The organism is Candidatus Poriferisocius sp., assembly GCF_965214065.1.
GTDB lineage: Bacteria > Actinomycetota > Acidimicrobiia > Acidimicrobiales > Bin134 > Poriferisocius.
The window spans coordinates 225,871-456,556 of sequence record NZ_CBDCAT010000028.1 but is presented as its reverse complement, the minus strand read 5'-3'; the positions used below and the strand labels follow the sequence as shown (position 1 = coordinate 456,556).

General features: G+C 65.0%; 200 protein-coding genes, 1 tRNA gene and 1 pseudogene (2 of these 202 running past the window's edge). 90 read left to right on the top strand and 112 right to left on the bottom strand.

Translation table 11 applies throughout. The annotated features are described in order from the left end of the window. Nucleotides 1-1,801 carry the 5' portion of a CaiB/BaiF CoA transferase family protein gene (locus ACOOGG_RS13450; protein WP_420435875.1) on the bottom strand. The gene continues 623 nt to the left of window position 1, outside the view, so 1,801 of the gene's 2,424 nt are visible here — the first part of the coding sequence; the start codon lies at nt 1,799-1,801; the stop codon falls past the left edge of the window. A 109-nt stretch (nt 1,802-1,910) separates the two neighbouring features. On the opposite strand from ACOOGG_RS13450, the gene ACOOGG_RS13445 reads away from it, so the two are divergent. From ACOOGG_RS13445 to ACOOGG_RS13435, 3 genes are all read left to right on the top strand, one after another. Next, nucleotides 1,911-3,182 (top strand): cytochrome P450, encoded by a 1,272-nt coding sequence (locus ACOOGG_RS13445; RefSeq protein ID WP_420435873.1) that lies wholly within the window; start codon nt 1,911-1,913, stop codon nt 3,180-3,182. A 132-nt stretch (nt 3,183-3,314) separates the two neighbouring features. Beyond that, the gene (locus ACOOGG_RS13440; protein ID WP_420435871.1) at nt 3,315-3,563 is read left to right on the top strand and encodes a hypothetical protein; all 249 of its coding nucleotides are present in this window, start codon (nt 3,315-3,317) and stop codon (nt 3,561-3,563) included. After that, nucleotides 3,563-3,982 carry a type II toxin-antitoxin system VapC family toxin gene (locus tag ACOOGG_RS13435; RefSeq protein WP_420435869.1) on the top strand — a complete coding sequence of 140 codons (420 nt, stop codon included), beginning with the start codon at nt 3,563-3,565 and terminating at the stop codon, nt 3,980-3,982. Before ACOOGG_RS13440 ends, ACOOGG_RS13435 begins: the two co-directional genes overlap by 1 nt. Nucleotides 3,983-4,067: 85 nt before the next feature. Here the strand turns inward: ACOOGG_RS13435 and ACOOGG_RS13430 are convergent, their stop codons facing one another. Further along, the gene (locus tag ACOOGG_RS13430) at nt 4,068-4,178 is read right to left on the bottom strand and encodes an acyl-CoA dehydrogenase family protein (RefSeq protein WP_420435867.1); all 111 of its coding nucleotides are present in this window, start codon (nt 4,176-4,178) and stop codon (nt 4,068-4,070) included. 236 nt (nt 4,179-4,414) lie between these two features. On the opposite strand from ACOOGG_RS13430, the gene ACOOGG_RS13425 reads away from it, so the two are divergent. The 4 genes from ACOOGG_RS13425 (at nt 4,415) to ACOOGG_RS13410 (ending at nt 9,031) form a co-directional block, all read left to right on the top strand. Beyond that, nucleotides 4,415-4,669, top strand: coding sequence for a hypothetical protein (locus tag ACOOGG_RS13425; RefSeq protein ID WP_420435865.1), 255 nt, complete (start codon nt 4,415-4,417; stop codon nt 4,667-4,669). A 229-nt stretch (nt 4,670-4,898) separates the two neighbouring features. Continuing rightward, nucleotides 4,899-5,930, top strand: a complete 1,032-nt coding sequence (gene ilvE, locus ACOOGG_RS13420; RefSeq protein WP_420435863.1) for a branched-chain-amino-acid transaminase — start codon at nt 4,899-4,901, stop codon at nt 5,928-5,930. A 702-nt stretch (nt 5,931-6,632) separates the two neighbouring features. Then, complete coding sequence (locus ACOOGG_RS13415) at nt 6,633-7,637, top strand: hypothetical protein (RefSeq protein WP_420435861.1); 1,005 nt, start codon at nt 6,633-6,635, stop codon at nt 7,635-7,637. A gap of 71 nt (nt 7,638-7,708) precedes the next feature. After that, nucleotides 7,709-9,031 (top strand): cytochrome P450, encoded by a 1,323-nt coding sequence (locus ACOOGG_RS13410; protein WP_420435859.1) that lies wholly within the window; start codon nt 7,709-7,711, stop codon nt 9,029-9,031. On the opposite strand, the gene ACOOGG_RS13405 is transcribed toward ACOOGG_RS13410, so the two are convergent. After that, nucleotides 9,006-9,701, bottom strand: coding sequence for a hotdog domain-containing protein (locus ACOOGG_RS13405; protein ID WP_420435857.1), 696 nt, complete (start codon nt 9,699-9,701; stop codon nt 9,006-9,008). The two genes, ACOOGG_RS13410 and ACOOGG_RS13405, sit on opposite strands and share 26 nt — an antisense overlap. A 75-nt stretch (nt 9,702-9,776) precedes the next feature. Here ACOOGG_RS13405 and ACOOGG_RS13400 point away from each other — a divergent pair, with 75 nt between their 5' ends. Then, a complete protein-coding gene (locus ACOOGG_RS13400; protein WP_420435855.1) occupies nt 9,777-10,640 on the top strand; it encodes a MaoC/PaaZ C-terminal domain-containing protein in 864 nt (287 codons plus the stop codon). Between the two features lie 39 nt (nt 10,641-10,679). Here the strand turns inward: ACOOGG_RS13400 and ACOOGG_RS13395 are convergent, their stop codons facing one another. From ACOOGG_RS13395 to ACOOGG_RS13385, 3 genes are read right to left on the bottom strand one after another with little or no spacing between them, the layout of a single operon-like run. Continuing rightward, on the bottom strand, nt 10,680-11,516 hold the full coding sequence (locus ACOOGG_RS13395; RefSeq protein WP_420435853.1) for an NAD(P)-dependent oxidoreductase: 837 nt from the start codon (nt 11,514-11,516) through the stop codon (nt 10,680-10,682). A 22-nt stretch (nt 11,517-11,538) separates the two neighbouring features. Further along, a complete protein-coding gene (locus ACOOGG_RS13390) occupies nt 11,539-12,678 on the bottom strand; it encodes an epoxide hydrolase family protein (protein ID WP_420435851.1) in 1,140 nt (379 codons plus the stop codon). A 30-nt stretch (nt 12,679-12,708) separates the two neighbouring features. Next, complete coding sequence (locus tag ACOOGG_RS13385; protein WP_420435849.1) at nt 12,709-14,316, bottom strand: PQQ-binding-like beta-propeller repeat protein; 1,608 nt, start codon at nt 14,314-14,316, stop codon at nt 12,709-12,711. Between the two features lie 18 nt (nt 14,317-14,334). On the opposite strand from ACOOGG_RS13385, the gene ACOOGG_RS13380 reads away from it, so the two are divergent. Genes ACOOGG_RS13380 through ACOOGG_RS13370 form a run of 3 tightly spaced genes read left to right on the top strand, consistent with a single transcriptional unit; the run spans nt 14,335 to nt 16,915 of the window. Then, complete coding sequence (locus ACOOGG_RS13380) at nt 14,335-14,862, top strand: UGSC family (seleno)protein (protein ID WP_420435847.1); 528 nt, start codon at nt 14,335-14,337, stop codon at nt 14,860-14,862. Then, a complete protein-coding gene (locus ACOOGG_RS13375; RefSeq protein ID WP_420435845.1) occupies nt 14,859-15,959 on the top strand; it encodes a hypothetical protein in 1,101 nt (366 codons plus the stop codon). Before ACOOGG_RS13380 ends, ACOOGG_RS13375 begins: the two co-directional genes overlap by 4 nt. A gap of 53 nt (nt 15,960-16,012) precedes the next feature. Next, nucleotides 16,013-16,915 carry a DUF6159 family protein gene (locus ACOOGG_RS13370; protein WP_420435843.1) on the top strand — a complete coding sequence of 301 codons (903 nt, stop codon included), beginning with the start codon at nt 16,013-16,015 and terminating at the stop codon, nt 16,913-16,915. Here ACOOGG_RS13370 and ACOOGG_RS13365 read toward each other — a convergent pair. Then, nucleotides 16,912-17,319 (bottom strand): nuclear transport factor 2 family protein, encoded by a 408-nt coding sequence (locus tag ACOOGG_RS13365; RefSeq protein ID WP_420435841.1) that lies wholly within the window; start codon nt 17,317-17,319, stop codon nt 16,912-16,914. The genes ACOOGG_RS13370 and ACOOGG_RS13365 overlap by 4 nt on opposite strands. A 59-nt stretch (nt 17,320-17,378) precedes the next feature. On the opposite strand from ACOOGG_RS13365, the gene ACOOGG_RS13360 reads away from it, so the two are divergent. Beyond that, nucleotides 17,379-19,775 carry a CaiB/BaiF CoA transferase family protein gene (locus ACOOGG_RS13360; RefSeq protein ID WP_420435839.1) on the top strand — a complete coding sequence of 799 codons (2,397 nt, stop codon included), beginning with the start codon at nt 17,379-17,381 and terminating at the stop codon, nt 19,773-19,775. On the opposite strand, the gene ACOOGG_RS13355 is transcribed toward ACOOGG_RS13360, so the two are convergent. From ACOOGG_RS13355 to ACOOGG_RS13320, 8 genes are all read right to left on the bottom strand, one after another. Further along, on the bottom strand, nt 19,772-20,854 hold the full coding sequence (locus ACOOGG_RS13355) for a hypothetical protein (protein WP_420435837.1): 1,083 nt from the start codon (nt 20,852-20,854) through the stop codon (nt 19,772-19,774). The two genes, ACOOGG_RS13360 and ACOOGG_RS13355, sit on opposite strands and share 4 nt — an antisense overlap. A 91-nt stretch (nt 20,855-20,945) precedes the next feature. Beyond that, complete coding sequence (locus ACOOGG_RS13350) at nt 20,946-21,692, bottom strand: DUF5131 family protein (RefSeq protein WP_420435835.1); 747 nt, start codon at nt 21,690-21,692, stop codon at nt 20,946-20,948. Nucleotides 21,693-21,845: 153 nt separating this feature from the next. Continuing rightward, nucleotides 21,846-22,253, bottom strand: a complete 408-nt coding sequence (locus ACOOGG_RS13345; protein ID WP_420435833.1) for a type II toxin-antitoxin system VapC family toxin — start codon at nt 22,251-22,253, stop codon at nt 21,846-21,848. Nucleotides 22,254-22,259: 6 nt separating this feature from the next. Then, complete coding sequence (locus ACOOGG_RS13340; protein WP_420435831.1) at nt 22,260-22,490, bottom strand: hypothetical protein; 231 nt, start codon at nt 22,488-22,490, stop codon at nt 22,260-22,262. 83 nt (nt 22,491-22,573) lie between these two features. Further along, on the bottom strand, nt 22,574-23,359 hold the full coding sequence (locus ACOOGG_RS13335) for an SDR family NAD(P)-dependent oxidoreductase (protein WP_420435829.1): 786 nt from the start codon (nt 23,357-23,359) through the stop codon (nt 22,574-22,576). A gap of 36 nt (nt 23,360-23,395) precedes the next feature. Beyond that, on the bottom strand, nt 23,396-24,415 hold the full coding sequence (locus ACOOGG_RS13330; protein ID WP_420435827.1) for an LLM class flavin-dependent oxidoreductase: 1,020 nt from the start codon (nt 24,413-24,415) through the stop codon (nt 23,396-23,398). Further along, on the bottom strand, nt 24,412-26,115 hold the full coding sequence (locus ACOOGG_RS13325; RefSeq protein ID WP_420435825.1) for a thiamine pyrophosphate-binding protein: 1,704 nt from the start codon (nt 26,113-26,115) through the stop codon (nt 24,412-24,414). The genes ACOOGG_RS13330 and ACOOGG_RS13325 overlap by 4 nt, the downstream gene beginning before the upstream one ends. Before the next feature lie 25 nt (nt 26,116-26,140). After that, on the bottom strand, nt 26,141-27,010 hold the full coding sequence (locus ACOOGG_RS13320; protein ID WP_420435823.1) for an SDR family oxidoreductase: 870 nt from the start codon (nt 27,008-27,010) through the stop codon (nt 26,141-26,143). A 68-nt stretch (nt 27,011-27,078) separates the two neighbouring features. Between ACOOGG_RS13320 and ppgK the strand changes: the two genes are divergently transcribed. Further along, nucleotides 27,079-27,861: a polyphosphate--glucose phosphotransferase gene (gene ppgK, locus ACOOGG_RS13315; protein ID WP_420435821.1), complete on the top strand. Its 783-nt coding sequence runs from the start codon at nt 27,079-27,081 to the stop codon at nt 27,859-27,861. Nucleotides 27,862-27,879: 18 nt separating this feature from the next. Here ppgK and ACOOGG_RS13310 read toward each other — a convergent pair whose 3' ends face one another. Next, nucleotides 27,880-28,683 carry a thioesterase family protein gene (locus tag ACOOGG_RS13310; RefSeq protein WP_420435819.1) on the bottom strand — a complete coding sequence of 268 codons (804 nt, stop codon included), beginning with the start codon at nt 28,681-28,683 and terminating at the stop codon, nt 27,880-27,882. 59 nt (nt 28,684-28,742) lie between these two features. Between ACOOGG_RS13310 and ACOOGG_RS13305 the strand changes: the two genes are divergently transcribed. Next, entirely contained in the window at nt 28,743-29,690 is a 948-nt protein-coding gene (locus ACOOGG_RS13305; RefSeq protein ID WP_420435817.1) for an alpha/beta hydrolase, read from the top strand. 12 nt (nt 29,691-29,702) lie between these two features. On the opposite strand, the gene ACOOGG_RS13300 is transcribed toward ACOOGG_RS13305, so the two are convergent. Both ACOOGG_RS13300 and ACOOGG_RS13295 read right to left on the bottom strand, forming a co-directional pair. After that, on the bottom strand, nt 29,703-29,870 hold the full coding sequence (locus tag ACOOGG_RS13300) for a hypothetical protein (RefSeq protein WP_420435815.1): 168 nt from the start codon (nt 29,868-29,870) through the stop codon (nt 29,703-29,705). Nucleotides 29,871-29,902: 32 nt separating this feature from the next. Beyond that, complete coding sequence (locus tag ACOOGG_RS13295; RefSeq protein ID WP_420435813.1) at nt 29,903-32,008, bottom strand: DEAD/DEAH box helicase; 2,106 nt, start codon at nt 32,006-32,008, stop codon at nt 29,903-29,905. A 46-nt stretch (nt 32,009-32,054) separates the two neighbouring features. Here ACOOGG_RS13295 and ACOOGG_RS13290 point away from each other — a divergent pair, with 46 nt between their 5' ends. Next, a complete protein-coding gene (locus ACOOGG_RS13290) occupies nt 32,055-32,246 on the top strand; it encodes a hypothetical protein (protein WP_420435811.1) in 192 nt (63 codons plus the stop codon). Nucleotides 32,247-32,562: 316 nt separating this feature from the next. After that, the gene (locus ACOOGG_RS13285) at nt 32,563-32,778 is read left to right on the top strand and encodes a helix-turn-helix domain-containing protein (protein WP_420435809.1); all 216 of its coding nucleotides are present in this window, start codon (nt 32,563-32,565) and stop codon (nt 32,776-32,778) included. A 117-nt stretch (nt 32,779-32,895) separates the two neighbouring features. Here the strand turns inward: ACOOGG_RS13285 and ACOOGG_RS13280 are convergent, their stop codons facing one another. Beyond that, entirely contained in the window at nt 32,896-34,608 is a 1,713-nt protein-coding gene (locus ACOOGG_RS13280; protein WP_420435807.1) for an N-acyl-D-amino-acid deacylase family protein, read from the bottom strand. Nucleotides 34,609-34,693: 85 nt separating this feature from the next. On the opposite strand from ACOOGG_RS13280, the gene ACOOGG_RS13275 reads away from it, so the two are divergent. Continuing rightward, entirely contained in the window at nt 34,694-34,894 is a 201-nt protein-coding gene (locus ACOOGG_RS13275) for a hypothetical protein (RefSeq protein ID WP_420435806.1), read from the top strand. Continuing rightward, a complete protein-coding gene (locus ACOOGG_RS13270) occupies nt 34,891-35,295 on the top strand; it encodes a type II toxin-antitoxin system death-on-curing family toxin (RefSeq protein ID WP_420435804.1) in 405 nt (134 codons plus the stop codon). Before ACOOGG_RS13275 ends, ACOOGG_RS13270 begins: the two co-directional genes overlap by 4 nt. 419 nt (nt 35,296-35,714) lie before the next feature. On the opposite strand, the gene ACOOGG_RS13265 is transcribed toward ACOOGG_RS13270, so the two are convergent. Continuing rightward, nucleotides 35,715-37,430, bottom strand: coding sequence for an N-acyl-D-amino-acid deacylase family protein (locus ACOOGG_RS13265; protein WP_420435802.1), 1,716 nt, complete (start codon nt 37,428-37,430; stop codon nt 35,715-35,717). A 76-nt stretch (nt 37,431-37,506) separates the two neighbouring features. On the opposite strand from ACOOGG_RS13265, the gene ACOOGG_RS13260 reads away from it, so the two are divergent. The 4 genes from ACOOGG_RS13260 to ACOOGG_RS13245 all read left to right on the top strand — a co-directional run bounded on the left by ACOOGG_RS13260 (nt 37,507) and on the right by ACOOGG_RS13245 (nt 42,402). Further along, the gene (locus ACOOGG_RS13260) at nt 37,507-38,709 is read left to right on the top strand and encodes an amidohydrolase family protein (RefSeq protein ID WP_420435800.1); all 1,203 of its coding nucleotides are present in this window, start codon (nt 37,507-37,509) and stop codon (nt 38,707-38,709) included. A 16-nt stretch (nt 38,710-38,725) separates the two neighbouring features. Next, nucleotides 38,726-40,243 (top strand): GMC family oxidoreductase, encoded by a 1,518-nt coding sequence (locus tag ACOOGG_RS13255; RefSeq protein ID WP_420435798.1) that lies wholly within the window; start codon nt 38,726-38,728, stop codon nt 40,241-40,243. 21 nt (nt 40,244-40,264) lie between these two features. Continuing rightward, complete coding sequence (locus tag ACOOGG_RS13250; protein ID WP_420435796.1) at nt 40,265-41,428, top strand: amidohydrolase family protein; 1,164 nt, start codon at nt 40,265-40,267, stop codon at nt 41,426-41,428. 77 nt (nt 41,429-41,505) lie between these two features. Then, nucleotides 41,506-42,402, top strand: coding sequence for an LLM class flavin-dependent oxidoreductase (locus ACOOGG_RS13245; RefSeq protein ID WP_420435794.1), 897 nt, complete (start codon nt 41,506-41,508; stop codon nt 42,400-42,402). A 5-nt stretch (nt 42,403-42,407) separates the two neighbouring features. On the opposite strand, the pseudogene ACOOGG_RS13240 reads toward ACOOGG_RS13245, so the two are convergent. Both ACOOGG_RS13240 and ACOOGG_RS13235 read right to left on the bottom strand, forming a co-directional pair. Continuing rightward, nucleotides 42,408-43,563: pseudogene (locus ACOOGG_RS13240) on the bottom strand (cystathionine gamma-synthase). Beyond that, entirely contained in the window at nt 43,560-44,936 is a 1,377-nt protein-coding gene (locus ACOOGG_RS13235) for a cystathionine beta-synthase (protein ID WP_420435792.1), read from the bottom strand. The pseudogene ACOOGG_RS13240 and the gene ACOOGG_RS13235 overlap by 4 nt, the downstream one beginning before the upstream one ends. Nucleotides 44,937-44,957: 21 nt before the next feature. On the opposite strand from ACOOGG_RS13235, the gene ACOOGG_RS13230 reads away from it, so the two are divergent. The 3 genes from ACOOGG_RS13230 (at nt 44,958) to ACOOGG_RS13220 (ending at nt 49,512) form a co-directional block, all read left to right on the top strand. Further along, the gene (locus ACOOGG_RS13230) at nt 44,958-45,890 is read left to right on the top strand and encodes a D-isomer specific 2-hydroxyacid dehydrogenase family protein (RefSeq protein ID WP_420435790.1); all 933 of its coding nucleotides are present in this window, start codon (nt 44,958-44,960) and stop codon (nt 45,888-45,890) included. A gap of 69 nt (nt 45,891-45,959) precedes the next feature. Continuing rightward, entirely contained in the window at nt 45,960-48,644 is a 2,685-nt protein-coding gene (locus ACOOGG_RS13225; RefSeq protein WP_420435788.1) for a hypothetical protein, read from the top strand. A gap of 328 nt (nt 48,645-48,972) precedes the next feature. Continuing rightward, nucleotides 48,973-49,512 carry a hypothetical protein gene (locus ACOOGG_RS13220; RefSeq protein WP_420435786.1) on the top strand — a complete coding sequence of 180 codons (540 nt, stop codon included), beginning with the start codon at nt 48,973-48,975 and terminating at the stop codon, nt 49,510-49,512. A gap of 130 nt (nt 49,513-49,642) precedes the next feature. Here the strand turns inward: ACOOGG_RS13220 and ACOOGG_RS13215 are convergent, their stop codons facing one another. Then, a complete protein-coding gene (locus ACOOGG_RS13215) occupies nt 49,643-49,795 on the bottom strand; it encodes a hypothetical protein (protein ID WP_420435784.1) in 153 nt (50 codons plus the stop codon). A gap of 31 nt (nt 49,796-49,826) precedes the next feature. On the opposite strand from ACOOGG_RS13215, the gene ACOOGG_RS13210 reads away from it, so the two are divergent. Continuing rightward, a complete protein-coding gene (locus ACOOGG_RS13210; RefSeq protein ID WP_420435782.1) occupies nt 49,827-50,015 on the top strand; it encodes a hypothetical protein in 189 nt (62 codons plus the stop codon). A 14-nt stretch (nt 50,016-50,029) separates the two neighbouring features. Further along, nucleotides 50,030-56,308, top strand: coding sequence for a beta strand repeat-containing protein (locus tag ACOOGG_RS13205; protein WP_420435780.1), 6,279 nt, complete (start codon nt 50,030-50,032; stop codon nt 56,306-56,308). Here ACOOGG_RS13205 and ACOOGG_RS13200 read toward each other — a convergent pair. From ACOOGG_RS13200 to ACOOGG_RS13185, 4 genes are all read right to left on the bottom strand, one after another. Further along, nucleotides 56,305-57,591, bottom strand: coding sequence for an ABC transporter substrate-binding protein (locus ACOOGG_RS13200; protein WP_420435778.1), 1,287 nt, complete (start codon nt 57,589-57,591; stop codon nt 56,305-56,307). The two genes, ACOOGG_RS13205 and ACOOGG_RS13200, sit on opposite strands and share 4 nt — an antisense overlap. Further along, nucleotides 57,591-58,799, bottom strand: a complete 1,209-nt coding sequence (locus ACOOGG_RS13195) for an acyl-CoA dehydrogenase family protein (RefSeq protein WP_420435776.1) — start codon at nt 58,797-58,799, stop codon at nt 57,591-57,593. The genes ACOOGG_RS13200 and ACOOGG_RS13195 overlap by 1 nt, the downstream gene beginning before the upstream one ends. 153 nt (nt 58,800-58,952) lie before the next feature. Then, nucleotides 58,953-60,194, bottom strand: a complete 1,242-nt coding sequence (locus tag ACOOGG_RS13190) for an MBL fold metallo-hydrolase (protein ID WP_420435774.1) — start codon at nt 60,192-60,194, stop codon at nt 58,953-58,955. Continuing rightward, the gene (locus ACOOGG_RS13185) at nt 60,187-60,657 is read right to left on the bottom strand and encodes a VOC family protein (protein ID WP_420435772.1); all 471 of its coding nucleotides are present in this window, start codon (nt 60,655-60,657) and stop codon (nt 60,187-60,189) included. The genes ACOOGG_RS13190 and ACOOGG_RS13185 overlap by 8 nt, the downstream gene beginning before the upstream one ends. A gap of 21 nt (nt 60,658-60,678) precedes the next feature. Between ACOOGG_RS13185 and ACOOGG_RS13180 the strand changes: the two genes are divergently transcribed. From ACOOGG_RS13180 to ACOOGG_RS13160, 5 genes are all read left to right on the top strand, one after another. Further along, entirely contained in the window at nt 60,679-62,112 is a 1,434-nt protein-coding gene (locus ACOOGG_RS13180) for a serine hydrolase (protein ID WP_420435770.1), read from the top strand. After that, on the top strand, nt 62,109-63,794 hold the full coding sequence (locus tag ACOOGG_RS13175; protein WP_420435768.1) for a class I adenylate-forming enzyme family protein: 1,686 nt from the start codon (nt 62,109-62,111) through the stop codon (nt 63,792-63,794). The genes ACOOGG_RS13180 and ACOOGG_RS13175 overlap by 4 nt, the downstream gene beginning before the upstream one ends. A gap of 153 nt (nt 63,795-63,947) precedes the next feature. Beyond that, complete coding sequence (locus ACOOGG_RS13170; RefSeq protein WP_420435766.1) at nt 63,948-65,156, top strand: amidohydrolase family protein; 1,209 nt, start codon at nt 63,948-63,950, stop codon at nt 65,154-65,156. A 61-nt stretch (nt 65,157-65,217) separates the two neighbouring features. Then, on the top strand, nt 65,218-66,066 hold the full coding sequence (locus ACOOGG_RS13165) for a hypothetical protein (protein ID WP_420435764.1): 849 nt from the start codon (nt 65,218-65,220) through the stop codon (nt 66,064-66,066). A 57-nt stretch (nt 66,067-66,123) separates the two neighbouring features. Further along, nucleotides 66,124-66,210, top strand: a tRNA-Leu gene (locus ACOOGG_RS13160). A gap of 111 nt (nt 66,211-66,321) precedes the next feature. Here the strand turns inward: ACOOGG_RS13160 and ACOOGG_RS13155 are convergent. The 5 genes from ACOOGG_RS13155 to ACOOGG_RS13135 all read right to left on the bottom strand — a co-directional run bounded on the left by ACOOGG_RS13155 (nt 66,322) and on the right by ACOOGG_RS13135 (nt 70,254). Then, complete coding sequence (locus ACOOGG_RS13155) at nt 66,322-66,585, bottom strand: type II toxin-antitoxin system RelE family toxin (protein WP_420435762.1); 264 nt, start codon at nt 66,583-66,585, stop codon at nt 66,322-66,324. Nucleotides 66,586-66,631: 46 nt separating this feature from the next. Beyond that, on the bottom strand, nt 66,632-66,853 hold the full coding sequence (locus ACOOGG_RS13150; RefSeq protein ID WP_420435760.1) for a YlcI/YnfO family protein: 222 nt from the start codon (nt 66,851-66,853) through the stop codon (nt 66,632-66,634). A gap of 79 nt (nt 66,854-66,932) precedes the next feature. Continuing rightward, nucleotides 66,933-67,727 (bottom strand): SDR family NAD(P)-dependent oxidoreductase, encoded by a 795-nt coding sequence (locus ACOOGG_RS13145; protein ID WP_420435758.1) that lies wholly within the window; start codon nt 67,725-67,727, stop codon nt 66,933-66,935. Next, nucleotides 67,706-68,980, bottom strand: coding sequence for an acyl-CoA dehydrogenase family protein (locus ACOOGG_RS13140; RefSeq protein ID WP_420435756.1), 1,275 nt, complete (start codon nt 68,978-68,980; stop codon nt 67,706-67,708). The genes ACOOGG_RS13145 and ACOOGG_RS13140 overlap by 22 nt, the downstream gene beginning before the upstream one ends. Further along, nucleotides 68,977-70,254, bottom strand: coding sequence for a hypothetical protein (locus tag ACOOGG_RS13135; protein ID WP_420435754.1), 1,278 nt, complete (start codon nt 70,252-70,254; stop codon nt 68,977-68,979). The genes ACOOGG_RS13140 and ACOOGG_RS13135 overlap by 4 nt, the downstream gene beginning before the upstream one ends. 98 nt (nt 70,255-70,352) lie before the next feature. On the opposite strand from ACOOGG_RS13135, the gene ACOOGG_RS13130 reads away from it, so the two are divergent. From ACOOGG_RS13130 to ACOOGG_RS13110, 5 genes are all read left to right on the top strand, one after another. Next, nucleotides 70,353-70,709, top strand: a complete 357-nt coding sequence (locus ACOOGG_RS13130; RefSeq protein WP_420435752.1) for a hypothetical protein — start codon at nt 70,353-70,355, stop codon at nt 70,707-70,709. A gap of 1 nt (nt 70,710) precedes the next feature. Further along, nucleotides 70,711-71,118, top strand: coding sequence for a type II toxin-antitoxin system VapC family toxin (locus tag ACOOGG_RS13125; protein WP_420435750.1), 408 nt, complete (start codon nt 70,711-70,713; stop codon nt 71,116-71,118). A 41-nt stretch (nt 71,119-71,159) separates the two neighbouring features. Further along, on the top strand, nt 71,160-71,414 hold the full coding sequence (locus ACOOGG_RS13120; RefSeq protein WP_420435748.1) for a hypothetical protein: 255 nt from the start codon (nt 71,160-71,162) through the stop codon (nt 71,412-71,414). Continuing rightward, on the top strand, nt 71,411-71,767 hold the full coding sequence (locus ACOOGG_RS13115) for a hypothetical protein (RefSeq protein ID WP_420435746.1): 357 nt from the start codon (nt 71,411-71,413) through the stop codon (nt 71,765-71,767). The genes ACOOGG_RS13120 and ACOOGG_RS13115 overlap by 4 nt, the downstream gene beginning before the upstream one ends. Nucleotides 71,768-71,892: 125 nt before the next feature. Beyond that, nucleotides 71,893-73,059: a hypothetical protein gene (locus tag ACOOGG_RS13110; protein WP_420435744.1), complete on the top strand. Its 1,167-nt coding sequence runs from the start codon at nt 71,893-71,895 to the stop codon at nt 73,057-73,059. A 7-nt stretch (nt 73,060-73,066) separates the two neighbouring features. On the opposite strand, the gene ACOOGG_RS13105 is transcribed toward ACOOGG_RS13110, so the two are convergent. Further along, a complete protein-coding gene (locus ACOOGG_RS13105; protein ID WP_420435742.1) occupies nt 73,067-74,023 on the bottom strand; it encodes a hypothetical protein in 957 nt (318 codons plus the stop codon). Nucleotides 74,024-74,108: 85 nt separating this feature from the next. Here ACOOGG_RS13105 and ACOOGG_RS13100 point away from each other — a divergent pair, with 85 nt between their 5' ends. From ACOOGG_RS13100 to ACOOGG_RS13090, 3 genes are read left to right on the top strand one after another with little or no spacing between them, the layout of a single operon-like run. Next, nucleotides 74,109-75,632, top strand: a complete 1,524-nt coding sequence (locus ACOOGG_RS13100) for a sulfatase (RefSeq protein WP_420435740.1) — start codon at nt 74,109-74,111, stop codon at nt 75,630-75,632. Next, entirely contained in the window at nt 75,629-76,555 is a 927-nt protein-coding gene (locus ACOOGG_RS13095; RefSeq protein ID WP_420435738.1) for a dihydrodipicolinate synthase family protein, read from the top strand. Before ACOOGG_RS13100 ends, ACOOGG_RS13095 begins: the two co-directional genes overlap by 4 nt. Before the next feature lie 3 nt (nt 76,556-76,558). Further along, a complete protein-coding gene (locus ACOOGG_RS13090) occupies nt 76,559-77,971 on the top strand; it encodes an NADH:flavin oxidoreductase (RefSeq protein ID WP_420435736.1) in 1,413 nt (470 codons plus the stop codon). 5 nt (nt 77,972-77,976) lie between these two features. On the opposite strand, the gene ACOOGG_RS13085 is transcribed toward ACOOGG_RS13090, so the two are convergent. Then, nucleotides 77,977-78,747, bottom strand: a complete 771-nt coding sequence (locus ACOOGG_RS13085; protein ID WP_420435734.1) for a TetR/AcrR family transcriptional regulator — start codon at nt 78,745-78,747, stop codon at nt 77,977-77,979. Between the two features lie 67 nt (nt 78,748-78,814). Here ACOOGG_RS13085 and ACOOGG_RS13080 point away from each other — a divergent pair, with 67 nt between their 5' ends. Both ACOOGG_RS13080 and ACOOGG_RS13075 read left to right on the top strand, forming a co-directional pair. After that, the gene (locus tag ACOOGG_RS13080) at nt 78,815-80,095 is read left to right on the top strand and encodes a cytochrome P450 (protein ID WP_420435732.1); all 1,281 of its coding nucleotides are present in this window, start codon (nt 78,815-78,817) and stop codon (nt 80,093-80,095) included. 70 nt (nt 80,096-80,165) lie between these two features. Next, a complete protein-coding gene (locus ACOOGG_RS13075; protein ID WP_420435730.1) occupies nt 80,166-80,945 on the top strand; it encodes an enoyl-CoA hydratase-related protein in 780 nt (259 codons plus the stop codon). A gap of 45 nt (nt 80,946-80,990) precedes the next feature. On the opposite strand, the gene ACOOGG_RS13070 is transcribed toward ACOOGG_RS13075, so the two are convergent. The 6 genes from ACOOGG_RS13070 to ACOOGG_RS13045 all read right to left on the bottom strand — a co-directional run bounded on the left by ACOOGG_RS13070 (nt 80,991) and on the right by ACOOGG_RS13045 (nt 87,956). Continuing rightward, nucleotides 80,991-81,524 carry a hypothetical protein gene (locus ACOOGG_RS13070; RefSeq protein ID WP_420435728.1) on the bottom strand — a complete coding sequence of 178 codons (534 nt, stop codon included), beginning with the start codon at nt 81,522-81,524 and terminating at the stop codon, nt 80,991-80,993. Between the two features lie 237 nt (nt 81,525-81,761). After that, nucleotides 81,762-82,241: a pyridoxamine 5'-phosphate oxidase family protein gene (locus ACOOGG_RS13065; protein WP_420435726.1), complete on the bottom strand. Its 480-nt coding sequence runs from the start codon at nt 82,239-82,241 to the stop codon at nt 81,762-81,764. Further along, nucleotides 82,234-83,793: an AMP-binding protein gene (locus ACOOGG_RS13060; protein WP_420435724.1), complete on the bottom strand. Its 1,560-nt coding sequence runs from the start codon at nt 83,791-83,793 to the stop codon at nt 82,234-82,236. The genes ACOOGG_RS13065 and ACOOGG_RS13060 overlap by 8 nt, the downstream gene beginning before the upstream one ends. Before the next feature lie 6 nt (nt 83,794-83,799). Beyond that, a complete protein-coding gene (locus ACOOGG_RS13055) occupies nt 83,800-84,822 on the bottom strand; it encodes a peroxiredoxin family protein (RefSeq protein ID WP_420435722.1) in 1,023 nt (340 codons plus the stop codon). 13 nt (nt 84,823-84,835) lie between these two features. Then, nucleotides 84,836-86,311 (bottom strand): ABC transporter substrate-binding protein, encoded by a 1,476-nt coding sequence (locus ACOOGG_RS13050; protein WP_420435720.1) that lies wholly within the window; start codon nt 86,309-86,311, stop codon nt 84,836-84,838. Nucleotides 86,312-86,381: 70 nt separating this feature from the next. Beyond that, complete coding sequence (locus ACOOGG_RS13045; protein ID WP_420435718.1) at nt 86,382-87,956, bottom strand: sulfatase; 1,575 nt, start codon at nt 87,954-87,956, stop codon at nt 86,382-86,384. 97 nt (nt 87,957-88,053) lie between these two features. Between ACOOGG_RS13045 and ACOOGG_RS13040 the strand changes: the two genes are divergently transcribed. Genes ACOOGG_RS13040 through ACOOGG_RS13030 form a run of 3 tightly spaced genes read left to right on the top strand, consistent with a single transcriptional unit; the run spans nt 88,054 to nt 93,732 of the window. Further along, nucleotides 88,054-90,255: an MFS transporter gene (locus ACOOGG_RS13040; RefSeq protein WP_420435716.1), complete on the top strand. Its 2,202-nt coding sequence runs from the start codon at nt 88,054-88,056 to the stop codon at nt 90,253-90,255. Beyond that, nucleotides 90,255-93,146, top strand: coding sequence for an ABC transporter permease subunit (locus ACOOGG_RS13035; RefSeq protein WP_420435714.1), 2,892 nt, complete (start codon nt 90,255-90,257; stop codon nt 93,144-93,146). Before ACOOGG_RS13040 ends, ACOOGG_RS13035 begins: the two co-directional genes overlap by 1 nt. A gap of 28 nt (nt 93,147-93,174) precedes the next feature. Then, the gene (locus tag ACOOGG_RS13030) at nt 93,175-93,732 is read left to right on the top strand and encodes a nuclear transport factor 2 family protein (RefSeq protein WP_420435712.1); all 558 of its coding nucleotides are present in this window, start codon (nt 93,175-93,177) and stop codon (nt 93,730-93,732) included. Nucleotides 93,733-93,746: 14 nt separating this feature from the next. Here the strand turns inward: ACOOGG_RS13030 and ACOOGG_RS13025 are convergent, their stop codons facing one another. Together ACOOGG_RS13025 and ACOOGG_RS13020 are read right to left on the bottom strand one after the other, a co-directional pair. Further along, nucleotides 93,747-94,571: an amidohydrolase family protein gene (locus tag ACOOGG_RS13025; RefSeq protein WP_420435710.1), complete on the bottom strand. Its 825-nt coding sequence runs from the start codon at nt 94,569-94,571 to the stop codon at nt 93,747-93,749. A 43-nt stretch (nt 94,572-94,614) separates the two neighbouring features. After that, nucleotides 94,615-95,736, bottom strand: coding sequence for an acyl-CoA dehydrogenase family protein (locus tag ACOOGG_RS13020; RefSeq protein ID WP_420435708.1), 1,122 nt, complete (start codon nt 95,734-95,736; stop codon nt 94,615-94,617). 130 nt (nt 95,737-95,866) lie between these two features. Here ACOOGG_RS13020 and ACOOGG_RS13015 point away from each other — a divergent pair, with 130 nt between their 5' ends. From ACOOGG_RS13015 to ACOOGG_RS12985, 7 genes are all read left to right on the top strand, one after another. Beyond that, nucleotides 95,867-98,182, top strand: a complete 2,316-nt coding sequence (locus ACOOGG_RS13015) for a CoA transferase (protein ID WP_420435706.1) — start codon at nt 95,867-95,869, stop codon at nt 98,180-98,182. A gap of 7 nt (nt 98,183-98,189) precedes the next feature. Beyond that, nucleotides 98,190-98,612: a beta-class carbonic anhydrase gene (locus ACOOGG_RS13010; RefSeq protein WP_420435704.1), complete on the top strand. Its 423-nt coding sequence runs from the start codon at nt 98,190-98,192 to the stop codon at nt 98,610-98,612. A 16-nt stretch (nt 98,613-98,628) separates the two neighbouring features. Continuing rightward, nucleotides 98,629-99,372 (top strand): SDR family oxidoreductase, encoded by a 744-nt coding sequence (locus ACOOGG_RS13005; RefSeq protein ID WP_420435702.1) that lies wholly within the window; start codon nt 98,629-98,631, stop codon nt 99,370-99,372. 16 nt (nt 99,373-99,388) lie between these two features. Continuing rightward, the gene (locus ACOOGG_RS13000; RefSeq protein WP_420435700.1) at nt 99,389-99,685 is read left to right on the top strand and encodes a Dabb family protein; all 297 of its coding nucleotides are present in this window, start codon (nt 99,389-99,391) and stop codon (nt 99,683-99,685) included. A gap of 103 nt (nt 99,686-99,788) precedes the next feature. Beyond that, the gene (locus tag ACOOGG_RS12995; RefSeq protein ID WP_420435698.1) at nt 99,789-101,279 is read left to right on the top strand and encodes a flavin-containing monooxygenase; all 1,491 of its coding nucleotides are present in this window, start codon (nt 99,789-99,791) and stop codon (nt 101,277-101,279) included. 49 nt (nt 101,280-101,328) lie between these two features. Further along, nucleotides 101,329-102,102 carry an SDR family NAD(P)-dependent oxidoreductase gene (locus ACOOGG_RS12990; RefSeq protein WP_420435696.1) on the top strand — a complete coding sequence of 258 codons (774 nt, stop codon included), beginning with the start codon at nt 101,329-101,331 and terminating at the stop codon, nt 102,100-102,102. A gap of 14 nt (nt 102,103-102,116) precedes the next feature. After that, nucleotides 102,117-103,307, top strand: coding sequence for a cytochrome P450 (locus tag ACOOGG_RS12985; protein WP_420435694.1), 1,191 nt, complete (start codon nt 102,117-102,119; stop codon nt 103,305-103,307). Between the two features lie 64 nt (nt 103,308-103,371). Here the strand turns inward: ACOOGG_RS12985 and ACOOGG_RS12980 are convergent, their stop codons facing one another. Beyond that, nucleotides 103,372-105,684 carry an MMPL family transporter gene (locus ACOOGG_RS12980; protein WP_420435692.1) on the bottom strand — a complete coding sequence of 771 codons (2,313 nt, stop codon included), beginning with the start codon at nt 105,682-105,684 and terminating at the stop codon, nt 103,372-103,374. Nucleotides 105,685-105,789: 105 nt separating this feature from the next. On the opposite strand from ACOOGG_RS12980, the gene ACOOGG_RS12975 reads away from it, so the two are divergent. Continuing rightward, nucleotides 105,790-106,869, top strand: a complete 1,080-nt coding sequence (locus tag ACOOGG_RS12975; RefSeq protein WP_420435690.1) for a zinc-dependent alcohol dehydrogenase — start codon at nt 105,790-105,792, stop codon at nt 106,867-106,869. Between the two features lie 32 nt (nt 106,870-106,901). Beyond that, nucleotides 106,902-108,185 (top strand): amidohydrolase family protein, encoded by a 1,284-nt coding sequence (locus ACOOGG_RS12970; protein ID WP_420435688.1) that lies wholly within the window; start codon nt 106,902-106,904, stop codon nt 108,183-108,185. A gap of 7 nt (nt 108,186-108,192) precedes the next feature. Here ACOOGG_RS12970 and ACOOGG_RS12965 read toward each other — a convergent pair whose 3' ends face one another. From ACOOGG_RS12965 to ACOOGG_RS12940, 6 genes are all read right to left on the bottom strand, one after another. Then, the gene (locus ACOOGG_RS12965) at nt 108,193-108,549 is read right to left on the bottom strand and encodes a hypothetical protein (protein ID WP_420435687.1); all 357 of its coding nucleotides are present in this window, start codon (nt 108,547-108,549) and stop codon (nt 108,193-108,195) included. A 71-nt stretch (nt 108,550-108,620) separates the two neighbouring features. Then, nucleotides 108,621-109,289 carry a PAQR family membrane homeostasis protein TrhA gene (gene trhA / locus ACOOGG_RS12960; RefSeq protein WP_420435685.1) on the bottom strand — a complete coding sequence of 223 codons (669 nt, stop codon included), beginning with the start codon at nt 109,287-109,289 and terminating at the stop codon, nt 108,621-108,623. 27 nt (nt 109,290-109,316) lie between these two features. Then, nucleotides 109,317-110,786, bottom strand: coding sequence for a sulfatase-like hydrolase/transferase (locus ACOOGG_RS12955; protein WP_420435683.1), 1,470 nt, complete (start codon nt 110,784-110,786; stop codon nt 109,317-109,319). A 29-nt stretch (nt 110,787-110,815) separates the two neighbouring features. Continuing rightward, a complete protein-coding gene (locus tag ACOOGG_RS12950; RefSeq protein ID WP_420435681.1) occupies nt 110,816-112,324 on the bottom strand; it encodes an AMP-binding protein in 1,509 nt (502 codons plus the stop codon). 4 nt (nt 112,325-112,328) lie between these two features. Next, nucleotides 112,329-112,772 carry a VOC family protein gene (locus ACOOGG_RS12945; RefSeq protein ID WP_420435679.1) on the bottom strand — a complete coding sequence of 148 codons (444 nt, stop codon included), beginning with the start codon at nt 112,770-112,772 and terminating at the stop codon, nt 112,329-112,331. A 102-nt stretch (nt 112,773-112,874) separates the two neighbouring features. Next, on the bottom strand, nt 112,875-113,738 hold the full coding sequence (locus ACOOGG_RS12940) for a TauD/TfdA dioxygenase family protein (RefSeq protein ID WP_420435678.1): 864 nt from the start codon (nt 113,736-113,738) through the stop codon (nt 112,875-112,877). A 55-nt stretch (nt 113,739-113,793) separates the two neighbouring features. On the opposite strand from ACOOGG_RS12940, the gene ACOOGG_RS12935 reads away from it, so the two are divergent. Together ACOOGG_RS12935 and ACOOGG_RS12930 are read left to right on the top strand one after the other, a co-directional pair. Further along, the gene (locus ACOOGG_RS12935) at nt 113,794-114,231 is read left to right on the top strand and encodes a nuclear transport factor 2 family protein (RefSeq protein ID WP_420435676.1); all 438 of its coding nucleotides are present in this window, start codon (nt 113,794-113,796) and stop codon (nt 114,229-114,231) included. Between the two features lie 4 nt (nt 114,232-114,235). Next, entirely contained in the window at nt 114,236-114,739 is a 504-nt protein-coding gene (locus ACOOGG_RS12930; protein WP_420435674.1) for a nuclear transport factor 2 family protein, read from the top strand. Here ACOOGG_RS12930 and ACOOGG_RS12925 read toward each other — a convergent pair. From ACOOGG_RS12925 to ACOOGG_RS12915, 3 genes are read right to left on the bottom strand one after another with little or no spacing between them, the layout of a single operon-like run. Continuing rightward, entirely contained in the window at nt 114,736-115,149 is a 414-nt protein-coding gene (locus ACOOGG_RS12925; protein ID WP_420435672.1) for a Zn-ribbon domain-containing OB-fold protein, read from the bottom strand. The genes ACOOGG_RS12930 and ACOOGG_RS12925 overlap by 4 nt on opposite strands. Next, a complete protein-coding gene (locus ACOOGG_RS12920; RefSeq protein ID WP_420435670.1) occupies nt 115,149-116,348 on the bottom strand; it encodes a thiolase family protein in 1,200 nt (399 codons plus the stop codon). Before ACOOGG_RS12920 ends, ACOOGG_RS12925 begins: the two co-directional genes overlap by 1 nt. Before the next feature lie 51 nt (nt 116,349-116,399). Further along, nucleotides 116,400-116,942: a polysaccharide deacetylase family protein gene (locus ACOOGG_RS12915; RefSeq protein ID WP_420435668.1), complete on the bottom strand. Its 543-nt coding sequence runs from the start codon at nt 116,940-116,942 to the stop codon at nt 116,400-116,402. Between ACOOGG_RS12915 and ACOOGG_RS12910 the strand changes: the two genes are divergently transcribed. Continuing rightward, nucleotides 116,941-117,435, top strand: a complete 495-nt coding sequence (locus ACOOGG_RS12910; protein ID WP_420435666.1) for a hypothetical protein — start codon at nt 116,941-116,943, stop codon at nt 117,433-117,435. The two genes, ACOOGG_RS12915 and ACOOGG_RS12910, sit on opposite strands and share 2 nt — an antisense overlap. Here ACOOGG_RS12910 and ACOOGG_RS12905 read toward each other — a convergent pair. The 9 genes from ACOOGG_RS12905 to ACOOGG_RS12865 all read right to left on the bottom strand — a co-directional run bounded on the left by ACOOGG_RS12905 (nt 117,432) and on the right by ACOOGG_RS12865 (nt 139,222). Next, nucleotides 117,432-118,259: an SDR family NAD(P)-dependent oxidoreductase gene (locus tag ACOOGG_RS12905; protein WP_420435664.1), complete on the bottom strand. Its 828-nt coding sequence runs from the start codon at nt 118,257-118,259 to the stop codon at nt 117,432-117,434. The two genes, ACOOGG_RS12910 and ACOOGG_RS12905, sit on opposite strands and share 4 nt — an antisense overlap. Before the next feature lie 58 nt (nt 118,260-118,317). After that, a complete protein-coding gene (locus tag ACOOGG_RS12900; RefSeq protein WP_420435662.1) occupies nt 118,318-119,487 on the bottom strand; it encodes a serine hydrolase in 1,170 nt (389 codons plus the stop codon). 51 nt (nt 119,488-119,538) lie between these two features. Further along, complete coding sequence (locus tag ACOOGG_RS12895; protein ID WP_420435660.1) at nt 119,539-120,315, bottom strand: hypothetical protein; 777 nt, start codon at nt 120,313-120,315, stop codon at nt 119,539-119,541. Nucleotides 120,316-120,413: 98 nt separating this feature from the next. Continuing rightward, on the bottom strand, nt 120,414-122,669 hold the full coding sequence (locus ACOOGG_RS12890; RefSeq protein WP_420435658.1) for a xanthine dehydrogenase family protein molybdopterin-binding subunit: 2,256 nt from the start codon (nt 122,667-122,669) through the stop codon (nt 120,414-120,416). Nucleotides 122,670-122,710: 41 nt separating this feature from the next. Then, a complete protein-coding gene (locus ACOOGG_RS12885) occupies nt 122,711-127,228 on the bottom strand; it encodes a PEP/pyruvate-binding domain-containing protein (protein ID WP_420435656.1) in 4,518 nt (1,505 codons plus the stop codon). A gap of 1,109 nt (nt 127,229-128,337) precedes the next feature. After that, on the bottom strand, nt 128,338-136,533 hold the full coding sequence (locus ACOOGG_RS12880) for a hypothetical protein (RefSeq protein ID WP_420435654.1): 8,196 nt from the start codon (nt 136,531-136,533) through the stop codon (nt 128,338-128,340). 85 nt (nt 136,534-136,618) lie between these two features. After that, the gene (locus ACOOGG_RS12875) at nt 136,619-137,329 is read right to left on the bottom strand and encodes a lysophospholipid acyltransferase family protein (RefSeq protein ID WP_420435652.1); all 711 of its coding nucleotides are present in this window, start codon (nt 137,327-137,329) and stop codon (nt 136,619-136,621) included. Nucleotides 137,330-137,408: 79 nt separating this feature from the next. Next, a complete protein-coding gene (locus tag ACOOGG_RS12870) occupies nt 137,409-137,813 on the bottom strand; it encodes a VOC family protein (protein WP_420435650.1) in 405 nt (134 codons plus the stop codon). Further along, entirely contained in the window at nt 137,810-139,222 is a 1,413-nt protein-coding gene (locus tag ACOOGG_RS12865) for an MFS transporter (RefSeq protein ID WP_420435648.1), read from the bottom strand. The genes ACOOGG_RS12870 and ACOOGG_RS12865 overlap by 4 nt, the downstream gene beginning before the upstream one ends. 97 nt (nt 139,223-139,319) lie before the next feature. On the opposite strand from ACOOGG_RS12865, the gene cysS reads away from it, so the two are divergent. Genes cysS through ACOOGG_RS12825 form a run of 8 tightly spaced genes read left to right on the top strand, consistent with a single transcriptional unit; the run spans nt 139,320 to nt 148,687 of the window. Beyond that, complete coding sequence (gene cysS / locus ACOOGG_RS12860; protein ID WP_420435646.1) at nt 139,320-140,702, top strand: cysteine--tRNA ligase; 1,383 nt, start codon at nt 139,320-139,322, stop codon at nt 140,700-140,702. Then, complete coding sequence (locus ACOOGG_RS12855) at nt 140,687-141,682, top strand: phosphotransferase (protein ID WP_420437605.1); 996 nt, start codon at nt 140,687-140,689, stop codon at nt 141,680-141,682. Before cysS ends, ACOOGG_RS12855 begins: the two co-directional genes overlap by 16 nt. Further along, a complete protein-coding gene (locus tag ACOOGG_RS12850; RefSeq protein ID WP_420435644.1) occupies nt 141,679-143,775 on the top strand; it encodes a prolyl oligopeptidase family serine peptidase in 2,097 nt (698 codons plus the stop codon). Before ACOOGG_RS12855 ends, ACOOGG_RS12850 begins: the two co-directional genes overlap by 4 nt. Before the next feature lie 4 nt (nt 143,776-143,779). Continuing rightward, nucleotides 143,780-144,745 (top strand): TIGR03619 family F420-dependent LLM class oxidoreductase, encoded by a 966-nt coding sequence (locus tag ACOOGG_RS12845; protein ID WP_420435642.1) that lies wholly within the window; start codon nt 143,780-143,782, stop codon nt 144,743-144,745. Nucleotides 144,746-144,758: 13 nt separating this feature from the next. After that, nucleotides 144,759-145,961 (top strand): CoA transferase, encoded by a 1,203-nt coding sequence (locus tag ACOOGG_RS12840; RefSeq protein WP_420435640.1) that lies wholly within the window; start codon nt 144,759-144,761, stop codon nt 145,959-145,961. 38 nt (nt 145,962-145,999) lie between these two features. Beyond that, on the top strand, nt 146,000-146,890 hold the full coding sequence (locus ACOOGG_RS12835) for a TIGR03620 family F420-dependent LLM class oxidoreductase (RefSeq protein ID WP_420435638.1): 891 nt from the start codon (nt 146,000-146,002) through the stop codon (nt 146,888-146,890). Nucleotides 146,891-146,896: 6 nt separating this feature from the next. Continuing rightward, on the top strand, nt 146,897-147,820 hold the full coding sequence (locus ACOOGG_RS12830; RefSeq protein WP_420435636.1) for an SDR family NAD(P)-dependent oxidoreductase: 924 nt from the start codon (nt 146,897-146,899) through the stop codon (nt 147,818-147,820). A gap of 12 nt (nt 147,821-147,832) precedes the next feature. Then, complete coding sequence (locus ACOOGG_RS12825; RefSeq protein ID WP_420435634.1) at nt 147,833-148,687, top strand: phytanoyl-CoA dioxygenase family protein; 855 nt, start codon at nt 147,833-147,835, stop codon at nt 148,685-148,687. Here the strand turns inward: ACOOGG_RS12825 and ACOOGG_RS12820 are convergent, their stop codons facing one another. After that, nucleotides 148,688-149,881 carry an acetyl-CoA acetyltransferase gene (locus ACOOGG_RS12820; protein ID WP_420435632.1) on the bottom strand — a complete coding sequence of 398 codons (1,194 nt, stop codon included), beginning with the start codon at nt 149,879-149,881 and terminating at the stop codon, nt 148,688-148,690. Between the two features lie 10 nt (nt 149,882-149,891). After that, entirely contained in the window at nt 149,892-151,289 is a 1,398-nt protein-coding gene (locus tag ACOOGG_RS12815; RefSeq protein WP_420435630.1) for an OB-fold domain-containing protein, read from the bottom strand. Nucleotides 151,290-151,344: 55 nt separating this feature from the next. Here ACOOGG_RS12815 and ACOOGG_RS12810 point away from each other — a divergent pair, with 55 nt between their 5' ends. The 4 genes from ACOOGG_RS12810 (at nt 151,345) to ACOOGG_RS12795 (ending at nt 155,743) form a co-directional block, all read left to right on the top strand. Then, entirely contained in the window at nt 151,345-152,760 is a 1,416-nt protein-coding gene (locus tag ACOOGG_RS12810) for an amidohydrolase family protein (protein ID WP_420435628.1), read from the top strand. 2 nt (nt 152,761-152,762) lie between these two features. Continuing rightward, the gene (locus ACOOGG_RS12805; protein ID WP_420435626.1) at nt 152,763-155,000 is read left to right on the top strand and encodes a xanthine dehydrogenase family protein molybdopterin-binding subunit; all 2,238 of its coding nucleotides are present in this window, start codon (nt 152,763-152,765) and stop codon (nt 154,998-155,000) included. A gap of 87 nt (nt 155,001-155,087) precedes the next feature. Continuing rightward, a complete protein-coding gene (locus ACOOGG_RS12800) occupies nt 155,088-155,321 on the top strand; it encodes a ribbon-helix-helix domain-containing protein (protein WP_420435624.1) in 234 nt (77 codons plus the stop codon). Beyond that, nucleotides 155,315-155,743: a TA system VapC family ribonuclease toxin gene (locus tag ACOOGG_RS12795; RefSeq protein WP_420435622.1), complete on the top strand. Its 429-nt coding sequence runs from the start codon at nt 155,315-155,317 to the stop codon at nt 155,741-155,743. The genes ACOOGG_RS12800 and ACOOGG_RS12795 overlap by 7 nt, the downstream gene beginning before the upstream one ends. 99 nt (nt 155,744-155,842) lie before the next feature. Here the strand turns inward: ACOOGG_RS12795 and ACOOGG_RS12790 are convergent, their stop codons facing one another. Together ACOOGG_RS12790 and ACOOGG_RS12785 are read right to left on the bottom strand one after the other, a co-directional pair. After that, nucleotides 155,843-157,105 carry a DUF222 domain-containing protein gene (locus tag ACOOGG_RS12790; protein WP_420435620.1) on the bottom strand — a complete coding sequence of 421 codons (1,263 nt, stop codon included), beginning with the start codon at nt 157,103-157,105 and terminating at the stop codon, nt 155,843-155,845. A 241-nt stretch (nt 157,106-157,346) separates the two neighbouring features. Next, nucleotides 157,347-158,474 (bottom strand): amidohydrolase family protein, encoded by a 1,128-nt coding sequence (locus ACOOGG_RS12785; protein ID WP_420435618.1) that lies wholly within the window; start codon nt 158,472-158,474, stop codon nt 157,347-157,349. Between the two features lie 65 nt (nt 158,475-158,539). Between ACOOGG_RS12785 and ACOOGG_RS12780 the strand changes: the two genes are divergently transcribed. The 8 genes from ACOOGG_RS12780 to ACOOGG_RS12745 all read left to right on the top strand — a co-directional run bounded on the left by ACOOGG_RS12780 (nt 158,540) and on the right by ACOOGG_RS12745 (nt 165,446). Further along, nucleotides 158,540-159,934, top strand: a complete 1,395-nt coding sequence (locus ACOOGG_RS12780; protein WP_420435616.1) for an amidohydrolase family protein — start codon at nt 158,540-158,542, stop codon at nt 159,932-159,934. A gap of 12 nt (nt 159,935-159,946) precedes the next feature. Further along, nucleotides 159,947-160,756, top strand: a complete 810-nt coding sequence (locus tag ACOOGG_RS12775) for a PaaI family thioesterase (protein WP_420435614.1) — start codon at nt 159,947-159,949, stop codon at nt 160,754-160,756. A 96-nt stretch (nt 160,757-160,852) separates the two neighbouring features. Further along, nucleotides 160,853-161,851 carry an NADP-dependent oxidoreductase gene (locus ACOOGG_RS12770; protein ID WP_420435612.1) on the top strand — a complete coding sequence of 333 codons (999 nt, stop codon included), beginning with the start codon at nt 160,853-160,855 and terminating at the stop codon, nt 161,849-161,851. An 18-nt stretch (nt 161,852-161,869) separates the two neighbouring features. Further along, on the top strand, nt 161,870-162,637 hold the full coding sequence (locus ACOOGG_RS12765) for a crotonase/enoyl-CoA hydratase family protein (protein ID WP_420435610.1): 768 nt from the start codon (nt 161,870-161,872) through the stop codon (nt 162,635-162,637). Then, nucleotides 162,634-163,299, top strand: coding sequence for a 2-oxoacid:acceptor oxidoreductase family protein (locus ACOOGG_RS12760; RefSeq protein ID WP_420435608.1), 666 nt, complete (start codon nt 162,634-162,636; stop codon nt 163,297-163,299). Before ACOOGG_RS12765 ends, ACOOGG_RS12760 begins: the two co-directional genes overlap by 4 nt. Continuing rightward, entirely contained in the window at nt 163,296-163,577 is a 282-nt protein-coding gene (locus ACOOGG_RS12755) for a 4Fe-4S dicluster domain-containing protein (protein WP_420435606.1), read from the top strand. The genes ACOOGG_RS12760 and ACOOGG_RS12755 overlap by 4 nt, the downstream gene beginning before the upstream one ends. Then, nucleotides 163,574-164,644, top strand: a complete 1,071-nt coding sequence (locus tag ACOOGG_RS12750) for a hypothetical protein (protein WP_420435604.1) — start codon at nt 163,574-163,576, stop codon at nt 164,642-164,644. The genes ACOOGG_RS12755 and ACOOGG_RS12750 overlap by 4 nt, the downstream gene beginning before the upstream one ends. 13 nt (nt 164,645-164,657) lie before the next feature. Then, on the top strand, nt 164,658-165,446 hold the full coding sequence (locus ACOOGG_RS12745) for a thiamine pyrophosphate-dependent enzyme (RefSeq protein ID WP_420435602.1): 789 nt from the start codon (nt 164,658-164,660) through the stop codon (nt 165,444-165,446). On the opposite strand, the gene ACOOGG_RS12740 is transcribed toward ACOOGG_RS12745, so the two are convergent. Further along, the gene (locus ACOOGG_RS12740) at nt 165,443-166,174 is read right to left on the bottom strand and encodes a tyrosine-protein phosphatase (protein ID WP_420435600.1); all 732 of its coding nucleotides are present in this window, start codon (nt 166,172-166,174) and stop codon (nt 165,443-165,445) included. The two genes, ACOOGG_RS12745 and ACOOGG_RS12740, sit on opposite strands and share 4 nt — an antisense overlap. Before the next feature lie 149 nt (nt 166,175-166,323). Here ACOOGG_RS12740 and ACOOGG_RS12735 point away from each other — a divergent pair, with 149 nt between their 5' ends. The 4 genes from ACOOGG_RS12735 (at nt 166,324) to ACOOGG_RS12720 (ending at nt 169,860) form a co-directional block, all read left to right on the top strand. After that, the gene (locus ACOOGG_RS12735) at nt 166,324-166,824 is read left to right on the top strand and encodes a hypothetical protein (protein WP_420435598.1); all 501 of its coding nucleotides are present in this window, start codon (nt 166,324-166,326) and stop codon (nt 166,822-166,824) included. Between the two features lie 161 nt (nt 166,825-166,985). After that, on the top strand, nt 166,986-167,972 hold the full coding sequence (locus tag ACOOGG_RS12730; protein WP_420435596.1) for a hypothetical protein: 987 nt from the start codon (nt 166,986-166,988) through the stop codon (nt 167,970-167,972). Between the two features lie 74 nt (nt 167,973-168,046). After that, nucleotides 168,047-168,874 carry an enoyl-CoA hydratase/isomerase family protein gene (locus ACOOGG_RS12725; RefSeq protein ID WP_420435594.1) on the top strand — a complete coding sequence of 276 codons (828 nt, stop codon included), beginning with the start codon at nt 168,047-168,049 and terminating at the stop codon, nt 168,872-168,874. Further along, entirely contained in the window at nt 168,874-169,860 is a 987-nt protein-coding gene (locus ACOOGG_RS12720) for an NADPH:quinone oxidoreductase family protein (RefSeq protein WP_420435592.1), read from the top strand. Before ACOOGG_RS12725 ends, ACOOGG_RS12720 begins: the two co-directional genes overlap by 1 nt. Here the strand turns inward: ACOOGG_RS12720 and ACOOGG_RS12715 are convergent. Genes ACOOGG_RS12715 through ACOOGG_RS12680 form a run of 8 tightly spaced genes read right to left on the bottom strand, consistent with a single transcriptional unit; the run spans nt 169,857 to nt 175,796 of the window. Then, nucleotides 169,857-170,324: a universal stress protein gene (locus ACOOGG_RS12715; protein ID WP_420435590.1), complete on the bottom strand. Its 468-nt coding sequence runs from the start codon at nt 170,322-170,324 to the stop codon at nt 169,857-169,859. The genes ACOOGG_RS12720 and ACOOGG_RS12715 overlap by 4 nt on opposite strands. Before the next feature lie 13 nt (nt 170,325-170,337). Further along, nucleotides 170,338-171,126 (bottom strand): SDR family NAD(P)-dependent oxidoreductase, encoded by a 789-nt coding sequence (locus tag ACOOGG_RS12710; protein ID WP_420435588.1) that lies wholly within the window; start codon nt 171,124-171,126, stop codon nt 170,338-170,340. An 11-nt stretch (nt 171,127-171,137) separates the two neighbouring features. Further along, nucleotides 171,138-171,596 carry an ester cyclase gene (locus ACOOGG_RS12705; RefSeq protein WP_420435586.1) on the bottom strand — a complete coding sequence of 153 codons (459 nt, stop codon included), beginning with the start codon at nt 171,594-171,596 and terminating at the stop codon, nt 171,138-171,140. Beyond that, entirely contained in the window at nt 171,587-172,216 is a 630-nt protein-coding gene (locus ACOOGG_RS12700; protein ID WP_420435584.1) for a cysteine hydrolase, read from the bottom strand. Before ACOOGG_RS12700 ends, ACOOGG_RS12705 begins: the two co-directional genes overlap by 10 nt. 16 nt (nt 172,217-172,232) lie before the next feature. Beyond that, nucleotides 172,233-173,033: a trypsin-like peptidase domain-containing protein gene (locus tag ACOOGG_RS12695; RefSeq protein ID WP_420435582.1), complete on the bottom strand. Its 801-nt coding sequence runs from the start codon at nt 173,031-173,033 to the stop codon at nt 172,233-172,235. Continuing rightward, entirely contained in the window at nt 173,023-173,394 is a 372-nt protein-coding gene (locus tag ACOOGG_RS12690; RefSeq protein ID WP_420435581.1) for a nuclear transport factor 2 family protein, read from the bottom strand. Before ACOOGG_RS12690 ends, ACOOGG_RS12695 begins: the two co-directional genes overlap by 11 nt. Before the next feature lie 12 nt (nt 173,395-173,406). Continuing rightward, nucleotides 173,407-174,639: an acyl-CoA dehydrogenase family protein gene (locus ACOOGG_RS12685; RefSeq protein ID WP_420435579.1), complete on the bottom strand. Its 1,233-nt coding sequence runs from the start codon at nt 174,637-174,639 to the stop codon at nt 173,407-173,409. A gap of 11 nt (nt 174,640-174,650) precedes the next feature. Beyond that, nucleotides 174,651-175,796, bottom strand: coding sequence for an acyl-CoA dehydrogenase family protein (locus tag ACOOGG_RS12680; RefSeq protein WP_420435577.1), 1,146 nt, complete (start codon nt 175,794-175,796; stop codon nt 174,651-174,653). Nucleotides 175,797-175,882: 86 nt separating this feature from the next. Between ACOOGG_RS12680 and ACOOGG_RS12675 the strand changes: the two genes are divergently transcribed. Beyond that, nucleotides 175,883-180,433 (top strand): fibronectin type III domain-containing protein, encoded by a 4,551-nt coding sequence (locus ACOOGG_RS12675; RefSeq protein WP_420435575.1) that lies wholly within the window; start codon nt 175,883-175,885, stop codon nt 180,431-180,433. Nucleotides 180,434-180,493: 60 nt separating this feature from the next. On the opposite strand, the gene ACOOGG_RS12670 is transcribed toward ACOOGG_RS12675, so the two are convergent. Beyond that, nucleotides 180,494-181,669, bottom strand: a complete 1,176-nt coding sequence (locus tag ACOOGG_RS12670; RefSeq protein ID WP_420435573.1) for a steroid 3-ketoacyl-CoA thiolase — start codon at nt 181,667-181,669, stop codon at nt 180,494-180,496. 93 nt (nt 181,670-181,762) lie between these two features. On the opposite strand from ACOOGG_RS12670, the gene ACOOGG_RS12665 reads away from it, so the two are divergent. Continuing rightward, nucleotides 181,763-183,430: a class I adenylate-forming enzyme family protein gene (locus tag ACOOGG_RS12665; RefSeq protein WP_420435571.1), complete on the top strand. Its 1,668-nt coding sequence runs from the start codon at nt 181,763-181,765 to the stop codon at nt 183,428-183,430. Nucleotides 183,431-183,450: 20 nt separating this feature from the next. Here ACOOGG_RS12665 and ACOOGG_RS12660 read toward each other — a convergent pair whose 3' ends face one another. The 9 genes from ACOOGG_RS12660 to ACOOGG_RS12620 form a co-directional block, all read right to left on the bottom strand. Continuing rightward, nucleotides 183,451-184,839, bottom strand: coding sequence for an amidohydrolase family protein (locus tag ACOOGG_RS12660; protein ID WP_420435569.1), 1,389 nt, complete (start codon nt 184,837-184,839; stop codon nt 183,451-183,453). A gap of 218 nt (nt 184,840-185,057) precedes the next feature. Continuing rightward, nucleotides 185,058-186,173, bottom strand: a complete 1,116-nt coding sequence (locus ACOOGG_RS12655; RefSeq protein WP_420435567.1) for a methyltransferase family protein — start codon at nt 186,171-186,173, stop codon at nt 185,058-185,060. 28 nt (nt 186,174-186,201) lie between these two features. Then, nucleotides 186,202-187,236, bottom strand: coding sequence for a zinc-binding dehydrogenase (locus tag ACOOGG_RS12650; protein ID WP_420435565.1), 1,035 nt, complete (start codon nt 187,234-187,236; stop codon nt 186,202-186,204). A gap of 10 nt (nt 187,237-187,246) precedes the next feature. Beyond that, nucleotides 187,247-187,642, bottom strand: a complete 396-nt coding sequence (locus ACOOGG_RS12645) for a type II toxin-antitoxin system VapC family toxin (protein WP_420435563.1) — start codon at nt 187,640-187,642, stop codon at nt 187,247-187,249. Next, complete coding sequence (locus ACOOGG_RS12640; RefSeq protein ID WP_420435561.1) at nt 187,639-187,884, bottom strand: antitoxin; 246 nt, start codon at nt 187,882-187,884, stop codon at nt 187,639-187,641. Before ACOOGG_RS12640 ends, ACOOGG_RS12645 begins: the two co-directional genes overlap by 4 nt. An 81-nt stretch (nt 187,885-187,965) precedes the next feature. Further along, nucleotides 187,966-188,904 (bottom strand): ABC transporter permease, encoded by a 939-nt coding sequence (locus ACOOGG_RS12635; RefSeq protein WP_420435559.1) that lies wholly within the window; start codon nt 188,902-188,904, stop codon nt 187,966-187,968. Nucleotides 188,905-188,908: 4 nt separating this feature from the next. After that, nucleotides 188,909-190,000 carry an ABC transporter permease gene (locus ACOOGG_RS12630; protein WP_420435557.1) on the bottom strand — a complete coding sequence of 364 codons (1,092 nt, stop codon included), beginning with the start codon at nt 189,998-190,000 and terminating at the stop codon, nt 188,909-188,911. Next, nucleotides 189,997-191,619, bottom strand: coding sequence for an ABC transporter ATP-binding protein (locus ACOOGG_RS12625; RefSeq protein ID WP_420435555.1), 1,623 nt, complete (start codon nt 191,617-191,619; stop codon nt 189,997-189,999). Before ACOOGG_RS12625 ends, ACOOGG_RS12630 begins: the two co-directional genes overlap by 4 nt. Beyond that, nucleotides 191,616-192,716, bottom strand: coding sequence for a BMP family ABC transporter substrate-binding protein (locus ACOOGG_RS12620; RefSeq protein WP_420435553.1), 1,101 nt, complete (start codon nt 192,714-192,716; stop codon nt 191,616-191,618). The genes ACOOGG_RS12625 and ACOOGG_RS12620 overlap by 4 nt, the downstream gene beginning before the upstream one ends. Nucleotides 192,717-192,901: 185 nt before the next feature. Here ACOOGG_RS12620 and ACOOGG_RS12615 point away from each other — a divergent pair, with 185 nt between their 5' ends. Next, a complete protein-coding gene (locus ACOOGG_RS12615) occupies nt 192,902-193,114 on the top strand; it encodes a hypothetical protein (RefSeq protein ID WP_420435551.1) in 213 nt (70 codons plus the stop codon). 7 nt (nt 193,115-193,121) lie between these two features. On the opposite strand, the gene ACOOGG_RS12610 is transcribed toward ACOOGG_RS12615, so the two are convergent. From ACOOGG_RS12610 to ACOOGG_RS12560, 11 genes are all read right to left on the bottom strand, one after another. After that, the gene (locus tag ACOOGG_RS12610) at nt 193,122-194,309 is read right to left on the bottom strand and encodes an aromatic ring-hydroxylating oxygenase subunit alpha (protein ID WP_420435549.1); all 1,188 of its coding nucleotides are present in this window, start codon (nt 194,307-194,309) and stop codon (nt 193,122-193,124) included. Continuing rightward, nucleotides 194,306-195,826: a class I adenylate-forming enzyme family protein gene (locus ACOOGG_RS12605; protein WP_420435547.1), complete on the bottom strand. Its 1,521-nt coding sequence runs from the start codon at nt 195,824-195,826 to the stop codon at nt 194,306-194,308. The genes ACOOGG_RS12610 and ACOOGG_RS12605 overlap by 4 nt, the downstream gene beginning before the upstream one ends. Beyond that, the gene (locus ACOOGG_RS12600) at nt 195,819-197,405 is read right to left on the bottom strand and encodes a hydantoinase B/oxoprolinase family protein (RefSeq protein WP_420435545.1); all 1,587 of its coding nucleotides are present in this window, start codon (nt 197,403-197,405) and stop codon (nt 195,819-195,821) included. The genes ACOOGG_RS12605 and ACOOGG_RS12600 overlap by 8 nt, the downstream gene beginning before the upstream one ends. Beyond that, nucleotides 197,402-199,492 carry a hydantoinase/oxoprolinase family protein gene (locus tag ACOOGG_RS12595; protein ID WP_420435543.1) on the bottom strand — a complete coding sequence of 697 codons (2,091 nt, stop codon included), beginning with the start codon at nt 199,490-199,492 and terminating at the stop codon, nt 197,402-197,404. Before ACOOGG_RS12595 ends, ACOOGG_RS12600 begins: the two co-directional genes overlap by 4 nt. Nucleotides 199,493-199,496: 4 nt before the next feature. Next, a complete protein-coding gene (locus ACOOGG_RS12590) occupies nt 199,497-199,880 on the bottom strand; it encodes a cupin domain-containing protein (RefSeq protein ID WP_420435541.1) in 384 nt (127 codons plus the stop codon). 18 nt (nt 199,881-199,898) lie between these two features. Beyond that, a complete protein-coding gene (locus ACOOGG_RS12585; RefSeq protein WP_420435539.1) occupies nt 199,899-200,378 on the bottom strand; it encodes a VOC family protein in 480 nt (159 codons plus the stop codon). Between the two features lie 108 nt (nt 200,379-200,486). Continuing rightward, nucleotides 200,487-201,752, bottom strand: coding sequence for an amidohydrolase family protein (locus ACOOGG_RS12580; protein WP_420435537.1), 1,266 nt, complete (start codon nt 201,750-201,752; stop codon nt 200,487-200,489). 50 nt (nt 201,753-201,802) lie between these two features. Continuing rightward, entirely contained in the window at nt 201,803-202,759 is a 957-nt protein-coding gene (locus tag ACOOGG_RS12575) for an SDR family NAD(P)-dependent oxidoreductase (protein ID WP_420435535.1), read from the bottom strand. Between the two features lie 37 nt (nt 202,760-202,796). Then, entirely contained in the window at nt 202,797-203,201 is a 405-nt protein-coding gene (locus ACOOGG_RS12570; RefSeq protein ID WP_420435533.1) for a cupin domain-containing protein, read from the bottom strand. A gap of 13 nt (nt 203,202-203,214) precedes the next feature. Beyond that, nucleotides 203,215-204,192 (bottom strand): carbon-nitrogen hydrolase family protein, encoded by a 978-nt coding sequence (locus ACOOGG_RS12565; RefSeq protein WP_420435531.1) that lies wholly within the window; start codon nt 204,190-204,192, stop codon nt 203,215-203,217. A 28-nt stretch (nt 204,193-204,220) separates the two neighbouring features. Continuing rightward, nucleotides 204,221-205,141 (bottom strand): enoyl-CoA hydratase, encoded by a 921-nt coding sequence (locus ACOOGG_RS12560; RefSeq protein WP_420435529.1) that lies wholly within the window; start codon nt 205,139-205,141, stop codon nt 204,221-204,223. A gap of 71 nt (nt 205,142-205,212) precedes the next feature. On the opposite strand from ACOOGG_RS12560, the gene ACOOGG_RS12555 reads away from it, so the two are divergent. Then, nucleotides 205,213-206,277 (top strand): alpha/beta fold hydrolase, encoded by a 1,065-nt coding sequence (locus ACOOGG_RS12555; protein ID WP_420435527.1) that lies wholly within the window; start codon nt 205,213-205,215, stop codon nt 206,275-206,277. Between the two features lie 23 nt (nt 206,278-206,300). Here the strand turns inward: ACOOGG_RS12555 and ACOOGG_RS12550 are convergent, their stop codons facing one another. From ACOOGG_RS12550 to ACOOGG_RS12535, 4 genes are read right to left on the bottom strand one after another with little or no spacing between them, the layout of a single operon-like run. Further along, nucleotides 206,301-208,430, bottom strand: a complete 2,130-nt coding sequence (locus tag ACOOGG_RS12550) for a heavy metal translocating P-type ATPase (protein WP_420435525.1) — start codon at nt 208,428-208,430, stop codon at nt 206,301-206,303. A 29-nt stretch (nt 208,431-208,459) separates the two neighbouring features. Then, entirely contained in the window at nt 208,460-208,861 is a 402-nt protein-coding gene (gene mce, locus ACOOGG_RS12545; protein ID WP_420435523.1) for a methylmalonyl-CoA epimerase, read from the bottom strand. Between the two features lie 55 nt (nt 208,862-208,916). Beyond that, nucleotides 208,917-209,342: a hypothetical protein gene (locus ACOOGG_RS12540; RefSeq protein WP_420435521.1), complete on the bottom strand. Its 426-nt coding sequence runs from the start codon at nt 209,340-209,342 to the stop codon at nt 208,917-208,919. 43 nt (nt 209,343-209,385) lie between these two features. Further along, complete coding sequence (locus ACOOGG_RS12535; protein WP_420435519.1) at nt 209,386-210,618, bottom strand: MFS transporter; 1,233 nt, start codon at nt 210,616-210,618, stop codon at nt 209,386-209,388. 37 nt (nt 210,619-210,655) lie between these two features. Between ACOOGG_RS12535 and ACOOGG_RS12530 the strand changes: the two genes are divergently transcribed. Next, nucleotides 210,656-211,420, top strand: coding sequence for an enoyl-CoA hydratase-related protein (locus ACOOGG_RS12530; RefSeq protein ID WP_420435517.1), 765 nt, complete (start codon nt 210,656-210,658; stop codon nt 211,418-211,420). Here the strand turns inward: ACOOGG_RS12530 and ACOOGG_RS12525 are convergent. The 12 genes from ACOOGG_RS12525 to ACOOGG_RS12470 all read right to left on the bottom strand — a co-directional run bounded on the left by ACOOGG_RS12525 (nt 211,417) and on the right by ACOOGG_RS12470 (nt 220,625). Next, nucleotides 211,417-212,043 (bottom strand): GNAT family N-acetyltransferase, encoded by a 627-nt coding sequence (locus tag ACOOGG_RS12525; protein WP_420435515.1) that lies wholly within the window; start codon nt 212,041-212,043, stop codon nt 211,417-211,419. The two genes, ACOOGG_RS12530 and ACOOGG_RS12525, sit on opposite strands and share 4 nt — an antisense overlap. Before the next feature lie 112 nt (nt 212,044-212,155). Next, the gene (locus ACOOGG_RS12520; protein ID WP_420435513.1) at nt 212,156-213,070 is read right to left on the bottom strand and encodes an exopolyphosphatase; all 915 of its coding nucleotides are present in this window, start codon (nt 213,068-213,070) and stop codon (nt 212,156-212,158) included. Then, entirely contained in the window at nt 213,067-213,450 is a 384-nt protein-coding gene (locus ACOOGG_RS12515; RefSeq protein ID WP_420435511.1) for a DUF501 domain-containing protein, read from the bottom strand. The genes ACOOGG_RS12520 and ACOOGG_RS12515 overlap by 4 nt, the downstream gene beginning before the upstream one ends. Nucleotides 213,451-213,521: 71 nt before the next feature. Continuing rightward, nucleotides 213,522-214,169, bottom strand: coding sequence for an SRPBCC family protein (locus ACOOGG_RS12510; RefSeq protein WP_420435509.1), 648 nt, complete (start codon nt 214,167-214,169; stop codon nt 213,522-213,524). 54 nt (nt 214,170-214,223) lie between these two features. Further along, on the bottom strand, nt 214,224-214,781 hold the full coding sequence (locus tag ACOOGG_RS12505) for a nucleotidyltransferase family protein (protein ID WP_420435507.1): 558 nt from the start codon (nt 214,779-214,781) through the stop codon (nt 214,224-214,226). 34 nt (nt 214,782-214,815) lie between these two features. After that, nucleotides 214,816-216,123, bottom strand: coding sequence for a DUF3179 domain-containing (seleno)protein (locus ACOOGG_RS12500; protein WP_420435505.1), 1,308 nt, complete (start codon nt 216,121-216,123; stop codon nt 214,816-214,818). After that, nucleotides 216,120-216,920, bottom strand: a complete 801-nt coding sequence (locus tag ACOOGG_RS12495) for an XdhC family protein (protein WP_420435503.1) — start codon at nt 216,918-216,920, stop codon at nt 216,120-216,122. The genes ACOOGG_RS12500 and ACOOGG_RS12495 overlap by 4 nt, the downstream gene beginning before the upstream one ends. A gap of 2 nt (nt 216,921-216,922) precedes the next feature. Then, nucleotides 216,923-217,237, bottom strand: coding sequence for an XdhC family protein (locus ACOOGG_RS12490; protein WP_420435501.1), 315 nt, complete (start codon nt 217,235-217,237; stop codon nt 216,923-216,925). Continuing rightward, nucleotides 217,234-218,409 carry a vWA domain-containing protein gene (locus ACOOGG_RS12485; protein WP_420435499.1) on the bottom strand — a complete coding sequence of 392 codons (1,176 nt, stop codon included), beginning with the start codon at nt 218,407-218,409 and terminating at the stop codon, nt 217,234-217,236. The genes ACOOGG_RS12490 and ACOOGG_RS12485 overlap by 4 nt, the downstream gene beginning before the upstream one ends. Then, nucleotides 218,381-219,295 carry an AAA family ATPase gene (locus ACOOGG_RS12480; RefSeq protein WP_420435497.1) on the bottom strand — a complete coding sequence of 305 codons (915 nt, stop codon included), beginning with the start codon at nt 219,293-219,295 and terminating at the stop codon, nt 218,381-218,383. The genes ACOOGG_RS12485 and ACOOGG_RS12480 overlap by 29 nt, the downstream gene beginning before the upstream one ends. A gap of 47 nt (nt 219,296-219,342) precedes the next feature. Then, nucleotides 219,343-220,167 (bottom strand): FAD binding domain-containing protein, encoded by an 825-nt coding sequence (locus ACOOGG_RS12475; RefSeq protein WP_420435495.1) that lies wholly within the window; start codon nt 220,165-220,167, stop codon nt 219,343-219,345. After that, a complete protein-coding gene (locus ACOOGG_RS12470) occupies nt 220,164-220,625 on the bottom strand; it encodes a (2Fe-2S)-binding protein (protein WP_420435493.1) in 462 nt (153 codons plus the stop codon). The genes ACOOGG_RS12475 and ACOOGG_RS12470 overlap by 4 nt, the downstream gene beginning before the upstream one ends. A 142-nt stretch (nt 220,626-220,767) precedes the next feature. On the opposite strand from ACOOGG_RS12470, the gene drmD reads away from it, so the two are divergent. Beyond that, nucleotides 220,768-223,968 (top strand): DISARM system SNF2-like helicase DrmD, encoded by a 3,201-nt coding sequence (gene drmD / locus ACOOGG_RS12465; RefSeq protein WP_420435491.1) that lies wholly within the window; start codon nt 220,768-220,770, stop codon nt 223,966-223,968. Further along, nucleotides 223,968-228,083, top strand: coding sequence for an Eco57I restriction-modification methylase domain-containing protein (locus ACOOGG_RS12460; RefSeq protein ID WP_420435489.1), 4,116 nt, complete (start codon nt 223,968-223,970; stop codon nt 228,081-228,083). Before drmD ends, ACOOGG_RS12460 begins: the two co-directional genes overlap by 1 nt. A gap of 245 nt (nt 228,084-228,328) precedes the next feature. Here ACOOGG_RS12460 and ACOOGG_RS12455 read toward each other — a convergent pair whose 3' ends face one another. Further along, nucleotides 228,329-228,562: a hypothetical protein gene (locus ACOOGG_RS12455; RefSeq protein WP_420435487.1), complete on the bottom strand. Its 234-nt coding sequence runs from the start codon at nt 228,560-228,562 to the stop codon at nt 228,329-228,331. Between the two features lie 44 nt (nt 228,563-228,606). Between ACOOGG_RS12455 and ACOOGG_RS12450 the strand changes: the two genes are divergently transcribed. Then, nucleotides 228,607-228,894: a hypothetical protein gene (locus tag ACOOGG_RS12450; protein WP_420435485.1), complete on the top strand. Its 288-nt coding sequence runs from the start codon at nt 228,607-228,609 to the stop codon at nt 228,892-228,894. Nucleotides 228,895-228,992: 98 nt separating this feature from the next. Then, nucleotides 228,993-230,686, top strand: the 5' end (the start) of a protein-coding gene (gene drmA / locus ACOOGG_RS12445; RefSeq protein ID WP_420435483.1) for a DISARM system helicase DrmA. Its footprint extends 1,942 nt past the window's final position; the window shows 1,694 of its 3,636 coding nt (coding positions 1-1,694); its start codon is at nt 228,993-228,995; the stop codon falls past the right edge of the window.

Here is a 230,686-nt window from a genome sequence, read left to right as displayed (position 1 = left end):
ACTCCACGAACACCCCCCGCCCGGTGCGCTCCCGCACCGCCAAGCCCAATATCGCGGCATAGGCGCCGTGCATCCCGGCGATGGGGTCGCACGGCCCGCGCATGATGCGGGGCTGGTCGTAGGGATGGCCGGTCACCCAGGCCATGCCGGTGAGCTGCTCCATGGTCTGGGCGAAGCCCACCCGATCCCGCCACGGACCGCTCAGCCCGAACGCGGGCATCCGGGTGAATACCGCCTGAGGGTTGCGGGCCGAGACGGCCTCCCAGCTCAAACCCCACTTCTCCACCACCCGGGGGGAGAAGTTCTCCACAATAATGTCGGCCTCCCCGATGAGTCGCCACAGCAAGTCCATGCCCGCGTCGGTGTCCAAGTCCAGCGTCAGGTCGCGTTTGTTGTGGTTGATGGCCACGAACATCGAGCTCCACTCCCACCAGTCCTCGGTACCGAACATGAAACCGGTCATGCGCATGCCGTCGGGGTGGCCGGTGGACTCAATGTGGATCACATCGGCGCCCAGCATGGCCAGCGTGCCAGTGGCCGACGGTCCGGCCCACCAGCTGGTGAGGTCCAGCACCTTGACCCCGGCCAGCGGCAGGTCAAGATCGGCGTCGGCAGCCGACGGCACGGGCTGGGGGCGAAGTTCCACCGTCCCGGTGTGCTCGCCCAGCCGGGGCGCAGGGGTGGCCGGCCGCCTCTCGCCGCCGTCGTCCATCAGATACGGCGATCGAGGCTGGAGGAACCCGCCGGGGTTGCGCACGAATACCCCCCGGGCCGCGAACTGCTCGTTGTCGAGTACGCCGCGACCGTCGTTCACCTCGGCCACCGGCACCCGCAGATCCGAGGCTGCCTTGATGATCTCAGCCACCGTGTGGCGGGAGGTCCACGGGTGGACCATGGCATTCCACTCGTCCAGACGACCGGCCCGCTCCCCGATCTGGCTCCACTCGGTGTCAATGAGATCGGGGCGCTCGATCATCAGCACGAAGCCCTGGTATTGCAGAGCGGTGTTGGTGTTGAACCCCACCCAGCCGTCGAGGGCGGGCTCGATCGAAGGTGCCTCCACCGACCGGGCCACCCGGTCGAATTCGTGGCCGCCGCCCCGCATGGAGTGGGCCAGGTCGCTGAACGTGGTGGCGGCGATACCCATCACATCGGCCACCGCCAAGTCGATGTGCTCGCCGCGTCCGGTGCGCCGGGCCCGCAGCAGCGCGGAAAGGACCGGGGGGCCGGCGTAGGCCCCAGCGGTCCACTCCGCTATGCCCCCTCCGGCGTGGATCGGGGGCTGGTCGGGCCGCCCTCGGCAGGCGATGGCCCCGCACTGGGCTTGCGCGGTGTACTCAGTGGACGGATGCTGGGCCAGCGGCCCGTCCTGCCCATAAGGCGTGACCGACAGCACCACTAGGTGGGGATGGCGCTGGGCCCAGGCCCGCCCGATCCCCGACCCGGCGGGAAAAGACTCCACCACGACATCGGCAGTAGCCACCAGCTCCTCGACCTCTTCATCTCCCGGCACACCCACGATGCCCCGCTTGGAGGCATTGAGCAGCTGGAACAGCGCGCTGTCGCCCTCGAACTCGGCTCGAGTGGCCGACCAGCGGCGGACTGGGTCGCCTTCGGGCCCCTCCACCTTGATGACGTCGGCCCCGGAGTCGGCCAGCAGCTTGGTGGCATAGGGGCCGGACACCCCGGTCGAGAAGTCCGCCACACGGACTCCAGCCAGGATCGTGGCCTGCATGTGGGTGCCTTCGTTCACGCTCGCGCCGTCGGCCCGTTCGACTCCCTGGTCGATCCCTGCGGTCATCGCGGCCTCACTGCTGCCCGATCGTTTTGCACTTCGGTATCTTGTCGCATCTGACGTTCCCGTACACTGGCCGACACTCGGCAAACGATCGCAGCAAAGGACAGCCACTGTGAAGCTCACCGAAGTCAACCTGCTTGACCCCGACCGATTTGTGCGCCAAGAGCACCATGAGATGTTCAAGGTGCTGCGAGACCAAGCACCCGTCTTCCTGCACCAAGACCCCGGTGGGCCGGCGTTTTGGAACGTGGTCAAACATGACGACCTGGTGGAGGTGAATCGCGACACGGAGCGTTTCTCCTCGGAGCTGGGCGGCACCTCCATCCCCGACCCGGGCACCCGCGACAATGGTGGACCCGACTCCCGGGGAGTGATGATGCTCACCACCGATCCGCCCAAGCACACCCGCTACCGGCGACTGGTGAACAAGGGCTTCACCCCCCGAATGATCGGGTTGATCGAGCAATACCTCCGCCACCGGGCCATATTGATCGTGGACAACGTGATCGAAAAGGGCGAAGCCGACTTCGTTGTCGACGTCGCGTCCGAGCTCCCGCTCCAGGCCATCGCCGAGATCATGGGGGTACCCCAAGAAGACCGCATGATGCTGTTCGACTGGTCCAACCGCTTGATCGGCGTCGACGATCCCGAGTACGCCGGCGGCGCCGAAGACGGCATGGCGGCTGGCGCCGAGCTGTACGCCTACACCAACCAGTTGGCCAAAGACCGGGCAGAGAACCCACGCGACGACATCGTCACCAAGCTCATCAACGCCGAGATCGACGGCGACCGGCTGACCGAGTTGGAATTCGACATGTTCATGCTGCTGCTCACCGTGGCCGGCAACGAGACCACCCGCAACGCCACCGCCCAGGGAATGCTGGCGCTGATGGACCATCCCGAACAGTTCGACATCATCAAGAACTCCCCCGACGGGGTGACCGACACCCACATCGACGAGCTTCTCCGGTGGTCCACACCGGTGCTGCACTTCCGCCGCACCGCCACCACCGACACCGAGATCAGGGGCCAGCACATCGACGAGGGCGACAAGATCGTTATGTGGCACATCTCGGCCAACCGAGACGAAGAGGTGTTCAAAGATCCGTTCACCTTCGACGTGAACCGCACCCCCAACGACCAGATCGCCTTCGGGGGCGGCGGGGCTCACTATTGCCTAGGCGCCAATCTGGCCAAGATGGAGATGAGGCTGATCTTCCAGGAGATCATCGACCGCATGCCCGACATCCACCGCGTCGGCGAGCCCGAATGGCTCCGCTCCAACTTCATCGGCGGCGTCAAGCACCTCCCCGTAGCCTGGACCCCCGGCCAAAAAGTAAACCCCGGCCCCGCCCCCAACGAAAACCTCTCAACCCTGGTGTAGCGCTGCTGGGTCGTTAACCCAGCTGAGCTTTCCAATCGAGTCGGCGAGCCGGGCGGGTCATTGTCGATGTGAGACTGTCAGATCACAAGACAGGCATAAGTAATGCCATGCTGCATATGCTAAACATCGCTTATGCGAACGATGATCGTGCTCCCGGACCACCACCACGCCAAAGCCAAGCACAAGGCCGCCCGCGAGGGCATTTCGCTGTCGGAGTACATCCGAAGGCTCGTGGCCCGCGACCTCGACCAGGTCGCACCCTATGTCGACCCGCGCTTGGTTTTCGGACTCTTCGACAGCGGGGGGTCGAAGATAGCCGAGGGCAAGCAGGCAATGATCAGCGAGTCCATCGACAAGCAATTCTCAGCCAAGGGACAGTAGTGACCGCGCCGGTATTCGTGGATACCAGCATCTGGTATGCCGCCGCCGACGATGGCGACACCGACCGCGGAGTCGCCCGGTCGCTGCTAGCAGAGCACGCCGGCGCCCTGGTGACCAGCGACCTCGTCCTTGGAGAGCTGTGGAACCTTGTGAATGCCCGCACCGACTTCCGCACCGCCAACCAGGTTATCGAAGCCGTCTCGGCCGTCGCCCGCATAGAGTGCGCCACCACCACCGACCTCGACGCGGCTAACTCCGCTGTCGAGGCATTCGGCGACCAAGCGTTCTCGCTGACCGATCGCATTAGCTGGGCGATCATGGAGCGCCTGTCAATAGTCGACGCGCTCGCCTTCGACGCCGACTTCCGGATATACCGCTACGGCCCCCAGCGCCGACGAGCATTCGCCGTGCGCCCCTAGAGGACTCGGCCAGACCTCCCCACGCTAGGTCTGACGTCGATCTCCCAACGCCTGTCCCACAAACCAAGACCAAAACCAGGGCGGTTCAAACACGACCTCGATCCCACTGGGCCGCATGTGAGGCGATCTCAGCAGCGGCAAACTCGCGCACCACACTGCGAAACGCCTCCTGTTCCTCACTGAAGAAAAAGGTCATGCGTGCTGTCTTCGGGAAGCCTTTCCCAGCCCGAGCCACACAATGACGGTGGTCGCCGGGGCAGAAGCTGCTGCCGGCCCCTTGGACTGGCGCACACTGGTGCTGTAAGAGGCTTCGCCACTGCATGACGGATTTGGGAGCCAGCTACCCGGCTATGTCGGTGTCTCGCCGATGTAGTGGACAAGCGTGCCCCGCTCAGACTCGATTTGGCAGACTGAGAACGAGGAGACGCCCCCATGCCCCACTTAGTTGAGCTCGACGCTTGCCGAATGGTCGCCCTTGAGCGGCTGGGCAATCCCGAGCACACCCGATACCTCGTCACTGAGCATCCCGATGGTTCACTGTTGCTCACACCAGCAGTCGTGATGACCACCCACGAGGCCGCTCTTCTCCGCAACCCTGAGCTGGTGGCCCAGATCGAACAGGATCTGGCCGACCCGTCAAGGGCTGCTCCATCTTCAGCCCGCCGACTCAAACCCGTACAGGCCTAGGTCCCTGTTTCCCGCCGGTCAATCCCCCGGTAGTCGACTCCACATCACGACGTTGGGCTGGTCGTCTTTGACCGGTTCCCAAGCCCGTCGTACGCCTTCCCGCTGATAGCCGCCAAATTGGTAGTGCGCGCCAAGCAGTAACAGGTGCTGCACTCACTGATATGAGAATAAACCCCCAACTTCCCGGACGGTCGGGCTATACCATCCTCGTGCTCGAAGGAGATCCCGCATGACCGAGAAGCCTGATCCGTTGGCTGTCCCCTTCGGGACTGTTTTCTGTGACTGGATGACCACGGCGCGAGCCGAAGACGGGCCGCTGGCTTATGGCGGATCGCCAGAGCCCTTCGGGGACTTGACCATCAGCCCGGCCGCTCATGTGCTGCACTACGGAAGCTCCATCTTTGAAGGGCTCAAGGCCCACCGCCAGCCCGATGGATCGGTGGCCATCTTCCGTTTGAACACCCATGTCGCACGGATGGTCACCAGCGCCGCCCTTTTGCGGCTCCCCGAGATCGACCCCGGCATCTTGCGCCAGATGATCATCGACGCAGTCGAGGCCAACGCTGATGAGGTTCCCGAGCCGCCCGGGTCTCTCTACATCCGTCCAACGTTTGTGGGTACAGGATCCGACATCGGGGCCGCGGCCCATCCAGCCCCCAGCGCACTGCTGTTCGTGGTGAATTCCCCGGTAGGCGACTACTTCAAGGGCGGAATTCGTCCCCTCACCCTTCAACTAGAGACGTCGACTCCTCGTACCGTTCCCCAGTTCGGAATGGTGAAGTGCGCTGCCAACTATGCGATGGCCTTGGGCTCCACCATGGACGCCATGGCCGCCAACGAGGCGATCGACCAGGTGCTGTTCGCCACCGACGGCGATATCACCGAGACCGGGGCCTCGAACTTCTTTTTGGCAGACAACGAGCGGGTCGTGACCCGGCACCTCGACGAGTCCTTTCTCCACGGCGTGACCCGGGACTCAGTGATCCAGCTAGCCCGGCACCATGGTTACGAAATCGAGGAACGCCCAATCGATCCCAAAGAGCTAATCGACTGGTCCGAGCGAGGCGAAGCATTTCTGTCGGGCACAGCCGCCGGCATCGCACCCGTCGGCACCATCCTCTACTCGGGCAAGACGCTCACGATCGGCAGCGGCCAGCCAGGCCCCAACACTATGCGGCTTCGACAAGCCCTCACCGCCATCCAAACCGGCACAGCACCCGACCCATTCAACTGGCGCTCCTCAGTCCAGATTCGCGGCTGAATTACCCCCTGCCTGGTACCGCCACTTGGAGCTTGGGGCGGCCACATCGCTATCCCCCCTTCTCGCTGAAGTAACACTTGCCAGCTCAGCTGGCCCTGAAGTCGGAATAGTGCAAATGGCCCGATGGGGGCATTTGCTCAGCTAGCATGTCGGCTGCCGCTTTGTAGGGGGTTCTTATCCGACTAATCGGGTTCGGACCAGGGCATGCGGATTTCAAGGCAGGCATGGCGCTGATAGGGCGCCAAAGCCTGATGGAATCTCAAGGAGCCCTCGTTGCGAACTCGCCCACGTCCGAGCCTTGGCGGTTTAGGCCGCTCAAGAGGCGGCCGAGCCCCCAACTCCAAGCGCACTGCGAGTCGCCGGGCGGCCGGGTTCATTGGTCTTGTTGCCGGGTTTGTTGGCCTTGTTGCGCTTGCCGCGGTCGCATCGTCGTGTCTGCCGGTTGGGAAGGCGGTAACCAGCACATACACCTCTCTCCCCGCCAAAGACGTCGCGGTCCAGGGTCCCGGTTCAACGTCGTCCGTTGCCGTCGTACCAGCGGCCGCGACGCGGGGGGTCATTTCAGCGGCTGGACTTGAGACCGCATCCAATTCGCCTGGGATTCGAAACGCTTCTAGGCCTGTTCTGGCAGATTCCAATATCGAACAGGTCGCGGCCGACAAGCAAGCCCCACTCTCGCCTCCCGAGACAACCCAGCGCCGCGTGTGGCTGGTTGGCGACAACGTGCAGACCACCCAGTTGACCGACCTCGGCTACCAGACTGGCGAACGGGTGATCGTCGCGACCGGCGATCTACGGGCACTCCCCTTCGAGGCAAGGGAGATGATCTCCTACGCCTCTGAGGTGAAACTGGGCCCGGGTCTGGGCAAGGACGCTGCCTGGCAGTTGGAGACCATCCGCCGAGGCCATCAGATTCCCGGGGGCGGCCTGCTCATGTTCGAATCCGGTTTCGACCGCCGCTTGGTGGCCCTATACGGCCATCCGTCAGGCCCCGGCCTTGGGGTGCTGGGAGAACAGAGCCCCGCTGCGGGTGTCGATCGCCTCCGATCCATCGCCGCCAGCTACGACGCCGACGGTTCAGTGGTGCTGCCCACCTTCGAGATCATCGCCACGGTTGCGTCGGCCGGTGCCGGCGGCGACGGCGACTATTCGGCCATGACTGCCCGGGATGTGATCAGGCCCTGGATCGAGACCGCGGCCGCCGACAACATGTACGTGGTGCTCGACCTCCAGCCGGGGCGAACCGACTTCTTGACGCAGGCGAAGGTCTACGAGGAATTCCTCCTCCTCCCCCACGTAGGGCTCGCCCTCGATCCAGAGTGGAGGCTCAAGCCCCACCAGGTCCACCTGGAACAGGTCGGCACCGTGGACGCGGCCGAGATCAACCAAGTCGTGAGGTGGTTGGCCGGGCTAGTCCGCGAGAACGCGCTCCCCCAGAAGCTGCTGATCGTCCACCAATTCCAGACCCCTATGATCACCAACCGCGGACTCATCGACACTCCCCCCGAGCTGGCGGTGCTGATCCAAATGGACGGTCAGGGCTCCATGAGGGCCAAATACGCCTCCTGGGACACTTTGACCGGCAAGCCTGACGCCGAGCAGTTCTATTGGGGATGGAAGAACTTCTACGACGAAGACCACCCCAACGCCACGCCGGAACAAGTACTAGAGCTCACCCCCACCCCAGAGTTCGTATCTTTCCAATAGAGGCTTGGGGGCCGAGGCAGAGCCGCATCAACCAACAGAACCCGGTCGACTTGGACCACTAGATTGCGTCCATGTCCGCTGTCACACCAGATCCTGAAGCCGCAACCGGCTCGTTCGCCAAACCGCCGCCGGCGACTGAGGCGGATCCCCACAATCCACTTCACAACGCATTTTGGAGGCGAGACCGCCGGGTGGTGGACGAGGATTTGAAGCAGGTGTGCGCCCGCCCCCTCACCTTCTATCCCGGGTTCGAGCTCGCCGATGACCTGGAGAGCATCTCAATGCCGGGGGCCTGGTTCATCACCCGCCATCCCACCATCTTCGAGGTGTCTCGCAACCCGCAGATATTTTCCTCGTCGTCTGGTGTCACGGTCAACGATTTCCCGCCGGAGTTCAACGAATATTTCAACTCCATCATCGCCATGGACGACCCCCGCCACGCCCGGCTGAGAAAGATCGTGTCGGCTGGCTTCACCCCCCGGATGCTGGCCCGACTAGAAGACTCAGTGCAGGATCAAGCCAGGCTGATCGTGGACGAGGTGTGCGAGCGGGGCGAATGCGACTTCGTCACCGACGTTGCCGCCCGCCTGCCGCTGCGCATCGTATGCGACCTCATGGGCATCCCCGACTCTGAGCACGACTTCGTCTTCGACCAGACCAACGTGATCCTGGGTGCGGCCGACGACGAGTACGTGCCCGAATTCGTGGATCTGCTCACCGCCATTCTCACCGCAGGCGAAGCCCTGTCGGGCCTTATGGACGAGGTGGCTGAGTCAAAGGTGGGTGTGGATACCGGCGACCTCACCAGCGTATTGGTCAATGCCGAAGTCGACGGTGAGCAGCTCACCCGTGCGGAGCTGGCCAGCTTCTTCATCCTGCTGGTGATTGCGGGCAACGAGACAACACGAAACGCCATCAGCTGGGGGCTGGTGCATCTCACCGAAAATCCCGACCAGCGCAAGATCTGGACCGACGATTTCGACGGGGTGGCCCACAGCGCGGTGGAGGAGATCGTGCGCATCTCCAGCCCCGTCACCTATATGCGCCGCACTGTGCTGAGCGACACGGTGCTGGAGGGCCAGAAGATAGATGAGGGCGACATGGTGGTCATGAACTACCTGTGCGCCAACCGGGACGAGACGGTGTTCGACGACCCGCTCAAATTCGATGTGCTGCGCGACCCCAATCCCCATGTGGGCTACGGAGGCCCCGGACCGCACTTCTGCCTCGGGGCGCACCTGGCCCGCCGGGAGATCAAGGTGATGTTCCGGGAGATTTTCGACCGCATCGGCGACATACGGGCCACCGGTGAACCCGACCCACTGTCGTCAGCCTTCATCCACGGCATAAAGCACCTGCCTGCCGAGTTCACTCCCGCTGGGCGAGCCGGTTGAGCGTTTCCCGGTCGAGGTGGCGAAACACGCCCTCAGCCAGAGCGGTGACTTGGCCGTCTTGGAGTGCATGGCCCTTCACCTCGGTGATGGTGCCATCGAAGGCCTCCACCCAGCCCTCAAAGACGGTTTCCACATCCAGCAGAGTGGGACGCCGATAGCGCACCGACAGCATCATGGTGGGACCGCTGGCGTTCCTAGTGGAGCAGGCGCTGGTGAACACCATATCGAAGGCTGAGGCTATGGCTGCCCCGTGCACGCAGCCGGGCGGACCTTCATACACCGTGGAGAACACCGCTCGGCCCCGGGTCTTGGGCGGGTCGGAATCCATGTCCACCACCATCTCCACTGGCACCGCGGCGGGATTGCAGATGCCGGTCACGTAGTCGAAGGGTGCCCGCTTGTGGGTAATCGGGGGGCCTTCGATATCCGGTCTCCCGGGGCCGAACCGGGGCGGAAGCTCGGCGGGTACATGGGCCTCGATGCGATCGGCCAGGGCATCGGCCTCCGCCGCCAAGGCTGCGGTGTCGGCGGGCGAGGCCGTGTTGGTGACGGTAGCTGCTACCAATCGGCGCACGGCGTCGGCCAGCGCTCGCAACTCCCGCTCCCGGCCGGCCACCGCCGGATGGTCGATGGCCTGGAATGGACCGCCTGGCTGATTGATATGAGCCACGACGGCAACGGTATGTTTTGGGCAGCATCCGGGCGCAACCAGGCGCCGAAGAACCTCAATCCATTAGGAGCCCCCATGCCCATCGACCCATCAGCTGTCGGCGCCGAGAGCGAGCCGAGCACCTCGAGCTGGAAGTCGAAAGACGCCCTCCTCTATGCCCTGGGCGTGGGTGCAGGGGTGACCGATCCCACCGGGTTCGAACTGGAGTTCACCACCGAGAACACCAAAGACGTCGATCAGAAAGCACTGCCCACCATGTGTGTGGTGCTGGGCGGCGGTTTGGGCGGCGCCAACAGCCCCCTGGCCAAGATCGGCACCTACAATCCGGCACTCTTGGTTCACGGCGAGCAGGGCTTCACCCTCCACAAGCCGCTTCCGGTGGAGGCAACGGTCAGCTCGGTCACCCGAGTCGCCGGCATACACGACAAGGGCAAGGCAGCTTTGGTGGTTTTGGAGGGCGAGGCCACCGACACCGCCGACGGGCAGCCCCTGTTCACCACCACCAGCGCGCTGTTCATCCGCGGCGAAGGGGGCTGGGGTGGAGACCGGGGTCCGGCCAGCCCGGCCAAGGTCCCCGAGCGCGATGCCGATCATGTGGTCACCTACCAGACCCGCAGCGACCAGGCGCTGCTCTACCGGCTCAACGGCGACCGCAATCCGCTGCACTCCGACCCGTCGTTCGCCGCCGCCGGTGGATTCGACACCCCGATCCTGCACGGCTTATGTACCTACGGGTTCACCGGGCGGGCGTTGCTCCACGCCCTGTGTGACAGCGACCCGGCCCGCTTCAAGTCGATGCACGGCAGGTTCTCCTCGCCGGTGCTTCCCGGAGAGACCCTCGACGTCCACATCTGGGACGAGGGCGGCGGCACGGCCCGGTTCCAGACCCGGGTGGGCGACCGGGTAGTGCTCGACGCCGGGACTGTTGCCGTCGGCTAGCCGTAGGGTCCGACCCAAGTATTGGACCGCGCGCCGCGGCTACTCGCCGAAAGCGGCGTCGATGTGCTGGTCTACCAGCGCAGTGATGGGCAGGTCGACGCCTAGCTCCTCGCCCAGGGCGAGCGCACCGCCCAAGTCCTTGTGGGCGATGCGGGTGAAGCTACCGCCGAACGCCGGGGGCGGATAGGCAATCGGGCGACTGAAGACTCCCATGTGGGGGCCGATGTTGCGGTCGGAGTAGCTAACAATTTCGGCGAATGCCTCCAGATCCACTCCGGCAGCCGCAGCCAACGCGATGGCCTCGTAGGCCACGGCAAATTCGGCGTAGCTGATGAGATTGCGGGCCACCTTGGCCTGAAGCCCGGCCCCCAGCGGTCCGACGTTGACCACCATGCCTCCGTATCGCTCGAAGTGGGGGCGCCCTTGCTCGGTATGGGCCTCATCTCCTCCACAGAACACCACAAGATCCCGGTTCCGAGCCGAGGCCGTACCACCGGTCACTGGGGCATCGATCACCGTCACCCCGACTGCGGCGGCCTCGGCGGCCAGTTCGATAACCGTGGCAGGCAGCACAGTGGAGTGGACGGCCACCAACGCCCCCGACTCGGCAGCCCCGGCAATGGCCCCATCGTCACCCGAGCAAACCTGGCGCACCTGGGCGTCGTCGATCACCACCACGGCCACTACATCAACCTGGCGGGCCAGCTCCCGCACCGAGCCCGCCGGGGTGCCGCCCAATTCGGTGAACCGGGTCAAGGCCTCTTCGGAGATGTCGTAGCCAATCACGATCACCTCGTCGTCCCATTTGCCGGCAAGCACGCCCTCGGCGATGGCACCGCCCATGTCGCCCAGTCCGATTACTCCCAGTCGAGTCATTGGTGTTCCTTCTCTTTCTTTCTCAGCGGAGAGGTCTGAAGAACTCACGCACTTCTTCCACCAGCTTTTCCGGATTCTCCAAGGCCGGGAAATGGCCGCCGTCGTCCACCTCGGTCCACCGGGTGATGTTGTAGTAGGGCTCGGCCAGCTCACGGGGCGGGCGGTTCTTCTCATTGAACACCGCCACCCCAGTGGGCACCGAAATCCTGGGCGGTTGGTTGAACGCCGACCCGGCTCCAAAGCTTTCGTAGTACATGCGCATCGACGGGCCGATGGTGGCGGTGACCCAGTAGATGGTGAGCAGGGTGCAGAGCTCGTCAAGGGTGTAACGCCGGGTCAGATCCCGCCCGCCGGGCCCGTCGATGTCGCTCCACCTCCACCACTTCTCGATGATCCAGGCGGCCAGGCCGGCAGGCGAGTCTGTGAGGCCCACCGCCGCGGTCTGCGGCTTGGTGCGCTGGAGGTGGACATAGCCCCACTCCCGGTCGCGGTATTGCTTCACGCCCTCCCACCATTGTTGCTGGTCAGCGGTGAGGGTGGCCTCGTCGATGGGTGGGGCCACCATGTTGAGGTGGATGCCGACCATGCGGTCGGAGTGCATCGCGCCCAGAGCGGCACTCACCGCCGAGCCCCAATCGCCTCCCTGGGCGCCGAACCGCTCGTAGCCGAGCTCGGCCATCAGCTCGGACCAAAGGTCGGCTACCCGGGCCGACGACATTCCCGGTTGAGCGGGCGGGGAGGAGAACCCATAGCCGGGCAGCGATGGGGCCACCACACTGAAGGCGTCGGCCGGGTCGCCGCCAAAAGCTCCTGGGTCACTGAGCGGGCCGACCACCTTGTGCATCTCCCAGAAGCAGCTGGGCCACCCGTGGGTGATGACCAGCGGCATCGGGTCGGGCCCTCGCCCCTCAGCGTGGACGAAGTGGATGTCGAGCCCGTCTATGCGATGGGTGAAATGGGGCAGTTCGTTGAGCGCGGCCTCGTGGGCCCGCCAGTCGTAGTTGTATCGCCAGTAGCGGCACAGCTCGGCGATATAGGCGGTGTCTGCCCCGTAGTCCCAACCCGCCCCCTCCAGCGACTGGGGCCACCGGGTGGCGTCAAGGCGCCGGTTGAGATCGTCGATCACCTCATCGGGCACAGCGATCTGAAACGGCTCGGCCACGGCGCCAGGGTAGTCAGGCAGAACGCCCGGTCAGCGGTCGCCGATGGCGTAGAAGCCGCCGTCGCGGGAGCCGACGTACACAATGCCTTCCCACACCGCGGCGGTGGACTCCACGCAGGCGCCCAGGGTCACCCGCCATATCTCGGGGGGCTCCACAAAGGGGTCGGAGATGTCGTAGCCCCGGATCGCCCCACCGCAATCAGCCTGGATCAGCACGTCGTCGATCACCACTGGCGACGCCCACGCCGGAGCGGTGATCCGCTTCGACCACACCACCTCGCCGGTGTCGCGGCGGAGCCCGTACAGGTAGCCCGCATGGGTGGGGGCGTACACCATGTCATCGGTCAGCGCCGGGGTGGCCCACACTCCATCGGGAAAAGCGTTGCGGATGTCTGCCCCCCACACCAAGGGATCGTCGGCGCCGGGGTCGAGCTTGAGGACTTGGCCCGTCTCCTGGCTGCGGGCCGTCTCCCGCTCATACTCCACCCCCACGTACAGAAAGCCCTCGGCGTCGGCCACTACGGTGGCGTCCACATCGTCACCTGCCCAGTAGCGGAATACCCGCTCGGGATCCTGCCCGTCGGCCAGCCCGCTGATGTCCCACCCCTGCACCAGGCCGCCGGAATTGCCGAAGTACAAGATGTTGCCCACCACGGTGATGCCGCCCTCGATGGACACGTTGCCGTCGGGCACCGCGGCCAACAGCTCGTCGTCCCAGCCGGGGGCGCTGAACACCAGTTCGGGGTCGATCGTCACCAGCCCGTCGGGTCCATAGCGGCGGTTCAGCTTCACAATGTGGAGATGGCTGTTCTCCCCGCCTTGGAACAGGTAGTCGTCTAGCACGAGGGCCGCGCCGTCCCAGTCGTTGTTCCAGAGCACCGGGGACACCGCATAAGCATTCAGCGACCACAACTCAACGGGTTCGTCCCGGTCAAAGGCGATGATCCGGAAATAGTCGTCCCGCGAGCCGAAGTACACCAGGGGATAGCCGTCGGGATCGACGGTCACCGACCCCTTGACGAGGTCGCCCACCACGAAGTCGGGCCGCAAGCGCTCACCGGTGGCTGCATCCAGGAAATGCACCGCGGGGGCGAACGAGCCGACCACCACCCAGGTGCGATCGTCCCACTCCACCACTGCGGGCTGGCCGGTCCAGCCAGAGCCGCACCATGTGGTGATGCCCGCCGCCCAAGAGGTGAGCGAGCACAGGTCTCGCTCCGGTGCGCCGGTGAACCGCCACAGCACCTCGGGCGCCTGGGGAGCTGGCCCAGTGCCATAGAAGGTGCGGGTGGGGTTGCCCCGGAACGTGAGCAGGCCGGCGACCGAGCCGTAGGGCTGTCCGACGGTGGTCGGGTCGACCCACCCCGGATAGGGCGTGGGCGTGGGCGTCGGGGTTGAGGTGGGAGAGGGAGTGACTATGGGAGTGGGAGCAGAGGTGGGATTGGGCGACGGTGGCGCGGTGGTAGGGGTGGTCTGGGTGTTATCGGGCGTCAGCGGGACTGACACCGGAGAGGTAGTCAACTCGGGTTCGGAGTCGCCGAAGAATCGAACGTCAGCTGCCACCGCGATCATCACAGCCACCACCCCTACAACGGCAGCCACTGCCGCGGTTGCACACCATGCTTTCCACGCTTGCACTTGCACTACCGTAGAGCCATGGCGATCGAGTATATGGACCCACGGGCTGAACCGGCGGAATCGGTCACCCCTTATGACCTGTCGGCCGACGGCGAATCCCTCACCATCGGGCTGTTGGCCAACGGTTTTCCCGACTCAGTGCCATTCCTTGATGCGGTGGGCGAGAGCCTGCGCCGGGTGCGCCCCGACCTGGAGGTGCGGGCCTGGAACAAGGGCAACGCCTCGATGGTGGCCGACGACCAGCTCATGGGCGAGATCACCGACGGCTGCGACGCAGTGGTGGCCGCCTACGGCCATTGAGGTAGCTGTACCAGCGGCACCGTGCGTGACGCTATCGCAGCCGCCCGCCTCGACACTCCGGCGGTGGCCCTGGTGACCACCAAGTTCTCCCCTCAGGGCGACTTCGTGTCCCGATCGGCGGGAATGCCCGACATTCCCCGGGTGATCCTCCCCCACCCGGTGGCTGGCACCGGGGAGAAGGCCATGAAGATGGTGGCCGACGACATCGCTGACGAGGTGCTTCAGGCGCTGGGCGCCGCCGGATGAGCCAACTGCTATCGGCCCTCTCCGAGGAGGCCGCTCTTGAGCAACTGCATGCCGAGGGCTGTACCGACGGACTGCCGGTGGTGATTCCCACCCCGGCCCGGGTGGAGCGGATGGTGCTGGCCTCTGGTTTGGACGGTGATGTATCGCTGGGCCAGATCGGCCCCAACCTAGGCGAAGCCACCGTGGAGAAGGCAGCTATCGCCGCGGTGATGGCCGGATGCTTGCCCGACTACTTCCCGGTTGCGGTTGCCGCGGTGCGGGCGGTGTGCGACCCCCGGATGGACATGACCGAAGTACAAGCCACCACCCACAACCTCGGACCACTGATCATTGTGAACGGTCCCGCAGTAGGCGCTTGCGACGTTGCCTCGGGGTTCGGCGCGCTGGGCCCCGGCCACCGAGCCAACGCCTCAATAGGCCGGGCAGTGCGCTTGGCCATGATCAACATCGGCGGCGGGCGGCCTGGCACTTCTGACATGGCGTTGCTCGGCCATCCCGGCAAGTTCACGTTCTGCCTGGGTGAAGACGAGGAGGCCAGCCCCTGGCCCCCGCTGCACACCTCATTGGGCTACGACATCGACCAGAGCACGGTAACGGTGGCCTGCACCGAAGGGCCTCACTCGGTGCTGTGCTTTCCCGACGACGATCCCGAGGTGTATGCCGAACACCTGCTGAACGTGCTGGCCGCCTCGTTGTCGGGGCTGGGAGCCAACAACACCCACTTCGCCAAGGGCACCCAGGTGCTGGTGCTCAACCCCGACCACGCCATCGCCCTAGCCGACGTGGGCCACGACCGCACCACCATTGCCGAGGCCCTGCATGAGCGGGCCAAGCGCTCCTGGTCAGAGCTGTCCACGGTGCGGGCCCGGGGCTCGGGCATCAACCGCCACCAGCGCAGTCAAGGCGACGACCCCGAATTAGTGGTCCACGCCATTAGCAACCCCCAAGACCTGCTCATCCTGGTGGCCGGAGGCACCGGTCTGTACTCCACCGTCATGCCTTCCTGGGGCGCCGGCCCCCACGGCAACGGCCACGTCACCGTGGAGATCGACCTCGATCAGGCCTGCGAAGTGCCGCTGGCCATACCAGCCCAATAGGGCCCGACCTCTTCTCCATAATACTGTCGCTATTCGCTGGTAGCGTTGAGCCCATGGGTCGATTTCGCCGCACATTGGACACCGCCAAGGCTTCGTGGGCGGTACTGCAACACGATCGGGAACTGGCGGTACTGCCGATTTTGGGGGCGATTGCCTCTCTGGGTGTGATCGCCGCTATCGGCATTCCCATCTGGCTGTCAACCGACGGAATCGACGACGGCGGCAGCAGCACCGGCAGCGAGCCCATGCTGTGGATCGGCGGAATCATCATCTTGTTCGCCATCACCGTGATCACCGTGTTCTTCAACGCCGCGGTGGTGTCGGGGGCCAGGGAGCGGTTCAGCGGCGGCGACCCGACCATATCCAGCGCCATCAAGGGAGCGTTTTCCCGGCTGCACGTGATCGTGCCGTGGGCGATTCTGGCTCTGACGGTTGGCATGGTCCTGCGGGCAATCCAGAGTTCCGACAACGCCCTGACCCGCATCGTCGGCAGCCTCCTCGACATGGCCTGGGGGGTGCTCACCTTCTTGGTGGTGCCCATCTTGGTGGTGGAGCAAACCGGGCCGTTCAGCTCGGTCAGGCGCTCAGGCGAGTTGCTCAAGCAAACGTGGGGCGAGAACCTGATCGCCCAGGTGGGATTCGGCATCATCGGCTTGGTGGCGGCCATCCCCGGCATCTTGATCTTCGCCCTTGGCGCCTCGGCAGGTGGGGTCGGCGCAGTGGTCGGGATCGGCATCGGCGTGGTGTGGATTGCCCTGGTGTCGGTGGTGATCAGCACGCTCACCGCCATCTTCCAGATGGCGCTGTACCTCTACGCCACCACCGGGCAGGTGCCTATGGGCTTCGAGAGCTCCGGCATCAACGACACCTTCCACGAGCGGTCTCAAGGCCCCCTGATGCGGGGCTTCGGCGGCGGCGGGCTCGGCGGCGGAGGCTTGGGCGGTCGGCGCTTCTAGTCGTCAGATTCCGGTGCTAGTGCAGCCCGGGCTATTTCCGGGTTTAGGTACTCCCGGGTGAAGCAGACCTTGCCGTCGCGAAAGCGCCACAGGCCGATGTAGCGGTTGGTGTAGCGGCGGCCGGTGGGGATCACCTCGCCCTGGCTGATGTACTCGGCAATCAAGAGGTCAGGATCGGCACAGGGGTGCGCTTCGGTGACGTGCAAAGTGAAGCGGAAGATCTTGAACGCCTGAACCAGCCGCTCCCTCACTGCCTCTTTGCCCTCGGTGCGGTCGGGTTTTTCGGGGTGGGCGTAGGGCAGTTCCAGCACGTAGTCGTCCGTGTAATGGGCCACCACGGCGTCGGCGTCGCCCATGGAATCGAACACCGATTGAAGGATTTCCAGATTGGCCTGTGCGCTCACGCCACCAGTTGACCACGTTCTTCGAATCCATGAGAACGCTGGGGGTAGTGTCGCGAACCGTGTCTTCAAATGAATTGCCGCTGAGCGGCCTCAGGGTCATCGACATGGCCGACGTCAAAGGCGAGCTGGCCGGACGACTGTTGGCCGACCTAGGTGCCGACGTCATCCGGGTGGAGCCGCCCGGTGGAGCATCTTCCCGGCAAATGCCCCCGTTCGCCCCCGACGGCGGCACCAGCCTGTATTTCGCCTTCCGCAACTTCAACAAGCGGGGGGTCACCGTGGACGTGACCACTCCTGAGGGCCAGGCCCAGTTGCGGGAGCTGCTGGCCGGTGCTGACGTATGGATTGAGTCGACCAAACCGGGGGCGCTGGCCCTCTACGGGCTGGACCCGCGGGCGGTATCCGCAGAGTTCGGGCATCTGCTGGTGCTGTCGCTCACCGACTTCGGCCAAGAGGGGCCATATGCCCAGTTCGAGGCCACCGACGAGGTGATCCAGGCCATGAGCGGGCACCTGGCCGCCTCAGGCATCCCGGAGAAACCGCCCCTCCTCATCCCCGGTGCCTTCGCCTACGACGCAGCCGGGATAGTGGGGGCGCTAGCGGTGCTCATCGGCCTGGTGGCCAAGCAGCGCACCGGGCGGGGCCAGCACCTCGACTTCTCCGTGCTGGAGGCGGCCATTCATCTCAATACCTGGCAGATGGCCAACATGCAGCCGACGTTGGACGCAGGAATGGACCCGCCCGTCGTCCGGTCGGGAACCACCGTGGTTTATCCGTTGTTCGAGACGGCCGACGGCTTCATCACAATGGTGATCCTCAGCCCCCGCCAGTGGTTCGCCATGTGGGAATGGCTGGGCCGTCCAGAGGCATTCGCCGACGAGATGTGGGGCGAGACCCTCACCCGGCTGATGAACGGCGACGTGCTGAATCCGGTCATCGCCGAGCACTTCGCTCCCATGCTGATGGAGGAGGCCGCGGCTGAGGCCCAGCGCCGGGGCGTGGTGGTCACCCCGATGCTCAAGCCATCCGACATCTTGGTTAATGAGCACTATGTGTCCCGGTCAACGTTTGTGCCTGTAGAGGTCTCCCCCGGTGCAGAAGCCGAGGTGGCATCGGGGTTCATGGAGATCAACCGCCAGCGCCAAGGATTCCGATTCGGCGCGCCGGAGGTGGGCGAGCACAACGCCGAGGTCGCCGCAGAAGCCGCAGAGCCTCGCCCACTGGTGCCCGCAGCTGGCGAGATAGACCAGCCGTTGGCCGGGGTGCGGGTGCTGGACTTCGGCCACGGGGGCGTCGGCGTGGAAGGCGGGCGAATGCTGGCCGAATACGGCGCCGATGTCGTCAAGATCGAGACCCGCACCTATCCCGACTTCATGCGGCTGGTGACCGGCACCGAGATGACCCCGTCGTTCGCCTCGTCGAGCCGCACCAAGCGCAGCTTCGGGGTCAACTCCAAGATCCCCGAGGGCTTGGCCGTGCTGAAAGAGCTGGCGAAGACGGCCGACATCGTGATCGAGAACAACTCCACCGGCACCATGGACGCAATGGGGGTGGGGTACGAAACGCTCAAAGAGATCAACCCCGGCGTGTGCATGGCCAGCAGCCAGCTCATGGGCTCCACCGGGGCGTACGCCGACTGGATCGGGTACGGGCCCACCATTCAGACGGTGGGGGGCATCAAGTACCTGTGGAACTTCACCGACGGCGATCCGCCGCCGGGTTCCAACGCCATCCACCCCGATCACTTGGCCGGGCGGCTGTGTGCTCTAGGTGCGTTGGCCGGGCTGTTGAGCCGGAATCGCAGAGGCGGAGCAGGGGCCCACGCCGAGATCAGCCAGGCCGAGGCTTTGGTCAACACGCTGGGCGATCTGTTCATGGCCGAGTCCCTTGCAACCGGTTCAGTGCAGCCGGTGGGCAACGACTCCGACCAAGGGGCCCCCTGGGGCGTGTTCCAATGCGCCGGAGACCAGCAGTGGAGCGTGGTGTGCGTACGCGATGACGTCGACTGGGCCGCCCTCAAGCAGGCCATGGGGAACCCGGAGTGGGCCGATCACCCCGCTTATGGCACCGCTGAGGGCCGAATTGGCGCCCGGGAGGCAGTCAACGCCGGGGTGGCCCAGTGGACCGCCAGCCTCTCACCACAGGAAGTCCAAGACGCCTGCCAAGCCGTCGGCGTCCCCGGCGCGGCCATGCTCACCGCACTCGACCACATGACTGACCCCCAACTCACCCAGCGAGGCTTCCCGTTGGAGGTCTTCCAGCCCGGCGCCGGCAACCTGGTGCTGGAAGGCCCCTGCTTCTACGGCAGCGAGATGCCCACGCCTCCGGTCCACGCCGCCCCCCTACTGGGCGAGCACACCCGCCAAATCTGCATCGAAGAACTCAACATGGACCCCGCCGAAGTCGAGCGCCTCGTCGAATTAGGCGCCCTAGAAGTCCCCCTGCCCGAAAGCTAAGACACCCTTTGGTCAACGAGCACTTCAAGAGCAGAAGACGGATAACCAAAGCAGCCAAGAAACTCCTCACATCTTCTCCTGATGCTCGCGGCGCTCAAGTTCATGTCAACAAAAAATCCCGATGCTGCGACTTCGTAGCTTCTCTCCGGCTTGAGCAGCGCATGTGGATCGCGAGCCACGAATGGGCGCTTGCGCCCTCTGAGCTCCAGGAGCTTGTCGAATTCGCCAGAGTGGCGCTCGAAGAGCTTTTCGGCCACGGTGCGAAGCACATCAGCGTGCGTTTCCACCGGATACCGGTCGCCCCATAGAACGATGGCCACGGGCTTGACCGTCGGCGTCAGGGCCGAGCGCTCAGCCGCTTTTCCCTTTTCAGGCTCTTCTCCGCTCTGTTCAGGAATCGGGGGCGCGGCCATAGGCACTGGCGAGTTGTGGAGCACCGCAACAACCTGCTCGTTGCTGGGTCTGATGCTCACTTTGTCGTAGACCCGCTTGCTGATCAGCTCCACCAACTCGTCGTCAGGTGCATCCAGCATTCGTTCCCAGATTTTCGGCATCTCCGTCCTGAGCCGATCGGCCTCATGGCCAGCCTTGAGTACCCGCCGGGCCTGCCGAAGCGATTGTCCACCGGTCAGGCTGCTTCTTCCCAAGAACCGGTCGAAATCTTCGGCCAACTGCTCAAGGGGATCAGCCTCCACCATCAAGACTGCGAACCGCCGTTTCAGCGGCTCTCCAGGCTCTCGGGGAAGGTACAGCCACCACTCATCCCCGGTAGTCAGCACACAGATGTCCACACCTTCATGAAAGGCATAGCCCAAAACCTGCTCAACATGCGTGCTCAGGTCGGCACCAGGCGCCTTCGCTTCAATCAGCGCAAGAACTCGGCTCTTGTCCTTCAGGGCTATGTCGACTCTTCCGCCCTTCTTCCCACCAACTGAGTGCTCAAACAGCACTTGCTCTCCGTCGGAAGGATCCCAACCCAAGGCATGGAGGATGGGGGCAATCACTTGGAACTTGGCAGACTCTTCGTTTTGAGGACCGGCCGAGGAGCGGACTTTCTCCAGAATCTCCTTCAAATGCACCGTGCCATGGTAGTAGCCCTATGTCAGGCAGTGCCCGGGCAAGCCGTTTGTTGGCCTCTGCCTGGGCAAACCAACCAAGGGCATAATGATCTCAACCGGCCAAAGAGACTACCGGGTATTCGTCCCAGGTCCGACCCTCAAGATGGCGACCCCCGGCCTTCGGCGAGCGGCCACCCCACTGCTTGAAGAAGAAGGGGACTCCGGCTTCGACGCAGAGGTCGCGAAGATCGGTCACCCATTCTGGCGACATGGGTCTAGCACCAAAACCGCTCTCACCGCCTGCAATCAGCCAGTCGATGTCGTTGAGGTCAAGAGCTCCCAGTGGCCCAAGAAGCGGTTCGGCACTTACGAAACGGATGTGGGCGTCAACATCTCGAAGATGCCGCAACCGGAACAGGTAGCGAGCCGACTCCACGCTGACTCCGACCCACACATTGGGCGGCCATTCCAAAGCACTTCCGAGTTCAACTAGACGGCGAGAACGCTTGGTCAGCACTTGATAGGTGTGATCTGGGGTGTCCCTCATCACTTCAAGCACCTCCCGGATGAACCCGACTGGCACCTCCTCATGAAAGAGGTCACTCATCGAGTTGACGAAAACCATGCGGGGCTTTGCCCAAGTCGCAGGAAGAGCCAGGGTCTCGGGGTGGCAGGTCAGTCCAAAGCCAGGGCCGCTTGTCCTCGGATCACCATCGGCCTGGTACTTCGACTGGCCCATCAATTTGAGGCGACCAGCCATTGTCAGGGCGTAGCAGTTGTCGCACCCCGGCGAGACTCGATCGCAGCCGGTGGTGGGATTCCAAGTGGCATCGGTCCACTCGATGGCCGATTCAGCCATCGGTAACCTCCCAGTCCCTGCTTCGGTTCATGCGACATCCTCCCACTCCGGCAACTCGAACGGGATTTCATCTCGCCGGCTGGTGTGTAGGTCCTCATACTTGGAACGCATGCCTGGCGCTGGTCCAGAGCTGAACTGGATTGCTGGGTGAGTTCACGGGACCAAATCGAGGGATTCCATGTGGTCTGGCTGCACCACTGCAAAATCCCTGCGGTTGAGGGTTGCAACAGAGGTGATGTTTCTGCGCTCAGCTACAGCCACGATTGAGGCATCAACGAAGCCGAGGCGAAGATCGGCATATCTCTTTATGAGCTCGAGGACTCTCAGATAGTCCGCAGGAACGAGATCGACGATCTCGAAGCGCCCGCTTGTCACCAGGGACACGAACCGTTCTTCCGCAATAGGCCCAAGACGGCTCTCCAACATCCATGCGGTCTCTGGGACGACCGGTGCAGCCACGTACAGGTCTTGGCGCTCGCGGAGCAATGCAGAGCACTCGCTGTGCCGGTGCTCGCTACGGTCAGCGGCAGATACGAATACGCCGGTATCGACGAGGAGCACGAAGGCTCAGACAGTCGTAGCGTGCCTGCTGGCGGCCAGCTCAGACCGCTCGCGACAGATGTCGAAAGGCTCCACTTGACCAGACTCACCACAGCCGATAAACGCTTCCAGTGGATCTCCCTCTGGCAGGCTGTCCGCCAGTTCCCCAATGAGCTCTTCAACGCTTATCCGACGACGCGAGGCTTCTTCCCGGAGCCGCTTGACTGCTTCCTCAGAGAGGTCAAAGACCACGCTCATGCTCCTACTGTACTCAGCGCCTCATGGATTGGAAGTGTTGATATTTCGTCAGATGATCTCAGCTGACCCCGCTGACATCCCGGTCAGCCGATGACTAGGCCTCCGTTGGGGGTGATGGTTTCGCCGGTTACGAAATCGCTCTCGTCGGAGGCCAGGTAGAGGGCGGCATAGGCGATGTCGTTGGGGACGCCGATGCGGCCTGCGGGGGTAATCATCTTGAGGCCCTCGATCATGGCGGCGTCCACGCCGGCCACCATGGGGGTGTCGATCACGCCGGGGCACACTGCGTTGGCTCGGATGCCGTGGGGGGCGCAGAACCGGGCCATCGCCCGCATGAACCCCAAGAGCCCGGCTTTGGCGGTGGCGTAATGCACTGGCCCCCAACCGGCCAGACCGGCAATCGACGACATGCAGACCACCGAACCCTTCAGATCGGTATCGATGATCCGGGACAACATGGCCCGGGTGCAGTAGAACGCGCCGTTGAGATGGATGTCGAGCATCCGCTGCCAGCCGTCGTCGCTCATGTCCACAATTTGGCGATCCCCGCCGGTGTTGCCCTCCCCAGAGCCGTCGCCGGGTGTGCTGTCCACTCCAGCGTTGTTCACCAGCACGGTAACCGGTCCGAAGCGGGCGTCTATGTCGGCGAACATGGCCTCTATGGCCTTGCTGTCGGACACATCGCAGGCTGCGCTCATGGCCTCGCCTCCGTTGGCAACCACCTGATCTGCGGTGGCCGCGGCGGCAGACTCGTTGAGGTCTTGCACCACCACTTTGGCACCCTCGCTGGCGAACAAGGTGCTGATGGCTGTGCCCAACCCTCCCCCGCCTCCGGTCACCAGGGCCACTTTGCCGTCCAGTCTTCCCATGAGAATGTCCTCCTCGTCGTGGTCGTCGGCGAGACACTACCGACTAACGGGGAGGACCAGCGAGGCCACCACCGGGGCGAAACTAGTGATGGTCTCGGCCAAGCCCTCAGCAGCACTGGAACGGGCTGTGGCCGCCAGATTGAGGCTTGCACTGGTGAACCCCATGTCCAATACGCCGCCAAGCTGATCGGCGCACTCGTCCGGGGTGCCGACGATGGTGAAAGCCCGCACCAGACGGTCGTCGATCAGATCGTCGAGCGCGGGGTCGTCGAATCGGTTGTGGTCGAAGTACCAACCCCGGCTGCGAGCCAACGCAGCCTCGATGGCGGTCATTCGGTCGGAGGCCACATCCAGTTCGGGCGGCCGGATAATCGTCAGATAGTGAGCGGCGTAGCGCTTGACGCTACGCCGAGCCAGGTCGCCGTCGGGTGAACAGCACAGCGTGAGGCGGGGGGCGATCTCGAATTCGTCCGGGGTGCGCCCGGTCCGAGCCGCGCCCTCGGCCAGCCACACCCGGTATGTGTCAGCCAGATCAGCGGAGAGAAAGCGACCGCCCACCAGGGCGATATCGGCCACCTCGCCGGCCAATCGCATCACTTGGGGACTGCGGGTGCCGATGGAGATGGGCACCGGATGGGCTGCGGGGCGAATGAGCCGCTCACCACCGACTTCTCCCCCACCTAGCAGCGTGCGGATGTCGGCCACCGCCTGGCGCAGGGCAGCCACCGGCTTGGGGTATTCGATGCCCAACGGCTCCAATCCGGCACCTACACCCAGCCCGCAGAAAGCCCGGCCGGGAGCGATGTCGTCCAATGTGGCCAGGGCACCGGCCAGCACCACCGGATGGCGGGTGTAGGGATTGGTGACCATTGCCCCCACTGCGATGCGATGAGTGGCCTGGGCACAAAGGGCCTGAAGCATGAAGCAGTCGGGCCAGAACACCACGTCGGAGATCCCCAATCGGGCAAATCCGGCGTCCTCGGCCAACTGGGCCAGCCGCACCGCGTCAGCAGTGCTCATTCCCGGGCTGATCTCAGCTTCGAGGGTGATGCTCACAGCGAGCGGGAGTCTCGTACTCGTACCAGATCGGACGACTGGTCGGGATCGGTGGACACTTCGATGAGCACGGGGCCGTCGCGGGCGAGCGACGAGGCCAGGGCGTCGGCCAGTGCAGCGTCGTCGTCCACCCGGTGGCCGTCCATGCGAAATGCTCGGGCCACTGCGGCGAAGTCGTGGTCGTCGATGTCCACCGCAGTTCGGCGGTCCGGCCCCTGGAAGTCGTAGACGTTGCCCAGCATCTGGTTGTTAAGCACCAAGAACGTCACCGGCAGACTGTGCTCTACCGCGGTGGCCAGGTTGTGCAGCGACATAAGAAATCCGCCGTCCCCGCTGATCGACAAAACCCGTTCGCCGGGATGGACCATGGCCGCAGCCAGTGCGGCGGGCGGTCCCCAGCCCATGCCCAGGTGCCCGCCGGGCAGGTGCAGGCGTCCGGGGGTTCGGGCCTTGAGATAGTGGTAGGCGAATATTCGGTTGTTGCCGGCATCCAGGGTGATACGGCCATCGGATGGCCACACATCGTTGAGCACCTGCATCACCCGCTGGGGTGGCACCGGGCTGGCCGACTCGTGCAGCACCGGAGGATCTTCGGCCCTCGACTTGATGTCGGCCAGTTCAGCCCATCGATCGGCGGCTGAGTCTTCGTCGACTCCCACCTGCGGCACCAACTCAGCCAGCAGGGCGCCCAACTCGGCGTGGACCCCGAGCTCCACCGGAAAGCTCACTCCCAAGTTGGCGGCTTCGATATCCACCTGCACGATGCGCTGGCGGTCGGCGTCCAACCAGGTGGGAGATTCCACCAGGGTGTCGTGGGGATTGAGGCGCGATCCCAACACCACAACCGCGTCAGCTCGGGCCAGCAGCTCGAATGCCCCCTGCCAGCCGAAGGGGCTCAGGGGCCCTCCCGCCCAAGGGTGGTCGTCGGCAATCACGCCTCGAGCTTTGGCCGTGGTCACCACCGGTACGGCGGCTCGGCGGGCCAGGGCGTCCAACTGGTCGTAGGCCTGGGCCTGGTGGATGCCGTTGCCGGCCACGACCACCGGACGCTGGGCCGTGGACAGCAGATCGGCCATGGCAGTCAATGCCGACGCGTCCGGACGGGGTGGGGCTGCCGACGACACCCGAGTTCGCCGGTAGAGGCGGGGATGGCGAGAGTCATCGGTGCGCCGGAAGATGGCGTCAAGGCGGAACACAACCGCCGCAGGGCCGGGACGGCCCGAGGTGGCGTGGTGGATGGCCAGCTCCACGGCATGCACCGCCTCGTTGGGGGTAGTGGCCACGCTCATGTACTTGGTCATCCCCGACAGGATGCGGGGCAAATCCACCGACCCGTAGTCGCCGGTGGTGCCCTGGGTGGGAGCATGCTGGGGAATGCCGTGGTCGGTCATCTCGGTGAGCACCAGCATGGGTGTGCCCGACAGGTACCCCTCCATGAGTCCGAACCCACCCGAGGAAGCCGCGAACGGCCCCTGGCCGGTGAACACCCCGGGGCGTCCAGTGAGGCGGCCGTACATGTCGGCCATGACCGACGCCTGGTGCTCATGGGCCGCCCTCACGCCCTGCACCCGGTCGGCCACCGAGCGCAGCCCGTCGAACACCTTTATGGAGTAGCCCCCCGGCACGCCGAATACGTGGGTTATACCGGCGTCGGCCAGCACCTCGGCAATGGCGACTCCTGCGGGGGTGCCGTCGCTCATGCGGCCCCAGCTATGTGCTGGCCGATCATGAGCCGCCGATCCAATGCCCGGCATTCACGTCCAGCGAAGCCCCGGTAATGGGCAGCGCAAGATCAGAAGCCAGGAACAAGACCGACCCGGCGATCTCGTCGGCATCGGGGAGGTACTTCAGCGCGGTTTCGTCAGCGGTCTCGTCATAGACCTCCTGGTAGTCCACCCCCCGGGCGTCGGCTTGGGACTGAAGGAAGTTGCGGACTGCGTCGGCAAAGATGTAGCCGGGAAGAACGCTATTCACCCGGATGCCGTCGGGACCCAGCTCCTTGGCCAGGATCTTGGTGATGTTCTCCAACGCGGCTTTGGAGCTGCTGTAAGCCCCCCAACCCGCCTGCCGAATGCGGGTGGACATGGTGTTGACAAAGATGACTCGACCGGCTTCGGCAGCTCTCAGGGCGGGAATGCACGCCCGGGTCATGTTCAGCGAACCGAAGAAGTTAACGTCGAACACGCTTCTCCAGCGGTCCAGGTCGGCGTCTTCCACGTTGATGACGGGAAAGCCGTCGTTGAAGGCGTTGTTCACACATACGTCCAGTCCACCGAACTTCTCCACCGCGGCGTCGACCAGCGCCTGACACTGGTCGGGGTCGGTTATGTCGGTGGACTGCCACACCGTGCGGCAGCCCATCGCCTCGATCTCCTCAGCCAGCGACTCCATCAGCTCGGTACGGCGGGCGCCCAACACGATGTCGGCTCCCTCCCGGGCGAACAGCCGGGCGATCTCGATGCCCAGGCCGGGTCCGATGCCCGATACCAGCGCCACCCGTCCAGCCAGCATGCCAACCATTGCTCCTCCTCCGTCCCGGCGATCAGCTTCAGGTGTGTCCCGGCCCTCTGCGCCGATCTCTCCAGCTTCGCGCAACCCGCGCTCGACTCCCCTAGTGAGGAGGGCCGCTGGTACTTTCATCGGGCGGGAAACCGGTGACGGCAATGAGCGCAGCATTCGGCATCGACATAGGGGGAAGCGGCATGAAGGCCGCGCCGGTAGATGTGGACTCCGGCGATCTTCTCGAGAAGCGATACCGGATCCCCACCCCCAAACCAGGCACTCCCGACAAGGTGGCCGACGTAGTGGCAGAGCTGGTGACTTCGTTCGGGTGGGATGGCCCGGTGGGCTGCGCCTTTCCCGCACCCATTACCCAGGGCACCGTCAAGTGGGTGGCTCATTTGGACGATTCATGGGCCGGCGTCGATATCGCCAAGACGATGAGCGACCGGATCGGCGCCCCAGTGACGATTATCAACGACGCCGACGCCGCGGGAATCGCCGAAATGACCCACGGCGCCGGAGTGGGCCGCTCGGGGACTGTGTGCTTTACCGCTTTTGGCACGGGAATCGGCAGCTCGGTATTCGTGAACGGGAGCCTGGTGCCCAACACCGAGTTCGGCCACCTCTACCTAGCTGGCCATGTCGACGACGTAGAAATGTACACAGCAGCCAGGGTCCGCCAGCGGGATGACTTGGACTGGCAAACGTGGGTGGGTCGCGTGCAGGAGTACTTGGAACACCTTGAGAAGATCATCTCGCCTGGCCTGTTCATACTCGGCGGCGGCATCAGCAAGAACTTCGACATATGGGGCCCGTTGTTGGACATTGACACCGAGTTCGTCGTCGCCCAGATGCGCAACAACGCCGGGATTGTCGGTGCGGCTATGGCGTCGGTCGGCGGAGCCGCAGTTCGTTACGACATCGCTGCTTTGGGCGGCCCCTGAACCTGCCCGCTCTTTCTGCTAGTAGCGGCTGCGGGACTCGATAAACAGGGAGGCGTTGCTGAGGGCGCACAGGCCGGTCTCGTCGTAGAGCCGGGCCCGGGATTGGCCGATACCGTCGGCGTCGGCCCAAGTCTCGGCGTCGATGCAGATCCGACTGCTTATGGGATAGCGCAGTACGTGGATACTCAGGTCAGTGTTGATGGACACGTACTGGTCGAAGGGCAGGAAAGAACCCAAGCCGCTAGTGAAATCGGACATGGCCATCAGGTTGACCAGCGGCGACGTCTCCTCACCCCGCATGAACGGTACCAACAGGCGAACCCAAGTCTTGCTGGGGGTGCCGCCGCGGAAACTGCCGACCACCCGGTCGAACTCCACCACGTGGGGAAAGCCCTCAGGCATCGACTCCCGGGGGTTGAATGCATGGGGCTCCTCGGCGCTGCCCGGCGGAGGGGGCAGCGGAGCGTCGGGTTGTCGATCGGGAAAGACTTCGATCTCAGCACCGGTGCGCACCGAAACCGCCACGGCGGAAGCTACCAGCCGGTCTCCGTCGTAAAGGTTGGCTCGCGTGGTCTGGATCCGCTTGCCGGTGCGGAGCACCTCGGTGGAGACGGCCAGCGGCTTCACCGGCACCCGTCGCAGCATGTCGAGGGTGAAGCGGGCCACCCGCATCGGCACCGGCGTGGGCACTTGCTCCACCGCCCGGGCCAATAGCCCGGCTACCGCCCCTCCGTGCTGCGCACCGAGGTCCCACGGCCCCTGCGCGTTGATGGTCGGGACGACAATGTCGCCGTCCAGGTAGAAAATGGCATCATCACCCACGAAGCCTGCAAGGTAGTACCGCCCCGCCAGGGGGCACGAGACGAACAGAGGAGATGCCGATGAAGCTCTGGGATGAATCGATCGAGGGTTATCGCGCTGAGGCGAAGGCTCTATTGGAACAGCTGCCCTTTACCGGCATACCCAAGGCCGACTTGCCTGAAGACCCAGTGGCCCGAGCGCAGCTCATGCGAGAGAACATGCGGGTCATGGAGCCTGAGCCGTCGCCGATGGCCGTTGAGGACACCATCCCCGGGCCTGCCGGCGATATCCCAGTGCGGATGTTCGTGCCGGACAACCCTAGGGCTATGTTCCTGCACATCCACGGCGGCGGATGGATCGTGGGGCACCCCCAAATGTCCGACGTGGATAACGAGCATGTAGCCAAGCGCCACGGTCTGGCCGTCTTGTCGGTGGACTACAGGCTTGCCCCCGAGCACCCCTACCCCGCCGGGCCCGACGACTGCGAGGCGGCCGCGGCCTGGATGCTCGAACACGGCCCCGAGCGCTGGGGAACCGACAAGATGTTCATCGGAGGCGAGTCAGCCGGCGGGCACTTGGCCGCAGCCACCCTGTTGCGCGTGCGGGACCGCCTCGGTGCCATCGACCGGGTGCTGGGAACCAACCTGGTATTCGGCATTTACGACCTTCGGGGCACCCCGTCGGTCTACGGCAATGGGGGAAACCCCGACATGCTGAATCCCCAGAATCTGCAGTTCATGATCGAGTGTTTCACACCGAGCATATCCGACTCAGATCGGCGCAACCCCGATGTGTCACCCCTGTTCGCCGACCTCTCCGGCCTGCCTTCATGCCTGGTTTCGGCGGGCACCTATGACCACTTGCTCGACGACTCGCTGTTCTTCGCCACCCGCTTGGCCGCAGCAGAGTCGCCGGTGGAATTGGCCGTATACCCCGATTCCCCCCACGGTTTCACTTTGTTCCCCTGCGAGATGGCCAGAGTCCACACCGCCCGCCTCAACGCCTGGATCGCCTCGAAGATGCCCTAGCGGTGCATTCGGTCAGTCGTCAAAATCCTCTTGGTCCAGCACCATGTCCCAGCGGTCGCCGCAGTCTGAGCACCGGTAGGCCACAGAATCGCCGGGCACGGGAGGGTCGTCTTCAGGCCAATATGTGATCCGGTGGCACTGCCCCCCACAGTCCACACAGACAATCCGATCGGCGATCACCGCCTCCAGTGTGCCACCCCTTCATCACCAGCTCATTCTTCCCGCAGGCTCTCCCACTCGTCGAGGAGGCTGGAGTCGGTGGAGCGCACTAGGTCGCGGAGTTCGGCGGTGAGGCTGTCGAGGGCATCGTTGACGGCAGCGGTAGGGATGGTTTGGACCATGGCCTTATAGCAGTCGGACAGATAGCGCAATAGCGCGCCCTCGGAGCGTTTGATCCCATAGCGGGAGACATACTGGTTGAAGGTGTCGCCTATCTCCATGAGGTCGCGGGCCACCGATTTGGGGCTGGGCCGGTCTCGGCCCACCCAGGGGTGGTAGCGGGCGAACACCGCGAAGGCCGGATCGATGAACTCGGCCTCGGGGCGGGGCCAGGTGACCTCTGAGAGCCGCTCCAAGCGCTCCTCATAGGGCACCCGCTCGGCCTTGAGCTGGGCCATCAGGTCGTCGCGGGCCTTGTCCCGCTGGGCTAGCAGCACCACGGTTGGGTCTTCCAGAACCGACTCAACCACGCTGAGTGCCTGCCAGTGGTAGTCGGACGCATCCATGTCGAGCGCGTCCAGCGCCTCCACTGCGAACAGCCCGAGCGGCTGGTTGAGCCGGAACTCGTCTTGCAGGTCGAGGTTCACCCGCACCGGGCGGCCCCGCCCATCGGGGGCATCCAGCACTTCCACAATCTCTGCGTCGATCAGCGACCGGAACACCCCTACCGCACGTCGGATGTGGGCTCTCTGGCGGGCGCGGGGCTCGTGGTTGTCGGTTAAAAGGCGTTTCATGGCCGAACAGCCGTCGCCGGGGCGGTCGAGCACGTTGAGCATCATGGAGTGGGTCACCGCGAAGCTCGACTCCAGGGTCTCGGGTTGGCCGTGCCACAGCCGGCTTAGGGTGTCGCCGTCGTAGTGGGCGTAGTTGTGATCGGGCGGCTTCTTCTTCTTAAGCTTGCGTCGCTTAACTGGGTCGGAGGCGGCCTTGGCTTCGGCTCGGCGGTTATCGATCACGTGCTCAGGGGCCTGTACCCACACGCTGCCCTCCTCGTCGAAACCTTTTCGCCCGGCTCGGCCGGCGATCTGCTGGAAGTCCCTCACTGACAGCACCCGAGTGCGGCGCCCGTCGTACTTGTAGAGGCGGGTGAACAAGACGGTGCGTATGGGCACGTTCACCCCCACACCCAGGGTGTCGGTGCCGCAAATCAGCTTCAGATGACCCTGCTGGGCCAGCTTCTCCACCAGCAACCGGTACTTTGGCAGCAGCCCGGCGTGGTGTACCCCCACTCCGGCCAGCACGAAACGACGCAGGTCCTTGCCGAACGGCGTGTCGAAGCGGAAGCCGCCGATCGCCTCCTTCACGTCTGCCTTGGCGTGGGGGCCCAACACGTCAAGGCTGGTGAGGCTCTGGGCCTGTGCGGTGGCCTCCCGCTGGGTGAAGTGGACGATGTACACCGGCGCCTTGTCGGCGGCCAATAGCTCGGCAATGGACACGTGAAGCGCCGTCTCCCGGTACTCCACATCCAGCGGCACCGGCCGCTGGGCTGAGGCCACCAGCGCGGTGGACCGGCCGTTTCGCTGGCTGAGGTCCCGGCGCAGGGCGGTGGTGTCACCCAGGGTGGCCGACATCAACAGGAACTGGGGTCGGCTCAGCTCCAACAGCGGCACCTGCCAGGCCCAGCCCCGATCCCGATCGCCGTAGTAGTGGAACTCGTCCATCACCACCAGATCGGTATCGGTCTCGCACCCCGACCGCAGAGCCCGCTGGGCCAGGATCTCGGCCGTGCAAGCGATCACCGGCGCATTCCCGTTCACGATGGCGTCCCCGGTGACCATCCCCACGCTCTCGGCTCCGAAAGCCGCTACCAGCTCAAAGAACTTCTCGCTGACCAACGCTTTGATCGGCGCGGTGTAGACAGCCCGGCGCCCCTGGGCCAGCGCGGCGAACGCACCGGCCAGCGCCACCAGCGACTTGCCCGAGCCGGTGGGAGTGGCCAATACCACGTTGTCGCCCCCCAACAGCCGCAGCACCGCCTCCTCCTGATGGGGGTACAGCTCCAGCCCGGCCGCCTCGGCCCAATCGCAGAAGGCGCCCAGCAGCTCATCGGGATCGCCCGCATCGGGCATGAAGCCACCGAGGACCGGGTGCGCAGACATGGCGCAACCAGGGTAGGGGTGCCCGAAGCGTGACAGGCTACGGGGGATGAAGTTCGGGCTCTATCTCATCGGCAGCGCTACCGGGGCATCAGGACCGCCGGCGGCGCCAATCGCCGATCCCGATTTCTTGGCCGAGTTGGGCGCGACCCGCATGATCTATAGCACCCACGATCCCGATTTGGCATTGGCTCAGGCCACCTTGGACCGCTTCGCCGCTGAGGTAGTCGACCAATTTTGACCCCGGTCAGCGACACATTCTGTGTCAAAACTGCTGACTTCACGTTGATTTCGTGATTTCTCGAAAAATTTCTTTTACACAGGCTGCGCCTTACCTCAATTCGCCAAGTCCAAACCAAAAGCCCAGTTCACAGGATTGCCTTGGGTTGTCCACAGGAAGATTTCCACAGGTAGATGTGACGCAAACCCGCAAATTCTCTCCCCAAGACCACTGAAGTGGGAATTATTTGAGAATTTGGATCGCGAGAATGCCCGCTCTATTTCCGTCAGTTCCGTGAACCGCGGCCCTGGCGGAGCAACGAGGAAGGAGCAAACTCATGAACCACACTGTGGAGAACCTTGTCGGCCCGGCCGACGCTTGCCAGATGCTTGGCATCGACCATCAGGTCCTGCTGCGAAGCATCAACGACGGGATTGTGCCCGCCTATCGAATCGGTGACGCCGTCAGATTCCGTCCCTCAGAGCTGCGCCATCCCGCTCTATCCGGCCTGGCCGAGTTCTATCGCTCGGGACGCGGCCATTTCGCCGCCTGACCCCCCACCCTCCGCCCCCGGCCGCGTCAACCCCCGCGCGTCCGGGGGCGGCAGGGCGTCCTTCGCTGTTGCCGGGCTTTGCCGGGCACCTCGCCCCGCAGGGGCGTCAAGTCGACCTCAGGGCAGAACGGTCTGAGTGTCGCGGCCAGACCGCAAGACGGTACCGGGAGCCGCGCCGGTCACTTGTCCGTCAATCACGATTTCAGTACCGCCCACCAGCACACGGTGGACACCCTGGGCGCCGGCAAACAGGCGCATACAGTCGCCGGGCAGATCGGTGCGTGCCTCGATGGGGTCGGAGGCAACAGTGGCCGGATCGAACAGCACCAAATCAGCGTGCCAGCCCTCTTCCACCCGGCCCCGATCCTTCAGCCCGAACAAGCGGGCAGGCACATCGGTCATCAGCCGTACTGCCTCCTCCAGCGGAAGCAGACCCCGATTTCGCACGATGTCGCCGAGGATGATGGTGAAATAGCGGGTGCCGCACATGCGGTCGAGATGGGCCCCAGCGTCGGAGCCGCCCACGATCACCCGGGGATCCCGCCAGTGCTCGGTCCGATGGGCCCAGCTCTCAGCAGAGTCGTCGGCATTTATGGGCCACAGGTCGGTGCGCAGATCGTCGGCCAGAACAATGTCGCAGAGCGTGTCGAAGGGGTCCTGGCCCCGCTCAGCGGCGATGTCGCCCACTCGCCGCCCGGTAAGCCCGTCGTTCTTCGGGGAGTAGGTGGTGCCGATCTCCATGTTCTCCCACTGGGCCATGTGGTAGAAGCCGCCGCTACCCGACTGGGCCTGCTCGTTGAGCCACCGCCGCTTCTCCGGGTCGGCCAGCGCGGCCATCTTCTCCTCGTGGGGAAGGTTCATAGTGTCCTTCCATCCCGGCATGTTGTACAGCGGACAGTAGGTGGCGAAACACAGCTTCAACCCGCCGATGGTGGGCATCGACAACGCCACGATGCGCCCGCCCACCTCGGCAGCTACATCGGCCGCCCCGAGCTGGTGGTTGGTCCGGTCTTTGGTGTCGGCGCTCACCGTCAGCACGTTCCAGTTCAAGGGCCGCTGAGCCCGAGCCGACATCTGGCTCATAAGCTCGATCTCCTCGTCGCTGAAGGTGCTCAGGCAGCCCGAGGTGATGAACTCCAGCCAGGTGCCGGGGTGATCGGACACTGCCCCGGACAAGGCCAGCACCTCTTCGGTGGAAGAGAACCGGCTGGGTACCGGCTGGTTGTCGCCGTCCCAATGGGTGTAGGCCAGCGAAGTGGAGAACCCCATGCCGCCGGCGTTCAGCCCGTCATGGAGGGCTTGCACCATTTGGTCGAGCTGACCAGAGCTAGCGGGCTGATCGGCGTCGGACCCCATCACGTAGCGGCGCAGAGCCGAGTGGCCGACCAGGAAGCCGGCGTTGACCGCGGTGCGGCCGTCGAGGCGGTCGAGGAACTCTCCGAACGTCTCCCAATCCCACGGCACCCCCTGTTCCAGCGCCGGTAGGGGCATCCCCTCCACCATGGCCATCATCTCTTGCAGGTAGCGGGCGTCGTCGGGATTCACCGGAGCGAGCGAGAATCCGCAGTTGCCCCCCAGCACGGTGGTCACCCCGTGCATCGGCGACGGCGTGGCCGCCGGGTCCCAGAACAGTTGCGCGTCGTAGTGGGTATGGGGATCGATGAACCCCGGCGCCACCACCAGCCCATCGGCATCTACCGTCCGAGCCGCCTCACCAACCACTTGTCCGATCTCCGCAATCCGCCCCCCAGAAATAGCCACATCAGCCGCAACAGGAGCCGCCCCAGTCCCGTCCACCACCGTGCCGCCCCGAATCACCAGATCAAACATGCCCCCCACAGTAGGCGCGCCCTGTGACAAATCCCCTGGCGAAATGGGCATGCCGACACAAAGGGGCTACCAGTAGAGTTGTCGCATGGTCGTGGAACTAGACCTCAGCCCTGACTGTGAAGCGGCGTTGCGGTCCGCTGCCCAACAAGCCGGCCGCACCGTGGATGAGACGGTTCACCTAGCCATTGAAGCCTTCGTCGAGCAGCAAGACATAGAACAATGGCGTGCGGCAGCTCGTCAAAATATTGCCGACCACGCGGAGACCCTGCGACTCCTTGGAGAATGACCAGCCCACCCGGCCCCCTCAATCTCACGAAACTGCTGGCCATCGCCGAGGAGTACTTTGGATCACCATTGCCGATACGTGAAATCGGCCTCTTGGAGTCCGCGGCTGCCCAGCCCTACGTCACGGTTTTCGGTGAAGATGCCTACCCCAGCCCCTGGGACAAGGCCGCCGCGCTGCTCAGAACAATCGTTTCAAACCACCCACTAGTTGATGGCAACAAACGACTGGGCTGGCTCGCTGCAACGGCTTTTCTCACCCGAGTTGGATACTCAACCAGCCACATCACTTCATCTGACGCTGTAGACCTGGTGCTCCGAGTTGCCACTGAACACCTGGAAATTGACACCATCGCTCGGGAGCTACGTGCTCTTACTCTAGGCACCGAGAACAAAGAGACATAGGAAAGAGCCGCCTAGCGGGACGCGGTTACTGCCCTCCACACACTGTCTCTAAACACAGCTGCCGCTATCCACGAATTTAGGTCCAACGTCAACAGGATCACTCTGATCTGAAAAACCGTTGACATCCCCGCAGCAGCATCGGTAAAGTCTCTACTGTCTGCGGTCCGGTTAGTAAGCGTAAGCTGAATGCAGCCGACATACCGCGGCGACGGGACCCCGGAACGCACGGGGTCCCTTTTTTGCGCCACGAACTGCCCGGCCCTCTGGCTCCGACACCACCCGATGGCTCGTCTAGCTCCTCGACCGCTTCGTCAGCGACTTCGTCCTCCACACCGCCATCGGCGGCACACCCTCATCACGAGTGCACAACCTCTGTGGGCTCTACACCTACTCCATAGATCGGCCGGAGTGGATGCCCCCTACGGCAATACCGTCTCGGTATCGCGGCCGGAGCGGAGGAGGGTGCCGGGGGTGGCTCCTGTGGGGTCGCCGGCGGTGATGATCTCGGTGCCGTTGACCAGCACGTGCTCTACGCCCACGGCGCCGGCGTAGAGGCGCTCGCAGCCGCCGGGGAGGTCGGTGCGCTCCACTATGGGCTCTGAGGCCACGGTGTCGGGGTTGAACACCACCACATCGGCGCAGTAGCCCTCGGCTACTCGGCCCCGGTCTTTGAGGCCGAACAGGCGGGCGGGCTCGTCGGTCAGGAGCCGCACGCACTCCTCCATCGACAGCAGGCCCCGGTCGCGCACCGCAATCGCCAGCATCTCGGTGGGGAAACGGGCCCCGCACATACGGTCGAGGTGGGCTCCGGCGTCGGAGCCGCCCACCAGCACCCGCTGGTCCCGCCACAACTCGGCCCGCTGCTGCCAGGCCAAGTCGATGTCGTCGGACGACTGGGGCCACAGCGCGGTTCGCAGGTCGTCGGCCACCACGATGTCGAGCAGGGCGTCGAACGGATCCACCCCCCTCTCGGCGGCGATGTCGCCCACCTTGCGCCCGGTCAGCCCGGCATTCTCCGGGGCGAAAGTGTCGCCGATCTCCATGTTGGCCCAGGTGGAGATGAACTGGAACGGGCCTTCGGAGCTGCGGGCCTGTTCATCTAGCCACTGTCGCACCGCGGGGTCGGCCAGCTTGGCCTTCTTCTCATCGTGGTCCAGATACAACACGTCGCCCCAGTTGGGCAGCAGATACAGGGCGCAGTAGCTGGCGAAGCTCATCTTCAGCCCGCCGATGGTCGGCATCGAAAGGGCCACGATGCGCCCCCCGGCCTCAGCAGCCGCATCCGACGCCCGGAGCTGGTGGCGGGTGCGGTCCATCATGGTGGAGGCGTGGGAGAGCACGTTCCAGTTGAGCGGCCGCTGGGCCCGCACCGACATCTGGGTCATCAAGTCGATCTCCTCGTCGCTGAAGAACGCATTGCAGCCGGTGATGATGAACTCCAGCCAGGTGCCGGGATGCTCAGACACCGCACCGCATAGGGCCAACATCTCGTCGCGATCAGCGAAATACGACGGCACCGGGTCGTTGTTGCCGTCGGAGTGGGTGGTGGACTGCGACGACGAGAACCCCAGCCCGCCGGCCTCCAGCGCCCCGTGCAGCACCCGCACCATCTCGGCCACCTGTTCGGAAGAGGCTGCATTGCCGGTGCCCTCGGCTCCCATCACAAAGCGGCGCAGGGCTGAGTGCCCCACCAAGAACCCGGCGTTCACCCCGATACGCCCATCAAGGGCATCCAGGTACTGGGCGAAACTCGACCAGCTCCACGGCAAGCCCTGCTCCAAAGCGGGCAGGGGCATGCCCTCCACCTTGGCCATCATGCGGCGGATGTAGTCGGCGTCGTCGGCCTTCAAAGGGGCCAGCGTGAACCCGCAATTGCCGCCCAGCACGGTTGTCACCCCGTGCTCGTTGGAGGGAGAGGCCAGCGGATCCCAGAAAAGCTGGGCGTCGTAGTGGGTGTGGGCGTCGATGAATCCCGGCGCCACCACCAGCCCGTCGGCATCGATGACGCGGGCCGCGGCCTCGTCCACCGCCCCCACCGAGGTGATTCTCCCGCCGCTGATGCCCACATCGGCGACGAACCCCGGCGATCCGGTGCCATCCACCACTGTGCCGCTTTTGATGATCAGATCAAGCATGGGGACAGACTAAACCAGCCCGGTGACAGGCCCCCCAGCCAGCCGTCGCCACCCTGCCGCAGAGTACGCTCGGCCCATGCCTGAGATCCCCCGGATCATCTCGGTGGACGACCACGTGGTGGAGCCCCCCACGCTGTGGACCGACCGCCTGCCCCGCAAATACCTCGACATCGGGCCCCGAGTGGTACGCGAGACCATTCAGAAAGACCTGGTCATCCACGACCACGAGCCGGTATGGGTGGACAGCGACGTGGAGCGAACGGTGGACTTCTGGCTCTACGAAGACCTCAAGCGCGCTGTGACCCGGCTAAGCGCGGCGTCGGGATATCCCAAAGAGGAAGTCGACGCCCGGCCCATCAACTACGAGGAGATGCTCCCCGGCTGCTGGCAGCAACAAGCCCGCCTCGACGACATGGACCTCAACCACGTCGAGGCCGCCATGTGCTTCCCGATGTTCCCCCGCTTCTGCGGCCAGACGTTCATGGAGGCGGCCGACAAGGAACTGGCCCTTTTGTGCGTGCAGGCCTACAACGACTGGATGATCGAGGAGTGGTGCGGCGGCACCGGAAGCCGGCTCATCCCGCTGCCCCTCATCCCCCTGTGGAACCCGAATCTGGCCGCGGCCGAGGTACGGCGCAATGCCGACCGGGGAGCGCACGCGGTGGCCTTCACCGAGTTACCCACCAACCTGGGCCTGCCGTCAATCCACGACGCCGACGGCCACTGGGAGCCGCTGTTCGCGGCTTGTGAGGAGACGGCCACCGTCTTGTGCATGCACATCGGCTCAGGGTCGCGCATGCCGTCCACATCGCCGGATGCCCCGCCGGCGGTACCGTCCACCCTCACGTTCAACAACGCCATGGGATCGCTGGCCGACTGGCTGTTCTCCGGGGCGTTCATCCGCTACCCCGACATCAAGATCGCCTACAGCGAGGGCCAGATCGGCTGGATCCCCTACATCTTGGAGCGGGCCGACGTGGTGTGGGAGCACAACCGGGGGTGGAATCGGGTGTGGGGCGTGATCCCCGAGCCGCCCAGCAGCTATTTCGCCGACCATGTGTACGGGTGCTTCTTCGACGACCGCTTCGGGCTGGCCAACCTCGACGCCATCGGGGAGGACAACGTGACATTCGAAACCGACTATCCCCACTCCGACAGCACCTGGCCTCACACCAAGGAGGTAGCCGAGAAGCTATGCGAAGGGCTGTCCGACGAGGTGATCTACAAGATCATGCGGGGCAACGCCATCAAGATGCTCAGTCTTCCCTTCGACCAGTAGAAGCCCGGCGCCGGCCTTGATCTATGACTTCGTGATCGTCGGAGGGGGCTCCACCGGAGCGGTGCTGGCCGCCCGGCTGTCGGAGAACTCGGGAACATCGGTGTTGCTGCTGGAGGCCGGGCCTGTCGAGCCTGATCCCGACGCCGACCGCCTGGGCGCGGTGGACTTCTCCCACACCGGGCGCGATTGGGGCTTTCAGGCCCGCACCTCCGGCGAGGCCACCGCCCCCTACCCGCAGGGCCGGACGCTTGGCGGGGGGTCGGCGGTGAACGGCGGGGTGGCGCTTCGGGGGATGCCCAGCGACTACGACTCCTGGGCCAGCCCCAACTGGAGTTGGGAGGCCATGGCCCCGTGCTTTCACCGTCTGGAAGACGACCCCCTGGGAGGCGAGCTCCACGGCACCGGCGGCCCCATTCCCATCCGTCGGGCGGCCAAAGACGATCTGGTCGCTCCCCAGCGACAACTGCTGGCCGCGGCCCAAGACAACGGCCTGGGGTGGGTGGACGACCACAACGACGGCGTGTCGGAGGGCATCGGCCCGTCGCCCCAAAACGTGGTGGACGGCATACGAGTGTCTACCGCCATGGGCTACCTGCACCCCGCCGACGGTCGGAAGAACCTGGAGATCGCCGGCGGGGCCTACGCCCACCGCATCGTGATCGAACGGGACCGGGCCACCGCGGTGGCCTACTCCACGGGCGCAGGCTCCAGCTTGGAGCAGGTCCGGGGACGACGCATCGTGGTTTGCGCCGGCGCCCTCAACTCACCGGCGCTGTTGATGCGCTCGGGAATCGGGCCGGTGCGGGACCTCGAGGCCATCGGCATCCGCTCGGTGGCCAACCTCCCGGGCATGGGCGCCAACCTGATGGAGCACGTAGGGGCATTCGTTTTCGTCGTCCCCCCGGAAGGAACAGTGACCACCGACATGGTCCAGCACCAGCTGTTGGTGCGCTACAGCTCGCCCGACAGCCCGGTGACCAACGACATGCAGATCGGCATGATGAACCACTGGGACCTCAGCCAGAACCCGGCCTTGGCCGAGACGTGCGGTGCCCAGTTGATCTGGGGCATCTGCGCCGGCATCCAATCCCCCCGCTCAAGAGGACGCCTCCGGGTTCTGTCGCCGGACCCCGGCCACCCACCGGTCATCGATCTGAACCTGCTGGACGACCCCGAAGACCTAGCCCAGCTCACCGCAGGGCTGCGGCTCTGCTACCGGTTGGCCACCCATGAGGCACTGTCTGAGAGGTTCGAACGGGTGGCGGTGGTCGACGAGTCAGCCTTCGCCGAAGGGGACGACGAAGACCTAGCCGACCACGCCCAACAATTCAGCTTTCCCTGGTACCACGCCTCAGGCACATGTCGAATGGGGCCCGATCCCGACGCCGGCGACGTCGTCGACGAATTTGGCCGGGTCCACGGCATCGACCGCCTGTCGGTGTTCGACGCCTCAATCTTGCCCATGATCCCCCGGGCCAACACCAACCTGACCTGCATCGCTTTGGGCGAGCGGGCCGCAGAGCTGCTGCAATAGAAGCATGACCAAAGGAGCGCCATGAGCCCCACTGCCATGATGATCTCGTCCGACTCGCACATAATCGAGCCGCCCGACCTGTGGACCGAGCGGGCTACCGGGCCGATGGCCGAGCGGGTGCCGCAGGTGCGCCGAGAGCCCGGCGGCGACTGGTGGTACATCGACGGCCAGCGCTCCATGTCGTTTCTGGGCTTTCAGGCCGGCAACCGGTTCGATCAAGACCCCACCAAACTCCGCATCGAGGCGTCGTTCGACGAGGTCCGCCCCGGCGCCTACGACCCCGAGAAGTTCATCGCCGACAACCGCACCGACGGCGTAGCGGCCTCGGTGATCTACCCCAGTGAGGCATTGTTGGCCTACAGCATCCCCGACTCTGGGCTGTGCTCGACCACCATGGCGCTCTACAACGACTTCATCGCCGAGTTCTGCGCCCACGACCCCGAGCGGCTGAAGGGCATCGCCCTCATCAACCTCGACGACATCGACGAGGCCATCGCCGAGCTGACCCGGTGCCGCAACATGGGCCTGGCCGGGGCGATGGTCTCCGTGATGCCCCCGGCGGGCCAGGGCTACGACAACCCCCGCTATGAGCCGTTCTGGTCGGCCGCGGTCGACTTGGACGTGCCCCTGTCGATGCACGTGGCCACCGGCCGAACGCTCGCCAGCGCCAGCGGCCAGACCAAGAACGACGTGAGGGTGGTGACGGAGGCGGCCTTCTACCTACAAGACCACTTCGTGCGGAAGTCGCTGGGCGAGATGATCTTTGCCGGGGTGTTCGAGCGCCATCCGAAACTCAAGGTGGGGTCGGTGGAGCACGAGGTGGGGTGGATCCCGTTCTGGCTGTTCCAGATGGACTACTGCTACACCGACCGGCCGCTGCGGGGCGACTGGCACCGCTTCGCCGACCCCGACGCCCGCCCCAGCCACTTCTTCAGCTCCAACTGCTTCGTGAGCTTCCAGGAAGACGCCGTGGGCGTGCGGGTGCGAGACACCTTCGGCACCCACACGCTCATGTGGGGCTCCGACTACCCCCACACCGAGTCCACCTTCCCCCGCTCCCGGGAGGTGGTGGCCGAAACCCTGGCCGATGTGCCCGACGACGAGCAGCAGATGATCCTCAAGGACAACTGCGCCGCCCTCTACGGCTTCGACCTCGACCTCCTCGAAGCCGATCTATTGGGATAACAGGATGAGCATCGCCTTCGACCCCGACGAGTCCCCCAAGATCGCCAAGCTCTCCTGACATGCCAGACTCTCCTGGCATGAGAGTCCGAATCGGCTTTGGCGTTGGAGGCGGGGTGGCCTCTGGTGATCCCGAAGCCTTCGCCACCGTGGTGGACGGCTTAGAGCGGTTCGGGTTCGACTCGCTGTGGGTGGCCGAGCGGGCCAGCGGGCCGGCGCTGGATCCGGTGGTGGCCATGACCTTCGCGGCCGCCCGAACCACCAAGCTCAAGTTCGGCCCCAGCGTGATGGTGCTGCCCGGCCGCAACCCGGTGCTGTTGGCCAAGGCCATGGCCAGCCTGGATCGCATCTCCAAGGGAAGGCTGCTGCCCGCATTCGGCCTCGGCGTGGCCGACGCCGCCGAGCACCAGGCCTTCGGAGTGGCCCGCATGGACCGGGCAGCCTGGTTCAACGAGGCCCTCCCGCTCATGCGCCGGCTGTGGACCGAGGACGAAGTCAACCACCACGGCCCCCGTTTCCACTTAGATGCCGCCCGGGTAGACATCAAGCCGATCCAGCAGCCCCTAGACGTGTGGATGGGGGGAATCGCCCCCTCGGAGCTGCGCCGGGTCGGCCGCCTCGGCGATGGCTGGCTGCCGTCCTTCGTCACCCCCGACGACGTGCGAGGCGGGATTGCCGCCATCAAACAGCACGCCGACGAGGCTCACCGGGAAATCGACCCCGAGCACTACGGAGCGCTGTTGACCTATACCGACGGCCCGCTGCCCGACCGGTTCCTCGAGCTCATCAAGCTGCGCCAGCCCGACAAGAACCCCAGCGACCTGGTGGCCTCCAACCGCTGGGAGCTTCGCTCCAAGATCGAGGCGTTCATCGAGACCGGCGCATCCAAGTTCGTGGTCATGCCCTTGGGCGAGCCCCCCGACTGGGCCGAAGAGGTCGAAGCTTTGGCCGACGACCTGCTGCCCATGCAGGCCTGAGGCGACTACGAGCCGAGAGCCTGGTCCAAATCGGCCAGCAAGTCGTCGATGGTCTCGATGCCGACCGATAGCCGCACCAACCCAGGGTCGACCGCCAGCGGCGAGTCGGCCACCGACAGATGGGTCATGGTGGACGGCTGTTCTATCAACGACTCCACCGCACCCAGCGATTCGGCTAGCCGGAAAACCCGGGTGGCGCTCACCGCGGCCACCGCAGCCGCCTCTCCGCCGCCATGGATAAACGACACCATTCCGCCAAAACGGCGCATCTGGCGAACCGCCACCTCGTGTCCCGGATGGCCGGCCAGGCCGGGGAACAGCACCCGGTCGACCGCGGGGTGGCCGGCCAGGAAATCAGCCACATGCCTGGGCGTTGTCGCAGTGGCGGTCCATTCGAACTCCCAGCGTCTTTATCCCCCGCAACAGCAGATAGCAGTCGAACGGGCTGGGCACCGCCCCCACCGCGTTCTGCACGAACGACAGCCGCTCGGCCAAATCGTCCCGGTTCGCGGCGATGAACCCGCCCACCACGTCGGAGTGGCCGCCCAGGTATTTGGTGGCCGAGTGCACCACCAGATCGGCGCCCAGGGCCAGCGGGTTCTGGAGGTACGGGGTGGCGAAGGTGTTGTCCACCACCAAATCGACTCCCGCTGCGTGGGCCACATCGGCCACCGCGGCGATGTCCACCACCGTCAGCATCGGGTTGGTGGGCGTCTCCACCCACACCTGCCGGGTCTCGGGGCGGATGGCCGCGGCCAGCGCGTCCACATCGGTCAGATCCACCGCCGACCACTCGATGCCCCGCTCGCCGTATACCCGGGCGATGAGCCTGAACGTGCCCCCGTAGGCATCGGCGCCCAGAACCACATGGTCGCCGGGGCGCATCATGCCGATAACTGCGTCCTCTGCGGCCATGCCGCTGGCGAACGCCATGCCATGGCCGGCGCCCTCAAGCTCGGCCACGCACCGCTCCAGCGCCACCCGGGTGGGATTGGAGGTGCGGGAGTACTCGTAGCCCCGGTGCTCGCCGGGTGTGGCCTGCACGAATGTGGTGGCCAGGTGGATGGGCACGGTGATAGCCCCTGTGGCCTCGTCGGGCTCTTGGCCCGCGTGGATAGCCCGGGTGTCGAACCCCCACTGGGCTGAAGCAGACCCGCTCACAACTGAGAGCCCGCCCCGCCCGAAGACAAGAAGCTCAACACGTCGGTGCTGGTCATCACCGCCCGGGGGCGGCCGCCGTCGAGCACCAGCAGCGCCGGGGAGCGCTCCAGCTTGGTCACCGCCAGCGCCACCGGTTCGCCGATGCCGATCTGCTCGAGGGGCTGGCTCATCACGTTCTCCACCGGCTGGCCCAAAAGGTCGCCGCTGAAGGCCAAGGCCATGAGCTGAAGCTCGTGTACCGACCCCATGACCTCGGCCGCAGCCAGGGGCATCTCCCCTTTGGCCACCGGCAGCTGGCTGACCCCGTGGTCGCGCATCTGAGTCACGGCCAGGCTGACCGGGTCTTCGGGCTTGACGTACACCAGCGGGGGCAACGCCCCCTCTTTGGCGTCGAGCACGTCCTTGACGCAGGGGTGCTCGCCGATCAAAAAGCCATACGACGCCATCCAGTCGTCGTTGAACACCTTCGAGAGGTAGCCCCGACCGGCATCGGGCAACAGCAATACCACCACATCGTCGGGGCCGCAGTCCCGGGCCACCTCCAAGGCGGCGCACACCGCGGTGCCGCCCGACCCTCCGATCAGCAGGCCCTCTCGCCGAGTCACCAGCCGGGCCATGTCGAAGGAATCCTGGTCGGAGACGGGGATCACCCGGTCGACCACCTCGGGATCGTAGGTCTCAGGCCAGAAGTCCTCGCCGATCCCTTCCACCAGGTATGGCCGGCCCGAGCCTCCGCTGAATACCGAGCCCTCGGGGTCGCCGGCCACGATCTGGATCGCCGGGTCCTGGCGCTTGAGGTAGCGGCCCACGCCGTTGAGCGTTCCACCGGTGCCCGCCCCGGCCACGAAGTGGGTGATGCGCCCGCCGGTCTGCTTCCACAGCTCGGGGCCGGTGGTCAGCTCGTGCGCCAGGGGGTTCACCTGGTTGAAGTACTGGTTGGGCCGGTAGGCGCCGGGGGTCTCGGCCACCAGCCGCTCGGCGGTGGAGTAGTACGACTCGGGGTCTTCAGGGTCTACCGCCACCGGGCACACCACCACCTCGGCGCCATAGGCCCGCAAGAGCTGCACCTTCTCATCGCTCACCTTGTCGGTCATCACGAAGATGCAGCGGTAGTCCCGCTGGGCGGCAACCAGAGCCAGGCCCACGCCGGTGTTGCCCGAGGTGGGCTCGATGATGGTCCCGCCGGGCTTCAGCAGCCCGTCTCGCTCGGCCGCGTCGATCATGGCCACCGCGGGCCGGTCTTTCACGCTGCCGCCGGGGTTCAACATCTCCAGCTTGGCCAGCACCTCACATGACACGCCCTCGGCGATGCGCCGCATCCGCACCAGAGGGGTGTCCCCAATGAGGTCGAGGATCGAGTCTGCGACCTCCACGCCCATAAGCTACCCGGTGCTATGAACCGGCCTCGCATCGCACCCCCGAACATCGCGGTTGAGCCCGAATGCTGGCGCCGACCGGCGCTGGCCGACGCGGTGGTGGCTGGCGGGGGCGCAGTGGTTGCCCCTGGCGAGGCCGAGGCCCTGGTCTGGGCCGAGCCCGCCGCGCCCGAGCTGTTGCCCGAGGTGCTGGCCGAGGGACCGGGCATCGAGTGGGTTCAGCTCCCCTACGCCGGCATCGAGAACTTGGCCCATCTGCTCGACCACCACCGCGTCTGGACCTGCGGCAAGGGCGTGTACGCCGAGCCGGTGGCCGAGCATGCGCTGATGCTGGCCCTAGCCGGGCTGCGGGGAATGGGGCGCTTCGCCCGGGCCCGCGGCTGGTCTCCGCCCGAGGGCCGGAACCTGCTCGGCGGCCGGGTGGCCGTGCTGGGCGGCGGCGGGATCGCCGAGTCGCTGGTTGGGCTGCTGGAGCCGTGGGACTGCCAGATCACCGTGGTGCGCCGCCATCCAGCACCGATGGACGGCGTACACAGGGTGGTCGACCCCGGCGGCCTGCACGATGCTCTGGGCGACGCCGACGTGGTAGTGGTGGCGCTGGCGTTGACTCCCGAGACCACAGGCATCATCGACGCCGCCGCTCTCGACGCCATGGCCCCCCACGCCTGGCTCGTAAATGTGGCCCGAGGCGGCCACATCGTCACCGACGACCTGGTGGCAGCGCTGGCGGCGGGATCCATCGGCGGCGCCGCCCTCGACGTGACCGACCCCGAGCCCCTCCCCGACGGCCACCCGCTTTGGAGCATGGACAACTGCCTCATCACCCCCCACGTAGGCAACACCCCCGAAATGGGCCTCAAGCTGCTCGCCCGCCGGGTCGCCGAGAACCTCCGCCGCTACATCGCGGGAGATGAGCTGCTCGGCCTCATCAAGGTGGACTTGGGATACTGACCACCCCTTCTGCCGCGCCTCAACGCTGATATCTACTATTGGGCACAACAATGTAATTACACTTACTAGGTGGCCATTAACTGCCGGCGGAAGTCCAGCCCGCCAAGACGATTTCCGCTGTTGAGAGCGGCTTTGCCGGTCTTGCTCTTGGCTGCGGTGTTGACCGCGGCCAGCACGGTCGGACCCATCCCGACCGCCTCCGCGGCCGATCCCGCCCCCATAACCGTGCCCGCCTCTTGGGGGCTGATACCCAGCGACCTGACCCCCGGCGACAGCTTCCGGCTGCTGATCACTACATCCGGGACAACCGCAGCCACCTCCGCAGATATCAGCACATACAACACTTTTGTGCAGAATCTGGTGAAAACCGGCCACGCCGACATCCAGGAGCACTCCTCCCACTTCAGAGCTGTGGGCTCCACCGCCACCACCAGTGCCAAAGACAACACAAACACCACCGGTACCGGGGTACCCATATATTGGCTGAACGGCAACAAGGTCGCTGACAACTACGTCGACTTCTACGACAACAGCTGGGATGACGAGACCAACCCCCGCAACGAGAACGGCGCCGCTGCCAATGCTTCAGCCTGGCACTGGACCGGCAGCCATAGCAATGGCACCAAGCGGACTAGGCATACCGGCGAAAAGATGACTCTGGGCTCAAGCCAGAGGTATACGAGCAACAAATATTGGGTCGGTAGAGGGCAACTTGACAGCGCATCAGCGGGTCCGCTCGGGGTTGTTTCGAAAACTCATGCCATCGCTTCAAGACTCGAAACGTATCCGATGTACGGCCTCTCGCCGGTGTTCACCATCGACAACACAGCACCCGTTGTGGTCTCATTGCTGTCCGACGAAGAGTGGGTGCTGTCGGAGGATTCGAGCATTGCCGCTCAGATGGAGATGAAGCTGAGCCGGCCGCTGATCGCTGAGGAGATAATCGAAGCCCCCTTGAAGATTTCCGGGGTCGAGATGGGCGACTACACGCTCTCGGCCATCGGCACCGGTGTGTCGGCCACCAATCCCGGCACCTTGAGCCCGGTAATCAAGTTCGAAGGCGCCGGGGCGCAGAGCGCGTTGATAAGCATCACCCCGAGCCATGACACCGCCGACGAGGGAATTGCTGAAACCCTCACCATCTCTTTGGGCGACGGCACCGCCTTTGACGACTCCAATCTGCGCACCAACGTCAGCGCGGGCGCCGGTCCCCATGCCACTGACACCTCGGCCAAGGTGGTGATAGTGGATTCAGGGCTTTGGCGCCCGGTGATGCCGTCTGATTCTGGACTCATACCCCCTGGAGTGCAAGCGGGCGAGAAGTTCCGGCTGATCATCGCCACCTCGGGAAAAACCAAGGCCGAATCCAGCGACATCGCCACTTACAACGCCTGGGTGCAAGGACTAGTGGCCAACGGCCACACGGGCATCCGGCCGTACGCTTCGGCTTTCACCGCTCTGGGCAGCACCGCTACCACCGACGCCCGCGACAACACCCACACCACCGGCACGGGGGTACGCATATATTGGCTGAACGGCACCAAGGTCGCCGACAACTACGCCGACTTCTACGACAAGAGCTGGGACGACGAGGCCAACCCCCGCAACGAAAACGGCAGCGCCGTCAGCCACACCAAATACTGGACGGGCAGCAATCACAATGGAACGAAACATACGTCGTACTCGCTGGGCTCGGCGGTAGCGGCCGTTAGGGGCATCTTGGACGGAAGCGGCGCCGATCAATCACCCCTGAATGGCGGAGGGACCGATGTCTACTCAACCCCACGCTGGCTCAGCCCAATGTTCGCGATTTCGCCGGTGTTCGTGGCCGGCGATGCTACTGAGGCCGTCGCTGGCTTCGACAGCAGTGAGTTCGAAGCCACAGAAGACGCCTCGGGAACCTTCGATGCCGCGTATGCCGGTTCCGCCGCGGCCGCAGGCAGCTTCACTGTGGTGGTGACCAACGGCACCGCAAAAAGGGGAATCGACTTCACCTTGGACACTCCTTCCACCGGATCGGCCAAGACGCTGGGGGCGTCTTCGTCGGCCGGCCTAGCGCTGTTCACCCCCATAGACGACGAAGCCGACGCTCCCGACCGGTCTTTCACCGCGCAGATTGCGGCCACCTCGGGAAACCTCAAGATCGGCGCGGCAGACCAGGCGACGTTCACCATCATCGACGACGACCCGACCATCGTCTCGCTGACGGGCAGCGGCAGCCTCACAGAGGGCAGCTCCACCACCGAGGAATTGACCGTGACCCTGGGCAGAGCGCTGGTGGACGGCGAGCGCATAGACGTGCCCCTAGTGGTGTCAGGCACCGGCGTCGACAACAGCGACTACAGATTGACCAAGAAGTCCGGGACGGGGGCCAAGCTCACCGGCGCTACTAGCAATAAGCCGGTCATCGAGTTCGAGGGGGGGGGAGCGGAGGAGGTGGTGTTAACCGTGGCCGTCAAAGACGACAAGGTGGACGAGGAGTTGGAGACCGAAACCCTCACCATCGCCCTGGGCGACAACGCCACCTTCGACCACGACGACTTGGGCACCACCGTGGGCGGCGGCGCCGACCCCCACAGCACCGACAACTCCTCTCAAATCACCATCGCCGACAACGACGCTCCCCAAGTGAACCTGAGTCGCAGCGAGAACGACCGCCTGATCACTGAGGGCTCAAATGCAACCATCACCGCCACGCTGACCGAGCGATTGGACGCAGCCGATAAGAGTGCATCTCGAGCCCGTAGCGGATAAGTCCGAGGGGAAGATCACCGCCGACTACACAATCAAATGGTTCGATATCGACATACCCAGCTGCGTAGCTTGTCGGGTACCGGTATTTTCGATTCGCTGGAAGACAAAGAAGACGAACCAGCCGAGACGGTGCGGATCGCCATCAGCGACAAAACGACTGGCATCGACAAGGGCATTCACAAGCATGTGGATATAACAATCGACGACAACGATCCCACCGTGGTGAGCCTCACCGGAGGAGGCACCGTCGAAGAGGGCTCAACAGACACCGCCGAGATAACGGTATGCCCTCGGGCGGGAGCTGGAAGATGGATACGAGGCGGTCAAGGTGCCCTTGGCCATTTCAGGTACGGGAATCACCTCAGCCGACTTCACTTTGGAGCTGAAGACAGGATCGGACATCAACCACCGCGTCACCCTCGACAACGCCGCTCCCCTCGCGCCCACAGTCAGGTTTAACAAAGGGGCCCAAACAGCCGTTCTGCTCTTATCTGCCCCAAGCGACAACAACAACGAGGGAACTTCCGAAACCCTTGCCATCGCCCTGGGTAACCAGGCCGCTTTCGACGACCTCATCGGAGAATCCATAATCGAATCAACCACCGTGAATGGCGGCGCGGCCCCGCACAGCACCAACAACTCGGCATCGGTGACGATCAACGAAGCGCCCCTCGCCGGCGTGACGGTGTCAGAGTCGGGCAACCCTGCCAATACGAGTGTGGCGGAGAACGGCGGCACCGACACCTACACGGTGGTGCTCGACTCTCAGCCAGCGGCGAGCGTGACGGTCACCGCCACATCCGACGGTGCCAGACGCGGCCAAAGTACAACGCCGCCAGCGGCTCTCCCGCAACGACTGCCGCGCTGACGTTCACCACCTCGAACTGGAACCAGGCCCAGACCATCACCGTCACCGGCCAAAACGACAACATCGACAACACCGGCGACCAGCGCACCGCAGCCATCTCCCACGCCGTCACCACCGGCGACGGCGGCGACTACCCCACCAGCCTCACCATCGACCCGGTCACCGCCACCGTCACCGACGACGACGACCCGCCCACCGGCATCACCCTCTCAACCAGCCCCACAACAGTCGCCGAAGACTCCGGCGGCGCCACGGTCACCGTCACCGCCCAAGTCAACGGCACAACCCGCTACGCCGACGCCAAAACCGTCACCGTGTCAGTCGCCGGCCACAACACCAACGGCAAAGTCGCATTCACACCGGTAACGAACTTCGACATCACCATCCCCGCCGGTGCGGCCAGCGCCACCAACACCTTCACCCTCACCCCCACCGACGACAGCACCGACACCGCCGACGGCCACGGGCGGCGGCTCGGTGAGCCGCCATCACCGGCACCGTGACAAGCGGCGGCTCCGTGACCATCACCAGCACCACCATCGCCGTCACCGACGACGATGCCACGCCCACAGCGATCACTCTCAGCGTTGACGACAACAGCGTCGCAGAGGGCGACTCGGGCACGACGATAAATGTCACCGCAACGGTGGTCGGCTCGACGCGCTTCGGGGTGGCGAAGACAGTGACGGTGAGCGTCGCTGGCGCAGCCGACACTTCGAGCGTCAACTACGTGGACATGGCATCGGTGGTCGATTTCGACATCGAGATCCCAGCGGGGGCAGCGTCGCACACGGGCTCTTTCCCCTTGACCCCTAGCGTCGACGTCATCGACGAGACCGACAACACGATCACCGTGTCAGGCTCAATAGCCGGCGACAGTGCGGTGACGGTCAACTCGGCCACGATCACCCTTGCCGACGACGATGCCACCCCCACCGGTGTGACCCTCAGCGTTGACAACAACAGCGTCGCAGAAGACGGCTCCGCCACGCAGATAACCGTCACCGCAACGGTGGACGGCTCGACGCGCTTCGGGTTGCCAAAGACGGTTGCGGTGAGTGTTGCCGGCCACGACGCTTCCAGCAAGGTGCAGTTCGAGGCGGTGTCGGACTTCAACATCGAGATCGCAGCAGGGGCCGACAGCAACACGGGCCAGTTCCCGCTCAACCCTACCGACGACGCTAGAGCCACTGCTGACGGTGAGGCATCGGTGACCGGCACGGTGACGGGCGACGGCTCGGTGACGGTGACCGCAACGAGCGTGACGGTGGCCAACGACGACGAAGCACCCGCCGCGATCACCGCGACGCTGGGGGTGAACAACAGCGGCTCGGTCACCGAGGGCTCCACGTTGACGGTAACGGTGAATTTGGGCTCGAACGCGGCTACGAACTTGAGCGTTCCGGTGCGGATGAGCACGTCGGGAAGTCCCACCGCGTCGTCGGGCGATTTCACGTTGTCGAACAGCGGCAGCGTGGCGATCACCTCGGGCACGAATTCGGGGACCATCACGTTCACCGCGGTGGACGACAAGATCGACGAGGACTCCGAATCGCTCACCCTTGAGTTCGGGTCGCTACCCGCGGAACTGACCGCAGGCTCACCGAATACCGCCGCGGTCACCATCACCGACAACGACACCGCCGGGGTGACGGTGACCGAGACAGGCACCCCCGCGGACACGACCGTGGAAGAGAACGAGGGCGAAGACACCTACACCGTGGTGCTAGACAGCAAGCCGTTGAAGAGCGTGATAATTCGAGTCAACGCCGAGCTCATCGGCGGCAAAATCGCGGCGCGAGTCGAAAAGAACAACAACGGTAAGCGTGCGACATATCAAGACCTGACGTTCACTCCATCCAACTGGAACCAGCCCAAACCCATTACCGTACGCGGCGCAAACAACAACATCGACGATCCCGGCGATAAGCGCACCGTGACGATCACCCACACCGTCACCGAGGGCGACAATGGCAAGTACACCACGTCAACGTCGATCAACGACGTGACCGTGACCGTCACCGACGACGACAGTGGTGCCGGCGTGTCGGTGTCGAAGGGGGCGGTGAGTGTGGCTGAGAATTCCCGCACCGACACTTACGATGTGGTGCTCGACTCTCAGCCGGCGTCGAGCGTGACGGTCACCGCCACCTCCGACACGCCAGACGCGGCCATGGTCAACGCCTCCGGCGACTCGCCCGCAGCGACGGCCGCGCTGACGTTCACCACCTCGAACTGGAACCAGGCCCAGACCATCACCGTCACCGGCCAAAACGACAACATCGACAACACCGCCAACCAGCGGACCGCCACCATCAACCACGCCATCACCACCGGCGCCGGCAGCGACTACCCCACCAGCCTCACCATCGCCTCGGTCACCGCCACCGTCACCGACGACGACGCCGCGCCCACCGGCATAATCCTCTCAGCCAGCCCGAATACAGTCGCCGAAGGCGCCGACGCCACCACAGTCACCGTCACCGCCCGAGTCAACGGCACAACCCGCTACGCCGACGCCAAAACCGTCACCGTCTCCGTCGCCGGCCACAACACCAACGGCAAAGTCCAGTTCACACCGGTAACAAACTTCAACATAACCATCCCCGCCGGTGCGGCCAGCCAAACCGACACCTTCGACCTCACCCCCACCGACGACAGCACCGACACCGCTGATGGCGAGGCATCTCTGACCGGCACCGTGACAGGCGGCGGCTCGGTCACCCCCGCCACCATCACAATCACCGACGACGATGGTGCCGGCGTGTCGGTCTCGAACGGCGCGGTGAGTGTCGCCGAGGGTGGAGGGATGGCTTCTTACAGGGTGAAGCTCGACTCTCAGCCGGCGTCGAGCGTGACGGTCACCGCTACCTCCGACACGCCAGACGCGGCCAAGGTCCACGCCTCCGGCGGCTCGCCCGCAACGACGGCCGCGCTGACGTTCACCACCTCGAACTGGAACCAGGCCCAGACCATCACCGTCACCGGCCAAAACGACAACATCGACAACACCGCCAACCAGCGGACCGCCACCATCAACCACGCCATCACCACCGGCGCCGGCAGCGACTACCCCACCAGCCTCACCATCGCCTCGGTCACCGCCACCGTCACCGACGACGACGCCGCGCCCACCGGCATAATCCTCTCAGCCAGCCCGAATACAGTCGCCGAAGGCGCCGACGCCACCACAGTCACCGTCACCGCCCGAGTCAACGGCACAACCCGCTACGCCGACGCCAAAACCGTCACCGTCTCCGTCGCCGGCCACAACACCAACGGCAAAGTCGCATTCACACAAGTAAACAACTTCGACATAACCATCCCCGCCGGCCAAGCCAGCCGTACCCACACCTTCACCCTCACCCCCACCGACGACAGCACCGACACCGCTAATGGCGAGGCATCTGTCACCGGCACCATGACAGGCGGCGGCTCGGTCACCCCCGCCACCATCACAATCACCGACGACGATGGAGCCGGCGTGTCGGTCTCGAACGGCGCGGTGAGTGTCGCCGAGGGTGGAGGGACGGCTTCTTACAGGGTGGTGCTCGACTCTCAGCCGGCGTCGAGCGTGACAGTCACCGCTGCCTCCGACGCGCTGGGCGCAGCCAAGGTCAACGCCTCCGGCGGCTCGCCCGCAGCGTCGGCTGCGCTGACGTTCACCACCTCGAACTGGTCGCAGCCCCAGACCATCACCGTCACCGGCCAAAACGACGACATTGACAACACCGGCGACCAGCGCACCGCCGCCATCAACCACGCCATCACCACCGGCGACAGAGGCAACTACCCCACCAACCTCAACATCGCCTCGGTCACCGCCACCGTCACCGACGACGACGACCCACCCACCGGCATCACCCTCTCAGCCAGCCCCACAACAATCGCCGAAGACGACGGCAACACCACGGTCACCGTCACCGCCCGAGTCAACGGCACAACCCGCTACCCCGACGACAAAACCGTCACCGTGTCAATCGCCGGCCACAACACCAACGGCAAAGTCCAGTTCACACAAGTCAACGGCTTCCACATCACCATCCCCGCCGGCCAACCCATCCAAACCGGCTACTTTACCCTCACCCCCACCGACGACAGCACCGACACCGCTGACGGCGAGGCATCAGTGACCGGCACCGTGACGAGCGGCGGCTCGGTGACGGTGACCGCCACCACCATCACAATCACCGACGACGAAGGCGCGCCCACCTCCATCACTCTCTCTATCGACGGTGGGGGTGTCGCCACTGAGGGAGGCACCCGCAGAATCACCGCGACCCTGGAACAAGCGCTTACGCCACCGGCCGCTTTGACGATCCCGATCCGCCGAAGTTCTGACTCCACGGCATCGGCATCGGATTATTCGCTGCCTTCGTCAATCACCATCGCGCCAGGCGCCCGCACCGCCACCCTCGAGCTCACCGCGACCGACGACAGCTCAGACGAGCCCACCGAGACCCTCACCATCCAGCTCGGCGCCCTGCCCGCCAACCTCCGCGCCGGCTCGGCGGCCTCGGTGACCGCGACCATACGCGACAACGACCCGACCACCGTCCGGCTGACCCGCACAGGCGCGAGCACCATCAGCGAGGCCTCGGGCAAGACCACCATCTACGTAACGCTGGGCCGCTCACTCCAGCCGTCCGAGAGGATCAACGTTCCCCTCAGGATCACCGGCGCCGGGATAACAACCGCAGACTACGCCCTGTCCGCCAAAAAAGGCACCGGCATCAACACCGGGGTGACCCTCGCCAACGCCCGCACCCCGACCCCGGTCGTGGTCTTCTCCGGCGACAAAGCCCGCACCGCCACCCTCGAGCTCACCGCGACCGACGACAGCTCAGACGAGCCCACCGAGACCCTCACCATCCAGCTCGGCGCCCTGCCCGCCAACCTCCGCGCCGGCTCGGCGGCCTCGGTGACCGCGACCATACGCGACAACGACCCGACCACCGTCCGGCTGACCCGCACAGGCGCGAGCACCATCAGCGAGGCCTCGGGCAAGACCACCATCTACGTAACGCTGGGCCGCTCACTCCAGCCGTCCGAGAGGATCAACGTTCCCCTCAGGATCACCGGCGCCGGGATAACAACCGCAGACTACGCCCTGTCCGCCAAAAAAGGCACCGGCATCAACACCGGGGTGACCCTCGCCAACGCCCGCACCCCGACCCCGGTCGTGGTCTTCTCCGGCGACAAAGCCCGCACCGCCACCCTCGAGCTCACCGCGACCGACGACAGCTCAGACGAGCCCACCGAGACCCTCACCATCCAGCTCGGCGCCCTGCCCGCCAACCTCCGCGCCGGCTCGGCGGCCTCGGTGACCGCGACCATACGCGACAACGACCCGACCACCGTCCGGCTGACCCGCACAGGCGCGAGCACCATCAGCGAGGCCTCGGGCAAGACCACCATCTACGTAACGCTGGGCCGCTCACTCCAGCCGTCCGAGAGGATCAACGTTCCCCTCAGGATCACCGGCGCCGGGATAACAACCGCAGACTACGCCCTGTCCGCCAAAAAAGGCACCGGCATCAACACCGGGGTGACCCTCGCCAACGCCCGCACCCCGACCCCGGTCGTGGTCTTCTCCGGCGACAAAGCCCGCACCGCCACCCTCGAGCTCACCGCGACCGACGACAGCTCAGACGAGCCCACCGAGACCCTCACCATCCAGCTCGGCGCCCTGCCCGCCAACCTCCGCGCCGGCTCGGCGGCCTCGGTGACCGCGACCATACGCGACAACGACCCGACCACCGTCCGGCTGACCCGCACAGGCGCGAGCACCATCAGCGAGGCCTCGGGCAAGACCACCATCTACGTAACGCTGGGCCGCTCACTCCAGCCGTCCGAGAGGATCAACGTTCCCCTCAGGATCACCGGCGCCGGGATAACAACCGCAGACTACGCCCTGTCCGCCAAAAAAGGCACCGGCATCAACACCGGGGTGACCCTCGCCAACGCCCGCACCCCGACCCCGGTCGTGGTCTTCTCCGGCGACAAAGCCCGCACCGCCACCCTCGAGCTCACCGCGACCGACGACAGCTCAGACGAGCCCACCGAGACCCTCACCATAGCCCTTGGTTCAAACTCGGATTTCGGCCTTCAGTCCAGCACCAACGTGGGCGGCGGCGCCGACCCGCATGACACCGCTAATCAAGCCATGATTGTCATCAACGACGACGACCAGGAAGTGGAGGCCCAGGACACCGACGACGGCGACGAGACCGACGAGACCGACGACGGCGACGAGACCGACGAGACCGACGAGACCGACGACGGTGACGAGACCGACGACACCGACGACAACCCGATTGTCGTTTCCGTTGGCGCCGACACCCCCACCTCGGTGGAAGAGGGCCAAAGCGCCGGGCAGCGCTGCTACGAAATTTATGGAATCGGCTATGGAGACTGGTACTCGCCCGACGGGCAGTACTGCGTGCTCGTCAACTACTTCCCCAACACCCACCCAGCCCACGGAAACGCAGTCAAGGCCTGGATCGAAGAACACCCAGACCAATACCAGCACTACATCGTCCAAGCCAGCACAAGCAACTACACACCTTCGCAGGCACCCGAACCCGGGCAGTCGATCGCCCACCTTCTAGCCGCCGGGCAGAGCTGTTACGAAATTTATGGAATCGGATATGGAGACTGGTACTCGCCCGACGGGCAATCCTGCGTGCTCGTCAACTACTTCCCCAACACCCACCCAGCCCACGGAAGCGCAGTCAAGGCCTGGATCGAAGAATACCCAGACCAATACCAGCACTACCTCGACCAAGCCAGCTAGGGCTCGGCGACCGCCAACCTGGAGAACCGAGCATACGGCTCTTCTACGGTTATCACTCTCATTGGACGATCGGCGACGGCCTGCAAATCGGGCCCGAACGTCACTGGGCCGATGGCCATCTCCTCTCCATCGAACCGCCGCAGTTGCTCGGCTACTGCATCAGGCTCGGTGGTGCCCGCACGCTCAGCTGCTCTGATGTAGGCCTCAATGGCGTCATGGCCGGTGACCATGCGCCCATCGCTGGCTCTATGGCCGGTAGCTGCCAGATAGTCGTCCAGAACTAGACGGACTGCGGGGCTTGGGTCTGGAGCGCCGGAGTACACCGAGGCATAGGACAGCATGGTGAAGTCGCCGACGCCGGGAACTTTGCCGATCCAATGATCCCCATCCATGGTGGAGCTGGCGAAAATGGGCTGGACAATGCCCGCGGCGCGAATAGGAGCCAATATCTCCTCGGGACCAACCAACCGGGTTCCGCAGAAGGCGATGGACTCTGGGACAGTGTCGATGAGCCCAGACAGGATGGGTCCGAGAAGTCCCGGATCGGTCGGCTGATATCGGTACAGACCGGACACTCGTCCCCCCGAGGCCTCGAACTTCCGCTCGAAGGCCTCGCAGACCGCTACCGCCTCGGTGCTGGTCTGATCGATGATCACGACTGCGGTGGTGAAGCCCCGATCAGCCACCAACGAGACTAGGAGCTCTGCCTCGGTGCTCACCGGTGTAGCCATGGAGAAGACCCGTTGGCCCAGCTCTCCGGTGATCCAGACGTCGTCGGTCCCACAGGGGCTGATGACCAGGGTTCCCGACCCTTCGAGCACTTCAAGGGCCGGGGCCGCATAAACGGCGTCACACGTCATCAGCAGCAGGTCGATGCCGTCCAACAGCAGATGTTCGGCGCCGTTCCGCATAGCCGACAGTTCGGTGTGGCTGTCGAAGTGGCGCAATACCACCGGTCGCCCCAGCAGGCCGCCAGCCTCGTTCAAAGCGTCGATCCGATTCTGGGCCGCAACCAGCGCGGGCTCGTCGTAGACGGCCAAGAACCCGGTGGTGGCCATCAAGGCGCCGATCACGATGGTGTCATCGGGCAGCGGCACTCCGTCGGGGGTGGCAATGGGCACAGGAGAGCTCTCGGCAATCGGCTGTCCTTGGTCGTCGATGATGGGCGCCGGACTGACCACCGTTCCCTGGCTGAATAGGCCGCACCCGGAACAGACCGCCAGCACCACAACGACCAGCACCAACGCCGCCAGCGCTGGCGGCCGGATGCCGGGCGCGCCCATCACACCTTGAGCTCGCGAAATGGGATGCCTTTGTCGGCTCGCGGCTCGCGGGGTAGGCCGAGTATGCGCTCGCCAATCACGTTTCGCTGGATCTCGGGAGTGCCGCCGCCGATCTTGTGGGCGAAATGGCTGACCATCCGCGTCACCCAGACATCGTCGTCCAGCATCCCCTCCGGTCCCAGGAGCTCCATAGCCGTTTGGCTGGTGTCCCTGATGTGGTCGCCAGTCAGGATCTTCATGATCGAGGCCTCTGGCCCGATCTCAGTGCCCTGGCTCAGCGCGGTGTATACCCTCATGCCCAGATAGCGGAGTACCTCCGACCTTATCCACGATCCGGCCAATGCCTGGCGAACTGCGGGGTCTTCGGCCTGGCCTTTTCTCTTAGCCAGCTCCACCAACGTGGGAACATCGACGACCGACGTCTGGGCGCCCACCGCGGCCCGTTCACTGTTTAGGGTGGTCTGGGCTACCGCCCATCCGTTGTTGATCCCGCCGATCACATTCTCCACCGGGATCCGCACGTTGTCGAAGAAAGTCTCGTTGAACTCGGCCCCACCGGTCATCTGGCGCAATGGCCGCGGGTCCAAGCCCTCGCTATCCATCTCCACAAAGAAATAGGTGAGCCCCTGGTGCTTGGGAACGTCCGTATTGGTGCGAGCCAAGAGAATTCCCCAGTCAGCCAGATGAGCATAGGAGTTCCACACCTTCTGGCCGTTGACCACGAATACGTCGCCGTCTCGGACTGCCCTGGTCTGGAGCCCGGCCAGGTCGGACCCGGCGTTGGGCTCGCTGAACAGCTGGGCGAACACCATTTCTCCCTGGCGGATGGGGTTCAAGAACCGCTGCTTCTGCTCGTCGGTGCCCCACGACATGAGGGTGGGAGCAGCCATGTCGAGCGCGGCCATGAATATCGACCTCGACACACCGAAGCGGCTCTGCTCTTCCTCGAAAATGATCGTCTCCACCGTGGAGGCACCCCGTCCCCCGTACTCCGGCGGCCAGTCCAAGCAGGCCCAGCCGTCGGCAGCCAGCTTCGACTGCCAGGCCCGGGCCCGATTAGCAAGTTCTCTTTCCAGCTCTTCGCTTCGCCCCGGGCTGCTCATGTGATCGAACGCCTCGGGTGAGCCCTTTACCGGCGCATTGGCCTCTAGCCAGGTCCGGGCCTCAGCCCGAAATGCTGCTTCTTGGGGAGTGTCGCCGAAATCCACGGGGACAGGCTAAGTCGATTATGGGCGAACCAGCACTTTGCACTGGTCGATGGGCGATTTGATGGCCTCGAATGCCTCAGGAATGCCAGCGAAGTTCACTATCTAGGTGATGAATGGGGAGAAGTGCGGGTCCTTGTCCAGCTCCGCGATTCGTCATCGCTGAGCAGCCTCCAACTGCTGTTCGACCTGGCCGATCTCTGCCCGATACCACCCGGCCTCCTGGAAGTTCCGCTGGCCGTGCTCGTCGAAGAGCGACTGCAACGCGGACAGCTTGGCCTTTAGCGCGCCGACATGGCCAGCATCGTCGGCCAGGACTATTTCGGCCAGATGCAGTGCCTCCAAGCGGTCGCAATCAGCCAACCGCTCCTCGGAGCGGGCTACCAGGGCATCGGCTCCCGCCAGGGCCACCACATCGGGATACACCGATTCGGGGCGCGTGGCATCGAGATCCAGCACCGAGCGGTAGGTGAACCAGCCGGCCAGCCCCTCCCAGATGGCCCGAACGCCCCAGTCCACTCGACCGTACGTCTCATCTAAGGCCAGGTCGGCGGGCGGGCGGATCTCCTTCATGAGCGTGTAGGGATCTTTGCCCTCGTTCATGCCCTCGACTACTCGGTCCCACACCCACTCCACCCCGTCGTGCATCCGAGTGAGTACCCCTTTGACCTGTTCTTTTCCCACCACCGGCTCGAAGTGGCCGGCCAGGGCGATCTCGGGCTCGAGGTCGCGAACCTCGCGCAGCGACTCCATGTATTGCTGGGCGTCGCGGTAGGGCTCGCCCCGCAGGGTGAACAGGTTGGGAAAGGCGTCGATAATCGGACCCCACAGGTCGCCCACAAAGGCGACCCGCAGCTCGGGCACCCACACCGTGAGCCCGTCAGGACCCTCGGCGCCGGGGGTGTGCATCACCTCGAAGGTGAGGTCGCCCACCTCGAGGGTGTGGGAGCGGTCGACCACGATGTCGACCTCGATGGGCGGAGTGGGCTCCACCCGGCCAGAGTCGGTGCGGAGATCCATGGCCGCCCCCCACAGGATCTTGGCCCGATCCACCCGGAATTGGGTGAGCTGGCGGTATTGCTCATCTCGCTGGAGGCACAGGCGGTGAGCCACCACTTGGGCTCCCTCCCGCGCCCAGCGCCGGTGACCGCCGATGTGGTCTTCGTGGGCGTGGGTCAAAACGATGTAGCGCACCGGATTGCCGGGAACGGCCGAAAGCTGTTGGTGGAAGCGACGGGCGTCGCCAGCCAGTCCGGCGTCGATCATCACGCTGCCTTCGGGCGTGGACACCTTGTAGGCGTTGGCCGTGCCCACCGCCATCCAAATCCGGTCGGCCACCTCCAGTGCCGTCTCCGGCGCGTCCACGCCGATCAGTTGAGAAATCCGCTCGTCAGCCATCAACCCACACCCAGCGCCCTGACGGTGCCGCCACCCCCTCGGGCCGCTCCATGCATTGAACATCCAAGTGAATCGGCAGCAGGTGCCGCACATAAAAGGCGTGCACAGTCACCGTGGGCATCTCCAGGTCGCGGTAGAGCTTGATCTCCACCCGAGGATCCTTCTCCTGCCAGGCCTCGCACTTGGCCAGGCACGCATCGACTTCTTCCCGGGTTTCGAACAGCAGACCCAAGTGGTCGAACGGCGGCGGAGCCATGGGCTCTTTGTGCTCGGCCAGCAGTATGAACTGGCTGGTTGCGGCGTCAGAGGACAGCAACAGTGCGGTCTGCTTGAGAATCTGGGTGTCGGTCGCCGTCCATCCGAAGACATCACCGTAGAATTCGCGCACTTCGGCCCGGTATTCGTCGGTCAGTGTTCCTATTGGAAGCGTCAACTCCATGTGGTTGAAGCGCATTTTGGCCATGCCGCAGCGTAGCCTGAAGCGGTGACAAGATCCTCTGCCACCAAGCTGTTGTGGGCCCTGCTGCTGGTCATGGCCCTGGTGGCCGGCGCCTGCGGAAACGACGACGGCGGTACAGCCGAACCGCCGCCAACAGCCGCTCCTACCACCGAAGCCACCTCGGCACCCACCGAAGCCCCCGAAGCCGATGCGACCCCAGCGCCCGCTCCAACCGCGGAGCCAACCCCAGAGGCCACCCCGGCGCCCACCGCGACCCCCGAGCCTGAGGCCTCTCCCGAACCAGCACCCACTGAGGAACCCACTCCCCAAGCCACCCCCGCTCCCGAACCCGAGACCCACCCATCAGGGCTGGACTCGGCCACCATCAACGCGGCGGCAGCCGACTGGATGGAAGCGGCCGGAGTACCCGGGCTGGTGTTGGCGGTGGCCCAAGGCGACGAGGACCCCTGGACTTTCGGCTGGGGTAGCCGAGACCTGGCCACCGACGAGCCCATGACCCCCGACGATTACATCCGCATCGGCTCTATCACCAAAGCGGTCACCACAGCCACGGTGCTGTCGCTGGTTGAGGAAGGGCTAGTCGACTTGGACACCCCGGTCACCGCCTATCTGGGCGACGACTGGTACGGCACCTATGAGCACGGCCCCGACATCACCCTCCGGCACCTCATGGGCCATACCGCCGGTTTTGTGGAGTACGCCTTCGACCCGGGCTTTTTCATCTTGGGCGCCGCCCGGCTGGGAGTGCCCATCGCCCCCGACGAAATCGTGCGGTTCTCCACCTCGTATGGCCCGGTGGCCGAATTCGGCGATGAATACCACTACAGCACGGCCGGGCATGTGGTGGCCGGAATGGTCATTGAGGCGGTTACCGGCAACACCGCCCACGCCGAGATCCGGTCTCGCATCCTCGAGCCGCTCGGAGTGCAGAACACCTATCTCGCCCCCGGTGAGCTTCCGCCCGAATCGGTGACCGAGGGCTACAACCGGGGGCTGCTGGCCTCGGCCTTCGAGTCGCTGACCAGAGTTCCCGACGAGGCCCGGGCCAGCTTCATGGGCCACGACTACATCGCCACGCTGAGCTACCCCCAAGAGTTCTTGCAGTCGGCGGGCTGGACCGGCGGCGGGCTAGAGGCCCAGATCGGCGATGTCCCCCGACTCTTCCGCGGGCTGTTCGCCGGCGGGCTGCTGAGCGATGCCTCCCTGGCCGAGATGACCACGCCCAGTGTCAACCCCGGCTACGGCCTCGGCGTAGGTCTGGGTGATTTGGACGGAGAGACGTCGTTGAGCCACGGGGGCGGAGTGCCCGGCTTCAGATCCAGAGTGGCCTTTTTCCCCGACCTGGACGTGACTCTGGCGGCATCGGCCAACCTCCTTCATCCTGATCCCGACATGGACGAGCTGTTTGAGGCCTTGCTGCCGATCGTGATGGAGAGCTGGGGGCTACCCTCCTCGTGACCCTCGCCGCCTGGAACGAGGCTGCGGCGCAGCTCACCGCGCCAGGCCAGACCTTCTCCTGGTCGGTGCAGGAGATCAACGGGGTGCCGCTGCGGATTTTCGACCACGCGCCCGATTCCATGCGGGACTTGTTTGCCGGCACCGCGGCTCACGGACAGGCCGATTACCTGGTTTTCAGCGATGAGCGGCTGTCGTATGCCGAGGTCCACCGCCAAGTAAGGGCTCTGGTCGCGCGGCTGGCCGCCAACGGCGTCGGCCAGGGCGACCGGGTGGCCATCTCCATGCGCAACTACCCCGAGTGGATCATCGCCTACTGGGCGACGGTGTCGATGGGGGCAGTGGCGGTGGGCATGAACGCCTGGTGGACCGCGGGGGAGATGGCCTACGGCTTGGACGACAGCCGGCCGGCGGTGCTGATAGTGGACGGCGAGCGCTGGGATCGCCTGCGATCCCTCGAGCCCCGGCCCGACATCCCGGTGATCGTGACTCGCTGCGAGGGGGAGCTGCCCGGCGACGCGATCCGATGGGCCGACACGGTGGCCGACCCCGACCCGCCCGAGCTGCCCGATGTGGCCATCGGCCCCGACGACGACCTGTGCGTGTTCTACACGTCGGGCACCACCGGGTTCCCCAAGGGAGCGGTGATGACCCACCGGAGTGCGGTCCACAACGTGATGAACATGGGCTTTTATTCGGCGGCGTTGAGCTTGGTCAATCAGAGGGCGCCCATCCCCGCAGACCAGCGGGATCAGCCGGCCGGTCTGGTGTGCGTACCGCTATTCCACGTCACCGGCTGCAACTGCTACCTGCACTCCACCACAGCGGTGGGCGGGAAGCTGGTGCTCATGTACCGCTGGGACGCCACCGAAGCGCTCAAGCTGATCGACGCCGAGCGGCCCAGCACCATCGCCGCGGTGCCGGCCATGGCCCGCGAGATCGTGCTGCATCCCGATTTCAACCAATACGACACCTCCAGCCTGGGCTCGCTAGGGGGCGGGGGCTCGCCCCTTCACCCCGACCTGGTGGGCAAGATCGCCCGGTCAATCCCCAGCGGCAACCCCGGCACCGGCTACGGGCTGACCGAGACCAGCGGTGTGGTTACCATGAACATCGGCCCGATTTATGAGGGGAAGCCCACCACCGTGGGCCAGCCCCTGCCCACCGTCGAGGCCAAAGTGGTGGACGACAGCGGTGCTGAGCTGCCGTCTGGGCAGCCGGGCGAGCTGCTGGTGCGATCCCCTATCGTCATCCGGGGCTACCTCAACAAACCCGATGCCACCGCCGAGGCCATCGTCGACGGCTGGCTGCACACCGGCGACATCGCCACCATCGACGAGGACGGCTTCATCGCCATCGTCGACCGGGCCAAAGACCTGGTGATCCGAGGCGGCGAGAACATCTCCTGCGCCGAGGTGGAGAACGCCATCTACCAGCACGACGCCATAGCCGAGGCCATCGTGTTCGCCGTGCCCGACGAGCGCCTCGGCGAAGTGCCCGGCGCCGCCGTGGTGCTGCTCCCCGGCGGCGAGCTCGACGCCGACGGCCTCCGAGCCCATCTCGACGGCCGCCTGGCCCCCTACAAGATCCCAGCCCGCATCTGGTTCCAAGAAACCCCCCTCCCCCGCAACGCCTCCGGCAAATACCTAAAACGCCAAGTAAGAGACGAACTCCTCAACCAATAGACCAAGGGCAGGCGGAGAACCCGGGTAGGCAGGCTGGTGGGTGGCCCGGCTCAGGGCGCCCGCCGCCCGCAGGCCACGAGGACTGCGGGCTGGGCCGGGACAGGCCCCGCCAGCCTGCCGGAGGATGGTATGGGCCGGTAGGATCACCCGCGTATGACCACCGCCACCGCTGACCGCTACACCATCATTTCCTCCGACTGCCACGCAGGGGCCAACCACAAGACCTATAGGGAGTACTTGGAGTCATCCTGGCACGACGAGTTCGACGCCTGGCGGGGCAAGTACCGAAACCCGTTCCGCGACCTGCAAGACGACGGCCGCTCCCGCAACTGGGACAACGACCGCCGCATCTCCGAGCAGCACACCGACGGGGTGGTGGCCGAGATCACCTTCCCCAACACAGTGCCCCCGTTCTTCCCCACCGGCACCCTCATCGCCCCGCAGCCCACCGACAAAGACCTCCCCCGCCGCCTGGCCGGCATCCGGGCCCACAACCGCTGGCTGGCGGACTTCTGCGCCGAGTACCCCGAGCGCCGCGCGGGCATAGGCCAGATCTTTTTGAACGACATCGATGAGGCCGTGGCCGATGTGAAGTGGATCGCCGAGCACAACCTGCGGGGCGGGGCGCTGATCCCCAGCATCGCTCCCAACTCCGACCTGCCCCCGCTGTTCCACCCCCGCTACGACCCTGTCTGGGCGGCGTGCGAGGAGCACGACGTGGTGATGACCCTTCACTCCGGGGGCACGGGGATGCCCAACTATGGCGACTCCCCCGCGGCCGGGCCGATGTTTGTGATCGAGACCCCGTTCTTCTCCAACCGCTCCATGTGGCACCTAATCATGGGAGGCGTGTTCGAGCGGTACCCCGGCCTCAAGGCGGTTTTCACCGAGCAGGGCTTTGGCTGGGTGCCCGACATCCTGCGCCGCCTCGACGGCCTTCACGCCCAGATGTCGATGACCGGACGCACCGGCGAGCTGGGCTTCTCCGCCGACTCGGTGCTGCCCGAAAAGCCCAGCTTCTACTTCGACCGCAACATCTGGATCGGCATCAGCTTCCCCGGCCCCAACGAGATGCGCGTGCTCGACAAGGTGGGCGACCACAAGGTGATGTGGGGCTCCGACTACCCCCACGTGGAGGGCACCTACCCCTATAGCCGCGAGGGCATCCGTTATGCCCTCCACGACCGGGACGAGGAGTCGATGCGCCGCATCCTGGCCGGCAACGCCGCCGATGTGTACGGCTTCGACCTCGACTCCCTGGCCCCGCTGGCCGCCGAGCACGGCCCCACCGTGGCCGAGATCTCCGAGCCGCTAACCGACATCCCCAAAGACGCCACCTCCCCCGCCTTTTGGGGCAAGTAGTGATTTGCCCCTGGAGTGGGGGCATTGCCTGGCCCACACCGAACCTGAAAGGGACAATGCCATGGTAAAAGACATCCGCGACGTGACTCCCGATGACCATTGGGATGCGTTTGAAGAGCTGTGGACCGGGCTGATGTCGTACCGGTATCTCAACAAGACCACCCCGGCACTGGACATCGGCTTCGACGATGACGAGTTGGAGTCGATGCCGCTGCGCCACGACATGCGCAACGCCCACGGCGGGATTATGGCCGCCCCGTTGGCCATCGGCTGCCCCGAGCCGAGTTGGAACGACGACGAGGTGGTGCCCGCCCCCGTGGTGTCGTACACCCAGATCCTCGACGACGCCCGGGGGGTGGACCGGATCGAGGTGATCCGCGAGGTGATCAATTTCGGGCGCCAGATGGGGTTCACCCGCTCGACGGTGGTGGACGCTGCCGACTACAACCGGGTGATCTCCACCTCTGCTGGCATGGGGGTGAGCCTGGGCGATGTGCCCGACGGCTACGAGGCGGTGGAGAACCCCCTCATCCCGGTAGAGAACTCCCCCGACATGCCCCGGCTGCACGACGTGTTCGGCGTCACCAAGGGCGACGACGGCTGGTACCGGCTCCCCGAGCTGTCCAAGGAGTTCTCCGCTCCCCACGCCGCCCTGCACCTCGGCCCCATCCACATCGTGTTCGACGTAACCGCCCACGAATTAGCGGCAAAGGCCGCCGGCACCGACCGCATCCAGGTGGAGAACTGGTACGTGATGTTCGTGAAACCCGGCCTGATAGGCCCGTTCCGCTGCGAGGGCGAGGCCATCGCTGGCCGCAGCGGCCGCATCAACGTCAAACTCACCCTGTTCGACGAGGGCCGCGACGACCGAACCATCACCACCGGCTTGGGAGCATTCCGCGTGGTCTAAAGCCGCCACCGCAATTGAGCGGCCGCACCCTGTCCCGCCCGGTACCGTGATGGCCAAGCCCGGGTGGCGGAATAGGCAGACGCAGGGGGCTTAAACCCCCCAGCCTCCCAAGGAGGCGTGTGGGTTCGACTCCCACCCCGGGCACCCAGCAGCGCTATGTCGAGCGGCTACGACGGAGACCTTCAACATCGGCAAGTGAACCTCCCCGGGTATTGCGCAGTCTACGGTTGTGCCCGGTCCCTCCAGGCGGCCGTTCTAGCGGCTGCGATAGACCTCCCGGCGATGGGCGGCTCGAACCACGAGGACCACCAGTTCATCGTCGAGCACTTCGTACACGACCCTGTAGTCGCCGACGCGTATTCGGCGAAGGCCCCGCAAGTCTCCTTTCAGCGGGTAGCCCGTATGGGGTTGCTCGCCAAGGCGATCGATGGCGTACACAATGCGCTCACGATCCGGGCGAGCAATTTGCACCAAGTCGCGGGTTGCGCTGCGTTTGATCCGAACTGAGTATGCGGCCATCGGCTACGGCTTCTGCGCCATCACCAATTCTTGGAACGCGCTGCATTCAATCCGAATTGAGCAGATCATGTCTGACCTGATCCCAATCGAGTACCGGATCGGCTGGATCTCGCAGGCGCTCAAGGGCGACCTCGAGATCGTCGTAATCCTCCAAATAGCGTTCCAAGGCCTGGCGAATTATGTCAGCCCGACTGCGCTTCAAATCCTCAGCAGCGGCATCCAGCGCCTCAACAAGCTCGCTGGGGACCCGGGCGGTGATTTGGCTCATGCGGACTCCTTGGTCTGGGCGAAGTCAATCGAGTTGTTTGACATCACTCTAATGTCACTTGCTCCCAACGGCAACGGGCTTAGCTTGTGATGGAGCCTCCGGCTAGCGGGATGGTCTGGGCGGTCATCCAGGAGGCTTCCTCGGAGGCGAGGTAGGCACACAGGGCGGCGACGTCTTCGGGGGTGCCCAGACGGCGGGTCGGGATGGCCCTGGCCAGCTGGTCGGTGACACCGGTGTCGCCGGTGTTCGACATCAGGCCGAGGGCGATGGAGTTCACGGTGACTCCCGTTTTGGCAACCTCGAGAGCCACAGAGCGCAACAGCCCGGCCGCACCGCCTTTGCCAGCCGAATAGGCCGCCACACCGATGTTCACGCCCACAGTGCCCGCCCCCGACACCACGCCGATGACTCGGCCCCAGCCCCGCTCGATCATCCCGGGCAAAACGGCGTGGGTGCAGTTCATGACTCCATCGAGGTTGACGGCCAGAGGTCCTGCCCAGTCGGCTGGCTCAGTCTCCGCGAAGGGCTTGACCTGCATCATCTCGGCCCCGCCGTTGCCCGCGTTGTTGACCAAGATGTCGATGGGCCGATCAGCGATGGCCCCCCGCACATCGTTGCCTTCGGTGACATCGAAGGGCAGCGCTTCTGCGGAGCAGCCGGAGGCCGCAATCTGGTCGGCCACTTCACCGGCCCGGTCGGCAACGATGTCGTTGACCAAAACGTGGGCCCCTTGGGATGCCAGCGTGCGGGCGATACCTGCGCCGACGTTTTGGCCTGCGCCGGTTACCAGCGCCGTCTTCTGGTTGAGCTCGAACATGAGTGTCTTTCCCTTCGCTCCTAGCTCGCCCTTGGCTACCTTGGAACTTCCTGCCATGCCATGTCGTGATAGGGGTCGGGCTCGCGGGGCAGGCCGAGCACTTTCTCGCCGATCACGTTCTTGTTGACCTCGGTGGTTCCCCCCTCGATGGTGTTGGCCCGGCTTCGCAGCATGCCCTTGGAGGCATAGGGCATTGCCGCGGCCCAGGCTTCGATGGAGTCTTGACCGGGGTCGGGCTCTCCAGGCATCCACGCCACCGACGCCATGCCCATGAGGTCGGCGGCGGCCAACTGGAGAGCCTGGTTGAGCTGGCTTTGTTGCACCTTGCCGATGGATGCGGCTGGCCCCGGTGTTCCCCCGGCCTTGACCGTGGCCCGAACCCGCTCGTTGGTCCACGACCGCACCATTTCCTCGCAATAGAGCCGCGTAAGCCGATTGCGCCCGACTCCTTCGATGCCAATCTGGCGGGCCTGTTGGAGCAGGCTCTCGATCCCCCCTCCCCCGATGCGGTCGACGCCGCCCGATCCCGACCCGGCCACCATCTGGCGCTCGCCGGCCAGGGTGGACGCGGCCACCCGCCACCCGTCGCCCGCGGCGCCCACCCGGTGGAAATCGGGAACTCGCACCTCTTCAAGCCACACCTCGTTGAAGTCGATCTCACCGCCGATGTGGCGCAGGGGACGCACCTCGACGCCGGGCGACGACAATTCGACCAGGAAGTAAGTAATGCCTCGGCGCTTGGGGACGGTGGAATCAGTGCGGGCCAGGCAGATGGCGAATTCAGACTCATGGGCCCAGGTGCTCCACACCTTTTGGCCGGTGAGAATCCACTCGTCGCCGTCACGCTCGGCCCTCATGGCCAGCGAGGCCAGATCGGAACCGGCGCCGGGCTCGCTGAACATCTGGCACCACCTCTCCTGGTTGGCCACCATGGGGGGAAGGAAACGCAGCCGCTGCTCCTCGGTGCCGTGGGCGAACAACGCCGGGGCAGTGTTGTGCAGCCCGAGCGGGTTCAGCCGCCCCAAGTTGAGCGGGACGAGCACTGCCTCAGCCACCCGGGCCTTGGCCGGGGGCAGGTCGAGTCCCCCGTACTCGACGGGCCAGGTGGCCACCGCCAGACCCGAAGCGGCCAAGGTGGGGTACCAGGCCTCGTAGTCGGCTCGCGGTCGCACCTCTCGGATGGCCCGCCGCCCTTGGGGTGCAGCGTCGCGCCAGGCCTCGGGAACGTGCTCGGTGACCCAGGCCGCCACTGCAACCCGGATTTCCTCGTCGCTGCTGGATGCGCTTATCGACAACCGCTCGGGGTTCATTCCGCTGACATTTCCTTGAACCGCACCACCAGAGCGTCGAGTGTTTCGGCAGCGGTCGTCGCCCCTCCCGGCGGCGTCGGCAGTCTCACTGGGCCATGCTCTCTGCTGGGCAACAAGATCGTGGCGTGGCCAGGACAGGTGGTCTCGCCACGCTGGTTCTCGCCGTAGATGTCGAGGTCCACCGCCGGTGACCCCTCGTCGTTGAGGTACTTGCGGGACACCGTGCCCCGCATCCAGTGAGTATCGCCCACGTAGTTGAACCGGCGGAACTGCACGTCGAGAGCGGCCAGCCAGGCGTCGTCGCCCATCCAGTCGGTACACAGGTGTACCAGCCAGGTCTCCCGCATCCGGCCGTAGTCGTAGATGGCCGGATTGCCCGCCCGCCGGGCCCACTCGGGATCCCAGTGGACCCGCTGTTGGACGTCGGGGATGTTGAGATCGTCGGGGCGGAAGAATCCCGGCACCCGCTGGCGCTGCTGCACCCCGAGCCGCAGCGCCTTGACCCCGTACAGGCCCATGCCCATACCGGTGTGCCACACCACCATGTCGGTCACCCGCATGGGACCTTTGACCAGCGGTGGCAACTCGTCGCCCTCCTGCACGTCCTCCCACCAGCGGGGCTCGGCCCCCCGACGACGCTCCGCCTCGGTGCTCACCGCCTCGGTGATATCGGCGATCTGCTCGTCGGTGTAGGGCTCGATCTCGATGCAGTCGTACTTGCCCCCGCCTTCGTCGGCCTTGCGCTCCACCGCCCCGCGGTCGGTGCGGATCATCAGCCGGTACTGGGCCGACAGCACGGCGTCCTCAGCAGCGAACACCTCAGCGGTCCACTCGTGAACGGTGCGGGCCGCGAACTCACTTTGCTTGTCGTGAACGCCCACCAGCGCATTCCGCCTGGTCACCCGCATCCCCGGTCGCAACGGCGCCCACCACTCCCGGTAACTGCCCGAGTAGTAGGCGTGGGCCCCCTTGAGCGGATCGCCCTTGAGCAGCGCCTTGGTGTCGGCGTCGAGTTTCTGAACTTCGTTCTCCCCGATGAGGGTGTCGCCCCCGTTCATGTTGGGCGAGGCAATCGGCCCTCCCCACACCGTGCCCGCGCCGTAGTCGGGCTCGCACCACAGCGGATTGTCATCGCCAAACGCCTCGGCCACCTGGCGAAACGCATCCGTGTTCGGATCCCGATACCACGGAGGCTGAGGATGCGGCTGAGCGATCCCAATCCGAGCCCGAAGCCGGCCAATGGCCTCGTCGGTTATCGCTCCAGCCTCAGGCACGCTTGGGACTGTACCTAACGACCTGCCTTACCCGGTGATCCGGCTCCGGAAGGAAAACCCAGCTGTTGCATGCATGTACATGTTGTACAATTTTACCTATGGATTCCGATTTCACTATCCGGACTGAAAACTCAAAGTTCATGATCGAGGTGCTCAGCGTCCCGGTCAGCAAGTTCCGGGCCAACATCTCCCAAATGCTCGACGAACTCGGGGAGGACTACAAAGAGATCACCCTCACCAAGAACGGCAAAGTCATAGCCCACATCCTGCCTCCCAAATACCTGTTCCCATCATTCAAAGGCTCTCTCAAAGACATCATCCACATTCCCGACGGAGTCGACCTTGACAATCTCAGCGCCTTTGACGACGACTGGGAGGAGCAGATGGACGCCAGCTGGGCTCGTTCTGAAGGTGTTTGGCCCCCAGTCGCAGCTGAAAAGCCAGCGATCACCTAACGTGATCATCCTCGATACCAACATCGTGCTGCGTGTCGGCATGGACTGGAAGGCAGATGGGGTTTCAACCGCGGCAGAACAGCTTGTAGTCGACGCACAGGTACGGGGGGAAGCCGCCATAAGCGCGGCCACCATATGGGAGATCGGTGAGCTTGCTGAAAAGGGGATCATCCATGCGAATCTGGCCGTGCTCCTAGGACAATTGGCCGCGGAGGGCATTTCCGTAATCCCCATTGACGGAAACATCGCCGCCCGCGCCGTGCAACTCCGCAGCGAATGGGCCGACAAAGACCCCGCCGACCGCTTCATTATGGCCACTGCCCTACTCACCAACAGCCAATTGGTGACCATCGACGCCGAAATGATCACCTGGAACGGCCCCGCCCGAGTCGTCGACGCCCGAAGCTGAGTCGAGGTTGAATCCCCAGTATTTGAATGTATGCTTGGTGTATGCCTGAAGCCGTTTACGAGAAGCCGAAGCGAAAGGCCATGTTCTTGGGGCCGGAAGCGCTGCACAACCTGAAGTCGACCTCCGCCCGTCGTCGCACTGAGCGCGAGGCTGTAGAAGAAGGCCTCAAACTGTTGGCCGAACAAGACGCTCAGTTCGACGCCATGCTCGACTTCATCGAGTGGGCGACTGCTGAATGGGGAGAACCGACCTCCGATGAGAAAGCCCGCGCCGAGGAGATCTGGTCGAATCGGTGATCTTCGACGCTGGCGTCTTCATCGCACTCGAAAACCCTTCACAGCGCCGGGTCATTCTGGCTTTGGTCCGCAAAATGCAGGCCGAGGGAGTACTGCCGACCACCAATGAGGCTGCACTGGCACAGGCATGGCGGGAGCCCTCTAGGCAGGTGCCCATGGCAATGCTGGTGAAATCAACGAACGTGCACCCCTTCGGTGACCCCCAAACGATCGGTCAGCTCTGTGCCGCAAGCGGAACAAGCGATGTGGTTGATGCCAGCCTGGCAGTACTTGCCAACCAACTCGGAATGAAGGTCCTCACGACCGACGCGTCCGATATGCGCCAACTGGGAGTTGAGGCAGCAGAGCTCTGACGCCCGCCCTCTAATCGATTTCGACGAGAGGCTCTAGGGCGTCGGCCATATGGATTGCCTCCGCTGCATCTTGTTGGGGTATTCGGCAAAATTAGAGTGGCCGGGAGCTCTAGAAGGGATCATCCATGACGAACGAAGCAGCCGCACGCGAGCGCTTGATGACCGGGGAGGCGTGGAACGACTTCTGTGACACGATGCGAGCGGCCGGGCAGGTGGTGATCGACCGCACGCCCAACGCCGATGAGCGAGACCGGGTAGAGGGGTTCCGCTACCTGACCCGCATGTCGCTGATGGCCTATATGCGCTGCATCGAGAACCTCCCCCCGACGGAGAAGAGGCCCATTTGGGTGATCCCGCCGCCCATGAAGGGGGGCCAGGGGGTGCAGTCGCCCGACCAGGATCATGTGGTGCAGCCCATCGACGCAGCCAAGCGGTACCGGGTTACCGGCCAGAGGGGCTCCGCCCCCTATGTCCACATGTCGGCGTGGACCCCGAAGGTGCCCGATTGGGTCGGGGTGGAATCGGTAGGCGAGCGGGCCGTAGACGTCCTAGAGGAGTTCAATCCGAGCTGGTCGCAGACGCCGTTCACCGCCCTGCTCGACGAGTTCACCGACGGCGCAGGCAATGTCGACTTCGTACTCTCAGCAGACGATCCCGGCGTGGACAACTGGATGCAGGTCGCACCCGAGACCCGAGAGCTGATGATGCGCATCGTCTACGACGACCGCGACGCCCAGTCGTCGCCTCGACTGATGATCGAGCCGCTCGAGCCCACCGCGGTTGTTGAAACGCCAGGGGCGGCTGAAATGTCCAAGAGGCTGGCCATGGCCGCCCAGATGGTGCTGTCGGTGCAATCCGACTACGCCGACTGGACCGACACGCTGGTGCAAGCCGAGAACCAGTTGCAGCTCACCCCCAAGCACTACCTCCGAGTGGGCGGCTCCCCCGATGACCGCCACTTCGAGTTCGGCTACTGGCGCATCGGCGACGGCGAGGCGCTGGTGGTGGAGTTCAAGCCCCCGGTGTGCCGCCACTGGAATTTCCAGCTGTGCAACCACTGGATGGAGAACTTGGCCAACTACTTCACCGGACAGGGCTACGCGTCGTCCCAAGACGTGCAGGCCGACGCCGACGGTGTGGTGCGGCTAGTGGTAGCCGCCGAGAAGCCGGCTTCGGGAACCTGGGTGGACACCGCGGGCCGCGACCACGGCGTTATGGGTCTGCGCTTCGTCGAGCACGAGTCGATCCCGGAGATCTCCACGAAGTTGGTGCGTCTCTCCGATCTCGGCTGAGCGCTGATCAGTAGTCGAACACCGAGGGCAGCGCCTCCACGGGGCGGGCCTCGGGAAAGTGCTCGCTGATCTGCGAGGCGTGGTCGGCGTCGTCGATGCGGTTGGGATCGAAGCAGAGGTCGATCCCCCGCTGTTCGAGGTCGGCGTTGAACCGGGCGGCAATGCCGTCGCCGCTTAGAGGGTTGGAAGCCAGCCGGTTCTTGTGGTCGGCGTCGATGTACACGTCGGCCTTCCACAGCACGCTGATGCGAATGTCGGCCAGCGGGGTGCGGTAGACCTCCTCGCCGTGATCGGTGACCACCCACTCCCCATCGGGGCTGGCGGCGGGGGCCAACTGGGCCATCGGGGTGACCCGGGGCGTGCCGATGTCGAAGGGCCCGATGGCGTTGACCTGGTGGAACATGCCGTGGTTGTCGCCCATCAGCGCGGTGTTGGCCATATTCCCCACGTGCTCTTCGGGCGGCTTATCCGGCCCGTTGGGCCAGTAGCGGATGCCTCCGCCCTCCACATCGTTGAGCCACCAGATGGCGGTGGCCTGCGGGAACGACAAGTCGTCGAACAAGCCCGACCACAGCATGGCCCGCAGCAACCACATCGGGGTGTTGGTGCGGTCGCGGCCCGCGAATCGGGGGTTGTCGGTGTGAGCCGGCCCCGCCTCGGGAATGGCCATCATCTGGTTCACATACACGCTGTGGGGCTCGACGATCTCAGCGCCGTAGTAGGCCTTGGCCGAGTCGATGTAGGTCGGATGGTGCAGGAATACCTCTGAGCCCGGAACGGCGATGGTCTCGTTCACCCAGTCGTCGCGGAACCACAGCGGACGGGTGCGGGCATGGGGATCGGCACCGGGGTTGTACCAACCCCCCAGTGGCGCGTACGGAGCCTCCTGGGCCAGCAGCTTGACCGCGGCTCCCACATCGTCGAGCACATCGGTCAGCAGAATCGGCGGATCGGCAACATGCATCCACCCGACCGTACCAAATGGCCGGTGTCATCACGCCAGACCGCCACGGGTCATACTGGAAGCGCCTCTCGAAAGGACGCTTTTGATGCGGATCCTCTATATCGACATCGACACGCTCCGGGCTGATCACCTGGGGTGCGCGGGGTACCACCGCAACACCACACCGAACATCGACACGTTGGCTGCCGAGGGGGTGCGGTTCTCCAACGTCTACGCGTCGGACGTGCCCTGCCTGCCCAGCCGGACCGCGTTGATTACCGGCATGTTCGGGATCCGCAACGGGGTGGCCAACCACGGGGGCATGGCGGCCGATCTTCGTCCCCAGGGCGCGGAGCGCAGCTTCTTCTCTGCGATCGCGGCCAACTCCTGGGCGTCGCGCTTCTATTGGTCGGGCTATCACACCGCGTCGGTGTCCAGCTTCCCATTCCGCCACTCAGCCTCCTGGTGGACCAGCGGGTTCATGGAGAACATGAACCTCATGCGGGGCTTCGGCGGCGAGCGGGCCGACCAGGTGCTGCCCGGAGCGGTGCGCTGGCTGGACGACAATGCCGCTCAAGAAGACTGGTTCTTCCACGTCCATCTGTGGGATCCCCACACCCCCTACAACACGCCGGACGACTACGGGAATCCGTTTGAAGGAGATCCCGTGCCGGCTTGGCACACCGAGGAAGTGCGGGCCCACAACTGGACCCTGGCCGGCCCCCACTCGGCTCAAGAGCCCTGGGGGTTCAAGCCCGATGAGTGGGGCCCACCCCCGCCCCGCCAGCCTTGGAACCTATCGACCATGGACGAGGTCAAGCAGACCTTTGACGGCTACGACACCGGCATCCGCTACGCCGACGACGCGGTAGGCACTCTGATGAACAAGCTGGCCGACTGCGGCGTGCTGGACGACACCGCCATCCTGGTCTCCTCCGACCACGGCGAGGCATTCGGCGAGCTGGGCGTTTACGCCGACCACCAGGGGGCCGACGAAACCACCTGCCACATCCCCTCAGTACTGCGCTGGCCCGGGCTCGAGCCCCAGGTGCATGAGGGGCTGCTCTACCACCTCGACGTAGGCGCCACCATCGTGGATCTGGCCGGGATCGACATCCCCTTCTTGTGGGACGGCAAGTCGGTGGCCGATGACATCAGAACCGGCGACCACGGAGGGCGAGAGTCGTTGGTGCTTTCTCAGGGGGCTTGGTCGGTGCAGCGGGGCGTGCGCTGGGACGACCACCTCTACCTGCGGACTTGGCACGACGGCTACCACGCGGCCTGGAACGACGAAATGCTGTTCGACATCAGCGCCGACCCCCACCAGACCGCCGATCTGGGCGAACAGGCCCCCCTGCTGCTGGCCGACGGTCGAGACATCCTCGCATCGTGGACCGACGACCAGATGAGCCGCAGTTACAGCCCCATAGACCCGCTGGAGATCGTCATGGAAGAAGGCGGCCCCTTCCACTGCCAAGGCCACCTGCCCGAGTATCTGGAGCGCCTCGGTTCGACAGGTCGATCCGAGGCCGCGGCGGTACTTCGAGAGCGCCATTCGGGCGACCAGACTTCCACCGGCCTCTCGGGGATCCCTAAAGACGTGCTTGAGAGCCTCGGGGTCGACAATTGACGCCGGTACTGCCCGGTAGGACCATCACCGGGATGTCGGCGGTCCTTTTGCCCCATCTCGACCCGGCCACAGTCGACTGGGCGTCGTTAGACGCCCACATCGTCCGCACCCATGAAGCCGGTCTTACCCCGGCGGTGAACATGGACACCGGCTACGTCCAGCTGATCGATGCCGACACCCGGGTGGGGGTGCTCGACCGGGCGGCAGCCATCACCGGCGGGGATTTCGTGGCCGGGGCGTTCACAGCCGACCAACCGGGGGCGGCGTTCGACCTTGGCGCCTATCTCCGGGCCGCTGATGAGGTCACCGCCCGAGGCGGCCTGCCCGTGGTGTTCCCGTCGCACGGGCTGAACGACCACGGCGATGACGCCTGGCTCGACGCCCACGCCCAGCTGGCCGACCACATCGACCGGTTCATCGGGTTCGAGCTCGGCCCTATGTTCGTGTCCTACGGCCGCATCGTGTCGCTGGACACCTACCGGGGGCTGCTGGACATCCCCCAATGCATCGGGGCCAAGCACTCCTCTCTGAACCGGCGATTGGAGTGGGACCGGCTGGCGGTGCGCAACGAGGTGCGCCCCGATTTCATGGTGCTGACCGGCAACGACCTGGCCATCGACATGGTTATGTTCGGCTCCGACTACCTGCTGGGCCTGTCCACCTTCGCACCCGACAAATTCGCCGAGCGCGACCGCCTGTGGGCCATGGGCGACCCCGACTTCTACCAGCTCAACGACGTTCTCCAATACTTGGGCCAATTCACCTTCCGCCCGCCGGTGCCGGCTTATCGCCACAGCGCGGCCATGTTCCTCCAAATGCGGGACTGGGCAGAGAGCGCATCAGTGCCCATTGGCGCGCCAACTCGTCCTGACAGCGACCAAGACATCCTGCGCGACATCGGCGAACGGCTGGGAGTGCTATAGCCGATGCCTCGGTTCACCCAGGTGAAGAACCTGACCAGCGTGGCCGCGCTGCGCGACCACCTAGAGGGCCTGGGGGTGGAGATCCCCATCGACGACGAGGTGGACCCCTCCGGGGCGCTGGCCCAGCCGATGGAGATCACCGACGGCTCAACCGGGACGAAGACTGCCCTCAACCGATGGGCAGTGCTGCCCATGGAGGGCTGGGACGGAGAGACCGACGGGCGGCCGTCCGATCTGGTCCGGCGTCGGTGGGACCGATTCGCGGCCAGCGGAGCCGGGCTGGTGTGGGGTGAGGCCACCGCGATTCGACCGGACGGCCGGGCCAACCCCAACCAGTTAGTGCTAGACGAGACCACCGTTGAAGACTTCGCCGCGCTGCGAAATCGACTAGACCCGGCACAGGTGACGGTGCTCCAGCTCACCCACTCTGGCCGCTATGCCCGACCCACCGCCGCCGGACCGGCCCCCAAGACGGCGTACGAACACCCGCTGCTGGATGCCCGGGCCGGTTCAGGGCCGAACGAGGTGCTCACCGATGATGAGCTGGACGAGTTGGTCGAGCAGTTCGCCGACCGGGCGGTGCTGGCTCGCCAGGCCGGGTTCGATTTCATGGACATCAAGGCCTGCCACGGCTATCTGGGCCATGAGTTCCTTTCGGCGGTCGATCGCCCCGGCCCCTACGGCGGAGATCTGGAAGGCCGGACCCTCTTTTTGAGGTCGATCATCGAGCGGATCCGCCGGAGGTCCCCCGAACTTGGGGTAGCGGTCCGACTGTCGCTGTTCGACTTCGTTCCCCATACCGCCGGCGAAGGCGGCGTCGGAGTTCCCGAGGCCCCCGGCCCCTACCGCTTGGCCTTCGGGGGCGACGGGTCGGGAGTGGGCATCGACCTCTCCGAAGCTCACCGGTTGCTGGAGATGCTGAGCGATCTCGGCGTGGGGCTGGTGTGCGTCTCCGCAGGCAGCCCGTACTACGTGCCCCACATCCAGCGTCCCGCCTACTTCCCCCCCTCCGACGGCTACCAACCACCCGAAGACCCCCTGGTTGGAGTGGCCCGCCTGATCGCGGCCACCGACGAAATCTCCCAGCGGCATCCCAAGGTGCGGGTAGTGGGTGCGGGCCTGTCGTACCTCCAGGAATGGCTGCCCAACGTGGGCCAGGCCCTAGTGGCCCGCGGTGCGGCTGACGCTATTGGCTTGGGCCGCATGATCCTGGCGTACCCGCACATGCCCGCCGACTTGCTAGCCGGAAGGGAACTCGACCGGCGCCTCATCTGCCGCACGTTCTCCGACTGCACCACCGCCCCCCGCAACGGCTTGATCTCAGGGTGCTATCCGTTGGACGACTTCTACAACCAGCGAGAAGAGCGCCTCCAGCTCGCGGCATTCAAACGGGAAACCAGGGCCCGGCTGCGCTGAACGCTCTACTCAGGGGGCGGTCGGAGCGCGCCCAGGCAAAAGCGCCACAACCCATCAAACCGGGCGTGCGTTGAGCCAATTCGACCAAGGGCGAAGAGATGGGCGGCCAGCGAGACGTCGAAGAAGAGATCGGCCAGTTCTTCCACTTCGATGTCCGATCGGATTGATCCGTCGGCCGCTCCGGCGGCGATGATGCCGGAGATGAGCTGCCGTAATGGATCCCAGGCGAGTCGCAGGCCATCAGGCCTGCTGGCAGCCAATTGGTTGTGCAAGGCGGCCATGGAGCGGACAATCTTTGCCGGAGGAGCATCTTGGCCTCTTACAAAGTCCCACAATGTCCGCACACAAATCTCAAGCCTGACCAGCGGAGGGGCTCCAGCGTGAACGGTGGCGGGAACGTGCTCCACGAGCTGGGTGATCAGCTCCTCGAATAGGGCCAGAACAAGGTCGTCCTTGGAGGAGAACAGCTGGTAGAAGCGCCGGAGCGAGCCTCCGGAACGCTGCACCACGTCTTGCACGGTGAACTCCACCGAGCCTTCCTCTTCGAGCAGGGCCAATGCCGCGTGCACGAATTCGCCGCTGCGAGCCAGGGCCTGAACTCGGGCGCTGTCCAGCGACCGCTCCAGCATGCGCTGCTCCCAGGAACTGAGCGCCGACAGCTCGGAATCTGCGTTCTCTACCTGGTTATCTGTGTTTTCAGGGTCGATTTCTGAATTCTCAACTTCGGTTTCTACGTTCTCAACGCTGATATCTCTGTTCTCAGTGTCGTCGTTCATGTTCCCATAGTTTGATATTTAGGTTCTCTTATGCGAGAATTATATTCTCACAAAGGAGAAGAGGGTTATGTCGCCCCCCACACTAGCCACAGGAATCGACTTCACCGACATGGACATGTACGCGGTGGCCGAACCCTACGAGCTCTATGACCAGCTTCGGGCCCACGCTCCCATCTGGCTTCACCCCGAGACCGCCAATGAAGAGTCCTTCTGGCTCGTTACTTCTCACGAACTTGTCACCCAGGCCCACCGGATGGGCGCTCTGTTGTCCCATCAGACCGGGCCAGGCCGCGACGGCACCGGTGGGATCACTCTCCCCGACGTCGAATTGGGCCCCGGGATCATGATGATCATGACCGACCCCCCCGACCACACCCGCTACCGGAAGCTGGTCAGCAGGGGATTCACCCCCCGGATGGTGCGAAAGCTAGAGGAGAGCCTCCGCATCCGCAGCCACCACATCATCGATGCGTTGGACGGTCGCACCAAGGGCGACTTTGTGGTCGACTTGGCCGCTGAGCTGCCCCTGATGGCCATTGCCGACATGGTTGGCGTCCCCTTGGAGGACCGCCACAAGTTGTATGACTGGACCAACTGCGCCATTGGTCGATTCGATCCCGAATTCCAGGACCTCGACGATCCTTACTCACCGCTAAACGGGACGATGGACGCCTTCAACATGACCATCTACGCCCAGGAGCTCACCGAGGAGAAGCGGCGCTGTCCCCGCGACGACCTGATGACGGATCTCGCCGAGGCCAAGGTGACCATGGCCGATGGGACGGTGACCGAGCTCAACGACTTGGAGATCTCGCTGTTCTTCACCCTGCTCATCATCGCCGGCAACGAGACCACCCGAAACGCCATTACCCACGGCCTGTTGGCATTCCACAACTTCCCCGGCCAGTGGGAGCTGCTCCGCCGCCATCCCGAGCATCTCTCCACCGCAGCGGACGAGATCATCAGATTCAGCACCCCGGTGCGGTACTTCCGCCGCACCGCAGTTGCAGACCTCGAATTGGGCGGGGCGAAGATTCGAGCCGGAGACAAGGTGGCCCTGTGGTACGGGGCCGCCAACCGAGACCCCAAGGTGTTCGACGACCCCCACCGTTTCGACATCACCCGTTCCCCCAACCCCCATCTGGCCTTCGGCGGGGGCGGCGCCCACTATTGCCTGGGCTCGCACCTGGCCAAACTGGAGTTGAAGGTTCTGTTCGGGGCGCTTATGAATCGGCTGCCAGAGATCGAGGTGATCGGCCCGCCCGAACGGCTGCGCGACCTCCTTGTCAACGGCATCAAGCACCTCCCGGTGCGGTACGGCGCCGTGGCCAGCGCCGAAGCCGCCTAGCTTTCAGATTCCCTTTCCCCGATACTGTGGGGGCCGAATTCGGCAATGAAACTGGCGAGGGAGCTGATCAGTGCCCGACCTCCACTTAGAAAAACGCGACCACATCGTTACCGTCACCATCGACCGACCTCCCGTCAACGCGGTAACCACCGCCACCATGGCCGAGATCCGAGACGTGTTCACCACGCTGGGCGACGACCGAGACGTGCGGGTTGCCATCTTCACCGGTGCGGGTGACAAGTCATTTGTCGCGGGCGTCGATCTGAAGATTTCAGGCACTGAGCCCCGCAACCAGCGTCCCCCCACGGAGCTGACCGATCCCGGCCTGGTGGCCCGAGAGGCCATGTGGGCCATCATCGACTGCGCAGTCCCGGTAATCGGGGCCATCAACGGCTATGCCCTGGGCGCGGGTCTGGCCTATGCCGCCTGCTGCGACATGCTGGTGGCCTCCGAGAACGCCACCTTCAGCACGCCGGAGATCAACGTCGGGCTCCTGGGGGCCAGCGCGCACCTCTCGTCGATGATGGGTCGCCACAAGGCCCGAGAGATGTTCTTCACCGGCGAGCAGGTGTCGGCGCATGAGATGTACCGCATCGGGGCCGTCCGAGAGGTGACCGCCCCCGACCAGCTCATGGACACCGCGCTCGAGCTGGCCCAAGAGCTAGCCGCCAAGAGCCCGATCGCTATGCGCCTGGCCAAGGAGTCGATGAATCGCATCGAAGACCTCCCGCTAAGAGAGGCCTACCGAACCGAGCAGGACTACACCACCCGCCTCATGCGCTTCGACGACTCCCGAGAAGCCCGCCGCGCCTTCAGAGAGAAGCGCGACCCCGAGTACAAGTGGCAATAGCAACGAGCCAACAGCCCATCAGTTCGATAGTTGAAGATGTGGGAATCACCCTTGGCCACCCTCAACTTCTGCTCTTGAATCGGATAAGCGAATTCCAATTGCGTTTACCATGGCAATGTTGTCACATCCACCTCGGTCGCTCTTTTTGTCTATCGCGAATTGATATAGGCCATCAACTTTGTCAACCACGAGTCTTGGAGGATATTTGCAAACACCATCGTAAAAGACAATGAGCAAGTCATATTGTGGCAGTTCGTTGACGACCATTAGCGAACAACTTGTACTGCGGTCATAAATTAGGTGTTGAACCTGAGACGACACAACACCCTGACAGTCAAGTTGTTCGACCCTGAGCATTGGTGTTATTGCATCGAATAGTTCAGCCAACTCTGGCGATGCAGGACGACCATTATTCTCATCGATTGATAAAACGTCCAACGACTCAACAATTTCCCTTCCATCTCCGCGAACCTCAAAGCCTCTATCTCTAACCCGAGCTATCAAAATTATCCCTAGAAATATCAGACCCACAGCTGCCACAGCGAAAACAATCCTCTTGCGGTGTCTTGTCAATTCCATTGACCTTCTGCTTGGGGTGAGTTCATTTCTGTCTAAAACCCGATTCTAACTGCTCATCCAGTGACAATCCCCTAAAATGACTGTCAAAAGGCGACAAATTTATGTCGTCTTTTGACAGGGTCGGCTACTCCAAACACCATGTGCAACGAATCCTGGGCGACACGTGGGACCAGTTCGGCGTGGAGACCGCTGCCCAAGGCGTAGCCTTCGCTGTCGCCCAGGGGTGGACCACCGTTCCTACGCAATGCCGCTGAACAGCTTGGCGTTGTCCCAGTTGAGCATCTTGCCGATCGGGGTTAGCTCGATGGTGGCGTTGAGGTTCTTCTCGTAGTAGTCCTGGGTCTGCTTGGGCATCACTTCGCGGGCGGTTCGGTAGGGGGCGTATTTCTCGTCGAGGGCTTGGGCGATCCGCTGGGCCAACTCCTCTGTGGGCTCAATGATCCGGCCGACGCACTCCACATGCACGGCCCTCAGCTCGGCCCACTGCTCGCCTGATTCCACGAGGAACGAACACCGCTGGTCGTTGCGAACCCGCACCACCTTCTTGCCCCGGGTAACCATGTAGATCTTTCGATCCAGCAGCACATACCAGACGGGAAGGGAGATCGGCTGGCCGTTGGCCCGCAGCGTCGTCAAAGTGCCGTTCACCGAGGTCTCCAGCATCTCCCAGCATTCCTCGGGCGACATCCGCACCGTGGGCTTCTTCTGCTCAGCCACTTATCGGCCCCCTCAGTTCCCGGCGGAGGATCTTGCCCGAAGCCGACTTGGGGATGGACTCCACAAACCGCACTTCGCCGAGTTGCTTGTAGGTGGCCACTTGGCCGGCTACGAAGGCCTTCACCGCCTCTTCGTCGGCGGCGGCGTCGGGAGCGACCACCACGAAGGCTAGCGGCACCTCGCCGCTCTCTTCATCGGGTAGGCCGACCACGGCGGCGTCGGTGATCTGGGGGTGCTCCACCAGCAGCGCCTCCAACTCGGCAGGGGCCACCTGGAATCCCTTGACCTTGATGAGCTCTTTCAGCCGGTCGACGATGTAGACGTGGCCGTCGCCGTCGATCCGGGCGATGTCGCCGGTGCGCAGCCAGCCGCCGTCGATGGTCTCCGCGGTGGCCTCGGGGTTGTTGAGATAGCCCTTCATCACCTGGGGTCCGCGAATCCACAGCTCGCCCTCGGCATCGATGGGCTGGTCTTCCCCTGAGTCGGGGTCGACGATTCTGACCTCGGTGTTGGCCACCGTCAGCCCCACCGACCCCGCCTTGAAGTTCCCCGGTGGGGTGGCGTGGGTTATCGGGCTGAGCTCGGTCATTCCATATCCCTGCGACACCTCGCAGCCGATCCGCTCCGACGCTTCTGCGGCCACTTCGGCCCCCAGCGGCGCGGCCCCGGACAGCACCTGACGCAGCGACGAGAGGTCGAAGTCGGCCACTGCGGGGTGCTTCGCCAGCGCCAGCACAATGGGGGGCACCGCGAAGAACCGGGTCACTTGGTGACGCTCGATTAGCGACAGCGCCTGGGCCAAGTCGAAGCGGGGCATGGTCACCAGCGTGGCCCCGTGATGGAGCTGATCGTTCATGAGCACCTGCATCCCGTAGATGTGGAAAAAGGGCAGCACGGCCAGCACCACGTCGCTGGACTGGGAGGCAATCGACGAGGCGCACTGCTCGATGTTGTTCACCAGATTGGCGTGGGTGAGCATCACCCCCTTGGGCAACCCGGTGGTCCCCGATGAATAGGGCAGCACCACCACGTCATCGTGAGGGTCGACCTCGACCTGGGCGATCGGCTCGCCCATCAGCAACTGCATGGCGACGCCCTCGGATGGGTTCTCAGTGTCGATTACCACAACATCGCCCGCCACCCCGGCTTGGCTCATAGCCACCTGGGCTTGGGCGGCGAAACCCTCAGCGGCGAACACCAGCTTCGCCCCCGAGTCGGTGAGCTGATAGGCGATCTCCTCAGCGCCGTAGGTGGGGTTGACGGTGGTAACCGCTCCGCCGGCCACCGCGACCGCGTGGAACACCACCGGATACCACGGCGAGTTGGGCGCGACCAGCGCGGCGACGTCGCCCCGTTGGAACCCCCCGGCAACCAAGCCCCCGGCCAGGGAATGCACCGACTGGGCCAACTGTCCGAACGTGAGCGACCACTCCCCCACCCCGTCGATCACCGCCGGTTGGTCGGCAAGCTCTGCGGCCCGCTCCAGCACGAACCCCGTTACCGGCTGCGAGCTCAGAGGCTCATCGGGCAGCAGGCTGGAGTGGACGATCACTGGGCTTTAGGGAGCTGGCGTGATGCCGTGGAACGGGCTGCCGGCTTCTTGATACTCCTCGAGCAGCTTGAAGAACTCCTCGCCGAAGGGGCTCTCACCCCGAAGCGGCATGGCCGCCCGGACAACGGTGAAGTCCAATGGCGCCAGTTCGGCAGCGGCGTCGAAGTGGCGAGCGGCACCTGCTTCGCCGCCGGCGCGCCGAAGGTGGGCGGCGAGGCGGAAGTGCAAGCGGGCGGCCAACTCGTCGTCGTCGAGGTCGGCGATCTCGCTGTCGGCGTCATCGGGGACGACGCCTTGGCGGACCCAGGCGCGTATCTGGTCGAAATGACCCTCACGAGTGCGTCCGGTGAATTCGCTGAACATGTCGGTGCCGAACTCGCTGGCGTTCGGCCTCGCAATTCGCCCCTGCTCGTCGATCCAGACCACCGCGGGCACGTTGCTGATGGCGTAGAGCTCGGTGAGCAAGTGATCGGCATCCATAAGCACCGGGTAGGAGATGCCCTCGGCCAGTTCTCGCACCTGATCGGTGGCCTCGTCAATGGCCACCGCGATCACCATGAAGCCGTCATCGGCCAGCTCATCGTGCAATTCCTGCCACCCGGGCAGGTCGAAGGCGCATCCTCACCAACTGGAGAAGGCAACCAAGAGCCGCTTTTTGCCGGCATAGTCAGAAAGGCTCCGATCAACTCCGTCGAGGTCGGCAAAGGTGAAATCCGGCGCTTGGCGGTCGCGCAGAGCAGCGCGGCGGGTGGCGTTGGGCTGGCCAAGCACCACGATGCCAGCGTCGGGATCCACCAGGGTCGGCCGGTCCAGGGCATCAGCGGCTACCGAAAGGTCGACCTTGTCGCCCACCTCGATGGCCGAGCGGTCCCTCACCGGAACGCACATGTCATCGCGGCAGAGCCCTTCGGGCTTGAGCGTCCACCCGATGGCTGCGGAGAGTGCGCCGGGTTCGACAAGCGGGCGCCCTTCAACCCACTCTCCTGAGGCAGTGGCCACCTCATCGCCAAGGATGGTGATAGTTGTCATGGCAAGAGCTCCTTTACTCAACAGGCTGGGTCGGAATGGGGTCGCCGACCGGCAGATAGGTTCTGACTTCGGGGAAGTACTCATAGCGGCGCACCAAGGAGCCGGCCGAGTGCTTGTCGGGCGAGAGGCTGGCCCCCATCATGGCAGGAAGGTCGAACGTGCCGAGCCCTTCAGCCGCAGCCTTGAATGTCTCCGGCGTGATGTTGCCACCGGCTGCCTCCAAGATCTTCACGGTGAGAGCGAAGACCCGGCAGTGGTTGACTACGCCGTTGACAATATCGTCGTTGGTGAGATCGAGAGGCTCGTCGCCTGATCTCTCCTCGAATGTGGCAAGGCATTCCTGTACACCGGGGTCGGCCAGCGCTTCCTCGCTGGTCGGCTTGTTGGTGGTCACCGCAAAGGTGCGGGCCATGTACTCGTCTTCAATGCCCTGATCGTTGGCGATGTCCAGGCGGTCGGCAGCCTGTCCATTGGTGTGGGCAATGCGCACCTCCCAGCCAATTCGCTGCGCCGAACTGATGATGCCATACACGTTGGACAAGTTGAGGATCAGATCAACCCCGTCGGCCTCCATTCGGGTGGAAATGGCATCGGTATTCTGCTCGTTCTGAACGGTGTCAGTGGAGGGCGCACCCGGGGAATAGACACCGACGACGTTGATGCCCGCCTCTTCCAACAACGGCAACACGGCATCGGCATACTCCTTGTCGGGGGGTGCCTCGTAGTAAACGCCCACGCTGTGCCCGTCGAGATCGCCGGCCCGGATCATCTCGGTGGTCCCGCCGACCCGCTGGCGGGTCTGTTTCATCTCGGTGGCGAAGAACAGGCCGTTGGACCGCTCCTGGCGCTCGGTGTTCTCGCCGAAATGGCCCACATAGGGATGCCCGTGCAGCTCGGTAATGCACAGGGCGTTGTCCTCGAGGAACTGGCCAATCACCACGAACACCTTCTTGTCCTCGATCAGCTCGGTACACACCCGCTCACTGTCGGTGGACCCGATCGGCAGGAAAGAAACCACATGGACGACGACGTTGCGACCGTGGATGCCCCCCCGCTCATTCAGGTCTGCGGACAGGGCGGCGTATAGGTCCTGCACCGGGAAGATGCCGAGGTCGATGCCGAACATCTCATTTATCTGCACCGGATCGATGGCGGCCACGCCGATGGCGACCTCGGTTTCCGTTACCCCCTGGTAGCTGTTGGTCAACACAACCGGGGTGGGAGTCGGAGTCGGCTCTGCGGGGGCCTCGACCGACTCCTCGGATGGTTCGTCGGCCGGTTGCTCGGCGGGCTCCTCAGCCGTCTCGTCAGCGGGCTCCTCCGCGGGTGCTTCGCTGGGCTCCTCGGCGGGCGCTTCTGCGGGCGCCTCGGCCGGTGCAGCCGTTTGCTCTTCGGCCGCGGCCGGCTCGGATGCGCCGTCATCGTCGTTGCCGCCGCAGGCCGCGGCCACCAACGCCAGAGCGACCAGCAGCCACCACCATCTCCTCACAGCCTTAGAACCCCTATTCGTTCCGGTCATGTTCTTTCTCCAATGCTGTGGCCGGATAGGTGAAAGTACGTCATTTGATCCCCAACCGGGCGAATTGGTCATCGGGCGCGTTCACTTCGTTGAGCGCGGTGTGCAGCAGGTCGAGCATCTCATCGGCTGATGACTCGCTGCTGCGGTTCTCCTGCTCGTTGGGGTCGACGTCGAGATCGAACAGGAAATGTCGGTCGTTGCAGGCATTGGTCGTCGCCCACAGCGGCAGCGTGTCGCCCGGCTCATAGGGCTGGCGGATCACCGGCACCTCCGATCCCGGCATCCGGTCGAGCCAGGCTCGGTGGTCAGGCGGGGGAAGTCCGGGCATGCCGATGTCGCCGAACGGCATGGTAGACCACCGGTTGGACCACATCGACAGCGGGAAGTTCTCCCCGCTTGCCCCCCGGGCGTACTTGCGCTGGCCGTCGTTGATCTGCACCCAGCCGCCGAACACCCCGCCCAGCGCCCATTCCCGAATGGAGTCGGCTTCGCCGGTGAGCAGCGGGGCCATGGAGCGGCCGTGGGTTGTCTGCATCACCTCGGCATCGAAGATGTCGGCCACCGTGGCGAAGATATCCACATTGGTGGTCAGGGCATTGCACACCTGCCCGCCGGGTTTGCCAGGCCACGACATCAGCAGCGGCGTGTGGCCCAGCGGCTCGTACTGGGGCACGCCGGGCTTGCCCCAGATGTCGCGGCCCTCCCGCTCGTCGCCCAGGTAGTGGCCATGGTCGGTGCACACGATCAGCGCGGTGTCGTCCCATAGGCTCTGCTCGTCGAACCGGTTCAGGATCTGCCCGAACCAGTGATCGATCATCGACAGCTTGGCCCCGTAGTTGGCCCGCAAATGGCGGGCCTCCCTATCCGAGAAGTTCCCCGAGGCGATGCCCCCGTCGATATAGGGCGGCCAGATGATCCACTCCTCACCCCACGGCTCGTCGTGATAGCGGCCGGCCCACGGCACCGGCGTGTCGAACGGCTCGTGGGGATCGAACTCGTCCACGAACATGAACCACCGGTCGTGATGGGGGGTGTCCTCAGCCAAGAACCGGGCCGCCGAGCTCATTGTCATCGGCCCCGGATAGTCCTCCTCGGCCCGGAAGAAGGTGCGCGACCGGTCGTAGGCCCGATCCATCTCCTTGATCCCCCACATCTTCGACCACCACCAGCCGCCCTTTCGGGCCGGCATTGTCGGCGTGCCGGTCCAGGAGGGGTCGTAGTAGGTGCGCCATGGATCGCCCTCGTGGCCCCTCAGGTAGTCCCAGCAGTGGAAATCGGTGTGGTAGTTCTCCCCGCCGGTCTCAAACAGGTGGGGATGGTCGGTGACCAGTGCGGTGGTCACCCCTTGGCGGCGCAACACCCGGGTGATGGTCTCCTCCCACAGCTCGACCGACCCCCACGGCTTCCATAGAAAATCCAATGCCCCGCACAGGATGTCGTGGCGAGCCGGCATGCAGGGCAGCGACCCCGTCACGTGGCGGGTGAACCGAGTGGCCCGCTCGGCCGCGAACCGATCCAAATTCGGCGTCTCAAACTCGGTGCCCCCGTAGCTCCCCAACATATGCCGGTTCAGCGAATCCAACAGGACTACCGCGACATTGGACGGTGCGCTCATCACATCTCCTGCCTAGCCTCAGGCATCTCTTCGAGCCACTCACGCTACTCTCATGGGCCAGCGCAGGCAGAATAAGCCACGGGCAAACGGGGGAGCTTTGGACAACGAGCAGACACAGAGCGAATCCATCGACTCTCTGGCGACAACGGTGCTTGAGGGTGAGGCCGCTCGGCGTGATGCCCAAAAGGCCGACGTGCTGTTCCCCGACGATTTGCTGCCCGGTGTTGGCGGCGCGCAGACCACCCTCAAAGAGGGCCTGCGCAAGGGCGGCTTCCAGACCTTCGTCGTTCTTCTGGCGTTGAACAGCCTCGACGAGTTGGAGAACAGCGCGGTGGCCATCTTGGGACCCGACATAGGCGAGAGTTTCGGGGTGAGCGATGGGGCTATCACCGCCATCAGCACCGCGTCGCTAATGTTCTTCGTGCTCGGTGCCGGCCCCATGGGATGGCTGGCCGACCGCTTCCGCCGCGGCCCCATTGTGGGCATCGCCAGCGGGGCCTTCGCCGCCTTCAGCGCTCTGTCGGGGGCGGCGGTCAACGCCCTGATGTTCTTCTTCATGCGGTTCTTCGCCGGCATGTCCAAGGCCAACACCATCACCGTGCATCCCAGCATCCTGGCCGACACCTACCCGCTCCAGACTCGGGGCCGCATGTACGCCACCAATGCTGGGGTGGGACGGGTGTTCTCCGCCATTAGCCCGGTCCTCGCCGGGGGCATCGCGGTATGGGTCGGCGGCGACGACGGCTGGCGGTGGGCGTTCTATCTGCTCGGGCTGCCCACCGCGGCATTGGCTTTCTTCGCCTTCTTCTTGCGGGAGCCGCCCCGGGGCCAATGGGAGCAAAAGCACGTTCTAGGGGCCGGACTCAAGCAGGACAACAAGATGCCCATCTCGGTGGAGGCCGCTTTCACTCGCATCTGGAACATCGACTCCATTCGCAGCATGACCATCGCGTTCGCTGCTATGGGCTTCGCTCTCTTCCCGGCCGGTTCAATCCAGTCGTTCTTCTTGGAGGAGGAGTTCGGCCTAGACGCCTTGGAACGAGGCCTGGCGGTGGCCCCGGCAGGACTCGGGCTAATCATGTTCTTGCCGTTTGTCGGGCGCCGCTTCGATGCCACTTTCCGGAAAGACCCCAACCGGGCGCTGCTGCTGATAGGCGTGCTGCTGGTACCCATCGGGGTGCTTGTACCCATCCAGTACGCCATGCCCAACCTGGCTCTGTTCATGGTGTTCTCCGCGATCAATTCCACGCTCTTGGGCGGGGCCTTCTCTATGGTGCAGCCAGCCATCCAAGCGGTGTTCCCCTACCGCCTGCGAGGCATGGGCACTGCCATCTTGACCTTCTTCATGGTCATGGTGGGCGGAGTTGGGGGCAGCATCATCGCCGGCTTCCTCCAGAACGAACTCGGCGAGCAAACCGCCATCACCATCATCACCGCGATCGCCATGCCTATCGGTGCCTACTTCGTGCTACGGGGGGCCGGCCGGGTGCGTCGCGATCTCTCCTTGGTCGTTGGCGAGCTGAGGGAAGAACAGGACGAAGAGCGTCGCCAAGCCGAAAGCGACCCCGACGACATTCCGGCCATCCAGTTGGCCCACGTGGATTTCAGCTACGGGCAGGTACAGGTGCTGTTCGATCTCGGCTTCGATGTGCGCAAACAGGAGACGCTGGCCCTGTTGGGAACCAACGGCGCGGGCAAGTCCACTGCGCTCAAGGTGATCACCGGCCTGGTAACCCCCGAGCGGGGCGTGGTGCGCCTGCACGGCCAGACCATCACCTTCGCCACCCCCGAGCAGCGGGCCGCCATGGGATTGCACATGCTGCCCGGCGGGGCCGGGGTGTGGAGCGACCTGACGATCGGCGACAATCTGCTCATGGGGGCCTACGCCTACCGCAAGGACCCCGACGACCGGGACCGGCGCATCGAGAAAGTGCTCGAGATGTTCCCCGAATTGGCCACGCGGCCCAAAGAGCGGGCCGGCAACCTCTCGGGGGGACAGCAGCAGATGCTGGCGTTGGCCCGGGTGATGCTGCACGAACCCGAGGTGCTGATGATCGACGAGCTGTCGCTGGGGCTGGCACCGGTGGTGGTTCAGTCATTGCTGGAGACCATCGAAGAGCTCAAGGATCAGGGCCAGACCATGATCATCGTGGAGCAGTCTCTGAACGTGGCTTTGGCGATCTCCGACCGCGCCGTGTTCTTGGAGAAGGGGCAAGTGCGATTCGAGGGCCCAGCCCAAGAGCTGGCTGAGCGTGATGACCTGGCCCGGGCGGTCTTCCTGGGTACAGAGGGTGGCTGATGAGCCCTGCCACTGTCTCGGTGCTCGGAACATGGATCACCCAGCAACTGGCGTTCGACGGGGTGGTCAACGGCTTGGTGACCGGCCTGGTGGCCATGGGGATCGTGCTGATCTACCGATCCACCCGGGTCATCAACTTCGCGGTGGGCAACATGGGCATCATCGCGGCCTCGATGATGGCGCTGCTGATGCTGAACTACGGCTGGGGGTTCTGGTTGGCTCTGGTGCTCTCGCTGGCATTGGGCGTTTTGTTCGCCGCCGCAGTGGAGCTGACCGTCATCCGCCGCCTGTTCACCTCTCCCCGGGTGATCGTGCTGGTGGCCACTGTGGGCATTGCCCAGCTGGCCCAACTTGTGGTCTCCCAGCTCCCCGACATCGAGGCGGCCGGCAAGAAATATCCGGTACCGGTCGGCTCTATCTGGGAGGACGTCTGGTTTACCGAGATCCGAGTGCGGGGTCCGCAGCTCACCATCCTCATCGCGGTGCCGCTGCTGGCCCTGCTGCTGGGCTGGCTGATGAACCGAACTGCGTTCGGAAAATCGGTTGCTGCGTCGGCCAACAACCGCGACCTCTCCCGACTATCGGGTATCAACCCCAAGATTGTGTCCACCTTCGTGTGGGTGATGGCCGGGCTGTTGGCCTCGGTGTCGATGATCATGCTCTCAGGATCCAGCGGACAGGTGGCCGGGTTGGCCAACCTGGGGCCCCAGACGCTGGGCAAGGCGATGGTGGCCGCGGTGTTGGCCGCCATGGTGTCTTTCCCGCGGGCCATGTTGGCCGGAGTGCTGATCGGCGTCCTCGACGCCCTGTTCAGGTTCAACTTCTTCACCGAAACCGGGCTCATCGACTTCGTCATCTTCTTGGCCGTGCTGGTGGCCGTTTACTTCCAAAGCCGGAGTCAAGGAGAAACCGGGGTCTTCTCGTTCACCCCCAAGGTGCGGCCGATCCCCGAGCGGCTGCGGCAGGTGTGGTGGCTGCGGCATCTGTCTCGTATCGCGCTCGTAGCGCTGTTGGTTCTCGGCGCCATCTTGGTGCAGCTCCCCGGTATCTCCAACCTGCCTTCTCGCCAGCTTCTTTACGCCACCGTGTTGTGCTTTGCGGTATGCGGCCTGTCGGTCACCATCATCACCGGCTGGGCCGGTCAGCTCTCTTTGGCCCAGATGACCTTTGCCGGAATGGGCGCCTTGTTCGCCGCCGGCCTCAAGCGGGGACTGTCCATGGACTTCACCGTGGGAACCGGGTTTCTGCCCGGCGACGCCCTGTCGTACGACTTCTTCGACATCCAGTTTGAGACCAGCGGAATCCCGTTCATGGCGGCCATACCCCTGGCCGCGCTGTTCTCGGCACTGGTGGCCGCGGTGATCGGAATCGGGTCGCTTCGGGTCCGCGGCCTCTACTTGGCTGTCACCACGTTTGTGTTTGCCCTGGCTGCCCAGCAGTACCTATATCGGCGGCCGTTCTTCACCGGCGGGAGTTCCTCGTCGGTGTCGTTTCGCCGAGGCGAGCTGTTCGGACTCGAGCTCAAGTCGCAGAAGGCTTACTACTACGTCTGCCTGGCCTTCTTGTTGATCGTGGTGATCATCGTGAGCCGACTGCGCCGCTCGGGTGTCGGACGCTCCATCATCGCGGTGCGAGACAACGCCGACTCCGCGTCCGGCTACACGGTGGGCCCGGTGCGCTCGAAGCTCTCGGCGTTCGCGCTGGCAGGGGGCATCGCCGGACTGGGCGGAGCGCTGTTGGCCGGATTGGTGCAAAACGTCCCGATCAGCGAGCGGTTCTTCCAGGTGGGCGACTCCTTGCAGCTAATCGGCATGGTGGTTATCGGGGGACTCGGCTCCTCGGTGGGCGCCGTGCTGGGGGCGATATGGGTATACGGCCTTCCCAACCTGTTCGACAGCGCCGAGACCGTGGCCCTGTTCTCCTCCAGCATCGGCTTGCTGCTGGTGCTGATGTACTTCCCCGGCGGGCTGGTGCAAATCGGCTACAGCGCCCGCAACGCCCTCATCGGAATAGCCGAGCGACGACTTGGGCCCGACCCCGGCGGAAAAACCATTCAGGCCGCGCCAACCAGCCTGGTCCGCCCGCACGATCCCCGGCCCGCTACCGATCCCATATTCGCCGGGCACAACATCAACGTGCGGTTCGGCGGCGTAGAGGCGGTGGCAAGGGCCACGGTTCTCGTACACCCCGATGAGATCGTGGGCCTCATCGGCACCAACGGAGCAGGCAAGTCCACCTTCATGAACGCGGTAGGCGGCTATGTGCCGTCCACCGGCCAAGTGGAGTTGCTCGGCTCAGACATCACCCGGCTCTCTGCGCCTCGAAGGGCCCGAGCCGGGTTGGGACGCACGTTCCAGACCGCCGCCTTGTTCCCAGAGCTTTCGGTGCGAGAAACCGTGCAGGTGGCCCTAGAGGCCCGGAGAAGAACGCCGATCATCAGCACCGCCCTGCACCTCCCCCACACCTTCTTCCTGGAGCGGCGGCGCCGGTCCGAAGCCGAAGAGCTGATCGACTACCTCGGGTTGGGCCGCTATGCCGACTCCTACATCAGCGACCTGTCCACCGGCACCCGGCGTATCGTGGAGATCACCGGGCTCTTGGCCCTGGGCGCCCGGGTACTGTGCCTAGATGAGCCCACCGCCGGGGTGGCCCAGCGGGAAACCGAGGCGTTCGGGCCGCTCATCGTCAACATCCGCCGGGAACTGGGGGCAGCCATGCTGATCATCGAGCACGACATGCCCCTCATCATGAGCATCAGCGACCGGGTGTATTGCCTAGAGGCCGGCAAGGTCATCGCCGAGGGCTCCCCTTCTGCGGTACGCAACGACCCACTCGTGATTGCCAGCTATCTCGGCACCGACGAGCGGGCCATAGCCATCAGCGACGGCTGACTTGGAGAAGCCAGCCAGAGAGGAACCAATGAAGATCGATCCCACCCGCAGTTGGGCGGCCGTCGAGGAACGCCTCGCGGCCACCGAGAACCCACGGCACCGCCAGCTCCTGCAAGTGCTGTTGGACCACCTTGAGGCGGAGGCAACCAAGGACTTCGACCGGCTGGTGTCCACCCTGTCGGACGATCCCCAGTACCACTTCTGGATTCCCGATGCCGGATTCGATGCCGGTCCCAAGGGCTATGACGCGGTGACCGCCCACTACACCCAGCTCTACGAGGAGGGCCGCAACACAGTCCAGTACGACATTGAGCGGATCGTGGTGGACGACTACTGCATCGTGACTGAGGGGGTATTCCACCAGGTGTACCCGGGGCGGGTGCTAGTCGACAGGGGCCTCGAGGTGGACGACCCGACCAGCCCCTACGCCCTGACCATGCGGCTGGTGCTGTTCTGGCCCTACGACGACAATGGCAAGCTCACCGGAGAGGACAGCTACTCCGACGGACTGATGTTCACCCCCGAGCGCATCACCAAGCTGAGCCCTGAAGACCTGCCCGACTCCTACGCAGACTCGTCCGCCTGACGCCGTCTACCACCTCAGTAGCGGGGGTTTCGGGGACCGAAGAACAGGCGCTCGGCGTTGGCGTAGAGGTACTTGTCGAGCACGCCGTCACGCAGGTCCAAGTCCCAGGCCTCGGTGATGCAGCGGCGCATGTCGAGAGCCGGATGGTCGGAGGCGAAGATCACCTTGTCTTGGCCCCGGGTGTTCATGAAGTGGACGAACTCAGCCGGGAGCCGCTTGGGGCTATAGGCCGAGGTCATCAGGTAGAGGTTCTTGTACTTGATCATCAGCCGCATGGCCACCCCCCACCACGGGTCGGCGCCGTGGGCCATGCACAGCTTCAAGTCGGGGAAGCGCAAACAGATCCGGTCGAGAAGCATCGGGTCTTGACCCTCTCCGGGCATGGGCGGGCCGGGAATGCCGGTGTTGATGGAGAGCGGCAGATCCAACTCGGTGCACTTGGCATAGAGCGGGTAGTACACCGGGTCGCTGGGCGGCACGTCGACCCCGAACGGCACCACCCGGGCCAGGGCCACCGGGTACTGCTTGACCATGTCCTCTAGCTTCCACAGCACCGGCATCATTCCACGGGGGTCGAGATGGGCGGCCAGGGCGAACCGCTCGGGGTACCGCTCCACGAAGTCGAAGGGCCGGGGGTTGTCCTCGCCGACCGATACCTGAACTAAGGCCCTCTCCACCCCCAGTTCGTCCATGAGCGGCAACAGCTCCTCAGGGGTGAAACTGCGGAAGAAGTCGGCCCCGCCGTGGAGATAGTCCTCCTTCACCCGGACCAAGTGCTCCGGGGGCTCATAGTCGCCCATGTTCACGTTTACCCAGCAATCGATGGCTCTCGGCGGCATGGCCTGAAGTTAGCGGTCTCGACGAGGCGGGCTTGAGTTGCTGCTACCAGCCCCGCCCCTGCGGGTCCAGACCCAACAGGGCCTGGCCGCCGCCAATGACCACCGATTGATCAAACGCCGGGAACTGCATCGCCACGTAGAGGTCCCGCAGACGGCGCTCAATGGGGCTGGATCTAATGGCCGCCGGGGTTCCCACTGCGTGGAACAGACGCTGCACAGCCTCCAGAGAGGACCGCCCGGCATGCACATAGAGAAGACGGGCCTCGGCCACCGCTTTGGCGTCTTCGGGATCGTTCCACGCCCGCTGGGTGGCGTCGACTACGCCGGAACGGGCCGCAGCCACCGCGGCGGCCGCCTCACCCACCGCTGCCTGCACGGGGTGGCGATCTTGCAGCAGCTTTTCCGAGCCGCTCGACCCGGCCTTGGCGGCCAGTGCCACCACACCGTCGATGGCTCCCTGGGCCAGCCCCAACGCCACTGCGGCCACCGGGGCGTGGGTCGCCATCCGCAGGAGCCTCGAGTGGTACAGACGCAGATCCTCGTCGGGCGGGCCCTCACCGGTAGCGGTCCGCTCTCTGGGGACGAACAAATCAAGGGCTACTACATCGTGGCTGCCGGTGCCGGCCATTCCCATCACCGACCAAGTCCGAATGATCTCCAGTTGATCGGCGGGAACGAACATGGCCCGTGGCGCGGCCTCGCCCTCCACCGAGCACGCCAGCATGGCCCAATTGGCATGCTCGATGCCGCTGCAAAAGTCCCACTGCCCGCTGATCCGATACCCGCCCGGCACCACGACTGCGGTTCCCTGGGGTCGGAACGACCCCGCGACCCGGAAATCGGCGGGAGAGCCAGCCATGTCAGCCAGGACATCGGCCTCGAGCCATCCGGTCAGATAGCCAGTGGTGCTCGACACCATCACGCACCAGGCAGTTGACCCGTCGCCCCGGGCGATGGCCTCCACACAGTGATAGGCCACCATGGCGTCCTGGCCTGGACCACCCACCGATTCCCGCAGGTACAACTGAAGGACTCCTGAGGAGATCAGTTCGTCGACCAGAGCCGACGGCAACGACAGGTCTTGCTCGATCTGGTCAGCCTCGGTTGCGGCTCGTTGGCCGATGCGGACCGCCGATTGGATGAATCGATCGCTGTTCGCGGTCAATTCTGACTCCGAGCCCGTCCAGCGCCAAGGATTGACAGCATGACTCGACGCTATCTCGGCCGGGTGTCCTGACCGGACTCGTCAACTTCTCTGATATGCCCCTCGCACGCTCAGGAACCAGAATCAAGACATGGCTACTGCCCTGGAAGGGTTGCGAGTAATTGAGCTCGGCTCAGGAGCGGCCGCGGGCATTGCTGGAATGGTCTTGGCCGAGAACGGGGCAGAGGTAGTCAAGGTCGAGCCACCAAGCGGCGACCCCTGTCGAGGCCAACCCGGTTTCGCCGTCTGGCACCGAGCCAAGAAGAGCGCCGTCCTCGACCTGGCCGAAACCGGAGACCGTGAGCGATTCTGCGAAATTGCCCGAGTGGCCGACGGGGTTATTGAGGCGTTCCGTCCGTCGACCGCCGAACGGCTTGGCGTCAGCTATGAAACCCTGCACCGCCTAAACGGCCAACTTGTGTACGCCTCCATCACCGGGTTCGGCGAGACCGGGCCATGGCGGGACCTGCCCGGCTACGAGCAGATCGTGGCGGCCAAGAGCGGACGCATGGCCACCTACGAAGGGGTGCGCCCCGGACCGGTGTTCACCCCCGTTCCCATTGCCTCCTTCGGGGCAGGGATGCTGGCTGCAGTGGGCATGATGGCCGGAATTCTGGCCCGCGCCCGCCTAGGTGAGGGTCAGCGGGTCCACACCAGCCTGCTCCACGCCTTGAGCGTGTACGACATGACCAGCGGTCACGGGAATCGCACCAACATTCCGCCGGAACCGGGAAGGGTCTACGGAATCATGCGGGTGCCGTTTATGACCGCGCCCACCAAAGACGGCCGCTTCATCCAAATGTGCAGCCGCCAAGCCCACCACTACCGAAGATGGCTGGCTGAGCTGGAACTCGAAGCGCTCCTAGACGATCCCGAGTTGGCCAACGCCCCCGACCTGTGGCCCAGCGAACAGCGGCTGGCCGAGGCGATTGACGCCATTGAGGGCCGCATGGCGGAACGCACTGCCGATGAGTGGATGGATGTCTTCTCGGCCAACGACATCGGCGGCGATCCGTTCCTGGCTCCTCAAGAATTCCTGGATCATCCCCAGTGCACCGATAACGATCGACGCCAAGAAGTGCTGGACACCGAGATGGGTCCGACGGTGCAGATCGGCCCGCTCGGGCTTTACTCCAACACGCCGTCGGTGGTCGGACCGCCCGCTCCACGCCTCGGCGAGCACACCAGCGAAGTGCTGGGCAACTGGCTGTCTGCACCTTCCCCTGCCCGCGACGTAGATCAAGCCGAACCCGCCAATGAGCTGCCGCTGGCCGATGTCACCGTCTTGGATGTCGGCTATTTCTACGCCTGCCCGTTCGCGGCCACTCTGCTGGCTGAGGCGGGGGCTCGGGTTATCAAAGTGGAGCCGCCCACCGGCGATCCCGGACGTCGCAACTGGACCACTGACTACGTGAAATCACAGGTGGGCAAGGAGTCCATCGTGTTGGACCTCAAAACCCCCGAGGGCCTCGACATCCTGTACCGGCTGGTGGACCAGGCTGATGTGTTCCTGCACAACTTCCGGCCGGGAACACCCGAGCGGCTGGGCATCGACGCCGACTCCGTGCTGGCCCGCAACCCCCGCCTGCTCTACGTGTACGCCTCGTGCTTCGGCAGCCGCGGCCCGTGGGCCCACAAGGCCGGATTCCACTCGTCGCCCAATGCCATCGCCGGCGCTGGCGTTGTGGAGTCGGGCGACCAGAATCCGCCCCGCAACCGCACCTACGGCGATCCCACCGCCGCCTTGGCCACCGCGGCGGCCATCATGGCCGGCGTTCTGGCCTGCCGCCGCACCGGTCGGGGGCAGAAGCTGGAGACCACCATGCTCACCGCCACCGCCTACGCCGTGGCCGAGTGGGGCATCCAGCATCCTGGGCCGGCAGCCCCGCTGGTGGACTCCGGGCAATACGGCTTCCACGCCTACCAGCGGCTGTACGAGACCAGCGATGGGTGGCTGGCCCTGGATGTGCATCTAGACCGCGAGCGTCAGGCTCTGGGCGCTGTGCTTGGCGTCGAGCTTCCCGAGCTGCCCTCCCCGGAACTCGCAACCCAGCTAACCAGAGTGTTCAGTTCGGACTCGGCTGAGGCTTGGGAGTCTCGGCTGCTGGCCGCCGGGGTGCCCGCGGCCCAGGCCGACCGGGGTGACTTCTTGGGAAACATGCTGAACGAAAGCCACATGAGGTCAAGCGGCGTGGCCGTAGAAGCCAGCCAAGCTGGGCTGGGCTCATACTGGAGGGCGGCGCCGACCATGCAGTTCACGTCTGCGCCCACCCCGCTGGCCCCTGCGCTCCCCCTCGGTTGGGCCACGACGGCGATTTTGGGTGAACTTGGTATCGAAGAGGAGGAGATCACCCGGCTGCATGACGCCGGGGTGACCAAGCCAATCGGGCATGGACTACCCAGCTAAAGGACCCATGAGCGAATCATCTGAACTCCTAACGTCGGTTCTAACCTGCATGGACTACCGCTTGGACCCTCTGGCCATTTTGCGGCTTGACCCAGGAGAAGCCCACGTGATCCGCAACGCCGGGGGCTACGTGACCGACGACGCCATCCGGTCCATTTGCCTGTCGCAGCAGCTTGTGGGAACCAACCGGATTGTGGTGCTGCACCACACCGACTGCGCGGCCTCGGCGAGAACCGCCGAGGGCTACCGGGAGCTGGTGGAAGCGGGTACCGGGGTGTCGCCGGCCTGGGATGTCGAACCGGTAGGCGACCCCCGAGAACGGGTCTTGGCCGCGATAGAGCAGCTCCGGGCATCACCGCTTCTGGATACCTCCCTACTGGAGGGCTTCGTCTATGACGTCGACGACGGCACCCTGACCCTGGTCGGGTAGCCACTAACCTCGGCCCGTGGATTTAGGAATCAGCGGACGTCGGGCCTTGGTGGCCGCCTCCTCGGCCGGGTTGGGATTGGCCACCGCAGTAGCGCTGGCTGAGGAGGGATGCCGGGTAGCCATGAATGGGCGCGACTCCGGCCGCCTCAACGACGCGGCCCGCAGCGCGCCCGGCGCCATTCCCATCGTCGGTGATGTGTCCGATGCGTCTGGGGCGACCGCACTAGTTGAGTCGGCCAACGAAGCCTTGGGCGGCATTGACATCCTGGTCACCAACGCCGGAGGCCCGCCCGGAGGGAACTGGGCCGACACCGACACCGATCTCTATCCGGCCGCGCTCGACCTGAGCCTGATGTCGGTTGTGGCCATGACCAAGGCGGCAGTGCCGGCCATGCAAGCCCAGGGCTGGGGCCGGGTGCTGGCCATCACCTCAGTGTCGGTGCGCCAGCCACTCGACATGCTCATCTTGTCCAACACCGCTCGTGCCGGGGTCACCGGCTATCTCAAGACCATGGCCAACCAAGTGGCTGCCGACGGGGTGACCGTCAACTCCCTCCAACCCGGCTACCACGCCACCGACCGGCTTCGGCAGCTGTTTGGAGAACGCATGGCAGACCTGGAGTCGACCGCCGCCACCGGATCGGTAGGCGACCCTTCCGACTTCGGTCGGATCGCCGCTTTCTTGTGCTCCGAGCACGCCCGGTTCATCACCGGAGCAGCGCTGCCAGTGGATGGCGGGCTTTGCGCCGGACTTCAGTAGACAAAAGGAGAAGCCCATGATCCGACACGTTGTGATGTTCAAGTTCCGAGACGACGCCGACGAGGCCCAGCGCCAGGCGGTACACGACGCCATCGCCACCATGCCCGAGGTCACCGGCGTTACCGAGGCCTACGCCATCGGACCCGACCTGGGCCTGGCCGAGGGCAACTTCGACTTCGCCGTTGTCGGGGACTTCGCCGACCAGGCCGCCTACGAGACTTACCGCGACAACCTCGAGCACCGCCGGATTATCAACGAGATCATCCGCCCCGTCGTCACCGAGCGGGCCGCCATCCAGTACGAGATCCCCTGACCGCCTCGCAGCGGCCATCGTCTTTCAGCGATGAGCAGCTGCCGGTTTTCTATCGACTGCGTTCGCGAGGGTAGCTTTTTCCGAGGAACCCAGAGAGGTGGACATGAGCACGCAGCTAGAAGAAACAGGCAACGAAAACGGGGAGCGGGACTTGAGGATCGCCATCATCGGCGCCGGGCCGGGTGGGCTGTGCGCCGCCATCCGGTTGCGCCAGTCGGGGTTCGAGAACTTCACCGTGCTGGAGAAGAGCGGCGGCGTGGGCGGCACTTGGTATCACAACCGCTATCCCGGCTGTGCCTGCGACATCCAGTCGGAGCTCTACTCGTTCTCCTTCGAGATAAACACCACATGGACCCGGCCATACGCCCGCCAGCCCGAGATCTTGAGCTACATGGAGCGCTGCGCCGAGAAGTACGGCGTGCTTCCCCATTGCCGGTTCGACGACGCGGTGATGTCGGCCCGCTGGAATGACGACTCCGCTACCTGGACCCTGACCACCGAATCGGGCGCCGAGGTCACCGCCGACGTGGTGATCAGCGCGCTGGGCATGTTCAACGATGTGCCCCTGCCCGACATCGAGGGCTTGGACTCCTTCGAGGGCAAGACCATCCACTCGGCCCGGTGGGATTGGAACCACGACCTCGCCGGCGAGACCGTGGGAGTGATCGGCTCGGCGGCGAGCGCGGTGCAGCTCGTCCCCGAGATCGCCCTCGAGGTGGGCCAGCTTCACGTATTCCAGCGCACCGCCAACTGGGTGCTGCCCAAAGAGGACGACCCCTACACCCCCGAGGAGATGGCCGCCCGCCAGACCGACCCCAGCATCGTGGTGGCCCGCCGCAACGAGCTGTTCGAGCAGGTGGACACCGGCATGGCGTTCAAGGACCCCAACCGGCGGGCCGAGATGGAGGCATTGGGTGTCCGTGCTCTGGAGGAGGTGTCCGACCCGGAGCTGCGGGCCAAGCTCACCCCCACCCACATGTGGGGCTGCAAACGCCCGCTGTTCCACAACGAGTATTACGCCACCTACAACCGCCCGAACGTGGAGTTGGTGACCGACGCCATCGAGCGGATCACTCCCAAGGGCGTGCTCACCGTCGATGGCACCGAGCGGGCGATGGACACCTTGGTGCTGGCCACTGGGTTCTCCACCACCAAGTACCTGTCGGCCATCGAGGTGACGGGGAGAGACGGCCTGGACATCGAGGACGCCTGGAACGACGGCGCCACCGCCTACATGGGCATCACCACTACTGGATTCCCCAACCTGTTCATGCTGTATGGCCCCAACACCAACAACGGCTCGATCATCACCATGATCGAGTACCAGGTGGAATACGCCCTGGCCCACATCCAGCGCCTGGCCGCCCAGCGCCTAGCCTGGGTGGACGTGAAGGCTGAGCCAATGGCCCAGTACAACGAGTGGGTCCAGGAGGGAATCGCGGGAATCGAGCCCTGGCACGCCACCTGCAACGGCTACTACCGCAGCCCCAGCGGCCGCATCGTCACCCAGTGGCCCCACAACATGACCACCTTCAAGGATCAAACCACCGCCATAGACGAGGACGCCTACGAAGCAGCAGCCCTGGCGGACTGAACCTGATCAGAGCAACAAAGAGCACCCGGACCCGCAGGAGGCAACGGCAATGAGTGGACGACTGGATGGGAAGGTGGCGCTAATTACCGGCAGCGCCCGCGGGCAGGGTGAGGCTGAGGCTCGCCGGTTCACAGCCGAAGGGGCCAAGGTGGCCATCACCGATCTGCGGGATGTGCAGGGCGAGCAGCTGGCCGCCGAGCTGGGGCCCGACACCTTCTACCAGCAGCTTGACGTCACCCGGGAAGATGACTGGGACGCGGCGGTGGCCGCCACCGTGGACCGTTTCGGAAAGCTGGACATCCTGGTGAACAACGCCGGAATCGGGGCGTTCGGAACGCTGGAGGGACTCGACTTGAAGACCCACCACGAGATGATCGACATCAACCTCCACGGCGTCTACCTGGGCATGCGGGCGGCCAAGGCTGCGCTGGTAGCCACCGGCAACGGGGCCATCGTGAACATCTCCTCCATCGACGGCATAGTCGGCGTACTGGGCATGACCAGCTACTCGGGAAGCAAATTCGCGGTCACCGGAATGACCCGCTCGGCGGCCATCGAGCTTGGGCCGTTGGGGGTTCGGGTCAACTCGATCCATCCGGGCGTGATCAACAGCCCCATGGTGCAGGAGGCCCCGCCCGAGACCCGGGCCCGCCTCGACCGGCTCATGGACATGCAGCCCATCAAGCGCATGGGCGAGCCCGACGAAATCGCCTCGCTGGCCCTGTTCTTGGCCAGCGATGAGGCCAGCTACATCACCGGCGCCCAGTTCGTGATCGACGGCGGGCACCTGGCCGGCCCGTGGCGGGAATCATTCGAGGAGTAGGGAAGTCCAAAGCAATGGCCGACACCCTTCCACCGTTCGACCCCCACAATCCCGAGTATTTCGAGACGGGCCTGCCCTTTGACTTGCTGGTCGACCTGCGCCAGCAGGGGCCGGTGGCCAAGACACCGCTGGGCTACTACCTGACCCGTCGCCAAGAGGCCGACGATCTTTTGTATGCGGTGGACATGTTCGGCTCCGACATGACGCCGGGTACCGGGCTCAGTGGCGTGGAGGAAGTGCCCCAAGAGCAATTGTTCTTGCCTGAGATCGATGAGCCGATCCACGGGCAAATCCGCCGGCTGTACAACTCGGCGCTGGGTCCTCACCGCACCATGAGAATTCAGCCGTTCGTGCGCGAGACCTGCGAGCGGCTGTTGGACGCGCTGGTGGGCGGAGATCCCGTCGACCTGCACGCCGATTACGCCGTGCCCATTCCTTGCGAGGTGATCGCCCACATCATTGGGCTCCCCGAAGGCGGTGCCAACAAGCTGAAGGTGTGGTCGTCGGACGGCTCGGTCATGTTCCGGGCCGTGTGCCCCCAGTACTCCCCCGACGGCCCGCCCATCACCGGTTACCTGAGAGACTTGGTGGCCCAAGAGCGCCTAGCCCCTGAGCCCAGCTCCCACACTTACAAGGTGTTCTTGGACGCAGAGATCGAAGGCGAGCCCCTGAGCGACACGGTGATCGCCCATCAACTTCAGACCATGGTTCTCGGCGGGGTGCACACCACCCGGGGGCTTTTGGCCCACTCTATGCACCGGCTCATCGTCGAGCCCGACACCTGGGCTGCCCTGGAAGCCGACCGGGAGCTAATCCCGGTGTTCGTGGAGGAGTCGCTCCGCCACGACTCCCCTGCGCCCCGGGTAGCCCGGCGTTGCCTCAAAGACACCACCCTGGGCGGCGTGGAGATGCACCAGGGCGACTGGGTAGAGGTAGGCCTAGCTTCGGCCAATCGCGACGAGGCCCACTACGACGACCCCGAGGACTTCCGACTCGACCGCCCCGACCCCCTCAACCATGTAGCCTTCGGCGCCGGCGCCCACGTCTGCCCCGGCGCCAGCCTGGCCCGCCTCGAGGGAGTCACCGCCATCGAAACCCTGCTCGACCGAGTGTCCGCCCTAACCCCGGTAGAAGGCTTCGCATACCCACCCCTCCCCGCCAACCTCGCCTACAGCGACCTCCCCACCCACATCACCTGGCGCTAAGGCTCAATCCCAATCCCGGTTCCAGTGGTTGTAGGCGGTTACTTCGGCTGCGGGAGCGGTCGACTCAGCCGTCCGCATCCTCTGGCTGGCGGGCCCCTTCGATTGAGATATTTGGCAGCAGGCGGTCGAGCCAAGCTGGCAGCCACCAGTTGCGGGCGCCAAGAAGCTCCATGGTCGACGGCACGATGAGCATGCGCACGAAGGTGGCGTCGATGAACACTGCGGTGGCGAGGCCCAGACCGAAAACCTTGGGGACGCGATCGTCCTCCAGCACGAAGCTGAGGAACACTACGACCATGATGGCGGCCGCGGCGGTAATCACCCGGGCGGTGACGGCGAGGCCGTCGGCCACGGAGTTCACGGGGTCGCCCGTTCGGTCGAACTCCTCTTTGATTCGAGAGAGCAGGAACACCTCGTAGTCCATCGACAGCCCGAAGACCACCGCGAACAGCATCATCGGGATGAACGGCTCGATGGGTCCGGAGTCCACCCCGATCATCGAGCCACCCCAGCCCCACTGGAACACCATGACCATGACGCCGTATGCCGCGCCGATCGACAGCATGTTCATGATCACCGCTTTGAGGGGGACCACCAAGGACCGGAAGACCATCATCAACAGGAAGAACGACAGGGTCAGCACGGCCAAGAAGAACACGATGAGCCGACCCCCCAGATAGTCGGAGAAGTCGATGTCGGCCGCCACCGCCCCGGTCACCAGAGGCCGGAGGGTCGAGCCCGCCACTGCGCTCGGCAAAATGTCATCGCGCAGGGCATTCACGAGAGCCTCGGTTTCGGCATCTTGAGGCGCAGTCGTGGGCTGGATCTGTATGAATGCGGCCTCACCATCGCCGCTTGGTTGGGGGGGCGATGCCACCGCCACACCCGGGGTTTGGTTCAGGACTCCCGACAGCCGGTTGAGCGCTTCGAGATCGGCCGGCCCTTGCACCTCCGACACGATCATCACGGGGCCATTGGCACCGGGACCGAACCCCTCGGCGAGAAGGTCATAGGCCTGCCGAGCCGACGTGTCCTCGGCCATGTTGCCCTCATCGGAAAAACCTAGGCGGAGATCGAGCACCGGCGATGCCAAGAGCAAGAGAAGGGCAGCGCCCCCGATGGCGTACGACCAGGGGCGGTTCTGGACCGTGCGGCTCAGGCGGTACCACAAGGTCTGGCGCAGCGGCTTCGCCGCTTGCGGCGCAAGACGTCGCCGCAGGGGGTTGTGTCGAGAGCGAATAAACCCGAGCACTGCAACCACCAACGCCAGGGGCAAGCCGACCAGCAAGGGGCGGAACCCGAAACCCACGCCCAACAACGCGATGGCCACCAGACCGGAGATGGCGATACCCCGCCACTGGGTGACGTTGATCCGATCCCCCAACAGCGACAGCACCGCCGGCAAGAGGGTGATCGAGCTGAATACCACCATGGCCACCGTTACCGAGGCCGCCAGGCCGACCCCGGCTATGAACCTCACTCCGATGAAGGAGAGGCCGAGCAGCGAGATGACCACGGTCATGCCGGCGAAGACCACCGAGCGCCCGGCGGTGTCGAGCGCCACCACGGCGGACGACTCGGCGTCAAGCCCTCGGCCGCGCGACTCCCGGTAGCGTGTCACTATGAACAACGCATAGTCGATGCCGGCCCCGAGGCCGATCATCAGGCCTAGGGTCGGCGCCAGATCGGGGATCTGCACGACGTTGGTCAACAAGATCATCAGCCCAATTCCCGCGCCCACCCCCAGCAACGCGACCAGCACGGTGGTGCCCATGGCCACCACCGACCCGAGAGCCAGAATCAGCACGACGATGGCGAAGGCCAGCCCGATGGCCTCGGCCTCGGGGGGTTCGAACCCCGACAGTGCGTAGCCGCCGATCTCCACTCGCAATCCGGGGGTGTCGTTCAGACCTGCGTCGTCGATCAGGCCTCTGATCTCGTCGCCGATATCGCCCGATTCGTTGTCGTCGACGCTGGGATCGAGGGTGATCGGCGCGTAAGCAATGGTGCCGGGAGCACTTCCGGCAGACGAGATCAGGCGCAAGCCCTGAGGCTCATAAGGGGAGACGAGCGCCACATCTTCGATGGCCCGCACCTCTTCGAACAAAGCTGACATGGCTGCTTCAACCTCGGGGTCGCGGGCTCCCGCCTCGGCCTCGAAGACGATCGAGCCGGTTAGCCCGGAGCCGAACTCCTCGAAGTGGGCTTCGAGGACGTCGAACCCGTCCCCGCTCTCGGTGGAAGGGATCTCCCGTTGGCTGTCGAACGACGGGCCGACGATCCCGATGGCAGCCAATATGGCAGCCAAAACGACGACGCAGACCAGAACCGCCCGCCACGGGTGGCGGAAGCTGGCGCGGGCATAGGAGGCGAGCACGAATACCTCAGGTGTAGGGGGTGAAGGGATGCCGAAGAGCTGGCGGCGCGGCCAAACCTAGTGGTCAGGGCCGTAGCCGTACTATCCGCGTCGTAGGATCACGCCATGAGCGACTCGGTGCGGGCGATGGTGCAGGTGGGGCCAGGGCAACTGGAAATGCAGGAGTTCGCCCGACCGCGGGTGGGCGAGGATGACGCTTTGCTGCGGATCGAGGCATGCGGGATTTGCGGCACTGACGTAGAGACGTATTCGGGCAGCTCGCTGATGAACTACCCGGTGATCCCCGGCCACGAACCGGTGGGAGCCATCGAAGAGGTGGGTGAGCAGTACGCGGCTCGTTGGGGACTGAAGCCCGGCGACCGGGTGGTGGCCGAGGCCGCCTACGGATGCGGGCGTTGTCTGGCGTGCCTCGACCAGCAGATGTGCCGGGTGGCGCCCGGCAACCACGGGTTCACCCCCACCGGACGTGCGCCAGCGCTGTGGGGCGGATACGCCGAGATGATGTACCTGGCGCCGGGATCGGTCCCCCACAAGATCGACAATTCCATCCCGCCTCGCATCGCCGCGCTGTACAACCCCCTGGGTGCGGGTTTCGCCTGGGCAGTCTCGGCCCCTGGCCTGCGCTACGGCGACACCGTCACCGTGCTCGGTCCCGGCCAACGGGGGCTGGCCTGCGTGATCGCGGCCGCGGCCGCGGGGGCGTCGGCCATTTTCGTGACCGGCCTGGGGTCCCAAGACGCCCACAAACTGACTCTGGCCACCGAACTCGGCGCCGACGTGACCATTGATGTCGAGACAGAGGACGCGGTGGAACGAGTCCTGGCTGAAACCAACGGGCGGGGCACCGACATCGTGGTGGACACCACCCCCCACGCCACCCAGCCGGTGGTGGATGCGGTGTCCATGGCTCGCCCCGGAGGAACCATCGTGTTGGCCGGACTCAAGGGCCATGGGGTGGACGGCTTTCCGTCCGACGACGTTGCCATGCGCTATCAGACCGTCATCGGAGTGCGCACTGTGGACTACCACAGCTACCGCCAGGCGGTGCGGCTCATCGAGTCGGGGTCACTGCCGGTGGAACGCCTCCACACCCACCACTTCCCCTTGGATCAGGCCGCAGATGCCGTTCAGACCTTGGTCCAAGCAGGCAACCACGAGGCCGTCTCCATTACCGTTGAACCCTAGAAAGTCCTAGGAATCACCTCAGAGGAACCCCCATGAACCCCGACGATCTCATCTTGATCAGCGTTGACGACCACATCGCCGAACCGGCCGACATGTTCGAGGCCCATGTGCCCGACAAGTACAAGGAGCACGCCCCCAAGGTGGTCACCGACGAGAACGGGCGGGAGCAGTGGTACTACGGCAAGCTGCCCGGCCGGAATCTGGGGTTGAACGCGGTGGCCGGCAAGCCCAGGGAGCACTACAACATCGACGCCAGCCGCTACGACGAGATGCGCCCCGGCTGCTACAACGTTCACGAGCGGGTGCGGGACATGAACGCCGGCGGCCAGCTTGCCGGGCTGAACTTCCCCAACTGGACCGGATTCTCCGGCCAGGTGCTCAACGAGGGTCCCGATCCCGACCTCAACGAGATCATGATCAAGGCCTACAACGACTGGCATATCGACGAGTGGGTCGGGGCTTATCCCGACCGTTTCATCCCCTGCGGCATCCTGCCCCTGTTCGACATCGAACGGGCGGTGGCCGAGGTCAAGCGGCTGGCCAGCAAAGGCTGCCATGCGGTGACCTTCTCGGAGAACCCGGCGATGCTGGGCATGCCTTCGATCCACTCCGGGGCGTGGGATCCGCTGTTCGCGGCGTGCAGCGATCTGGGCACGGTGCTGTGCTGCCACCTGGGGTCGTCGTCCCGGTCGATGGGGGCTTCGCCGGACGCTCCTCCCAGCGTGCCGATGACCCTCTCCTCCGCGCTAACCATCTCCACCCTGGTAGAGCTGGTATGGGCCGAGTTCTGGGACCGCTTCCCCGATCTGAAGTTCTCGCTCACCGAGGGCGACATCGGCTGGATCCCCTACTTCTTGTGGCGGGCTGAGCACGTGCAAGACCGCCACTCGGGCTGGACCAAGCACGAGTTCGGCATCGACGGCAGCCCCACCGGCGTGTTCCGCAACCACATTCTGTGCTGCTTCATCAACGACCGCATCGGGGTGAAGCTGCTGGACGAGTTCAACGTGGACAATCTGTGCTGGGAGTCGGACTACCCCCACTCCGACGGCACCTGGCCCCAGGCCCCCGAGTACGTTGCCAAGCTGATGGGCGAGTTGCCCGCCGATGTGGTGGCCAAGATCACCCACCAAAACGCCATGCGCCACTACGGCTTCGACCCCTTCGCCCACCGCCCGCGGGAGAAGTGCACCGCAGCGGCTCTGCGGGCCGAGTCACCCGACGTCGACGTGGTGACCCATGTCGGCCGCCCTGCCGATGAGCGCGACGCCGAGTTCTGGAATCGAATTCAGACCGGCGGTTGGAAGCGCGAGTGACCTGCTGCTAGCTGCTGCGGCGCTGATTGGCGATGATCACCGCGGCGGCAAATCGCCTGTGGCACTGCGTCTGGATGTGGCGGGCGGCAGCAGTACTTGTGGAGCGGGCGGCCCGGCGGGCCATTCGGTCGAACGTGTCGGCCTCGGCGCGGATGGCGTCATCGGTTGGGGCGGTGCCAATCCGGTCGGCAAGACTCCGCAGGCGATCAACGCAGGCGCGGATGAAATCCTTGGTGCACGTCCCTGTGTTGTGAGCCGTCTGTATGGCCTCCCACAACCCTTCGTAGGTGTTGGCGATGTCGTCGAGCACCTCTGGGCCTAGGCTCTGGGGAAAGGCCTGCAAGTCGAATTCCAGTGACTGCATATCAGCCTCGTTCTGACCCCTCCTGGAACGGGCGAAAACTATTCGGCCGATGGCTGTACCCCTTCGCCTACTCAGGCCAGCGGAAGGGCGAAGAAGGTGATGGCCACGTAGTGAAGGGCCACCGCGGCAATGACCAATAGATGGAAGATCTCGTGATAGCCGAACCAGCGCGGCCATGGATCGGGGCGCCGGAAGGCATAGATGAGCGCGCCCAGGGTGTACAGGCCCCCACCGATGAACAGCAGCGTCGCCCCGGCGACGCCCATGTTGGCCCAGATCTCGCCAATTACCAGCAGCGCGGCCCAACCGACCACCGGATAAGGGGCGACCAACACCCATCGGGGGGCGTGAAGCCACGCAACTCGGCCGATGACACCGAGCGCGGCACCTGCCCACACCACGCCCAAGACCAGCTGGGCTGATCCGGTCCCCAGCGCGAAGAACCCCACCGGGGTGTAGCTGGCGGCGATGAAGACGAAGATCATCGAATGGTCCAGGCGGCGGAATATATCCTTCACCGACGGGGTCCAGTTGCCCGCGTGGTAGGCCGCGCTTACTCCGAAGATAAAGACCACGGCGATGGCATACACCGCCACAATCGCACGGTCAGCTCCACCTGGTCCCAGAGTGACGACAATGGGGGCGAGCACCGTGGCGGCTACCGCGGCCAGCGCGTGGGACCAGCCCCGGAAAACCGGCTTGGGAATAACTAGGGGGCCAGCGACCGTCAGGCTGACCACCCTACACGGGTGCCGCCCCAAATAGAACTAGCCACCCAGCTCGGCAGCCTCGTACTCCAGCAAGCGGCCGAATAGATCCCGCAGCTCGGACCGGCGGGAGCGGTCGTTGGCCAGGTTGACCACCTCGTGGGGATCTTCGGCCAGGGAGTACCACTCGTGGTCGTGGTCGTCGAAGTCGGCGTCGGTGTCGAACAGCTTCGGCTCGGGGGCGGGATTGCCGGTGCGGTCGATGCCGCCGCCCACCCCGTAGTAGCGGGCGTACTTGGTCTCGCCGTCGAAGAAGCCCCGCACCGCGTAGCGGCTGTGGCGGAGCAGCTCCGACTGGGCGCTGTCCTGGCTGAACAGCACATAGTCCCGCACCGACGTCGAGGGATCAGCCAGCGATGGGGTGAGATCTTTGCCCGACAGGGTGGGACTGCTGTCGATGTCCACCCCGCCGAGGGCGGCGATGGTGGCGGCCAGATCCACATGAGTGGCCAGCGCATCGGTGGACGCACCCTTTGGGGTGAGTCCGGGGGCTTTGACGATGAGCGGCACCCCCATGACCTCCTCGTACACACACGGCAGCTTGGCCCGCAGTCCGTGCGACCCGCAAGCGTCGCCGTGGTCGGAGGTGTAGATGACCACGGTGTCGTCATAGGCCCCGATGTCGTCGAGAGCGCCGAGAATCGAGGCGATGCTGTGGTCCAGCAGCTCGTGGAGCCAGGCGTAGTAGTCCAGTTGGCGCAGCCAGGAATCGATGTCGTCGTGGGCCATGTGGCCCACCATGTGCTCCCGATTTCGGACATGCCGCCAGGCCCGCTGCACCTCGGGCTTGGTGTGGAGGTCGTCGTGGAAATTGTCAGGCAGCTGAGTGAAGCGTCGTGGGTAGATCTCCTCGAGGGGTTCCAGATCGACCTGGCCGCCCAGCATGTGCTCGTGGAGGAAGTTGAACACGCCCATCAGGTCGGGGTTGGACTCCTGGAATGACGGCTGGTCCAGCGGATACCACATCACGTCGTGGGGGTTCACCAGCGCCACGGTCAAAAACCACGGACCTACGGAAGGGTCGGCACCGTGGGTTTGCAGCCAGTCAACCGCCTGGTCGGCGATTACTGGGTCAAAATGCCGGCCGGTCCACGGACCGCCGATGTAGTGGCGGTCGTCGCCTTGCCAGCCGCTGTAGCCGAAGGCTTCCATGTCGGGCATAGGCTCGTGGGTCAGGTGGTATTTGCCCAGGTAGGCCGACTCGTAGCCGACGTCGCGCATCAGCCGCCCCACGGTGGGAATGGCCGGGTCGAGCGCGGTGTGTGCCGGAAAGCTGACGTTGTCCACCACGCCGTGCTCGGCCAGGTAGCTGCCGGTGTACAGGCTGGCCCGAGACGGCGAGCACGGTGAGGAATGGGTGTAGTAGCGGTTGAAGTCCAAGCCGTCGCGGCGCAGCCGGTCGTGGGCCGGCATGTCCACCACCCCGTCCAGCCACGGGTTGCGCCGCTCCTCGTCGGACACGATCAGCAAGACATTAGACTGTTCTGTGGGCATTGCGGTCACACTCCGTACGTTTCCCGGAGCTGCTTTTTGAGCACCTTGCCCACTGGGTTGCGGGGCAGCTCGTCGACGATCTCCAACTGCTCGGGGATTTTCTGGTTCATGAGTCCGACTTCCTTGCAGTGCTCCACCATCTCGCCAAAGCTGAACGCCTCCCCGGCCTTGGGTGCCACCACGGCACAGCACCGCTCTCCCGAGACCGCGTCGGGCAGCCCGATGACTGCCACATCGCCTACTTTCGGGTGGGAAAACAACACGTCCTCCACTTCCTTGGCCGAGATGTTCTCCCCCTTGCGGATGATCACATCCTTCTTGCGCCCGACGATGGTCACGAACCCCTCGTCGTCGACCTCGGCCAGATCGCCGGTGAAGAAGAACCCCTCGTCGTCGAAAGCGGTCTCGTTCAGCGCATCGTCCAGATAGCCCCGGCACAGAGTCGGGCCCTTCAACAGCAGCTCTCCGTCGATCAGCTTCCAGTCGGTGTCGCCCAGAATCCGACCCTCGGTGCTGGCCAGCTTGTCGTCGGGATCATCGAGGAAGCAGTAGGTGACGATGGGGCACTCGGTGAGCCCGTAGCTGGAAATGATGCCCACACCGCCCATCTCGTTCTTGACCTCCATGTGGAGCCCAGCCGGCTTGGGGGCACCTCCGCCGATGGCGGCCCGCATCTTGGGGAAGATCGGCTGGTCAGGGGTCTTGCGCTGCTCGGCCAGAAAGGCGATGAAAAATGGGGTGCCCGAGCCGGCCAATGTCAGCCCGTGCTCCCGGAAGAAGCGGGTGTCGGTTTCGGGACTGAAGCTCTCCACCATCAACATGGGAGTGCCGCACACCAGGGTGGCGATGAGCAGGCTGATGCCACCGATGTGGGTGTACGGGAAGGCCAGCGGCCACACGTCGTCGGCCCGCAGTTCCAGGTTCTCCCAAACGTGGCGGGCGGCGGCGATCACCGAGTCGTCGCCGTGCTTGGCCCCTTTGGGGTCAGCGGTGGTGCCCGACGTGTAGTAGATCCACCGCACCGGCAGCCGTCCCTCGTCGTCTAAGGGCGCCTCGAACGGGGCCAGCGTGGCGGGGTCGCCCTCGGGGAGGTCGCCGTCGCACACCAGCACGTCGCAGTCCTCGGTGGTGGCCACCACGGTGTTGGCCATCGCCTGGTAGTCGAAGCCTCGCCACACCGACGGCGCCACAAGGAGCCGGGCCCCGGTTTGGCGGACCACAAAGCCCACCTCCCGCTCCCGGTAGATGGGGATGATCGGATTCTGGACGGCCCCCAGCCGGGCCAGAGCAGCCGACAAGATGAGCGACGCCCGGCCATTGGGCAGCTGCCATGAAACCCGGGAGCCGGCGGAAATACCCAGGTCGGCCAACCCGGCGGCGGCCCGCTCGGCGGAATCCCGGAACCCGGCGAAGGTCATCACCGTGCCGTCAGGTTCGATGGTCAGCGGGGCGTCGGGGGAAGCGGCAGCTCGGCCCTCGATCGCCTCCCAATAGGTTCTGGGGTTTCCTATCACCGGGTCATTCTCCCAGGTCGTTGGTCGGAGTCTCGAAGCCGACCAGCAGCTCCACAAGCTGCCCGGCCGGGGTTCGGATCATCACGGCAACATTCCACAGGCGTGTGTCTTCCAACACTTCGCCGCCGTGGGCTTTCACCTGCTCAAGCGCCGTGTCCAGATTGGCGACATTAAGCGAGAGGTGGGTGAGGCCGGGCTCGTTCATCACCCGGGTCGGCCGCTCCACCACCCCGGCGCCGCGGAATTGCAACAACTCGAGCACGAACTCGCCCTTGCGCAGATACACCGCCCGCAAACCGGGCTTCTCCATCTGAAGAAGTTGGCCAGTGGCCTCGTCGTCAGCATCCAGGGCCCCGACTCGTTCGAAGTCCAGCGCCCCGATCCAGAATCCAGCCTCGGCATCCAGGTCGGCCACCGCCAACCCAACATGGTTTACCTTCTCGCTCATCGAGGCTCACCCCCTCGCTGCATCCCCATCGGCCATGCAGCGTAGGCTGCTACGGCGCTTGCCGACGAGGACAACAGACGGGGTCCTCTTGGGCGTTGGCAGCTAGTCGCGGTCGAGGCCGTAGGCGGCGGCGGAGACCCGCTCGTATTGGTAGGGGGCCCACTGGGTGGTGTCGAAAGCGGGTTCGGGGTGGTCGCCCAGGATGGTGACTCGGCTGATGGCCCGATTGCCCTCAAAATCGTTCACCGCGAAGTGCTGGGTGGCTCGGTTGTCCCAGATGCCGATGGTGCCCTCACTCCAGCTGTAGCGGCAGGTGAAATCGGTCTTAGAAGCGTGGGCCGTGAGCAGGTCCAGCAGCGCCTCAGACTCGTCTCGGCTGAGCTGGGGGATGCGCCGGGTGAACTGCTTGTTCACGTACAGCGACGGCCGGCCAGTGCGGGGGTGCCGGCGAACGATGGGATGCTCGGCCTTGTGGTCGGGTTGGCCGTAGTTGGCCGCGGTGTGGATGGCAGTGAGCCCGTTGATCATCTGCTTCGTGGGCTCGGCCAGCGTCTCGTAGGCCTTGTACATGTTGGACCACATGGTGTCGCCGCCGGCGGCGGGCATGACCATGGCGTTGAGCACCGAGCAGATGGGGGGGGACTGCTCGAAGGTGCAGTCGGTGTGCCACACGTCGGCCACGTAACCCGACTCGCCCCTCAGCACCACGATCTCAGGATGGTCCTCGTCCAGCTTGGGGATGTAGGGGTGGATCTCCGGCTCGCCGAAGCGAACGGCGAAAGCCCGGTGCTCGTCGGGGGTGAGGTGCTGGTCGGGGAAGAACAGCACCAGATGCTCGTCGAGCAGCTCTTGGATGAGGGCGAACTCGGCATCGGACACCGAGGCCAGCGACAGCCCCCGAACCTCGGCGCCCAACGCTCCCGCTACGCGGCGCACATCCAGATCAACAGCATCGATTACAGCCATGGCCGCGAGCCTACCCCCATCGCCAAGAGCGTCGAAAAGGTGTCAACATGGGGCCATGTCTGATCGAGATGCTTTGGCCGACCTCGCCGCCGACTACGCCCGCTGTGTGGACCGGGGCGACCCCGAGGGCGTGGCGGCCTGCTTTGCCCCCGACGGAGTGCTGCGCCGCGTGGACCTGCCCAGCGGAGGAACGATCCTCAGTGAGCGGACAGGCCGAGAGGAGATCGCCCGGGCCATCTCCCGGATGAGCTACAACGCCACCTTCCACTTCCTGGGCCAGCAGCAGACCGAGGTCACCGGCGACACCGCCACCGGCGAGACCTACTGCATTGCCCACCACCTGACGGTTCCCGACGACGGGACTCCGGCCACCGACTTCATCATGTTCATCCGCTACCACGACCAGTTCGTCCGCCTCGACGAGGGCTGGCGCATCGCGGAAAGAGAACTCCAAATCGACTGGACCGAGAACCGGTTGGCCGAAGGCACCTAGCACGATGGACGATGTAACCCGCCTGTTGGCCTATGAGGAGATTCGGCAGTTGGCGGCCCGGTATGCGGTGGCGGTGGACCGGCGAGATTTGGATGCCCTCGTTGGGCTGTTCATCGACGATGTGCGGGTAGGGAGGGACGCTTTTGGGCGGGACGCCCTGAGGGGTGACTTCGAGAAGTCATTGGGAGCCATCGGGCCGTCGGTTTTGAACATCGGCACTCACCAGATCGACTTGATCGACGACGATCGCGCCACTGGCCACGTCTATTGCAAGGCCGAGGTTGCCGAGGGTGACCGGTGGATCCATCAGGCCATCCGCTACGACGACACCTACGAGCGCCGAGACGGCCACTGGTATTTCGTTCGCCGCCTCCACAAGCTGTTCTACGGCGCGGAGGTGGGAGCGAACCCCCTGGGCCTGCCTCCGGCCAACTGGCCCGAGAACCCCGACGGCCTTGGCACCCTCCCCTACGAAGACCCCACCTGGCAGGCCTTCAACGACAGCTAGGTGGCGGGGAGAAAGCCCAGCAGGGTGGTGTCGTCCACGTCTTCGTAGGCGGCTTCCACGGCCATGCCCACCGCGATGTCAGCGATATCGCAGTCCACCATGTTGCCCACCAGGCGGGGGCCCTCATCCAGGTCCACTAGAGCGATGGCAAACGGGATGCGGCTGGACAAGGCCGGGTCGTGGCCGGCTCGGTCGACAGTGAACGAGTACACCGTGCCCTTTCCGCTCAGCTCCCCCCATTCCCAGTCGTCGCCCAGGCAAACTGGGCACCGGCCCCGGGGGTAGAAGAAGTACCCGTGGCGGGGGCAGCGCTGGAGGATTAGGCGGTGTTCCCGCAGGCCATCGAAATACGGCGCGGTGATGGGTGTGGGAGTGGGCAGGGGCCGGCCATCAGCAGAGAAGTGAACCATCAAGCCCCCTCCAAGATGAGGGCCACCTGCTCGGCCAGCATTCCCCCGGTGCCGTTGGCGTAGGCGATGTTGCAGTCGGGCACCTGGCGCTCGCCAGCGCGGCCTTGCACCTGGCGCACAGCCTCGGTGATGTGGCTCATGCCGCCGCCCAATCCAGCTTGGCCCATGCCCAGCTGCCCGCCGTGGGTGTTGAGGGGCCAGTCGCCGTCATAGCGCAGGCTGTGCTCGTCGATGAACCGCCCGCCCTGGCCCTTGGGGCAGAATCCGGCGTCTTCGATGGTCAACAGCACGGTGATGGTGTAGCAGTCGTACATCGAGGCCATGTCCACCGCGTCGCGTGACACCCCGGCCATGGCGAACGCCCGGTCGGCAGCCAGGCGAATGGGGGTATCTACGATGTCGGGGGCGTAGGTGATGCTCTTATGGGTGAGGTGCTCGCCGTAGCCGCTCACATACACCGGGCGGTGCGGGCACCGGGCGGCCCGCTCGGCGGTGGTCACCAGCACCGCGGAGCCGCCGTAGCACGGCATGACGATCTCCAGCAGCTTCAGCGGATCGGCCACATACCGGGAACTCATCACGTCGTCGACGGTTATGGGCTTGCCGTAGAACACCGCCATGGGGTTGGCCTGGGCGTTGTAGCGGGAGTCCACCGCCACCTTGGCCAGCGTCTCCTCGCTCACTCCGTATTCGGCCATGTAGCGGCTGGCGGCCATGGCGAAGCTGGGGGTGGCGGCCACCAGTCCGGCGGGGATCTCGAACTGCCCCTGGGGAGAGCCCCAGACTTCGCCGCCCATGTAGGCCCCCATCTTCATCTTCATGGAGCCGCCGTTGGCCCCCGGCTGGGGCGGGGCGGGAACCGACGGCGTGAACACCAGAACCGTTTCGCAAATCCCTACCTCAATGGCGGCGGCCGCCCGCCACACCATTCCCGCCGGGGTGGCCCCGCCCAGATCGACCACTTCGTTGAAGTTGCTGCGAATGCTCAAGAACTCAGCTAACGCCGAAGGGGCGAACATTGGCGATTCCCGCAGGCCGTTGATCACCAGACCGTCCACTTCGCCCTTGTCCACCTCGGCATCGGCCAGCACCTCGGCCGCCAGCCGGGCACAAGCCTCCATGGTGAACATGGGCTCGTCCCATACCCGCTTAGGCGCCCACTCTGTGAGCCCCACAATCGCCGCCGCTCTCTTTCCCATGCACCTCACCCTAGTGAGCGGCTGGTCAACAGCCTCGGTCGACCTATTTCGTCAAGTGCAGAGCGGTTCGAAGCGGTAGCCACGGCGGGACAACTGGCTGAGCGCGCTGTCGAGGCCGACTACCGTTTGCGAGCGGTCGCCACCTCCGTCGTGAAGCAGCATGATCACGCCGTCTCGGGCGTAATCCACGATGTGTTGGGAGATGTCCTGCGCCGAGACTTGGAGCCAGTCTTTGGGGCTGGTGTCCCACGTGAACACGGTCAATCCGTGCTCGGCTGCCCAATCCCGAGTGGATGCATCCATAGATGCGTAGGGGGGCCTCAAACAGGTGCTGCCCCAACGACTAAGCAATGCCTGGGTCCTGCCGATGGTTTCGTCGAACTCCTCGCGAGACAGACCCCCGAGAGCCTCGTGATTCCAGGTGTGATTGCCGAGGGTGTGCCCCTCGTCGACTATGCGCTGGGTGGTACCGGGATAGGCCTCAACCAGCGACCCGACAACGAAGAACGTGGCCCGAGCTCCATATCGGGCCAATACATCGAGCATCTGGGGCGTGTAGACGGGATGAGGGCCGTCGTCGAACGTGAGGTACATGACTGGAGCAGACTCGTCGAGAGTCGGAGTGGGATTGGGGGTCGCAGAATTGACCGGTGGGGTAGGTAGCGTCGTCGGCGTCGGGGTCGCTTCCGGTGTGGGCTGTGGCGTGGTGGCCGGCTCGGGATTCGGCGTGGTCCGCGGCGCGGCACCCGGCCCGGGATTCGGCGTGGTCGGCGGCGCGACACCCGGCTCGGGATTCGGAGTGGTCGGCGGCGCGGCACCCGGCTCGGGATTCGGAGTGATTGGCGGCGCGGCACCCGGCTCGGGTTCCGGAGTGATTGGCGGCGTGGTGTCCGCAACGGATTCTGGCGTGGCTTCCAACCCTGTTGGCACCGGAGTTGGCGAGGCAGGCTCTAACGGCGCTTCCGAAGGAGAGGGAACCGGCGACACAGAAATACGCGAAGAGGGGGTGCTTTGGCCGCACCCGGCAAGGAGCACGACCATAGCGAGAGCAACGGCCGCACCCCGGGTCATGCAACTAGTTAACTAGTCGACCTCGGCGGTTGGGGGGACCCTTCGCTCCAGCAGGGCGTCGTAGCGAACTTGGAGCTGGTTGGTGTAGCTGGGCTTGGTGGGGATGAGGAAGTCGCCAGCTCGAATGCCCGCCATAACCGGGCCAACCACATCAGCGGGTGAGATGCCTGCCGCGGTCATCTTGGCAAGCGACTCCACCACGAAGGCGTTGTCCTCTCTGTCGTCGGTGCCGTAGCGATCGTCCCTTACCCGGGCGGTGTGGGCGATGGCAGTATCGATGGCGCTGGGGGTGAGCACCGAGGCATTGACCTTGGCCCCCACCGCAGCCAGGTCCAGTGCCAGGCACTCGGTGAGTGAGAAGGCGGCGCACTTCGACACGACGTAGGGGCTGGAGAATCCACCGGCCACGAAAGCGGCTACCGAGGCGGTGTTCACGATGTGGCCCTCGGTGTCTTGGGCGATCATTCGGGGCACGAAGGCGGCCACACCGTTGATGATGCCGTACACGTTCACGCCGAGCACCCAGTCCCAATCGGCCGGGGTGCGCTCCCACATGAGCCCGGCCTGGAACACACCAGCGTTGTTGAACAGGAGGTCTACCTGCCCGAAGGCATCCCAGGCGGCGTCGGCCAGCGCCTCGACCGATGCCCGATCGGCGACGTCTACTTCAACTGCCACCGCATTGTCACCGATGGCGTCGGCAGTGGCCGTGGCTCCCGCGAGATCGATGTCTGCGGCCACTACCTTGGCCCCCTCAGCGCTGAATCCGGCGGCCAATGCCGCTCCAATCCCGCTGGCCGCCCCGGTAATGACCGTCACCTTTTTGTCAAAGTCCTGCATGACCCCATGCTGGCATGGCTTGCTGGTGTCGCAGATGTCGGAGCGGAGAAGCCCGCTGTTAGCCGCCAGTTTCTGCTTCGGGCCAGATCTCAGGGTCGTGGACGCCGTCGCCTTCCCGTTCGCAGACAAGGTCGCCATCTTCAGCCACAAATGCGTAGATACGACACGCAGCCAGTGACACCCATTGGTTGGTCAGGTCGTAGAACTCCCCGCGGGCGCTCATGATGGCCAGGGCAAACCAGCTGCCGTCAGGAAGCACAATGACGCCGGAATCGATCATCTGCCGGTATTCCGCTGGACAGCAGTTTGGTCGAAGCCAACCCGCCTTGTGCAGCGACGATTCAGCCACTTGCGGAGGCAGCCGATCAAGCAAGACGCCGTCGAGGTCTCTCGGAGAATTCAGCGTATGAGAGGTGTCCAGCAGCCAGTGTTGAAGGGCCGCCGACTCGTCAGGGTCCAAGAGCTCACCCTTGTACAGACGGACAAAGAAAAGGGCCAGTTCGGCCATAGAGGTACGGTTGCCCAGGGGATTTTCGGGTCGGAAATCACCGGCCACCCGATTGGGGTCTTGGAAGCGCCACGCCTCCAGCCTGGTGTAGGGCAATCGGGCCACATTCCTGGTCCAGTTGTTCACCGCGTCCACTCCCCCGGCCACATCGATCAACCTTCCACCAGCCAAGTTGTCGGACAGGATCAAAGCGTCATAGGCCAGCGGTCTCACCGCCTCCACTCCGGCCGCTTCAAGGGCGGCCGCGGCCCACAGCGGCTTGACCGCGCTGGCCGAGATCCGAGACTCTGTGGGTAGGTAACCGTGGAGTGTCTCGTCGGGAAGCACCACCGCAATTGAGATCTGAGAGTCGGGGTTCCATTCTTCGGAGATCTCAGCCAAGTCCTCGTACTCTTCGGCCAAAAGGAAGTGGAACTCCCCGGCCAGCGAAGCCAAGAACTCCTCGGCAGAGCGATCAGGCGTGGCAGTTGGCTCCACCGTTGGATCGAGGGTTGCTGCTGGCGACTCCTCGACGGTCGGACTTGGAGTGGCAGGCATAGTCGGAGGTGGCGACGTTGGCACCGCGGTGGGTAACGGAGTCGGGGCCACGGTGGGAGCGGCCTCAAGCTCCACAGAGCTCACCTCCAGTACCGTCACAGGGTCGCCATCACAACCCGCAGCGACTGCGAGCATCCCGAGGCTCAGCAACACTGCGGTGATCCCGATGGCGCGACGAAACACGCTGCAAATTACCCGCTTATGCACGGAAGTGGCAGGCACTCGCAGAATTCGTCAGCGGGTGTCGTTGACCCAGGTCATGTTGGTGGCCTCACCGGCTTCGAGCAGGGGGCCGTCGTAGTTGGGGGAGGTCATGACCGAGGCGTCGCGGCGGTAGTTGATGAAGTGGACGCCGTCGTCGCCGCTGTAGAGCTTGTATCGGCGGTCGGCGGCCACCCACAGGGTGTCTCCCTCGCCGACGACCCGGCGGCCTACTCGGACCTCGCCCCGCAGCACGTGGATCAGCTCATCTTGGGAGTGGCTGTGGGCCGACGACTCGAAGTACTTGGGGCGGTCGGTGGCCAGCAGCCACAGCCGGTTGGTAGTAGACGATGCGTCGGAGAAGAACCGGGTGCGCTGGGTGTCGTCCACCGTGGCCCACACGCCGTCGGGGCCAATCACCCGCACTCCCCGGCCCTCGGAATCGGCCGGTCCCCGCAAACCATCGGACGGCGGCAAAGGATCCGCCGGTCCCACATGGACGATGCTGGTTTCGGACTCCGCAGTCGCGGTCGCAGCCACCCCGGCCTCCACGATCACGGCCCCGTCAGCGGGGCAGACTCGCCCGTCGACGGTCAGGCTACCGGAGCGCACATACACCGCCTCGTCTCCATGCTCGGTGCCCCAACTCAGCTCTGTGCCAGCGGCCAGGTCGGCGGCCACCAACCACAGCGAGGCGCCGTCAGGGCTGACCTGCCGGGCCGCGCATCCGCCGACTGCTTCGACAGTCGGCCCGGGATAGGCAGCGTCGCTATGCCTAGTCGCTGCCCGAACAACATCAACCGCGCTCATGGCCCCTTATCTTCTCACTCGGCACGGCGGCTGCGGCAGGCGGCGGCCGATTCGACAGCGTCACCCCAATTACCGGCATCTTCTCTTCCGAGATCTGCTCAACCATGGTCCTGGATGGCTTTCCAAACCCGCTCGGGCGTCAGGGGCATGTCCAGGTGGCGGACGCCGAATGGCGCCAGAGCGTCCACCACCGCATTCTGCACCGCGGCGGTGGCCCCTACCGTGCCCGACTCTCCGACGCCCTTGGCCCCCAGCAGATTCCGGTCGGTGGGAGTCTCAGAGCGGATCAACTCGAAGCTGGGGAGCTCCGCCGCGGAGATCACCGGGTAGTCGGCAAAGTTGGTGGTGAGCGGGTTGGCATCCGCGTCGTAGACCAGTTCCTCCATCAGGGCCTGGGCAACGCCCCCGGCGATGCCACCGTGAATCTGGCCGTCGAATATCAGCGGATTCAACACGGTGCCGGCATCGTCCACTGCAACCAGCCGCACCAATTCCACCCGGCCGGTCTCGGCGTCCACCTCCACCACGGCCACATGGGCGCCGAACGGGAATGTCTGGCCCCCGATCTCGAAATCCGACTCCACCGCCAGCGGGCCATCCAGACCAGCGGCCACTTCGGCCCATCCCACCGACACCGCCGGGGTTCCGGCCACATGGAAGCTGCCGCCCTCAGGGTCGTGGACCACATCGGCGGCCGAAGCCTCCAACAGATCAGCTGCTACCGGCAGCGCCTGCTCCACCAGCCGTCGAGACGCATCGACCAGCATCGACCCAACGATCTGAGCCGAGCGAGACCCGCCGGTGACCTGTCCCCGGGGCGTGCAGTCGGTGTCGCCTCCCACCGCAACTACCCGGTCTAGGGCGATGCCCAGCACGTCGGCCACGATCATGGGCCAAACCGTCTCATGGCCCTGCCCGTGGGGGGTGGAGCTGGTCACCGCGGTCACCGTGCCATTGGTGCCCAGCTCTACTGAGGCGAAATCTCCGCCCCCGGTAGTGGCGGTGACCTCCACGTAGGTGGACAGGCCTATCCCCATGAGCGCTTTCGAGCCGCCGAGTCGGCGGGCGGCCTGCTCAGCCCGCAAATCCTCGTATCCGGCCGCTTCCAAGGCGAGATCCAGCGCCATTTGGTAGTCGCCGGAGTCGTAGCTCATTCCCGACGCGGTCGAGTGGGGAAACGCCTCGGGATCAAGGAAGTTGCGGCGGCGCACCTCGGCGGGGTCCATGTCGATCTCAGCGGCGAACAGGTCCACAGCCCGCTCGATGGCCGAGGCCGCCTCCGGCCGACCGGCGCCCCGAAAAGCCCCATTCGGAGTGGTGGAGGTGGGCACTGAGACCGCCCGAAACCCGGCGCAGGCGATCTTGTAGACGCCGGTGAACATAGCCATGGTCATTCGGGGCAAGAACCCGGCGATGAGCGGATAGGCCCCGCTGTCTTGGATCACGTCGAGCTGGTAGGCGCCAATCTGACCGTCGCGGCTGCCGCCCACCACTACGTCTTGAATCTGGCCTCGGCCACTGCCCAGCCCGGTCATCGACTGGGTACGAGCCTCGATCCAGGCACAGGGACGGCCCAGTCGGCGGGATAGCCAGCCCAAGAGAGCCTCTTCGGGATAGCAGCGGAACTTCGCTCCAAAGCTGCCCCCCACATCAGGGGTAATCACCAGCACTTGCTCGGGCTTCAGCCCATGAATGCCCATAAGCGCCGTCTTCACGTTGTGGCTGCCCTGAGTCGCGGTGTGGTGGATCAGCCGGTCTCCATCCCAGTGCGAGAAGCCCGCTCGGGCTTCGATGGGGGCAGCCGACATGCGCTGATTGCGAAATCGCGCCTGCACCACCACCTCGCACTGGTCGAAGTCGGGCATCTCATCGGTGGCACAGCGATACACCGTCTGGTCGTCGATACCGGGAAACAGAAGCACATCACCCCTCAGCGACGACTCCATGTCGACCAGCGGGGGCAGCGGCTCGTAGTCCACAACCACCAAGTCGGCGGCGTCGGCGGCCTGGCCAGGGTCGTCGGCCACCACGGCCACCACCGGCTCTCCCACATAGCGGACGACGTCGCGAGCCAGCATGGTGCGAACCATCTGGTCGTTCATTCCCGGAAACGGAGTGGGGTAGACCGCCACGCCGGGATCCAAGTCGGCGGAGGTGAACACCCCGAGAACACCGGGGCTGGCCGCGACGGCCGTCGTATCGACAGATAACAGCCGGGCATGGGCCTCAGTCGAAGTCACATAGACGACATGGGCAGCCTCGGGAGGAACCAGGTTGGCCACATAAGAGCCATGACCGGTGAGAAAACGGGGATCCTCCCGCCGCAAGACCGGGTGGCCAAGGATTGATGGCATCAGACCAGGCTAATTGTCGCGCCTGGTGGCAGAGCGGCGATTCAGTCGTTGTCGGAGATTGTGCCGGTGGCGTAGAGGAAGCCGTCGCGGATGACGATCCCGCTGGTGGCGTACACGTACACGCGCAGCGTCTCGGTGTCCTCTGGGGTGTCGTCGTCGATGACCGGCACGGTCACCTCGATGCTGGTGTCGCCCGCAGCCAGCGTGAACGTCCTCCTGAATTCAATGCTCCAGTCCTGCCACAGCGTCGCGGTGCGGCCGTATCCGCCGTAGCGGAACGTGATCGGGACGGGATTGGGCTTCGACAGTGTCACCACAAACCCAAGGTCCTGCGCGCCCTCAACAGCGGTGGCGTCGCTGACGGTCACCGTCGGCGGACCAGCGGGGGCCAGATCGTTGTCGGACACCGCCACCGTCGCCGCGTATTGGGTCGCTGACACTGTGTAGCCGGGGCCGCTGTCGATCGTGGCTGTCACCGAGCCGTCGGCCTCGTCGGTTGTGTCGTCGGTGGTAGCGACGGTGAACGTCACGCTGCCAGTCGTCGGGATAGTGACCGTCCGCTCGCCGGTGCTGGCGAAGTTGCCGCTTTGGGACACGGTCACGCTGACATCAAGACTCGCCGCGGGCGCAGGGCTAGCGGTGAGCGTGAACGTCGCCGCGGCCCCCTCAGCGACATCGCTGCCCGCCGCGATGCTGATCTGCGGTTCAGCCGGCGGAGGCGGGGGCGGCGGCGGAGGCGGGTCGTCGTCGTCTGCTACCGCAACCGTCGCTGAACCGGCTGATGATGACACCGTGTAACCGGTGCCGGTTGAGATGGCGGCGGTGATAGACCCGTCAGCCTCGTCTGCGCTGTCATCGGAAGTGGCAACGGTCAGCGTGTAGCTCCCGCCGGTCGGGATGGTCACCGTGCGGACTCCGGTGGACACGCCGAAGCTGCCGCTTTGGGCGACGGTGACGCTGACCGACAGAGCCGACGCCGGCGCAGGACTGGCTGTGAGCGTGAACGTCGCCGCGGCCCCCTCAGCGACATCGCTGCCTGCGGCGATGCTGATCTCGGGGTCAGCCGGCGGTGGCGGAGGCGGCGGTGGCGGGTCGTCGTCGTCTGCGACCGCGACCGCCGCCGAGCCGGCTGACGACGACACCGTGTAGCCGGTGCCGGTGTCGATCGCGACGGTCACCGACCCGTCGGCCTCGTCGATGCTGTCACCAGTGGTGTCCACGGTCAGCGTGTAGCTGCCCGTGGTGGGGATCGTCACGGTGCTCGCCCCGGTCGCCGCACCGAAATCACCCGACTGCGACACCGTCACATCCACCGACAAAGCAGCCGCCGGCGCGGGAGACGCGGTGAGCGTGAACGACGCCACAGAGCCCTCGGTCACACCGCTGCCCGCAGCAATGCTGATCTCCGGAACCGGAGGCGGAGGCGGCTTCTGCCCGGCTGCCTCGATGCACTCCAACGCCTCGCGGAACGGCCGCCACCCGAACCAGAGCTGCTCGCGTGCGAGCGCCTCAGCCGCAGTGAACGCGGTCAACTGATCATCCGCCACATCGCCGAACGCCACCAGCACCCGAAGCCAGTTACGGCCATAACCAGGCGCGCGATCACGATGCAGCTCGTAATAATCACGCGCCAACCCCAACGTCTCATCAGAAACACAATCCGCAGGAGGAGGCGGCGGCGGAGGCGGGTCGTCGTCATCGGAAACCGAGACCGTCGCCGAACCCGCCGAAGACGACACTGTGTAACCAGTGCCACTGCCGACAGTGGCGGTGACCGACCCGTCGGGCTCGTCGACGCTGTCACCCGTCGTAGAAACCGTCAAAGCGAAACTGCCCGACGCCGGGATCGTCACCGTCCGCGAACCCGCCGACACACCGAAATCGCCGCTCTGCGCGATAGTCACCGTCACATCCAGATCAGCCACAGGCTTCGGCGACGCAGTGACCGTGAAACTAGCGTCTCCGCCTTCAGTTACAGCACCGCCTGCGGCGATGCTCACCTCAGGCTCAACGTCGCACTGCGCCTGCTCCACCGCCGCCAAAGTGCGCGCAATGCGATCCCAACGCGAGTTCCCCAGCCAATCAGCCACACCCTGAGCCTGCTCAGCAGTCATCGGCGTATGACCCGTGTCGGTGCCCAAAGCAGCCAGCACACGATTGAACCTCTTGACCCCCGCCGCAGCAGCAGACGACAAGGCATCCCGCCAAGCGGTGATCTCATCAACGGTGACAGCGTCGTCAGGCAACGCCACGCTGCACCCGCCCTCGTCATCATCAGACACCGCCACCGACGCCGAACCCGAAGACGACGACACCGTGTAACCCGCGCCCGTGCTCACCGTGGCAGTGACCGACCCATCCGCCTCGTCATCACCGTCATCACTGGTAGAAACAGTCAAGGTGAAGCTGCCCGACGTCGGGACCGTCACCGTCTGCACACCGGTCGTCGCACCGAAATCGCCGCTCTGCGCAACCGCCACGTCAACAGAAAGGGCCGCATGCGGCGTCGGATCGGCGGTCACCGCGAAGGTCGCATCGCCGCCCTCGGTCACATCGCCGCCCGCAGCGACGCTGACCTCGGGCACGTCATCATCAGACACCGCCACCGTGGCGCTCCCGCTGCCCGACGAAACCGTATAACCCATGCCCGCACTTACAGCCGCGGTCACCGACCCATCGGCCTCGTCCTCGTTGTCGTCGCTGGTAGAGACAGTCAAGGTGTAGCTGCCGGTTGTGGGGATGGTGACCATGCGCAGCCCGGTTGTGACGCCATAGTCGCCGCTCTGGGTGACCGACACCTCAACATCCAAATCGGCCGCAGGCACAGGACTGGCTGTCAACGTGAAGCTTGTGTCGCCGCCTTCGGCCACCGCGGAACCCGCAGCGATGCTGATCTCGGGTTCTGCGGGGGTGGTGCCGCAGTCTTCGATTGCCAGCAGGGTGCGGGTGGTGCGCTCCCAGCGGCTGTTGATGTACTTGGCCTCTAGCGTTTTCGATTCCGCCGCGGTCATCTTGGCCTCGCCAGTGTCGATGCCGAGGGCGGCAAGCACGCGGTTCCATCGCCGCACATGGTCGGGGTAGTTGTGGCCGTCGCGCCAGACTTGGACTTCCCCAACCGTGACGGCGTCTGTCGGGAGTTGGGGCACGCATTCTGTAATGGGTTGGCTGAACACCCAGGGGCGGGCTTGTTTGATGGCGAGCTGGTTGGCTGAGGTGATCTTGAACTCGATCTCCATGGCGAATTCGTCGCCGTCGGCGGGGTTGTAGAGCGTCTCGAAGTGGTCGTGGATTGCCTTGAGGCTGTTGCGAAGCTGGATCATCTGCGCGTCGGTCATGAACAGCTTGTTCTCCGGGGCGAGGTTCGAGCGGGCCAAAACAGTGGCCGCTCCCGCGGAGTCCAAAAGGAGCTCCTCGGGCAGCGAGTTCGCCTCGGGGTTGGTGACCAGATCCTCGCCGAGCTGGGTGTTCACGTAGTAGTGGCCGTCGAGGCCGGTAACCGGGTCGAAGCTGACCGCCACCCCGTTCGACAGCTCGTCGGAGTAGTTCGGGTGCACCAAGACACCCATCGCGGTCGCGAGGTGGTCGATGCGGTGGTGCTCGCGCTCGAGGAACGCTCTGAAGTTCCAAAGGCTCGCCCACACCGCCTTGATCGACTTGTCGATGCCGTCATCGGCAGTCTCGTCGGGATCCTGGGTCTTGGAGTCGTACAGGCCGGCACCGTTGAAATCAGGAAGGTCCTCGTTGTTAGTGCTCGACCGGTAGCGCAGCGACGTGCCCGCAGGAAACGAGTCGTGCATCGTTGTCAGCGCGGTGATGATCCAGGACGGGGAGGCGGCATTCTTGATCGCCTTGCGCAAGTCGTCCAGCATCTCCTCCTGGATGTCAAAGTCGGTCCCGAACTTCGGGTGAGCCAGCATCTGAGTTACGGCTGAAGCCAATGTCGTTCCAGCCGGCAGCGTGATCTTCTCCTCAGCCGGCGCCTTCTTCTTCCCCAGGATCGTTTCTTTGTCGAGGGTGGCCTGCTTCATGAACTCTTCGTAGAAATAGAACGGGACCGCGAACCCGTCCGGCGCGACCCCCGCTGCCAGCGTCGTGAGCCCGCTCAACTCCGCTACGTTCGCCGCTTTCACCCCGAACGCAGTCCAGTCTTCGAATTCGATGTCGTCCAGCGACGTGATCGCCTGAACGCTCAGATCCCGCTGGGGCACCTGCACGCTCGCAGGCCGCGACGCAGCGTGATACGCGTCCACCTCCGCCTTCGTCGCGGCCCGCAAAGTGAACCCACCCGCGGTCGCGCGGTAATACACATAACTGCCCACGAGGTCGATCACGGCCTTATCGTCGAGCGCGTCGCGGATGAACGCATTCGGCGTCCCGTTCTGGATCGCCCGCAAGTTCACATGCGACAACGGCGTCTGCGGCACCGTCGTGATAACCCCCGCCGCCCGCGGCAAATCGTTCGGCAACACTGACAAAATCGCTACATCACGAGGACCCGGCGACTCGCCCGGCTCGAACACCCCCAACAACCCATAACCCTCAGCCTCGTTATACGCCACATACTCAACATCAGGACGAATGTCACTATCTCTAAGAATCTTCACCCTCGAAGCGTCATACAGCGATTTTTCCTGCTCGTATTTCTTCTTAGCTCTAGGGCTTATGAAGGGATAATAGGCCAAGTTATCCTTGAGGAAAGGCATCGCAGCAGCCAGTGTCTCCTGAACCAGTGACACCTCGCGAAAATCAAAGGAATCCGAAGGCTGGAATTCCCAACGGTAAACTCCCAAAGAGCCGTCCGGCGCAACAACATTAGGATGGTAGATCAAAACGCCCCTGGCCATTCCTCCCCAACAGCAGTCGACGACTTCTTTGAGTCCTATACTGCGAAACTTCCCATCAAAAGTCCAATGCCTTCGATAGCGGTCAGTGTCCTGGAACCAGAGTTTCGGGCTGTTCGAATAGACGTTGAGGATGGTGAACTTGACGTACTCCAAGTCTTTGAGCCAGACATCAATAAGGACATCTTGTCCCTGATATAAAAGCTCCTTAAACGCCGCGCGGTCTTCAATCGCTACAGACCCGTGTTGCGCGGCGACGGGCAGGGCAGGGTTCGTCGGATTCCGGTAGCCGAAATCGTCGAGTTCGGTGATGTCGTCGACACAGTCGCCGTCCACATCGGCAGGGTTCGCGATGAGATACTTCTCCACCCGATACTTGTCCGCGCCAAGCGGAGACAGACTGTCCGACAGCGAGGTAGTCCCAGATTCTCCCCGCTTGACCAACACCGGAACGTCCAGCACCTTGTCTGACCCGCGGTCATGCTTCACATACAGCACGAAATAATCGTCTTCGGTCGAAGACACCGTGATCGGTACCGAAGTGACCGCTACATCCGCAGGGGTAGGCGCAACCCAGCCGTCATCGCACGGCCCCTTCTTCTGCGTGTCCGTGCCGCCCTGAGCACCGGCCCCAACCGGAGCTAGCAAAGCCGCGACGCACACCATGCAAACCAGCAACCCAACACGCCCCGCCCACCGCATAGAAGAACCCCGCTCTCCTCATCGATTGACTTCGACGAGTCTGTGGAGTCGCTGCAAACGGCCCTTCAGCCCCGCCCAACCCAACCCTAGCCGCGGCGAGCGACCAAGGGCCCGCTGATGCGCGGTCAGTCGTCGTCGGTGATGGTGCCGGTGGCGTAGAGGAAGCCGTCGCGGATGACGATCCCGCTGGTGGCGTAGACGTACACGCGCAGCGTTTCGGTGTCCTCTGGGGTGTCGTCGTCGATGACCGGAACGGTTATCTCGATGCTGGTGTCGCCTGCGTCGAGCGTGAACGTCCTCCTGAAGTCGATGCTCCAGTCCTGCCACAGCGTCGCGGTGCGGCCGTATCCACCGTAGCGGAACGTGATCGGGACGGGATTGGGTTTCGACAGAGTCACCACGAAGGCAAGATCCTGCGCGCCCTCAACGGCGGTGGCGTCGCCGACGGTCACCGTCGGCGGCCCCGCAGGCGGCGGAGCCGGGTCGTCGTCATCGGACACCGCCACCGTCGCCGCCCCGGCCGAAGACGACACCGTGTAGCCGGTGCCGCTGGCCAATGTCGCGGTGACCGAGCCGTCGGCCTCGTCGGTTGTGTCGTTGGTGGTGGCGACGGTGAACGTGGCGCTGCCCGTCGTCGGAATCGTGACCGTCCGCTCGCCGATGCTGGCGAAGTCGCCGCTCTGGGACACGGTCACGCTGACATCGAGACTCGCCGCGGGCACAGGGCTGGCCGTGACGGTGAACGTCGCAGCCGAACCCTCAGTGACGCCGCTGCCCGCGGCGATGCTGATCTCGGGCACGTCATCGTCGGCCACAGCGACCGTGGCGCTGCTGTCGCTCGACGAGACGGTGTAGCCCGTGCCGCTGCCGACCGTGGCGGTCACCGACCCGTCGGCCTCGTCGGTGCTGTCATCGGCAGTGGCGACGGTCAGCGTGTAGCTCCCACCGGTCGGGATGGTCACCGTGCGCGCCCCGGTGGACACGCCGAAGCTGCCGCTCTGCGACACGGTGACGCTGACCGACAGGGCTGTCGTCGGCGCAGGACTGGCCGTGAGCGTGAACGTCGCAGCAGTCCCCTCAGCGACATCGCTGCCCGCCGCGATGCTGATCTCCGGTTCAGCCGGCGGCGGAGGGGGGGGCGGAGGTGCGGGGTCGTCGTCGTCTGAGACCGCGACCGTCGCCGAACCGGCCGAGGACGACACCGTGTAGCCGGTGCCGGTGTCGATCGTGACGGTCACCGACCCGTCGGCCTCGTCGGCGCTGTCACCAGTGGTGTCAACCGACAGCGCGAAGATGCCCGCGGTGGAAATCGTCACGGTCCGCGCTCCGGTCGACACACCGAAATCGCCTGACTGCGACACCGTCACATCGACCGTCAAAGCAGCAGCCGGCGCCGGAGACGCGGTGAGCGTGAACGACGCCGCCGAGCCCTCGGTCACACCGCTGCCCGCAGCGACGCTGATCTGCGGGCTCGCGGGCTGCTGGGCTGCCTCGATGCACTCCAGCGCCTCGCGGAACGGCCTCCACCCGAACCAGAGCTGCTCTCGCTCGAGGGCCTCAGCCGCAGTGAACGCAGTCACCTGATCATCGACGACGTCGCCGAACGCGACCAGCACCCGAAGCCAGTTACGGCCATAACCAGGCGCGCGATCACGGTTCAGCTCGTAATAGTCCCGCGCCAACCCCAGCGTCTCTTCAGAAACACAATCCGCAGGCGGAGGCGGCGGAGGTGGAGGCGGGTCGTCGTCATCAGACACCGCCACCGTGGCGCTGCTGTTGCCCGACGAGACGGTGTAGCCCGTGCCACTGCTCACCGACACTGTTACCGACCCATCAGCCTCGTCGGTGCTGTCACCGGTGGTGGCGACGGTCAGGATGTAGCTGCCGCTGGTCGGGATCGTCACGGTCCGCGCCCCTGCCGTCACACCGAAATCGCCTGACTGCGACACCGTCACATCCACCGCCAAAGCAGAAGTCGGCGCCGGAGACGCAGTGAGCGTGAACGACGCAGCGCCGCCCTCGGTGACGTCGCTGCCCGCAGCAACGCTGATCTCCGGATCCGGAGGCGGCGGGGGCGGGTCGTCATCGTCAGACACCGCGACCGTGGCGCTGCTGTTGCTCGACGACACCGTGTAGCCCGTGCCACTGCTCACCGACACCGTCACCGACCCGTCGGCCTCGTCGGCGCTGTCACCGGCGGTGGCGACAGTCAGCGTGTAGCTGCCACTGGTGGGGACCGTCACAGTCCGCTCCCCTGCCGTCACACCGAAATCGCCTGACTGCGACACCGTCACATCCACCGCCAAAGCAGAAGTCGGCGCCGGAGACGCAGTGAGCGTGAACGACGCAGCGCCGCCCTCTGTGACACCGCTACCCGCGGCAATGCTGATCTCCGGCAGCACAGCGGGCGGCTGCTGAGCGGTCAAGCCGTCAACGCTCAGCGTGAAAGCGCCCGTAGTCGACCGACTGAACGTCGTCGCCTCAACCGTGTAATCCCCCGCAGCCAACGACTCCGAGATCCGCGAGTTGTAGCCGTCGCCGCCATCATCGTTGCGAGACAGCTCCCCACCGTCGCGGCCAAGCCCGCTGCGCAAGAACAGATACGTATCAACAGACGACTCCAGATCGATCGTCACTGTGGCCCGCTGCGCCAAAGAGAAAGTAAAGAACCGGGCATACCGGCCCTCGCGGCCCTCCGAATCGCACGCGTCCGTCCATTGCCCCGCGACGCTCCCATCACCCTCCAACGCCGACACACACACATCAGCAACCACAAGCGGCGCATCATCATCAGACACCGCCACCGACGTCGAACCCGCCGACGACGACACCGTATAGCCCGTCCCGGTGCCCACCGACACCGTCACCGAACCATCCGCCTCGTCATCACTGTCGCCGCTGGTCGCGACCGTGAACGTCGCGCTGCCCGACGCCGTGACCGCCACCGTCCGCGAACCGGTCGCCACACCGAAATCGCCGCTCTGCGACACAGCGACCGCCACATCCAGACCAACCGCAGGCTTCGGCGACGCAGTCAACGTGAAACTCGCAGCAGACCCCTCAACCACACCGCTGCCAGCCGCAATGCTGATCTCAGGCACATCATCATCAGACACCGCCACAGACGCCGCGCCCTGCGCAGACGACACCGCATAGCCCGTCCCGCTGCCCACCGACACCGTCACCGAACCGTCCGCCTCATCAGCCAAATCATCCACCGTCGCCACAGTGAACGCCTTGGAACCAGACGCCGGAATCGTAACCGCCCTCGAACCAGCCGACACACCAAAATCGCCGCTCTGCGCAACAGTCACCGTCACATCCAGATCAACCGCAGGCTTCGGCGACGCAGTCAACGTGAAGCTCGCAGCGACCCCCTCAACCACACCAGCACCCCCAGCAATGCTGATCTCCGGATCATCCTGCTCGGCGTCGTCGTCGCACTGAGCCTGCTCCACCGCCGCCAAAGTGCGCGAAATGCGATCCCAACGCGAGTTCCCCAGCCAATCAGCCACACCCTGGGCCTGCTCAGCCGTCATCGGCGTATCACCAGTATCAACACCAAGCGCAGCAAGCACACGATTGAACCGCTTAACCCCCGCAGCCGCAGCAGCAGACAACCCATCCCGCCAACCAGTCACCTCATCAACTGTGACCGCGTCGTCAGGCAACTGCGGCGCGCACTCGGCCGGATCGTCATCATCAGACACCGCCACCGACGCCGAACCAGCCGAGGACGACACCGTGTAACCCGTGCCCGTGCTCACCGTCGCAGTGACCGACCCGTCGGCCTCGTCGGTGCTGTCACCGGTAGTGGCGACAGTCAGAGTGAAACTGCCCGACGCCGGGACCGTCACCGTCCGCGAACCCGTCGCCGCACCGAAATCACCGCTCTGGGCGACAGCGACCGTCACATCCAGACCAGCCGCCGGCTTCGGCGACGCAGTCAACGTGAAACTCGCAGCCGTCCCCTCGGAGACGCCGCTACCCGCAGCGATGCTGATCTCGGGCACATCATCATCAGACACAGCCACAGACGCCGCACCCTGCGTGGACGACACCGTGTAGCCCGTCCCAGCGGACAGCGACACCGTCACCGACCCGTCAGCCTCGTCGATACTGTCGTCACTCGTGCCCAGCCTCAGGGAGTGGGTGCCCGACGTCGCGATCTGAACAATCGCCGGACCGATGCCAACATAGAAATCGCCGCTCTGGGAGACCGTCACGTTGACCGTCAGCGGCGCAGCCGGCGCAGGACTGGCCGTGAGCGTGAACGACGCATTCCCACCCTCGGTCACCGCCGAACCACCGACAATGCTGACGACCGGCAACGGATCATCATCATCAGACACCGCCACCGTTGCCGCGCCCTGCGTGGACGACACCGTGTAACCCGATCCGCTGCCCACCGTCGCGGTCACCGAACCGTCCGCCTCATCAGCCGAATCGTCCGCCGTCGCGACAGTAAACGTCTCCGAACCAGACGCCGGAATCGTCACTGTCCTCGAACCCGTCGTCGCGCCGTAGTCACCGCTCTGCGACACACTGACCGTCACATCCAGACCAGCCGCAGGCGACGGCGCCGCGGTCACCGTGAAACTCGCAGCAGCACCCTCAGTCACACCGCCCCCACCAGCAATGCTGATCTCCGGGACATCATTGTCGGCCACAGCCACCGTGGCGCTCCCGCTGCCCGACGACACCGTGTAGCCCGTCCCGCTGCCCACCGTCGCAGTCACCGAACCGTCCGCCTCATCAGCCGAATCGTCCGCCGTCGCGACAGCAAACGTCTCCGAACCGCTTGCCGAAATCGTCACTGTCCTCGACCCGGCCGTCACACCGAAATCGCCGCTCTGCGACACACTGACCGCCACGTCCAGATCAGCCCCAGGCGCCGGCGCCGCGGTCACCGTGAAACTCGCAGCAGCACCCTCAGTCACACCGCCACCACCAGCAATGCTGATCTCGGGTTCGGACTGGGGAGATGTCTTCGTGGGCAGGCCGGCCACCGTCAATACGAACGTGCCGGACAACCCGTGGTTGAACGTGGTCGCTTCGATCGTGTAATCACCCGCAGCCAACGTCTCAGAGATCCGCGAGTTGTACCCGTCACCGCCGTCGTCGTTCCGATACAACTCCTGGCCGTCTCTGCCCAACCCGCTGCGCAGGAACAGATACGTGTCTTCGGACGACTCAAGATCGATCGTCACCGCAGCCTGGCTGTCCAGAGAGAAGGTATAGAAGCGGCCGTAACTGGCGGACCGGCCCTCAGAATCGCACGAACCCGTCCACGCCCCATCGACGCTGCCATTGCCTGGCAATGGCGATACGCAAGGATCGGACGAGTCGCCGCCGATCCCTGAGACGGTCAAGACGAACGAGGTGCCCGGCGTCACCGGCTGCCAGGAAGTCGCCTCAATCATGTAGTCGCCTGCCGGCAGCGTTGTCTTGATGAGCGGTGACCTAGATCCCCAACCCGACGCCGCAACAGATCCGAACTTCGAGTTCCTGCCGTTTCGCACTCTCAGATCCGGGTAATTGCTGCCAATTCCCCTATAGCCCAGGGACGGCGAGGTCAGATCGAGGGTCACCTCGCTTTGCCGGCCCAGCGTGAATCCATAGAACTGCGCCAACCCCTCGTTCTCAACGGACGCGCACGATGCCACCCATTCCCCTGAGACGTCTCCATCGCCCGTCAGCGCCGTTACACACGTCAAGTCGGGTGGCTCGTCATCGGCGATCGCCACCGTTGCAGAACCGGACGTGGTCGACACCGCGTAACGACGGGCAGGATCGAACGCTGCCATGACCGTCGCCGTCACCGAGCCGTCGGCTTCATCTGCCTTGTCATCGTCCGTCGGCATCGTCAAGGTGCCGGTGCCCGATGTCGAAATCGTCACCTGCGACGTGGCCGACTCGTGGCCACTGTACGACGTCGTCACCTGGTCTGCGGTGATGCCGAAGTCGCCGTCTGAGGACACCGCGACATCCACCGTCAACGGACTCGATGGCGGCGGCGACGCCGACAGCGTGAACACCGCGTCGCCGCCCTCGGTCACGTCGCCATCAGCTTCGATACTGATCCGTGTCGTTGACTGGGTCCACGACTGCGACGGCACGCCTTGAACACCAAGGGTGAACAGGCCGGTGGCCGGCGGACCCGTATCGGTGGTGGCCTCGATCGTGTAGTCGCCCGCGGGCAGAGTTGCGACGATGCGCGAGTCCGAACTCCCTAGCCCACCACTGTCGTCCCGATACAGCACAGTCTCCGCAGTTCTCGAGTTCCGGCCGCTTCGCAGGAGCAGGTAGCTGTCCTGGCGCGAACTCAGGTCAATCGTCACAGCGATCTGCTGACCCAAGGTGAAACCGAAGTAGCGCGCGTAGGAGCCGGCGCGGCCTTGGGACTTGCAGGCTTGCGCTGCGCTGGCACCCAGCGACAGCTGTTCGGGGCCAGGACCGGACCAGATCGCTGTGAAGTTCCCGCTGCCTGACAGCGGAGTCCAGCAGCCGTCGTCCTCCTTGGCGAAATCTCCCGAATTCAGCCACGCGAAGCCGTGTCCCCATCCGCTGGGGTACAAGCCATGGCGTTCGTCTGCGTTGGTTCTCAGATAATCGGCAACCTGCGAGGGCGTGAACGAAGGGTTGCGTTCGACCACCAGCGCAGCGAGACCCGCGACATGCGGTGCCGCCTGACTCGTTCCGCAGAACTTCCCCAACGATGTCGGCTCACAGTCGAGGCCGGCGACGTCGGGCTTCGTGCGCCCGTCGGGGGTAGGCCCTCGGCTGCTATAGGCCCGCGGAACCCAATAATGCGTGTCGCCGCCCGCGCCGACGGCCAGCACCCCCGGGCTTGAGCTATCGCCGGGGCTGGTCACGCTGCCGCCTTCGGGCGTGTAGTGATCGATCTCGCTGATTTGGCCGAAGACCATGAACTGCACCCACGTCGGCGCCGCGCTGGCTGTCTTCTTCTTTGCGTAGACCCAGTAGAAGCCGCTGTTGGCCGCTGTCAGGCTTATGCCCTCCCACGGGTAATCGGCGGCACCGCCCTTCTGAACGTCAGCGCTGGTGCCGACGACGGTCTGCGCCCCGCTCAGGGTGGCCGAATACCTCACTTCCAAATCGAGATCCTTGGTGGCACCGCCCCAGGTGCCGTCCCACCGCATGTTCACAAACAGCGAATCGGAGGCGTCGAGCTCGAGCACTTGCGCTTCATCCGCGGTGGCGCCGCTGCCGGCCCACTCGTGATAGCCGTCGTTGTCGGAGTCGGCGAACGAGCCGAACCACGCCCGCTTTCCATAGTTCCCGGCGGAGTTGACCCAGGTCATCCCGTTGTCGACCGCCCATTTGGCCGTGTTCAGCGGGCTCGGGCTGACCGGAGAGGTGCCGTCGGGCGCGCCGTGGAACGACCAGCTCACCGAGAAATTGATGATCTTCACCCCCTGGCCGTGCATCCACACCACCGCGCTGTGCAGGTCGGCCCACGTGAGCGGGTTGGAGATGTACAGCGCCGCGTCGGGGGCGACGTCCATCAGCGACTCCGCGACAGCGGTGCCATGCTGATCGCCTCCCGCCGTGTCGCAATTCGCCAGGTCGCTGGTGGGCTTGCCCGCATCGATGTAGCAACGGCCCACCACCGTCGCCGGCAGCTCGGTGCCTCGAAGAGCGCGCAGCCCGGTGAAGCCGTCCTTGGAGGTAGTCGTGGTGGACGTGTCGATGACGCCCACCTTCACCCCGTCACCGGTGTACCCGTTGTCGTGCCAGACATCGGCCCCATGGGCGCGGACACCCCCGCTAGTAACCGAGCCGAGGTCCTTGAACGGCTGCGGCATCGCGCGCACGCGGGCCACACCGGTCTGCTGCGCAAGCGGGCCGAGCAAATCAGGGGGCACGTACGCCTCGACGTAGTCGCCCACCACGTTCGCTGGCGTCACGCCGTTGTCGGCAAGGAACCCGAGCACACCGTTTCGGTTGCCGTCGAACTGCATCGTCAACAGCAGAGGCTCGCCGCCCAAGGTGGAATTTGTTCCGTCGGACAGCGACGGCGGCGAGGCCGCTGCACTGGCCACCGCCAACGCGCTGAGTTCCGAGCCGAGATTGGGATACGCCACATCCGACGCTGAGAATGTCGGAGGAGGCTGGGCGCCCGGCCCAAGCGAATCAGGGAGCAGACCATCGGTGACATCCTGTTCTTGCCCGCTGGTAGGAGGTGAAGATCCGTCGCCCGAGTCCTCTGCGGCAACGCCAGCAGCCCCGGTGCCTAGCATCGCCAAAGACAAAGCGATAGCTGCTGCTGTCCGAATAGGCCGAGGGACTATCGGCATGGCAGAAGTGTCAATCTAACAGGGAGCAGAGACAGTTCGCCCTTAGTTGGGGGGGGGGGGGACGACTAGCGGCACGGCAGAAATATTACTCAAGGCGGCCGCGGCGAGTCGATGTCGCCGCGACTGCTTCGTCCATGGCCGACTGCATGGCCTCCCTCAGGCGGTTGGTGAATTCGCGGCGCTGCCGGGGCGACAGCCGTCCACTCTCGGTGTCAGGAGGAAGGAGCGGTTCACCCACCACGATGGACACCGGCACCCGTCGGGGGAATTTGGCCTTCGGGGGCATGGCATCTTCAGTCCCGGCGATTCCCACCGGGAGGATCGGCACCCCCGTTCTGGCAGCCAGATAAACGGCGCCTCCGAATATCTCCCCCACTTGGCGACCCGAATGGCGAGTGCCTTCAGGGAACACCAGCAACGGCTCGCCCCGGTGCAAGAGCCTGACGGCCGCTTGCAGGGTCCGGCGGTCTCCCGCCCCCCGGTGTACGGGGAACGATCCGAGCATGGCGCTTACCCAGGTGCCGGCCCTTCCCTTGAACATCTCTTTCTTGGCCAGCGAACGCACCGTTCTAGGACATTGCGAGTTCACCAGAGGGCCGTCGAGGTTGGAGCGGTGAACGGGGGCGATGATGAACGCCCCTTCGATTCTCAGCCGCTCGGCGCCGACCATTCTCGTGCGCAGATAAAGGCGCCCCACTACCCGGATCAATACCCGCACAACCCGGTAGAGAAGCTGGGCCCGACGGGTCGCCCATATGCCCAGGACGCGCTCTTCTAGATTCTGCTCAGGCGACACGCTCTTCCAGACGCCGTTCAGACGACATGCTCTCCCGGTCCTGCTCAGACATGGCTCTGCACTGGCCTCGATACGCGCATCACTCGAACAAGGCGACGTCGGTGAACTCGATGAGGTTTCCGTCGGGATCACGGGCGAACGCCGACCGCACCGCCACGCCGAAGTCCTCCCGCTCATTCGGGTCGATGGCGAATTCGACACCCCTCCCGGCCAACTCGGCCATGGTGGAGTCGAACTCCTCGGCAGGAATGTAGAGGGCGAAGTGGGACATTGCCCCTGCGGCGTCGGGCATCTTGTCTACTTTGCTGAGGTGAAGCTGGGCAGGGCCCATCCGCAGCCACGACCCCTCGAACCCGCCGAAATCGGGCCGAGGGAGCTTCTCTAGGCCCAGCTTTTCGACATAGAAGGCATCAGCGGCCTCCACGTCGGTCACGCAGATGTTCACGTGCGAGTAGGCGATTAGCCCTTTTACAGCAATGCTCATGCCCGTGACTCTATTGGAACGAGCGGGTTGGCTGTCCGAGCACAGCGCAATCCCAACACCGCGGTCACCACTCCCCCTGCGGCCAGCATGATGTAACTGGCGCCTAGGTTGCCGATCTGGCCGACTGCCAAAGTGGCGCCGATGATGGTCACCGCAAGGGCCACTCCGAAGGCGTTTCCCACCCGCATCATGGTCTGGGCCAAGCTGGAGCCCGGGGCCAGAAAGTCGCTGGGCAGGTCGGCCACCATCACCGCGAACAGCGATCCCCACACCAGGCCCGACCCGATTCCAGCCAGCGTCACGCTGAGCACCCACGATGCCAGGTCCTCCTCGCCGCCCAGCGTGGCCCACTGCCACACCATCCCCCCGGTCCACATCAGACTCCCCACCACCACGAACCTGGCCGGTCCCCAGCGATCGGCCCACCGCCCCGACAGCGCCGACAAGAGGCCGGTGAACACGAACACCGGGGTCAATAGCATTCCGGCCTCAAGGATCGAGAGCTCCCAGACGATGGTGAGGTAGTTCACACCCACAAGCTGGTGTCCGAAAAAGGCGATGGAGAACACCAGCATCCCGTAGTTGCCCAGCCGGAAGCTCTTGTATCGGAACAGCTTGGGATCGATCACCGGCAAGCGGTGGCGCTTCGATCTCCAGCCCAGCAGGCCGAGCACCAGCGCCCCTGCTACGAGCGCGCCCAACACCACCGGGTCAGCCCACGTCCACTCCCGGCTTTGCACCAGGGCGAACACCATTGCCCCAACGCCGGCCAGCACCATGAGCGCCCCGAGGCGATCGGGCATCTCCGGGGTGTGCTCGCTGCGGCGCTCCTCGATGACTTTGCCGATGAACACCAGGGCGATCACCCCGAATGGCACATTCAGCCAGAACGCCCACCGCCAGTCGCCCACATGCACTAGCAGTGCCCCCACCGACGGCCCCATGGCCGCGGCCACCGCGCCGTTGGCCGACCAAGCGCCGACGCCGGTTCCCCGGCGGGACAAGGGGAAGGCGTCGATCACGATGGCCGCCCCCATGGGCAGGCTGAGCGACGTGCCGATGCCCTGGAGGGCCCGGGCCACAATGAGCACGCCGGTAGTGGGCGCCAGCGCGGCCCCCGCGGACGCCAGCGTGAACACCGCGATTCCAGCCATCAGGGTCCGCCGCCGCCCCCACCGCTCCCCCAGCACCCCGCCAATCACCAGGGTGGCCGCTCCGACGATGGTGAAGGAGTTGATGACCCACGACAGCTCGGCCTCGCTGGCATCGGGGAAGGAGTCCTTCAGGTCGGCATAGACAACGAAGATGATCGACAGCGACATGGCCGTTTGGAAGCTGGCCAGGCTGACCACCACCAGCACCAGCCAAGCCCGGCGCATCACCGCCGGATCAACGGCTGCTTGCTGCATCAACTGATGACTGTAACCTTGCTGGCTTCCCCTAGCCGCCCGTCGGCTCCGTCTATCTGATGGCAGCCCGAACCAGGGGCCTCACTAATCTCCGGGTGTGGTCTCGTTCTACGACACTCGGCGCCGGGCAGTCGTGCCGTTCGAGCCGCTGGTGGAAGGTCGGGTGTCGATGTACGTGTGCGGGCCAACCGTCTACGACGTGCCCCATATCGGCCACGCCCGAACCGCCCTCACCTTCGACATGATCCGCCGCTACCTGAAGTGGCGGGGCTACGAGGTCAGCTTCGTCTCCAACATCACCGACATCGACGACAAGATCATCGCCCGAGCAGCCGAGACCGGCACCACCGAGCCCGAGCTGGCCGCCCGCTATAAGCAGGTCTACACCGAGCAGATGGACCGGTTCGGGATCGCCAGGCCCGACCACCAGCCCCACGCCACCGAGTACGTCGAGGAGATGCTCGGCTTCATAGGCGATCTGGTGGACCGGGGCGCGGCTTACGCCATCGAGGGCAAGGGGGTGTACTTCTCGGTGGCCGCCCACGCCCGCTACGGCGACCTCATCGCCCGCACCCCCGAGGAGCTGCGGGAGGGGGCCGGCGCCCGTGTAGAGGTAGACGCTGACAAAGCCGACCCCTTGGACTTCGCCCTCTGGAAGGCGGCCAAACCGGGCGAGCCTATGTGGGACTCCCCGTGGGGGCCGGGCCGCCCGGGCTGGCACATCGAGTGCGTGGCCATGGCCACCGACTTGCTGGGCGAGACCTTCGACATCCACGGCGGGGGCGACGACCTGGCCTTTCCCCACCACCAGAACGAGGTGGCCGAGGCCGAGGGCGCCGAATTGGGCTTCGCCCGCCACTGGATCCACGGTGCCATGCTCAACGTGAACGGAGAGAAGATGGCCAAGTCGCTGGGCAACTTCACCACCCTTTCCGATTTGCTCGACGCCTACGAACCCCAGGTGCTGCGGCTGCTCATGCTGCAAACCTACTACCGCACGGTCATGGAGTTGAGCGACGACGCCCTGGCCGGCGCCTCCGGAGCGCTGGACCGGCTCCGAGCCTGGCACCGCCGAGCGGTGGCGGCGGGTGTGGATCAGACGGCAGGTGCTAATGCCGATGCGGTGGCCCGGTTCACCGCAGCAATGGACGACGACTTCGGCACGCCCGCCGGGCTGGCCGTGGTGTTCGATCTGGTCCGAGAGGGCAATGCCGCGTTGGACGCCGGAGACACGGATCGGGCCGCGGCTGCTCACGTCACAGTGGGAGACTTGGCCGGTGCTTTGGGCTTGAAACTGGCCGGGGACCACAACGACGGCGACGATGCCCAAACCGAAATGGTGGAGAAGCTCCTGGCTGAGCGGGAACGGGCCCGGGCGGCCAAAGATTTCGCCACCGCCGACCGCATCCGCGACCAACTCGCCGACGACGGGATCGTGATTGAGGACACCCCCGGCGGCACCATCTGGAGGAAGACCTGAGGAATCGCATCGCCAGGCTGCTCGGGCGCCCGATCGCCGGGATCGAAATCCTGGACGACCAATCCGGCACCACCCGGAGGACCCGAGTTCGGCTGCGACTGGCCGATGGCGACAGCCTTTCGGTGTTCGTCAAACGACCGTCTCGATCACCGGTGGCTCGGGCGTTTGTGGCTGTTCCCCGGCTGAGCCAGGCAGAAGTGGGGTTCTATGCCGAGCTGCGGGATCAGGTGCCGGTAGCCACCCCCCAGTGCTACGCGGCCCAACACACACCGGGGAGCTTCATATTGGTGCTGGAGGATTTGGCCGCGACTGGTGCTCGCCTGAGGTCGTCCATCGACCCCATCAGCTCCGATGAGGCGGCTGCCCTGTTGGCCACGCTGGCCGACATGCACCGCCAGTGGTGGGGGCGCACTGAGTCGCACCCATGGCTGGCTCGAAACCCCCATCGGGAGCTCGTGCTGGGAGCGCTGCTCAGCCCCTCTCTTTGCCGTCTCGGGCTGCGCCGTACCGGACAGGCCGTGCCCTCTGCGCTGCACAACCCCATTGCCCGCTATGCCCGCAACCGCAGGGCCGCCCATGCCGTCATGTCAGCGGGACCGTCCACGCTGATCCACAACGACTGCCACCCCAGCAATCAATTCACCGCGGCCGACGGCCGTCCTGGACTGTTCGACTGGCAGCTCTGCCGGGCCGGCCCGTGGGCCCGGGACGTGGCCTACCTGCTGGCCACGTCGCTAGATCCGGAGACCCGCCGGCGAGCCGAACGCGATCTGATCGTGGATTACCTAGATCGCCTCGGCTCCGACGCACCAACACTCGACGATGCCTGGCTGGCCTATCGTCGTCAGACGGTCTACGCCGTCGAGGCCATGCTGGTCACCGCCGCAGTGGGGGTGATGATGCCCAAATCCACCTCCCTCACTCTGGTTGAGCGCACCGCGACGGCGGCTGCCGACCTAGATTCATTCGACGCCTTATGACCGAGTCGTTTCCTCGCCGGCACGCCCGCACCCGGTGCTTCACCCTGGGGGCACCCCGCAGCTTCTCGGTGTCCGACGACGGCAACCGGGTGGCCTTTCTGCGCAGCATGTCGGGCGACGATCCGGTCAACCGGCTCTGGATGCTAGACACTGCTACCGGCATCGAGCAGGTGGTGGCGGACCCCGCACGGCTGCTGGCCGATCCCGGAGAGGAGAACCTGCCCCCGGCCGAGCGAGCCCGCCGGGAGCGAGCCCGAGAGAGCGGCGGGGGGATTGTGGCCTACGCCGGCGACCCCGGCTTGGCGAAGATCGCCTTCACCTTGGACGGGCGGGTGTTTCTGGCCGACACCGCCACCGCCCTGGTCGCTTCGCTGCCCACTGAGCCGGGCGCGTTCGATCCTCGTCCCTCCCCCGACGGCCTGCGGGTGGCGTATGTCTCCGGTGCTTGTCTCCGGGTGGCAGACGCCGCGGCCGACGGTGTCGACCGCCTGGTCATCAAGGAGCCGGGCGACACCGTAAGCTGGGGGTCGGCCGAGTTCATCGCCGCTGAGGAGATGGGCCGCAGCCGGGGGTTCTGGTGGGCGCCCGACGGCCAGAGCTTGCTGGTAGCTCGGGTGGACACCACCGAGGTGCCCGTCTGGCATATCGCCTCCCCCGCTGATCCGGCCGCCTCCCCGGTGCCCATGGCCTATCCAGCGGCGGGCACTGTCAACGCCGAGGTGTCCCTGGCCATCATCGGGCTCGACGGCAGCCGGGTGGCCGTTTCCTGGGATCGAGAGGCCTACGAGTATTTTGCCCGGGCTAGCTGGGCCCCTCAGAGGAACCCACTCATCGCCGTGCAGAGCCGCGACCAGCGCACGGTGCTGATCCTTGAGGTCGACCCTCTCACCGGTGCGACGACAGAGCTGGCCCGACAAACCGACCCGCACTGGGTAGAGCTGGTGCCCGGAACTCCGGCGTGGGTGGGTGAGCGGCTGGTGACCGCAGAAGACCAGGGCTCAGCCCGATGTTTGGTCATCGACGGCAAATCAGCCACTCCCGACAACTTGCAAGTGCGCGGCGTGGTGGCCGCCGACGAGGGCTCCGTGGTGTTCACCGCATCCGAAGATCCCACCGAGACCCATCTGTGGAAGCTCGATGCCGACGGTGAACTTGAACGGCTCACTGCTGACCCAGGTGTACACAGCGCCGCCGCCGGGGGCGGCACCATGGTGATTCTGCGGGCGGCAACCGCTGAGCGAGATACCAGCGTGGAAGTGGTCACCCCCAACGGGCGCATCCCCATCGCCTCGGAGGCCGGCACACCGCCCCTTTTGCCGTCGCCCCAATTCGCCATCGTCGGCCAGCGAGAACTGCGGGCCGCGGTGCTGTATCCCTCCGACGACCCCGACACCAGCGGCGACCCGCTGCCAGTGCTGCTGGACCCATACGGCGGCCCCCATGCCCAGCGGGTGCTCAAGGCCCGGTCGCCGTTCCTGGTTTCGCAGTGGTTCGCCGACCAGGGATTCGCCGTGGTCATCACCGACGGCCGGGGCACACCGGCCCGTGGCCCGGCCTGGGAGCGGGCGGTGGCCGGCGACCTGGCCCATCCGGTGCTGGAAGACCAGATCGACGCCCTCGATGCGCTGGCCCAGCACCATCCCCGCTTCGACTTGGGCCGGGTGGCGGTTAGGGGCTGGTCGTTCGGTGGCTACCTGGCCGCTTTGGCGGTGCTGGCCCGGCCTGACCGATTCCACGCCGCCATCGCCGGGGCGCCGGTTACCGACTGGCGGCTATACGACACCCACTACACCGAGCGCTACCTGGGCCACCCCGACCGCAACCCCATGGTCTACAACCGCACCAGCCTGCTCGAGCTGGCCGAAAACCTCACCCGCCCCCTGCTGCTGATCTGCGGCTTGGCCGACGACAACGTGTTCGCGGCCCACACCCTCCAGCTTTCCCAAGCCCTGTTCGAAGCCGGGCGCCCCCATCAAGTGCTCCCCCTGCCCGGCGTCACCCACATGACCCCCCAAGAACAGGTAGCCGAGAATCTGTTGCTGCGCCAGCGGGCCTTCCTCTTCGACAGCCTCGGTCTCAACCCGGCACAATGACCTCATGGCGCGAATAACTGCCGATGGTGAGGTGCTCTGCGGGATCCAGCTTCCGATCCAAACGCTCAATGAGAGGATTCGGCAGCCGTGGGAAGCTGACGCCACCGTTGACGATCTGGTGACCGTGGCCCAAACCGCCGAATCCGCGGGGCTGGGCTTCGTGGGGGTGTGCGATCACATCGCCATCCCCGACAACGACTACGCCGCCCACATGTCCACCACCTGGTACGACCCCATCGCCACGCTCAGCTATTTGGGAGGGGCCACCAGCACCATCCGCCTTCTGTCGGAGGTATACATCCTCCCGTATCGCCATCCGCTGACCACCGCGAACTCGTTCGCCACCCTCGACCACCTCACCGGAGGGCGAGCGTTGATGGGAGTGGGCGCCGGCCACGTCGAAGCCGAATTTGAGGCCCTGGGGTTGAACTTTGCCGACCGGGGCCGCATGACCAACGAGGCCATCGACGCAGTGCGGGTGGCCATCGAGGCGGCGGGCGGGTTCTGCCAGTTCAGCGGGGAGTTCTACCACTTCAAGGATGTGGGGGTTGGCCCCGCCGCGGCGCAAAGCGCCATTCCCATCTGGATAGGAGGAAGCAGTCGTCCGGCTCTTCGCAGGGTGGTGGAGCGGGGAGACGGCTGGATTCCCCAAGGCACTCCTCGCGAGGCCATCGCCGAGCAACTGGACTACATGAGCGCCCATGCCGATGCCGTGGGTCGCGACCTAGATGAGGTGGATTTTGGGTGGATAGCCGAGAGCATCCACGTCGGCGAACCCCCTGAAGGGCTGTTTGCGCCTGGGTGGCCGCATCTCAGCGGCTCTCCCGACCAGATCGCAGAATCGCTGCGCTATGCACTCGGGTTGGGTATTTCGGTGCTGTTCTTGTTCTTGCGAGCCCGCGACCTGCCCGAATACCTGGACCAGGTCGCACGCTTCGGCACCGAGGTGGTGCCCTTGCTGACCGATTGAGGCCTAGCGAACCATGAGCGGCGTGCTGTCAGGAATGCGGGTGGTAGAGGGTTCGGCCTTCGTGGCCTGCCCTTCGGGGGGGATGACCCTGGCCCAACACGGCGCCGACGTGATCCGCTTCGACGCCATCGGTGGGGGCATCGATTACCACCGCTGGCCGCTCACCCCTGACGGCCAGTCGCTGTACTGGCAGGGCTTGAACAAGGGCAAGAGGTCGATCCAAGTCGATCTCCGCTCCCCCGAGGGTCGGGAGTTGATAACCGCGCTAGCCGCCGCTCCCGGCCCCGACGCCGGCATCTTCACCACCAACTTCCCCGCCGTCGGGTGGCTCTCGTACGACAGCCTCCGCCAGCACCGCGACGACCTCATCATGGTGGCCATCACCGGCAATCACGACGGCTCCACCGCGGTGGACTACACCGTGAACTGCTCGGTGGGATACCCCTGGCTCACCGGCAACGATGGCACCGTCAACCACGTGCTGCCCGCCTGGGACATCATCTGCGGACAGACTGCTGCGCTGGGCGTGCTGGCCGCCGAGCGCCAACGGACCCGCACCGGTCAGGGGAGCTTGGTGAACTTGGCCCTGTCTGATGTGGCCCTGGCTGCGGTTTCCATGCTGGGCCATATAGCCGAGGCCCAGCTCTCGGGCACCCAGCGGCCCCGGATAGGCAACGACATCTACGGTGCCTTCGGGCGGGATTTCGAACTAGCCGACGGCGAGCGCATCCAACTTGTGGCGGTCAGCGCCCGCCAGTGGCAAGGGATCGTGGCTGCCTGCGGGATCGCCGACGAGGTGGCTGCGCTGGAGGCCGAGACCGGGCTGGACTTCACCCGGGTCGACGGGGATCGCTACTTGGCCCTCGACCGCCTCAACCCGCTGGTGTCCCAGTGGTGTGCAAGACACAGCCTGGCCGAGGCTTCCGTTGCGCTAGATGCCCAAGGTGTGTGCTGGGGGCGTTATCAGTCGATGCTGGATCTGGTGGCCGAAGACCCACGATGCTCGACGGCCAACCCGCTGTTCACCGAAGTGGACCACCCCGACACCGGCCAATACCTCACCCCCGGTCCCCCCCTCCGCTTCACCGACGAGAGCCTTGCCGACCCCGGCCCCGCCCCCCGACTGGGCCAGCACACCGATGAGGTGCTGGCCGAGGTGCTCGGCCTGTCGTCCACCGAGATCGCCCGCCTACACGACGACCAGGTCGTCGCCTGACCATCTCACAGGCGCGAGCGGGCCGCTACCTTGACGCCATGAGCATGGATATAGGACGAGTCGGAGTCTGGACCCGCACCGACAGCTTCTCCACCGCCGAGGCCATCGAGTTCGCCCAGCGGGTTGAGGAATTGGGCTACGGCGCCCTGTGGATCCCCGATGCCTTCGGACGCGATCCGTTCGCCCACGCCTCACTGCTGCTCAACCACACCTCAACGCTGGTTCTGGCCACCGGAGTGGTCAACATCCATCTGCGCGAGGCTCAGGCCACATCCTGCGCCCAAAAGGAACTGCACGATCAGTCGGGAGGCCGCTTCCTGCTCGGCCTCGGGGTGTCCCACCAGGCACCGGTGGAGCGGATGCAGCAAAAGCCCTACCCCGCGCCAATCCCGTCGATGCGGGAGTACCTCGACAAGATGGACAACGCAATGTGGTGGGGACCGGAGCTCGACGGCGAGCCCCCCATGGTGCTGGCCGCTCTCGGCCCCCTGATGCTGAAGCTGGCCGCCGAGCGAACCATGGGCGCCCACCCCTATTTCGCCCCGCCGGAGAACTCCCGTCGGTCCCGGGAGATCATGGGCCCCGATGCTTGGATCTGCCCGGAGCAGAAGGTGATGTTGGAAACCGACCCGCAGCGAGCCCGGGAGCGAGCCCGAGCCGCCATGGCCGGACCGCTGCACATGCCCAACTACCGCAACAACCTCATGCGCTGCGGGTTTGAGGAGAGCGCACTGGACGACGGCGGCAGCGACGAGGTGGTCGACGCCGTGGTTGCCTGGGGCAATGAAGACGATCTGGTGGAGCGGGTGCGCCAGCACCACGAGGCCGGCGCCACCCACGTGTGCATCCAGCCGCTCGACCCGGTGGATAAGACCCGCCCCAGCCTGGAGGCGCTCGAAACCCTTGCCCCCCTGTTGAACGGAGCGTGATCAGTTATGTCTAACGAGTTCCAAGACCGAGTGGCCCTGGTAACCGGCGCCGGAGACAAGATCGGCCTGGGATTCGCTCACGCCAGCTACCTGGCCGAACGCGGAGCCAAGATCGTGCTCAACGATTTCGGCAACGGCACGCTGGGCCTGGTGGAGCAGGGCATCGACTCCGACATCGCCGAGCAGGCCGCCCAGCGGATCCGCGACGCTGGCGGCGAGGCCATCGCCAACAACGGCGACGTCGCCGATCCGGCCACTGCCCAAGAGATGGTGTCAGCCGCCATCGAGGCTTGGGGCCGGGTGGACATCCTCATCAACAACGCCGGCTTCGCCAGCGCGTCGTTCTTCCCCGACATCGACGCCGCCGACATGAACCGCCATGTGGGAGTGACCCTGCTGGGATGCCTCAACACCGCCAAGGCGGTGTGGCCACATTTGGTGGAGCGGGGCTACGGGCGCATCATCAACACCGGCTCCCCTGCCTGCTTCGGCAACCCCACCGCCTCGTATGCGGCCACCAAGTCGGGCCTTTTCGGCTTCACCCGCACCGAGGCCATCTTCGGCCAAGCCCACAACATCACCGCCAACTTGCTCTTGCCTGCGGCCATCTCCCGGCTGACCGAGGGGCTGCCCGAGTCACCGTTCAAGTCGCACCTGCGCACCCATTTCGGCGCCGAGAAGGTGGCCCCGGTGGTGGCCCATCTGGTGGGCGACCAATGCACGGTGACCGGGGAGGCGTTCACCGTTGGGGGCGGCCAATTCGCCCGAATCGTGTACGCCGCCTCCCCCGCCCAGGAGATCGACCTGACCATGGAGTCGGTTGCCCAGGGAATGGCACAAGCCATGGACACCACCGACTGGACCCCACAAGGCTCCACCGCCGAGAGCCTGGTCCATCTGGGAATGCCCCCTGAGCTAGAGCAAATGTAAGGATCTAGTGCCATGAGCCTGGTGACCGACCATGAGATAGAGGCCTTCTGGCGCGATGGGGTGGTGGTAGTCCGAGGTGTGCTGTCCGACGAGACCCTGGCCTCCATGGCCAAGCCCGTAGACCGTGCTTTGGGATCCGAGGAAATGAACAACATGACCGAAATGGGCGCCATGGTGGTACCACCCAGCGGCGGCACCGTGCTCAACGATCCCGCGGCGGCTAAATCAGGCGCCCCCCGCGGCCAGTTCCATGGCGGCACCGACCACTGGTGGAACGACTCCGACTTCGAGCGTTTCGCCACCCAATCGCCTCTGCCGCAGCTAGCTGCCGAGCTGATGCGGAGCCGGGAGCTGTGGTTCTACGAAGACAGCGTGCTAGTCAAAGAGCCCCACACCGAAGAGCCCACCTCAATCCACCAGGACATGGCCTATTTCCAGCTAGAGGGCGAAAAAGTGTGTACTACTTGGTGCCCGCTCGATCCCATCTCCCAGGCCACCGGGGCCACCGTCTACGTGAAGGGCTCGCACCGCTGGGAGCGGAATTTCCGGCCCAACTGGTTCGTGAGCCAGCTATCCATGCCCGACACCGAAGGCGAGGACGTCCCCCACTACGACCGGGACGATTCCGAGCACCTGCTCTGCTTCGACATGGAACCCGGCGATGTGGCCGTCCACCACGCCATGACCCTCCACGGCGCCCACGCCAACGTCACCGGCCAATGGCGCCGGGCCATCTCCGTTCGCTACTGCGGCGACGGCACCGTCTACCGCTTCAAGCGCGGCACCCCCCTAAAACCCCACCACGCCGAGGTAACCGAGGGAGACCCCGTCGACCATCCCCGCTGCCCCCAAGTCTGGCCCCGCTGACTAGCCCGGCTCGGGGCCGAGGATGGAGACGAAGGAGACCATTTCGCCGGGATAGCCGCCGAGGTTGTGGACTAGGCCGAGGTTGCGGGTGGACAAGTCGATTTGGCGGTCGTCGCCGGCTTGGCCTCGGAGCTGGAGCCAGCACTCGTAGTGCATCCGCAGGCCGGAGGCCCCCACCGGGTGGCCAAAGGCTTTGAGGCCGCCGTCGGTGTTGATGGGCATGTCGCCGTTGCGCTCGAAGGTGCCGGCCAGCACCTCTTTCCAGGCGGTGCCCCGCTCGCAGAAGCCCAGGTCTTCCATGAGGACCATCTCGGTGGGAGTGAAGCAGTCGTGGACCTCGGCCATGGCCAGCGCTGAGCGGGGGTCGTCGATGCCGGCTTGGCGGTATGCGTCGGCTCCGGCCATGTCGCACTCAGGGAAGGTGGTGTAGTCGTAGTCGGGGTCGATCAGCCCGCCGCCGGTGCCCGACACAAACGACAGGGCCTTGATGTACAGCGGGTCGTTGCAGTACTTGTGGGCGTCTTCGGCCCGCACCACGATGGCTGCGGCCGAGCCGTCGGCCACGCCGGAGCAGTCGAACACCGACAGCCGCCCGGCCACCGAAGCCATCTCGCATATCTTCTCAGCGGGCATCTCCCGGCGGAACTGGGCCAGCGGGTTGAGCGCCCCGTTGCGGTGGTTCTTCTCGGCGATCTTGGCCACCACCATGCGCAGCTCATCCTCGTCTACCCCATAGCGAGCGGCGTAGGCGGGCAGCACCAGGCTGTACATGGCCGCGGCGGTGAGGTTCCGCTTGGTGCCGTCGTGGGGCGCGGGGGCGGCGTTGAGCCCCTGGTAGCCGGAGTCCTTGATCTTCTCCACGCCGATGGCCATGGCCACGTCGTAGGCCCCGCTGGCCACCGCATAGGACGCTTGGCGCAGCGCCTCGGAACCGGTGGCGCAGAAGTTCTCCACCCGGGTCACAGGCTTGCCCTCCAGCTTCAGCGGCTGGCTCAGCGTCAACCCGCTCATCCCGCTCGACGCCGTGCCCAGCCAGAAGGCGTCTACATCGTCCTTGGCCACCCCAGCGGAGGCGAATGCCGCGGTGGCGGCGTCAATCAAGAGGTCGTCGACTCCTTTGTCCCAGTGCTCACGGAACTGGGTGCAACCCATCCCGATTATCGCCACCTGGTCTTTGATGCCATGGCTGGCCATCTGTCGCCTCCTATCGCGCCGGGCGGGCCTTCCAGAAATAGTTGATGATGCCCTCGGCCTCGTACAGCCGGCGGAAGGTCATTTCCACCCGCTGGCCGATGCGCACCGCCTCGGGATCCACATCGGTCAGCTCCACCGGGAGCCGGCCGCCGCCGTCGAAGTCCAGCACAGCGAACACCACCGGCGGGCTCACCGAGTACGCCAGCCGGTCGACTGTGAAGGTCACCACGGTGGCACCTACATCGGCCATGGGCGCGGGGTCCATGGCATCGAGCTCATCCTCAGGTCGGATGGAAACCCGGGCCGGCGGCAAGTGCAGCGTCCCGCTCTCTGCGCCCCGGCTGCCCACAAAGCCGTACTTCCAGTCCTGGGCCCTAGCGGCCGCCGACGAAGACGGCCGGGTGGGCTCGGGCCGGTTGGGGGGCTGCACCTGGATCATCTCCCGCCACTGCAAGAACGTGGCGTAGCTCAGCTCAGCGCCATTGGCGACCTGATCGGCAACCCGAAGAGCCGGCGCATGATCGGCCAGCGCCTCGGTGGTCCGCAAGATGAGCACCTCCACCCCGTCAGCCAGCATCACCACCGCGACGGTCTGGCCCGGTTCGGCCTGCTCCAGCTCGTTGGCCAGTACCAAACCGGGATGGGCGGTGCCGGTGTTGCCCACCGATGCGGCTAAGTCATTGGCCACACGGGTCACTCCGAGCTGCCCGGAAACCCGCTTGACCGCCCGGCCGTGGGCACCGGCCACCACCGCCACATCCACATCATCGGCGCCGATACCGGCGGCGCCCAGCGCCTCTTTCCACGCCTGAGCCGCCAGCGGGCCGTAGCGGGTTTCTCCAAAGCGCTCCTCCCACTGGCCGGTGCTGGGCGAGCCCGGCTGGCGCCAGCGGTCCACAAACTCCTCGGTGGCCGACGCCGATCCCAGAAACTCGGCCACCACCGGACCGTCGCCCTCGCCGCCCACCAAGAACGCAGCCGCACCGTCGCCGCCGTTGGCCTCGTCGGCACCCGTGGGCAGCCCACCCCGGATGTCGGCGGCCACCACCAGCGTTGGCCCGCCCGATTCCAACGCAGTCCGCAGCGCCCCGATGCCAGAGCGCACCGCGCCGCCGAAGTCCAGCGCCCCCACCGAGGAATCCAACCTCAGCGCGGCATGTATGGCGGTGGCGTTGGTCTTCTCCAGGTAGGCGGGGTCGGCGGTTGCGAACCAGAGCGCCCAAGGCTCGACCTCCGTCGACCGCAGAGCCAGCCGGGCCGCCTCCACGCCCATGGTGGTGGTGTCCTCGTCGTAGGAGGCCACCGATCGGGTGCCCCGCCCGCCACCCCGGCCCATCACCGCGGCGATGGCCGAGCGGTCCAAGCGCCGGTATGGCACATAACCCCCGAAGCTGATGATGCCTCGCATGATTCCGAAGTGTACGCCTGACACGGCAATTCACTGGGGTCGTAGTGTGTCGCCCATGAGCTTTGAGCCCAGCGCCGAAGTGCGGCGCATCCGCGACGCCATCGACCACCCCATCATCGACTCCGACGGCCACATAATCGAGTTCCTACCTGAGGTTCACGACATCATGGCCACCGTCGGCGGTCCCGGTCTGGTGGACAAATTCAAGGTCGTCGAATACGGCGCCAGGAAATCCATCGAGCTGAGTTTGGAACAGCGCCGGGCCGCCGGGATGATGCGCTCGGCGTGGTGGGGGCTGCCCGCCCGCAACACCCTCGACCGGGCCACCGCTCTCTTGCCCAAGCTGCTGTATGAGCGGCTGGACGAGATCGGCATCGACCTGGCCGTGCTCTATCCCACCTATGGGCTGACCTGCATGGGCCTGGAAGACGAGGATCTCCGACTGGGAGCGGCCAGGGCGTTCAACCTCTACTCCCACCAGGCCTATGAGCCCTATGGCGACCGCCTCATGCCAGTGGCCATCATCCCGGTTTTCACCCCTGAAGAGGCCATCGCCGAACTCGATTTCGCGGTGGGCGAGCTGGGAATGCGCCCAGTAATGCTGACCGGTCTGGTGCCCCGTCCCGTAGACCCGGATAACACCAGCCACCGCCATGCCCGCCGCAAAGACACCCTGGGCATGGACTCCACCTATGACTACGACCCGTTATGGCAGCGCTGCACCGAGCTGGGTGTGTCGCCCACTTTCCACTCCTCGGGGATGGGCTGGGGCAGCCGCACCTCCGAGACCAACTATGTGTACAACCACCTGGGCAACTTCGCCGCCGCCGGCGAGGCTCTTTGCCGGGCGGTGTTCATGGGCGGGGTGGCCCATCGCTTTCCCGATCTGCGCTGGGCCTTTCTGGAAGGGGGCGTGGCCTGGGGGGTGAACCTGCTGTCGGACGTGATCGGCCACTGGGAGAAGCGCAACCGCCACGCCATCAGCCACTACGACCCCTCGGCGGTGGACATGGACGAGCTGGGCCGGCTGTTCGACGCCTACGGCACCCCGGCGGCCAACAGCCATAGGAACCAGCTCAAAGAAGCGCTGCACATGCTGAGCGAGCCTGACGAAGACCCCGCCACCATTGATGAGTTCGCCCTCAGCGGGGTGAACACCCTCGAAGACATCTTCACCATTTGGGATCGCTTCTACTTCGGCTGTGAAGCCGACGACCCGATGACCGCCATCGGTTTCAACCGGGCGGTGACCCCTGGAGGAAAGGTGGTCAAGGGCGTCTTCGCCTCCGACGTCGGCCACTGGGACGTGCCCGACGTGCGCGAGGTGTTGCCCGAGGCCTACGAACTGGTGGACGACGGCATACTCGACGAGGCCGACTTCCGGGCGTTCACTTTCGAGCATCCGATGTCGCTGTGGGCCGGCACCAACTCCAGTTTCTTCAAGGGCACCGTTATCGAAGAAGCCCTATAGGTGTGACCTCTTGGGAAGGCCGGGTCGAGGACTTCGACCTGCTGACCGGCCAGGCCCGCTTTGGCGCCGACCTCAGCGCTGAGGGGGCGCTGTGGCTGGGCTTCGTGCGGTCTCCCGCGGCCCGGGCGGCCATCGTCAGCATCGACAAGTCGGCGGCCGAGGCTCTCGACGGCGTGGCCGGAGTGTTCACCGCCGATGACCTCGATCTGATCACCCAGCCGAGCGTGGAGGGGGTCACCCCAGTCGAAATCAGCCGATCTCCGCTGGCCAAGGGGTCGGTGGCCTATGTAGGTGAGGCGGTCGCCGCGGTGGTTGCGGTAAGCGAGGCGGTCGCGGCCGACGCTTGCGAGCTAGTGGAAGTGGACTACCGGCCACTGCTCCCAGTCCCCAATCTGGCCTCTGCGACCGGCGAAAACGCCCTACTCGTGCATACCCAGCACGGATCCAACACCGTGCTTTCCGTCCCGTCTGGCAATCGGACAGCCGTCCGAGCGACGCTCGACGGCGCGGAGGTGACCGTCACTGTCTCCCAGCACTATCCCCGGGTGGCGTGCTCCCCCATCGAGGGTATTGCCGGCCTGGTCGTCCTCGACAGCGACCGAGTGGCGATCCACATCAACTCCCAGATGCCCGCCCTCACCCACGATGAGCTTGCCAGCACCTTGGACCTCGCCGATGAACAGATAAGCGTGGTGGTTCCCCCCATCGGCGGCGGTTTCGGTGGCAAGTGCTGGGGTGAGAACGGACTGTTTGCCGTGGCCGCCCAGTTGGCCCTGCGGCTAAATCGTCCACTGCGGTTCGTCCAAACCCGCCCCGAGAATCTGCTGTCGATGCAAGCCCGCGACCAAGACCAGCGCATCACCCTTGCCGCCGACCAACACGGCACAGTCACCGCGCTGGAGGCTGAGGTAGCTGCCGACGTGGGCGGCTACGCGGGGATGGGCGCTTTCGAGCCCCTGCAAACCCAGCGGCTCATCCCCGGCCCGTACCGAATCGACCACGCTGCGGTCACCGCTTCGGCGGTGATGACCAACACCGTTCCCACCGGCCCCTATCGAGGCCCGGGCCGGGCTGAGGCCATCGGCCTGCTGGAGCGGGCCATGGACGAACTCGCCCGCGCTCTGAAGCTGGACCCGGCCGAGGTTCGACGTCGCAATCTGCTGCGGCCTCAGGATTTCCCCCGCCAAACACCAGGCGAACTAGTGATGGACGAAGCCGATCATCTCGGCGCCCTGGAGCAGGCCCTCAATCTGGTCGGTTACCAGCGACTTCGAGCAGACCAAGTCGCCCGCCGGACTTCGGGAGAAACCCGTCTACTGGGCATTGGCATCGGCTGCTGGGCCGACTTCACCGGTCGCCATGAACCCTGCCAACCGGCCACGGCCCGGGTGACCGACGACGGCTGCATCGAAATAGACGCCGGAGTGGCCCCGATAGGCCAGGGAATGCAATCCGTCATAACCCGTCTAGCTGCCGATGCCCTAGGCCTTGACCCCGTCTTGATCACATCACCCACCCCCGACACCGGCCGCTTCCGATCCGCTCTGGGCAGTTTCGGCTCCCGATCGGCCTCGCTGGCCGGCAGCTCAACTCTGGAGGTAGCCACCAAGCTGTACGACAAGCTAAGAGAGCGGGCCGCCGAGCGGCTCGAAGCGGCCGTGGCCGACGTCGAGCTGCGCCCTAATGCCACCCTGGGCGTGCGAGGCACCCCCACACAGGGGATCCCGCTAGCCGATCTGGCCGGCACTGAGGTCGCAGCCGCCTATGACCAAGGCCAACCCACCTTCCCCGGCGGCACCCATGTCGCCGTGGTCGAAGTGGACACCGAGACCGGCGAAGTAGACCTGATCCGCCACGTCGCCGTCACCGACTGCGGCCGGCTACTCGACGAGGTTCAGGCTTCGGGCCAAGTCCAAGGCGGCGCCGTACAAGGCATAGCCGTCGCCCTATTTGAAGAGATGCGCTACGACGCCGACGCCAACCCCTTAACCACCAGCCTGGCCGACTACCTAGTACCCGCGGCCGGCGATGTCCCCGAGATAGAGACCCACTTCATAGAAACCCCCACCGACCGCAACCCCCTAGGCGCCAAAGGAGTGGGAGAAAGCGGCGCCATCGCAGCACCCCCCGCAGTGCAGAACGCCATCATCGACGCCCTCTCCCATCTAGGCGTCACCCACATCGACATGCCCTGCACCCCCGAACGGGTCTGGTACGCCCTCAAAGCCAGGCAGGTCTGACTTTTCGCTAACGCCTCCTACTCCATCCGCGGCGGGGTAGTCGCATCGTATGACGATAGCTCTGCATCATGATGCTAAGCTTCTGTCATGCGCACAACACTGACGCTGCAAGACGATGTGGCTGCTGCTGTGGACCGTCTGCGGCGATCCGAGGGCATCGGCGTGAGCGAGGCCGTCAACCGCTTGGTCCGCGAGGGACTGGCCAAGCCCAAGACCGTTCCCCCCTACGAACACGACTCCTACGACATGGGACAGAAGCTCGATGTCACCAACATCGGCGACGTGATCGGCCTGCTGGACGAGACCGGCCTGCCGTGCTGATCGATGCCAATCTGCTGCTGCACGCCGCCGACAGTTCCTCACCACACCACGAGCGGTCAGCGCGGTGGCTGGTGGCGGTGCTGAACGGCCGCCGCAGGGTGGCGCTCCCGTGGCAGACCCTCGGGGCTTTCCTGCGCATCGGCACCAACCCGCGCGTCTACTCCAACCCGCTGACCGCGGGGCAGGCATGGGGTTGCGTGCAGCGCTGGCTCGCCGCCGAACCAACCTGGATCCCGCCACCCTCCGAGCGCACTGCGACGATCCTGGGCGACCTCCTCACCAAACACCACGCCACGGCCAACCTCGTACCCGACGCCATGCTCGCCGCGCTGGCCATGGAGCACGGTCTCACAGTCATGAGCACTGACACCGATTTCGCCCGCTTCGCCGAGGTTCGCTGGGAGAACCCTCTCACGGCATAACACCCCCCTTTACGTTGTTGGGTGGCTCTGACAGTCCCGAGTGTCACTGCTGGGTCCCCAAAAGCCACGCAATTCCCGGGGAGGTTCAGGGAGGTGAGCTCAGGCGGCTGCCAGTAGTACAGCGGGCGGTGGGTGGGTTGTGGGGTTGGGCCGGGGTGGGGGTTGGAGGTGGTATCGGCCGGTTTTGGTGTCGTGGTGGATGGTGTGGCCGTGTTTGTGGACTTTTGTGTGGCAGCGGGGGCACAACAGCACCAGGTTGGTTATGTCGGTGGGCCCGTTGTGGTCCCATGGTTGGATGTGGTGGGCGTCGCACACCTGGGGTCTGAGGCCGCAGCCCACACAGCCGCGGTCTCTGCGGTAAAGGGCCAGCTTCTGGGCTTTGGTTACCGCTCTTTGGGCTCTTCCCACATATAGGGGCTGTGCGTCGGCTGCGAAGATCATCGGAACGATCTCTGCGTCGCAGGCCAGGCGGCGGAGCTCGTCTAGTTCGATGGGGGTGCCGTCGATCAGCCCTGCGCTTTTGAGTTGGCCGTCGATGGCGTCGTAGTCGGCGGACACCACCAGCACTGTTTTCTGCGGGCGGATCCCGCAGTCGAACCCGCCCGCCGCACCGCCTGCAATTGCGTCTGGGGTTGTGGCGGCGGGCTGTTGGGTGATGAGCGCGACCAGCGCGTCGGCGTTGCGCTGCTCGAAGGTGCGGATGGGGTCGAAGGCGATGTCGTCGCCGAGCATCTTGGCGCTCATGGCGCCAAGGGCGGTCTTGACCCGCTCGCCGGACACCTGGTCGAACTCGGCGTGCAACACCACCATGCCGCCGGAGGCGTCGAACACCTTGGCGCTGCGGCGGGCCCGTTGGCGCTCGGCGCGTCCCATGCCGCCGGCGGCGCGGCGCTGGTCCTCGCGGGCGGCGACGGTCCTTTTGAAATCGTCGTGGCCCTGCCAGCCGCCCAGCGCCAAGATCTCCTGGCGGTCTTGTTCACTCATCGGCGCCCGCTTGTGCGACTCGGCCACCAACCCGGCCTGATCCGCGGAGATACGCCCGTTTTGTACCGCGCCCAGAACCTCCGGCATGGCCGCGACACCCTGAGCCGTCTTGGCCAGCCGGCGGGCCCGATATGCGCTGATGCCCAGTTGGTGGCACACCGTGGAAGCCGCTCCCGGCCCCTCGAGCTCGCCGTAGCGGGGGACCAGCCCTACCAGATAGCCCTCCGCCCGACGGCGCAACAGATCAGCCTCACCCATCAAACCCAACAGCTCCGAAGCGCCCGCCCCAGAAAAATCCGGGAACCCGAAACCCGCAGCCACGCCAGCACCAACGCTGGCACAAACACCGCCTGAACTGGGATTATGAGCAACTTCCATACATGACATTATATCAACCCCAGTGACACATTCCCCCCTGAAAACACCAACTTTGCTGCAACTTTGTTCAATCGTCCCTATTGGCTGGAGCACGCCACAAAGCGCTGAGCGGCAGGGCCCACACTCGATCAACAATCCTGCCCTCGCTCTCGAACCCAAACTCCAATATCTGCCGAGCACAAAATCCAGTAATTGCCGGAGCTAGAAAATTCCTCGCGGCTGTCGCCGACAGTCGAAGAAGCTAGACCGTCAACCCGTACAACTCGGCGCAGTTGTCGCGGAGGACTCGGTCTAGTTGGTGGTCGGTCATGTGGGTGGTCTGCTCGGTGAGCATTTCCTGTGACCAGGGCCAGGTGGCGTCGGAGTGGGGGTGGTCGTTGGCCCACATCACCCGGTTCGTGTTCATGAGATCGAGCAGCTTGAAGGCCACCCAGTCGTCCTGGAAGGTGAGGTACACGTTCTCTGCGAAGTACTCGCTGGGCTTCTTGGACAGCTCGGCGCTCTCAAGCCAATTCCGGTGGCGGTTGTAAGCGTGGTCGGCCCGGTACATCCAGTGGGGTGCCCATCCGGCGTCGGCCTCCACGCACACCACCCGCAGGTTGGGATGGCGCTCGAACACTCCACCGAAGATAAGCGTGCCGATGATGTCCTGGTTCCCCCTGATGATCCCCAAGAACGAGTTGATCTTCGGCCCCCGGAACTGGGCGGCCATGGGATGGTCGTTGCCCGAGGTGAGGATGTGGAACGACAGCGGCATTCCCATCGAAACCGACGCCTCCCAGAAGGCGTCGTAATCGGGGTGGTCGTAGTCGACCCCCGAAGCGGGGTAGCCGGGCAGCATGACTCCTTTGAGCCCGAGGTCGCACATGGCCTCCAGGTCGGCGATGGCCTCGTCCACTGACCGCACCGCGGTCTGGCCCAATCCGATGAGCCGCTCCGGGGCATGGGAGTTGAAGTCGGCAATCCAGCGGTTGTAAGCGTCGAAACAGGCCTTCTTGTAGTCGCCGTCGGGATGGTTGCAGATGGTCATGCCCACCGACGGGTAGATCACCTCGGCCACCACCCCGTCGCGATCCTGCTCCTCCAACCGGGCCACCGGGTCGTAGCCGCCGGGGTGCAGGTCCTCCCAGCGGGTGCCGCTGTTGATGCTGATCTCGTGCCAGCTCTTGCCGGCGGCGGCGATCATGCCGAACGGCATCCGGTTGCGGCCGTTGTCGATCGACATGAACACGCCCATGTCGTCGGCCCACTCCACCCGCGGCGCTCGATCCCTGAACTTGGGGTCGATGTAGTCGATGTAGGTGTTGTCGGGCTCGGTAACGTGCGAATCGGCCGAGATGCAGGGGCGAACAGGGGTGACAGTGCTCATGGCTGGAACCTTCTCAATCGGGAGTCGCTGAGACAGGGTTTAAACTAGTAGGTAGCGTGTCGGCCATGAGCAGCCAGCGATCCGCCGCCGACATTCGAGCCGACCTCGGCCATCCGGTCATAGACGCCGACGGGCATGTGTTCGAGCACTACCCGGCCCTGCACCAGTACTGCCTCGACGAGGGGCTCGACGGCGGGCTCTACCCTCAAATGGCCAACTGCTCCTTCAGCGGGGAGCCCAATTGGTCCTCCCTGTCGCCCGATGAACGGCTGGCCCGGCGCAGCTTCCGGGGACCGTGGTGGGCGCTGCCGCTGGCCAACACCAAGGACTTCGCCACCGCGGTGTCGCCCGCACTGTTCCACGACCGAATCGAGGAGCTGGGCATGGACTTCGCGGTCTGCTACCCGAGCATCGGCCTCAACTTCCCCGCCTACAAAGACGACGAAGTTCGCAACAAGCTCTGCCGGGCACTCAACCGGTACCTTGCCGACAGCTACCAGGGGCTGCAAGACCGCCTGACCCCGGTGGCCGCCATCCCCACCCACACCCCCACCGAGGCCGTCGAACAGCTCGACTTCGCCGTCACCGAGCTGGGTTTCAAGGCCGTGATGATCGGCGGGTTCGTGCCCCGCCAACTGCCCGCCGGCGGTGAGATGGCCACCTGGATCGACTCGCTGGGGCTCGATTCGGCCTACGACTACGACCCCTTGTGGCAGCGTCTGGTGGAGCTGCAAACCCCGGCCAGCCTGCACTCCGGGTCGATGGGCTGGGACGGAAGGCGGTCCATCTCCAACTTCACCTACAACCACATGGGAAACTTCGGCACAGCCAGCGAGGCTACGGCCAAGTCGATCTTCTTCGGCGGGGTCACCCACCGCTTCCCCGACCTTCGCCTCGGCTTCCTCGAAGGCGGTGTCACCTGGGGCGCCCAGATGGTGTGCGACTTGCTCAGCCACTGGGAAAAGCGAGGTCCCGAGGGTCTCAAGGCCTACGACCCCAAACTGTTCGAGCCCGAGTATTTCGACAACCTCCTGGCCGAAGCCAACGACCCCATCGATCTGAGCGCCGGGTTCGGCAAGATGATGCAGAAGGGCATTAGCGGCGATGACGTCGTCCACGACTTCGAGGCCGCAGGCATTTCCAGCCCCCAAGACATCCTCGATCAGATCGACCGCTCCTACTGGTTCGGCTGCGAGGCCGACGACCCCCTGGTGCGGCTGGCCTTCGACGGCGCCCTTCCCGAAGGGGCCACCCTCAACGCCATCTTCTCCTCCGATGTGGGCCACTGGGACGTACCCGAAATGGGCGAGGTCATGCCCGAGGTGTGGGAGCAGGTGGAGCACGGCTGGCTCAACGAGGACCAGTTCCGGGCCTTCACCTTCGGCAACGCCCACCGCTTCTTCACCGAAGCCCGCCCCGACTTCTTCAAGAACACGGTGCTGGAGGGCGCCACCGTCTAGAACTGGGGGGCCATGACCGACCCGGCACAAGCACCTCCGCAGTTCACCCTGTTGGCCCAGCTGGGCATCTACTGCGACCCCAACACCCAGCCCGGCTACGGGCAGTTGCGGGTGTTCGACGAGCAGTGCCACGGAGGCCAAGTGAGGCCGTCGGTGCTGATGCTGGCCGCCGACATCACCGGCGGCATGATCGGCGAGAAGGAAGACCCGGATTGCTGGCACTTCACCACCGATTTCCAGCTTCGCACCGCAGCCGTGCCCCTGCCCGAACAAATCGACGTATACGCCGACGTCCTGCGGGCCGGGGCCAGCACGTTGGCCTGTGAATGCCGGTTCACCGCTCCCGACGGTGCCGAGGTGGGCTACGCCCAGATCGGCTTCGGGCGCCACCAGCAGCGTCCCGGCGACCCGGCCAAACCAATCCACGACCCGCCCCGGCCCGACCTCATGGGGCTTCCCGATATCGACCGGCCGCTGGCCGAAGTGGCCAGCATCGAGGTGGTTGACTCCGCGGTCGGCCATGTGGAGGCAGAGCTCACCCCGCAGCTGCTCAACCCGGCGGGCATCATGCAGGGCGCCATGGTCACCCTGGTGGGGGAGGTTGGGGCCGAGACCCTGGCCGAACATGAATTCGGCTCGCCCCATGCGGTGGCCGACATGGACATCCGCTACCTGCTAGGGGGAAAGATCGGCCCGGTGTACAGCACCTGCCGCTGGATGGGCGACCCGTCGACCGGCTGGGTGGTGGCCGAGATCAAAGATCTGGGCAAGGGCGACCGCCTGATCGCCAAGATGATGCTGCGAGTGCGCCCCGCCCGCTGAGGGGATTGCTCGGATATAAGAGCTGGGGTTTACGTGCTTGTCGGTCCGCCCCGCCCGCTGAGGGGATCGCTCCCCTTGCCGGAGTAGTTTGGCGGAATGAACCGCCAGTGGATCTACGCCGTGCGGCCCGATGGGCCGGTTTGCGTGGACAACTTCGAGTACCGGGAAACCGAGATTCCAGAGCCGGGCGACGGCCAAGCGCTGGCCCGGCTGTGCTACCTCAGCTTCGAGCCGGCCATGCGCACCTGGCTGGAGGACTTCATCACCTACATGCCGCCCGCGCCGCTGGGCCAGCCCATGGTGGGGCCAGGGGTCTTCCAGGTGGTTGAGTCCAACACGCCGGCACTGAGCGAGGGGGATCTGGTCAGCGGCATGATGGGCTGGTCGGACTACATAGTGGTGGACGACCAGGTTCGGGTGGTGCCGCCGGGCACGCCCATCCCGGTGATGCTGGGACCGCTGGGGGGCACGGGCCTCACCGCCTACATCGGCTTGCTCGACATCGGCCGACCCCAGCCGGGTGAGACAGTGTTGACCTCGGGAGCGGCCGGAGCCACCGGGTCGGTGGCCGCTCAGATCGCCCGCATCAAGGGCTGCCGGTCGGTGGGCATCGCCGGCGGCGCCGACAAGTGCCGCTGGCTCCTCGAAGAAGCCCGCCTCGACGCAGCCATCGACTACAAGAACGAAGACGTAGGCGACCGACTGGCCGAAGTCTGCCCCGACGGCGTGGACGTGTACTTCGACAACGTGGGCGGCGACATGCTGGAGACCGTGATGGGCCACATGAACATGGGGGGCCGTGTCGCCGTCTGCGGGGCAATCTCCACCTACAACCAGGGCATGCGCCGGCCCGGCCCGTCCAACATGTTCGAGATCATCGAGAAGCGGCTCACCCTTCAGGGCTTCGTGATGTTCGACCACATGGACCGAGTGCCCGCCGCCTCCGCCGACCTGGGACAGTGGGTAGCCGAAGGAGAGATCGCCTTTCAGACCGATGTCCAGGAGGGGTTCGAGAACATCCCCTCCACCTTCTTGCGACTGTTCAACGGGGCCAACCACGGAAAACAGCTCCTGAAGGTCAGAGATCCGGAGTAGGGAGAGGTTGCGAGAGCGATGAGCCTGGTCATCTACGAAGCCGAGGGGAAGGTGGCGGTGATCACCCTGAATCGCCCCGAGGCCCGCAATGCCATGAGCCCGGAGCTGGCCTCAGCCCTGGGCGAGGCCTTCGACCAATTCGAAGCCGACGACGGCTTGTGGGTGGCCATCCTGGCCGGCAACGGCCGCATCTTCTGCGCCGGCGCCGACCTCAAGGCCATCTCCGAGGGCCGAGCGGCGGGGCTCATCACCAAAGAGGAGGGCTTCGGCCGGTTCGCACGGCGGCAGCGGGCCAAGCCGGTCATCGCCGCGGTGGACCGCCCGGCATTGGCCGGCGGATTCGAGCTGGTGCTGGGCTGCGACCTGGTGGTGGCGTCCACCGAAGCGGTATTCGGGCTGCCCGAGGTGAAACGGTCGCTGGTGGCCTCCGAAGGGGGTGTCACCCGGCTTCCCCGCCGCATCCCGACCAACATCGCCATGGAGCTGGCCCTCACCGGCGACACCATCGACGTCCACCGGGCCCACGCCTTGGGCTTGGTCAACGTGGTGTGCGAACCCGGCCAGGCATTAGCCGAAGCCAAGGCACTGGCTGAGCGCATCGTGGTCAACGCCCCGCTGGCGGTGAGGGCCGCCCGGCGGGCCATCCTCGACGGGCTGGAGACCACCGAAGCCGAGGGGTTTGGTGTCGCCGCCCGGTTGGGGGCTGAGATCGCCAAGACCGAGGACTTCAAAGAGGGCCCCCGGGCATTCGTGGAGAAGCGGCCCCCTGTCTGGCAGGGCCGGTGAGCCGAGTCGAACCGGCCAGTCCGGTGGAGCAGATGAGCCGAGTCGAACCGGCCAGTCCGGTGGAGCAGATGAGCCGAGTCGAACCGGCTAGTCCGGTGGAGCAGATGAGTCTCCAGGCCACCGGAGAGCGGGAGCTGATGCTCACCGGGATCGGCGGCCAGGGGGTGCAACTGGCCGCTCAGGTCATCGCCCAAGGGGCGACCGCCGATGGCAAAGAGGTGCTGGTTTTCGGCAGCTACGGCGGCATGATGCGGGGGGGCAACACCGACAGCACGGTGGTGATTAGCGACCAACCCATCGAGGCGCCCCCAGTGCTGTCGGCCACATGGTCGGCCGTATTGATGCACCACCAGTATTGGGCACCGCTGCGGGGGCTCATCAGCGATGGCGGCCTGGTGCTGGTGAATACGTCAGTGTTCGAGGATCAGCTAGACCACGACCGCTACCGGGTGGTGGAGGTACCGGCCACCGATGTGGCCACCGATCTGGGCAACCCGCTCTTGGCCGCCATGGTCATGTCCGGCGTATATGGAAGAACGTCCGGCCTGGTGAGCTTGGACGGCCTGGTGGAGGGCATGCGCCGCTCGGTGCCGCCTTACCGCAGCCAGCTGATCGAGGCCAACGAAGCGGCGCTGGCCACCGGCTGGGAGATTGCTGCGTGAGCCCCAGCACTCCCCCAAGCACCGTCACCGTGAGGGGCACCGTGGTGATTGACGTTGAGGCCTGCAAGGGCTGCGATTTGTGCATCGACGCCTGCCCGCCCCGAGTACTGGAGATGACCACCCACGAAGTGAATATCAAGGGCTACCGCTACCCCCGGCTGTTGGCCGGTTGCACGGGATGCCAGGCCTGCGCCCAGATCTGCCCCGACTTCGTGTTCCAGGTCTACAAGTACGAGACCCCCCTGGAGATGGCCGTCGAACTAGAAGGCGGATCGTGAGCGAGCGGGTTTTGATTGAGGGCTCGGAGGCCATGGCCCGAGCCGCAGTGGCTGCCGGTTGCCGGTTCTTCGCCGGTTATCCCATGACCCCGTTCACCGAGCTGCTGGAGTACATGGCCGCGACGCTGCCCGAGGTAAACGGCGTGTGTATGAATGCCGAGAGCGAACTGGAGGCGGTGGGCATGGCCTGGGGAGCAGCCACCACCGGGCATCTGGCCGCCACCGGTTCCACCGGCCAGGGCCTGTCGCTCATGCAGGAGTCGCTCTCGGAGATCACCAACGCCCGACTGCCGCTGGTGGTGTTCAACATGGCCCGGGGCCAGGGCGACTACTTCCAGGCCACCCGAGGGGGTGGCCACGGCGACTACCGCCACATCGTGCTCGCTCCCATGGACGTGCCCGAGGCGGTGGAACTGACCGGGCTGGCGTTCGAAATGGCCGGCCACTGGCGCACCCCGGTCATGGTGCTGGGCGACTACTACTTGGCCCATACCTATCAAGCAGTGTCGGTACCTGCCTTCCACCCAACCGCCCCCCATGTGCCTGACTGGGCGCTCAACGGGTCTTCCGGCGGTTCGGGGGCGGCCAAGATCATCTCTCCGCTGGGCGGCGGGGTCGAAGGAGAAGAGGGATTCGACTTGGGCGCCCATTACGCCGCCTGCGCCGACCACATCCAGGACATGGCCACCGGTGTCGAGCCGCTGATCGACACCGGGTTCTGCGATGACGCCGATCTGGTGGTGGCCGCCTACGGATCGGTGGGCAAATTCGTGCGCTACGCCTGCCTGCGGCTGCGCGACGCCGGGCACCGGGTGGGTTATGTCCGACCGATCACGCTGTGGCCATTCCCATCAGAGGCGGTGCATAAAGCAGCTTCCGGTTCGGCCAAGGTGGCGGTATACGAGCAGAACATGGGCCAGATGGTCGACGATGTGCGCTTGGCTACTATGGGGGCGGTGCCGGTGGAGTTCATCGGGGGCCCAAGTTGGGACCACTCCGGATTCGGGATCGGTCCCGACATCAACGTGCCCGACATCTCCCAGCGCATCCTCGAGGCCCTGACATGAAGGGAAATGGGCCGTGAGCGACGACCAACTCTTTCTGTCCACTGACCGGCCCCCCACTGAGCCCGCCGCTCTGGTGGACGACTTCACCCCCTCGCTCATCACCCAGGCCAACCACCATCTCTGCCCCGGTTGCGGGGAGCCCATCGCCATCCGGGCCGCCATGGAGGCCATCGAAGAGCTTCAGCTCGCCCAGTCCACCATCATAGTGTTCGGTATCGGCTGCTACACCGCCTTTGCCCACAACCTCGACGTGGAAGTGGTGCAGGCCCTGCACGGCCGGGCGCCTTCGGTGGCCACCGGGATAAAGCGGATGCTGCCCGAAGGGTTCGTGCTGACCGTCCAAGGAGACGGCGACATGGTCAACGAGGGACTCCAGGAGGTGCTCCACGCCGCCGCCCGGGGCGAGAACATCACCTGTTTGCTGTTGAACAACGGGGTGTTCGGCGAGACCGGCGGCCAGATGACCACAACCACAACCCTGGGCCAACGCACCAAGACCTCCATCGAAGGCCGTGACCCCCACCAGCACGGCCACCCGATTCTGCTTTCCGACCTCGCTGCCACCATGGACGGCGCGGCCTATGTCGCCCGGTGCGCAGTAAACAACGCCGGCAACGTAGCCCGCACCAAGCGCTACATCACTCGTGCTTACGAGTCACAGCAGGCCGGGGCCGGATTCAGCCTGGTGGAGATTCTCACCATGTGCCCCACCGGCTGGTTCGTCGACACCTTGGAGGGCCCCGACTACCTTCAAGACACCCTCGCCCCCGTTCACAACATCGGGGAACTCAAGACTCCCTAATCCAGCAGCAGCTCTCGCAAGGCCTGCCGATGGGCGGCGTCTAGGCCCAGGCCCTCGGCCCAGTACTGGTCGAAGCCTCCCCATGTGTCGGCCAGCACCCGCATCTGCTCGGCGAAGTAGTCCTCATGCACGGTGGCCAGCGGCATCAGCAGGTCGCCAAGCCGCCCGGCAGCCACATGTTGATTGGTCTCCAAGTAGTGCTCCAGCACCTGATCGCCAGAAACTCCCACCGCCAACAGCAGCAGGCTGGCGGCCCAGCCGGTGCGGTCTTTTCCAGCGCTGCAATTGAACAGCACCGGGACCGCCCCCGGCGCCAACAGCCCTCTCACGAACTCGCCAAATTGGGCGGTCCGCTCCGGATCGCTCACCGAACGCCCCGATGCCTCTTTCATCCATTGGAAGGCTTTTCCGCCGCCGTATCGCTCCTCCAGCTCTTCGGCGCTGAGCAGAGAAAAATCTGTGCGCGCCCCCGTGCGGTTCGCAGGGTCGGCCATGGGCAGCGAGACCTGCTCCACCCCCTTGGGCAGCCGATTGGGCCCCTCAGCGGCGAGGTCCCCCTGGTTCCGGAAATCAAACACCGTGCGGATGCCCAGGGCAGACAGCTCTTGCAGATCAGATTCAGTGGCCTCCGCCAAGTGGGCCGACCGATACACCAGACCCGCCCTAACCTGCTGGCCATCAAGGGTGGTTTGGCCTCCTAGCGAGCGGAAATTGCGGATGGCCTGCACGCCGCGCACCCTACCGGCAGCGGCCCAAAACCCCTGCACCGGAGATAAATCAACGAATACATGACATAGATGACACCAGAGGCTAGAGTTTCGCCCAATATCCGAGTATGGGCCGGCCGACCATTGGCGTGGCTCAAGGAGACACAACTATGACCAAGACCAAGTTGATTTTCATTGGGCTGGCAGTGGCGCTGGTCGGCTTCATGTTCGCCGGTTCCGCTTCGGCTCAGGACCAGACGCTTACCGCTGATCCGGCCTCAGTGCCCGAAGCTGGCACTTACGACTTCACGTTGACGCCTGACGGCTTCACCCAGGCCACGAACTTTGTGGTTTGCAACACCGGCGACGCATCGTTGGTGGGTGACCAAGCAGGTCTGATGCAGTACTGCGGTGGTTTCGGTAGCGGACAGGACAACAGTGGCTCCTTCACCGCAGAAGGTGTGGAAGTCGGTGAAGACGGCGTCACCTTCTTACTGTTCCAGATGGCTGCAGATGGCGAGGCTGCCTCCGCCTCCGTGAACATCAGTATGGACGACGACATGCTGGCGGAAACCGGTGTGAATACATCGCTGCTGGTGATCATCGGCACGGGCATCGCCCTCGCCGGTGTGATGGTGTTCGGCCTCAGCCGTCGGCTGCGCACCCTGTAACACCACTTCCTGAACTGAACACTCGGTGCCCCGGGCCTTAGGGTCCGGGGCACCGGTCGTTTTGCAGCTTTGATGAATGACAGGGAAGGTCAGGCGCGCTACAGTTACCCGACCTATACGAGTAGGGGCTGCTGCGTCGCACAGCCAAAGGAGTAACGATCATGACCAAGACCAAATTGGTGTTCGCAACGATGGCACTGGCGCTGGTCGCCTGGGTGGGGGCAAGCGCCGCCTCAGCGCAAGACGGGCCTACTGTGACGCTGAGTCCCTCAAGCGTTTCAGAAGCCGGCGAGGCAGAAATCACCGTGACTGGCTCCGGATTCACGGTGGACTCAGTCTCAGCTGTTGCATGCAGTTTTTCCGAGGATATGGATCCCTCTGAGATCGACACAGATGCCCATTGCGGTCTAGGAGCTGGCAATCTGATCATGGCATCCCTGGTTGCAAATGTCGCAGTGGCTGATGGGAGCTTCGAAGCCACGATGACAGTGGATGTTCCCGCCCAGGGCATATTCATCGGAGCAGGAGTCCCCAATGGAGAAACCGCAAATACACTGCTGACCGTGGGCGACGACGACATGGGCGACGACATGGGCGACGACATGGGCGACGACGACATGGGCGACGACGACATGGGCGACGACATGGGCGGCGACGACATGGGCGGCGACGACATGGGCGGCGACGACATGGGCGACGACATGGGCGGCGACGACATGGGCGGCGACGACATGGGCGGCGACGACATGGGCGGCGACGACATGGGCGGCGACGACATGGGCGGCGACGACATGGGCGGCGACGACATGGGCGGCGACGACATGGGCGGCGACGACATGGGCGACGACATGGGCGACGACATGGGCGACGACATGGGCGACGACATGGGCGACGACATGGGCGGCGACGACATGGGCGGCGACGACATGGGCGACGACATGGGCGACGACATGGGCGACGACATGGGCGACGACATGGGCGACGACATGGGCGACGACATGGGCGACGACATGGGCGACGACATGGGCGACGACGAAATGCTGGCTGAAACTGGTGCTAACACGCCGCTGTTGGCTATCGTTGCTCTAGCCGTGGTGCTCGCCGGTGCGATGGTGCTCGGCCTCAGCCGCAGGCTGCGCATCCAGTAACACCGCTAACAGATCAATACTCTCGGTGCCCCGGGCCTTCTGGTCCGGGGCACCGGTCGTTATAGGGTCGGGCCATGAGCTACCAGCTAATCCTGATCGACGATCCCGCTCCGCATGTCCAGCGGATCACCCTGAACCGCCCGGAGAAGCGCAACGCCATCAGCACCCCCATGCGAAAGGAGCTGTTGGCCGCCCTTCAAGCCGCCGATGTCGACAACGACGTGCGGGTGTCGATCATCCGAGGGGCCGGTCCCTGCTTCTCCTCGGGCTACGACCTGTCCGACTCGCTCATGGACGATCCGCCCCATTACACCGCTGGCGGCGACGGACAGTGGTCTCGCCATGTGACCGATAGCTGGCTGGCCATTTGGGAGCTGGCCAAACCGGTCATCGCCCAGATCCACGGCTATGCCCTTGCCGGTGCATCGGAGCTGGCCGCGGCCTGCGACCTGGTTTACGTGGCCGACAACGCCGACATCGGCCACCCGGTGGTGCGGGTGCTGAGCCCGCCTGATTTCAACTACCACCCCTGGCTGGTGGGGTTCCGCAACGCCATGGAGATGATGCTCACGGGTGATTCCTACTCGGGCGCGGAGGCAGCAGCCATGGGCTTCGCCAACCGGGCCTACCCCGAGGCCGAGTTAGAAGAACGGGTGCTGGAGATGGCCCAGCGGGTGGCCCGGGTTCCGTCCGACCTCCAGCAGATCAACAAGCGCAGCGTGCACCGGGGCATGGAGGCCATGGGGACCCGCAACGCCATCCGCACCATGTCGGAATACCAGGCCCTGGCCGGCAACGTCGGCTCGGTCCAGGAGTTCAAGCAGCGGGCCTTAGAGAGCATCAAGTCGGTAGTGGATCGCCCAGCCGCGGCCGGGACTGGTGCAGACGGAGGGCAGGGCTGATGCGGATCTGGCGACAGCACGAGCTGGGCGACCCGGCCGAATTGCTCCAATTGGAGGAAGTCGATACGCCGGTGGCCGATTCCGACCAGATCGTGGTGGACACCGAAGCCGTCGGCCTCACATTCGTAGACTGCCTCATGGCCCGGGGCCTCTATCAAATGGAGACCAAGCTGCCGTGGTCACCGTGTACCGAAGTGGTGGGCCGTGTGCGAGAGGTGGGCAACGGCGTAGATCACTTGTCGGTGGGCGACCGAGTGGTGGGCATAGGCGGCGGATCGCTGTCCGAGCAGACCGCTCTGCGGGCCAGCGGTGCCCACAAGCTGGCAGAACAAGTGTCGGCAGGCGCGGCGGCCGCCGCGCTGGTGAACTACGGCACCTCGTGGTTCGCCCTCCACGACCGAGGGCAACTAGCCGAAGGGGAGACGCTGCTGGTTCACGCCGGAATGGGCGGCGTGGGCTCAGCCGCGGTGCAGCTAGGTCAGATCGCGGGCGCCAAGATCATCGCCACCGCCGGCGGGCCGGAGAAGACTGCCCTGCTGAAGGACATGGGAGTGGACCTGGCCATCGACTACCAGGAGACCCCCGACTTCGTCGATCTGGTGCGAGCCCACACCGATGGCCAAGGAGTTGACGTGTGCTTCGACCCGGTAGGCGGCGACGTGTTCGATCGCTCCAGGCGGTGCATGGCCTGGGACGGCCGGCTACTGGTGATCGGCTTCACCAGCGGCCGAATCGCCGACGCCCCCACCAACCACATCCTGTTGAAGAACTACGCAGTGGTTGGCGTCCACTGGGGCGCCTCGGTGGGCCGCAACCCCGAGCCGTCAGAAATAGCCCGCCAGAAAATCTTCGCCCTCCTCGAACAAGGCCGCCTCAATCCCCCCGTATTCCCCCCTTATGCCTTCGACGATGTCCCCGCCGCCCTAGATGCCATCTACCAACGCCAAACCTGGGGCAAAGTCATCGTGAAGCTATGGGCGACCTAGATTGGGAGGTCGGGGCGGACTATTACTACGGGGCAGCTTCCGTGTTGGGCGATTTGCTGGCTGACCGAGCCTAGAAGCAGGCCTCGGAAACCGCCTCGGCCTCTTGAGCCCACTACCAGCATGGCGGCGTTGTCAGACTCGGCGATAAGGGTGTCGGCCGCCCGGCCCCTGATCATGCGGCGCCTGATCTCCACCCCTTCGGCGTCCACCTCGGCCAGCACCTCGTCGATAATGCTGTCTTGCATCCGCTTGACCTCAGCTTCGAGGTCGATTGGATCCAGCGGTACGTAGTTGAAGTCGGGAGAGGCCGGTACGTAGGTGGTGGAGTAGGCGGTAACCACGTCCACATAGGCATTTCTATGCCGAGCTTCCTTGATGGCCCAGCGCAATGCGGCTCGGGCACCGCCCGAACCCTCTACTCCGACGACGATCCGATTCTCCGGCTCGTTCACCTCATCTGCCATCGGAACAGTGTAGCTACATTGGATCGTACGGGAAGTCTGCGTCGACTCCCCCGTCCACCACCAATGTGCGGCCCGAAATGAAGTTGGAGATCGGTGCGGACAAGAACAGCACCGCACCGGCGATGTCCGAGGGCACGCCCATGTGGCCCATCGGCACGGCGGCGTTGTTGATCGCCCTACGCTCCTCGTCGAACAGCGCTTCCATGCGGGGGGTCAGGATCGTGCCTGGCGCTACGCAGTTGGCCCGGATCCCGTATGGGGCCAACTCGATTGACACCGATTGCATCCATGCCATCAATCCCGCCTTGGCCGCCCCATAGTGGGCATGGTTGGGCGCAGCAGTTAGCCCGCTGACCGAGGCGATGAACACCATCGTGCCCCCGCCGGTCTCCTTCATGGCCCGACCGCCGATCTGGGAGATGAGATAGGCGTGGCGCAGCACCATGTCGAACTGCCAGTCCCACTCCTCATCGTCGATTTCCAGCACCTCGGACCATCCGGACACGCCCACGATGTCAACGATCCCATCGATCGATCCCATGGTCCGACCCGCTTCGTCTACCAGGGCCTGCACGTCGTCTCGCTTGGTGATGTCGGAGGTCCAGGGAATGCCGTCCACCTCGGTGGCCACCTGCTCGGCCCGCTCTGATTCGAGGTCGACGCAGAACACCTTGGCCCCCATTTGGGCCAGGGCGTGGGAGGACTGGCGGCCCATGCCCTGCCCAGCACCGAGAACGATGAAGCCCTTGTTGTCGAGCCGCATGAGCCCGGCGTAGTCGGGCACCGGTGAAAGATCGGCCATGGTCAAACTCCCTAGTCGGTTTGTAGTTCGGATTGAGATGCTGCCACTTTGCGAAGGTGGCGGACCACCTCGGAGAAATCGGAGTAGCCCCACTGCTCGGTGATCTTGCCGTCGGCGAGGCGCACCATCTCGATCATCCCCCACTCCACGGCCTCGCCGGTGGGCTCGATGCCCAGCAAGGGGCCGGAGTGAGTGCCCTGAGCAGCGATCTTGATCACCACCAAGTCGCCTTCGGCCACGATCTCTTCGATGTGGTCCTGCCAGTCGGGGAACGCCGTGCGCCATGTGGCGATCAGCCGGCGCATCCCATCGGGACCAGACGGGGCCGGACCCACGCCGTGAGCTGTGAAGTCATCGGCTAGAACCTCGTCGAGCAGCTCCACCTGTCCGCCGTTCACGATGTCGCGCACCAACCGCTCCACCACGGCTTTGTTTCTATCTGCTGTGGCCGAGCCTTCGGTCATGCCCATCGGGCCACGATGTCGTCCACGGTGAGCATGGTGGTGAGAAAGGCCATGGTGTTGTCCATCACTGCGTCGCCGTAATCGGCCGGGATGCCGGCCACCGCGTCGCCGGCCAGCACCACCTGATAACCCAGATCGACAGCGTTGATCACCAGCCCCATCACCCCCACGTTCAGCGACACCCCGGCGGCCACCATCGTGGTCACCCCCAGGTTGCGCAGGGTCTGGTCGAGCGAAGTGCCCATGAACGGCGACATGCCGTGCCAGCGGGCTATCTCGATGTCAGATGGCTGGGGATCGAATTCTTGAATGACCTCGGCCGACTCCGACCCGATCAGCAGCCCCCCGTTTTGCTCGCTCATCTTGGCCGACGCCGCCAGCATCCGGCAGTTGGCCACGCTCCCCGCCCTGTCTTCTCTGAAGTGGGCCAGGCAGTGCACTACCGGCACCCCGGCCGCCCTGGCGTCGGCGCACAGCCGGGCCCCGGCGTCGATGGCCCCCCGGTCGAGCATCACATCCCGTAAACCGCCCATCGAAGCCATATCGCCGATCACTCCCCGCTGGCACTCCATGGTTACCACTGCGGTGTGCGACGGGGATAGCAGGTTGTCCAAGTCCACAGGCATCGACTGAGACTAGCCCCTAGCGCGTCCGGCAGGGCGGGGTCGGGAGGGGGGTTCCGTCGATCCCCGCCCAGAAGTCGGCGATCTCGTTGCGATCGAGGGCGTACCCCTGGTCAGGTTGGCCCCGGGCGACGGCGAACACCATGCCCACTACCTCGCCGTCGGCGTTCACCAGCGCCGCGCCGGAGTCACCCGCGGCCAACAGCGAGCGAATCTCGAGCACATCGCGGCCTTCTGTCTCCTGGGCGTAGAAGTCGCGGCCCGTGGCCAAGATCCTGCGAGTCACCTCGAAGGGCACGAACTCCAACCCGTCGTCGGAGTCGACCGTGGCCACATCGCCCACATCGGCGGCCCTCGCACCCACCGAGGCCAGTCCGACTGAGGTGATCAAGGACATGTCCGAGGTGCGTCTCAAGCTGGGAATCCGCACGGCGGCGATGTCCCGACCGGGGTCGAATCCCACCAGCACGCCGATCTCCGATCCGCCCTCGGCCGCGCTCACCGTAATCTGCTCGACCCCGGCCACCACATGGGCGTTGGTGAGCACCAAGCCGGGTTCGACCATGAACCCGCTTCCCTCGGTGAACTGCCCGCAGGCCATCCCGCTGACGTGTACCGCCGCCCTTCGGATGTGGTTGCGCTCAGCCAATACCGGCCGCGGCGGCGAGTCCAGCGCCCAAGTGAGGCCCCAGCCCACCAGCAGCCCCAGCGCAACCAGCCACAGCAGCCATCGCAACAATTTCCGCCGGTTGGGCGACAGCCCCCCGGGCGAGGGCTGTTCCTCAGTCGGCGGCCCCGGCGGCCCCGAATCAGACGACACGCAGGTCTTCGAGCGAGTAAAACGCCCGCAGCGAGGTCAGCAGGCCGTCTTCGTTGAATTCGGCCACATCCACCACGTCGAGCTCGTAGTTCACCCCGTCGAAACACACTTGGGCCACCATCGGAGCGGCTGCCTCGTTGCCTGCTACCCGTACCGGCCCGGTCAGCACCAGGGTTTCGGCCAGCTCATTGCCCTCGTAGAACGCCCGGACGGCATCGATCCCCTCTTGCACCGGACCGCCCACCGGCACCTGGCACGACCCGTTGTCGGCGTAGAACGACAGAATCGCCTCCACATCGCCAGCGCTCACCGCGGCGGCGTAGCCCTCCATCACGCTGCGCATGTGCTGAGCATCAACCATTGGCGCTCCCTTTCAGTTGCGGGGAATCTCACTCCACGGGGTGTTCTTGTCGACACCGGGCTCTTTGGGCAAGCCCAGCACCCGCTCGCCCAGAATGTTGCGCATCACCTCTGAGGTGCCCCCCTCGATGGTGTTGGCCCGCGACCGCAAGAAGCCCTTGACCGGAGGTGCGTCCCGATGAGAAGCACCATCTGAAAGGTCGGGCCTTTTCATGGGATAGCCCTGGGGGAAGAGCATCGCCGGCGACCCCATCACGTCGATTAGGCATTCGTAGATGCGCTGGTTCAACTCGGCCGACACCGCCTTGCCCACTGACCCCTCAGGACCGGGCGTGCCCACCGAAGCCTGCGTCCGGGCCCGCCAATTGGTGAGCCGCAACACCTCGGCCTCAGCCCACAACCGTACTACCCGATCCCGCAGCACCTGGCGGCGAACCGCTTCTGCTGCTCCCTGGCCGTCGGCTTGACCCTGAATTTCCTCCCAGGCCGACACCAAGACGCCGATAAGCCCACTGCCCCGGGTGGGGACCCCCCCGCCCAGTGCCACCCGCTCGTTCATCAGCGTGGTGATGGCCACATTCCAACCCTGTCCGGGCTGCCCTAGCCGCATGGAGTCGGAGATTCGGACGTCGTTGAAGAAAACCTCGTTGAATTCGGCTTCGCCGGTGATCTGGTAGAGAGGGCGCACCTCCACTCCGGGAAGGGTCATGTCCACCACGAAATAGGTGAGGCCCCGGTGCTTGGGAGCATCAGGTTCAGAGCGAGCCACCAGCATCCCCCAGCGAGACCGATGGGCCAGCGAGGTCCACACCTTTTGGCCGTTGACCACCCATTCGTCGCCGTCAAGGTCGGCTCGGGTGGCCAAACCGGCCACGTCGGAGCCCGCGCCAGGCTCGCTGAACATCTGGCACCAGATCTCCTCGCCCGTGAACAACGGCCGCAGCAGACGGTGGTGCATCTCCTCGGTTCCATGGGCCAAAACGGTGGGAGCGCCCATCCCGATGCCGATGGGGTTGACGTGCAGGTCGTGCCAATAGCGACTGCCGCCGCGCAGCTCCTCTTCCACTACGGTCTGGGCCTTGGGGGAAAGGCCGAGCCCTCCTTTGCCTACGGGAAAGTCGACCCGGGAAAGGCCCCGATCGAATTGGGCACCCCGAAACTCGTACTGCGTCGCCTCGGCGGGGTCCACCTCGTCCAACAGGTCCCGCACTTTTTGGCGAAGCTGATCTTCAGAAACCTCGGCCACCTCTCGTCCTCTCAGGAGTACCGATCGCGGAGGTGGCGGGCGATCACCATCTTTTGGATCTCGCTGGTTCCCTCCCCGATGATCATAAGGGGCGTATCCCGGAAGTAGCGCTCCACCGGATACTCCTCGGTGTACCCGTTGCCTCCGTGGATGCGCAACGCGTCGGAGGCGATCTCGAAGGCGGCCTCGGAGGCGAACAGCTTGGCCATGCCCGCTTCGAGGTCGATGCGCTCCCCGGAATCGTAGCGGCGGGCGGCGTCGTAAGTCATCAGGCGGGCGGCGTGGAGCTTGGTGGCCATCTCGGCCAGCTTGAATCCGATGGCCTGGTGGTCGTAGATGGGCCGACCGAATGTCTCCCGCTCCTGGGCGTATCTCATGGCGGCGTCGAGCGCGGCCTGGGCCACCCCCACGGCCCGGGCAGCGATGTTGATCCGCCCCAGCTCCAGCGCTGAGAGGGCATAGCGCAGCCCGTGGCCCACCCCGTCGGGGCCGCCGAGCACGTTGGCGTCGGGCACCCGGAAATCGGCGTAAGCCATCTCCACCGTCTCCACACCCTTGTAACCCAGCTTGGGGATGGTGCGCGAAACGGTGAGCCCGTCGGCTCCTGGGCCCGGCGCCTTCTCCACGATGAAGCAGGTGATGCGGTCGTCGGGGGTGCGAGCCAAAAGCATCACCATCTGGGCCCTCAGGCCGTTGGTCACCCACATCTTGGTGCCGTTGACGATCCACTCGTCGCCGTCGGGCACCGCCCGGCAGCGGATGTTGCGGGTGTCGCTGCCCGCATCGGGCTCCGACAGCGAGAAGGCCGACCGTACCGAACCGTCACACATACGGGGCAAGAAGCGCTCCCGCTGCTCGTCGGTGCCATAGCGACCGATCATGGTGGCCGCGATCTTGTGGGTGTTGAGGATGCCGGCCAGCGACATCCACCCTCGGGACAGCTCCTCGATGATGCGGGCGTAGGTGGTGACATCCAGCCCCAGACCGCCGTAGACCTCGGGAATGGTGGCTCCGAACAGGCCGAACTCACACATTTGGGCGAACATGGCCTCGGGAAACTCGTCGGCATGCTCGAGGTCGGGGGCGTTGGGAATCACCTCTCGTTCCACCCAGGTGCGGATAGCACCGACCATTTCGTCGGCCAGCTCGGTGTCCATAGCGAGACCACGATAGGTCATATTCCGCCCGTGTACGCCCCTGTGGCATGACATCTGTTGGGACTGGTTGGGATATAGTTTTCCCCATGCTCCTTGCAGAACGGCCAGCTTTTTTCGACGCCAAATGGTCCCGACAGGGTCTGGGACTGGGGCTGGCAGTCGTGCTGGCTGCGTCAGTGCTCGTCGCCGTCAACGCCCAAGGGGCGACGGCGCAGTCGCAAACAGCCGACCAGAGCGCAGCGGAGCGTTGCTCGGAGATTCACCTCTTTGGCGCCGAGCCGGTGGACGTGGCCAAATCCGCCGACGGCCAAACCGTGCTGGCCCAGGTGAGCTGGGGATTCCACGACAGCATCGGCTGCTTCCTCGCCTTTGACGACGATGCAATGGCCACCCTTCGTGCCGCTGGCCCACCAGCGAGCCTGCCTCAGGGCCAGACCGACGACTCAAGGCGCTGTTTTGAGCACCACAGGTTCGGGGAAGAGCCGGTAGACGTGGCCAAGACCGCCGACGGCCAAACCGTGCTGGCCCGCCTTAGCTGGGGATTCCACGACAGCATCGGCTGCTTCCTCGCCCTCGATTCGGCCGCGACCAACACCTTGCGCGCCGTCCCCCCGGGCGCTCCCGGCAACATCTCAGCCACCGCCGGTGACGGCCAAATCACCGCCACTTGGACCGCGCCCGCCTCCGATGGAGGATCCCCCATCACCGTCTACACCCTGGCCTACAAAGCCACCACCAGCGGCTGCCCGACCACTATCGACGCCAGCTGGACCGTCCGCACCATCTCGACCACCTCTGCCTCCATCGGAGACCTCGCCAACGGCACCGCCTACCGGCTTTGCGTCAATGCCGCCAACACTGTCGGCGACAGCGACTGGACCGGCACCACCGCCACCCCCGCAACCACCCCCGGCGCGCCCGGCAACATCTCAGCCACCGCCGGTGACAGCCAAATCACCGCCACTTGGACCGCGCCCGCCTCCGAAGGAGGCGCACCCATTACCGCCTACACCGTGGCCTACCAGGCCGGAGCCACCACCTGCCCGACCGACGTCGACAGCACTTGGAACCCCCGCACCACCTCGACGACCACCACCACGATCGCGGGCCTCGCCAACGGCACCGCCTACCGCGTGTGCGTCAAAGCCACCAACCAAGCGGGCGACAGCGACTGGACCGGCACCACCGCCACCCCCGCAACCACCCCCGGCGCGCCCGGCAACATCTCAGCCACCGCCGGTGACAGCCAAATCACCGCCACTTGGACCGCGCCCGCTGACAATGGCGGAGCACCCATTACCGGCTACACCGTGGCCTACAAGGCGGCCGCCTTCACGTGCCCGACCCCCAACTCGATCAGCACCTGGACCGCCCGCACCACCTCGAACACCTCCATCACCATCGGAGACCTCACCAACGGCACCGCCTACCGGCTTTGCGTCAATGCCGCCAACAGTGTCGGCGACAGCGGCTGGAGCGGTGTCTCCAGCTCTCCGAGCGACCGGCCCGGTCTGCCGACCAGCGTGCAATTCACCGGCACCGGCCCCGACCGGCTAACCGTGGCCTGGACCGCGCCCACCGCCACCGGCGCCTCGGCCATCACCGGCTACACCATCCAATGGTGTACCGCCACCAACAAAGTCTGCGCCGGCTCTTGGAGCAGTGCCAGCGCCACCGGCACCAGCTACACCATCGCCGGCCTTACCGGCAGCATCTCCTACGGGGTGCGGGTCCAAGCGGTCAATAGCCGCGGAACCGGCTCGTGGAGCAACCCCACATTCGCATCCACCACAGCCGCCACCCCCCCGAGCACCCCCTCTGGTCTGGCGGCCTCGATCGACGACCGCCAAATCGCCCTGCGGTGGAACGCGCCGTCCGCCAACGGCGCGCCCATAACCGCCTACACCGTGGAATGCCGGCTCGGTGGCACCGCCATCGCCACCGGCAACTGCGGCAGCAGTGCCTGGACCCGCTACACCACCGTCTCGGGCACCTCCACGACTATCTCCGGGCTAGCCAACGGAACCGCATACGACATCCGGGTAAGAGCTTCCAATAGAGCAGGCAGCAGCGCTTGGGCCACTGTTGCCGCCACGCCGGCCGCCCGCCCCCGCATCCCCTTCGATGTCCGGGCTTCGAACAGCGGCCGCAACATACTGGTCACATGGACGGCCCCATCTTCTGGTGGATCGCCCATTTCCAGCTACACCGTCGAATTCTGCTCCGGGGGATGCACGAGTTGGCGATCCACCACCGTCTCCGGAAACCCGCCAGCCACCACCGCCACCCTTACCGGACTGTCCAGCGGCACCACCTATCGAGTTCGGGTCCGAGCCGCCAACAGAGCCGGCGAAAGCGGCTGGAGCACCACCGGTACGGCCACCACGCCAACCCTGCCCGGCACACCCACCGACTTGACCATCACGACCATAGGGCGAGACGAGTTGACAGCCGCTTGGACTGCACCAGTCTCCGTGTCAGGCGTAAGCCACTACAACGTCCAGCGGTGTAGCGCGGCGGCCAGGAACGACGGCACATGGCGTTGCTCTAGCGGCTGGAGCAACGCGGGCGCGGCCACCGGCACCCCCCATACCATTACCGGACTCAATGGCAACACCGCCTACAGCGTGCGGGTCCAAGCCGCCAACGCCGCCGGCACCAGCGGGTGGAGCAACACCTACACGGCCACCACCCTGCCCCCCGATCCCCCGGGCACACCCTCTGACTTCAACGCCGCCGCCGGAAACCGCCAGATACGGCTGAGTTGGACCGCACCCGAGGCCAACGGGGCCCGCATCACCCGCTACACCATTGAATGCTCGAGCAGCAATCAGGGCAACCACCGCTGCGACGGCACTCGCTCCGATGGCACCCCCAACTCCAACAACACCTACACCACCTCTGGCACCGCCTACACCATCTCTGGCCTCACCAATGGCGTCCAATACACGTTCACTCTCTGGGCCACCAACAGCGCCGACAACAGCGGCACGACCCAAGCACAAGCCACCCCAGCCAGCCGTCCTGACCGACCCAGCGACATCAACATCGATCCGACCTACACCGGAGACGGCAGGGTCAACCTGGCCATCGAGTGGATTGAGGTCGCTAAGGAGGACAATGGTGGAACGGACATCACCGGCTACACCGTGCAATACCGCGCCGGTGGCGGCAACTGGAGCTTCGTCTATTTCGGCACGGACACATCCACCACCATCCAAGGCCTCACCGTGGGCCCCCGGTATTACGTGCAAATCCGATCCCACAACGCAGTCGGCGAGAGCAATTGGGCCCAAGCCTCCAGCGACCCGACCGGCACACCGGCCAAGCCCGATCCTGTGACACTCTCCGGCGTCGACCGCGGCGGAATAACCGCCATCTGGTCCGCGCCCGATCGAGGTGCATCGGACATCACCGACTACGACCTCCAGTGGTGTACCGCGAGGGAGAGAACCGTAACTGTCAACCAAGTCGATACAACTACATATCCGTGTAGAAGCTCGTGGCGCACGGTGGCTGACTACGACTTCGATACCGACTCCACCAGCTACACCATCACCGGTCTCACCGGCAGAACTAGCTACAGCGTGCGAGTTCGCGCAGTCAATGTCCACGGAAACGGCGAATGGAGCGACGTTGAAGCCGGCAGCTTCGCTACTACCAACCCCCCCCTCGCCCCTGAGCCTCCCAACGCCCCCACCGCCACTGCCGGAAACCGCCAGGTTCGGCTGAGTTGGACCGCACCCGAGGCCAACGGGGCACGCATCACCCGCTACACCATTGAATGCACGAGCGGCCTCACGGGCAACCACCGCTGCGACAGCGGTAGCGCCAATAACACCTACACCACCAGTGGCACTTCCTACACCATCTCCGGCCTCACCAACGGCAACGAATACATGTTCACTGTCAGCGCCACTAATAGCGAAGGAGACAGCAGCTATTCCTCATCAGTAACGGCCGTACCGGCCACCCGGCCTGACCGACCCGACCCCGACGACATCCAAATCACCGAGACCTACCAAGGTGGCTTGGTCAACCTGGGCGTAGCGTGGATTGCGCCCGAGAATGATGGAGGCTCGGACGGGGGCATCACCGGCTACACCGTGCAATACCGTTCCAGCGGCGGCAACTGGAGTTTCCACTACTTCGATACGGTTACTTCCACCGACATCACCGGCCTCATCGTCGGCCGCAGATACGACGTGCAGATCCGTACCCACACTTCAGCCGGCGAAAGCATCTGGGCTCAAAAGTCGGTTACTCCCACCGGCAGACCCGGCGCTCCCACCAGCGTGGGCATCTCAGGAGGAGCTAACGAGGTGACGGTCAGTTGGTCCCCGCCCGACGCCATCGGTGCATCGGACATCACTGGCTACAACGTCCAGCGGTGTACCGCCAGGGAGACCGAACGTACCGTCAGTGGCACCATTACCCATACGTATAGCTGTACTTCCGGCTGGAGCAGTGCTGGCACGACCGCAGCTGGCACCACCAACCTCACAATTGGCAACCTCGCCTGCGGTACTCAATACGGAGTGCGGGTCCAAGCCGTCAACTCCCACGGCACCGGTCCCTGGAGCGACATCGACCGCGATAGCGCTACCTGGTCCACCGAAACCAGCGCGTGCTCGTGAAGTAGCTCTCTCGACCACCCTCGACCAGCGCTATTCGCGCTGGTCGGGGGTGCCGGAGGGCTAGACCCTTTCGATAAGCGTGCCCGTGCCCAGGCCGCCACCGCAGCACATGGTGATCAATCCCCACTGGCCGTCGGTGCGCTCCAGCTCGTGGAGGGCCTTGGTGACCAGGATCGAGCCGGTGCCGCCAAGTGGATGGCCTAGGGCTATGGCGCCGCCGTTGGGGTTCACCCGCTCCATGTCGGGCTCTAGTTCAGCGGCCCAGCACAGCACCACCGAGGCGAAGGCCTCGTTGATCTCCACCACGTCGATGTCCTTCATGGCCAGTCCGGCGCGCTCCAGCAGCCGGTGAGTGGCCGGGATCGGCCCCTCCAGCATCAGCACCGGGTCGCACCCCACCAGGCAGGTCTCCACCACCCGGGCTCTCGGGGTGAGGCCGAGCTCCTCGGCCCGATTGGCTGTGGTCATCAGCACTGCTCCGGCCCCGTCGGAGATCTGTGACGACGACCCCGCGGTATGCACGCCGTCGGGCCGGGCCACCGGCTTGAGCGAGGCCAATCCCTCCAGGGTGGTCTCCCGCATGCCCTCGTCGGTGCTCACGGTGACCATCTCATCGGTCTTTTTGCCGTCCTCATCCAGCACTGGGGCCTCGATGGGCACAATCTGGGTTTCGAATCGGCCCTCCGCCCAAGCCCGAGCCGCCCGCTGCTGCGAAGCGAAGCCGAAACGGTCGCAGTCCTCCCGGGTGATGCCCCACTTGTCGGCCATCCGCTCGGCCCCCTCGAACTGGGAGGTGAACTCGTAGTGGGCGAAGTAGTCCCGGGTCACCGGGCGGCCCACGCCGTCGGCCGACGCGTTCGCCCCGATGGGCACGATGCTCATGCTCTCCACCCCGCAGGCCAGCACGGCGTCTTCCACCCCGGACTTCACCAGGCTGTAGGCCAGGTTTACCGCGTGCTGCGACGAGCCGCATTGGGAGTCCACCGTGCTGCACGCCGTTTCCTCCGGCAGCCCGGCGGTGAGCCAGGCGGTGCGGGTCACGTTCATGGCCTGGGCGCCGATCTGGTCGACGCAGCCGCCCACCACCTGGCCGATGGCCGCGGGATCAATGCCCGACCGCTCCACCGCGGCCGACTGCACCTGGCTGAGCAGCGAGGTGGGATGGACAGAGGACAAACCGCCGTTTCGCTTGCCCACTGGGGAGCGAACGGCCTCGACAATTACAACCTCAGTCATGGGGCCACGATAGAGCTTCAGCCCGTGATCCAACCCGTCGAAGCCGATGTGCGACCGGTGAGTTGGCGCCATAACTGATTAGGGTTCAGGGCCGTGGGTGTTCGCGAGGACGTGATTCAGGAGCTGACCGGGCCGGGCGGGCTTTTCGAGCTGACCACCGAAGAGGTTCTGGGACAGCCAGCAGAGGTGTTCACCAGCCGGATGCGCTCACTGCGGGAGATGGTGGCCAACACGGCCAACTTCAGCGACCGGGAGTTTCTGGTGCTGGAACAGCAGCGGCTCACCTTCGACGGTTTCATTGCCCAGGTGGCAGCAGCCGCCGCGGCCCTGCAACAGCGGGGCATCGGCCACGGCGACCGGGTGGCCATCTTTGCGGCCAACTGCCCCGAGTGGGTGGTGTCGTTCTTCGCCGCCACCAGCATCGGGGCCATCGTGTCGGCTTACAACGGCTGGTGGACCGCAGACGAGGTGGACTATGCCACCTCGCTGAGCGAGCCCGCGCTGGTGATCGCCGACCGCCCCCGATTGGAGCGATCCGGCAAAGGCCAAACCAATGCTCCGTGCCTGGTGATCGAGGATGACTGGGCTGATTTCACCGCCTCTGGCGTCGGAGCCACCCTGGACAGCATCGATGTTGCGTTGGCCGAGGAGGATCCGGCGGTCATCTTGTTCACCAGCGGCACCACCGGCCGCCCCAAGGGAGCGGTGGCCACCCATCGGGGGCTGATCGGCTTCGTGCAGTCCACCATGATGAACGGCGCGGTACGGGTGTTCGCTGAAATGCGCACCAATCCTCCGGCCGACGACGGCTCAGCCCCCAGCCCGCCGGCCCAGGCGGTCACGTTGGGTACCTCGCCGTTGTTCCATGTTTCGGGGCTGTACGGCTCCACGCTTATCAGCATGGTGACCGGGGGCAAGATCGTGTACCGCCGGGGCCGCTTCGAACCCGATGCCGTGCTTCAGCTCATCCAAGACGAGGGGGTCACCGCCTTCGCTGCTTTGGGCAGCATCGGCTCGCGGCTGGTGAACCACCCCCGCTTCGGGGAATTCGACACCTCCAGCATCGTCAACGTGGGCTTCGGCGGCGCCCCGGCCAGCCCCGCGGTGCAAGACATGATGCGCCAAGCCTTTCCCAACGCCGCGCCCGCGGTGGGCATGGGCTACGGGTCTTCGGAGTCGGTGGCGGTGGTCGCCACCATCGGCGGCTCCGAGTACCGGGAGCGGCCCACCTCCTGCGGTCGGGTGGCCATCGGCTTCGAAACCGAGATCCGCGGCCCCGACGGCCAGGCGCTGCCCACCGGGCAAGAGGGCGAGATCTGGTGCCGCAGCGCCTACACCATGCTCTGCTACTGGAACGACCCCGAGGCCACCGCGGCGACCATCGATGACGACCGATGGCTCAACACCGGCGACATCGGCCGTTTCGACGACGACGGCTACCTCTACATCAACTCGCGGGCCCGGGACATGATCCTGCGCAATGCTGAGAACATCTATCCCATCGAGATCGAATACCGCCTCGACGCCCACCCATCGGTGGCCGAATCAGCGGTGTTCGGCGTGGACCACCCCGAGATGGGCCAAGAGGTAAAGGCCGTGGTGGTGCTCACCGACAACGCCTCGGTAGTCCCCGACCACCTGGCCCAGTGGTGCCTAGAGGTGCTGGCCCCCTACAAGGTGCCCAGCCTCTGGGAAATCCGCCCCACACCCCTCCCCCGCAACGCTGCCGGCAAGATCATCAAGCGGGATCTGTATTCCTGAGCAGGCTCTTGGCCTCCCCATTACCAGATAGGGAACTTGGCCTTGTCGGGGAGACCTGAGCGGGCAACCACGGCCTCGCCGGCCTGCTGGCAACGAGTGTAAAAGGTGTCCTCGTCGATGGTGGTCATGCGGCCAGCTTCCACCACCCTTTTGCCGTCCACGAACACGGTGTGAACCCCCCGGCCGTCGGCTGACCACACGAGCTGGTTCATCACGTTCAACAGCGGCCGCCACTCGGGACGGTCGGTGTCGTGCAGCACCACATCGGCCAGCTTGCCCGGCTCCAGCGAGCCGATCTGATCGTCCATCAACATGGTGCGAGCGCCGCCCAGGGTGGCCATCTCGTAGGCCTTCTCGGCCGGGAACATCTGGGGATCCATGCGGGCGTCTTTGAACAGCCCGGCCACCAGATAGGTGGCCCGCATCAAATCGGAATAGTTGGAGGCGTTGTTGCCGTCGGTGCCCAGGCTCACGTTCACCCCGGCGGTGACCATCTCGGGGATCTTGCCGATCTGGGTCACGCCGTAGCTCACCTTCAGCGCGGTGGTGGGACAGTGGACCACCGACGAACCGGCCCCGGCTAGAAGACCGATCTCCTGTTCGTCAACGTGTACGCAGTGGGTGATGGAGGTGTCGTCGCCCAGAACCCCCAGCTCACCGAGATGCACCATAGGCCGCTGGCCGAAGGCGGCAATGAAGGTGTCGGGGTCGAGCCGGGCCGGTGACATATGGAAGCTCAGCCCTACATCGAACTCGTCGGCCGCGGCCCGAGCCGCTTGCCACAGGGGGTCGGAGCAGGTGGTGTGGCCCACCACCATCGACCACGCCCCCAGCCGGCCCCCGGCGGCGCCTTTGAACCGCTCGACGGTGTCTCGAAGGTTGGCTATGGCCTCATCGGTGTCTTGGCGGTACACGCTGGGCTCTGGCGGCAGATCCCACACCCACTTGCCGATCCGGCCCCGGATGCCGGCCTCGTCGAGGCCGTCCACCACCTCGTCGACGAACCGGATAGTGCCCGCCTCCAGAAAGCAAGTGGTGCCCGACTTGAGCATCTCCACCGCGGCCAACTGTCCCGACAGCCGCTCCTCCTCGGCGGTGTACACCGAGTAAAGGGGGCACAGCCACTGGAACACGTTCTCCTCGAACGGAGTGTCGTCGGGGACATAGCCTCGGGTGAGGGGCTCGCCGGTGATGTGGATGTGCGTGTTGACCAGCCCCGGGGTGACCACAAAGCGGTCGCCGCCCACCGTCTCGGCTGCTTGGTAGCGGGTCTCAAGATCGGATGTTTTTCCTACGTCGACTATCTGATTGCCTCTAATGGCTACGGCACCGTTTTGAATGATGTCGCGGGTCGGGTTCATGGTGACGACGTACCAGGCTTTGATGAGGGTGTCGATGGGTTCGGTCATTGTGTTCCTTTATTGGGGGGGTTGGTGGCGCGCGTCCGGGCGGCGGCTCCTGGTCTCGGGTGTTGGCGCTGGTCCGGCGGGGCGGCGGGGCCTGTCCCGGCCCAGCCCGCCGTCCTCCGCGGGGTCCGGGCGGCGGGCGCCCTGAGCCGGGCCACCCACCGCCCCACCTTGTCTCCCGTTCCCGGGGAGGGGAGCCGCCGCCCTTGCGTTGCTATCCATCAGGGAACCCGCTCTTGTTGGGAGTTTCTGGGTTTTGTGGCGACATAGGCGTATTGGTGGCCTATGGGTTCTATTAGGCGGAGGGATTGGAAGCCAGCCTCTTGCAGCCAGGTGGCGACCTGGGATGCAGCTATGGGGAAGCCGTGGACGGTGCTGGCCATCATGGTCATGGCCATTAGGACGCTGTGGGGGCTCCATTGGGGTTCGGGGGCTATGAAGTAGTCGGCTAATAGCAGGCGGCCTTCGGGGCACAGGGCCTCGTGTGCTCTGGCGATGAGGCGGCGGGCGCCGTTGGGGCCCTCGGTGCGGCAGACGTGGCCTAACACCACGATGTCGTAGGACTCGGGCTCGATGTCGATGGTATGGAAGTTGCCGGGGCGGAACTGGCAGCGGTCGGCCACACCGTGCTCGACGGTGGTGCGGCGGGCTATGTCGATTACTCCGTCTAAGTCGTTGATTACTGCGGTGGCGTCGGGGCAGGCCTTGAGTATGGCGATGGCCCATGGGGCTCCGCCTGCTCCCAGGTCCAGCACCTGGGGTCTGTCCATGGCGCTGTAGCGCACTTGGAGGTCGGCTCGGGTGGCGGCTCGGAGCATTGTGGTAAAGGTGCCCTCGACGAGGGGTCGGTAGAAATCGGCCGGGTTGTCGTCGATCGGCTCGGCGGGGCTGCCGGCCCGGATGGTGTCGGCCAGCCTCGACCAGTTGTCCAGTGGGCCGGGGGCCACCGGGACCAGCGAGGCCATCGACGCCGCGCCGTCGGTGGTGAGATAGCGGGCCGCGGTGTCGTTCAGGCCATACCGTCCGCCTACCCGCTCCAGAAGCCCGAGCACCGCCAGAGAGTCAAGCAGCGATTCCAGGTGGGGAGCCGACACTCCCAGCTCATCGGCCAGCTCGGGCGCGGTCACTTCCGGCGGGATGCCGGGGTTGGCGCCCCGGTCGGACAGGGCGTCGAACACGCCCAGCTCCAAGGCGGCCACCAGCACGTGGAACGATCCGAAGCCGCCGATGACTTCCCACACCGGGGCTGACGTCGGGGGCTTGTGGTCGGTCCAGGGGCGGCCTACCCGCTCGGGAACATGGGATTTCTTCAGCTCGGGATACGGAGAATCAGCCACTCGTTCTCCCGGACTCCATCGACCCTGTTCAGGGCTTCAGCAGGATCTTGCCGAAGAAGTCGCTGGCCAGCATCTTGGCCTGGGCGTCGGCGGCGTCGGCCAAGTCGAACACCGAGTCGACCGCGGCGATGAAGCTGTTGCCGCAGAAGGTGGCCCAAGCCGGGCCGAATTCCTCGGGACGGTAGGGGTCTGATCCCAGAATCTTGATGCCGGAGTGGAATACGTAGCCCAGCGACGGAATCACCGCCTCGTCGCCCGAGGAGTTGCCGCAGTTCACCAACCGACCCCTGTTGCCCAGGGCGAACAGCGACGGGCCGAACAGGGCGGTGCCCACATGGTCGAACACCATGTCTACCCCAGCTCCAGATGTCAGCTCCCGGGCCCACCCAGCGACGTCGCCGGTTCGGTTGTTCAGCACATGGGCGGCCCCTAGCTCCAAGGCCCGCTCGCACTTTTCGTCGGAGCCCGCAGTGGCCAAAACAGTGGCTCCGGCGTTCACGGCCAACTGGATGCCAGCCACCGACACCCCCGAGCCGGCGGCGTGGATCATAACCGTCTCCCCCGCGCTCAGCCCGCCCACATCGAACAGCGCATGGGCGGCGGTCAACCAGCAAGTTGGGAAAGTGGCCGCGGTCTCCAGCGACATGGCGTGGGGCACTGGGTAGATGTGGGACACCGGCACCAGGCACCGCTCGGCGTAGCCCCCGTCGACGGTGCCGCCGATGATGCCCAGCTCACCGTACAGGTCGCCCCGTCCCCCCAGCTTGGAGCGGTCGTCCACCCCGGCCAGCGACGGGTCCACCACCACACGGTCGCCCACGGCCACCCCGTCGACCTCAGCGCCCACCTCCGACACCACCCCGGCCACGTCCATGCCCGCGATATGAGGCAGGGTAAAACCGGGCATGGCAAACCAGCCATTGCGCTGCACCACATCTAGCCGATTGAGCGCAGCAGCCACCACGTCCACCACCACGTCCACCGGTCCCGGCTCGGGGTCGGGCACCTCCTCGTAGCGGAGCACCTCAGGGCCACCGGGCTCGAGGTATCGCATCGCCTTCATCGCCGCACCCTCACTTCAATCGCTCGATCCATTCAATTGCGTCAAAGCCGCCGTCAAAGCTGAATATGCGGCGGGACCCGGCCTCCCGCATCACCGCGGCGTGCAGTGCGCCGCGTGCCGACAAACCTGACGCTGTCCTCAGCATCTCTCGGGCAGCACGAACTGCCGGCAAATCGATACTCAACACTTCATCGACCAGGCCATCCAAACTCTCGAAAGCTGCATCAATGGCCTCTTTGCGCCGTATGGCGCAATATCGGTGGAGGATCTCCTGATACACCTCTACGTCTGTGATGAAGTGCTCGCCCTCCCTCACCAGCTGGGTCAACACCGCCACAGCCCTGTCTTTGTTCGGGTGCTCTGCACCCACCAAGTACATGGGTACGTTGGAGTCGACAAAGATCAATCCAGTCCCCGCCCCGCGTCTATCTCATCCAGCATCACCTCAATATCCGCAGAGGGAAACCGGTATCTTGACGCCTCAGCGATCACTCGCAGCTTCGCCTCCATGGTCCCGGTTTGGCCGCTCTTCGCCTCGCGTAAAGCCTGCCTCACCCACTCCGCCAGTGTCATCCTCTGCTTGCGGGCAATCCCCTGAAACTCAACATACTCCTGTTCGTCCAGCAACACTTGCAGGCGTTTTGACACGAGAACAGTCTATTTGCCTCATCACTAATGAGTCAACATGTTCGCCACTAACGCCATCGTCCAGATCCCAGAGCAATCAGATCATTTCAGCCCGCGGATGAACGGTTGGGCTAAGGCGGCGGGAGGCCTCACCCGACGGGCGAAAATGGCCATGGCCCCGATGGTCACTAGGAAGGGCAGCCCCTGCAACAGCTCGGCGTTAAGCTCGTAGCCCAAGCCTTGTAGTGAAAGCTGGAACGACAGGGCGCCGGCAAACAGGATGCACCCTCCCATGGTCCCCCACAAGGTCCAGCCGCCGAAGATCACTGCGGCGATGGCGATGAATCCCCGTCCCCCGATGATGGAATCATCAAAAGCAGCCAGCCGGGCAAACAAGAAGAACGCCCCGCCCAGTCCCGAGGTGAGTCCGGCATAGTAGATGGACTGGCGACGGCGGCGGTTCACGTCGATTCCGCTCACATCGGCCGACTGGGGGTTCTCTCCCGCGGCTCGAAGCTCCAGGCCCCATCGGGTGCGAAACACGAGCCACCACGAGAACGGCACCAACCCATACAGGATATAGAACGGCCACGGCTCTCCGAATAGCGCCTCACCGAATAGGGGGATGTCCACCAACAGGGGGATCTCCAACTTCGAGGCGAAGGCCGCTTGGGGATCGATCTCCCGATCCAAAAACCCAGCCAACCCGAACACCAAGATATTGAGGGTAAGGCCGACCACGAACTGATCAGCGGTCAAACGATGGCTCATCTCGGCTTGCACGATGGATATGAGCAACCCGCCGATGGCGCCGAAGACTATGGCCACCGCCACCGAGTCGGTGAAGTGATAGCCGAGGGCTCCCGCGAAGGCCCCGCTCAATAGCATCGCCTCCACCGAGATGTTCAGGGTCCCCGACTTTTCGGCTACCCACTCCCCGGTGGCGGCAAAGGCCAGCAGTGCCGCAAACAGCGCCCCGTTGATATAGGTGGACTCGCTGGACAGAACATCGCCCACCGCAGAGAAGAAGTCAATCAGCACAACATCACACCCTCTCGGTGGCCGCCGCTCGGGCTCGACGCCGATCCCGCAGGAAGATCACCGCCGGGGGCACTAGCAAGGCCAGCACCAACAGGCCCTGCACAACGTCAGTTATCCGGCTCTCCACTCCGGTGCTATTCACGAAGCCCGCTCCGGTTCGCAATCCGGCGAACACGAACGCGGCCACCACCGCAGGCAAGGCGCGCTCCCGGGCCACCAGGGCGACCAGCAGCCCGGTCCAGCCGATGTTGTCAGAGAACCCGGGCACCAACTGGAAGTTGCCGAAGGAGAAGCCCCCACCCGCGAACATGGCCGCCCCAGCCAAACCGGCGAATGCTCCGCCGATGGCCAATGCGGATGCCCCGTAGGCGGTGGAGGACACCCCGGCTCGCTGGGCGGCTCGAGCGTTGTGCCCCAGCATCCGGAGCCGAAACCCCCACACCGTGCGGGCCAGCACATAGGCCACCATCAGGGCCATGGCCAAGGCCAGATAAACCGTGATGGGGAATTCGTTGCCAAAGATATCGGGGCGCGGAATTCGGTTGTCGTCAGCAAGCTGCGAGCTCACCTGGTTGCGATTGCCCCGGTCTCCTCCTGGGGCCAAGAGCAGCCAGTCCTGCTTCAACCCATAACCGATTGCCTGGGCAGAGACGGTCACCAGCAACAACGTGCTCAAGACCTCGGGCACCCCCCGCCAAAAGCGCAGTAGACCGGCCACCGAAGCCCACACCGCACCGCCCAAGGCGCCGAACAGCATTATGATCACCAGGTTCAGGGGACCAGGACCACCGATGAGAAAGCTGAAATAGACCGCGAATGCCGCCCCTATAAGAAGCTGGCCCTCTTGGCCGATGTTGATCAAGCCGGCCTTGGCTGAAATCACGGTACCGAGGGCCACCAGCAACAGGGGGACGGCGACTCCCAAAGTCTCCCCCCAGCGGCCAGGCGCCATGATGCTGCCGTCCACCAGGGCTTCCATCACCGGCCACCAGTCGCCCCCGGTGGTCTCGATGATCACACTGGCCAGAACCAAGGCAGCGACGATGCTGGCGACATACATGGCCACCCACTCCGCTAAGCGCGCTCCCTTCGTCATACCTCGCTACCACCCATCAGAAGCCCGAGGGTTTCGAGGTTGGCGTAGGCGCGAGAGAGTTCGCCGACGATCCGGCCGCGGGACATCACCACGATCCGGTTGCTCAGATCCAAGATCTCCTCCAGCTCGCTGGAGATCAGCAGCACGGCAACGCCGTCGGCCGCGGTTTGGCGCAACCGATCAGTCATGTACTCGATGGCCCCTACATCCAATCCCCGGGTGGGCTGGGCCGCCACCAGTATGTGGGGCTCAGCCACCAACTCCCGGGCCAGAACCACCCTCTGTTGATTGCCACCCGACAGCGACCACAACGGGGCGTCGGGTCCAGAACACCCTATGTCGAATTCTTCTATCAATTGCTGGGCCATCTCAACCATTCGCCGCTTGTCCATGACCCCATGCCGGGCTACCCGGTTTGGGTTGACCATGAGCAGGTTCTCGGCCACGGTCATGTCCAGCACCACGCCGGAGTCATGGCGGTCTTCGGGTATCACCGCCACCCCGGCCTTGGCCATGGCCCCAGGCGAACCGGCTGGTACTTCAACGCCGTTCACCACCACCCGACCGGCGTTAAGCGGGACCAAGCTGGACAACACATCGCCCAGGGTCCGCTGGCCATTGCCCTCTACCCCGGCCACGCCCACGATCTCCCCTGCCCTTAGATCCAGGCTGAAGTCATCCAGCAGCACTGCCCCACCACGGCCTCGTACCGCGGCTCCTTCGATCCGCAGCACTGATCCAGCTGAGTCCAAGGCCGGCGATGCAGTTCCCTGTTCAGTGGGGCTGACAGGCACTGATTCCAAACCTGCGTCGTCCACCTCCGCCAGGCCGAAGGCGGCCCGCTCAGACCGAAGCGAAACCTCCCGGCCCACCATGGCCCGGGCCAGGCTTCGGGCATCTGCTTGCTCAGTGGGCACTCGAGCCACTACTCGGCCTTGGCGCATGATGGTGATCTCATCGGTTGCGTGAAGAACCTCATCCAACTTGTGGCTGACCAACACCACGGCCCGCCCCTCGGTAGCCACCACTTCGCGCAGCGTGCTGAAGAGCTGCTCCGACTCTTCGGGGGTGAGCACTGAGGTGGGCTCGTCAAACACCAGGATGTGGGGGTCGCGGCGAAGGCACTTGATGATCTCCACCCGTTGGCGCAGTCCGGCGGTGAGGTCGCCCACCCGGGCTTCGGGTTCGATCTCCAAGCCGTACTGCTCGCTGATGGCTGTAACCCGGTCGCGCACCTCAGATGAACTGAGCCGCCCACCTTCGCCCAGAGCGACGTTCTCCCAAACGGTGAGCTGGTCCACCAGGCTGAAGTGCTGGTGGACCATGGCGATACCCAAGGAAGCCGCGTCTAGCGGATCGTGAATGGTTCGGGGTTGACCATCGATGCGAATGGCACCGGCATCAGGCAGTGCCAAGCCGATGAGCACCTTCATGAGAGTGGACTTGCCCGCTCCGTTTTCTCCCAGGATGCCGTGGATGCGCCCCCGGTGCAGGACTAGGTCAACCTGGTCGCAAGCAACAATTCCGCCGAAGCGCTTGGTTATCCCCGTTAACTCGACCGCGGGCGCCGAAGGGCCATTTCCCCCGGCGCCCATCAATTCGGTCGTCGGGTCAATCACCCGCCGCCGTAGGCTGCTCCGGAGATTCCTCCGAGCACGCCCAGCAGTTCGCCGTCGGTGGCGACCGCTTCGAAGGCGTCGGCCAGCATCGCCGTTGCCTCTGCGGAGGGATCACACAGCTCGCCGCCGTTGAGACCTTGCTCGGTCGGGAACTGATAGGTAGCGCCCTCGGTCAGATCTCCAGAGATGATGCGGGGCAGCGCCTGCTGGGCATATAACCCGCCGTCGAACACGATGGCGCCCGTCCAGTCGATTCCGTCATCGCGGGAGCAGATATCGGCGGGACCAGCCGCAAACACGGCGATGCCCTCCTCGGTGGCCAATTGGCCGACCGGGTTCAGCGCCCCGCCCAAATAGGCGTAGGCCAGGGTGGCGCCTTCAGCAATGGCGTTGGTGAGCGCCGCGGTGGCGTTGGCCGAGTTGTCGAAGTCGAACGGGAAGCCACCAGTGGCTACATACTCCATGGTGTACGACGGATCGACCGACTGGAGGCCGGCCACGGTGGCGTTGTAGGCCTCCTGTTCGAAATTCAGGTCGCAACAACCCAGGAACACCGTTGTGTCGCCGCCGTGATCGGCCAGAGCCGCTCCCATGGCCACACCGGCGGTGTAGTGGATTGGCGCCCCCCAGTCAGTGGCCTGGGCCAAACCGGGAATCTCCGGGAACCCGGCCCCGCAGTTGCAGTACCAGAAGATGTTGGGATATTGCTCAGTGAGGTCGGCCAGGGGCTCGGCGATCTCACTAGCCCCAACCAAGATTACGTCCACCCCTTGCTCTGCCAGGTCGGACATGGCTTGGGCAGCCTCAGCCGCGCCGATGTTATCGCTCACGATCGGCGGAGCGAATCCGTTTTCGGCTGAGAAGTTTTCGGCAAAGTCCACTAGCGACTGGTAATAGCCCTGGTCGTCGCGAGGTCCAGCGGCGGCAACCCCAATGGTAAGGGTGCCGTCGTCGTCGGCATCAAAGGTCTCCAACAATGCTGGATCAACAGCCGATTCATCACCATCATCATCGTTGCCGCAGCCGGCAGCTACCAGGGCCAGCACCGAAAACAGTGCGGCCAGCAGCCCCAATGTGCGGGTCAGTCGTCTCGTCATCGTTCCCCTCCAGAGATGTCTATCCATTCGGCCCACTTGGCGCTCCGCAGCCTACTCCTATGACAACCTGCTCGTCTTGCCGACCTCTACCCTCCCCGCGGCCGTTGCCGCACACGCCGTAGGCCGCGTTACAATCTGCTCAATCTTCCCCCAGCAATCCGTCTCAATGGAATGAGGAGAACCTCATGGACCAAGCCATACTCGCCCTGCTGGGGGTAAGCATCACCCTGATGCTCTATCTGGATCGAGGTCGACGCGCCGACATCGCCCTGCTTCGAGAAGAAACTCAAAGGGGTTTCGCCCAGCTGACTGAAGTCGTTATGGACTTGGTCAACCGGGTGGGCCGGCTTGAGGGCCGGGCGGAAGCCGCTTCGACGCCGACTAAGCCTTCCCCGTAGTCAACGGTTACGCCCCGTCTGGCAACCCTGCGCTCGTCGGCCAGTGCTGGCGGTAGCGCTGTACCAACCAGCGGTTGAATTGCACGTGGGTCTCCTCCTGCCAGGAGTAACGGCCCCGCACGGCGAAGCGAGACCGCAGGCCCCGCTGCACCTTGGTGGTGGCGTCTTGGTCTTGGGCTACGAACACCTGGACCCCGTCGTCGCTGGCCTGGAGCAGGTGGTCGAACATTGGGTGCTCTAGCGATGTGGGATGCAGCAGGTAGCCGATCTCCACGTCGATGGTCTCCGCCGAGGTGGGCCGCACGATGAAGAAGAACGCCATGTCGGGGGCGGTGCCGATGCAAAGCGAAGGTGGGACCAGCGCGAAGGTGGACCGCCACCGCTCCTCCTCGGTGAGCTTGGGAAACACCGGCAATAGAGCCTTGCGGGTGGCGTTGAACCCGCCGTCGATGTGGGTGTAGCCGTTCTCTCGGAAGATCACGTTGGAATCGTCTGACCACGGCACCGGGAACCGGGCCATCTCCGAGGGGCAGAAGTCCTGGATCACCTCGTGGAGACGGTTGGCGTGGTAGCCGTCGTTGAAGTTCTCGAACATGACCTTCCAGTTCCAGGGCAGGTCTTCGAGCGTGAAAGTGCCGGGGCACACACAGTTGTCAAGCTCGTAGTTCGCCAGATAGGGCTCGTAGCGCTCCAAAGTGGGGGCCAGCGGCGCAGCGTCGGGATTGAAGTTGACGAAGACGAACCCGTTCCACAGCTCAACTGCCAGATTGGGCAGGCCCCAGTCGTCATTGTCAAAGTCCTCGGTGCGCTCCATGGCCGGGGCGCCCATCAGGCGGCCGTCGAGGCGATAGCTCCAGTGATGGTAGGGGCACCGGAATGAGCGGCTGTTGCCCTCTCCCTCCGCCACCTGCATTCCCCGGTGGCGGCAGATGGCCGAGAAAGCACCGACGGAACCGTCTCTTTGGCGGGCCACGATGATCGGCTCTGTGCTCACCGTGGTGGTGAACCAGTCGCCGGTCTCGGGGATGCGGCTGGCCACCCCCACACAGCACCATTCGTGCTCGAAGAGCGCCTGGCGCTCAAAGGCCAGGAACTCCTCTGAGGTGTATATCTCAGGGGGAAGGGTCACCGCGGTGGCCACATCGGTGATCGAGTCCTCGAACGATTCGAGCAGTTCCCCGGTAAGCAGGGTCATTTGGTCACCCCCTGTTTCTCCTTCTGCGGCGCTTCCGCCTGTTGTCGCAGCAGGAATTTGCGGATCTTTCCCACACTTGTGCGGGGCAGTTCGTCCATAAGCGTAAACGAACGGGGCTGTTTGGCCTTGGCCAGCCGCTCGAGGCACCACGACGACAGCTCATCGGCTGCCGGGGGGCTGGCCGGGTCGGCGGGCACCACGAAAGCCACCGGCACTTCGTCGCGCACCGGGTCAGGGGTGCCCACCACTGCGGCTTCAAGCACTGCGGGGTGCGAGGCCAGCACCGACTCCACTTCCACGATGGAGACGTTCTCCCCGGCCACCTTGAGCACATCGGAATGGCGGCCGTCGAAATAGTGGCGGCCATCGGCGTCGACCGCCGCCCGGTCGCCGGTGCGGAACCAGCCGTCGGGGGTGAACGAGGCCGCGGTGGTATCCGCGTCGTCCAGATAGCCGGCGAACAGTGTCGTGCCAGGGTCGCCTCCCACCAGCACCTCGCCGTCGCGCACCATCACCTGACAACCGGGGGTTACCTGGCCCATGGACGACGGAACGGGGTTGTCGGCCGGCTCGGTGAGCACGGCGGGGATGGTCTCGGTCATGCCGTAGAGCTGGCGGGGACGGCATCCGAACCATCGGGCCAGGGTCTCGTACTGGTCGTCGGCGATGTTCTGCGCGTACCAGCAGTGGCGCAAACCCAACCCGCCAACAGGAGCACTCCGGGCCAGGATCATCCGCATGGGGGCGGCGAAAAGGCTGGCGCAGGTGGCCTGGTGGCGCGCGGCCTGGGCCACAAAGCCGCTGGCTGAGAAGGCGGGCATGAGCGCCGCCGAGGCCCCCGTCCAGATGGCTGAGGCGAAGGAGTAGTACTGGGCGTTGGCGTGGAACATGGGCAGCACCACCAACTGGCGGTCGTCGGGGGTCAAGTCCGCCCGCTCGGCCATAACTTGACCGCAGAAGGCGTAGTTGGCCTGGGTGATCTCCACCCCTTTGGGCCGCCCGGTGGTCCCCGAGGTGAACATCACCGCGGCCCGGTCTCGCAGATCGACCGCTGGCCAGTCCACCCGGGCGCTGCCGGCCAGCGCGTCGAGGTTGCCGGTGGTTTCGTCCACCTCGGTGATGGCCAGACCAGGGCTCGCCGCCGCCGCTCGACGGTAAACCTCAGACCGATCGATGGAGCAGAAACCGGCCTTCGGCCGAGTGCGCTCGATGTGGTCGGCCAACTCCGGCACCTTGCCCAAAGGGTCGGAGGGAACGATCCACGCCCCTAGCCGGTTGGCGGCCAGCCATAGGGCCACAAAGGCCGGGGTATTGGTCAGCGCCAGATGTACTGAATCGCCTGGGGCCACCCCCCTCTGGATCAAACCTGCGGCGACGTGGGTGACGACAGCGTCGAACTGCTGGTATGTCCAGGTGGCCACAGCGCCGTCGGGCCGCTCAAAGACCAAGAAAACGGCATCGCCAGCCCGTTCGACCGCTCGTTCCCAAACGGACGTAAACGTGACCGGATCAGCCATCGGGAGATCCGTAGCCTCCGCCTCCAGGCAGTTCGAGGCGCACGACATCATCAGGGTCGAGCGTTATGCGGCTCTGGGTGGTGACCGGCTCCCCGTTGACTTGGAATGAGCCCGCCTCTCCCGGACCTCCGCCAAAAATACCCTGGGGCGGATCGGACAATCTGCTGGTCACCGCGTTGAGCAGCCAGGGGCGGGACGTGTCCACGCTGAACTCGATTGTCTGGCCCATACCACCGGGCTGGGCGCCTGGCCCCTCAGAGCCGGGCCGCAGCGCTTTGCGGGTGAAGCGCACCGGTGCGGAGGCCTCCACTACCTCGATGGGAACTGCGCTCACCCCGGTGGGATAGGAGCATGCGTGCAAGCCCGGCTTGGAAGCCCGAGCTCCCACCCCTCCGGCGTAGGTGAACATGGCGGTTATGAACGGGGTTCCGTCGTCGTGGTTGCCGCTCACCTGCATGGTCCACACCGCGCCCGCCCCCTCGGCCATGGACTCCTCCGGCTTGACCTGGGCCAGGGCTTTGAGCAGGGCGTTGGGCAGGAACATGCCGACAACATGGCGAGCGGTACCCGGCTGGGGCAGCACCGCGTTCACGATGGACCCCTCGGGGGCAGCCATCTTGATCGGCGCCAGGCTGCCGTGGTTGTTGGGGATCTCAGGGTTCAGCACCGAGCGCACCGTGAACGTGGTGTAAGCGTGGGTGTAGTTGCGGACCACGTTGATACCCCACGGGCTGGCCTCCGACGTTCCGTCGTAATCCACCATGATCTCCCCGGCATCGGGGTCCACCCGCAACGAGCACACGATGTCGATGCGGCTGCCGTCGGCCAGATCGAGCACTGCGTCGGCCTGGTATTCCCCCGCCGGCAGCTCGGCGATGCTGGCCCGGGTGGCCGCCTCGGAGCGGTCGATGATCTCGTCGGCCAGCTCCTCTATGTCGTCTAGGTCGTAGGCGTCGCACAGGGCGCCCAGGCGTTGGGCGCCCACCTCACCCGAGGCCATCTGAGCGTGCAGGTCGCCGGCCATGTGGTCGGGCTGGCGGACGTTGGACAGGACGAACTTCCACACGTCCTGGTTGCGCTCGCCCCGCTTCATGAGCTTGCAGATGGGGATCCACAGGCCCTCTTCGAAGCAGTCCCGGGCCCCTGCGCCGATGCCGTAGCCCCCCACATCGGTGTGGTGGATGGTGGAGCCGAAGTAAGCGATGGGCACGGGGTCGCCGCCCGCGGCCGGGGCGCGCCACACCGGGACCAGCACGGTCACGTCCAGTAGCTGGCCCGCGGTGAGATAGGGATCGTTCGTGACCAACACATCGCCGGGCTCAAGAGCGTCAGGGGGGAACTCCTCCAGCATGTTGGCCGCCCCGATGGCTAGGGAGTTGATGTGGCCGGGAGTGCCGGTCACTGCCTGGGCCACCATGCGACCCCGCTTGTCGAACACCGCATTGGCCAGATCGCCGGCTTCCCGCACGATGGGGCTGAATGCCGCTCGCTGGAGCGCCCGGGCCTGCTCGTTCACCACCGAGATAAGCGACTGCCACAAGATCTCGAGTTGGATGGGGTCGTAGGTGGTCTGGCTCATTTCTCCTCCAGCACGGCGATGAGGCTGGCGTCGTCGGCAACGGACACATTCCACCCAGGGCGGATGATCGACGTTGTCTCCCGCTCCTCCACGAGGGCAGGACCGAGGAACGACATGCCAGCGGCAAGATCGGCGCGGCGGTAGACCGGGACTTCTACCGCATCCTGCTCTCGGCCGAACACCGCGGTGCGGGTGGAAGCCGGTTGGAATGGGCTGTCAGGTGCGGATTGCACCTCCGCATCTACTTCGGCGATCTCGGCCGGGTCGGCTCGGGCCGCTAGGCGCCAGGTAACTATCTCGATGTCCACGTCGTCGATGGTCATCCCGTATATGTGGCGGTATTCGGCCTCGAATGCTCCGACCACCTCGTCACCAGATGCCTCCCAGGCGTCCCCCTCGCCCACCCAAATGGTGATCTCATTGCCCTGGCCGGTGTAGCGGGCGTCGATGCCGTAGCGGAAACTAATGTCAGCTTCGGGCACCCCCGCGCTGAGCAGCACCCGGCGGCCCTCCTCCCGCAGCTCGTCCAGCAGACTGTCGCGCTCTGCGGGGTCGATTTCGGCAAGTTTCACCGGCATGGAGCGAGCCAGGTCGATACGCACCGGAGACACCAGCGTCCCGAAGGCCGACAGCACGCTGGCGTTCACCGGGAACACCACCCGATCAGAGTCCAACAGCTCGGCCACCCGGCAGGCATGGGGCGGTCCGGCCCCGCCGAAGGCCAGTACGGTGACGCCTCGCAGATCCACTCCCCGCTCCACCGCGTGCATGCGGGCGGCCGCCGCCATGTTCTGACTGACAACCTCGTACATCCCGGCTGCGGTGTCGATAGTCGACATACCGAGGCCGGCGGCCAGCGGTTCTATGGCCGCCTGGGCCCGTCCGGCATCCAGGGGCATGTCGCCGCCCAAGAAGGCATCGGGGTCTAGCAGGCCAAGCACCACGTCGGCATCGGTCACCGCGGGCTGATCGCCACCCTGGTCGTAACAGGCCGGACCGGGGTCAGCGCCGGACGACTCAGGGCCCACCTTGAGCAGGCCGAACTGATCAAGGTGGGCCAAGCTGCCTCCTCCGGCGCCGATCTCAACCAAATCCACCGACGGCACTGACACCGGAAAGCCTGATCCCTTCTTGAACCTATAGCGCCGCGCCACCTCGAAGGTGTTGGTCAGCGCGGGCTCGCCGTCTTCCACCAAGGTGGCCTTGGCAGTAGTGCCGCCCATGTCGAAGGCCAGTAGCCGGTCCTCCCCCATGCGGTTAGCGAACCATCGAGCGGCCAGGGCGCCGGCGGCCGGACCCGACTCCACCAGCCGGATCGGGGCGGAGGCGGCGTCGTCGGCCGACACCACTCCTCCGTTGGACAGCATCATCAGCACCGAACCGCCGAATCCCTCAGCCGAAAGCCACTTCTGAAGCTCGTCCAGATAAGGCCCGATGATCGGCATGGTGGCCGCGTTGCAGGCCGCGGTGATCATGCGGGGATACTCCCTGATTTGCGGCGAGATGTCAGCCGAGGCGCACACCGGCACCCCCAGTTCCCGGCGCAGTTCCTCGGCCAACAGCCGCTCATTGGCCGGGTTGACATAGGAGTTGAGCAGGCACACCGCCACCGACTCGACCCGGGCCTCGGCCAATTCGCCGACCAGCGCAGTGACGCTCGCTGCCGACGGCACCGCCAGCACCTCGCCGGTGGCCGCGGTGCGCTCGTCGATCTCGAAGGTGAGCTCTCGGCTTATGGGCGGGGCGGGAAACTCGATCTGAAGGTCGTACATGTCGTAGCGGTGCTCGTCGCGGATCAGCAGGGTGTCGCCAAAGCCGGAGGTGGCGACCAGGCCTGCCCGACCGGTCTTGTTCTCGATCAGGGCGTTGGTTATGAGCGTGGTGGCGTGAACGATAGGAGCGGTGATCTCGCCGGGGGCCACTTTGGCCTGGCTCAGCAACTGGCCGACCGCGGTTTGCACCCCTTCGAGGGGAGCGGCTGGGGTGGTGAGGGCCTTGTTGACCGTTACCGCTCCGGTGGCGGCGTCCAGCAGCACTGCATCGGTGAACGTGCCCCCGATATCAACCGCCAGCCGCCAGTCGGACATGGGATTAGCCCTCAATCAGGTCGTCGCGGGGCGGGGTGAACACGTCTAGGATCCAGCACTCCCCGTATTCGTCGTCGCCTATGAACACCGAATCGCCGTGCCACACCCCTTTGGGAGCGATGTAGGCCTCGCCCTCGCCCAAAACCACCCGCTCCTCGCTGTCGGGGTCGTCGTTGATGCGGAAGTCGAGCTTGCCCCGCACAATGATGCCGAGTTGCTCGTGATCTTCGTGGCGGTGCAGGAACGACCCGGTTACCCCGCCGGTGATACGCCAGAAACAGAGTTGGAGCCCGTCGCCGGTGATGACCCGGCGGCGAAATCCCTCCCGATCGGTTTCGACAAACAGCTCGTCGTCGTAGAAATAGCAGTACTGGTTGGTGAGACTCATGGCTGCGGCCCCGGTTGCTTAGTCGGCAGCCAAAGCAGCGAATCGCCGCTGCTCTTGGGTGAGATCCAGGGGCCGGATGATGGCCTGATTCTCCTCATCGCCCCAGTGCTGGGGTGGCACCAGCCACATAACCTCGAACTCCAAGCCATCGGGGTCTTTGGCGTAGAGGCTCTTGTTGGCCCCGTGGTCGCTCTCGCCGTACAGGGCGCCCGCATCCACCAGCCGTTGGCGGATGGTGGCCAGCTCGTCAAGGGTGGGCACCTCCCAGGCGATGTGGTACATCCCCACCGATCGCCGACCGGCCGCGGAGGGCTCAGCCCCGTCGCCAATGGAGAAGAAGGCGATGTCGTGATGGTTCTCCGACGCCGGCGCCCGCATAAACACAAACTGCCCCGGCTCGTCGATGATCGTCTCAAACCCCAGCACCTCGGCATAAAACTGCTGCTGGCGCCGAGCATCGCGCACATACAGCACCGCATGGTTCATCCCGGTGATCATCGGCCTGCCCCTCTCATATCCCCCTCAGCGTACCCAATCCCAAGAGCGGCCCCCATCAGGCAGCAACCACTTCAACCACCAGGCTGCACTCCAGTCCAGGATGTGTCCTCAGCTTGTGATCACCGATTCAAGGGATGGGTCGGTGTTGAAGGAGAGGCCTTTGGATACGGGGAATTCGGCTAGGGGGGTGTGGACATCGGCTGCTAAGGGGCCGATGCGGGCGGCGATGGGGGCTAGAGCTTCGGTGTCGAAGTTGTAGAGCTCGGCGGCCACGTCGGTGAGCATCGCTTGGCATTCCTCAACAGGCACATCCCACATGGTGGCGGCGAGGGCCTCGGTGGTGTAGCCGATGGAGCCCTCGTCGTGGGGGAAGTCGGCCCCCCACATGATGGTGTCCATCCCCACGGCGTGGCGGTACTGGACCTCGGACCGAGGCAGCATGGAGGCCCCTATGCGGCAATTGCGCTGCCAGTATTCGTGGGGCGAAAGCGACAGGCCGTCCACGGTGTCGGAACCGAAGGTGGGGGCGTAGTTGAGGGTGCGCGGGTCTCCGGCGTACTTGCTCTGGATGTTGCGGAGCCGCTGGTCGATGCGGTTCAGCTCCTCGAGGACCCACCGCATCCCCCACATCTCGGTCCACACCACCCTCAGGTCGGGATGGCGTTCGAACACCCCGCCCAGGATGAGGTGGATGAGAGTGCGCTTGGGCCACAGCTCGTATTCGGTGAACGTCACCCCCCAGGCCACCGGATTATCGCCCAGATCGGGGCACCCAGAGCCCATATGCTGGTGGACCGGCATGTCCAGCGAGCTACACACGTCCCACAGCGGGTCGTAGCGAGGGTGGAAGAACGGCTCGACTGTGTGATTGGGCGGGATGGCGGGAATCATCACGCCGCCGATTACCCCGGTCTCGGAAGCCCAGCGCACCTCGGCAACGGCGTCGTCTAGGTCGTTGGGCAGAAGCTGTACGAGGCCCTTACGACGCTTGGGCTCGTAACCGCAGAACTCCACCAACCAGCGGTTGTGGGCTTGCAGACCGGCCCACCGGCGGGCATAGGCAGCCGCAGTGTCAGGCACTCCGGACAGGTGGACCAAGATGTCGTAGAAGGGGGTGAGCGTGTTGGGGAACAACACCTCGCCGGTGATGCCCTCTGCATCGCAGGCCGCGGTGCGAGCATCGCTGTCCCAGTTGACCTTGGCCGTGTCCATATCCCGCAGGTCGACCCATGGGTTGGTTATGGCCGCCTCCCAGGCGTCGAATTCGTCGTGCCAGACGGGATCCAGGAATTCCTTATAGGTGCGGGTCAAGGCACCGGCGTGGGTGTCCGACGAAAGGATCATGTACCGGTCGCCGGTCTGGTTTTGGGCCATGTCCCAGCCTATTGCACCCTCAGGCTCATCTGCCCGGTGCCGAGCCGCAGTTAGGGCTCGAAGACTTGGAGGTCGGGGCGGTCTTCTAGGAGGTAGTCGTTGGCCAGGTCTTCAGTGAGGTGGCGGCCGGAGAATGCGTCGAGGGCGTCAAGGGTGAGGCCGTCGTCTTGGTACACGGCCGCCTCTCGCTGGGGCTCGCTCAGGCGGCTGACGATGTCGCCGGAGATGTGGAACGTGCGTCCAGTCACGTGGCGGGCGGCATCGGTACACAGCCACACCACCATCGGGGCGATCTTGCGGGGGGCGTAGGCCTCGTCGGTATCGTCGGGGGTAGGGGCAGCACCGCCCCGGGGGGCCATGGTGATGGCCATGAGATCGGTCCACCGAGCGGTGCGGATGGCGTACTCCGCGGTGGACGCTCCCACCGCCCGGGGACGGATGGCGTTGCACCGCACTCCGAAACGGCCCAGCTCCCGAGCCGCGGTGCGGGTCAGTCCGATGACTCCCTCTTTGGCGGCGGAGTAGGCGCAGTGCGACGGGTGGCCGAAGCCCGACCCCGAACTGGTGTTGATGATCACACTGGTGTCCTGTTGCACCAGATGGGGCACGGCATGCTTGATCATGGCGAAGTAACCCTTTAGGTTGACTCCAACGGTGAGGTCCCACTCCTCCTCGGTGAAGCGCCAAATGTCGTTATTGCGCCCGGCAGTGGCGTTGTTGATCAAGATGTCGAGCCGCCCGAAGGCGTCCACTGCCTGCTGCACGATCTCGGCGGCGCCGTCCCAGGTGGCCGACGTGTCGCTGGGTACAGCATCGCCCCCGGCATCGTTGATCTCGTTGGCCACCCGCTCGGCGTTGGCTACCACCCCCTCTGGGGTCTTGCGGATGCCAAGGTCGTTGACCAGGACTTTGGCGCCCTCGGAGGCCAGGAGATGTGCGTGCTCTCGCCCGATGCCGCCCCCAGCTCCGGTGACGATTGCGACTTTGCCATCTAGACGGTTTCCCATGCCGGCCACCCTAGTGGTGTGTCGCCATAGGACTGCCTCAGGAAGCGTTGAACGAGGCTGCCGCGTCGCCGGGGCGCAGTACGAAGAACTCCATGCCGTCGGGACCGCAGGTGAAGGAATACTTGTGGTTGGCGGCCAGGATCACCGAGTCCTTCGGGCCAAGCTGTGCCGAGGGACCATCGGCGCCGTCGGGCCACACCTCACAGCCACCGGACACCACGATCAGCAGCTCGTTCTGGTCATGGCTGTGGGGCGGAACGTGATAGCCGGCGGGCATGGTGGTGTACTGGCACCAAAAGCCCCCCTCTCCCCGGGCCACGTGCTTGCGCCCGGCCCCCATCTCCTTGGCCTTGGCAATCAGCTCCGCGGGGGCATCGGGATTCTTGGACTCGTCCACCCATTCGATGTCCTCGAAGGGCAGGATCCTTGGTTCAGTGCTCATTTGTCTTCCTCCATTATTGAGCCGGGGGCCCGTGGACAAGTTTGGCGAATTCGGTGGCGAACAACTCCGAGGTTCCCGACTGGTGGGTGGACCGCCACTGGCGCCATGGGCACACCTCGTCCCAGCGATGCAGCACCTCTAAGTCCAAGTCGGCTATCACCAGGCCCTCGGTGTCGGAGCCCTCGGCATAGATATGGCTGAAATCGGGGAAGTGGGGACCGCAGATGAGGCTGTGGCCGGCATAGTTGGCCGGCAGCGCCCCGTCGAAGCTGTCCTCCAGGCTGTCGCCGGCATCGATGCCGCTCACCTGGTTGGCCGAGATGGTGAAAACAAAATTCTCCTGCCCCCGGGTGGCGGCTACCCGCCGCATGGACTCCACCTTGTCGGGCCCTCCGGCGAACGCCGCGGTGGGGTTGACGATGATTCGTGCGCCCTGGAGGGCCAGCAGGCGGCTGCCCTCGGGGTTGAGCCAGAAGTCATAGCAAATCTGCACGCCGATGGGGCCGTAGCGGGTCTCGAACACATCCAGGCTGGTGCCGGGCCGAAACGAGACCCCCTCGGTCACAAACGGAAGCGAGCCCAAGTGCAGCTTGCGGTAGGTGCCGATGATGCCTTCGGGCCCGATCACCGCCGCCGCGTTATACAGGGCGTCAGAGTCGTCGGGCTCCTGCTCGATCATGCCCACCACCAGATACATGTCGTGCTCTGCGGCCAGGCCCGCTAGCGCCTCAGTTGATGGCCCGGGCACGGTCTCGGCCAACGATCGGTGCAAGCCGCACGGCCCGCCCAGATGCTCGCAGTCGTCGCAGTGGATCGCCCCGGTAAGCGCCTCCTCGGGGAACACCAGCAGTCCCACCCCCGCCTCGGCGGCCTCGACGATCCAGCGGGTCATCTTGTTCAAATTGGCCGCCACATCCCCCGGCACCGGCGTGAAATCTACCGCCCCGGCTCGCACCCGAGTCTCATAGCCGGAGTAGCGCTCAGGAATCACGGTCGTATTATTGCTTGTCTGCGCCAAGTCAGCCGCCGCCGGGGGAGGATTTGGCCGCAGGCCGGACTTTGGGGGCGTCCTTCCAGTGGGGGACGCCGTGTTCCTCGGTGGCGATCCACCACTCGCCGTTGGTGATTGAGGCCCAATGGGAGTGGTTGAGCTGGTGGAGGGTGAAGCAAGCCGACAAAGCGGTGTTGAAACCCTGGGCGTCCACCGACTGGTTCACCGCCTCTTTGATCAAGAGCGCTGCCATTGAGGGCACCGCGGCGATGCGGCGGGCGAACTCCAGGGTCTGCTCGCTTAGCGACTCGTTGGGGAACACCTTCGACACCATTCCCAGGGCGTGGGCCTCGTGGACGTCGATGGAGTCGCCGGTGAGCAGGAGTTCCTTGGTCTTGCGGGGGCCGAACTCCCAGGGGTGGGCGAAATACTCCACGCCCATCATGCCCAGGCGGGTGCCCACAACATCGGCAAAGGAGGCGTCCTCGGCGCCCACGATCAGGTCGCAGCTCCACATGAGCATCAGCCCGGCGGCCAATACCGGCCCCTGCACCTGGGCAATGGTTATCTTGCGCAGGTTGCGCCACCGCTTGGTGTTCTCGAAGAAGTAGTGCCACTCCTGGAGCATCAGCTTCTCAGAGCCTCGCCGCTGGCCGCCGTTGATCTGCCAGGTGGGGTGCTGGTTGGGGCCGGGCATCCGCTCTTCGATGCTCGCCTTGGTGCCCATGTCATGGCCAGCCGAGAACATCGGGCCCACTCCACCCAGGATCACCACCCGCACATCGTCGTCGGCCTCGGCCACCAGAAAAGCCTCGTTGAGCTCCACCAGCATCCCCCGGTTCTGGGCGTTTCGGGCCTCGGGCCGATTCAGCATGATGCGGGCGATTCTGCCGTCGTCCAGCGTCTCGTAGGTCAAGTACTGGTAGTCCATCTCCCCAGTCTCGCCCATACACAGATGCGGTGCGCTGCCGTATGCCGCCCTATTGTCGCGACCGCTTCGAACCGACCTCAGGAGCCCTCATGACCGAGTCCAACTACATCGACACCGCCGGCCTTCGCTTCCACTATCTGGCTGCGGGCGATGAGAATGCGCCCCCGGTGGTGCTGCTGCACGGCTTCCCCCAGACCTCCCATATGTGGCGCCGTCAGATCCCGGTTCTGGCCGAGCACTACCGGGTCTACGCCCCCGACACCCGGGGCTACGGCGGCACCGACAAGCCCCGTGTCCGGGTCACCCGAGACCTCTTGGCCCGAGACATCGTGGATTTCATCGACGCCCTGGGCATCGGCCAATGCTCGCTGGTGGGCCACGACTGGGGCGGAATCGTCGCCTTCAAAGCGGCTCTGGAGTATCCCGACCGGTTCACCCGGCTGGGATTGGTGGACACCTTGTGCACGGTGTGGATCCCGTGGGGCATCCACGGCTACTGGTTCAAGTGCGAGCCTGAGGCCGAGCAGTTCTGGGAGCGCCATGCTGGCGAGTTCATCAACTCGATCTTCGGCGGCATCGAGGGCAGCTACGGCCCGCCGCCCCACTCGCCGTGGAAAGCCCCGCCAACCGATAACGAAGCCCAAGACCCGGGCGGGGCCATGGCCGACTGGGACCCCAGCAAGTATTGGAACGCCGACGACGTGGAGCACTACCGGGCGGCGTTCGACCAGCCCGGATCGCACTTCCACGCCGTCTCGTACTATCGGGATGCCCTGCCGTTCCACTTCCCCGATGACGACGGCCACCTGGTCTACCGAACCCCGGCGCAGGTAGCCGAGATGTGGAACCACCCCGGCTTGCTCTTCAGCCATCCCGACTTCGGCGTGTTCCCGGTGTATGGCCCTGAAGACCTCGGCCGCACCTACCCCCACCCCGCGCTGTACCTGTATTCAGCATTCTTGATGCCCCAAGCGTTCGAGGACGGGTTTCCCGCCGACGACCACATCCCCCACGGAAACCCCTACGCCGACTCCTTTGTGAACCACTTCCCCGACTACCGGGCCCGCCCCGCCGGCTGCGGCCACTTCATCCCCGAAGAAGCCCCCGAGCGCACCAACGAAGTGCTTCTGGCCTTCTTGGCGAGTGAAATCTGACGTATGCCGGGGTCTTCCCTCTGCTAGCCGATTCCGAAACGTCGGAGGCGCAGGCTGTTGGTAACCACGAACAGCGAGGACATCACCATGGCCGCGGCCGCGAATATCGGTTCCAGCACCCCGGCAGCGGCTAGTGGGATGGCAGCCGTGTTGTAGACAAAAGCCCAGAACAGGTTGCCGCGGATGCTGTTCATGGTTCGCCGGCTCAGGGCGACGGCCTCGGCCACCACGCTCAGGTCCGACGACATAATGGTGATGTCGGCGGCTTCGGCGGCAACATCAGCGCCGGTCCCCATGGCAATGCCGATGTCGGCTTGGCTAAGGGCAGGAGCATCGTTGATGCCATCGCCCACCATGGCAACTCGGCGGCCCTCGGCTTGCAACCGGGCAACTTCAGCAGCCTTGCCTCCGGGTCCGACGCCGGCCACCACCCGGTCGATGCCCAGCTCGTCACCCGCGGCCTGAGCCCGGCGGGGATGGTCTCCCGTCAATAGAACCGTGTCCAGCCCCAACGACTTCAGCGCGGCCACCGCCCTTGGGGCGGACTCCCGCAACCGATCGTCCACTGTGATCACCGCCTCGGCCACCGATTGCCGTCCCACCAACACAGCTACCCGACCCATGGCCTCCACCTCGGCCGCAGCAGCGCCCACCGCCTCGGGCACCTGTTCGAATAACTCCCTTTTCCCCACACGCACCTCAACGCCCTCCACCATTCCGACCGTCCCGGCACCCGGGTGATTCTGAAAGCCAACCACCTCCCCTCCGTTGTCAGCCGCGGTGGCGATGGCCCGGCCAATGGGATGCTCCGAACGAGATTCAACCGACGCGGCCAGGGCCAACAAGGCGTCGGGGTCGCCGTCGGGAGCGGCAACGGCTACCACTTGCATTCGGGCCTCAGTAATGGTGCCGGTCTTGTCGAACACCACGGTGTCGAGCTGTCGGGTGTCCTCCAGCATCTCGCCGCCCTTCAGGATGATCCCGAGTTGGGAACCCCGACCCGTGCCCACCATCACCGCTAGTGGAGTGGCCAAACCCAACGCGCACGGACAGGCCACGATTAACACCGCCACCGCGGCGGAGAACGCCTCAGAGGCAGGTTGGCCGGCCGCTAGCCAACCGATCAGCGTGCCCACGGCAATCACCACTGCGGCGGGCACAAAGACCGCCGATATCCGGTCGGCCAGCCGCTGGATGCGGGTACGGTTGGTCTGGGCCTGCTCTACCAGAAGCATGATTCGGGCCAGCACAGTTTCGGCCCCCACTCCGGTAGCTTCCACTACCAACGAGCCGTTGGCGTTGACCGAAGCTCCAAGCACAGCGTCGCCGGGACCCACCTCAACGGGGACCGGCTCTCCGGTGACCAGGGAGATGTCCACCGCAGAATGACCGTCGACCACCACGCCGTCGGTGGCGATTTTCTCGCCGGGGCGCACCACAAATCTGGTGCCCACCTCCAGGCTGGCCACCGGCACATCGGTGCCGTCCTCCAAGCGAGCCAACGGGGCGACGAGTTCTGCCATAGCCCGCAAGGCGTCTCCCGAGCGACGGCGGGCCTGGTATTCCAGATGGCGCCCCAGCAGTACCAGCACCACGATGATTGATCCGGTTTCGAAATAAAGATGGCCATCTCCGACTGGCGTGGCCAATGCCACCGTGGACCAAATCCAAGATGCAGCGGTGCCCACCGACACCAGTGTGTCCATGGTGGCGGTTCGGTGGTGGAGCTGCTTCCAGGCTCGCTGGTGGAAACCCCATCCAAACCAAAAGACCACCGCGGCGCTCAAGACTGCGGCTAGCCAATCCGAGGCGGAAAAGCCCAGATCGAAGGCCAAACCGTCCACCATGGTCACCAGCAGCACCACCGCGCCCATCACTGAAGAAACTGTCAGCCGTCTCAGCTCGGTTGGCCGGGCGGCGAGTTCATCGTCGAGACCGCTGGGCAGGCGTGCCTGGTAGCCGGCGTCTAACACTGCCGCCCGCAAAACCGCGTCGGCAACCCCATCATCACAAGCCACCGAAGCCCGGCCTGAGGCGTAATTCACTCGGGCTTCTACAACACCGTCGACCGCGCTCAGACTGCGCTCAATACGCGACACGCAGGCTGAGCAGGTCATGCCTTCGACGATCAGCGAGGCCCGACGCATCACCATGGATCAAGCCTATGGTTTGGAGAGAGGGTTTATTCCTGGACCAGCTCGATGAGGGTGCCGAAGGCACCTTTGGGGTGGATGAAGGCGACGGTGGTGCCCCGGGAGCCGGGACGGGGTTCGGCATCGATGGGAGTGGCGCCGGCGGCGACCATTGCGTCGAGGGCGGCAGCGCAGTCATCCACCCTGTAGCCGACGTGATGAATGCCCTCTCCCCGCTTGGCCAGGAACTTGGCAATAGGCGAGTCGTCACGGGTGGCTGTGGTGAGCTGGACGTAAGAGTCGGCCACCTTCAACAATGCCTCTTCCACTCCGTCGTTCTCCACGGCCTCGCGGTGCGTCACAGTGGCCCCGAAGGCCGTCTCGTAGAACGAGACGGCCTTGTCTAGGTCGAGGACCGCAATGGCAACGTGGTCAATCTCAGTTAGAAGCATAGGCTTGTCATCTTAGGTTGAGCTTCTGATGAGGCCTGCTGTTCGGGTCGGCTGTTCAGGCAGCTTCTCGCTGGGCTGACTCGCATTCCAGCGCCTCCCAGAGTTGGTCGCGCAGCACCGCGGCATCGGTGCCGTCCATCGAGTTGGCTACTACTACGCCTTCGATCATGTCGGCCTGAACTGCTTCCCAGACGCGGTTGCGAACCATGACCGCAACCGTCACCGAGCCGTCGCGGTGGCGCACCAGCGTCCGACGGCGTCCGACTTCGCGGGGCGGGCTGCGAAAACTGGGCGCATTCAGCCCGAGGCCTCGCACCGCCATCGCCAACTGCCGGGCGGCCTCGGCGAAGGCCAAGCACCGGCCAGCGCTGTTCTCTTGCTTCTGGTTGTCGCCGTGGATGACCCGCATTGCCCTCTGCTCCTCCTGCTCTGTCTGCTCATTGTTCCCATCTGTCTGCTCTTTGTTCCCAAATTCCTTCATGAACCCAGTATCCCGATAGGAGTGACAGTTTCCCTGTCCGGGCTCAGTCAAGGTTGAGAACCTTGGTCCGGCCGGTGATCACCCACCACAAAGCAGTGGCAGCCAAGAGAACTCCTGCGCCGCCCACCGAGACGCGGGGGCCGATCAGGTCGGCCAGAGCCCCTTGAAGCTGAGCGCCGAGAGGCAACCCCGCCATCAGGGTCATCAGATACAGGGCCAACACCTTGGCCCGCAGCGCTTCTTCCACTTGCATTTGGATCACAGTGTTGAGGGTGGCCGCAGTCATGATGTGCGACGCTCCTACAACGGCCAGAGCCACCACTCCCAGCCAGTAGTAGGGCGATAGTGCGAACCCCAGCAACGCCAAGCCGTACACCGGCCAGCCCAGGCCAATCAAACGGCTGCGGGGGACGCGACTGCCCCAGTTGGCCACGAGCGGGGTGTTCAGGATGGCCCCCACCCCGCCAGCCGCGGCCAGGATGCCATATTGCGTCTCGCCGACCTGAAAAACATCGTCGGCGAATATCACCACCAAGTGGATAATGGGTTGGCCGAAAAAGGCAATGACTCCGGCAATCAGGGTGGCTCGGCGAATGCCGGGGTGGTTGGAGACATAGCGCACCGCAGCCGCCGCGTCTTTGAAGATGTTCGGGCGGTCCTGCCCAGCAGGCATCAACCGGGGTACTCGGATCAGCGTCAAGGCAAGGACCGCAGGCGCATACGACAAGGAGTTGACTAGGAACGCCCACGCCGGTCCGCCAACAGCCAAAACCAATCCCCCAACCGCGGGTCCGACCGCCCGAGAGGCATTGAACTGGGCCGAGTTCAAGGTGACCGCGTTCAACAGGGCACCGCGGGGCACCAGCTCGCTGACAAAGGCCTGCCAGGCGGGCAACTGGATGCCGTTGACGCACCCTTGCACCATCCCGAGGGCAACGTACGCCAGCGGGCGGTCGACCCCTAAGGCCCACATGGCCGAGAACCCCAGAGCGATGAACGCTTGGGTTGAGTTGGTGATCATCAGCATGATCCGTCGGGGGAAGCGGTCGGCCAGCGCCCCTCCCACCATTCCCGAACCCACCGCTGGCAGCATTTGCATCATGGCGGCCAAACCGACCCAAGTCCCGCTGTCGGTAAGACGCTCGATCACATAGGCCAGTGCAACCGTCTGCACCCACACGCCGGAGTTGGACACGATGGCGCCGGAGAGGAACAGCCGGTAGTTGCGATACGACAGCGCTCGACTGGAGTGCCGAGGAAGCCGTGATTCGCCCATTGGGCCAACTTATTCGCTGCACCCCTATTGTCTTGACATGGCCCTTGTGCTCACTGAGATAGAAGACGGCGTCGCCACCGTGACCCTCAACCACCCCGAGGTGCGCAACGCCGTCAGCCTGGACATGAACCGGGAGCTCGACGCCGCATTCGACCGCTTGGAGGCCGACGAGTCTGTGGGGGCGGTGGTGCTCACCGGCACAGCCCCGGCCTTCTCGGCGGGCGCCAACCTCGACGAGCTGCTAGCGGCCGACGATCCCGAGAGCCTAGGAACCATCTACGCCGGCTTCCTGCGGGTGGCCGAAACCCCGCTGCCCACGGTGGCCGCGGTGAACGGGGCGGCGGTGGGCGCGGGCATGAACTTCGCCTTGGCCTGCGATGTGATTCTGGCCGGACGCTCGGCCATGTTCGAGAGCCGGTTCCTCCAGATCGCCATTCACCCCGGCGGGGGCCACACCTGGCGATTGCGCAACATCTGCGACGGCCAGACAGCAATGGCCATGGTGCTGTTTGGCGAGAGGCTCGATGGGCCCCGGGCCGCCGAGATCGGACTGGCCTGGAAATGCGTGGATGACGATGCCCTGCTGGAAGAGGCCCGCCGTATGGCCCGCAGACCGGCCCGGGTCCCTCGAGAGCTGGCCAAGGCCATGAAGCAGACCGTGAACGACATGGGCGCGGTTGCCGATAGCGCAGCCGCAGTAGCCCGAGAAGTCGGCCCCCAGGCCTGGTCGATGGCCCAACCCGAGTTCAAAGAGCGGGTGGCCGCTCTCAAGGAGGCCATCAGCAACTCAACCAGCAGCTAGCTCATCCAGCCGGCTACGAGTTCCGGTCCCCGCTGCCGCCACTCTTCGGAGGTGATGGCGTAACGGACGTGGTCTTCCCAACGACCGTTGATCTCCAGGTAGCGCAGGGCAACACCCTCGTCGCGAATTCCCAGTTTCTCCACCACCCGGCGGCTGGCCTGGTTGCGGGGGATTATGTTGACCTGCACCCGGTGCAGCCGCAGATTCTCGAAGGCGTAGTCGAGCACCACCACCAAAGCCTCAGGGGCGTATTCCCGCCCGGCGCAGCGGTGATCGATCCAGTACCCCACATGGCCGCTCTGAAAGGGGCCCCGTTGCACGCCCGAGAGATTCATCTCGCCCACCAGGCAACCATCGGTAAACACCCCGAATCCGTAACCGGCATCCATCTGCCGCTCTCGATCGCGGGCACTGCACCGAGCGGCGAAGGCCATCCGGTCCTCCACCACGTCGGGCTGGGAGCTCGATGGCGTGGGCTCCCAAGGAGTGAGCCACTCCCGGTTGGCCCGCCGCACCGCCTGCCACTGGGCGAAGTCGCCCTCCACCAGCGGCCGCAGCTCCACTCGAGACCCGCGAAGCACCTGCCCGTCCCGAGTCCCCCGAATCCGCGCCCAAGTCCTCACCACCCGCAAACCTACTCAAAAGCTCTAAACAAAGTGGGGGGCATGATGGCTAGGCGGGGCGGCGGGCCACAGAATAGGTCGTGGTGGTGGGTGGCCCGGCTCAGGGCGCCCGCTAGTCCAGCAAGCTCAAGACCATTCCATCAAGGATGTCCGCCTCCGATACCAAGCAAGTGTCAAAGTCAAAGTGCCGCATGATCTTCACCAAGATGGCCATGCCCCCCACGATCACATCTACCCTGCCCGGCTCCAGTCCCGGATTGAAAGCCCGATCAGCCCGCGACTCGGTGGCCAGGGTGCGGAACACATCCTCGGCCGCTGCCTTGGTCAGCTCGAAATGGTGGATCTTGTCCCGGTCGTAGGCGCGAAGCCCCTGCTCGACGGCCGCGGCGGCAGATATCGTGCCCGCCAGCCCCACAAACGTCCGGGCATGGCGGGCGGCTGGCATCTCCCGGTCGACGTCGTCGAGATAGGCGCCGGTGACAGAGATGCAGGCGTGCAGTTCCTCAGGCAGCGGCGGGTCGCTGTGGAGGTACTTCTCGGTGAGCCGCACGCAGCCCACATCCAGCGACATGGCCGCCTCGCATACGGTGGTGCCCACGCACAGCTCGGTGGACCCTCCGCCCAGGTCGACCACCAGAAACGGCCCTAGTTCAGGGTCAACGTCGGCGGTAGCCCCTCGGAACGAAAGCTGCCCCTCGGCCAGCCCGCTCAACAGCTCGGGGCGGGTGCCAACCACCGCCTCGGCGGCGTCGAAGAACTCTTGTCGGTTGGCGGCGTCTCGGGCCGCCGAGGTTGCGGTAATCCGAACGGCCTCCACCCCGTGGCGGTCCATCACCTCCCGGTAGCCTCGCAGGCAGTCCACCGTGCGGTTTATGGCGCCTGGAGCCAGATTTCCGGTCTGATCCACCCCTTCTCCGAGGCGGGTGATGGTCATAAACCGGTCCAGCGTTTCGACGCCGCCCCGGCTCACCAACAAACGGGTGGAGTTCGTACCGCAGTCGATGGCGGCCACTACCGGTGGGCTCACGCTGGGTCCCCGGCGCCCAACTGTTCGGCCACCCAGCGCCCCACCGGGTCGTCTCCCCCGGCTAGGTGCCAGGCATAGTGGGCGTGAAGGCACTTGACTCCCTGTCGGGTGCCCCCTACCCCGGCAGAAGGGCGATGCCCGGTATAGCCGTCGGGGATGGCGGCGTCTCGCTCGGAGGCGTATCGGCGGTGGGCGTCGGCCAGATCCCCGGGATCGACCGCGGCTTCGGCCCGGCGCACTCCCCCAGTCGATTCCAGCCGACTCACCCGCAGCACGTCGTCGGGGCCCACCAACCAGTACCGGGTGGGCATGGGGGTGCCGTCATCCAGAAATGGGGAATTTCGCAGCACCCGGGGGGTACCGTCGTCAGCTCTGACCACTACTTCGTAGCTACCCCGGGGCGCGCGGCCCAGCAGGGCCTCGACTTGTTCGTCATCGCCTGGATTCAGGGTTAGCCCTTCTTTTTCTTCTTCCTCTTGAAGACCCTGCGGACGATCCACAACAAAGCAATGACTCCGGCGATGGGCCCGAACTTCTTGGCCGCCGGCGGGGTGGCTACATCCAACAGATCCACTGCTTCGGGCTCGGGGCTGGATATGGCTCTGACTCCCGATCCGTCGCTGGAGTCATCTGACTCGGAGGAAGCATCATCTGAAGGGGGGTCTGACAGCATGGACTCGAGATTGCCGGCGAACTGGTCCATGATCTTGGCGCTCACGTCGGGAATGAGGTTGCGGCCGATCTGCGCCACCTTGCCGGTGATCTTGAGGTCGGTGACAACCCCGACCTTGGTACGGTCATCGCTCAGCGATTCCACCGTGGCGGTGATTGTTGCACTGGCGTTACCCTGCCCCCTGGTCTCGCGGCCTTCGGCCAGAATGACCACCTTCATGGCGTCCTGATCGCGCTCGGTGAACGTTGCCTTGCCCTTGTACTGGGCATTGACCGGTCCAACCTTGACCTTGACCACGCCTCGGTACTCTTCTCCCTCGATTTCGGTGAGCTGGGCTCCCGGCAGGCAGGGAGCGATGCGCTCCACATCATTGAAGGCGGCCCACACGTCGCTGGCCGACGCATTCACCTCGATCTCATTGCTCATTTCCATGCTTGAAGATCCTCCAAAATCACTTTTCTTGATTCGATTGCGAACCTCTCAAGACCATGCTTCCAAGTCCTGGACAGTGTCGAAATCGACCGGTTCTCCTCCACAGGATACTTCCGTAACCTGCCCGGGCCTCATTTGCATGAGTATTCTGGCCCCCGCATCCCCGCTGGTGGGCAGCAGCGGCCACACTGCCGACCCCAGCTTCACCGGGGGGCTGCGGCGCCCCCGGTAGACGGCGGTCACCAAGTCGCCCTCGGCCTCGGCTACCGCCCGCCACGACTCGACGCCTACCAAGGGCTGGTCGCCCAGCCCGATCACCACCGCGTCGTGGCCGTCGTTCTCCGCGACGAACACCCCGGCCCGCAGCGAGGTGGCCTGGCCCAACTCCCACGAGTGGTTCTCCACCAACACCACCCCGTCTGGGATCAGATCGCGCAACTCCACCGCCCCGGTCACGATGTACACCTCGTCGAATTCTGCCTCCAGCGCCGCGCCGAGGGCGTGCTGCACCACGGTGCGGCCCTGAAAGGGTGCCCGCAGTTTGTGGGTGTCGCCCCCGAATCGAATACCGGCGCCAGCGGCCAATACGACTGCGGCGATGGTCATGGCCGCGCCCCCTCGGTCATCTTCATCCGAAAAGTCATGGCCCGAAAACCTCTGCGTTGGGGTGGAACGCCGACCAGGCGAACCAAAACTCGTTGGTGTGTACCACCGGCTCAAGCCGGTTACCGGCCAGCTCACCCTCGACCGCATGGCCGAGCACGTTCCAGGTCGAGCCCGTGCGTTCGTCGGTGAACCGGCCCTCGCCTGCCGTTGAGAAGAACAACACCTCGCCATCCACCCGCCGGTCGAAGGCCAAAGCCGCGCCCACATCCGCTCCCTCGGCCGTGGTGGGCGCATCCAGCGCATCGGCGGTACCCGGCGACCACAGCACCAGCACAGGAACGCCGCCAACGACGTCGTTCACCGCCCCGTTGGCCTGCACCACGCTGAACGGATAGGCCTTGTCGTGGCCGTCCACCGTCACCCCCACGGTTCGCTCCAGGGCTGGGTAGCGGTCGTCCAGGATGGTGGAGTCGAAGAAGCCGGGAATGGGCGACGACCGGGAGGTGTACTGCACATAGGGATTGCGGCCATAGCTGCTGGCCGGGCGACCGGGCGGGGCCAGCACCATGCCGTCGGAGTAGCCAGCCTTGAAGTCGCCCCAAGACACGATGGCCGACGGGATCACGTCCAAGCGGTGGCCGGCGTAGGCCCCCACCAGGCCCTCGCCGCCGATCTGCTGCCACAGCGACTCGGTGGCGTCGTCCCACATGACCAGGTCGCTGTTGCGCAGCAGCCCAGAAGTGCCGAACCGCAGTCGCTTGCTGTCTACCACCGGATCGAACACCAAGGCGCTGTTGCAGAGCGGGCAGTAGGTGACCAGCACCGGGCGGCCGTCGATCTCGTCGTTGACGATCTCATGGACGATGAGCATGGCCAGCGGATAGAAGCGGGCCTCCTCCCCGGCCACCAGCAGCAGGCCGGGCTCGGGATCCGACCATGCAGCCTCCGATGCCGGGGCGAACTCGGGGTTGTCGATGGGCGGGATTCGGTCGCGGATGGGAATCACCGAGATGCCGATGCGCAGCTCTTCGAGATCGATGGTCCGTGTAGACCAGTCGGTGGCCCAACCAGTCGACACCCGCGCCAGATCGCCGGTGGGTCCAGCGCCGCCGGTGATCACCTGGGGCGTGGGCAGAAGTACCGGCTCGGGGGCTGGAGCTTCTGGAGTCGCTAGGGCGTCGGGGGTCGCGGTCCCTGGTTCGGCAGTGGGGACAGGCGTTTCGGCCATCTCGACCGTGGCCGTCGGCACTACCGGAACAGCAGTGGGATCTACCCCTGGATCAGACTCGCCACAGGCTGAAAGCGCCAGCGCCGCCGCTACCAGCGCGGCGAGGCGCTTCATCCGTGCGCCGGTGGGCGATGGATGGGGCCTTCGCTGTCGCGCAGCGACGGTGCGTTGTGGCCGGTGCGATTGGCGATGATCTCGGCGCACACCGAGACGGCGGTCTCCTCCGGGGTGCGGGAGCCGATGTCCAGCCCGATGGGGGCCATGAGCCGGTCGATCCCCTTTTGGTCCAATCCGACCTCTCGAAGTCGCTCCAGCCGGGTGGCGTGGGTGCGGCGACTGCCCATAACCCCGATGTAGCCCACGTCGGTGGCCACCGCCCGCTGCGCGGCGGGCACGTCGAACTTGGGATCGTGGGTGAGGATGCACACCGCATCGTGGGGGCCGAGGCGGTCGCCGTAGATGTCGAACACCTCATCGGGCCAGGCCACTATCACGCGGTCGGCCATGGGGAATCTCTTGACGGTGGCGAACACCGTGCGGGCGTCGGCCACGATCACGTTGAACCCCAGCAGCTTGCCCGCCCGGGCCAGCGCAGCAGTGAAATCCACCGCACCGAAGATGAGCATGATCGGCGGGGGCGAGAACGACTCGATGAACACCGACACGTCGGTCTCCCGGGCCTGCCCCTCGGCACCGTAGTGGCGCACTCCGGTGCGGCCGGCGGCCAGCTCCCCTACCGCGTCTCGGCTCACGATCCGGTCGAGCTCGGGATGGCCGAGGGTGCCGATGATGTCGCCGTCAGGCTCCACCACCAGCTTGGCCCCGGCGTTGTGGCCTTCGATGGCGGTGGCCAGCGCCACTGGGCGCTCGTCGACGATGGCTTCTCGGAGCCGCTCGTAGAGCTCGGCCACTGCTACCAGTCCAGGGGCTCGATGAACAGATGGATGGTGCCTCCGCAAGTGAGCCCCACCGCGAAGGCCTCGTCGTCGCTATAGCCGAAGCTGACCACCCTCCGCTCGCCGGTTTCGAGGATGTCTAGGGCCTCGACCACCACCGCGCCCTCCACACAGCCCCCCGATACCGATCCGATCACGTCGCCGTTGTCGCTGACCGCCATGGCCGCGCCGGGGTCGCGAGGGCCGGAACCCTCCACGTTGACCACCCGGGCCAGCGCCACCCGCCGGCCTTCGGCCCGCCAGGCATCCAGGTCAGGCAAGATCTCTTTCATACCGATGTTCTTGCGGTCGAGCGGAACGAAGCGGCTGGGGCCCGGTCGTCAGCCAGCACCTCGGCCAACAGATCTAGGGAGCTCAGCGAATGGCCCTCGATGAAGTCGTCGACGAAGGGCAGGGCGGCGGCCATGCCCTGGGCCAGCGGCTGGTAGCCGGGGGTGGCCTTAAGCGGATTCACCCACACGAGTCTATGGGTCACCCGGTGCAATCGAGCCATCTGCTCGGCCATCACTTCAGGGCTGCCCCGATCCCAGCCGTCGCTCAAGATAACCACGGTGGCCCCTCGGGCCATGCCCCGGATTCCCCACAATTCGTTGAACTCGGCCAGGGTGTCGCCCAGTCGGGTGCCGCCCGACCAGTCGCTCACCGCATCGGCGGCCTCGCCTATCGCCCGGTCGGGGTCATGTGACGACAGTTCCCTGGTGATGCGGGTCAGACGGGTGCCGATGGTGAACACCTCTACCCGGCGGCGGCCTACTACTGCGGCGTGGACGAAGCGGATGAGGGCTCGGGCGTACGACTCCATCGAACCGGAGATGTCCAACAGCAGCACCACCCGGCGCAGCCGCTCCCCCGGCTCGGTATACCAGCGGCGAACGGGCTCTCCGCCACTGCGGATGGCGGCTCGCACCGTACGCCGCAGTTCGGGGTGGCCGGCGGTGCGGTGGGTGCGGCGTCGGCGGCGGGATCGGCGGGTGCCCCCCATGCAGGTCATGGCGGCCATAAGCCGGTGGGCCTCGTCCAGCTCGTCGTCGCTGTAGTCGGCAAAGTCCTTGTCGCGCAGCACCTCGTGGTGGCTCCACCGCAGGGTCAGGGATGGATCGCCGGGGTCTTCGTCGCCCCCGTCGTCTTCGGCCTCATCGTCGCCGTCGTCGTCCACCACCAGGGTGATGGGCTGGACGACCTCTATCACCGGGTTGGCCACCAGCAGCTGTCCGCCGTAGTAGGCGTCGAATATCTTGTCGTAGATCTCGATGTCGTCGGGCTCTGCGACCAGGGTGGCCCGGCCCGCCCAGTAAACCGAGCTGCGCTGCTCAAGGCCCACCGCGCCGAGCGCCTGGTAGTAGTTGACCGACGACCCCACAGCCACGTCGATGCCCGCGCCTCTCAGCGAATTTACAAAGCCGACCGCCAGCTCGTCAGCCTGCACGCGCGATGGCCTGCTCAATCAGGCCGCCGATACCCTGGTCGACCACCCGCTGCTGGTCTTCCCGGTACTTGAGCACCGACCCCAAGCTTGCCTGGGTGATCTCCGGGGTCAGTTCGGTCGCCCCTAGGCGTCCCAAAGCCAGGCTCCAGTCGATGCTCTCGGCCACCCCGGGTGGCTTGTACAGGCCAAGCTGTCGGAATGCACCCACCGCAGCGGCCACTTGTCGGGCCAGCGGCTCGCTCACCCCGGGCGCCCGGCGGCCGATGATGGCCACCTCCCGCTCGAAGCCAGGGTGCTCCACCCAGTGGTACAGGCACCGACGTTTGAGGGCGTCGTGGACGTCGCGGGTGCGGTTGGAGGTGATGATTACCCGGGGCGGGGTGACGGCTGCGAACCGGCCGATCTCGGGCACGGTCACCGCATAGTCCGACAGAATCTCCAACAAGAACGCCTCGAACTCGTCGTCGGCCCGGTCCACCTCGTCGATCAGCAGCACCGGGGGCGGCCCCTCGACCGGCGCGATGGCCCGCAGCAGGGGGCGGCGGATCAAAAAGCGCTCCGAGTACAGCTCGTCTTCCAGGGCATCGGCGGTCTCCCTGGTGGCGCCGCCGGTGGCCTCTGCGGTGCGCAGGTGCAGGAGCTGGCGGGAGTAGTCCCACTCGTACACCGCCTGGGCCACGTCGATGCCCTCGTAGCACTGGAGGCGGATCAGCTCGCCGCCGGTCCAGGCAGCCAGGGCATTGGCCGTCTCGGTCTTGCCCACGCCGGGCTCGCCCTCCAACAGCAGGGGACGGTGAAGGGTCATGGCCAAGAAGACCGCTGTGGCCAACCCCTCGTCGGCCAGGTAGTCAAAGCCGGCCAACCCGTCGGCCACCTCGGCCGCAGTTGTGGGCTCAGACGCCATGGTCAACCTCGGCGGCCGATGAAGGCTTAGAGCCCAAGCTGGAGGGTTTAGCGTCCAGCGGCTTCGAGCGCCCGGCGGGTGAGCACCCGGGCGAGGTGCTCGCGGTACTCGGGTCCGGCGTTCAGGTCAGATGGCGGGTTGGTGCCCTCGGCAGCCGACTCGGCTGCGTCGGCGGCAGAAGCGCCCCCGGTCAGCGCAGCCTCCACTCCGGCGGCCCGCACGGGGGTGCTGGCCATGTTCACCAGGCCCACGCCGGCGCTGCCGTTGGCCACGATGGCCGACACGCCCACAATGGCCCAGTCTTGGGCTCGGCGGTTGAACTTTTGAAAGCCCCAAGTGGCGTCGGGCATCTTGGGAACCCGGATCTCGGTGAGCAGCTCGTCGTCACCCAGAGCGGTCTCCAAGAAGCCGGTGAAGAAGTCGTCCACCGCGATCTCCCGCTGGCCGCCCGGTCCCCGAACCACCAGGGTGGCCCGCATGGCCAGCATCACCGATGGGAGGTCGGATGCCGGGTCGCCGTGGGCGATGGAGCCGCCGATGGTCCCCCGGTGGCGCACCTGGGGATCGCCGACATGGCTGGTGGCCTCGGCCAAGAGCCCGGCCTGAGACTGCACTAGTTCGCTGGTCTCCACGTCGCGGTGGCGAGTGAGGGCGCCGATAGCCAGGTGGTCGCCAGCGTCGTTGATGTAGCTGAGGTCGTTGAGGCGGCCGATGTCCACCAGCACTCCGGGGGTAGACAACCGCAGCTTCATCAGGGGCAGAAGCGAGTGGCCCCCGGCCAATAGCTTGGCCTCGTCGCCGTGCTCGGCCAGCGCCGCCAACGCCTCCTCGGCCGATCCGGCCCGGATGTAGTCGAATGCCGCAGGAATCATGACGAGGCCTCCGCGCAGTGCAATACAGCTTTGACGATGTTGTGGTACCCGGTGCAGCGGCACAGGTTGCCCTCGAGCCCGATGCGAACCTCCCGCTCGGTGGGATCGGGGTTCTCATCCAGCAGAGAGACGGCGGCCATGACCATGCCCGGCGTGCAGTAGCCGCACTGGAGGGCGTGGCACTGGCGGAACGACTCCTGCATGGGATGCAGCACATCGCCGTCGGCCAGCCCCTCGATGGTCAAGAGGTCCTGTCCGTCGGCCTGCACGGCCAGCATGGTGCAAGACTTCACCGACTCGCCGTTAACATGGATGGTGCACGCCCCGCACGAGGAGGTGTCGCACCCGATGTTGGTGCCGGTGAGGCCAACCACGTCGCGGATGTAGTGAACCAGCAGCGTGCGCGGCTCAACATCGTGCGTATGGCTGGCCCCGTTGATGGTGACCGAAACTTCCACGGCATCTCCCTAGTCGTTTTCCGGGTCCGCGAGAAATCTAGTACACCCACCCCCTCTCAGGTCACGCCGTAGGCCACAACCATCCTTTCAACCATGTCAGCAGTAATGCCCGGATAGGGGAACAACTAGCCTGCGGCGCACTATGGCGGTCGTCGAGCAAAAACGACGGGTGGGCATCCCCGAGCAGGGGAACCTGGTTCGGGTGCGTGACCGGTTCTGGATCGTTGAGTCGGTCGTTCCATCCCGCCCGCTCCCTGGCAGCACCAACGGCTCCGGCTCAGCAACCCATCACGCGGTTCGGCTGGTGCCGGTGGACGACAGGGGCGGCCCCGACCCGCTGACCGTGTTCTGGGAACTCGAACCCGGCACCGAGATCCGACCCCAAGCCTCCCTCCCCGACCCCGCCGATGGCCTTGACGACAGCGAGACCTTCAGCGCGTTCTTGGACGCCGCCCGCTGGGGCGCGGTGGCCGCCGCCGATCCGACCGCGTTCCAGTCACCGTTCCGTGCTGGAATAGACATCAAGGACTACCAACTCCTGCCATTGGTCAAGGCGCTGTCGATGCCTCGGGTAAGCCTGCTCATCGCCGACGACGTGGGCCTGGGCAAGACCATAGAAGCCGGCCTGATCGCCGAAGAGCTGGTGCTTCGGGGCCAAGCCCGCAAGATCATGGTCGTGTGCCCGCCCAGTCTCTGCGGGAAGTGGCAACGGGAAATGCGAGACAAGTTCGGCCTCGCCTTCGAAGTGGTCAACCGGGAGCACCTCAGCAAGCTGCGCCGGGAGCGAGGTGTGGGCGCCAATCCGTTCCGGTCGCATCCCCGTCTCATCGTGTCGCTGGAATGGCTGAAGCTGGAACCGCAGCTCCGGCGATTCGACGAGTTCTTGCCGCCCGACCCCAACACCTACCCCCGAGCCTTCGACCTGCTGATCGTCGACGAAGCCCACCTGATAGCCCCCGCAGCGGGGGGCAACTACGCCCAGCCCTCTCTTCGCACCGCGGCTGTGCGAAAACTGGCCCCGCACTTCGAGCACCGGTTGTTTCTCACCGCCACTCCTCACAACGGCTACCGCAACTCGTTCGAGTCGCTCATGGAGACCCTCGACCCCAACCGCTTCGCCACCGGGGTGCCCGTATCAGACCGGGACCGAGACGCGGTGATGGTTCGTCGGCTGAAGTCGCATTTGCGTCAGCTGCTGCCCGACAATGAGGCCACCTTTCCCATCCGGCGAATCCAGGCCATCGAAGTCGCCTTCGGCGACGCCGAGCGGGAGATGTTCCATCTTTTGGACGAGTACACCGCCGCCCGCCGCTCCAACGCATCCACCCCAGTTGAGCAGGCTGCGGCCCGGTTCATCACGCTCCTGCTGAAAAAGCGCCTGCTGTCATCTCCCGCAGCCTTCAAGCACACGATCGACCGCCACCTCGAAACCCTCGACTGGGCCTCCCAGCAAGCCGCCTCGGTCGAGTCTGTGGAGCAGGCCGCTTCTGTACTGGTTGCCGAGGTCGATGACGACGACACCCTCGATGAGATGGAGCAAGAGGCCTTGGCAGTGGCCGCCACAGCGCTACCGGAGAAGGGGATTCGCGACCAAGAACTGCTGGCCCGCCTGCGAGCCCGGACGCTGCCCTACGACTCCCCTAGGCAGATACTCGACGAATTGAAACAGCACGCCGACCGCAACTGGCGGCGTCCCGACTCCAAAACTCAGACGCTGATCGACTGGATCGCGGCAACCTGCTTCCCCGACGGCGGCTGGAACAACGAGCGGGTCATCGTATTCACCGAGTACAGGGCCACACTCAACTATCTGCATGAGATGTTGACAAGCCCCCATCCCGGCCGACCATCCATGCGCGACCGGGTGGAGGTATTCCACGGCGGAACCGACCCAGAGGAGCGGGATCGGATCATCCGGGAGTTCAACTACGACCCCAACGTCACGAAAGTGCGGGTGCTGCTGGCCACCGACGCCGCCTCCGAGGGGATCGACCTACACGGGGCGTGCCATCGGCTGGTCCACGTCGAAGTCCCTTTCAACCCCAACCGGATGGAGCAGCGCAACGGAAGGGTGGACCGCCACGGCCAGAAATCCCCCCATGTGGACATCCTCCACTTCACTTCGCCCGCCGATGAAGACGACTCCATCGGCTACGACCACGCCTTCTTGCTCCGGGTGGCCCAGAAAGTGGACGAGATACGCGACGACTTGGGAACGGTCTCATCGGTGCTGGCCGAGCGGATTGAGGCCCGGATGCTGCGCTCGGGTGATAACAGCCTCGACTTGGATGCCGTCTTGGCTGCCCGCCGAGACAATGCCTTGGTTGATCTGGCCAAGCTCAAGCGAGACTTCACTGAGCAGCTCGGCCAAGTCCGCCAGCGCTATAGCGACAGCGTGGCCGAGTTGGAACTGTCGCCGGAGAGCGTGGAACGGGCCGTGCGGATCGGACTGGCGATTTCCAACCAGCCCGAGCCCATTCCACAGGTCCTGGATACGCCTGGCGGCCCCACGACTGTGTTCGAGATTCCCGACCTTTCCGGCACATGGCCCGAGACGTTGGTCGGTCTCTACGACGAGGTAGCCGACCAGCGCCTCCTCGTCACCTTCGACGCCGAAATCGCCTCCGGGCGAAGAGACATCGCCTACCTCCACTTGGGGCATCCACTGGTAGCCCGCTGCCTGCGAACATTGCGATCTCAGGTATGGGGAGTAGCCGTGGACCGCTCCATCAACCGAGCCGCCATCCGCTACGCCGACGTGGACGAGGCAGTGGCCGTGGCCCACACCCGTATCGTGGTCAACGGCGCTGACGGTTCGATTTTGGACGAGGTCATCGAACCGGCCGCTGTGCGGGTAAGCGGCCGCCAAGGCCGGCTCAACGTAGGCGAGACCCAAGCGGTGCTGGCCGCGCGCCGCGGCGACACCCCTCCACCGGGTGTATCTGACAAGTACGTCGATCAGTGGCAACGGGTGAGACCAGCACTGGAGCAGGCCCTCGCCGCCCGCGCCGAAGAGGTCCGCGACCAAAGAGAACGGCGCCTAGACGCCAAGCGCGACCGGGAGGCCGCTCGGCTCCAAGGCACGCTGACCGATCTAAAGACCTCAATCCAGAAGCGGCTGGACGAGCTGGAGTCCAGCTCCGACGCCGAGCAGCTCCGCCTATTCGACGCCGAGGAGCGAGAGCAGTTCGAGGCCGACATCGCCGCTCTGCGCCGCCGGATACACCAGATCGACGGCGACATGGCCACCGAGGTCAAGAACCTAGAGGCGCGCTACAAGGTGCGCGACATCCACTGGTTTCCGGTGGCGGTCGAGATCGTCGTCCCGCTCGGAGTGATGTGATGGCTGTTTCCAAGCGCGTCGCCATCACCCACGAAGACTGGCTTAACCTGTGCGACCCCGAACCACCCTGGTTCACCCTCCCGGTGATGAAGCGGGCCTTCCCCGAGGGGCTCCACCCGGTGGCCAGCATCACCAGGGCCGAGCACAAAGTCCGATGGGACCAGACGTACAACGCCTCCGACCGCACGGAATACGTCGACTGGCTACTGCGCAACGGTCTGGGCTGGCTTGCTGACTACCGCGCCGGCGACAACCTTCCACCCGACTTGGCCGCCGGGGTCGCCGAGCAAGGCGTGACGGTTACACCCACCGGGGCCTTTATCCCCCCGACTCCGATGCCTGTCGGCGTATTCGGCGACGTCGAGCCAGATCAAACCAAGCCTGCTCCGCAGATGCTGGTATTCGTGCTGGCCGCGGGCACCGACCCCGCCAGTCGGCCCATAGACGGCTGGTCTGCCAACCACATTCAGCGGGCGGCCAAGTGCTGCCGCCACTTCAAGGTCCCATTGGCCCTGGTTACCGACGGCGACCATCTCACTCTGGTCCACGCCAGCGCCGACCATGCCACCGGCTGGGGAACGTGGCGGGCATCGGCGTTCGCCACCGAGCCGGTGCTGCTGGACTCCTTCTCCACCATGCTGGAGGCTCGCCGTTTCACTGCGGCGGCTGAAGCCGACAGCCCGGCTGCCCTGTTGGCCGAGTCGGTTGGCTCACAAGCGGAGGTAACCGACCAGCTTGGGTTCCAAGTTCGCCGGGCGGTCGAACTTTTGGTGAGCGCCATCTCCCGAGCAGACCGCAGCCGAGACGGCGCCCTGCTGGCCGGTGTGGAGCCCGAGCAGGTGTACGAGGCTGCGGTCACTGTGATCATGCGGTTGGTGATCTTGCTGGTGGCCGAGGAAAACGACCTCTTGCCCACCGATGACGAGCAGTACCGCCAGCTCTACGCCGTCCACACCCTGCACGAGAGTCTGGAACAGGAGCGGAGCGAGAACCCAGAGGCTATGGAGGCCCGGAACTCGGCCTGGCACCGCCTGTTGTCCACCACCCGAGCGGTGTACGCCGGAGTCCGGCACCACAGTCTGTCGGTTCCCGCCTACGGCAGCTCATTGTTTGACCCCGACCGGTTCGGATTCCTAGAGGGCCGAACTTCTGGCCAGAGATGGAACGAGAGCACCGGCACTCCCATCGAGGTCACCGACTCCGATGTGCTGGCAATTCTCAACGCCCTGCTGGTGCTGCGGTTCCGCTCTGCCTCCGGCGTCACCGACACCCGCCGTCTGTCCTACCGCCAAGTGGAGGTAGAGCAGGTAGGCCACGTCTACGAGAAGCTGCTGGATCACAGCGTTCTGGTGGCCGATGGCCCGGTGCTGGGCTGCGTGGGCAAGCGGGGCGACGAACCTGAGATACCCCTGCGCGACTTGGAAGAAGCCCAAATGAATGGCGAGGACGCGCTGCTGGCGTTCCTCACCGACAAGAAAGGAAGCAACGGTCACTACGTGGGAACCCGCGCTCAGGTCAAGAAGAGGCTGGACGACGACCCGCCCGCCTCACGGCTGGCCGAGTTGCGGGCGTCCTGCGGTGGTGACGCCAGCCTGGTGGAGCGAGTAAAACCGTTTGCCAACCTGTTGCGGCTCGACCTGCGGAATCGCCCTGTGGTTTTCCTGCCCGACGCGGTATATGTGACCGAGACGAGAAGCAATCGGGCCTCGGGCACGGCCTACACCACCAGAGAACTGGCCGAAGAAGTGGCCCAGTACGCCCTTCAACCGCTGTGCTACTCGCCCGGCCCCCAAGACTCCGCCGACGCCAACCAGTGGCGGCTGCGCTCCTCCCAAGAGATTCTGAAGCTCAAGGTATGCGACCCCGCGGTGGGTTCTGGAGCCATCTTGGTGGCCGCCTGCCGGTACCTGGCCGAGCGGGTGGTGGAGGCATGGGCGATCGAGGGCAACCCCCGGGCAGCTAGTCAAACCACCGCCGACGACCCCAACCGCCAAGCCGTCGTGGTGGATGCCCGTCGGCTGGCGGCTGAGCGGTGCTGCTACGGCGTGGACCGCAACCCGATGGCCGCAGAGATGGCCAAGCTCTCCATGTGGCTCACCACAATGGCGAAAGACCGCCCGTTCACCTTCTTGGACCACGCCATCAAATCCGGCGACAGCCTCTTGGGAATCTGGGAGTGGGACCAACTCCGCTGCCTCCACATGGACCCCGCTGCCGGGCGCCAGAGGGATCGCGCCTTCAGTTGGATGGTTGGTGAACGCGATGCACTGGAAATGCTGCAAGACCGATTGGACGAAGCCGCCCTGTTGCGGATGGAACTTCAGAGCAAATCCACCGATTCAATCGGAGACCTGGACCGCAAAGCCGACCAAAATGCCCGCAGCGAGCGGTTGCTCCACGGCTTGGGAGCCGCCGCCGACCTGGTTGTCGGAGCGGCTTTGGCCTCTTCGCAAGACCGAAACCCCGCTGGTGCGCTGAATCAGATCATCGAAGCCGACCTTTCAGTACTCCAAGACCTGCTGATTGCCCTCGACACCCCAGACGAGCACACCGCGCTCAAAGCCGCCCAGCGAAGGGCAACGAAGCGGCTTGACGCTGGACGCCCTGAGGATGCTCCGAATCGACGGCCTCTTCACTGGCCCATCGCTTTCCCCGAGGTGTTTGCTGACGAAGGCCGATTCGACGCCATGATCGGCAACCCACCGTTCATCGGCGGCCAACGCCTATCAGGAGCTGCCGGCGGGGACTATCGAGAGCATCTCGTTCGATGGACCGCAGAAGGTGCCACGGGCTCTGCCGACTTGGTCGCCTACTTCTTTCTCCATGCCGACAAGGTGGCTCGATCACTGGGCTACCTGGCTACCAACACCATCGCCCAAGGCGATACCAGCGAAGTGGGTCTCGCCCAATTGATAGACCGAGGCTGGACCATTCACCGGGCGGTGTCGTCAACACCATGGCCAGGTCGGGCCTCGCTTGAGATCGCCAAACTCTGGATGTCGTTGGCGAACTGGCATGGGCAGAAGCATCTGGACGGCCGCTGGGTCGGGGGTGTTGACGAAATGCTCTACCCGGCAAGCCGGTCGAGCTGGCGTAAGCAGCCACTGGCCGCAAATAAAGATCAGTCATTTCAAGGGTCAATCGTGCTCGGCACTGGATTTACCGTAGATCTCAATGAGGTTGCGTCTCTATTGAAGAAGGATGAGGCCAATCGAGAAGTACTGTTTCCATACCTCAACGGTGAAGACCTAAACCAATCGTCTTCTCAGGCTGCTTCCCGCTCTATCATCAATTTTTTTGACTGGCCGATTGAAAAAGCTCGGGAATACCCGCATTGCTTTGAAATAGTGGAGAAATATGTGAAGCCGGAGCGTATAAGTAAACATGGAAGAGACTACGAAACAAGTCGCAACTTCTGGTGGCGATATTTACGGATAAGAAGAGACCTGTATCATGCTATAGGGGGGTTGGATAGGGTTTTAGCAATTGGACGCGTCAGCAAGACGGTGATGCCAGCGTATGTGCCAGCCAGTCAAGTGTTTTCTGATGCCACCGTTGTCTTTGCCTACGACGATTGGTTCCATCTTGGTCTACTCTCCAGTGGATTCCATTTTCGTTGGGCCACTCGATACGCATCATCACTCAGGACCGACACTCGGTACACCCCCACAGACGTATTCGAGACTTTCCCGCAGCCAGATAACTCAGATGCCGTAGCCGACACCGCCGAGGCTCTCGACAACCACCGTCGTCCGCTCATGATCACAGAGCAGCTCGGGCTCACCAGCCTCTACAACCGGGTTCACGACCCTGACGACCGAGACCCGGCCATCGGAGAGATGCGCCGCCTACACCGGAACCTCGACTTCGCTGTGCGGGATGCCTATGGCTGGCATGACATCGAACTCGACCACGGATTCCACGACGTTCGCGGGGCCGGCCTCCGATTCACCTTCGCCCCCGAAGCCGCCGACGAAATACTCGAACGCCTCCTGGAACTAAACCGCGACCGCTACCTAGCCGAAAAAAGAGCCGGCCTCCACAGCAAATCCAAGAAAAAGAAAACCACCCCCCTTGGCGGCCTGTTCCAAGACCTCGACGAAGCATCCACCTGACCGCTGGCCATATCGCTAACTCACATCGATTCAGCAGGACGCAAACCCCGCGCCAAGTCGGTTGCATCCCAGGGCCCGTCGCGATACCTTGACCGCAATTCCCCGGAGCCGCCAATGCCCTCGTGGCATGCGTCCGGGGTGTTGTCGTTTCAGGGTGCCCGGCGGATCGCATCGAGTTCGCAGTCGGGCTGGAGTCTTGGAGCTGCAAACGCTATCGGTCGGCCTGCGACCCCTCCGAACCTCCGTCAACGCTCGTTGGCGAAAGAGCAATGGACTACTACCTTGGCGCGGCTGACATCGTGGCGAGCGCCCGCAAGCACGGTGTCGCCGACGAAGACATGCAGCACGCACTGAAGCACCACTGGGCCGCCCACAGCACTGACGACACTGCGGTTACGATATATATCGGGCCTTCCATGAGTGTTCAGCCCCTCGAAATCGTCGTGGTTCGTAGTGCCGCTGATGCGATTTTCATCCATGCCATGCCAGCCAGGCGAAGATTCTTGCCATGAAGGAGAACCGAATGAATCAAGATCGAGAAGAGTGGCTAGCCGAAAAGCTGGCCGCCTTCGAGAAATGGGCAGATGAGGTCGATCCAGCCGATCTCAAGCCCGCACCGTTGGAATCGATTGGGGTGATTGCAAAATGGATCAACCAGTACGAAGAGGTCAACCAGGCCCTGGCCCGGGCAGTTGCCGATGCCCGCTCACGAGGGCTCTCCTGGTCGCAGATCGGTGAAATTCTGGGAGTCTCCGGGCAGGAAGCTCGCCAAAAGTACAGCACCAGAGTCCCGGCGCAGTCCCCCTCGTAGAGCCAGGGGAATCAGCCAAGCACAAGCCGGGATCATAAGCTGTCACCCCGCGGCTGTAGCCTGACAGCCAACTTCTATGGCTATGGGAAAGTACCCCGGTGAACGCCCCTGACCTGCCCGATTGGGCTCAGCGGCCAGCAACGACTCGCAAAGAGCTGGTGCGCAGGATCAGCGCCGACCTGCGTGGCCCGCAGGACGGCGCGCACGAGGTCATCCGCGGCTTCCAGAGGGAAGACGGCACTTGGGCGCCGCCTGGACGGGTAAACGACCGCTACCTCGTGGGCAAGCTAGCCCCCGAGGGTACCGTGGCCCGCGATCCCGAGCGCACTGATGACCCAGGCACCGGCGATGAGGATCCGGCCCGAGGCAGCCACGACGGCAGAGTGGCCCAGCGGGTTCTGGCCCAGTCCTCCATCGGGCTCACCGCGGTCGTGTCCGCCGACGCGAACGAGCTATTGGCCCGATGTCGGTGGGGGCAGTACACAAGAGAAGAAGAACTCCACGACGACGACACAACCGCCCGAGTGTGGCAGCGGCGGCCAATAGACCTCACGGTGTCGATCCCCATGCAAGAAGGCAACATCGACCCGATCCCCGTGAACGAGGACGGGGTGGTGCTGCGGGGCCGGATCGCACCTGTTGCCTACCGACAACTGCTGCTGGTGACAGTGTTCTTGTGCAATGAGCAGGAACCCGTCCGCAACAACAAGGATGAGCGTTGGCTGTTTCAGGTCAGCCTCGACCTCACCGCTCCCGATGACTCGGCGGTGTTCTGCGGGCGGGAGGCCCTGCACGTCGCATCGGCGGTACCGGAGGCTGAACGGGAGGAGACCGCCCAGCTTGATATGGCCTATCGCCATGAAGTGGAGCTGGCCGTTGGCCACGGGGTGGGCGTCGGCTGGCACCGCGAGCCAGGAACCAATCGAGGCACCCGTGTAGGAACGGCAACGCTGCCGCGCTACGAAGTAGGCCGCACAGAAGCCCCCGCCGCTCACAGCACACCTCAGCTCTCCGGACTCATCACCGACATGAAGACACTGGCAGAACTTGATGTCGGCGATCTGGCCGACCGACTCATTCCGCTGGCCGATGGCTATCGGGCTTGGCTGGAAGCCGAGACCAGCCAAGCTGAGAACTTGGATGGCCACCATGATGCCGCCGCAGCAGCAATCGCTGAGGCCACAAGGGTGGCCGATGCCATCCGGGACGGGATCACGCTGCTGCGAGACAATCCCGACGCATTGGACGCATTCCGATTCGCCAATCAGGCGATGTCGCGTCAGCGAGTACACAGCGTGGCCGTCGGCGCGCGGCGCAACGACCCCGACTTGTCGTTGCAGGAAGCACTGGCCCGCGAGGACATTCCGGCAAACCGGTCGTGGCGACCCTTCCAGCTTGCTTTCGTTTTGTTGTGCCTGCCTTCGCTCACCGACCCCGACCATCCCGAACGCAACGGCGACACCGCGATGGCCGATCTGCTGTTCTTTCCCACCGGGGGCGGCAAGACCGAGGCCTACCTGGGACTGGTGGCCTACACCCTGGCCATCCGACGGCTCCAGGGGATTGTGGGCGATGGGGAAGACGCAGTAGACGGACGCGACGGCGTGGCCGTGATCATGCGCTACACGCTGCGGCTGCTCACCGCCCAGCAGTTCCAACGAGCGGCCACGCTTATATGCGCGGCTGAATTGCTGCGTCAACACCGAGCAGTGTCCGACAGCCGATACGAGGGTGTGCCGTTCCGCTTGGGCATGTGGGTAGGCGGCGGGGTCACGCCCAACCAGGACGGGGA

Excerpts from the sequence above, each read along its gene's own strand:
- ACOOGG_RS13440 (WP_420435871.1), top strand. The coding sequence starts at position 3,315 with ATGCGAACGATGATCGTGCTCCCGGACCACCACCACGCCAAAGCCAAG.
- ACOOGG_RS13430 (WP_420435867.1), bottom strand. The coding sequence starts at position 4,178 with ATGACCTTTTTCTTCAGTGAGGAACAGGAGGCGTTTCGCAGTGTGGTG.
- ACOOGG_RS13425 (WP_420435865.1), top strand. The coding sequence starts at position 4,415 with ATGCCCCACTTAGTTGAGCTCGACGCTTGCCGAATGGTCGCCCTTGAG.
- ilvE (WP_420435863.1), top strand. The coding sequence starts at position 4,899 with ATGACCGAGAAGCCTGATCCGTTGGCTGTCCCCTTCGGGACTGTTTTC.
- ACOOGG_RS13410 (WP_420435859.1), top strand. The coding sequence starts at position 7,709 with ATGTCCGCTGTCACACCAGATCCTGAAGCCGCAACCGGCTCGTTCGCC.
- ACOOGG_RS13400 (WP_420435855.1), top strand. The coding sequence starts at position 9,777 with ATGCCCATCGACCCATCAGCTGTCGGCGCCGAGAGCGAGCCGAGCACC.
- ACOOGG_RS13395 (WP_420435853.1), bottom strand. The coding sequence starts at position 11,516 with ATGACTCGACTGGGAGTAATCGGACTGGGCGACATGGGCGGTGCCATC.
- ACOOGG_RS13375 (WP_420435845.1), top strand. The coding sequence starts at position 14,859 with ATGAGCCAACTGCTATCGGCCCTCTCCGAGGAGGCCGCTCTTGAGCAA.
- ACOOGG_RS13370 (WP_420435843.1), top strand. The coding sequence starts at position 16,013 with ATGGGTCGATTTCGCCGCACATTGGACACCGCCAAGGCTTCGTGGGCG.
- ACOOGG_RS13350 (WP_420435835.1), bottom strand. The coding sequence starts at position 21,692 with ATGGCTGAATCGGCCATCGAGTGGACCGATGCCACTTGGAATCCCACC.
- ACOOGG_RS13340 (WP_420435831.1), bottom strand. The coding sequence starts at position 22,490 with ATGAGCGTGGTCTTTGACCTCTCTGAGGAAGCAGTCAAGCGGCTCCGG.
- ACOOGG_RS13335 (WP_420435829.1), bottom strand. The coding sequence starts at position 23,359 with ATGGGAAGACTGGACGGCAAAGTGGCCCTGGTGACCGGAGGCGGGGGA.
- ACOOGG_RS13325 (WP_420435825.1), bottom strand. The coding sequence starts at position 26,115 with ATGAGCGACGGCACCCCCGCAGGAGTCGCCATTGCCGAGGTGCTGGCC.
- ppgK (WP_420435821.1), top strand. The coding sequence starts at position 27,079 with ATGAGCGCAGCATTCGGCATCGACATAGGGGGAAGCGGCATGAAGGCC.
- ACOOGG_RS13305 (WP_420435817.1), top strand. The coding sequence starts at position 28,743 with ATGAAGCTCTGGGATGAATCGATCGAGGGTTATCGCGCTGAGGCGAAG.
- ACOOGG_RS13295 (WP_420435813.1), bottom strand. The coding sequence starts at position 32,008 with ATGTCTGCGCACCCGGTCCTCGGTGGCTTCATGCCCGATGCGGGCGAT.
- ACOOGG_RS13290 (WP_420435811.1), top strand. The coding sequence starts at position 32,055 with ATGAAGTTCGGGCTCTATCTCATCGGCAGCGCTACCGGGGCATCAGGA.
- ACOOGG_RS13285 (WP_420435809.1), top strand. The coding sequence starts at position 32,563 with ATGAACCACACTGTGGAGAACCTTGTCGGCCCGGCCGACGCTTGCCAG.
- ACOOGG_RS13280 (WP_420435807.1), bottom strand. The coding sequence starts at position 34,608 with ATGTTTGATCTGGTGATTCGGGGCGGCACGGTGGTGGACGGGACTGGG.
- ACOOGG_RS13275 (WP_420435806.1), top strand. The coding sequence starts at position 34,694 with ATGGTCGTGGAACTAGACCTCAGCCCTGACTGTGAAGCGGCGTTGCGG.
- ACOOGG_RS13270 (WP_420435804.1), top strand. The coding sequence starts at position 34,891 with ATGACCAGCCCACCCGGCCCCCTCAATCTCACGAAACTGCTGGCCATC.
- ACOOGG_RS13265 (WP_420435802.1), bottom strand. The coding sequence starts at position 37,430 with ATGCTTGATCTGATCATCAAAAGCGGCACAGTGGTGGATGGCACCGGA.
- ACOOGG_RS13260 (WP_420435800.1), top strand. The coding sequence starts at position 37,507 with ATGCCTGAGATCCCCCGGATCATCTCGGTGGACGACCACGTGGTGGAG.
- ACOOGG_RS13250 (WP_420435796.1), top strand. The coding sequence starts at position 40,265 with ATGAGCCCCACTGCCATGATGATCTCGTCCGACTCGCACATAATCGAG.
- ACOOGG_RS13245 (WP_420435794.1), top strand. The coding sequence starts at position 41,506 with ATGAGAGTCCGAATCGGCTTTGGCGTTGGAGGCGGGGTGGCCTCTGGT.
- ACOOGG_RS13230 (WP_420435790.1), top strand. The coding sequence starts at position 44,958 with ATGAACCGGCCTCGCATCGCACCCCCGAACATCGCGGTTGAGCCCGAA.
- ACOOGG_RS13200 (WP_420435778.1), bottom strand. The coding sequence starts at position 57,591 with ATGGGCGCGCCCGGCATCCGGCCGCCAGCGCTGGCGGCGTTGGTGCTG.
- ACOOGG_RS13190 (WP_420435774.1), bottom strand. The coding sequence starts at position 60,194 with ATGGCTGACGAGCGGATTTCTCAACTGATCGGCGTGGACGCGCCGGAG.
- ACOOGG_RS13185 (WP_420435772.1), bottom strand. The coding sequence starts at position 60,657 with ATGGCCAAAATGCGCTTCAACCACATGGAGTTGACGCTTCCAATAGGA.
- ACOOGG_RS13170 (WP_420435766.1), top strand. The coding sequence starts at position 63,948 with ATGACCACCGCCACCGCTGACCGCTACACCATCATTTCCTCCGACTGC.
- ACOOGG_RS13165 (WP_420435764.1), top strand. The coding sequence starts at position 65,218 with ATGGTAAAAGACATCCGCGACGTGACTCCCGATGACCATTGGGATGCG.
- ACOOGG_RS13155 (WP_420435762.1), bottom strand. The coding sequence starts at position 66,585 with ATGGCCGCATACTCAGTTCGGATCAAACGCAGCGCAACCCGCGACTTG.
- ACOOGG_RS13150 (WP_420435760.1), bottom strand. The coding sequence starts at position 66,853 with ATGAGCCAAATCACCGCCCGGGTCCCCAGCGAGCTTGTTGAGGCGCTG.
- ACOOGG_RS13145 (WP_420435758.1), bottom strand. The coding sequence starts at position 67,727 with ATGGCAGGAAGTTCCAAGGTAGCCAAGGGCGAGCTAGGAGCGAAGGGA.
- ACOOGG_RS13140 (WP_420435756.1), bottom strand. The coding sequence starts at position 68,980 with ATGAACCCCGAGCGGTTGTCGATAAGCGCATCCAGCAGCGACGAGGAA.
- ACOOGG_RS13130 (WP_420435752.1), top strand. The coding sequence starts at position 70,353 with ATGGATTCCGATTTCACTATCCGGACTGAAAACTCAAAGTTCATGATC.
- ACOOGG_RS13120 (WP_420435748.1), top strand. The coding sequence starts at position 71,160 with ATGCCTGAAGCCGTTTACGAGAAGCCGAAGCGAAAGGCCATGTTCTTG.
- ACOOGG_RS13110 (WP_420435744.1), top strand. The coding sequence starts at position 71,893 with ATGACGAACGAAGCAGCCGCACGCGAGCGCTTGATGACCGGGGAGGCG.
- ACOOGG_RS13105 (WP_420435742.1), bottom strand. The coding sequence starts at position 74,023 with ATGCATGTTGCCGATCCGCCGATTCTGCTGACCGATGTGCTCGACGAT.
- ACOOGG_RS13100 (WP_420435740.1), top strand. The coding sequence starts at position 74,109 with ATGCGGATCCTCTATATCGACATCGACACGCTCCGGGCTGATCACCTG.
- ACOOGG_RS13090 (WP_420435736.1), top strand. The coding sequence starts at position 76,559 with ATGCCTCGGTTCACCCAGGTGAAGAACCTGACCAGCGTGGCCGCGCTG.
- ACOOGG_RS13085 (WP_420435734.1), bottom strand. The coding sequence starts at position 78,747 with ATGAACGACGACACTGAGAACAGAGATATCAGCGTTGAGAACGTAGAA.
- ACOOGG_RS13080 (WP_420435732.1), top strand. The coding sequence starts at position 78,815 with ATGTCGCCCCCCACACTAGCCACAGGAATCGACTTCACCGACATGGAC.
- ACOOGG_RS13070 (WP_420435728.1), bottom strand. The coding sequence starts at position 81,524 with ATGGAATTGACAAGACACCGCAAGAGGATTGTTTTCGCTGTGGCAGCT.
- ACOOGG_RS13045 (WP_420435718.1), bottom strand. The coding sequence starts at position 87,956 with ATGAGCGCACCGTCCAATGTCGCGGTAGTCCTGTTGGATTCGCTGAAC.
- ACOOGG_RS13035 (WP_420435714.1), top strand. The coding sequence starts at position 90,255 with ATGAGCCCTGCCACTGTCTCGGTGCTCGGAACATGGATCACCCAGCAA.
- ACOOGG_RS13030 (WP_420435712.1), top strand. The coding sequence starts at position 93,175 with ATGAAGATCGATCCCACCCGCAGTTGGGCGGCCGTCGAGGAACGCCTC.
- ACOOGG_RS13025 (WP_420435710.1), bottom strand. The coding sequence starts at position 94,571 with ATGCCGCCGAGAGCCATCGATTGCTGGGTAAACGTGAACATGGGCGAC.
- ACOOGG_RS13015 (WP_420435706.1), top strand. The coding sequence starts at position 95,867 with ATGGCTACTGCCCTGGAAGGGTTGCGAGTAATTGAGCTCGGCTCAGGA.
- ACOOGG_RS13010 (WP_420435704.1), top strand. The coding sequence starts at position 98,190 with ATGAGCGAATCATCTGAACTCCTAACGTCGGTTCTAACCTGCATGGAC.
- ACOOGG_RS13000 (WP_420435700.1), top strand. The coding sequence starts at position 99,389 with ATGATCCGACACGTTGTGATGTTCAAGTTCCGAGACGACGCCGACGAG.
- ACOOGG_RS12995 (WP_420435698.1), top strand. The coding sequence starts at position 99,789 with ATGAGCACGCAGCTAGAAGAAACAGGCAACGAAAACGGGGAGCGGGAC.
- ACOOGG_RS12990 (WP_420435696.1), top strand. The coding sequence starts at position 101,329 with ATGAGTGGACGACTGGATGGGAAGGTGGCGCTAATTACCGGCAGCGCC.
- ACOOGG_RS12985 (WP_420435694.1), top strand. The coding sequence starts at position 102,117 with ATGGCCGACACCCTTCCACCGTTCGACCCCCACAATCCCGAGTATTTC.
- ACOOGG_RS12975 (WP_420435690.1), top strand. The coding sequence starts at position 105,790 with ATGAGCGACTCGGTGCGGGCGATGGTGCAGGTGGGGCCAGGGCAACTG.
- ACOOGG_RS12970 (WP_420435688.1), top strand. The coding sequence starts at position 106,902 with ATGAACCCCGACGATCTCATCTTGATCAGCGTTGACGACCACATCGCC.
- ACOOGG_RS12965 (WP_420435687.1), bottom strand. The coding sequence starts at position 108,549 with ATGCAGTCACTGGAATTCGACTTGCAGGCCTTTCCCCAGAGCCTAGGC.
- ACOOGG_RS12945 (WP_420435679.1), bottom strand. The coding sequence starts at position 112,772 with ATGAGCGAGAAGGTAAACCATGTTGGGTTGGCGGTGGCCGACCTGGAT.
- ACOOGG_RS12940 (WP_420435678.1), bottom strand. The coding sequence starts at position 113,738 with ATGGCTGTAATCGATGCTGTTGATCTGGATGTGCGCCGCGTAGCGGGA.
- ACOOGG_RS12935 (WP_420435676.1), top strand. The coding sequence starts at position 113,794 with ATGTCTGATCGAGATGCTTTGGCCGACCTCGCCGCCGACTACGCCCGC.
- ACOOGG_RS12930 (WP_420435674.1), top strand. The coding sequence starts at position 114,236 with ATGGACGATGTAACCCGCCTGTTGGCCTATGAGGAGATTCGGCAGTTG.
- ACOOGG_RS12925 (WP_420435672.1), bottom strand. The coding sequence starts at position 115,149 with ATGGTTCACTTCTCTGCTGATGGCCGGCCCCTGCCCACTCCCACACCC.
- ACOOGG_RS12920 (WP_420435670.1), bottom strand. The coding sequence starts at position 116,348 with ATGGGAAAGAGAGCGGCGGCGATTGTGGGGCTCACAGAGTGGGCGCCT.
- ACOOGG_RS12910 (WP_420435666.1), top strand. The coding sequence starts at position 116,941 with ATGACTGGAGCAGACTCGTCGAGAGTCGGAGTGGGATTGGGGGTCGCA.
- ACOOGG_RS12915 (WP_420435668.1), bottom strand. The coding sequence starts at position 116,942 with ATGTACCTCACGTTCGACGACGGCCCTCATCCCGTCTACACGCCCCAG.
- ACOOGG_RS12905 (WP_420435664.1), bottom strand. The coding sequence starts at position 118,259 with ATGCAGGACTTTGACAAAAAGGTGACGGTCATTACCGGGGCGGCCAGC.
- ACOOGG_RS12895 (WP_420435660.1), bottom strand. The coding sequence starts at position 120,315 with ATGAGCGCGGTTGATGTTGTTCGGGCAGCGACTAGGCATAGCGACGCT.
- ACOOGG_RS12890 (WP_420435658.1), bottom strand. The coding sequence starts at position 122,669 with ATGCCATCAATCCTTGGCCACCCGGTCTTGCGGCGGGAGGATCCCCGT.
- ACOOGG_RS12880 (WP_420435654.1), bottom strand. The coding sequence starts at position 136,533 with ATGCCGATAGTCCCTCGGCCTATTCGGACAGCAGCAGCTATCGCTTTG.
- ACOOGG_RS12870 (WP_420435650.1), bottom strand. The coding sequence starts at position 137,813 with ATGAGCATTGCTGTAAAAGGGCTAATCGCCTACTCGCACGTGAACATC.
- ACOOGG_RS12865 (WP_420435648.1), bottom strand. The coding sequence starts at position 139,222 with ATGCAGCAAGCAGCCGTTGATCCGGCGGTGATGCGCCGGGCTTGGCTG.
- ACOOGG_RS12850 (WP_420435644.1), top strand. The coding sequence starts at position 141,679 with ATGACCGAGTCGTTTCCTCGCCGGCACGCCCGCACCCGGTGCTTCACC.
- ACOOGG_RS12845 (WP_420435642.1), top strand. The coding sequence starts at position 143,780 with ATGGCGCGAATAACTGCCGATGGTGAGGTGCTCTGCGGGATCCAGCTT.
- ACOOGG_RS12840 (WP_420435640.1), top strand. The coding sequence starts at position 144,759 with ATGAGCGGCGTGCTGTCAGGAATGCGGGTGGTAGAGGGTTCGGCCTTC.
- ACOOGG_RS12835 (WP_420435638.1), top strand. The coding sequence starts at position 146,000 with ATGAGCATGGATATAGGACGAGTCGGAGTCTGGACCCGCACCGACAGC.
- ACOOGG_RS12830 (WP_420435636.1), top strand. The coding sequence starts at position 146,897 with ATGTCTAACGAGTTCCAAGACCGAGTGGCCCTGGTAACCGGCGCCGGA.
- ACOOGG_RS12825 (WP_420435634.1), top strand. The coding sequence starts at position 147,833 with ATGAGCCTGGTGACCGACCATGAGATAGAGGCCTTCTGGCGCGATGGG.
- ACOOGG_RS12820 (WP_420435632.1), bottom strand. The coding sequence starts at position 149,881 with ATGGCCAGCCATGGCATCAAAGACCAGGTGGCGATAATCGGGATGGGT.
- ACOOGG_RS12815 (WP_420435630.1), bottom strand. The coding sequence starts at position 151,289 with ATGCGAGGCATCATCAGCTTCGGGGGTTATGTGCCATACCGGCGCTTG.
- ACOOGG_RS12810 (WP_420435628.1), top strand. The coding sequence starts at position 151,345 with ATGAGCTTTGAGCCCAGCGCCGAAGTGCGGCGCATCCGCGACGCCATC.
- ACOOGG_RS12800 (WP_420435624.1), top strand. The coding sequence starts at position 155,088 with ATGCGCACAACACTGACGCTGCAAGACGATGTGGCTGCTGCTGTGGAC.
- ACOOGG_RS12790 (WP_420435620.1), bottom strand. The coding sequence starts at position 157,105 with ATGGAAGTTGCTCATAATCCCAGTTCAGGCGGTGTTTGTGCCAGCGTT.
- ACOOGG_RS12785 (WP_420435618.1), bottom strand. The coding sequence starts at position 158,474 with ATGAGCACTGTCACCCCTGTTCGCCCCTGCATCTCGGCCGATTCGCAC.
- ACOOGG_RS12780 (WP_420435616.1), top strand. The coding sequence starts at position 158,540 with ATGAGCAGCCAGCGATCCGCCGCCGACATTCGAGCCGACCTCGGCCAT.
- ACOOGG_RS12775 (WP_420435614.1), top strand. The coding sequence starts at position 159,947 with ATGACCGACCCGGCACAAGCACCTCCGCAGTTCACCCTGTTGGCCCAG.
- ACOOGG_RS12770 (WP_420435612.1), top strand. The coding sequence starts at position 160,853 with ATGAACCGCCAGTGGATCTACGCCGTGCGGCCCGATGGGCCGGTTTGC.
- ACOOGG_RS12765 (WP_420435610.1), top strand. The coding sequence starts at position 161,870 with ATGAGCCTGGTCATCTACGAAGCCGAGGGGAAGGTGGCGGTGATCACC.
- ACOOGG_RS12735 (WP_420435598.1), top strand. The coding sequence starts at position 166,324 with ATGACCAAGACCAAGTTGATTTTCATTGGGCTGGCAGTGGCGCTGGTC.
- ACOOGG_RS12730 (WP_420435596.1), top strand. The coding sequence starts at position 166,986 with ATGACCAAGACCAAATTGGTGTTCGCAACGATGGCACTGGCGCTGGTC.
- ACOOGG_RS12725 (WP_420435594.1), top strand. The coding sequence starts at position 168,047 with ATGAGCTACCAGCTAATCCTGATCGACGATCCCGCTCCGCATGTCCAG.
- ACOOGG_RS12720 (WP_420435592.1), top strand. The coding sequence starts at position 168,874 with ATGCGGATCTGGCGACAGCACGAGCTGGGCGACCCGGCCGAATTGCTC.
- ACOOGG_RS12715 (WP_420435590.1), bottom strand. The coding sequence starts at position 170,324 with ATGGCAGATGAGGTGAACGAGCCGGAGAATCGGATCGTCGTCGGAGTA.
- ACOOGG_RS12710 (WP_420435588.1), bottom strand. The coding sequence starts at position 171,126 with ATGGCCGATCTTTCACCGGTGCCCGACTACGCCGGGCTCATGCGGCTC.
- ACOOGG_RS12705 (WP_420435586.1), bottom strand. The coding sequence starts at position 171,596 with ATGGGCATGACCGAAGGCTCGGCCACAGCAGATAGAAACAAAGCCGTG.
- ACOOGG_RS12700 (WP_420435584.1), bottom strand. The coding sequence starts at position 172,216 with ATGCCTGTGGACTTGGACAACCTGCTATCCCCGTCGCACACCGCAGTG.
- ACOOGG_RS12690 (WP_420435581.1), bottom strand. The coding sequence starts at position 173,394 with ATGGTTGATGCTCAGCACATGCGCAGCGTGATGGAGGGCTACGCCGCC.
- ACOOGG_RS12680 (WP_420435577.1), bottom strand. The coding sequence starts at position 175,796 with ATGGACACCGAGCTGGCCGACGAAATGGTCGGTGCTATCCGCACCTGG.
- ACOOGG_RS12675 (WP_420435575.1), top strand. The coding sequence starts at position 175,883 with ATGCTCCTTGCAGAACGGCCAGCTTTTTTCGACGCCAAATGGTCCCGA.
- ACOOGG_RS12670 (WP_420435573.1), bottom strand. The coding sequence starts at position 181,669 with ATGACTGAGGTTGTAATTGTCGAGGCCGTTCGCTCCCCAGTGGGCAAG.
- ACOOGG_RS12660 (WP_420435569.1), bottom strand. The coding sequence starts at position 184,839 with ATGACCGAACCCATCGACACCCTCATCAAAGCCTGGTACGTCGTCACC.
- ACOOGG_RS12650 (WP_420435565.1), bottom strand. The coding sequence starts at position 187,236 with ATGAAGGCGATGCGATACCTCGAGCCCGGTGGCCCTGAGGTGCTCCGC.
- ACOOGG_RS12630 (WP_420435557.1), bottom strand. The coding sequence starts at position 190,000 with ATGACGAAGGGAGCGCGCTTAGCGGAGTGGGTGGCCATGTATGTCGCC.
- ACOOGG_RS12620 (WP_420435553.1), bottom strand. The coding sequence starts at position 192,716 with ATGACGAGACGACTGACCCGCACATTGGGGCTGCTGGCCGCACTGTTT.
- ACOOGG_RS12615 (WP_420435551.1), top strand. The coding sequence starts at position 192,902 with ATGGACCAAGCCATACTCGCCCTGCTGGGGGTAAGCATCACCCTGATG.
- ACOOGG_RS12610 (WP_420435549.1), bottom strand. The coding sequence starts at position 194,309 with ATGACCCTGCTTACCGGGGAACTGCTCGAATCGTTCGAGGACTCGATC.
- ACOOGG_RS12605 (WP_420435547.1), bottom strand. The coding sequence starts at position 195,826 with ATGGCTGATCCGGTCACGTTTACGTCCGTTTGGGAACGAGCGGTCGAA.
- ACOOGG_RS12600 (WP_420435545.1), bottom strand. The coding sequence starts at position 197,405 with ATGAGCCAGACCACCTACGACCCCATCCAACTCGAGATCTTGTGGCAG.
- ACOOGG_RS12595 (WP_420435543.1), bottom strand. The coding sequence starts at position 199,492 with ATGTCCGACTGGCGGCTGGCGGTTGATATCGGGGGCACGTTCACCGAT.
- ACOOGG_RS12590 (WP_420435541.1), bottom strand. The coding sequence starts at position 199,880 with ATGAGTCTCACCAACCAGTACTGCTATTTCTACGACGACGAGCTGTTT.
- ACOOGG_RS12585 (WP_420435539.1), bottom strand. The coding sequence starts at position 200,378 with ATGATCACCGGGATGAACCATGCGGTGCTGTATGTGCGCGATGCTCGG.
- ACOOGG_RS12580 (WP_420435537.1), bottom strand. The coding sequence starts at position 201,752 with ATGGCCCAAAACCAGACCGGCGACCGGTACATGATCCTTTCGTCGGAC.
- ACOOGG_RS12575 (WP_420435535.1), bottom strand. The coding sequence starts at position 202,759 with ATGGGAAACCGTCTAGATGGCAAAGTCGCAATCGTCACCGGAGCTGGG.
- ACOOGG_RS12570 (WP_420435533.1), bottom strand. The coding sequence starts at position 203,201 with ATGAGCACTGAACCAAGGATCCTGCCCTTCGAGGACATCGAATGGGTG.
- ACOOGG_RS12560 (WP_420435529.1), bottom strand. The coding sequence starts at position 205,141 with ATGGGCGAGACTGGGGAGATGGACTACCAGTACTTGACCTACGAGACG.
- ACOOGG_RS12555 (WP_420435527.1), top strand. The coding sequence starts at position 205,213 with ATGACCGAGTCCAACTACATCGACACCGCCGGCCTTCGCTTCCACTAT.
- ACOOGG_RS12550 (WP_420435525.1), bottom strand. The coding sequence starts at position 208,430 with ATGGTGATGCGTCGGGCCTCGCTGATCGTCGAAGGCATGACCTGCTCA.
- mce (WP_420435523.1), bottom strand. The coding sequence starts at position 208,861 with ATGCTTCTAACTGAGATTGACCACGTTGCCATTGCGGTCCTCGACCTA.
- ACOOGG_RS12540 (WP_420435521.1), bottom strand. The coding sequence starts at position 209,342 with ATGAAGGAATTTGGGAACAAAGAGCAGACAGATGGGAACAATGAGCAG.
- ACOOGG_RS12535 (WP_420435519.1), bottom strand. The coding sequence starts at position 210,618 with ATGGGCGAATCACGGCTTCCTCGGCACTCCAGTCGAGCGCTGTCGTAT.
- ACOOGG_RS12530 (WP_420435517.1), top strand. The coding sequence starts at position 210,656 with ATGGCCCTTGTGCTCACTGAGATAGAAGACGGCGTCGCCACCGTGACC.
- ACOOGG_RS12510 (WP_420435509.1), bottom strand. The coding sequence starts at position 214,169 with ATGAGCAATGAGATCGAGGTGAATGCGTCGGCCAGCGACGTGTGGGCC.
- ACOOGG_RS12505 (WP_420435507.1), bottom strand. The coding sequence starts at position 214,781 with ATGACCATCGCCGCAGTCGTATTGGCCGCTGGCGCCGGTATTCGATTC.
- ACOOGG_RS12500 (WP_420435505.1), bottom strand. The coding sequence starts at position 216,123 with ATGAAGCGCCTCGCCGCGCTGGTAGCGGCGGCGCTGGCGCTTTCAGCC.
- ACOOGG_RS12490 (WP_420435501.1), bottom strand. The coding sequence starts at position 217,237 with ATGAAAGAGATCTTGCCTGACCTGGATGCCTGGCGGGCCGAAGGCCGG.
- ACOOGG_RS12480 (WP_420435497.1), bottom strand. The coding sequence starts at position 219,295 with ATGGCGTCTGAGCCCACAACTGCGGCCGAGGTGGCCGACGGGTTGGCC.
- ACOOGG_RS12475 (WP_420435495.1), bottom strand. The coding sequence starts at position 220,167 with ATGATTCCTGCGGCATTCGACTACATCCGGGCCGGATCGGCCGAGGAG.
- drmD (WP_420435491.1), top strand. The coding sequence starts at position 220,768 with ATGGCGGTCGTCGAGCAAAAACGACGGGTGGGCATCCCCGAGCAGGGG.
- ACOOGG_RS12460 (WP_420435489.1), top strand. The coding sequence starts at position 223,968 with ATGGCTGTTTCCAAGCGCGTCGCCATCACCCACGAAGACTGGCTTAAC.
- ACOOGG_RS12455 (WP_420435487.1), bottom strand. The coding sequence starts at position 228,562 with ATGGATGAAAATCGCATCAGCGGCACTACGAACCACGACGATTTCGAG.
- ACOOGG_RS12450 (WP_420435485.1), top strand. The coding sequence starts at position 228,607 with ATGAATCAAGATCGAGAAGAGTGGCTAGCCGAAAAGCTGGCCGCCTTC.